The sequence below is a fragment of the Flavobacterium sp. 3HN19-14 genome (genome assembly GCF_051373205.1).
Taxonomy (GTDB): domain Bacteria; phylum Bacteroidota; class Bacteroidia; order Flavobacteriales; family Flavobacteriaceae; genus Flavobacterium.
In genome coordinates this window covers 519,045-749,730 of sequence record NZ_JBPPZT010000001.1, presented here as the reverse complement: position 1 = coordinate 749,730, position 230,686 = coordinate 519,045, and the positions used below count along the sequence as shown (strand labels likewise).

Sequence of the window (230,686 nt, the reverse complement as noted above, 5' to 3'; positions counted from 1 at the left end):
TCAAGCAATTTAATAACGGCGAAAGCGATGTCTTTGTTAAGTACATCGTGCGATTCCTGTGCGGTTTTGTACAACACCACGCCGTTCTTATCTTCGATTCTCATGATCACCTGCGGCTTGATGTAGACGCCTTCGTTGGCGAATGTGCTGTAGGCAGCGACCATGTCTTCTACGGTGATTTCTACGGCGCCCAATGCGATTGATGGTTGCGCCGGGATATCAGATTGTACGCCTAATTTATGGGTTAACTCGATTACCGCTTCTGGACCGACTTTGTCAATCAATTTGGCGGAAACCGTGTTGATGGAATTGGCAAGTGCGTATTTTAAAGTGACCATTCCCATGTATTTTCCGTTGGAGTTTGTCGGCGTCCATGTTTTGGTGACATGGTGTCGTCCTTCGGGAATCGTGAACGGTGAATCGATGATGGTATCGCATGGCGACATTCCGAGTTGTTCAATCGCCGTAGCGTAAACGAAAGGCTTAAATGTTGAGCCAACCTGACGTGCTCCCTGGCCTACGTGATCGTATTGGAAATGCTTGTAATTGATGCCGCCGACCCAGACTTTTACATAACCGGTTTGCGGTTCCATCGACATGACGCCCGTTTGGAGGAAATGTTTGTAATAACGGATGGAATCGTTTGGCGTCATGATGGTATCGCGTTCGCCGTTCCAGGTGAAGACGGTCATTTTGGTTTTTACATCAAACGATTTTTCGATATCTTCATCCGATTTGTCTTCAGATTTCATGATGCGCCAACGGTCAGAGTTTTTACCTGCTTCCATGAGCTTGTTCGTCTCTTCGTCGTTGAGTTTTATAAATGGTGCGTTTTTATTGTCTTTTTGCTGTGCGAAAAATTCTTCCTGAAGGTTTTTCATGTGCGCAGAAACGGCTTCTTCAGCATAACCCTGCATCCTTGAATCGATGGTGGTGTAGATTTTTAGTCCGTCGGTGTAAATATCATAATCGCTGCCATCCGGTTTTTTATTTTCCTTGGCCCATGTTTTCATGAAATCGCGCAGGTATTCACGGAAATAAGTTGCAATTCCGTCTTTATGGCTTTCCGGGTGAAAATGCAATACGATTGGCTCTTTCGCTAATTTTTCTTCCTGTGCTTTGTCTAATTTGCCATTGCGGACGATTTGGTTCAGTACGACATTTCTTCTTTTAAGGACTTTTTCTGGTCGTCTTACCGGGTTGAAAGCTGCGGGATTTGTGAGCATTCCGACGAGCATTGCGCTTTCGTCAATGGTTAGATCTTTAGGTTCTTTACCGAAATATACTTTTGCTGCCGATTTGATGCCGACCGCGGTATTGACGAAATCGGCTTTATTGAAGTACATCGCGATGATTTCGTTTTTGGTGTATTGTTTTTCGAGGCGAACGGCGATGATCCATTCTTTTGCCTTTTGGATCATACGCAATGGAAGGAATTTTGAACCTTCTCCGTGGAATAATAATTTCGCCAATTGCTGTGTTAGTGTACTTGCGCCTCCGTTAGAACCTAAACGCATCGCGGCACCTATGGTACGGCGTCCGTCGATTCCCGAATGTTCGTAAAAGCGTTCATCTTCAGTGGAAACCAATGCTTCAACCAGATGTTTAGGCAATTCTGAAAATTTGACCGGCGAACGGTTTTCGTTGTAAAATTTACCGATGACGACATTATCTGCAGAAATCACTTCAGTAGCTAAATTCGAATTCGGATTTTCAAGTTCCTCAAATGAAGGCATCGACCCGAACACGCCCCATGAAATCAGCAGAAAGAACACAAAAGCGCCGCCGAGTGTATAACCGAAAACGCGCCAGAATTTCCTTTTGTAATACTGGATGTCCTTAACCTGATTCTTTTTTGTATCTGATTTTTGATTTTAACAGCCATAATTTATTCTATTGATTCTATCCTGAAACCTACTTCTGTAATGCCTTCGAGTTCTGTCACGCCCGGAATTTTTCCGGTTTGCCGAACTGCCTGCTGGATGTGCACTTTATAATCTCCCTTTTTCGGAAATTTCATTTTTTCTTTATAGAAAAGCTTGTTCTCTTTGGTGTCGGAAAAGCCTTCGCCCATTAAAGTCCCGTCGGCATTCGCCATTTCATACTGTAAAGTATCAACATGTGTAAGGCCTCCGGGTTGTTCAAGCGACACAATCAGGAACAGATTATTGAACTGGTAATCACTGTTATCCCGAATGTTAACGAACAGATTATAAGGCTTTATCGTGTCTTCCTGCCTGAACGTAAAAGTGGCCACGCTGTCTTTTTCCAGCCGCTGCCAACCGATTTGTATTCGTCGAAAACACGCTTTTTGTCGCATGAAAACAAAAGAACGGCAATGCCAATAAAAAACAAACTATGCTTTAGGTTCATCTTTTTTAACCGGTGTTATTTTATTGTCTGTTGGTTTATTCTCGCCTTGCGGACGGTTGTCGCGTCGCTTGTCGCGGTTGCGGTTATTGCGGTTGCGATTTTGATGTTGTCCTTCGCCTTGCGGCCTGTTCTCTCGGTTTTGGTTTTCACCTTGCGGGCGGTTGTCATCGCGTGGCGGACGGTTTTCACGATTTTGATTTTCGCCTTGCGGACGATTCTCACGCGGTGGGCGATTCTCACGGTTTCTGCTTTCGCCTTGTGGGCGATTGTTATCACGTGGCGGACGGTTTTCCTGCGCTGATTTTCCTTCGATTGCAGGACGGTTGCCTTCGCGCGGCAGACGTGCTTCTGCTCCTTCGCGACCTTCAGGCTTGCGTTTTTATTCGGTCTTTTCTTTTTCTTCGGCTGGTCAAAACGCGTTAAGCTTTCCTGGCCCATCGCATTGTTGAAATCTTTTTCTTCAGTTGCCGGAACATCCAGAGCATAATCTTCGAGCGAAGAAACTTTGTTTTTTTGTTTGTTTTCGGCGATGATTTCCTTCACCTGCTCGATTTTCAAAACATGCCAGTTGGCGAAATTATCGGTGTAAGCGAACCACATCAGGCCTTTAAAAATATCCTGTTTCTGGCATACAGCCATTCCTTTTTCGGTCTGTAATTTGGTGTCGAAATCAGGAAATCCCTGCAACGCATCCATGTAAGTGTCGAGTTCGTAATTGAGGCAGCACTTCAATTTTCCGCATTGCCCGGCCAGCTTTTGCGGGTTCAGCGACAATTGCTGGTAACGCGCCGCTGATGTATTCACGCTGCGGAAATCCGTCAGCCATGTCGAACAGCAAAGTTCTCTGCCGCAAGAGCCAATTCCGCCCAGACGGGAAGCTTCCTGACGGAAACCGACCTGCTTCATTTCAATCCTGGTGCTGAATTCCTTTGCAAAATCTTTAATCAATAAACGAAAATCAACACGGTCATTCGCGGTATAATAAAATGTCGCCTTTGATCCATCGCCCTGTGAATTCAATATCAGAAATCTTCATTTCCAGTTTCTGTGCAATGGCGAGTTCACGCGCACGCACCTTCATCGGTTCCTCTTTATCTCTGGCATTCGACCAGATATCGATGTCTTTCTGGGATGCTTTTCTGTAGATTTTCGGAATATCGGTATTTTTGTGGTTCGTACCTTTTTCTTCATCTGGATTTTCACGAGTTCGCCCGTTAAAGTGACGATTCCGATGTCGTGCCCCGGAGAAGCTTCAGTCGCGACAATATCGCCGATGCTGAGCGTGATTTTTTCGGTATTTCTGTAAAATTCCTTTCTTCCGTTCTTGAATCGAACCTCAACACAGTCGAAAGGCGCTTCACCATTGGGAAGGCTCATGTTTGACAACCAGTCAAAAATTGTGAGTTTATTGCAGCTGTCTGTGCCGCAGGTGCCATTATTCTTACAACCTTTTGGCGCACCGCCATCTGAGGTTGAGCAACTTGTACATGCCATGATATATATGTAGTGTCACGGTTAACGCGACTTAAGTTCTTAAAACGTTTAGTGGGTAAAGATAGTATTTTTAATTGAAATTTTATACGACCGCAAAGGCGCGAAGGCACAAAGTTTTTTAGTTGATATCGACAGAATAATTGAGCATATTCCGATTGGTTTGCTCGAGTGATTTTTTGGAGATGAAAGCGTTTTTAAAAATCCGGCTGTCCCATTTATTGCGTTTTTTCCAGGAAGCGAAAGTTTCTGTTTTCCAGTCGAAATCGTCTTTCCAGAAAAAATCCGGGGAAACATAGCAGTACGTGTAGGGCAGCAAATAAGAGCTGTCGTTTTGGGTTTTTACTTTTAACGACTCGCTTTCATTTCTGTAAACTGATTGCGGATACAACAGCGTAATGCCTCTTTTGTGCGCTTCTTCCTTCAAAAAATTAGAAATTTCGAAGTAATCATTTTCGATTTTCTTGAGGCTGAAATTATTGTAAGTCGTCTCGCCAATCTTATCAATCGGACGCAGTTGGATGATGTCGATTTTGTATTTTCCGTACACCTCAAAAAAATCCTTCAACTGGTAAAAATTATCCTCGTTGAAAGTATAATTGATGCGCAAACGCAAATTCGGGTTGGTTTTTTTCTGTTCGGTAATGGATTGCAGGACATCGTGGAATTTTTCATAAACGCCTTTATCCATAAGGTCTTCATACGTTTCTTTCGTTACGCCATGCATTGAAAGGATGAATTCATCCAGGCCTGCTTCAGCAAATTCAGCCACATTTTTGCGGTCGAGCAAATTGCCGTTCGTGACCATGCTGATGTAAGGTACTTTATACGATTTGGCGATTTCGATCAGCTTCGTGTTGTGCTTGAACAATGTCGGTTCTGCGCCGCAGCCGATTTGCAGTTTCATTGCGTTTTTGAAGATTGTCTTGCCCAAAACTTCGAGATTTTCTTCTTTCATGATGCCTTTCATGTTTTTTTTGACGAAATCGGCATCGGTGAAATAGCACATCTTGCAGCGTAAATTACACGCCAGAACCGGATCTAACTGAATGGACAAATACCGTTTATTCAACACCGAAAACAGCCACAGCCCCAGAAATTTGACACGGTGGTTCTTGATGTAATTGTTGAATTTTAATATTTTGTAAACGTCCATCGGCTCAGTTATGCGTCTAATTTATACAATTTGTCGGACAATCGGATGCGGAACGGCAGTTTAAACGTACAGGTTTGTCCGGCTGTCGCTTTCGCGGATGCGATGTCGTTCACAAACATTTCTTCTATTACCATTTCCTGGCTTCCCGTGGTCGGGCCTTTGATGAGGATTTTATGACCGATAGCAATTTCGCCTTTATCTATATAGAATTGCCCGATGTTGGCTTTTGGGAAAAAGTGGATGGCGTTGCCAATGAGGGTTTTCTTTATTTTGAGTACAGGGTGCTGGGTGTAGGTTTCAGGGTTTTCAACTTTTGAACCGACCGGTGTTTCTGAATGATTTTTAAAAGTCAGCTTATCGGATTTTCCTTTTTTGAAGATTTTGTTGCCATTTTTCACGCCTCGGCGGATGGCTTTCTGCTCGTCTTCAGGAAGATGGATGATGTCGACGCATTCTGTCGAACAACAGCCCTCCATCGCCGATTTGCAATTGTCACATTGGATGAAAAGCAGATGGCAGCCTTCGTTGGCGCAATTCGTATGCACGTCGCACGGTTGTCCGCATTGGTGGCATTGCGAAACGATGTCGTCGGTAATTCTTTCACCCAAACGGTGGTCAAAAACGAAGTTTTTGCCGATGAATTTGCTTTCGAGATTTTCGGCTTTTACCTGGCGCGTATATTCGATGATACCGCCTTCGAGCTGGTAAACGTTCTCAAAACCTTTGTGCTTGAAGTACGCGCTGGCTTTTTCGCAACGGATGCCGCCGGTGCAGTACATCAGTAATTTTTTGTCTGATTTGTGTTCTGAAAGTTGCTCTTCGATAATCGGCAACGATTCGCGAAACGTATCAACATCGGGTTTTATGGCTTTTGTAAAATGGCCAATTTCACTTTCGTAGTGGTTGCGCATATCGACGACAATCGTATCGGGATCTTCGAGCATTTCGTTAAATTCCGCGGCTTTCAGGTGGATTCCGATGTTGGTCGCGTCGAAAGTGTCATCGTTGAGTCCGTCGGCGACAATTTTATCGCGGACTTTTATCGTAAGCTTTAAAAATGAAAAATCGTCTTGTTCGACTGCGATATTAAGGCGCATGCCGCGCATGAAATCGTATTTTTCAATCGAATCTTTGAATTCATAAAAATGATCGGCCGGAAGCGACAACTGCGCGTTAATGCCTTCGTGGGCCACATAAATTCTCCCTAAAACCTCGAGCGGATTCCAGGCAAGGAATAAATCGTTTCTGAATTGTGTAGGATTTTCGATTCGCGCATAAGCATAGAAAGACAAAGTAAGCCTTTGTTTTCCGACGTCGTCAATCATGACGGCTCTTTCTTCTGCGCTTAAAGTGTTGTACAGTTGCATGCTATAAACAGATTTAAGTTGTAGAAATATTTTCGTGGGGCAAAGCTAAAAAAAATTAGCGGATTAGCGAATTTGATAATTAGCGAATTTTTTACGTTCGTTAATTCCATTCGCTAATCCGCTAATTGGCAAATTCGCTAATTAACAGAATTCGTCAAACGCATCTTTCAAATTATCTGCAATCAACTCAGCCGGACGGCCTTCGATGTGGTGGCGTTCAAGCATGTGCACCAATTCGCCATCCTTGAACAGCGCGATACTTGGCGATGAAGGCGGGAACGGGAACATAAATCCGCGTGCGGCATCAACGGCATCTTTGTCGACTCCGGCAAAAACCGTTACCAAATGCTCAGGTTTTTTGCCGTTCTGGAGGCTCATTTTGGCACCCGGACGTGCATTTCTCGCGGCGCATCCGCAAACGGAATTGACCACTACCAAAGTTGTACCTGGTTTTGCCATCGCATTTTCGACGGCTCCGGCGCTATATAATTCTTCAAAACCTGCGTCGGCAAGTTCGGCGCGCATTGGTTTTACCATTTCTTCTGGATACATAATTTTATGTTTAGTGAATTTAACTTTGCAAAGTTAAGAAGAATTGTCGCCGAAATATTTCCTGCGCTTATAAAGTTTTGTTATGGTTTTATAGCCGGAAAATTCTTTTGAAGAATGCTTGTAGAAACAGCCATGTTGGGCATTTGAAGATGACTTTTAAATCTTCCCAAAAAGAGGTTTCTTCGTCGAGGAATTTGAAAATTAGTGCCGGATTGCCTTTTTTGAAAAGCGAAGAGAAAATTTCGCTTCCTTTCTCATTCTTTTCGCTTAAAATATCGAGCAGCAGCAAATCGTAAAACCAGAATTTTGTTTTTTTGTGGAATTTCGTGAAGTCGGTCTCTGTCTGTAAAAATTCGATCAATGCGGAAGATTTTTTGTCGGAGTTATGAAAAGTATAGCCTGTACTGGCTTTTGTCCAACCGCCGGAAGTGCCGATATTCAGGATATTTTTAGTGTTGTTTTTCCAGAATTTGTAAGATGTCATCGGGATGCTTCCTTGTTCTTTTTCGATGATTTCGTATTGAGTAATGTTTAATTTTTGAAGGTAATTCTGGATTTCAGTTTCGTATTCCTCAGTTGACAGCAAATCTTTTGAAAACAGCGTATATTCGATTAAAGCTTCAGTATTCGAAACCGGCAGCACATACATAAAACGCGTATTGCCTTTTTGTTCGACAGAAAAATCCATGAACGTCGGCAGGTTCGGATTGAAAACCGGCATTTCACTTTTTACAAACCAACCGATAAAATGCTGTTGCAAAACCGGGTATCTTTCCTGTTTTAAAACCGGCTCAGCATCATAAATGCTATTGAAAAGCTTCTTGCACGAAAAAAATCCTGAATTTGATTGCACCACAATGCCATCGCCTGATTCATGGTATTCTATAACCTTTTCGTTTAAAAAAGCGATGTTGGTTTCTTTGGAAATCCGCTTGAAGATTTTGCTGTAAAAATCGACGCCGCGGATCATTTTGTATTGATAAGGGTTCAGGTTGAATTCACGCCGGAAGTCTGCGTTGGCAAATAAAGCGTGATGCCATTTTTGTGTCGTGATTTTATCCCATTTGCCTTTTCCATTTTCCCAAAAGCACCAGGTTCTGTCGTTGGTTTTTTTCGGATTTTCGTCAATCAGCAAGATATTTTTATCGGCAAATTTTCCGGATTGCACCATTTTGTAGACGGTCATCAATGCGGATAATCCGGCGCCGGTGAAAATGTAGTCGTAATGCTTCAATTTATGTCAATTTCAATATCAAAAATCAATCTCAATCAGTGCAATTTACGTCATTTTTATTGTATTTGATTTTTTGATATTGCAATTGACATTGTTTTTTTTAAAGACGAAATGAAAACCCAAACGCCGTATAATAATCCGGCGCATTCTCGGTAATTCCAAATCCGCCGAAACATCAATCATGAAATTATCAGAAACCAAATAAGTAAATCCGCCGTCCAAACGATGATCGGCTGTGTCGTTTTGTGGTGCAAATCCGTAAACTTCGATATAACAACCGAGTTTTTCCGAAAGTGAAAATCCGGTTGTCAATGTGTAAAGGAATGTAGCGTCAGGCGTTTCTCCATCCCATTCAGCGCCAAGGTTATAGCCTAAACTTATTTTATCTGAAAGCGTGTGTTGCATAGTAAATCGAAATCGCGGCGCATAATATTCTGCTTTCAGTTTCGAAGACGCTAAATCGGGAATCATCAAATGCGAAATGAATGAGACTTTGGCCAGATGCCTTTTTCTTCTGCAATCTCAACTTTGAACCCGACCAAAACCGGATTGATGCCTGAAATTTTTGTCCCGGCAGTTTTCCCGGAAGCGAATTCGGTGATCAGGCGAAATTCAAAACGGTCATTCAAACCGTACTTCCACAAGGCTGATGGCAATAATAAGTACTCTGAATTTCCATCGGTCTTTTCAAAACTGAAACCATTTTCCATCTGGAACATGCCTTTTGGAACGATTGCGGGCGTTTCGGTTTGGTCAGGGCGATCGGTTTCAATTGGTTCTTTTTCCTGTGCGAAGCTTGTGTTATAGCAGGAAATCAACAAAAACAGATATAGTAATTTCAGTTTCATTTTTGATAGTTTAAATTAATTTTTAGACAAATCTAAAAAAATAATTCCATAAATAGAATCTTTTTATATATTTGTATTGCAAACTATTATACGATGGGAAAATCATTAGAAGAAGTACACGAATCGATTTCAACACAAAATAAAACTTCAGTTTTCAGGAGAATTCTGGCATTTTTGGGCAGGCATATTTAATCAGTGTCGGCTATATGGATCCCGGAAACTGGCCACCGACATCGCCGGAGGTAGCCAGTTTGGTTACGCATTGCTTTGGGTTTTACTAATGAGCAACATCATGGCATTGCTATTACAGAGTTTGAGTGCGCGACTCGGAATCGTGACCCAGCGTGATTTGGCACAGGCTTCAAGAGAAACTTATTCGCCGTTCGTCAATTATATTCTTTACTTTTTAGCAGAAATTGCCATTGCGGCCTGTGATTTGGCTGAAGTGCTCGGGATGGCGATTGGTATAAATTTATTGTTCGGCTTGCCGTTGATTCAAGGTGTAATGATTACAGTTTTAGACACTTTCCTGTTGCTTTTCCTTATCAACAAAGGGATGCGAAAAATGGAAGCATTTATCATCGCACTTGTCGCAATCATTGGTGTTTCATTCATTTTCGAAATGATTTTCGCCCAGCCGGAATTACCGAAAGTCCTTGAAGGATTAATTCCGACTTTACCCAACCAGACCGCGCTTTACATCGCCATCGGAATTATCGGAGCGACTGTCATGCCGCACAATTTATACCTGCATTCATCTTTAGTGCAAACACGAAAATTTGACCGTAGCAAAGCAGGCATCAAACAGGCACTTAAATACAACCTTATCGATTCTACTATTGCTTTGAACATGGCATTTTTCGTCAATGCAGCGATTTTGATTTTGGCGGCGGCAACATTTTATAAGAATGGAATGTTTCATGTGGCTGAAATACAGGATGCCCATCAATTTCTGCAACCCTATCTTGGCACGCAATGGGCGCCGGTATTGTTTGCCGTTGCATTGATTGCAGCCGGACAAAGCTCAACAGTTACAGGCACATTGGCAGGACAAATTATCATGGAAGGTTACTTAAATTTAAGGATTCAGCCATGGGTCAGAAGAATTATCACGCGATTAATCGCTATCGTTCCCGCAGTAATTGTAATATCGGTTTTTGGCGAAAGCGTCACCGGAAAAATGCTGATTTTAAGCCAGGTCATCCTGAGTTTGCAATTGGGATTTGCAATCATTCCGCTGATACATTTTGTAAGCGATAAATCAAAAATGAAAGGTTTTCACATTGGAAAAGCCACGCAAATCGCCGCATGGATTATTGCATTGATTATTGTCTCATTGAATGCAAAACTGGTTTTCGACGAATTGACCGACTGGCTGGCATCGTCTTCGTATCCAATAGTTTTATGGTTGACAGTGGTGCCTTTGTGTATTGGTTTCCTGATTTTACTGTTGTATATCGTTTTCAAGCCGTTCATCGTAAAAGCAAAACACGACATCCTGAACCATTCGCCACATCATTTGGCACTGAAATTCAACAAAGCAGGCGCTTACAACAGGAAAAATATCGCGATTACGGTCGACTTTTCAAAATCGGATGAATCTGCCATCAACAGTGCATTTGAACTTGGCGGTGCAGATGCAAATTACACGCTGATTCATGTCGTAGAAACCGTTGGCGCCATGATGTACGGCGAAAATATCGAAGACCACGAAACCACAATCGACGAAAAACTTTTACAGGAATACCAGGAAATGCTGGCCAAAATGACATAAAGGTCAATATACAATTGGGCTTCGGAAAACCAAACAAAGTCATTCCGAAAATCGTCAACGAAGGCCATTTCGATATTCTCGTAATGGGAACGCACGGTCATACCGGCTTCAAAGATTTGCTTTTCGGGACGACTGTTGATAAATTGAGGCACCGGATTTCGATTCCGTTGTTTATTGTGAAAAAATAAGTTTTATTTGCCGCGAAAACCCAAAGCTTATAAAATTCGTGTCTTAGCGTCTTCGTGGCAGAAAAATAAAAACCATGACTTTTTCAGAAGAAAATTATCTCAAAACCATCTATCATCTCACCAATCTTCTCGATTCAGAAGTGAGCACCAACGCTATTGCCGAAAAAATGGAGACAAAAGCCTCATCGGTAACAGACATGCTTAAGAAACTCGCAGAAAAAGATCTGGTTTTCTATAAAAAATACCAAGGTGTTTCATTGACTGAAAAAGGCCAGCTCGCCGCCAAAATGATTGTCAGAAAACACCGTTTATGGGAAGTTTTTTTAGTTGAAAAACTTGATTTTCCATGGGATGAAGTACACGATATTGCTGAACAGCTTGAGCACATCAAATCGGAAAAGCTGATCAATAAACTCGACGATTTTCTCGGAAATCCGACAGAAGATCCGCATGGCGACCCGATTCCCGACAGCAACGGCAGTTACATCAAAATTGAAAAACAATTGCTTTCCGAGCTCAACGAAAATCAAAGCGGGATTTGTGTGGGTGTGAAAGACACATCGTCGGAATTCCTGCAATATCTCGACAAGCAAGGCATTTCTTTAGGCTCAAAAATCGAATGCGTTGCCAAAGAAATCTTCGATGGTTCGCTAAAAATAAAAGTGAATGGAAACGATCTGACGATTTCGAGTAAAATCGCAGCCAATCTTTTTGTGAAGTTGATTTAATGGCAGCCGCAGTCGTCGCTTCCGCAATTCTTCTTTGATTTTTTCTTAAAGAAGAATTTCTTCGACAGGAAAAAAATGGCGATGGCCAAAGCTGAAAGTGCTAAAATTTCCTGTATCATATCGACTATTTTAAAATCTGGTAAGCGATTAAAGCCACGACATACGCGAATCCGCTCATGAAAAACAATTGGAAAGCTGGCCATTTCCAGGTATTCGTTTCCTTTTTGGTAATCGCAAGCGTACTGGCGCACTGCATTGCAAAAGCGTAAAACAATAGCAGCGACATTCCGGATGCGAAGTTGAAAATCTTGTCGCCTTCGGGCGTAACTTCCGCAGCCATTTTCTCTTTGATTGGATCTTCGTTATCGGTGTCGCCAACGCTGTAAATCGTGGCAAGCGTACCTACGAAAACTTCCCTGGCGGCAAACGAACTGATGATGGCGATGCCGATTTTCCAGTCGTAACCTAAAGGTTTTATCACTGGTTCAATGGTTTTTCCCATAACACCGATATAGGAATTTTCGAGTTTGTAGGAGGCTGTGGCTTCGTCTTTCTCAATCTTCGTAAGGGTCTTTCCTTGAAGTGCAGCTTCACTCACAACCGTTTGTTCAGCATTGCTGAAGTTTTTACCCGCCCATAAGACGCCAGAAACCAAAGGATTACTGAAATCGCCAGAATAATTTTTCCGGCGCCGGTCACAAATGACTTTGTTTTTTCAATTACATTGAGCGCAACGTTCTTAAACATTGGGAGTTTGTAATTCGGCATTTCAACAATGAAGAAAGATTTGCCTTTTATTTTCAGGACTTTATTGAGAATGTAAGCCGAAAAAATCGCCATTCCGAATCCGCATAAATACAAGAACATTAAGGTAAGTCCTTGTGTGTTGAAGATCCCGAAAATCCTGCTTTTCGGGATGACAAGTGCGATAATTATCGAATAAACCGGCAATCGTGCGGAACAAGTCGTAAAAGGCGTCACCAAAATCGTTATCAGCCTTTCTTTCCAGTTTTCGATATTTCTCGTCGCCATAATCGCCGGAATCGCACAGGCCGTTCCTGAAATCAGAGGCACGACACTTTTGCCGCTGAGGCCGAATTTTCGCATGATCTTGTCCATTAAAAAAACTACGCGGCTCATGTAACCGCTTTCTTCAAGGACGGAAATAAAAAGGAATAAAAACGCGATTTGCGGAATGAAGATTACAATACCACCGACTCCCGGAATGATGCCCTGCGACAACAAATCCGTAAAAACGCCTTTCGGGAGATTTTCGGCTGTAAAGGCACTTAATGAAGCGAATGTGCTGTCGATGAAATCCATCGGATAACTCGACCAATCAAAAATCGATTGGAAAATCACGAGCAAAATCGTTGCAAATATGATGTAGCCCCAAAATTTATGTGTCAGCACACGGTCTAATCTGGCACGGAAATCTTTCGCGTTAGCCGTATCGATTGTGCGTCCTTCCTTCAAAACATCATTAATAAACTGGTAACGCTTGATGGTTTCTTTCTGCTGAAGCCGCTTTAATTCCGAGTTGGGTTTTGCAAAATTGTGCGTTTCGACAACGTTTTTCTGCAGATTCGAAAAATTAACATCCTGCGTAATGACCAGCCATAATTTATACAAAGACTGCGTCGGGAACGCTCTTCTTAAACTATCAAAATATTCTTTGTCGATGCTGGATGCGTTGAGGCAAGGTTCTGTTGAAAGGGAATTGAACTCGATGATGAGTTTTTTCAGGTAATCGATGCCGGTTTTTTTACGGGAACTGACAAGCGCGATTTTCGTTTTCAGGTGTTCTTCCAAATAAGGAATGTCTAGTGTGATCCCTTTCAAATCCATACGATCCGCCATATTGATGACAAGAATCGTCGGCACTTCCAGGTCTTTTATCTGCGTAAAAAGCAGCAGATTTCGTTTAAGATTTTCCACATCGGTGACCAAAACAACCACATCCGGGAAATCCTTGTCGTTCTTGTTCATCAGCAATTCAATCACGACATTTTCATCGATTGAATTGGCGTTGAGGCTGTAAGTGCCGGGTAAATCTAAAATCGTCCCCTTAAATCCCAACGGCAAACTGCAGGTGCCCATCTTCTTTTCAACAGTGATGCCGGGATAATTGCCGACTTGCTGGTTGAGTCCCGTGAGTTGGTTAAATACCGAAGTCTTTCCCGTGTTCGGATTCCCGATAAGCGCTACTTTGATACTTTGGTTCAGGCATTTCGCTTATGCTTTGATGATTTCAACTTCAATGACAGAAGCGGTTTCGAGCCTGATCGCCAGATGGCTGTCGTTGACATTTAAGAATAACGGGTCGCCGAAAGGTGCAACTTGCAAAATTTCGACTGTATTGCCAGGAAGACAGCCCATTTCAATCAGCTTTAGCGGAATAAAGTTGATGTCAAAGTCTTTGATGATGGCTTTTTCGCCAATTTCGAGCTGGGCTATTGTAGTTTGCAAACCTTATTTAGATTGAATAAACAAAGGTAATAATTTATTTGAGACGGCAGTTGTCAGATAGCAGATTTCAGTAATCAGTGGTCAGTGCACTAAAAATTAATCTTCTTCGGTAAGCAACAAATCGATATCGCTGATTAATTTTTGGATATCCTCTTTTTTCGTGCCGTCGTAAAATCCGCGGATGCGGCGCTTTGTATCTACAAGAATGAAGTTTTCGGTGTGCACCATGTCGTACATTTCGGCGGCAGTGCTGGTTTTTACGGCGAGGTAGGATTTTCTGGCGATGCCGTAAATGGCTTTTTTATCGCCGGTGACTAAATTCCATTTGGAGTCGACAACGCCTTTTTCGATTGCATATTTTTTGAGCATCGCAACATTATCAGTATCCGGTGTAACCGAATGTGACAACAGCATTACTTTAGGATTATTCAAAAATGCTTTTTGCACATCAACTAAATTCGCGGTCATTTTCGGGCAAATCGACTGGCAGGTCGTGAAGAAAAAATCGGCGACGTAAATCTTGCCTTCATAATCTTTCTGCGTAATTGTTTTTCCATTCTGATTTGTAAAAGAAAAATCTGCAATAGTGTGGTTTTTGGCGATGTATTGTACTGTCGAATCCACCATTTCGGGATTTACGTCAGACGGATTCATAATCGGAAGTGTTTTTTTCGGACGCAACAACTGATACGAAATCGACAGAAAAACGACTCCGAAACCCAGCATCGTGAGAAAGAAAATCCGGTATTTTTTGAAAAATTGTAACATCTTCAGAATTTGGATGCAAAAATACAAAAAGGCAATTCTTAAACTGTGTTTAAAAGTGATAATTATGCTGTCATTTAACACTGTTTAAAAAGTAAATTCGATAAATTTGTTGATGAAAAATAAATTTTTGATGAAAATAAATCTGAACAAACAGCTGCTTTTTGTGATTCCTGCAATAGTCGGGTTTACAGAAGCACAGGCACAATCTACGCCTGGAAAGAAAGAACCGGGCATCAATGTTTCTTACATGGACAAAAAAGTGACGCCCAACAACGACTTTTTCAGGTTCGTGAACGGCACCTGGCTCGACAAAACTGAAATCCCTGCCGACAAAACCACTTGGGGAAGCTTCAACGAACTGCGCCAGAACACAGACAAGGATGCGCTCGCCATCCTGAAAGACGCAACGAAAAATCCGAAATACAAATCGGATACCGACCAGGGAAAAGCGATTAATGTGTACAAATCTGTGATGGACACCGTGGCAAGGAACAAACAGGGCATTGCGCCGCTGAAACCTTATCTCGCCAAAATCAACGCGGTAAAAGACATTAAAGGTTTACAATCGTTGCTGATTGAATTAGAACCTACCGGCGGCATCGGTTTTTTTGGTGCAGGCGTTGGACCTGACGACAAGAACAGTAACCGCAATGTCGTGGGTGTAGATCCGGGACCTTTAGGGTTACCTGACCGTGATTATTATGTTTCCGACGACAAGGATTCGAAAGAAAAAAGAGATAAATATGTCTTGCACGTAGCGAGAATGCTGCAATTTTTAGGCGAAAAACCAGCTGAGGCAAAAGCCGACGCAGATAAAATCTTAGCCCTGGAAACTGCAATGGCAAAACCGCGATTCGACCGTGTGGAAAGACGCGACAGCCGTAAATCCTACAACCCGATGTCAGTTGCGGGATTACAGCAAACGATGCCATCCATCAACTGGAATTCGTATTTGACCGGAATTGGTTTACCGAAAATTGATTCTGTAATCGTTTCCCAGCCTAAATACATGGCCGCGTTGAACGAAATCTTCAAAGAAAATAAAGTAGCCGACTGGAAAGCCTATATGCGCTGGATGTTGCTGAACAGATCTGCCGGACAGTTGTCAACTGAGATTGAAACCGCCAACTGGGAATTCTACGGAAAAACCCTTACGGGCGCTTTGAAACAAAGACCGCGCGAAGAAAAAGCGTTGCAAGTTGTCAACGGAACTGTCGGAGAAGCACTTGGAAAATTATACGTGGAGAAAAAATTCCCCGCTGAAGCAAAAGCAAAAGCAGAGAAAATGATCCATAACGTCATTCTCGCTTTCCAGAACCGCATCAACAATTTACCGTGGATGTCGCCTGAAACTAAAGTCAGCGCCGTTGCAAAACTCAACAAACTGACCATTAAAATCGGTTATCCTGACAAATGGAAAGATTATTCATTGCTGACATTGAAAAGCCCTGAAGAAGGCGGCTCTTATTTCGACAACATGAAAGCGGTTGCGAGATGGCGTTACAACGAAAACATCAGCGAACTCAACAAGCCTGTAGATAAAACAAAATGGGGCATGTCGCCGCAAACGGTAAATGCTTACTACAATCCTTCGTTTAACGAAATTGTATTCCCGGCTGCAATTTTGCAACCGCCTTTCTACAATTATATGGCAGATGAAGCCGTAAATTATGGTGGAATCGGTGCCGTAATCGGTCACGAAATTTCACACGGTTTCGACGATTCTGGTGCGCGTTACAATGCAGAAGGTAATTTAGTTGATTGGTGGACAGCTGATGATTTGAAACAATTTTCAGCTTTAACCGGAGCTTTGGCCGACCAATACAGCGCCTTGCAACCTTTGCCCTGGCACTTTCGTGGATGGAAAATTCACGCTTGGCGAAAACATCGGTGATTTAGGTGGCGTGAATGCCGCTTACGACGGATTGCAATTGTACCTGAAAGAAAACGGAAACCCGGGATTGATCGACGGTTATACGCCTGAACAGCGTTTCTTTATTTCATGGGCCACCATCTGGCGTTCAAAAATGCGCGATGAAGCGTTGAAAAGCCAGGTAAAAACCGACCCGCACTCGCCGGGATTGTACCGCGGTTATGTGCCTTTGCAGAATGTTGATTCGTTTTATCAGGCATTCCATATCGTTCCGGGAGACGGAATGTATATTGCGCCGGAAAAGCGCGTGAAGATTTGGTAATAAAATTTTTTCCAATAAAATATCAAGCCTGTTCAAATTGATGAACAGGCTTTTTCTTTGGCACTTTTTCTTTAAGAAATTGGCGAAATTTCCTTCAATTCGCTAGGTTCAATATGAATCAGCACATCAGCAATCTCAGGAATTTCAAGCTGAATCGCATCTTTAAGCCGGTGCGCTATTTCGTGGCCTTCGGTAACGGTGATATTGCCATCAACAGTAAGATGCAAATCAACCAGATAAGTCATTCCGGTCTTGCGGACAAAACATTTTTCAGTATCAACGACGCCATCAACGGTTTGCGCGATGGTACGGATTTGCAGGATCAATTCATCATATAAATGCTCATCGAGAATTTCGCCAAGTGCCGGACGAAAAATCAAATAAGCGTTATAAACGATAAATCCCGACGCCAGCAATGCGGCCAATCGTCGGCAGCTTCGTAACCCGAACCGATATAAATCGCAATCGAAATGCCGACAAACGCCATTGCAGAAGTAATTGCATCGCTTCTGTGGTGCCAGGCATCGGCCTTTAAGGAAGAACTATTGGTTTCATCGCTTTTCTTTGCAATGACACGGTAGAAAATTTCTTTTATGAGTACAATTCCGGCCAAAATATACAGCGTAAATTTCTCCGGGATTTCATGTGGTGTGCGAATATTGTGGATGCTTTCATAAGCAATAATCGTCGCCGAAATCACCAAAAATCCAACGACGGCAAAAGTCACCAAAGTTTCAGCACGACCATGTCCGTAAGGATGATTTTCGTCTGCAGGTTTTGTAGAATATTTGATGCCGAATAAAACAAGGATAGACGAAAAAACATCGGTTGTCGATTCAATCGCATCGGCAATAAGTGCGTAGGAATTCCCAAAAACACCGGCGACGCCTTTCGTCAATGCCAATATTGCATTACCAAATATACTGATGTAAGCCGCGTTTTCCGCTTTGCTTTTTTTGTCTTTCATTTTGCAAAGATAAGTTTTGACTGTTACTCTTGAAAATCAAAAAAGGATTGTCTTTCAACAATCCTTTCGGTTTTATCCCTGGAAATCTCCATTGTCGTCGCCTTGTTGCCTTGGCTGTTTTTCTTTTTCGCCTTTCTTTTTGTTGAACCTGTAAGTGAATGAAAGGTTAATCTGTCTCACGCTCCACTGCATTTCGCTGTAAGAATTCAGGCTGTTCGGGATATACGTTTCGTTGATTCTTTTTCTCGAATTGAAAACATCCTGAACATTGAGTGCCACCGTAGCTTTGTCCTTCAGAATATCTTTGCTGAAACCGAGGTTCATGCTGAAATTGCCCAAACTCCTGCCCTGTGCATTGTTCTGCGGGCCATTGTAATTCATATTCGTCTGCCAGTCGATTTTTGATGGCAGTGTCACTTTTGAAGTCAATCGCGTGAACCATGAATAAGCCGTATTGTCAAAATTCTGCGTCTGGGTTAGGCCTGCAAAATCGGTATACGTGTAATCGCCTTGGGTTTCATTGCGGAAAAGATTGAAATTTGAATTCAGTTTCCACCATTTGTATGGCGAATAATTGAGTGTGAATTCAAATCCCATCCGGTATTCTGTCGCTAAATTGATTGGTGTCGTAAGGATTACCGGCGTTTGGTAATCTGTGCCGCCTTCAACCGGAATGGTCACAAAATCGCCGCTTTCTTTCCTGATAAACTGAAAGGAATCGGTCGTTTTGTTGATATAGGCAGAGGTGCTTAAAGTCACTTTATCCCAACGTTTCAAAAATCCGAGATCAAAAGCATCGGTAAAAGCCGGATTCAAATCAGGATTTCCCTGAAAGATGTTGATATTACTCGAATAATTCGAAAACGGGTTGATCTGTCTTCCCCTCGGACGCGAAATCCTGCGGCTGTAGTTCAGCGAAATATTAGTTCTATCAGAAATCTCATACGTCACAAAAGCACTCGGGAAGAAATTGTTGTAATGTTTATTGTTGAAATCGTTGGTCGTCAATTGGTTGATATCAATATTAGAATCTTCCCATCTCAAACTCGCCAAAATCGAAAATCTGTTGAGTTTCGTGCCGTAAGATGTGTAAAGCGCATTAATCTTTTCGTTGTACTGCAACGTATTAGTATATCGCGCATTCGGCACATACTGTCCGGTTGCTGTGTCAAGCGAATCAACTTCATAAGCAGTATTCTGCTTATTGAATTCACCCTTATAACCTGCCTCAAACTGGCTGTCTTTCCCGAACGGCAAAACATAATCGGTCTGGATGACGTTGCGTGTCTGCCGTTGGTTATTGAGTGTTTTTTCGAACTTTACGACATCGCTGTTGTTTTGGATGATCGAATTATCGTCGTCCTGATTGGTTGCGAACGAACCGTCAAAAGTCAGTTTATGCCCTTCTTTTTTGAATTTTTTGGTGAAATTGGTAGAATATTCCACGTTTTCGCTTTCATTATCCTGGTCATTGAACCTTGACGTTTTGAAAGCATTTTCGTGGTTCGCATCATAATTCGTATAACGCACATTTTCCGGATTGCTGCCTTCGTTTGTCCTGTAATTGATGGCATTTGTCCACGTTAATGTTGGTGTCAGGTACCAATCAAAACCAAAATTCGAATTGACGCCTTCCCTTCTCCTTTCATTATCCCTTGACTCATCTACATAATTGGATACCGCGCCGGTATCTTTATCAAGATATCTCGTGTTGGTCATCGCGTTACCCGGATTTTTTCTGTTGTTGTAACCGGTGGTGGTAAAGAAATTAAAATCTTTCGTTTTATAATTGAGGTTGCCTGAAAGTCCATAATTCTGCGGATCTCCTGCCGTTGCGATAATCGTTCCGTTGATTCCGTCGTTTTTTCCTTTTTGAGGATGATGTTCAGGATGCCGCCGCCGCCTTCAGCATCATACCTGGCCGAAGGATTCGTAATTACTTCGACTTTATCAATCGCATCGGCCGGAATCTGGCGCAATGCTTCTGAAATATTGATGGCATTTGAAGGTTTTCCATCCACCAAAATCCTCACATTATCATTACCGCGAAGCGCAACGGTTCCGTCGGCATCAACTGTCACAGACGGAATATTATCGAGTACATCGCTTACGGTTCCGCCTTTTACCATCAAATCGTTTCCTACATTGTAAACTTTTTTATCGAGTTTGATTTCGACTGTGGTTTTTTCACTGCGGATCTCTACTTCGTTGAGTTGCGTGGCATCAGCAGCCAGGCTTATGACGCCCAGGTTAAGGTTGTCCTGAATATCCTTAGCTTTTATTTCGTAGGTTTTGAAAGAAATAAATTCGGCTTTAATGTTGTAATTTCCTGGAATCACATCAAATTCGAATTCTCCTTTAGCATTGGTGATGCCGCCTGTAACAATCGATGGATTTGTGGTGCTGAGTAAAGTGATTGTGGCGTATTCCAAAGGAACGTTTGCGCCTTGTTCCATCACTTTTCCGGAAACTTTTACTTTTTTCCCGCCTTGTTGCTGTTGTGCGAAGGCGAATCCTGATACTAAAATCAGGCATGCGGCCATCACTTTCTTAATATTTTTCATCAAAAGGTTTATTTGTTTCTCTTTCGACAGCAAAATTAAGTGTTGGTTTAAGCCTTATTTCACAAAGCTTTGTTAAAACATCGGTTTAGCGATTCTAAATAATGGCGATTGCGTTTTCGATCGGACGAGCGATGGCTGCTTTGTCGCCGTTGATGACAATTGGGCGTTCGATCAAAATGGGAAATTCAAGCATAGCAGCAACAATTTCAGCATCTGAAAGATTTTTATCCTTGAATTTTTCCTTCCAGATGGGTTCGGTTTCCTGACGAGTTCAATTGGTTTCATTTTTAATTTTTTGATGATGGAGCGTAATTCTTTTTTACCCGGAACATTTTCAAGGTATTTGATAACTTCGAATTCCTTTCCCGAATCTTCAAGAAACGCAAGGCATTCTCTTGATTTTGTGCATCTTGAATTGTGGTAAACCTGAATCATGGCAGCATATTTTTATATTTTACAAAGTAATTGATTTCGTTTGTAAAAATTCGATTAATTTAGTCAGTCATTATCACAAATACTTCTTTATGTTTATCGAACAGGCTTACCGGAATAGAAATTCCATGATCAAATACCTCCCGATTCCGGTTGTTTTTTTCGGATTGATGCTCCTCAACTACGTCGTCATCGGGTTTATGAATATTGATGTCAATGCCCTGATCAAATCGGAAATCGCCGAAAAAGGCAAAAATATATTTTTCCTCGAAAACATCGTTCCTTTCGCATTTGCGCTGGGAGGCATGTTTTTCTGGGTGAAATATGTACACCGGCAATCACTCAGGAGTTTTACTACCGGCCGGCAGAAAGTTGATTGGAAGCGCGTGTTCTTTTCGTTTTCGATTTGGTCGTTGTTTACCATAATTACGACCGTGATTTTTTACTTTTCGAGTGACGGAACGATGGTTTTGAATTTCAAATTGGTGCCGTTTTTAATATTATTGCTGATTTCGGTGATTTTTATTCCGCTGCAAACGAGTTTTGAAGAATATCTTTTTCGCGGTTATCTTATGCAGGGAATTGGTATTATTTCGGGGAGGAAATGGATTCCGCTTTTCATAACATCAATGCTTTTCGGGCTGGTACATATCGCCAATCCCGAAGTGGAGAGAATGGGGCCGGTCATCCTGATTTATTACATCGGCACCGGATTTTTTCTTGGAATAATTACTTTAATGGATGACGGGCTCGAATTATCGCTCGGTTTTCACGCCGCGAATAACCTCATCACCGCTTTACTCATAACTTCAGACTGGTCAGCCTTTCAAACCGATTCCATACTGAAAGACATGTCATTGCCAACGGCAGGTTTCGACGTAATTGCGCCGGTCTTTATTATTTTTCCGATTCTTTTATTTACCTTTAGTAAAAAGTACAAATGGTCAGGATGGAAAGAAAAACTGACCGGAAAAATCGTACTTCCGCAACCTCAAAACAATCAAATTGACTAAATATAATGCAGGATTTAACCTACCATAATGTACACAACCGCTTTAAGCTTAACGGATTTCACCTTGACCGTGAAGACTTGTGCCGCGTGGCTTACAGCTTTATAAAAGAAGGCGATGATTTTGAAAAACCCGTCGGCAATTTCATCCTCGACTGGTTCGACAACAACGATTTCATCGAAATGCATTCTTCCGGAAGCACCGGATTGCCGAAACTGATTCGTGTTGAAAAACAGGCAATGGTGAATTCGGCAATTGCGACTGGCGATTTCTTCGGATTGTCTGCCGGAAATAAAGTACTCAACTGCCTTCCCGTAAAATATGTAGCCGGAAAAATGATGTTCGTGCGCGGTTTCATTCTCGGCCTTGATATGGATTTTGTAGCGCCAAGCTCCCATCCATTGAAAAACAATGAAACAGTTTATGATTTTACGGCGATGGTGCCTTTGCAGGCGCAGAATTCAATCAGTGAACTGCATAATGTAAAGAAGATGATTGTTGGCGGCGCAAAAATCAGCGCAACGCTTGAAAAAGAGCTTTTGTCTTTGCCGACGCAATCTTTTGAAACTTATGGTATGACCGAAACCGTCTCTCATATTGCTGCGAAGAAAGTAGGCGATGAATTCTTTACTGTACTGCCGAATGTTTCTGTCACAACTGACGAACGGAATTGTCTCGTTATTAACGCGCCCAATATTTCTGAAGAATTGATTGTCACCAATGACATCGTTGAATTGGTCTCCGACACAGAATTCATCTGGAGCGGACGCATTGACAACATCATTAACAGCGGCGGGATCAAATCGAGTTCGGAGCAGATTGAAGCAAAATTGGCTAAATTAATTGATCGTCGCTACTTTGTCGCGGGTATTGCTGATGCAGATTTAGGCGAAAAACTGGTTTTGGTGATCGAAGGTGAAAGTTATACATTGCCCGAAAATCTCTTTGAATCGCTTGACAAATATGAAAAACCGAAAGATGTGATTTTTATTCCGAGGTTTAAGGAAACCGGAAATGGGAAAGTGATTCGAAAAGATTCATTGCTCTAAATAAATTCCAAAGAATAAAAATTCCAAATTCCAACAGCAACCTTGCTAAATTGGAATTTGGATTTTTTTATTTGGATTTTTTAACCTCTTTAAAACAAAAAACCCCGAAGCGAACTTCGGGGTTTTCAATTTTATATCAGTAGATTATTTTACTCTGAAAGTAACTCTTCTAACTAATTTTCTTGCACCAGCTGATTCTTTAGCAACTGAAGCATCTTCACCTCCTGCAACTACATTAAGTCTTGAAGCGTCGATTTTAGCTTTCATAAGGATTGCTTTTACAGCATTCGCTCTTTTGTTAGAAAGGTTCTCGTTGTAAGCTGATTTACCTAACTCGTCAGCGTGACCGATGATGTCAACAGAAGCTGTTGGGTTGTTTCTCAAGTAAGTAAGGATGAAATCGATACCTTCTGTAGAAACATTCGTTGGAGTTGATTTGTTGTAATCGAAATAAGTTGTTACGTAACCTTCGTTGATAAGGTTTTTGATCAACTCGTTATTGCTTACGTTAGTTGTATTATTATTGCTTCCAGGTTTTGCTTCACCGTATTTTTTGTCGAAATAGCTTTCCAACTCATCCGGAACTCCATTACCATTTTTGTCAATCACACGACCGTGAGAATCAACCGCAACACCTGTTGGAGAAGAATTTGGCTCTTGATCCAAAGAATCCATTACACCGTCTTTATCTGTATCAGCTGTAGCAACTTCTAAGTCGCCAACTCTTTGTTTCAAAGCATCAAGCTCTTCTTTCAGTTTGCTTTCTTCAGCAGTCCAGTCAGCGTGCTCAGCATTTTTACCTAAATAAATTGTGAAACCGACTGTTCCTGAGAAATACCTCCGCCGAAACCTCTGCTGTTAAATGGCACAGCTGATTGTCCGTCGAAAGTTCTGTCTTGTCTTACATTGGTCAAGGAAGTAAAATCTCCCGTAAGTACAACTTTTTTAGAAAGTTTGATTTGGCCTGTTAATCCTACGGTAAAGTGACCTTGTCTGTCTGTAAATGGTTGTCCTTCAGTTTTGAATTGGCTGTAACCTCCACCCAGGTGAACCAAAAGTCCAAGGGTTTTTGTCCAGGTTTCGAAATTCATTATTCTTCCAAGGTTAGCAACGCCTTCAAGATCTCCTCTGTAGTATTCAGTTTTGAAATCAAGGGATTTATCATTTCCTTGAAATCTGTAATATCCGATGGTTGCTTTAACACCAAATTTTGGATTGAACATATAACGTACTCCTAAATCAGCATTCCAAGGACTTGGAGTTGCTGCAGTATAACCCGGAGTAAACGGGCGTTGTGGTTTGTTTACACCTCCGTTGAGCTCAACTGACCATTTGTTAAATCCTCCGCCAACATAAACTGAGTCAGTTTGGGCGTTTGCATTGGCTATGGCTAATACAAAACCTATTGCAAGTAAAATTCTTTTCATAAATAAAGTTTTTAAATTCCAAACAAAGATATAACATTTTTTTCAAACAAATCCAACTATTTGCAATCAAACACTTGTTATTAAATCTTTAATTGAGAATTTTTCAATGAAAGGTAGATATTTTTAATTATTTTTTAATTTGTAGAGGAAAAACTACAATTTTTTATTAGAAATTGCCCAAATTTTAAAATCGTAAAATTGAGAAAAAGACGGTTTTTTCATAAAAAAATGTAAAATTAACATGATTTTAAGAGCAAACGCTGATAAAAATTAAAGCCGTTTCGCCGTGAAAAGTCTATATTTTTGTCTGAATTTTAAGACATTACGTTTTTTCTTACGATTATCTTTCAGTTGTTTTTTATTATCTACTTTTACATAATAAACAAATTGAAATGTTATTCCATACCAGAAAATGGGTCAAGCCCGAAGACTTAAATCCGAACAGTACTTTATTTGGCGGAAAATTACTGGCCTGGATTGATGAAGAACTCGCGCTTTATTCGATTATCCAACTGCAGAATTCCCGCATTGTAACCAAGCACATGTCGGAAATCAATTTTCGGAGTTCGGCCCGAAAAGGCGATATTGTCGAAATTGGCATCGATGTCGTAAAATTCGGAAAAACCTCAATAACGCTTGCCTGCGAAGTGCGCAATATCATGACACGAGAAACCATCATCACGATCGATTCCATCACGATGGTAAGCCTTGACGAAAACGGAAAGTCGCAAGTGCACGGCAAAACCGAAATTTCCGTGGTGAAAGATTAAATGGCGGGAATCCAAAAAACAAATGACAAATTTCAAATAAATACCACTCCTGATCTTTCAAACAGGTTTGTGATTTGAAGTTTAAAAATCGGAATTTGTTTGTAATTTCGGATTAGAGATCTGTTATTTAAAAAAACTTATCTCCTTTTTCAGCCAATTTGCGCTCCAATTCCGCCTGGAATTCTTCAATAACAGGTTTCATCGTGCTTTCGGGAATGTCGGCAATCCGATGTACATCAATCCGTCCACTGAATTATTGAACATCGGATCGACGTTAAATGCCACAACACGTGCATTTTGCTTGATGTATTTTTTAATGAGGACAGGCAAACGTAAAGTTCCCGGTTCGAGTTCATCGATAATTTTATCGAATTTATTCAAATCGGCTTCGGCTTCGTCAAAAATAAAATCCTTGTCGGCGTCTTTCAGCTTCACTTTATATTCCTTTTTGGCATGTACATATTGCGCAATAAAAGGATCGTAGAAATGCGATTTCATGAACTCAATCATCAACGATTTCGAAAAATCCGAAAACTGGTTGCTGATGCTTACGCCGCCCAATAAAAATGTATGCTCGGGATAACGCAAAGTGGTGTGCGCAATGCCTTTCCATAATAAAAATAATGGCATCGGCTTTTGCTGGAAACTTTTTACGATAAAAGCACGTCCCATTTCAATCGACTTGCTCATCATCTCATTCAGTTCGGGCTCAAAGCGGAACAATTCGTGCAGATAAAAGCCTTCAATGCCGTATTTCGGATAAATTTCCGAGCCCAGTCCCATACGATAAGCGCCGGCAATCTGGTTGGTATCGTCGTCCCACAAAAACATGTGGTAATAATAATTATCGTAGCGGTCAAGATCGATTGCTTCGTTGGTGCCTTCTCCGACTTCCCTGAAAGTGATTTCGCGCAGCCTTCCGATTTCGTGCAGAATATTCGGAATTTTATCCGGCTTGCAGAAAAGACTTCATAATTTTTGCTTTGCAGCAAACGGCAATCGGTTTTCCTGAGTTCTTCGACTTCGAGAACCATCTTTTCATGATTGGCCGCCGTCGCAATTTGTTTCGGACTTTTGGGAATTTTAAGGCTTGAAGTATTGATCAGCTTGCTTTCCTTCTCGAACGGATTGGCGAGCATGTAAGTTTTCTTTCTTAAAAATTCAGAATATTCTTCAATGGTAGTATGCTCGTTTTGTTCCGAAACGGAAATCGGCTTTCCGATGCGCACTTTAATCACACGGTCTTTCTGCGAGAACAATTCCGAAGGCAATTTCGCTGTTCTTAAAGTATCCCCGATTTTTGAAAGCATATAGAAAAACCTGCTGTTTTTGGCGTGGAAATAAATCGGAACCACAGGCACCTGCGCCTTGCGGATGACTTTTATCGCGCCTTCTTCCCAGGCTTTATCGACAACCAATTTGCCATCTTTATACGTTGAAACTTCTCCGGCCGGGAACATTCCCAACGGCTTTCCGTCGCTCAAATGACGAAGCGTTTCCTTAATACCCACAACGCTTGATTTAGCGTTTTTGTGCGTTTCGAAAGGATTAACCGGCATAATATAGGGCTTCAGCGGTTCAATTCTGTGCAGTAAAAAGTTGGCGATGATTTTAAAATTCGGCTCGCGTTCGAGCATTAATTTGAGCAGTAATATACCGTCGATTCCGCCCAATGGATGATTCGAAATCGTAATGTAAGCACCGTCTTTCGGCAATCTTTTGAGGTCTTCTTCCGGAATTTCAAAATTGATCTGCAGTTGGTCAAGAATCGCATTCAAAAATTCAACATCATTCAAATGCTTGTTCGTGTCGTAAATTTCATTGAGTTTTGAAATCCGCAGCACTTTCATCAGTAACCAGCCGAAAAATGTCCCGAAAACGCCATATTTGTCGGCATTAATCGCTTTTGCAACTTCTTTTGCGGTTACTAAACCCATTTTATTTGTTTTGTTTTTGGTAGGAAACAAAGATAACAAAAACTTGTTACGTTGGGAGAAATCCGGCTTTCGTTTGCTTATTTTTTGTGGATAAGATTATTAATATCTCACGCGCTTTCGTGCTAAAGTTTTCAAACCTTTTTTGTTACTTTTGAAAAGTAAAAACTTCATTTTAATGAAAATCATCTCCTATAATGTAAATGGCATCCGCGCCGCGATTTCAAAAGGTTTTCTCGATTGGCTGCAACAGGCAAATCCGGATATTATCTGCCTTCAGGAAATAAAGGCAATGGAAGACCAGGTGCCGCTTACTGACATTGAAAACGCCGGATATCCTTATCATTACTGGTTTCCCGCGCAGAAAAAAGGGTATAGTGGCGTTGCGGTTTTGTCTAAAATAAAACCGAACAAAGTCGTTTTCGGAACCGGAATCGATTATATGGATTTTGAAGGAAGAAACCTTCGCCTTGATTTCGACGATTTTTCGGTGATGAGTCTGTATCTGCCTTCGGGAACGAACATCGAAAGACTGGATCACAAATTCAAATTCATGGATGAGTTCCATGAATACATTACAGCACTCAAAAAGAAGTGCCTAACCTCATTATTGGCGGCGATTACAACATTTGCCACCAGGCGATTGATATTCACGACCCAATCAGGAATGCCAATGTTTCCGGGTTTTTACCCAATGAGAGAAAATGGCTCGGCGAATTGATGGACAGCGGATTTATCGACAGTTTCCGCCATTTCAACAAAGACCCGCACCAATATTCGTGGTGGAGCTACCGAGCCGGCGCACGAGGCAATAACAAAGGCTGGCGTCTAGATTATTTACTGGTAAGCCAACCGATGGAACATCGCTTGAAGCGCGCCGTGATTTTATCCGAAGCCAAACATTCCGACCACTGTCCGGTGATGGTGGAGATTGATTAGGAGCATTTTCCGGCCTTCCACTGCTATCTTTGCTGCCTGGCAGCAGGCAATAAAAGGATAACCGTTGCAAATGCAGGGCATTCACTGAACTCCGATGAAAATAAAGTCAGTGAAGTAATCCGGGCTAGACATCCTGCAAAACAGAAATAAACAATTCAAAATAAGATTAACATGATTAAAAAAGTTTCAATTGCACTATTGGTTATAGCGCTGTCAACTTCCTGCGTTTCCAAGAAAGTATTCAACGACCTTGAAAACAAATATGCCGACCTGAAAAAGGAAAACCGCAAAATAGCCGATGAAAATGAGGAGCTTACAAAAGCGAAAAACCAACTTGAACTCGACCAAACTGCTCTTCAGAAAGAATATGATAAAATCAAAGGCGAACGCGACAAACTCGCCGCAGATTATGCCGCAGCATCCAGCAACCTTAAAACATTGCAGTCGTCGTACAATGCCTTAGAGAAAAATTCTGACGATGCCTTGCAATCGAACCTTAATAAAAACCGAGAATTGCTGGCGAAACTCGAAGCCAAGGAAAAAGCATTGGCTGCCGAGCAGGAACGCCTTAATAAATTAATGGCCGATTTTCAGGAACGCTCCAATCGCGTAGCAGAACTTGAAAAAATGATGAGTGACAAAGAAGCCAGCATGAAAAAACTGAAAGAAACCTTATCAAAAGCACTCAACGCCTTTGAAGGAAAAGGATTGACAGTCGAGCAGAAAAACGGAAAAGTTTACGTATCGATGGAAAACAAATTGCTGTTCCAAACCGGAAGCTGGCCGTTGGCGCCGAAGGTAAAAAAGCGGTTGTTGAAGTTGGAAAAGTCTTAGCGGCAAATCCTGATATTTCTGTCTTAATCGAAGGCCACACCGACAACGACAAATTCGCCGGAGCTGTTGGCCAGATTGAAAACAACTGGGATTTATCAACGAAACGCGCCACCGCAATCGTCAATATTTTCGCAGAAAACAAAGGCATCAACAAGCAAAATCTAACCGCTGCGGGAAGAGGCGAGTTCGCGCCAATCGCATCGAATGACACTGCTGAAGGAAAATCGAAAAACCGCCGTATCGAAATCATTCTGACACCAAAACTCGATGAGATTTCTAAAATGCTGAATGAACTTTAGTTAGAGGAAAGAAACAAGACCGCTGCGCTGCAAGAGTCAAGACCTTTAGTTTGCGCATAAAAAAAGCAGGAGAGGAAAATTATTCTTTCCTGCTTTTTTTATCTTTTATCTTGCAGCGCAGCGGTCTTGACTCTTTCAGCAAAGCAATCTTTCTTCTCCTACATATTAAACAACCAATTCGCCGGATTCGAATAAGTCGTATTCTGCAAAATCATGAATTTCAAGACCGTTTTTCCGGTGTCGCCGTTCGTCCTGATTTTTCCTATGCTTTGCTTGCGCGTCACTTTATCACCTTTGCTCACACTAACGCTGCTCAGGTTTTGGTACACCGTAAAGTAATCTCCATGCTGGATCATTACGGCTTTATTGACGGCAGAAAATACATAAACGGTATAAACGGTTCCTTCAAAAACGGCTCTTGCGTTCGCGCCGGCGTCGGTTTCAATTTCGATGCCGCTGTTGTGTACCATGATTTCTTTTTCAATCGGGTGGTGCTGGTCGCCGTAAAGTCCGGTTACTTTTCCGCGTTCAACCGGCCATGGCAAATTCCCTTTATTTGATTTAAAATTATCGGCTAAGACTTTTGCTTCTGGCGTCAGGACGATTTTTGTTGAAGATTCCGTCGCTTTTGTGGCGGCAGCCGTTACGGTTTTCGGGTTTGCTTTCTTATTGGCCTCGGCCGTTTTCCTGTTGGCTTCGGCTATCGCTTCACGGATTAATTTATCGATTTGCCTATCGATTTTCTTAGATTCCTGTTGCTTTTTCTTGATTTCAGCAACGATTTTCTTCTTGTCTTTTTTAATGGAATTGACAAGTTTTTCCTGTTCTTGTTTTTCCTTTTCAAGCACTTCCCGTTCTTTTTGCTGTTCTGCAAGCAGTTTTTGCTTTTCGGTTTTCTGAACGTCGAGTTTGCTGTTGTAATCGGATAACTGAAGTGTTTTTGCCTGTATTTCTTCACCTTGCGCCTTTCTGTATGCGGCATATTGCTTCATGTACTGCGCCCTTTTATACGCCTGGAGGAAATTTTTCGACGATAATAAAAACATCGCGCGGCTTTGTTCCGAACGGCTTTTATACGATTTCACAATCATTTCGGCATAATCGGCTTTCAGGGCTTCCAGATCTTTGTTGAGCCTGTTGATGGAAATCTGATTGATATACATATCGTTTTTCAGGATTTTCGCCTGCTTTTCCGTCGTGCCGATTAATTTCTCGCGCAACTTTATTTTCTCTGTCTGCTGTTCGATTACAACCGTAACCGATTGCTGTTTCTGATTCGTGCTTTTCAGTAATTCTTCTTTTTCACGGATCTCCTTCTGCAACTCAGCTTTTCGCTGCTCGAGTTTTTCCTGGCTGGTCTGGCTCCACGACAGTGAAGACAGCAGCAATAAAATAAATAAGGTCAGGTGTTTTGGCATACTAAAAAACGGTTTTTGCAAAGCTACTCAATAAATATTCTTTCGTAACCATCGGGAACGCTGTATGGGAAAGAAGTTCTTCGTTGAAAGTCGCTGCGTTATAATCGATATTGATAGTTGTCTTTTTGCCTTCGTTGAACGCTTCGATCAGGAATTCTGCCGGAAGATTCATCATCGGATACTCTTTATGATTCGGATACGACACCAAAAGCGAACGGTTTTTGGCGCTTTGCGTAATTTCCTCCTTCTTGATCAGGAATTTCGACGCTTCGAAATAAAATGTCTTTTCTGTTCCTGCCGAACTGGTTTCAAGTTTATACAATTTATCTTCGATGGAAGTTTTGTATTTCCCTTTCGTCAAATCGTCTAAAGCCTGTCCAATCAGCATGTTCTGCACTTTTGAATAATCCAAATCGGTGCCGAGCCATTTGCTGAGTGCGGCATAATCGCCTTCGAAAAATTTGCCGCCGAGTTTTTCGTAATACTTCACTTCTTTCGGCGTGATCAAAGCCTTCGCCATCGTAATGCCCAAAAACCTGATGCTGACAAGGATTTTTTCATCTTTCAGGATTTTGATTTCTGCCGTAACATTCTGCGATTGCTTTTCATCTTCATAACGCGCGCTCGCTTTTATGTACAACGTCTTAAAATCTTTTTTATTGGCGTAATGGTTTTCGGCGACCGTTTTCGCAGGAATTTCCTCTGTCGCTTTCGCTTCAGCAATTACCGTTTTCGTAGTCTTGCACGAAACAAATGCCAACGCCATCAGTGCCAACGCAATATATTTTTTCATTTTTTTTGTTTTAGTAATTTGTCGGCTTTCAGGAAATAAGCTTCTTTTTTCTTGAGGTCGCCCAAGCCGCTGTAGGCTTCGCCGAGCTGGATGTTGAAATTGATTTCGAGTGCTTTATCGTCAACCAGAAAATCGATTCCGGTTTCGAGGATGTCTTTTGCTTTTTTGAATTCTTTCTGTTGATTGTGGGCCAATCCGGAGTAATAATACAATTCGGGCTGTTGCGGAAACATTTCGATGGTGTCGTCAGCTTTCGCAGCAACTTTATCAAATTGCCCTTTTTCGACGTAAGCCTGCAGCAAAAGCAAGATCGTCTCCATATCGTTCGGATTGCTTTTGTTGTCGATTTCATAATATTCGATGGCCTTGTCCCAGTCTTTTTTGCCTTGGTGGAATTTGCCGATTTCTTTCGCGGTTTTCGCTTCTTTATCTCCGTCAAAATAACCGATGGCTTTTTGCAGATCGGCGTCGAATTGCGGATTCGTCTTCGTAAAAATCAAGAATTCATTGATGACACGGTGCTTGATTTTATTGTCGATTTTATTGCTTTTCAGGATTTGGTTCATCGACGCGACGGCTTCTTTTCCTTCGTTTTTGCTGAGATGAAATTTGAATAAGCTCACTTGCGCCCAATCTGAAGTTGGAATTTCTATTTCTAATTTCTTTGCGATTTCAAGCGCTTTTTCTTCCTGATTGCTGTCGGAATACAGGAAAATCAGCGCGATGTAATTCGATTCTTCTTTCGGATTTTTCTTAATCTGATCAAGCAGATTGGTTTTTTCCGTATCCTGGAACCTGGAATCTTTAAGAATATCAGCTTTGTATAATTCCCTTTTTTCAGATTTACCGACCTTGTCATTGAGTTCGTTGATCATCGCCAACGCCTTGTCGTATTGACCGGTTCTCATATAAAGTGACGTTAAATCTTCTTTATAACCTTCGTCAAATTCAATAAGCTTTTTCACCAAAACGATTGATTGCTCGTCGTCTTGTGTTTGATAGCAAACGTCGTACATACCCGCCAGATACCATTTATTTTTCGGGTCGAGTTGTGCTGCCTGTGCGAAAGATTCGTAAGATTTTTTGTAATCCTTCAGGAAAAGATAATTCTTGCCCAATTCGTTGTAAACTTCGGGATTATCAGGATTTAGCGTACGGCATTTTTCAAGCGCAGTGATGGCTTTGTCATAATTTTCGATGGCCTTCTGCTTCAATGCTTCAAAAAAGAATCCTGAAAAGCATCGGTTACCGCCGGAATATCTTCTGGCTCGGTTTGCGCCAAAAGCGTTGCCGGGAATGATAACATTCCGATGAAAATTGCCGCTAAAAGCCTGTTTTTTAATTTCATTTCAATTTTTATTTATTCCAGAACCGAATAATCGCCGATGCTGATGCTGGTAAAATTACCGTCGAAAATCGCATGGCTGCCGATCATCGCATTATCCAGATTGGCATTCCTTATTTTGGAATGATTTTGCACAAGGCTGTTTTTTATCGTCGTATTTTCTACCGAACAATTATTGCCGATAGAAACATTAGGGCCAACAGTCGCATTCTTCAACACTACATTTTCGCCTATAAAACATGGCTGAATAATTGTAGAATGTTCTGAAACAAGATTTTTCTGAAACAAGATTTTCACCATCGCCGTGCAAAAACCCGAGCAATCTTGAATTGGTTTCGACCGTTACGTTCTTGTTGCCGCAATCCATCCATTCGTCGACTTTTCCCGGTACAAATTTCATGCCTTTCACTTTCATGTTTTCTAATCCGTCGGTCAGCTGGTATTCGCCGCCTTTTACAACATTGTTATCAAGCAGATATTGCAATTCAGAGCGCAAAGCTTCTCCGGATTTGAAATAATAGATTCCGATGATGGCTAAATCTGACACAAATTCTTTTGGTTTTTCGACGAAATCTACAATCTGGTTGTTTTCGTTTAATTGAACTACGCCAAAAGCACTTGGATCTTCTACTTGCTTCACCCAGATCACACTGTCAGCTGTAGTATCTAAAGTAAAATCGGCACGGAAAAGCGTATCGGCATACGCCACGACAATCGGTCCTGACATTGAATCCTTGGCGCACATGATGGCATGAGCCGTTCCGAGTGCTTCATTTTGGTAATAAATGGTGCCTTTTGAACCTAATTTTTCGGCGATGGCGATGAGTTCTTTTTCAACCTGTTTTCCGAAATCTTTGTGGATGATGAACGCAATTTCCTCAATTTCCTGATGGATGACGCCGGCGATGTCTTCAACCAAACGGTGAACAATCGGTTTTCCTGCAATCGGAATGAGCGGTTTCGGAACGGTTAAGGTGTGTGGGCGTAATCTTGAGCCGCGGCCCGCCATTGGAACTATTATTTTCATAAGTCGAAAGTCGAAAGTCAAAAGTCGAAAGCAAATTCCTCCGGCCTGTCTTTCATTATTAATTATTAATTATTCACTTTTAATTATTTCACGCCAGTACTGCCAAAACCGCCTTCACCTCTCGAGGTTTCAGTCAAAATTGCAACTTCAGTCCATGCTGCGCGTTCGTGTTTGGCAATGATGAGTTGTGCAATTCTTTCACCATTTTCTACGACAAAAGCTTCATTGGATAAATTTACTAAAATCACACCGATTTCACCGCGATAATCAGCATCAATTGTTCCCGGAGAATTGAGAACGGTGACGCCTTTTTTGGCTGCGAGTCCGCTTCTTGGGCGCACTTGCGCTTCATATCCGATTGGCAACTCAATGAAAAGTCCGGTTTTGACGATGGCCCTTTCCAGCGGGTTTAAAGTGATCGATTCTGAAATGCTCGCGCGCAAATCCATTCCCGCCGAAGCAATCGTTTCGTAATTCGGCAGCGGATGTTCTGATTTATTGATTATCTGGATCTTCATCTGGATTTTGTGTATTTGGAATTAAGTCTTTAACGGTCGGTGGCTGTGATTTTCTTTTCAGAATGCGTTGCAGCGTGTCTTTTTCGTTGTAATAAATAAAATACATAAAAATAAGCAGCAGCGGAATCCCGACGAAATAATTTTCGCGGAAATAATAAAATGAAATCACCGAAAATAGTATCGAAAGTCCGAGATAGCCGCCAATCTTCTTCTTGTCATACGGAATCGGATATTGCTTATTGCCCATCACATACGAAATCAGCATCATGCTGCCATAAGCCGCGATCGTTGCAATGGCCGAACCCATGTAGCCGTCGCCGCCATTTTCCTGAAAAACCGGGATCAGGATGAAATTCAGCACCAGCGTCACCGCCGCGCCGATAAGCGAAATGTACATGCCAATATGCGTCTTGTCAATCAGTTTGTACCATACGGAAAGGTTGGTGTAAATGCCGAGGAAGAAATTCGCCAGAATGATCAGCGGAACGACTTTCATCGCTTCCCAGTATTTCGGGTTCGGAAGCATCACAAGCTTGAGCAAATCGGCAAAAACAATGACTGACAATAAGATAAACGTTCCGAAAATGACAAAATATTTTGTAATCGTCGCATACGTTTCTGTTGCTTTCTCATTAGAGGAATGGCTAAAAAAGAACGGTTCGATGCCTAAAGTATAAGCCGTTCTGTACAAAACCATGAACAAGCCGAGTTTGTAGCATGCCGCATAAACGCCCACTTCTTCTTTGGCAATATCTGTCGGCAATAATTTTTCAAGCAGGATTTTATCGAGCTGGTCGTTGATGGCAAATGCGATTCCGGCAACTAAAATCGGCAGTCCGTAACGCATCATCTGCTTCCATAAAACCGAATTGAAATGCCATTTGAGTTTAAAATAATGTGGCAAAAGCACGAGGAAAGTCAACAAACTCGCAATGATATTCGATACGAAAATATAACCGACCTGAAAATTCTCGAAGTAAACCGATCCAAAAAATGAATCGGGCCAGGCTTTGGCAATCTTCGGCAGATAAATCAGGAAAAATAAATTGAATATCAGGTTTACGCCGACATTTCCAATCCTGATAACTGCATATTTTATCGGCATTCCTTTTGCGCGCAACTTCGAAAACGGAATCGCACAAAGCGCATCCAGCACAATGATCCAAATCGTATACGTGATGTACTGCACATCGAAACCGATAAATTTCGCAAGCGCATTCCTGAAAATCAAGGCGCCAAAAAGGAACAGCAACGACGACCATAAAATCGAAATCATCGAAGTTTCAATGACGCTTTCCTTATCGGTTTCTTTGTTGTAAAACCTGAAAAATGAGGTTTCCATTCCGTAAGCCAAAATGACATTGAAGAAAATGATGTACGAAAAAATAACGTTGATCACACCGTAATCGCCGGGCGAATGCAGGTATTTTACATAAAGCGGAACGAGCAAAAAACTGAAAATTCTGGGCAAAACCGTCGCCAAACCATAAATGGCCGTTTGCTTGAAAAGATTTTTATATAAACTCAATGTTCCGGAAGATTTGTTTTGCTGAACAAAAATAGCGATTTCTTTGGTTTATTGTTGTTTTTAACGGGTTTTCATTGTGCCGATTTGCATTATATTTGTCGTTCAATCTTATCTTTTCAGATGAAAATCTTTCGGGTTTTTTGTTGTTTGATTTTTACGGCATTTTGTGTGGCGCAGGAATTTCCGAAGGCGAAAAAAACACCGGTTTCCATTACCAGGCATAATATTTCTTTTACAGATGATTTCCCGTGGATGGAAGACATGCGCAGCGCCGAAGTAAGCGCTTGGATTGACGCTGAAAACAGTTTTACCGACGCGCATCTGACTGAAATCAGCAATATTTATGCACCTTTAAAAACCATCAAAAAATATGATGCCGGGCGTTCTTATAAACTTGCCGACAATAAAGGCGGTTATTTTTTTTATATGTTCCGCGGAATGCTTGACAACAAATCTTCTTCGCTTTGGGTTGCGAAAAGCTTAGACGACAAACCCGTTGAAATCGTCAATCCGAATTTGATTTATCCGGATAAAGTGGTCACGCTAAACAAATATTATCTTTCGAAAAACTCAAATTTGCTGGCTTTTAAGATTACGCTCGACGGCAGCGACCGCCAGGAAATCAGGTTTTACGATTTCAAGCTGAAGAAACAGCTCGACGATGTGTTGCAGAATGTAAAATTTTCTGCCGTTGCCTGGAAAAGTGATGATGGCGTTTTTTATAAGAAGAACAATAACCGCCAGCAATTCGCTAAAGATTCGACTTACCAGTTGATGTACCATAAGATCGGCACTGTGCAGGAAAATGATCAGGTGGTTTTTGACGACACGGCAACGGAAAGCACCATTACCAATTTTTTTACTGCTTCAGATAAGCTTTTTATCATCGAAGACAACAAAGACGAAACGCTCAAGAATTATTATGCCGCCGATCTTGACGATAAAATGATTTCGGAAAAATTCGTAGAAAACGATTCGACCGGACTCGAATTCCTCAATTTTCGCAACGACCGCGTTTACTTTTCTTCTAAAAGTTATGATTGGGGTGAAATCCGTTCGTTCAATTTAAAAAACCGTGCGAAGGAAAAAATCGTCATTCCGCAGATTTATATGCATTTGCTCGTGAAGTCTTATTTGTTGGAAGATTACATCGTTTGTAAATACAAAACGGTCGGGAAAAATTACCTTCAGGTCTACGATTATTCGGGAAAATGGATCCGGAAAATTGAGGCACCGCAAGGGATCGGACCTCGATTACAGTTTTTTTGATGAGAAGACTGAAAATCTTTATTACATGCAGTTTTCCTATACAGTTCCTCCGCAGAATTTCAGATACAATCTCAAAACCGGCGAAGACCAACCATTTTTTAATGACCGTTACAAGCAAAAGCCGACCGTATTTCCGATGGGTTATTTTGAAACGGAAACTATTACCTTCAAAAGCCGCGACAATGTTGATGTTCCGATTACGATCGTACACAAAAGAGGCCTTCCGCTTAACGGGAATAACCCAACAATCCTCAAAGCTTATGGCGGTTTCGGAAAAGTTGCTGCGTATAATTACGACACCGGATTGTTGTATTTTCTCGAAAATGGCGGTGTATTCGCTTACGCGGAAATCCGGGGCAACGGCGATAAAGGCAAGCAGTGGCATTTGGACGGAACGCGGTTGAAAAAAAGCAATACATTCAATGATTTCATCGATGCGGCGGAGTTCCTGATTCGCGAAAAATATACTTCGCCTGCAAAACTCGCCATTACGGGCGGTTCGCAAGGCGGATTATTGGTTGGCGTGGCGATGACACAAAGACCTGAATTATTCAAAGTAGCGGTTCCTGAAGTCGGTGTTTTCGATATGTCAAGATTTTCAGAATACACCGTTGGCCGTTACCATTATGACGAATATGGCAATCCGGAAAATGAAGCCGAATATGGCGCGATGCTGGCATATTCACCTTATCAAAATATAAAAGAAGACGTGAATTATCCGGTGACTTTGATTCTTACTTCAGAAAATGACGACCGCGTTCCGCCGGTAAATTCATATAAATTTGCCGCGAAATTGCAGAATCGTGCCACACAGAAAAATCCGGTTTACATTAAGATTGCCAGGAAATCAGGACATTCCGGTAATAATTCTTCTTATGACGCATGGCTGCAGTCGCAATCGGAATTTTACAGTTTTATATTGTTTCATCTGAATCAATAATTTTTCAGGCGGCATTTTGTTTTCAATGTATATTTGTATACCTAATATGTTACGATGAAAACGCCTTTATTCATTCTCACGCTCCTTTTTTCGATTTTTTGTTTCTCACAGGAATTTCCAAAATCCAGAAAATCGCCACAAACACTTTCAAGACATAACATCAATTATCAGGACGATTATGCGTGGCTTGAAGATTACAAATCGCCGGAAGTTACCAATTGGGTCGCGGCGCAAAACCAGGTCGTTGACCAGCATTTTAACGAGATTAAGAAGAAATACAACATCGCTTCCAAATTACGCGAATACGACGCGCTGTCAACCAACAGCATTCCTCATAAAAAAGGGCTTTATTATTATTCGAGCTACAGGCTCGATAAAAACAAGCCGGCTTCACTTTTTATACGCAAAGATGTCAATGAAGATCCGCGCATGCTTGTTGATCTTTTTGATGTTTTCAAAACCAATAATGCCTTTATAACCGGCACTTATCCGTCTGAAAATTCGAGAACATTGGCTTATTCTGTGAGTGTTGACGGAGGTGATCGCAATACCGTTCGCTTTGTGAACATTGACAATTCCAAGGACTTGGACGATGTGCTTACCGACATCAAATTTTCAAATATTGCCTGGAACCAGGACAAAGGCGTGTTTTATAAAAAGAACAGCAATACGCAGAAATTCGCCGCCGATTCGACTTATCAATTGTATTACCATAAACTTGGCAAGCTGCAGCAGGACGACGATTTGGTTTTTGACAGTACTGTTTCGGGCAGCAGGTTTTCTTTTTTTACAAAAGAAAATAAGCTTTTCATTATCGAAAGCAACAAAGAGGAAACGATGGAAAACTATTATATGTGTTCCCTTGAAAATAATGTTTTCGAGCCTAAGAAAATCGTTGAAAACGAGACTTCGGCTACGCGTTATCTGCATTATTCAAAAGGCCGTATCTATTATTCTTCTGAAGGATCTGACTGGGGCGAAGTACGTTCCTTCGACATCAACAACCGCGCGGATGACAAGATACTTATTCCGCAACTCTATACTCAGTTGCTTGAAAACACGATTTTCTACGACGATTATATCGTTTGCAAATACAAGACTGTCGGGAAAAATTATATGATTGTATATGATAAAGCCGGGAAATTTGTACGGAAATTCGAAGCACCTTACGGAATGGATTTCGCCGTACAATTCTTTGACAGCCAAACAAGCGATTTGTACGTGACTTTTTATTCGTATACGATATCTTATCTCAATTACCGACTGAATATCCTGAGCGGCAAGACCTGGCCTTTTTTTACGCATTTTATACAACCCAAGCCGAGCCTTTTCCCATTTGATTATTTCGAAACGAAAACTATTACTTACAAAAGCAAAGACGGTACCGATATTCCGATGACGATTGTGCACAAGAAAGGCGTGAAAATGGATGGCAACAATCGACTTTATTGAAAGTTTATGGCGGATTTGGCGCTGTGAGCCTAACCAGAATACGACACAGGATTGCTTTATTTTCTCGATAAAGGCGGCGTATTCGCTTATGCAGAAATTCGCGGCGGCGGAGAAAAAGGTCTCGAATGGCACCATGAGGGTATGGGACTAAAGAAAATAAACACATTTACCGATTTCATTGATGCAGCTGAATATTTGATCAGTGAAAAATATACTTCTCCTGCAAAATTGGCTATTACCGGCGCTTCACAAGGCGGTTTGCTGGTAGGCGCTGCCGTGACAATGCGGCCGGATTTGTTTAAAGTCGCCATTCCGAAAGTCGGGGTTTATGACATGGCAAAATTCGACCAATACACTGTTGGCAATTACCACCTTGATGAATACGGAAATCCGGATATTCCCGCTGAATTCAAGTCGCTGTTGGCTTATTCGCCTTATCATAATGTAAAAGAAGATGTAAATTATCCTGTCATGCTGGTTATCACTTCAGAAAATGACGATCGCGTGCCGCCAATTTATTCCTATAAGTTTACGGCACGTTTGCAGGACAGAACGGCGCAAAAGAACCCGATTTATCTTGAAACCCGCAGCGATTCAGGACATTACGGAAAAGTAGCCAATTATAGTGATCGCATTGAACAGGCTGCAGAGTTTTACAGCTTTTTGCTTTATCATTTGAATCAATAGCGTTCTGTTATCCGGAGAATTTGATTCTGGTATTTCTTACGGAAGCCCCTCGACTGCGCTCGGGGTGACATTGGCTGAAACCGTGAAAAAATCTCTGGATTAACCGGATGTGTTACCCAGAGCGCAGTCGAGGGGCGTCATTTATTTTTAATAATCTTAGAAGCCATAAAATAAAAAAGCCGATAATCACTTATCGGCTTTTCTATCAAATTTGTATGCTGGTTTATCCATTCAAGGCTTCTGCACCACCAACAATCTCGAGGATTTCGTTGGTAATTGCGGCCTGGCGTGCTTTGTTGTAAGTCAGTTTCAATTGATTTCTCAATTCTGTTGCATTATCAGTTGCTTTGTGCATCGCCGTCATACGGGCGCCGTGTTCTGAAGCGAAAGAATCGCGAACGGCTTTGTACAATTGCGTTTTCAGCATTTTCGGGATTAATGTCAATACGATTTCTTCTTTCGAAGGCTCGAAGATATAATCTGTGGCGTTTTGTGCAACATCCGATTTCACAGGAACCAATGGCAGGAACTGTTCAGCCTGAACGATTTGTGTTGCGGCATTTTTGAACTGGTTGTATACCAAAACGATTTTGTCGTATTTTCCCTGAATGAAAAGCTGTACCAATTCGTCAGCAATAATCGCAACATTTTCGAATGTAAGGTTGTCAAAAACGTTGTTGTTATTGTTGATTACCGTATTGGTTTTGCGAATGGCATCGTTTCCTTTTTTACCAACGGTAATAAAATCAACTTGTTTTCCTGCATATTCGTTTTCGGTAAGGCGTTTTGCTTCCTTAACGATGTTCGAGTTGAAGGCGCCGCTCAATCCACGATTGGAAGTGATAGCAACGATCAATACGCGTTTTACTTCACGCTGAACTGTGAAATCTCCGCCTGCATCTCCATCTAGCGTCGCAGAAAGATTTTGCAGCAATTCGGTTAATTTTTCGGCATAAGGGCGCATCGCCGTGATCGCATCCTGTGCTTTCTTCAGTTTTGCCGCAGAAACCATTTTCATCGCCGATGTAATCTGCATCGTTGAGGAGACGGAGGTAATTCTGTTACGGATTTCCTTTAGGTTTGCCATTTTATTGTGGGTTCAGGGTTTAGGGTTCAGGGTACATGGTCGAGGAAAATCCCTGAACCCTGTACCCAGCACCTTGTACCTAATTAGTTATATTTCGCTGAAACTTCTTTAGCTGCTTTTTCAATCACACCAGTGATTTCGTCATCCAGTTTTCCGGCTTTTAAAGCTTTCAAAGTGTCCTGTGCGTATTGTTCAGGTATTCAAGGAAGTCTTTTTCGAATTCTTTTACTTTGTTTACAGGAACGTTTCGTAGCAAGTTTTTAGAACCTGCGTAAATGATGGCCACCTGATCTTCCACTTTGTACGGATCGTTCAGACCTTGTTTCAGGATCTCAACGTTTCTTTTTCCTTTTTCGATTACGTTTAAGGTAACCGCGTCAAGGTCTGAACCGAATTTGGCAAACGCTTCCAATTCACGGAATTGCGCCTGATCCAGTTTCAAAGTACCGGCAACTTTTTTCATCGATTTGATCTGTGCGTTACCTCCAACACGTGATACCGAAATACCTACGTTAATGGCCGGACGTACACCAGAGTTGAACAAATCTCCGTCAAGGAAAATCTGTCCGTCTGTAATCGAGATTACGTTGGTCGGGATGTAAGCAGAAACGTCACCCGCCTGTGTTTCAATAATTGGAAGTGCAGTCAACGAACCGCCGCCTTTTACGATTCCTTTGATAGAATCCGGCAAATCGTTCATTGCTTTTGCGATTTCGTCGTTGTCGATTACTTTACACGCACGCTCTAATAAACGGCTGTGCAGGTAGAAAACGTCTCCAGGGTAAGCCTCACGTCCCGGTGGTCTCCTCAACAAAAGAGACACCTCACGGTAAGCCACCGCTTGTTTAGACAAATCATCATAAACGATTAGCGCAGGACGACCTGAATCACGGAAATATTCTCCGATAGCTGCACCCGCAAGTGGCGCATAAACCTGCATCGGCGCAGGGTCAGAAGCGTTAGCGGCAACGATTACAGTGTAAGCCATTGCGCCTTTTTCTTCTAAAGTTTTCGCGATTCCAGCTACAGTCGAAGCTTTCTGCCCGATGGCAACATATATACAGAATACAGGCTGACCTGCATCGTAAAATTCTTTTTGATTCAAGATGGTATCCAAACAAACGGTAGATTTACCAGTCTGACGGTCACCAATTACAAGCTCACGTTGGCCACGACCAACAGGAATCATCGCGTCAACGGCTTTTACACCTGTTTGCAATGGCTCAGTAACCGGTTGACGGAAGATAACTCCCGGTGCTTTTCTTTCGAGTGGCATTTCGTACAAAGTGCCGCCGATTGGTCCTTTTCCATCGATTGGGAAACCAAGCGTGTTTACTACACGGCCTACCATTTCTTCACCAACTTTCAGAGACGCGATACGTTGTGTTCTTTTTGCAGTTGAGCCTTCTTTGATTCCCGTTGATCGTGCCGTAAAAGTACCACACCCACGTTGTCTTCTTCAAGGTTCAAAACGATAGCTTCGAGTCCGTTTTCGAACTCGACAAGCTCACCATACTGAACATTTGAAAGACCGTAGATACGGGCGATACCGTCACCGACGTTCAATACTGTTCCAACTTCTTCAAGCGTAGCACCAGATTCAGAACCTGATAATTGTTTCTTTAATATTGCTGAAATTTCAGCAGGTTTGATTTCCGCCATAATTATATAAATAACTAGTTACTTAATTCTCTTTTTAATACCTGTAAACTGTTGGCGATGGAAGCGTTGTACTGCTTGTCGCCCATTCTTAAGATAAATCCGCCGATGATGGCTGGATCTACAATATTTTCAATTACGATTTTCTTGTTTGAAAACGTAAGGATTTTGCTCATTACTTTAGCCTCAAGATCTTTGTCCATCGAAATTGCCGTAGTTACTTTTGCTACTTCGACGCCATTCATTTCGTCGAACAAACGGTTGTATTCTGAAGCGATTTCCGAAACCATTTCAAATCTTTTGTTTCCGGCCAGAAGCGCGAAAAGATTTTTGGTCAGCGGATTTACATCTGCAAAAATTTCAAGCAATGCACTTTCTTTGGCATCGGTTCCTAAAGTCGGATTTACGATAAAAGCGCTCAATTCCGCATTAGCGTTAATCGTTGAAGCGATGGTCGCCATGTCAGCATTCACATCGACAGCAACACCAGAATCGTGTGCCGTATCAAGGACTGCCTTTGCATAACGGATCGCTGCTCTTGTACCTGCCATATTAGTTTAGTTTAGCGTCACCTAACATTTTCTCAACCAGTTTGGTCTGGGCTTCTTTCGTTAGACAATTCGTCTTTCAATAATTTTTCAGCGATTTCAAGAGATAATGAAGAAACCTGCGCTTTCAATTCTGACATGGCAGCGTTTTTTTCGCTTTCGATAGCAGCTTTTGCCTGCTCAATCATTTTAGCGGTAACTGCAGCAGTTTCAGTTTTTGCATCAGCCAGCATTTTTTCTTTGATTTGGTGGCCTTCTTTCAAAATGGTGTCGCGTTCCATTCTGGCTTCCTGCAGGATACGTTGGTTATCAGCCTGAAGGTTTTGCATCTCGCTTCTTGCCTGTTCGGCAGATTGTAAAGCGTTGCGAATGCCTTCTTCTCTTTCATTAACAGCATTTAAGATTGGTTTCCATGCGAATGCTCTCAAAAGGAAAATCAATCCGATGAAAATAAGCATCTGCCAAAAAAACAATCCTAACGAAAAATCTTCTACTAACTTTTCCATATTATATTGTGGGTTATATCTTTAATGTATAATGTAAAATTTTAAACAAAAGCTGCAACCAACCGTTACAGCTTTTTGTCTTTTTTAGTTTTCAGCTACTGCGAACAATGCCGCGAAACCGATACCTTCAATAAGCGCCGCTGCAATAAGCATAGCTGTTTGAATTTTTCCTGTTGCTTCTGGCTGACGAGCGATAGCGTCCATAGCCTGTCCACCGATTTTACCGATACCGATACCGGCTCCGATAACTACTAATCCAGCTCCAACGATTCTAGGAATTTCCATAATATATGTATTAAAAATTAAACATTCAAATTAGTCTAAAGTCTAAAGTCCAAAGCCTAAAGTCGTTTCTTTCGACTTTCGACTTGTTACTTTCGACTCTTAATGATGCGCTTCTTCGTGGTGGTGCTCCTCAACGGCAGAACCAAAATACAAAGCAGAAAGCATCGTGAAAATATATGCCTGTAATAAGGCCACTAAAATTTCGATAGTTGAAATCGCGAAAGAAAGCAGGAACGACAATGTTCCGCCAACCCAGCTTTTGAAAATAAAAATCAGGGCGATCAAACTCATCAATACGATGTGGCCCGCGATGATGTTCGCGTACAAACGAATCATCAATGAGAACGGCTTGATCAGAACACCTAATAACTCGATTGGCGCCAAAATGATTTTCATCGGAAGCGGCACGCCCGGCATCCAGAAAATGTGGCCCCAGTAATTTCTATTGGCTGTAAAATTAGTGATTAAGAAAGTAACGATTGCCAATCCGAAAGTGATGGCGATGTTTCCTGTAACGTTGATTCCCAGTGGCGTCAATCCGAAAATGTTCAGGAACCAAACGAAGAAAAAGATCGTAAGCAAATAGCTCATGTATCTTTTATAATGTTTCTCACCGATGTTCGGAATTGCGATTTCGTCTCTTACATATAAAACAATCGGTTCGAAAATCCTTCCGAAACCTTTAGAAATGCCGCCATTCTTAGCGAAAGATTTTCCAAGTCCGGCGAATATCCAGAACATCAAAAGCGCAACGACCAACATCGTTAATACGTTTTTGGTGATAGAAAAGTCTAATACTTTTTCGTTTGTCGGATGATGCGCGTCGCCCACTAAAGTGCCGGTTGCATCCGTTTTATATATTTTTTCGTCGTGACCTAAAACGTAGTAGTTTCCGTCAGATTCAGCTGCTTTTCCGCCTTCAAATTTCGAAGAAGAAAAAATGTGAACGCCATTGTCCCAAAGGATAATCGGCAATGGGAAACCAAATGATTTTCCGGTTGCTTCATTTTCAAAAAGAACAAAACTGTGCGCGTCGAGAACGTGGTGGTTTTTGTAAGCGTCAATCCTTGATTTTAAATCAGTTGGCTCGTGGCCTTCGTGTGAAGTTTCTGTAGTCGCAACTTCGTGTTTCACATTTTCGCTGTGTTGCGGAACGGTATCCGACGGCGTATTGGCAAAACCAAAAAATGGAAGCGCTGCTGCGAGAATTGTGATAATGAATTTGTGTGATTTATTCGAAAACATCATAACTGATAATTATCTTAATTGTACATTCTGAAATTTGGTGCAAAGGTACATTTTTTATTCATACACAAAAGCATATGAAAAATATTTTTTTGATGAAACTGCCGAATTACCCGCGATTTATTGATTTTTGTTCAATAAACGGATTGTCAGGATTGTTTCCATTGCTAAAAACAACAAAAAGATAATGATGAAGTTTGATTTTTCTGTGGGAACAATTGCCTCAGCATTTATCGGACTGTAAAAAAATGCGAAGCAGCCTAAAATCTGCAGCATCGTGGTCAGCATAAAAACCTGTCCGACGTTATTGATGCTGTGTTTTCTCAGAATTACGGAAACCGACGTGACCATCACCGCGCCAATTCCGAAAAAACCATAAAGTTCGAGTAATGAAAAATGATAGGTATCTTCCGTTTCTGGCAACAAAAATCCGAAAATCAGTTTGTGGATTCCATATAAAATTATACTGATTGCAACTGCCTGAAAAACCGGCCAAAACGCTCTCCAGTTCATTATTGGTCAGATTTGTTGATGTCTTTCAACTGCCTGTTAATATTATAAAATGCGAGCGCTATCCCAACAAGCGTCAGGATTTTTACATATAAATTATGTTGATTAGGGTAATTGGTGTCGAGCCATTTCCCGCCATAAGCAAATACGAACACAATCACGCCCATTTGTATGGGAATGTTGATCAGCGCCAGCCATTTGTTATTGGTTCTTTTCTTCTGGTTTTGGCTGATCTTGCGGAAGTGATTTGGTGTAAGGTTTCATGACGCAAGACGCGCTGAACTCGGCGCCCGGCTCTACTGATAATTTTCCGCAGATGACTTCGCCGTGGATGATTGCTTTCGCTTTGATGTTGAGGATTTCAGTTACCTGTATTTTTCCGTTGAATTTACCTTCTATATCAGCATTTTTGCAGATGATATCGCCAAAGACACTTCCGGCGGTGCATCATTACGATTTTTCCTTTGCAGGTGAAATTTCCCGTGAGCTCACCGTCCATACGAAAATCGGCATGCGAAATGATATCGCCTTTGATTGTCGTTCCTTCTACAATCCTGTTGGTTTTTCCCAGCAGGTCGGTATATGATTTCGGACTTTTCTCAAACATCTTACGGTCGTTTTTTAGGCGTTGGCGGTGTGTTGAATTTTGTTGGGTTGGTGTTACCATCAGGCGACGGATCGTCTGAATTTTCCGGATGCAAGTCGTTGCTTTTTAATGTCGGCGACTTCGGATTGTTCGGCTGGCCTTGATTTCCCTTGGTATCTTTCGGTGGCGATTTCGGGTTATTATTTTTCGGCTGCTGTTTCTTTGGTTCCGGAGTTACAGGCGTTGGCGGCGCAACCGGGTCAGGCTGCGGCTCGCTGTAAGGTGTCACGATATATTCTGCCAGATTCTTCTTGATTTGTACGATTCTGTAATTTTCATTAGAAATCACTACCGCTTCTTCGGCAATTTTGTAATCCTTATAGTCTTTGAGGATTGAAACAATGTCTTTGGCTTTTTCTGCTGAAGGAATGCCGTGAATGACGACGAAATTTTCAGTCATCGTATAAATATCAATTGAGAATTTCAATTTTTCAACAGTTCTTTCAGCAGTAAATTTTTTGACTTTTTCAATCAGTTGCTTCGTTGCCGGCGTTTCAACGGCGTCGACTTTGTAAATGATTTTCCAGCTTTCCGGAATGTCGCGATAGAACGTCAGCTTTTCTAAAAACGGAACGTCTTTTTTCAAAGTTTCTTCTGCCTGCTTGCCTTCACTTACATTTGGATAATTAAGTGCCACGAAATTCAATTCGGATTTATAATCGGCAATTCCTTTTACTTTTCCGGCTGTGTTGGCTTTCAGCAATTCGAGTTTTGGCATGATATCTTCTCCCGTAAACTGGTCGGTTGCAGTATCCAATTCAGCGAGCAGATTGCGGTAATCGCCGGCTTCATATTCCTTGAAAAGCTTGTCATAAGCAGCTTCCGGAGTCATTTGCGCCAAATCTTTCGTGTTCCGGATTTTGCAGCAATTGTGCATAACGCGATTGCGGATATTGCGCTATGATCTTGTTTTTCATCGCAATCGCCTTGTCTTTATCGATGATTTGATAAATCAAATACAAATTATACATCGACGGCAAAATGAGCCTTTCTTCAGGATTGTTGTTGAGCAACTGCTCGAGTTTGCTTGCGGAAAGCTTGTATTCCTTGAATTTCTCTTTGTAAATCACACCCAATTGATAATATGCAAAATTGCGGTCTTTGGCGAGACTGTCTAAAACTTTTTGCGATGTCGGCAATTGTTTGATATAAAATTCCGGTGTGTATTTTTCTTCTACGATTGCTTTATCAGCCTTAGCTTTTGCATCTTTAGCCTGGATTGAATCTGAATTTTCAGCGATTGGCCGTTCTGTAGCTACTTCATCGGTGTTTTTCAATGAAGAAAGCCTCCAGTTGTTTTTAAGCGTACGGGTTCCCCATCTTTTTCTGAATTCAACTTTTCCATAAGCTACGGTCGATGGATTGTAAAAATAAAAAGTTTCATTCTTACCGGTTGCAGACGTGGTTTTTCCCGATAAATCCGAGTTCGGTATAGGTTTTTTTGGAATCAGTTGCTTTTTCGGGTCAGTATCCATCAATCTGTCTTTTCCGTCGGCAGATTTTACGTTAGCCATATCATCATCGCTGTCGTTATTGCGGTTTTCCCTTTCGGCTTTTTCCTGTGCGGCTTTTTCGAGTTTTGCCTTTTCAGCATCTGCTTTTTTCAGCTTGACGATATAATCTTCATAAAAACTTTTTTTGTCACCGTCTGATAAAGCCACAATGTTAAGAATACTGTCATTTTGCTGCGCAATGGCTTCGTATTTAATGACATCTTCAAGATTGTCGCGTTTCTTTTTAATGGCTTTGTATTCGCGGATTTTAGTGTTCATGTGAATAAGCGTACTGTCATAATACTGCCCGGCCATCTGGTATTTGGCATTGTCGAAGTAAATCTTCGCCAGATTCCTGTAATTGGAAGCAATCAGATAAGCATCATCGGTCTTTTTCTTGAGCGAGCGGTTGTAGAATTTTATCGCCTGTTTTGAATTGTGCTGCTTGTCATAAAACAATCCCATCTGATGGTTGATAACATCAAGAAACGGACGGTTTTCACGGTCTAGTTAAGCAATTCACGGTATTTCGTCAAAAACGCAATCGTATCGCCTTTGGCAAAATCAAACTGACGTGCCTGAGCGGCATGCGCCTGGATGATGTATTCACGCGGCGAATCCCTTTTCATATCAATTACCGACTGGAATGCGGCAAACGCTTTTTCGTCTTCGCCTTCACCTTCATAGATTTGTCCGGCGATAAAATGATACCTTGCTTTTTCTTCGTCTGATTTTGTAAATTCTATCGCTTTGTTGAGTCGGACAAGCGCACTGTCACGTTGCTCCAAATGCAGGAATGCCTGCGCCAGCGTTGCATTCGCATCAGCAAAAATCTGGTCTTTGAATTTGATTTCCTTTAATAATTGCTGAAGGTTTTTAACCGCAATCGCGTCATTGTCAAGGCGCATATTCGTTCTTTCGCGCCAGATTTTGGCTTCGTAAATCTTGTCGCTTTCGGGATATTTATACAAGATATAATTGAAAGCCTCGAGCGCCGGAATAAAACGATGGTCGTAATAACGCGATTTTCCGAGCAGCAAATGCGCTTCGTCCATCTGCGGGTTTTTTTCCTTGCCGTCAATGTTCATCGAGCGTTTCTGGATGGCTTTTACGGCTTTTTCCTGGCCCTGCCGAAATTGGCATTTTTAGACTGTCCCGGTAAAATATCTTCGGCAGATACCTGCATCCTTTCAATCGGAAGGATTTCCCAATAATCGTCATTGTATTTCTGCTTCAACTCCACCATTCCTTTGTCCAGCGCGATATTGCCGTTGTAAAGGACGTTATATTTGGTGTTGAGCGCCTGCCATTTCCTATTGACAAACTTGTCTCTTTTGGTGGAACAGGCAATCAGGAAAATGAATATTATAAGCGGGAAAAAGTATCTGAGTTTGTTGGTTTTCAATGTAAAAACGTTTTTAGACATAACTTACAAAAGCTATTTTTAGTATAACAACTGGTAAAAATACGTTTCTTTTTGATATGGCAAAAGATTCTAATGTTGTTTTTGGCTTAATAAGAAGGCCGCAGATTCGCAGATTTTACATTTTTGATAAAATCTGTGAATTTGCGGCCTTTGGTTTGTAAGATTTGCCTTGAATTATACGGCGAAGAATGCTTCAAGTTCTTTCAACGTTTCTGCCGATGTGCGGATGTCTTTCACGATTTCACCTTTGTGCAGCGCGACAATACGGTCAGAAACCTCAACGGTGTGCAGCAAATCGTGGCTCGAAACCAACACGGTAACATTCGGGTCGTCGGCCAGATCTTTGATGATTTTTTTGAGGCGGAATTGCGTCGTTGGGTCAAGGTTGGCGAATGGTTCGTCTAAAATCACGACTTCCGGATTTCCGATCAAAGTGGCGATAATGCCGACTTTCTTCTGGTTTCCTTTTGAGAAATCACGGATGTATTTCTTGCTTTTGAGGATTTCTCCGTTAAAGAATTCTTCGTGTTTCAACAGCAATGCATCCACATCGGCTTTGTTCTGACCGCGCAAATCGCCGATGAAGTAGAAATATTCTTCCGGCGTAAGATAGCCGATCAGGAAACTTTCGTCAAGGAATGATGCGGTAAAAGGTTTCCATTTTTCGCTTGTATGCACTTCAACACCGTTGTTGATGATGTGTCCGCTTGACGGCGAAATCAAATCGAGTAAAAGACTGAAAAAAGTAGTTTTCCCTGCGCCGTTGTTGCCGACGAGTCCGAAGCTTTCGCCTTTTTGGATTTCAAGATGTGGCAAATTGAGTACGGTTGTGCCGTTATATGACTTTGAAAGATTAGTAACTTGTATCATTTTGTATATTTTTAATTGATGAATTATCCTTTTTGTTTGTACGCGTCGATGGTGGAGTATTTTTCTGATTTGTAAACCGATTCAATCAGTTTGAACATCGAATTCCTGAAAATAAAGCCAAGTACACCTGCCGCAGCTACGAATATCAATCCGGTTGTCGGGTTAAAAATCACGCTTCCGATGCCGTAAAGCGCCATTGGCAAAAGTAATTTCGGCAGCGAAAGCAGCATCGTTTTTACGTTAAAAGCTTTTTTATCACCGAATGCGCCTTTGCTCGAATTCAAATCGACCGGCGTTTTGGTATAAGCGCCGCCAAGCAGCACCAAATGCGAGTTTACACCAATATTATAAACCGCGCCGACCAAAACCGTAAGGTAAACCTGCCAGCCAAAATACAAATAAAACGACGCCAATATGCTTGAAACAGTCGTGGCAATGACGACAAGCCACCATTTTGAACTGAGGTAACCGCGGTACGGGATATTCTGCGTCATCATTAATTGATAATAGGAACTGTCCCAACTCGGCACGAATTGCCCGAAAGTGAACAGAAATCCGCCAGTTACAAAGATTCCGGCAAACATGTGCATGAACGGGTTGTCGTAGGCTTCGATGTTTTGTGTGAAAAACAGCAAGCCGTAAAACAAGAACAAAACGCTCATAAGTACGGTGGTTTTTGAACGTTTGTTCCTTTTGATAAGTTTGATGTCGTTTTTAAGGAAAGTTCCCAAAGTCCCGAATTGGTTCAGCCAGCTGAAATCTTCGGTTTTCGCGATATCGTGTTTTGAAGCCAATCCGGCGTCGAGATAAAGGTTCTTTTTGAAATAATTAAATGTCACGGTATACAATCCGGCCAAAGCCAAAACCGGAACCAGCACCATCCATTTCGTGTCAAATAATCCCTGGTAAAAAACTGCAGTATAAACCGTCGCATCGAAAATACCATAATATTGTAATACGGCGAAAACTGCCACGAGCCCAAGGAATAAAAAGAACAGATTGTCTTTATTATTGAGTAAAATCCCAAGGAAATTATTGATGTACACCAAACAAAAAATCGACAAATGCCAAATCAAAACACTCGCCGGATCAAATCCTTTTATAAAAAGAACAACTGTAAATGGCATAAAGAAGAATAAATGCACGAGGTTAAAAAACGACAAATACGTTTTTCCCAATGAAAAATTCACAATCGTCGGTTTTTTGATAGGCAGCGTCAGCAAAGGCCTGATGTTCATCACCGGGATTTTCTGCAGCAACAATCTGATGACCAAATCGAGTATGAAATAATAAATCAGGTATTTCCCGACCGTTGGAACCGGTTTGAGCCCACTCTCTTCTAAAATAAAATAAACGGAAGTGCCGAGCGCCAGAAACGCCACCGAGAAATAAATCGCCAGAAAAATCATCAGGATTTTAATGGCCAGATTGGCACCGAAGGAAGCCGACCTGGTGAAGGCCTTCCACTCGAGCATGAGGAATTTTTTAAACATGATGTTTTGGTTTGGTTTTGTGGATTAGTCTGCTAATGTAAGAAAAAGTTACTCTCGCATCAATGCCATTTCCGGATAGGTCTGCGCCAGGTATTCTTTGGCTTTTGACGGAATTTTTACTACAATCACATAGATGGAAATCGCGTAAATCACTAAAAATGCACTGGATCCATAAAGCAATGTGTTGTTGTTCGCAATTGTTTCGGCATTTTGCGAAAAGGCACTGAGCAATTGTACCGGCAGCACAAGAAACGACATGGCACTGCCATACCGCAAGATGATTTCTTCGAAAAGCCATTTCTTTTCTTTTGGATCTTTTTGCGCCGCCTTAAACTTTCTATAATTGTTTTGGCCAGAAGGAATAAGGTAAGCAGTCCAAAAATGACAACATAGATTTCTGACGCATATTCAATGGATTGCAATCCCAAACTGATCAGATAAAACGAAATCACGGCGAAAACGACTTTCGGAAATTCGAAAAAATCCCGGCAATTTTCCCAGACAATCTTGTTGTATTTCCGTGTAAGTGCCCCCTGCCGCTTTTCGACAACATTCATAAAGCCGAAAACACCAAATTTCTTGAATTCTGCATTCAGGATTTCATCAAAAGAAAGTGCCGGATTTTCTGCCCATTTCGCTTCAATCGCATTGGCAAGATGGTCAACGAGTTCAGTTTGCAAATCGTAATATTCTACGAAATGTTGTCTGGTAAAAGCGTATAATTGCTCGATTTGTGCTGCGGAAATTTTCATTTAAGCGTAAATATTTTTGTTGTTTTTTGCGAAAACCGTCACTTCATAAATGACATAAAGTATGTAGGCCGAAAAGAAATAAACGTATGTTCCGGCAATATAAAAATTCGGGTTGTCCAACTCCGGATTGATGATAAATACTATGAAATAAGAAAGCGCGGTAAGTATGATGCCGCTTTTTTCAAGGTAATAAAACCGCCTTTTGGCGATACCGTAAAAGTAAATGGCCTGCAAAAATGCCAAAATCAGAATCGAGCCGCCGAATAAAAACGGATGCTTTTGTAAAAAATTGACGCAGTAATTTTTCGAAATAAAACACATCCCAAATCCGAAAAAAACATCGAAAACCAGCATTTTCGGAGTGATCAGGAATTTTCCGAAATGTTTCAAAACGGATAAGTCGAGGTTCATGCTTCCTTTATTTGCCTTAAGGATTTCCTTTTTATTGACTGCCATATACTCTTTGAACGCGTCATAAAAATCAAGGTTTTCGGTTTCCATTTTCACCTCAACGGCAGTGGCAATATGATCGGTCATCTCAGCGCGGATATCGGCGTAAAAAACTTCTGATTTCAGTAAATAATTACCGATGAATTGGATATCTTCTTTGGTCAGGTTCATGGCTAAAATTCCAGATTGGGTTTGATGATGGTTTGCATGTTGCGGATGAAATCTTCCAGTTCAGCTAAGCGATTTACGGTTTCTGTCGTGCCTTTTTCAGTAAGCTTATAATATTTCCGGATGCGGTTATCGACTTTTTCCATTTCAACATCTAACAATCCGTCGGCTTCGAGCTTGTGCAACGCCGGATACAACGCGCCTTCGGTGATATTGAGTTCGCCTTGTGTGATGGCTTTTACTTTCTGCGTTATCTCATAACCGTACATCTTGCCGTTTTCCTCTAGCAATTTCATGATGATGGTGTTGAGGCTGCCTTTGTAGAGCTGTGAGTTTTTCATACAACAAATATACATAAGAAATTTATACATAAAACATTTAGGTATATAAATTTCACCAATCGTTTTACCAAACCTCCGGCGTTTAGTATCTTTGTAAAAAATATCAAGATGTCCTTTTATAAACTTAACATTAAAGAAGTAAAGCGCGAAACCGACAACGCGATTTCGGTACTTTTTAATGTGCCCGAAGAACTGAAGCCGTTCTACAAATTCACGGCCGGGCAATACCTTAACCTGAAACTTACGCTTGACGGAGAAGAAATCCGCCGCGCTTATTCGATCTGTTCATCGCCTGAAAGCGGTGATTTGCGTATTGCGATAAAATCAGTGCACAACGGAGCTTTCTCTAAATTCGCCAATTTAAATCTTAAAGCAGGCGATTTGATTGAAGTCGGAAAACCCGAAGGGAAATTCATCTTCGAACCACAGGTTGAAAGACAAAAAAATTACGCCGCATTTGCCGCAGGAAGCGGAATCACGCCGGTTATGGCGATTATAAAAACGGTTTTGGCAAGCGAGCCTTTGAGTACTTTCGTATTGGTTTATGGCAATAAAACGCCCGAACAAACAATTTTTTTCCAGGAATTACACGATCTGCAATCGCAATATGTCGGACGATTTTTCATTCACCACGTTTACAGCCAGGCCAAAGTCGAGCATGAATTATTTGGCAGAATTGAAAAATCTACGGTCAATTTCATCCTCAACAACAAATACAAAAACATCACTTTTGATAAATTTTATCTGTGCGGCCCTGAAGAAATGATCAATCTCGTTTCTAATGTTTTAAAGGAGCACAACATTGCCGAAAAGGACATCAAATTTGAATTGTTCTCGTCATCGCTTTCAGAAAAAATCATCAACGACAACCTTGACGGACACACGAAAATCACCGTTTTGGTCGATGATGAAGAAACGACTTTCGAAATGTCGAAGAAACAAACCGTTCTCGATGCCGCTTTGAAACAAGGCCTCGATGCACCTTATTCTTGCCAGGGCGGAATTTGCAGCAGTTGTCTTGCAAGGATTACAAAGGGAACTGCGGAAATGAAGAAAAATTCCATTTTAACCGACGGCGAAATTGCCGAAGGTTTGATTTTAACCTGCCAGGCACATCCTACTTCTGCTGAGCTTTATGTGGATTATGACGACGTATAACGCAGGCGTAAATTCCAATTTATAAATAACAAATCCCAATTGCTGAATGTGATTGGGATTTTTTTAAGCGCAAAGGCGCCAAGTTTTACGCCAAGTTCGCAAAGCTATTCTTAAAAAAACTTTGCGGAAATCTTTATGTTCTTTGCGGTAAATTTTCGAAGTAACACTTAATGAACCTTCATTTCTTAATGGTTCTAAGCTTTTAATTTTTCGACAATGGTTCTTGGCAAAATCGTCCGCATCGCCTCCTCATAACCTTCAACCTTTTTATTGCCGTAAACGGAAGTCGGAAGTTTCGGGAATTTTTCGCGATCAGCAACCAACGCATTTTCCAAAGGCTGGTCGAACGGCGAAAATCCCGCAAACGGATGTGTCGCGCCCCAAAGCGTGATGACTTTTACACCAAGCATGGCTGCGATGTGCGCGTTCCCGGAATCGATTGAGAGCATGACATCGAGGTTGCTGATGAGATTTAATTCTTCGGTAAATTTGATTTTTCCGGCGATATTGATGATATTTTCTTTGTTTTTTGAAAGTGAATCCAAAACTTCGATTTCTTTATTTCCGCCGCCGAAAAGGAAGATTTTGCAATCGGTTTTTGACAAATCGGCGATGACTTTTTGCATCAGGTCCAGCGGATAAACTTTCGAATCATATTGAGCGAAAGGCGCAATACCAATCCATTTTTGGTTTTTTTCGCCGGTGATTTTGAGTATTTCTTCAGTTAGAATTCCTTTTTCAGGAAACGAAGGATTTTCTAAATTAATTGGAAATCCAAGATTCTGAAACGTTTCCGCATGTCTTTCAAACATGGTTTTCAAAGGTTTGAAAACTTTATTTTCGGCGGAAGTCAGCGCTTTTTTTTCAATTCTGCCTTTATCTGTAAAAGCAGTTTTTTTACCACTTAAAGCAAAAAGTGTCCTGATGATTTTCGAGCGCAAAACATTGTGTAAATCCGCGAAAGCGTCAATATTCAATTTTTTCAAATCTGAAAACAAACGCAAAAGACCGAAAAATCCTTTGTGCCTTTCCTTCGCATCAAAAGCAAAAAAATCAAGATTCGGAATTCCGTCAAAAAACGGCTTGAAAAACGGGCGCGAAATCACTGTGATTTTTACCTTGGGATATTGCTTCGAAAACGCCCTTAAAACCGGAACCGTCATGGCGACATCTCCCATTGCGGAGATTCTCATGACGGCTATATGTTGGATTTTTTTTGTCAAGGTTCAGGGTTCAGGGTTCAGGGTTCAGGGTTGATCCAGATTTCCTGCACCTTGTACCCAACACCCTGCACCTTATTTCTTATTCTGATACAAAACCGGATTCAGATCATCGTCGTTGTACATTTTCATCTGCTTGTAAACTTTCATGAATTTGTCGCCGTTCTGGATATCTTCGAGTAAATCTTCGATGGCTGTTGACAAATCTGTTCTTTGTTCGAGCAGGATTTCAAGTTTGGCGCGGCATTTATCGCGGTGTTCCTGCGTGGCTTCTTCGCGGGTCGCTTCTTCCTGCATGTGGTAGATTTTCAAGGCAAGGATTGACAAACGGTCGAACGCCCAGGCCGGACTTTCAGAATTGATTTTTGCATTTTCTTTCGGCTGAACATCTTTGAATTTGAGCAGAAAATAACTATCAATATATTCAACCATGTCAGTTCTTTCCTGGTTCGAAGCATCAATCCTTCTTTTCAAAACAAGTGCAGCTGCCGGATCGATATTCGGGTCTCGGATGATGTCTTCAAAATGCCACTGAACGGTGTCAATCCAGTTTTTGAGGTATAACAAATGTTCGAATTTATCTTTGTCGAACGGATTAACAATCTGCTGATCGACGTTATCCGTCAAATGATAATCGTGGATGCTCTGCTCGAAAACATTATAGGCCAGTTTTGAAAACATATCTTAATTTTAAAACACAAAGATACTTTTTATACTTTTACGATTGAAGTTTAAAATTCAAGTTTTCGATTTCATTCGCTAATCACCTCATTCGCTAATTATCATGCAAATCCATTATCTATCCGAAGCCAACAGCGTCCTGAACCATTTTCTAGGCCAAATCCGAAACGTAAATGTACAAGGTGATAGTATGCGGTTCCGGCGAAATATTGAGCGCATCGGCGAAATCATGGCGTATGAACTCAGTAAAAATCTACATTACAAAAACGTCGAAATCCAGACGCCGCTTGGCATCAAAAAGACGACAGAAATTGAAGATCAATTGGTTTTGTGCTCGATTTTACGTGCTGGTTTGCCACTCCATTTGGGTTTCCTGAATTATTTCGACAATGCTGAAAACGGATTTGTTTCGGCTTACCGTCATCATTACAATAACGACGATTTATTCGATATTAAAGTTGAATACCAGGCCGTTCCGAATATCGAAAACAAAAATCTTTTATTAATCGACCCGATGTTGGCAACCGGACAATCGATGGTTGCGGTTTTCAACACGCTTCTCGCGAAAGGCAAACCGAAAGAAATACACATGGCGGTTGTCATCGCTGCGCCGAAGGCATCGCTTATCTTGAGAAACATTTGCCGGATTATTGCCATTTATGGGTGGCGACGTTAGATGAAAAACTTAATGACAAGAATTATATCGTTCCTGGATTGGGCGATGCGGGCGATTTGGCTTATGGGAATAAATTGTGATTTTTATCGTAAAGAGCGCTAAGTTTTCGCTAAGTTCGCAAAGCTTTTGATGCATTTTTCTTTGTGTCTTCGCGACTTCGTGTCTTTGTGGTTAAAGTTGCGCGAAAAAAGACATAAACCCCGCCAAAACCACAATTGCAACAACACTTTCCTTAATCCACTTTCCGTCGGCGTTTTCCACATAACTTGTAGCCATGACTGCCAAAGGCATAAAAGTATAAGCGAGCAGATTATTGCTTTTATGTGGTGAAATCGCAAAAATAATCACGCCAATCAAAAACGAAAAAAGGATTTTCTTGTAAGAAGCGTGTAAAATCAGCGGCTTATTCGAAAGCGAAAAAACCAAAGCGAAAAAGAACAATGCAGATAAAGCCGCATAAATTGAAATCGCCAGGTTTTCAAAGTTGTTTTTAAAATAATCGAATTTTAAGTCAATTTGGGCATTTTCAACCACATTTGTAATTAATGTCTTATCGAAAGCCAAAGCCGAAAATACAAAAATAGAAGCCACGGCAAAAAGCGCAATGAACGGTAAAATCCAGTTGCGGTAATCGCGAGAGACGTGAAAGATGATTGATATGAAAATCAACACCAGATACAAAACGCACCAAAACTGAAACAATGCCGCAATAAAAATCCACAGCGAAGCATCAAAAATCTTCTCTTTCGGCGTCAAAAGCGATTGCAGCGAAATCAACCTTCGAAGCGCCAGCAGAATGAAAAAATTAGCGATAATCACATTAATATCGTTCAAAATTGCCGGAAACATAATCAGGAAAAGAAAGAAAAATAAAAACGGGAAAGTACTGTCTTTACTAAGTCCGTTGCGTTTCGTGACAAAATTCGTAACGAAAAGCGAAGCCGTCAGCACGAGCAATAATCCCATTTTTTTGGCGAAATCATAACCAAAATTCATCCACTCGGTTTCCTTCATCTGGTAGATAAAAAAACAAAGTACGAGCAACAGCGTCACCAAAATATAATTAAATGGTCTTGATTTGCTAAAAATGCTTGTAATCATCGGGATATTTTATACTTTTGTGATGTAAATATAATACTTGTTAAAAAGATGAAAGCATTTTTTGAAGGAATACAGTCGCTGTTTGTTGATTTTTTATTCAAGCCATGGGATTTTTTAAGGCATCTTGAGCTGAAAAGCTGGTTTGGCGCCAATACATTGAACTGGATTTTTATGCTGATTTGCGCTTGCGCGATTTACTACTGGTGCAAACAACTCGTTGAACACAAAAACAACAACGAGGAAAACCAGGACACTACAGCACATTCATTCCTTAAATAAATAGAAACCGGCTTACAAATCGAAGCCGATATCTTTCCTGAAATACATCTTATCGAAATTTAGCTTTGCTATGTTTTGGTAAGATTTTTTTATGGCTTCTTCGAAATCGTCTCCGTAAGATGTCACCGCAATGACGCGGCCGCCGTTGGTGACAATGTTACCGTTTTCGGTTTTTGTACCTGCGTGAAAGACAATCGAATCCGAAACATTTTCAATGCCCGAAATCACTTTTCCTTTTTCATAATCTTCCGGATAACCGCCCGAAACGACCATGATTGTCGTAGCGCTTCTGTCGTCGATTTCTAGTGAAATGGAATCGAGTTTTCTTCTGCGACAGCCTGGAATAACTCGACCAAATCAGATTTGATACGCGGAATGACGACTTCCGTTTCCGGATCGCCCATCCTTACATTGTATTCGATTACGATTGGCTCGCCTTTTACATTGATTAATCCGATAAAGACAAATCCTTTGTACGGAATTCCGTCTTTCTGCAAACCCGAAATCGTAGGTTTTACGATGCGCGTTTCGATTTTTTCAAGCAAAACTGCATCTGCAAACGGAACTGGCGATACTGCGCCCATTCCGCCTGTATTTAAGCCGGTGTCGCCTTCGCCGATTCTTTTATAATCTTTCGCCGTTGGCAGGATTTTGTAGTTTTTGCCGTCTGTTAAGACGAAGCAACTCAGTTCAATTCCGTCTAAAAATTCTTCAATGACAACTTTTGAACTCGCCGCACCAAATTTTTCATTGACGAGCATGTTGCGCAATTCCGCTTTCGCTTCTTCTAAGTCATGAAGGATTAAAACGCCTTTCCCAGCCGCAAGCCCGTCGGCTTTTAGAACGTAAGGAGGTTGTAATGTTGCAAGGAAATCACAGCCTTTTTCAACGGTTTCGGCCGTAAAACTGTCATAAGCTGCAGTCGGAATATTGTGCTTTACAAGAAATTGTTTCGCGAATTCTTTACTGCCTTCGAGCTGCGCACCTATTTTTGAAGGGCCAATTACAGGAATATGCTTTAATTCGGCATCATTCTGAAAGAAATCAAAAATCCCTTTTACAAGCGGGTCTTCCGAACTGACGACAACCATTTCGACTTTCGAATTTAATGCGAAGGCTTTCACGGCTTCGAAATCAAGCGGATTAAGGTTTACATTTTCGGCGATGCTTCCGGTTCCGGCATTTCCCGGCGCCACAAAAAGTTTAGAGCAGTGCGAACTTTGAAGCATTTTCCATGCCAAAGCATGTTCTCTTCCGCCGAACCCAGTAGTAAAATTGTCATGTTGTTGTTTTAGTTGTGTGTGCAAAAATAATTGCTTTTGGCGGCAAAAAACAATTAATTTCGATATTTCTGTTTTATTTACATTTTTAAAACCATTAAGAAATTAAGTTACATGAAGTCCTTAATGGCCTTAATTTCTTAATGGTTCAAAATCAACTTAGCGTTTCGTTATTTTGATATCAAGTTTCACTTAATGATTTGTATTTTTGGTAAAAATATTCACAAAGCGTGCTGCGTCTTTTTAACTTTACCTTAAAACTAAACGGTTTTCCAATCGCGAAAGCCCAAAATCATTTATCTGAAAATCCTGGCGATTCCTGAAAATGAATATGCTGATTTCATCGAAAAAAGCAAAAGCGAAATCGTAAATTTCCATCTGCAATACAACCAATTCTACCGAAGTTTCACCGGAAAAACCGCCATCGAAAACTGGAGTGATATTCCCGTCATGCGGAAAAAAGATATACAAATTCCTTTAACAAAAAGGCTTTCAGAAGGTTTTCCAATCAATAAAATTTACGTCAATAAAACTTCGGGTTCAAGCGGTGACCCGTTTGTTTTTGCAAAAGACAAATATGCACATGCGCTCACCTGGGCCTCAAACATTTATCGTTTTGGCTGGTACGGAATTGATTTCAATAAATCGCTTCAGGCTAGATTCTATGGCATTCCGCTTGATTTCTTCGGCAATAAAAAGGAGCGTTTTAAGGATTTCCTGACGCACCGTTACCGGTTTCCGATTTTTGACTTGTCGGATGAAGTGCTTGAAAGATTCCTGAAAGATTTCAAAACCAAAAAATTCGATTATATCAATGGTTATACGAGCTCCATCGTTTTATTCGCTAAATTCTTAAAGCGAAAAAACATCATTCTGAAAACCATTTGCCCAACCTTGAAAGTCTGTATGGTAACTTCTGAAATGCTTTTCGATGACGATAAAAAATTACTCGAAACGCAATTCGGCATTCCGGTTGTCAATGAATACGGCGCTTCCGAACTTGATTTGATCGCATTTCAAAATCCGCAAGACGAATGGCTAATCAATGCCGAAACTTTATATGTGGAGATTTTAGACGAAAATGACCGCGTTCTGCCTTACGGCGAAGAAGGCCGCGTTGTGATTACTTCGTTGTTTAACAAGGCGCATCCGTTTATCCGTTATGACATTGGCGATATTGGAATTCTGGATGAAAAAAGCACACCGAAAAAACCAATCCTCAAAAAATTAACCGGAAGAACCAATGATATCGCCATCCTGCCAAGCGGAAAAAAATCTCCCGGACTGACATTCTATTATGTGACCAAAAGCATTATCGAAAACGACGGCAATGTGAAAGAGTTCATCATCAGGCAGACAAAAATCGACAGTTTTATCATCGAATATGTAAGTGAAACGGCATTGTCAGCAGAACAAATCAAAAAAATTGAAGGGGCAATTGCGCAGTATCTTGAAGCCGGATTGCTTTTTGATTTTGTACGTAAAAATGTACTCGACAGAAGCCGACGCGGTAAATTGAAACAGTTTCAGTCGATGATTTGATTCAACACGAATTACACCAATTTTCACGAATTTTATATGCAGAATACATCGTAAGAATTTGTGTTAATTCGTGAAATCTGTGTTATTCTTCCTGATGTAGCACGGCTTTACAAACAATTGCGTTAAAAGAAATCCGCACATCGAAAATACCGCCGAAATAAAATTTTGTTTGTGGAAAATGCGATAAACGGCAAAGTTATGCCTGATCAACTCCCATTTTGAGGCGGAAACAGAATTGCCGCGAATCCGGTAAATGGCAAGGCTTTCCGGAACTGGTTGTGCCTGCTGCATTTTTTTCAGGATGGAAAGCCATAACATCCAGTCCTGTCTTTTCCTGACGGAACTGATTTCGATTTTTCCGAAAATCTCAGCGTCGTAAATCCCCGTAAGGTTGCCTACATAATTGCAATAAAACAGCTGGCGGTAAGTAAGATTAAGTGGTGCTTCGACGGTTTTATGCAATGAATTTCCGTCTTCATCCATACAATCATAAAAACTAAACGTAAACGGAACGCTTCGGTTTTGCATGAATTCGATTTGCTTTTTCGAGTTTTTCGGGTTTCCATAAATCATCCGCGTCGACAAAAGCGATATATTTTCCGGAAGCAGTGTTTAAAGCGGTATTTCTTGCAATTCCGGTACCTGAATTTTTTTCAAGGCGAATGAGTTTGATCCGATCATCACTCACGGCAAATTCAGTTACAATCGCAACAGTTGCATCCGAAGAACAATCGTCAACGATAATCATTTCCCAATCGCGGAAGGTCTGGTTTTGGACAGACATTATGGTTGCTGCAATAAACTTTTCTGAATTAAAAGCGGGTGTTATTACAGAAACCAGCGCTTTCATTAGTACGCTTTTTTATCGCCCATTATGGCGTTGTAAACCGTTAAGTAGATGATTTTCAAATCGAGCAGTAACGACCAGTTTTCGAGGTAAAAAATGTCATATTTGACGCGGTAGATGATGTCCTGCTCGTTCTCGACTTCGCCCCTGTAACCGTTGGTTTGCGCCAGGCCGGTGATTCCGGGTTTGATGAAGTGGCGCACCATGAATTTGTCGACCCTGCGGGCATACATTTCTGTGTGGCTGACCATGTGCGGTCGCGGACGACAACAGACATTTCGCCTAAAAGCACATTGAAAAACTGCGGCAATTCGTCGATACTGGTTTTTCTGATAATGCGGCCGAGTCTTGTAATTCGGGGGTCGTTTTTTGAAACCTGCTCAAGATCGGCAATTTCGTTAAGCGTCATTGAGCGGAATTTGTAGCAATTGAATTCGAGATAATTAAGCCCGTTTCGCTTTTGCCTGAAAAATACCGGTCCGGGTGATTCGAGTTTGATCCATATCGCCAGAATTGGTGTGAGCCATGACAGAAATCCAACGATGATAATCAATGAAAAAACGATGTCGAATGTGCGTTTGATAAACTGGTTGGTCGTTTCGTCGAGCGGGATTTTTCGGATTGAGATGATTGGAATATATCCATAGTAATCGTAATTCAGGTTGCGCGTGATGACTTCCTTATTGTCCGGAAGGAATTTTAAAATCTTCAGGTTGTTGTCTGTAAAATCTACAAAATCGTTGACATCGTCGTTATTGAGTGTTGTGAGCGAACAGTAAATTTCGTCGATTTTGTGCTCGAGAACAAAACGAAAACTGGCTTCCATTTCAGCTTTTTTATCTGATTTTAAATCGAATATTTTCTCGAGTTTATAACCATAATCAGGATTGGAGAAAAATTCAACCAGCTGGTCTACGTTTTTCCGTCGCCGACGATGACGACTTTACGGAAATTCCCGCCAAAAGTAGCGCGGAACTGCCTCAGCGAATAATAAACGAACAGCTTCTCGGCAGCGATTAAAATGACCGTCAGCGAAACAAATTTGACCATCATCGACGGCTCTGAAAATTTCAGGAAATAGCCGATGTACGCAAAATTGACAATCAGGTAAATGACATACTGCTTGAAGATTTTCTCTAAAATCTCGATTACCTTCGTATAGCGGTACACTTCATAAAAATCAACATTCCAGGCAATGACAATCCACGAAATGGATACAAAAAAATGATAGTAAATGCCGGTGAGCGAATCGAATAAAAACGTGCCCGCCAGCAGATTTATAATAATTAAATCCAGCGCATACGAGAACGGCCTTATGTAAACAGAATACCTGCCTGCGTGTTTGCCCACTTAAAAAATGTATTTTGAAAAGTCCTTGTGTTCTTCTTTTGATAATTCTTCTGCCGACAGCGACCTGAAATAATCATACGTGATTTTCATACCTTCTGCCCTTGAAACTTTCGCTTCCCAACCCAGAATTTCGCGTGCTTTTGTGGTGTCCGGCTGGCGCTGCAGCGGATCATTTACCGGAAGCGGATGATAAACAACTTTTTGGTTTGTTCCCGTGAGTTTTATGATTTCTTCGGCAAAATCTTTGATGGTAATTTCATCCGGATTTCCAATGTTTACGGGCAAAACGTAATCAGAATGCAGCAATCTGAAAATACCTTCCACCTGATCATCCACATAACAGAAAGAACGCGTTTGCATGCCGTCGCCGAAAATCGTCAAATCTTCGCCGCGCAGTGCCTGACCGATGAAGGCCGGAATTACTCGACCGTCATTGAGGCGCATCCTTCGTTCCGTAAGTGTTGAAAATCCTGACGATTCTGGTTTCAACGCCATGAAATGTGTGGTATGCCATCGTGATGGACTCCTGGAAACGCTTGGCTTCGTCATAAACGCCTCTCGGCCCGATGGTGTTGACATTTCCGTAATATTCTTCGGTTTGCGGATGCACGAGCGGATCGCCATAGACTTCAGAAGTCGAAGCAATCAGGATGCGCGCATTTTTCACCCTGGCCAATCCCAAAAGATTGTGCGTTCCGAGTGAACCAACTTTTAAGGTCTGTATTGGAATTTTCAGATAGTCTATCGGACTCGCGGGCGATGCGAAATGCAAAATATAATCCAGTTTCCCCGGAATATGAACGAATTTAGTGATGTCGTGGTGGTAAAATTCGAAATTTTCGAGCTTAAAAAGATGTTCAATGTTCTTTAAGTCTCCCGTAATAAGGTTGTCCATCCCGATTACATAATAGCCTTCTGCAATAAACCTGTCACACAGGTGCGAACCCAGAAAACCAGCCGCTCCGGTAATTAGAATTCTTTTCATAGTCTTTTAGCTAAATCTTCGTTGCTTTGGCGCGTGTAGCGTTAAACATACAATAAACGGTGATGAAAAAAAGTACGCCGCGTTGCCTGCAAAAAAAGGATTCCGTCAAAAATAGGATTATCATCGTTACCGCAAAAGCAATATGAAGAAAATCTTTTTGCGACCAGGCATTTTTTATGTTGATTGCAAGCATTCCGATGAGAATCAGGAATCCGAAAATTCCAAGTTCGGCAAATACCTGCACATAATTGTTGTGAAAATTGAATTCGCCATAACCCGAATACAAATTGTGTTCTGTGGTTTTCTGTCGGATTTTATCCTGTGAAGCATTGAGTCCGTAGCCTGTAAAAAGGATGCCGTCTTCCTGCAGCATTTCAGTAAAAATCCTGAACTGGTAAATCCTGAGCGCCGTTCCCGGAAAAAAGTTATTGGGCTGAAACTTTTCGTTATTCCACGCCTGCTTAAGGCTGATGTTATAGATATTGCCGCTTTCTGCTTCTGAATTAACGGTGTTGTCTACGAATGCGGTTTCATATTCTAGTAAAAAACGCTCTTTTACTTCTTTTACGAAAACCACAGAACCGATCAGGAAAACACTTACTGTCAGCAATGTTGTAGTTCTCACCCCTTGCGGTACATCCGAAAAAAACAGGTAATAGCACACAATCATCAGAAAATCGATCGTTATGATGCTTTTTGAGGAAAGTAAAAAAACCAGTATTATTAATATTGCGAGCGCGGCTTTTTCAAGCATCCCTTTGTTTTTTACGCTTATGAAGTAAAAAATTGCAAACGAAGCGAAAATCGATACATAAATCGCATTCACATCAAGCGTTACGAGTTCATGGTAGAAGAACACGCCCTTATTGCCGGTTTGAAAGTATCTGAAAAGTGCTTTTGAAAAATAAAACAGCGCATAGACTACCATTCCGAAACTAAAAATCCTGAAGGATTTGTAAACCGATTCCCGGCTCATTTCAGGCAGGAATAAAAATGCCAGCGGCAATACCAGCAATGGCAATTCCTTTTGCAATGCCGATAATGAAACGCTGAAATCAATGGTTCACAAAAGCGATAATACCATCAATGCATAAAACAGTAAAGGCAGTATTAAAGCGGTGTTGAGCCTGAATTTCAATTGTTTGTAAAAGCAAAGCATCACGGCAAGAAACAGCATCAGTGTAATGCTTCCGAAAGCATAATTTAACGGAATCGCCAATAATATCGCAGCTAATAAGTAGGGAAAAACCGCAGGGGTTTTAATGATTTGAAGAAAGTTTTTCCTCGAAGAGTTGTAAATATTCGCCATTTATTTTATCCCAGTTGAATTCGCTCGCAATCGCATCGAGGTTGTTTTGAATCAGCCGCAAGTTATCACTTTTTTTGGTTTGGAGGACGATTTTTTTGACGTCGCCGGCCGTTAAAAAATAACGCGCATTTTCTTTAAGAATTGCGCTGTTAAATTCATTTTTGTGCGCTACAATCAGAGCGCCGGAGGCCATCGCCTCGAGCAGTGACGGATTGGCGCCGCCCACAGAATGCCCGTGAAAATACAAATTCGAAAAATACCGCAGGTTATCCAGGTGCATCTGGTTGTAAACCGCGCCTATAAAACGGATATTGGTATTTTCGGCGAATTTTTGTTTCAGGTAATTCCCGAATTTTGTGTTGTGGTTGCCAATGACAATCATCGGTGTTTGGTCTTCGCTTTGTGCAATGCCATCTAGAATGGTTTCAATATTGTTTTCAGGTTCAAGCCTCGCAATGAGCATGTTGTAGCTTTCCTTTTCAACATCATATTGCGCAATCACTGAAACATCCGGATTTTCGAAATTGGTCGCGCCATAAGCGATATAAGTAGAATCAACACCGTATTTTCCCTTCAGGTAATCCTGAATTCCGACAGAATCAGAGATCAGGAAATCGCTGCTCCTGACCGCCAGTTTTTCGGCAAAAAGCAATATTTTCTGAACCGGTTTTGAAAATTTGGTGCGCTTCCATTCCAGGCCATCCATGTTGGTGATGATCAGTGGTTTTTTCGGCAAAAGCCAATGCCAGACAGAGCTGCTCGTGTAACCAAGTTGCAGGATGATATCAAAATTCCTTTTCCGGGAATCAAGAATGCAGTTCAAATCGTAAATGAATTGGCCTGCAGTTCCAATCTTATATTCGGCATCATACTTATGGATTAGATGAACGCCCTTATAAGTCGCCTGTTGATACGGATGCGTATGCGAATTATAAACATAAACCTCATGCCCTTTTTCGGCAAGGAAAACAGAGAAAAAATCTGCAAATTGTTCAAAACCGCCATAATGGTTGGGTACGCCTCGGGTTCCTGAGTATGGCTATTTTCATGGAAGGTTTCTTTTTCAGCGCGTAAAAATAGGAATTTCTGATGGCTTTCGCGTTATTTTCCGAGTGGTTTCTCAATAGCCAATCCGTTAAAACTGAATTTTACTTTTTGCCCGAACCTTATTATTTAACCTTTATTCCGATTGGTAATTAAACTATTATATTTATTTTTGGGGCTCTTTCAAATTAGAAGCCATGATTAATTTTGATGTTTTAGAAAACAATCTGGATGCCCTGCAAATTCAGTACCTCGCCGCACAGCCTTTCCCGCACCTCGTTATCGATAATTTCTGCGAAACCGACAAACTCGAAACAGGCCTACGCGAGCATTCCTGAACTCAACAATAAAAGCCGCGATTATGCTTTTGCCAACAATAAATTCGAAAAATCCAATTACCGCGAGCTTTCGCCTGAATTGCTCGAATTGTATAATGATCTGTCTTCTGAACGTTTCAACAAAATCCTTTGCCACATCACGGCTAAAAAAGTTTTCGTCGACCCGAAAAACCATGGCGGCGGATTGCATCAGGGAAAAAGAACAGTTTCCTCGACATGCACCTCGATTTCAATTACCATCCGATCAATAAAAACTGGTACCGCGAACTGAATCTTTTGCTATACCTCAACAAAGACTGGAAGCCGGAATATAAGGGCGGACTCATCATCAAAGATCTTCGCACCAACGAACAGACAGAACTCGATGTCCCGTTCAACAGATTAATCATCCAGCAATGCGCGCCGTATTCTTTGCACGGTTATAACATGACGAATTTCCCTGACGGAAAGTTCCGTACTTCTGTAGCGACGTATGCTTACCAGGTGCATGAGCATTTAATTGAAACACCGCGGACAACCGATTGGTTTCCTGGAAAAGAAGCGTCATTCTTCAAAAAGCAATTCGCGAAGAACTACAACTTTTTAGTGCAGACCAAAAACAAATTTTTCGGAAGCGGTACTGCCAAGAACCAGTAAATTCAAGCTTTTTTTACAATTTTTGAGAATCAGGAAGCGCATTTTTCAACATGGCAGCCGACTTTTCCCAATTGTATTTTGATTGAATTTGACGAGAAATTTCAGCAAATTCGGCAGTGAAATCATTATTGAGGATTTTGAGCAGCTGATTGTTGAATTCAAGCTGGTTGTATGGATCGAAATAAAAATCTTTCAGGAAATCAAAATCTGACATCGCCGTTTTATCGGAACAAATCGTTGGAATGCCGGCAGCAATTGCCTCTAATGGCGGAATTCCGAAACCTTCAGCCACAGACGGATAAACCGAAGCTTTCGCGCCGCGCAGCAACAACAGCATTTCTTTGAAATCTACTTTTTCAAGCGATTTGATTTGCGATTTGATGGCGTTATCAAGTGGTTCAAAAATTTTATAATATTCTGTGTTATCGATTGTATTGCTTCCGATAAATAACAGTTGATGGTTTTTATACAATTGCAAATCGACGAAAGCTTTCAATACCAGATCCTGTTTTTTTCGCGGTTCCCAACGGCTTACGTAGATGATGTAATCTTTGAGTGCGAATTTATTTTTTACTTCCTGCTGCGCCGTTTGCTTATCATATTTTTCAAAAAACACCGCATCGACAGCATTCGGCGTAATTTCGAAACCGGTCATTTTAAAATGTTCAGCGATTTTTTCTTTCGAATAATCGGAAACCGTCAGCCTGATATCTGCGAGCCTTGCACTCATTCTGTACAAGAACGTGTTTTTTAGCCGGTTTAAGACCGGAAAATATTCAGGGAAATCAATGAACAGCACATCGTGTGTGGTGACAATATAGCGGCAATTTTTAAAAGGCGGCACGATGTATTGAAAATGCGCAAAATCAATCTGATGTTTTTTGATGATTTTCGGGATTTCGAACAGCAACCGCAGGAATTTGTTGTGGCTTTTGTAGGCCACGTAAGTGATATTTTCCTGTTGACCGAAGAATTCCTGAAGATTCCCGGAATCGCCCGAAGCCAAAAAAAACTGGATGTCAGGATGCTTAATCATTTCCGTATAAAGGCCGTGAATGTATGTACGCGTTCCCTGAAAACCCGAATCAAACACATGGCAGTCGACAAAAATCTTAAGTCGTGGCATTTTGTTCGCTTTTAATGTCTTTGTAATAGAATGCAATCATGGCGCCAAGTAAGAAAATAATGATGTCGCGGCCGTTGTAAATCCCGGTGATGATCAGCGTTGTGAAGAAATAAATCAGGCCGATCGCCGATATGAAAATCGTGACCATATTGCGCTTTTCATAAATTTTTCGGTAAAGCGTAATGAGCATCCCGAGATAAATCAAAATGCCGATGATGCCGGTTTTATACAAGACAAAAATATAGCCGTTGTGGAGTTCTGAGATATACTTCATCCCTTTGTCTTTGTAATTTTCGGTCAGCGGCGCGTAGAATTTGAGGTTTACGACTGACCCCTGCCCTGTTCCGTAAATAAAACTTTCCGGATTATTTTCCATCAGGAAAAGCGCCCGTTTGGCTTCATAGGCGCGCCAGTGGTCCCATAAATCTACGTGGTTTTCGCGGTCGATTTTCGATTCGAAAATTTCTGCCGGCGCCATCTGGATTTTATACAGGAACGATTCAAAGCCTTTGTTCCGGTCGAGTTTCAACGTAAAAAGATAAGCGTAAAAACCTGCAAATACTGCTATTCCGAAAAGCAAAATCCTAATGGCTTTTGCATTGAGTTTTGAATAGCCGTAAACCGTCATCGTGATAAAAAGCGCCGTGATAATCATCGTTCGTGATAAATACAGCAGATTCGAAAGCAATAATAACACGAAATATATGCGGAATCTTTTTCGTTGGAACAAATCGTCTCCGGTAAGTTTTTTATAGAATATCAGGAAGAAGATGGCGAAAAATTCAAGGAAATTGTCCTTTCCGAATTCCCGTATGCCCGAAACCGAAAAATCGTGGGTGAACAACAGGATGATTAAGAAATGTAACGCTGCCGAAACAACGCCGGTAACGACGACTGTTTGTATAAAAAGCTTGAAATTTCCGTTCTTCGAGAATAAAAAATAACCCACGAGCAGTCCGGTTATCGGCTTTAAAAAATGGGAAATGTCTTTTACAATATCGACAATCTGGTAATGGTGGGTGATTGTGCCGATGAAACCAATAAAGAAAATCAATACTGTCGGAACCAGGCATTGGAGCAGCAATTTGTTAACGACGATTTTTTCGAGGCTGAAATAAAGCAGCAAAACCGCCAGTTGCAGCGCGATGTTCATTTTGAACGACGGCAAATACAACTGTAAGAAAATTATAATCGCAAAAAGTACAGCGTAGCCTTTTGATTTGCTTATCTTCATTGAACTGCTTTTATATTTCGTTTTTTAATCGTTTGACAATGCGGTTGATGGTAATCATTGTCTTTGCAATGGTTCTTGAAAATGCCGCGAAATGTTTATCCGCGTACAATTCATAGCCTTTTAATAACAGGTTTTCCCTGCTTTTATTGAATCCGACAAAGTGAATGTAGCGCAAATCCGGCATAAAAATGCACGTTTTTCCAAAATCGGCCATCCTTTTGCACAAATCGACATCTTCTACATACATAAAAAAATCAGTGTCAAAACCGCCGATTTGTTCAAAATCTGCCTTTCGCATCAGCATAAATGCTCCGGTTACCCAGTCGGCTTTATAGGTCTTTCGGACTTCAAAATTTCCGGTAAGAAATGGTTCCCTTGTATCATTCAGGTAAGAAATCCGCAGCAACCGCAGCGGCGACGGAAACCTGCCCGTTGCCGGAATGTATTTTTTATTGGCGTCGAGCATATTGATGGCGACAATCCCGTTTTGGGAATCTTTCTGCAGCGTTGCAATTGCCGGCCGCAAATCGTCTAATAAGATCGTGTCGTGGTTGAGCAAAAGGATTGTTTCTGACAACGCATTTTCAACTCCGAGATTATTGCCGCGGCCAAAACCCAGGTTTTCCTTGCTTTCGATAAGGCGTACAGACGGAAAACTGGCGCGAATGAAATCGCAGCTGCCATCTTTCGAATCATTATCGACAATAATAATTTCGAATGAAATTGCGTGTAATTTGTCATACAAAGCGGTAAGGCAATCCTTTAAATAGCGATGACCATTATAATTGACGATGACTACAGAAAGTTCAGGCTGCATATTAAAATAAGGTGTAAAATCCGAGGCGCTTTTTTACATAATAAACACAAACGAAATTAAGCAGTACATTGGTCAACAAGCTCGCAAACGCTGAGCCTTCTATGCCGTATTGTGGAATCAAAGCCAGGTTGAGTGCCGCATTTATAAAAAAACAAATGATAGTAATGTTCCTCAAAACCCCCTGGTTATTGGTCATGTTTAATATTTGGTCGACGTTTCCGGCCATAGCGCTGAAAAGTACGCCCAAAGATACGATTATTAATGTGTTTCCGCCTGCAATCGCTTCTGTACCGAAGAACGACAGGATGTAGCCACGCATAAAAATCAGCACGACAACAATCGGAACCGATAAAACCGCAATCAGGCGCGTAGAATTGTGCACGAGTTTCTTAAGTTCTGTCATGTTTTTTTCGCCGTATAATTCTGCGATTCTCGGGGTGATGATAGTGCTTATGGAAACGATGACCAAAAAGCCCACGCTGCCGACTTTATAGGCAATATTGTAAATCCCGATTTGCTTGTCTTCGACCATCATGCCGAGGATGATGACGTCTGTCCAATTGAGGAGATAAAGGAAAAGTCCGCTGAACATTAACGGCGAAGCGGTTTTCAAAAGCGCTAATGTGGTAAACGGAATCTGCTCTTTATCAGGTTTTATTTCGAAAATTGTAAACGCCTCCATAAGCACCGTCAGCAAAATCGCCATTGCAAACGCCAGGAATGTAAACGCGCCGGTTTTGTCGGCATAATAGAAAATTACCAGAAATGCAATCAGCAACACATTGGGAACGATAAACATGAAAAAATTATATTTCATGAAATTCTTCGTCGCGATCAGGAAATACAGGAAAATTTCATGCACAACGAATAGTGGCAATGCAATGGTGACAATCAGGAAATAGTTAATGAGCTTCGGGCTGTTGAAGACATCTTCAGACAGCATTGAGGCACCGAAATAAAAAAACAGCATCGGTATTAAAGAAATTGCCAAAGCTGCTTTGAGGCCTTTTATAAGCAGCTTTTTGGCCTTCTTGTGGCTGAAGTTGTGATTGCCAATTATCTTGATCAGCGTATTCGGGATTCCGAGTGTGAAAATAATGGCAGTCGCTTGTGCAATTGTAAATATGAGGGCGTAATTGCCGTAAGTACCAACACCAAACAGGCGTGTGATAATGATGGTTGTAAGGAATGAAGTTCCAAGCCCAAAAATCCTGAAAATGAAATTAACGCCCGAAGAGGAGATGATTTTTTTAAAACTGTCGGATAGTAAATTCATATTGCGTTTTGGCAAAAATAAAAAAAGTTACCGCTGTGAAGGTAACTTTTTAAGAATATTAAACATGCTTTATTTTAGTAGTTTTTCGAGTTCCGGCTTTAGTGTTTCCAGCGGATAGAAAATCGGGTCGTATTCTTTAACGCTCAGTTTCGGAGTAATTGTTGAAGCACCGGCGTCAACTGCCAGCTCGCCTGTCGGAGAAAAATATTTGAAGAATTGATTGCCTTTTATCTCGAATTTTTTGTCGAAATATTGGACCGTCATACCATTCATTTTCATTTCTCCCTGGCTTTTGTTCTCACCCACATCGATACGAAGAAAATTCATTTTGAGGTTTTCCGGCAGGTCGAATATTATTTTTTGGCTTTCTTCTTTGCCTTTCACTGTCACTTTAACCGATTTGTCTTCGCTGCAATTGGCGGTGCCGTCTTCGGTGTAGAAAACCTGAAAGATATCATCTTCAGGAACAACCATGTCTAAAACAATATTTATTTTGCTTTGGTCTGCCGGTTTTGGCTCGATTAATGGCAAATCATCGATTGGTTTTTCGTTTTTACAGCCAATGGCGCACAATACGATGATACAAAACGAAAGGTAAATTCTTGTTTTCATGATGCCGTCAGGGTTTAGCGTAAATTTGCTTTACGGGCTTTAAAAAAATACTGGTACGAAAAGAATTCCTCAAAAAGCCTGAACGTTAGCCTATTGATGATTTTTGCAGTTGACCTTCCATTATAATTTCTTATCGAACTTTCCTGCTGCAAAATGGTCAATCCTGAAGTTTCAAGTAATTTCCTGATATCGCCGCGGCAGTAAAACCTGACATGCGTATAATCGAACAGGCCGCTTTCTTCATATTTAAAATTACCCTTCATGAAAATCTTCACAAAAGCTGAATAATGTCTTATATTAGGCATACTGACGATTATCTCGCCGTCCTCCTTTAAATATTTTGCAACTTTCCGGATGACCTTTTCAGGTTCCCACATGTGCTCCAGGACGTCGGGAAACATGATGAGATCAAAATAATTTTCGTATTCCGGGAAGTCGAGTTGTTCAATATTCCCAAAAATAAAGCGGTCTATCTTCTTATAATTGCTGCTGTTTTTCTCGTCTTCAAATATATCGATGCCGACGGCTTCCTGCGCAACTCCGGTTTGCTTAAGGTGGTTCAGGGTAGCACCATACGCAGCGCCAACCTCTAATACCCGAAGTCCTTTATGCCCTTTATCGAGCATGTTTAATAAATCGTGCCGTACATTCGAAAAGTAATCTGACGCTTTATCTTCGTAATTCATAATTGATGGTTGTAATGCTTTATATGGCCTGACAATGGTTATTAGTTGCGGTTGCGGCATTGATATAACAGCCGTAAATAAAAAAAGTTACCGCATTTAAGAAGTAACTTTTATTTATACTGTTTTCGAATTATTACTGTCCTTTGTTTATTTTATCGAACTCAGGTCCAAGTTTTTCGAGGTATGGGTAGAAAATCGGGTCGTAAGTACTTCCTTTTCCGGTTGGTGTAATGGTTGAAGTGGCCATATCTACAGCAATTTGCTCGGTCGGATTGAAAAACAGGAAGAATTCAGCTCCTTTAGTCGTAAATTTTTTGTCGAAATACTTGTAGGTAAATGTATTCATTGTCATCTTTCCTTGCTTGGCATTGTCACCAACATCAATTCTTAAATAATTCATTGTGACATCTTCCGGAATATTGAAAACTATGTCCTGTGGCGCAGCACTGCCTTTTACAGGTACGGTAACCGCTTGGTCAGACGTAACACTTGCAGATCCGTTTTCGGTAAAATAGACCTGAAAAGTATCGTCTTGCGGAACAATCATATTCAGGATAACCTGTACTTTGCTATCAACAGGAGCAGGTTTAACTGCAGCTGTACCTTCTGTAGTTTTTTTATCGTCTTTACAGCCAATGAAAGCGGCCGCGATTATAACTAATGCAATAAAATTTTTTAATTTCATGATTTTTAGTTCCTTTTAAATAATTTCTGGTGCAAATTTAATTTTATTTTTTGAAAAACAAATTATTTCACTACTTCCTTTTAAAATCGCCCCTTGAAAAATACTTTTCGACAAAGCAATACACTAATATAAAAAAATAGCGACTGCCCATTTCTTTTATTTTAAGCTTCGATTCGCCATATTTCCTGTTGGTTACATGAATTGGGCACAACTGCATAGCTGTAACCTCTTATGATGGCTTTTAGCGGCAATTCTATCGTAAGGTTGAAATGCGGCGACAATATTGGTTTTACGCCCTCGATTACCTCACGTTTGTAAAGTTTAAACGCATTGGTCGTATCGTTGTATTTGATGCGCATCGTCATTTTAATGATCCGGTTGGCGATGCGGTTGATGATTTTTTTGACGAACGGATAATCGATGACCTTGCCGCCTTTGATGAATCGGCTTCCGAAAACACAATCATAATTGCCCTCGAGCATCGTCGTATAATACCTGATCAAATCATACGGCGAATCTGATAAATCTGCCATCATTACTGCTACGCAATCACCTGAAAAACGTTCAAGACCATAGCGGACGGCATAACCAAAGCCATTCGGCCCAAGATTCGTTTCATAGGTAAGTGATGGATATTTCTGCGAAAGCGCTTCCAGAACTGTAAGCGTATTGTCTTTTGAATTGTCGTTGACCACAAAAATCTCATGGTCAATATTAACATTAGCAAAAGCTTCCTCGATCTGGTCGATGGTTTCGGTTATCGATTCCTCCTCATTATAAGCCGGTATGACGATGCTTAACTTCATTTTAAATTTTTGTTTTCGAATATGATTTCGTAAAAATCACCAAAAGCATGCTTGATTCTTGCTGCTTCCTCAAAGCCGTTTTCGTTTAACAATTGGGCAATTTTATCCTGATCGTTGTTCAGGTACATATCGTCATTGTGGCTTTCAATCTGAATGTAGCGAATGGGGATTTGCTTGTTGCCATCAAAAACACCTTGCAGACACTGCAATTCATGTCCTTCAACATCAATCTTAAGCAAATCGAATTGCATATCGGAATGCTCATTCATAAAATCGGCAAGTCTTACCACCTCAACTTTATAATTGTCGACAATGATTTTACCCGGATCAACGCCCAGAACGCGGGCTTTTTTCTTCAGGTAATCAGAATCGGGATTCAGGGTTTCAAATGTAGAGGTTTCATCAGGACATTTTCGTGAAAGAGCAACTCGCCTTTTATGTTGCTTACGCCAACATTATGCACAACGATATTATTATTTTTGAATTTGTCTTTTAGCTGCAGGTAAAGCTTTTTATTCGGTTCAAAAGCATTGATTTTTGCGTTTGGATAAATCTTCAGGAAAAATTCGATGGTTTGCCCTTTATTAGCACCAACATCCAGAATGGACACACTTGTTTTCTTAAGGTTGTCCTGATAAAATTTACGCAGTTTCGGATAAAAGAAAATGGCTTCGTTTATGCCGATTAATGTTTGTATCAATTTTATTCTGAAAGACATGTGCTTTTGGTTTTATTATTTATCTCGTTAAAGTATTCTCGTAGATCTGCGTCAGGATATCGTTGATGTCGTATTTCCAATGCCATTCAGGATAATGGGCTTTGAATTTCGACACGTCGCTGATCCACCAGATATGGTCGCCAATGCGATTGGCTTCAGTATATTCGTAATTCATCGGTTTACCCGTAATTTGCTCACACATTTCAATCGCTTCTGCCATTGAGCAATTCGAATGCCTTCCGCCGCCGGCGTTATACACTTCACCCTGACGCGGATTTTGGTAGAAATGCCAGAACATATTCACTAAATCCCAGCTGTGGATGTTGTCGCGCACCTGCTTGCCGTGATAACCGAAAACTGTGTATTTGTCACCTGTAATCGCACATTTCATCAGATAGGAAAGAAAGCCGTGCAGTTTTGTCCCTGAATGATTCGGACCTGTCAGGCAACCGCCGCGGAAAATACCCGTATTCATTCCGAAATATTTGCCGTATTCCTGTACCAAAACATCCGCTGCCACTTTTGAGGCGCCGAATAACGAGTGCTTGGTCTGGTCGATGCTCATCTGTTCGTCGATTCCATCTTTAAAATACGGGTGCGATTCGTCAATTTCCCATCTTTTATCGAGTTCGATCAGCGGAAGATAATTTGGCGTGTCGCCATACACTTTATTGGTCGAAGTGAAGATAAATGTCGCTTTCGGGCAATGCAATCTTGTCATTTCAAGCAGGTTCAGCGTTCCGTTGGCATTGACGGTAAAATCAGTAAGCGGTTCGTTGGCAGCCCAGTCATGGCTTGGCTGCGCTGCGGTGTGTATGACCAAATCGATATCTGTATTGTATTTGGAGAAAAGTTCCTCGAGTGCGGCAACGTCTCTGATGTCAATCGCGTGGTGTTCAAAATTCGGAATGTCGCTGATGAGTTTTTTGGTATTCCATTCTGTCGAGGCATCGGCGCCGAAGAACACCTGGCGCATGTTATTGTCAATTCCTATTATCTTGTCGAATTTATCGGAAAAAAAAGCGGTCGCTTCGCTGCCAATCAGTCCTGATGATCCGGTTATAATGGCTATTTTCATTGTGGTATAATTTTATATTCTGTTATTCTCATTTTATCTTTATAGTAACCCGATTGCGGAAGGAAATCATATTCCTTCACGCGTTTATTATTGTCAGTCGTATCATTTGCCATAAGACTCTTAAAATCCTCGACATTACGCACGACCCGGTCTGAAAACAAACCTGACTGCAACATCGGCTTTGAGCTTTTGTAATCAGTGATTTTATTGTCACCTGTTTTTACAGCGAGCCTAATTTCCGGCGCATGGTCTAACACCGATTTTATTTTTCCGCCAAGGTTACTGTAAAATCCTATTTCGTAATAAATTCCCTTTTCCGGGACGAGGCGTGAATCGGTATACATCGCATATTCCTTCAAAAATTCGAGTTTTATCGGCCTTGCATTTTTCTTTTTCTCTAAAAGCAGCAAAGTACGACCATTGAGCGGAAATGAAGAAACCAATTGGTAATTTTTTAAAAGCACAAGATTTACTTTTGGCTCATCGAACAAAGCATACCTGTTTTCGATGCCTTCATAATCGTAAATCACGAACTGCGGCGCTTTATCAGAATTAAAGTGTGCGAAATTGAGGTCTTCCAAATATTTTGTGTAAGAGGCATACGACTGCAATACCGGTCTTGGCATATAATTCAATTCGTTCTCGTATAGCATATAGAGATTCCACGGATAAGTGTCAACGGTATTTTTACCAATTTTGGAAGCTACATCTGCAGGCAGGCGGCTGTTATTCGGGATAAGATGATAACCCGAAGTTGGCGTAAAGTCTTTAAAACCTTGAAAATATGCAGATTTATTCACCTTGTCTCCCATCGCGAACATAGAACGTTCAAAATATTTATTGCACATGAAAAATGATATGCAAAGCATCGACAGCGTCGGGATTGTAGCAAAATTTTTGATCTTTTCGCTGAAAAATTCATTGAAGCACAGCAGCAACAATGGCATATATCTGAAAAATTCGATGCTATGGCCAACGTCATTGCGCACAAAAGCCTGTTTGTAAGATATGTACAATCCTATTGAAAGAAGTCCCAGCAAGAAAATACTGTAAAGGCGATTGCTCTTCCTGAAATAAAATAATGCTGATAATGTTACTACCGATAAGGCTACTTCTACTCTGGCAAACATCAATAATTTTGACAATCCCGGAAGGTTCAGGTACATTACTTCGTTATATCCCGAAACCAATTCCATTCCCGAAATGATATAACCGTACATAGAGACGTTCATTACTTTTGCCGCAATAAAAATCAATGCAAGAGGAATCACCGCATATACGATCAGCGCAATCATTTTTTGCCTTTTTGTGATGCCGAGATAGGCCAGCATCGCATAAAAAAGCACGACGGAAATCAGTCCGGTATTGAATTTGATGAAAATCAACAACAGCAATAATATCGTTTGTACTACATAAAAATACCACTGTGGCTTGTCAAGTTGCTGCCTGATGTAAAAAATCAGGAAAATAAACAATACAATCGCATAATTACCGCCAACAATTGTCGGAATCAAAAGGAATGACAATATAATTGCCAAGGCCGTAAGTATCTTGTTGACACTTTTTTTGAAACTGACATAAAAAATCACGAAGAAATTCAGAAAATAAAAAAGGTCGAAAAGCAAAATCGAAAACCGGTTCGAACCCCAACCAATCCGCATGGCCAAACTACCAAGCGGGCCATATGTAAATGCGATATCCTTGCCCCAGACCCAATTGTTGATGTTGGCGTAGTTGAGTGTTATTATCCACGAAGAATCAAGCGCGTTTGAAAGATAGTTATTGGTGTCCAGCGGATAAACACCCATATCGAAAATAGACGGGAAAAGAAAATAGGCGCCCACAAAAGCAAGCAGTATTGCGGGGACATTTGTTTTAAGTGATGCTTTATTGACGTAGTTTGTAATCATATCTTTATTATTTGTGCTTCTCGCTTATTGAACAAGCTTTTCCGGGCTGATTTTATACTGCCTTATCGTTACATTATCACCAAACATTGCCGGGTTTTCAGGCACAAACCCGTATTGTTTTATCTTAGCCGATGGCTTTATATTGTCGTTGTTTTCAATAAAATCATCGGTTGTCATTATCCTTTTATTGTAAAATAACCCCGATGCCAGCATTTGGGTTGATGTGCGGAATTGCGCATCGTGATTGTCTTCCGTAGTGATTTTTAATTGCAACGATGGCGCATGGTCAAATACCGAAATCAGCTTGCCTTTGATACTACTTTTCAATTCAACTTCATAATAGCAACCTTCCTCAGGAACTAGCGGCGCACTGCTTGGCTGCTCATATTCCTTTACGAATTCCAATGTAACAGGCTTTGCATTATCTTCCTTTTCCAGCAACAAAAGTTTACGCCCTTGGAATAGGAATGAATCAGAAACTTTATAATTCCGTAATAAGATCAGGCTTACTTTCGGTTCATCTAAAAACATATACCTGCCATCCAGTGATGCGACATCATAAATTACGAATTTCGGAGCCTTTTCACTATTGTAAAAATCAAAATTAAGGTTTTCTAATTGTTTCGTATAAGCGGAATAGGCTTGTAAAACGGGCCTTGGCTGATAATTCAATCCGTTTTCGAAAAGCAGATGGATGTCCCACGGAAATGTGTCTGTGGTATTGTTGCCTACTTTTGATAATATCTTTGCCGGTAGCTGATTGTCATTAGGATACAGATTAACTCCTGAAACACTGGTGAATTTTTTAAAGCCTGTTATATAACCCGATTTATTCCATTTCAACTGGCTGTTTGTGTCAAATGGTTTAAGATTTACAATGCCGATGTAAGCTGTAAGCGACACTATCACCACCATTAAAAGGTTCCTGAAATCAATAGCTTTTAAGGCCACGAAATCCTGTATACAGAGCAACAGTATGGCGATATATTTAACGAAATCAAAGACGTGCATCGCATCAGCCCTTACAAAAGACTGTTTATACAAAATAAACAATCCTGCCGCAAGCATGAAGAGGATCAATGCGCTTTTGGTGTAATTTTTACGTTCCCGGGCCAATGTGAGGAGAAGGAAAATAATGGCCAATATTGAAATGAAAATTGACGATAATTGTATGTTCTTAAATTCGGGATAACTGTCATACATGATGGCATTGTATCCTGATACCAGCTGATAGCCTGAAACCATGTAACCCGGCAAATTTACATTCAGGAGAAATGAGAAAATGGCGACCAGCACGACCGGGAGCAGTCCAAATGTGATAAGGCGCGGCATTTTGTCTTTTTATAGAGTACAAGATATCCCAATGTTGCGAAATATACCACAAAAGAAATAAGTCCGGTATTGAATTTTAGGTAAAATAGCAACGTCAGCAGCAGACATTGCATGATGTAATTGCCTGTGCCCTGGATTATCAATATTCTTCCTTGCCCAAAAAATGAGAAACATGAAAAATAACAGCGAGTAGGCACCTTCTATACGCTCCGGAATAAGTAAAACTGCCAAAATCAGGAGTGATGCAACAATCAATTTATTGCGACCGTTTTTTAATGAACCGTAAAAGATGCAGATCAGGTTGAAGGCAAAAAACAGGTCAAAAAGCAAAAAACTATATTTTGACTGGCCCATCCGGTGCGCAGTGGCAGATACGATAATGGTTCGATATGTAAATGCAATATCCTTTCCCCAACTAAGGTTCTTCATGATTGCATAATTCACCGCAAGTGTCCATGAAGTATCAATACTCATAAAGCTGTACCCGTCGGCGTATACCGTAGGCACTGCATTGTTTTCGAAATAACCCTGAAACAGCATGTATGCCGCGATGAAGGCGATACCCAATGCAAGGATATTGCTTTTTTTTCGCGAAAACTGTTGCATCTGATGGATCATTTCAATATCATTTCCAGCTGGGTTTCATTGGCTTTGATCCATTCGAAAATATCCTGAAAAACAGACTCAACCGACCTTTTAGGTTTCCAGCCGGTTTCATTTTCGATTTTTGAATTGTCTGTGACAAAAATCCTCAAATCTGCCGGACGCGTTTCAGTTTCTGAGGCAATTTTGATTTTATTGCCGGTGATTTTTTCACAGATTTGTGTCATTTCAAGCAACGAAGCGCTGTTCTCGAGTCCGCCGCCGGCGTTATAAATTTTTCCGGTGAATTTTTCGATATTGTGGATTTGCAAATCGACAAGTTCGATCAAATCCTCAACATGAAGAATATCGCGCACCTGTTTTCCTGTACCGCCATAGCCGATGTATTTCAGCGACTGGTTCCAGTAATGCTTGGCCATCCAGAGTGTCACAACGCCCTGGTCGGTTTTGCCCATTTGTCTGGCCCTGCAATCACGCCAAATCGCGTTATGGCAGCCTGAAGCCCGTAAAAAGCTGCATATTCCTGGATAAATAATTCTGAAGAAAGTTTGGTCGTGCCATAAAACGATCTTGCACCTTCAAGCGAAAGTTGTTCTGAGATTCCGGCAGCTGAAATTCCGGCAGCAGTTTGATTATCCGAAAAAGAAAACCTCGTTCCGTTTTCGGTGAAAGCCGCCTTTTCGATGGTTTCAATCGGATAAACACGGCTCGTAGAAAGGAAAATCAGCTTTGCGTTATATTTCAGGCAGGCGTTAAAGCAATTAATAGAACCGTATAAGTTGTTGTTGATGACATACGTCGGGTCTGAATCAAGTCCTGCGGTAACCGACGGTTCTGCCGATGCTTCAATCAAAACGTCAAAATTGCCAAGCGCCGCAAGGTCTTCCGCATTGCGGATGTCGCCGTGAACAAAAGGAACGCCGAGTTTTTGAAAATCGATAAGGTTGAGTTCGGAGCCGCGGCGTTTTAAATTGTCGAAGGCAATAAATTCATATGCGGGATATTTTTCTTTCAGCCTGAAGATTAACGATGAGCCGACAAATCCTGCACCTCCGGTAACTACTATTTTCATTTTGTATTTATTTTTAAGCTTTCGCTCCAGTTCTGTATGGCAATTCCGAAAACACTTTTGATTTTTTGCTTATCCAGAACGCTGTATTTTGGGCGTTTGGCCGGCGTAGGATAGGCGGTTGTCGGTATCGGTTGTAAATCTATTTCAATTTTGTTGATTTCGAATATTTTTTTTGCAAAATCATACCAGCTGCATTGGCCTTCATTGGAAAAATTATAAATGCCGAAGTCGCGTTTACCGGAAGCAATGATTGCTAAAAGCGCTTCCGCCAGATCGACAGCATTTGTCGGTGTTCCGATTTGGTCGTTGACTACAGAAAGTGATTCTTTTTCGTTGCCCAAACGAATCATCGTTTTCATGAAATTATGTCCGAATCGGGAATAAACCCACGATGTCCTGATGATGAAATAATCATCAAAAACAGCCTGGATGGCTTTTTCGCCGTCTAATTTCGTCTGACCGTAAACGCCTGTCGGATGGGTTGCATCTTTTTCTGAATAGGGCGTATCTTTTTCGCCATCGAATACAAAATCTGTTGAAACGTGCAGCAAAATCGTGCGGTGCTTTTTACAGCTTTCTGCTATATTTTTTGCGCCGGTTACATTGATAAGAAATGCTTTTTCGCTTTCACTTTCTGCTTTATCCACGGCGGTGTAAGCTGCGGCGTTGATACAAAAGTCTGGTTGAAATTGATCAAAAATCGTTTCGCAATTTTGTTGATTCGCAATATCGAGTTCAGAAGAATTGCAGAAAACAAACCTCATCTGCGGATAATCCGGTGCGACAAACTGCAATGCCTCGCCCAATTGCCCACCGGCGCCTGTAACCAAGACTACCATGCTTTTCGCGCGTTTTTAAGTTGTGGCAAAATGGCGTCTTTTTCTGAAATGATCAAATCGCTTTCCGGAAATTGCCAATCGATGTTCAGTTCCGGGTCATTGTAAATAATGCCGCCTTCGCTTTCCTTATTGTAAAAATTGTCGCATTTGTAGAAGAATGTCGCCGTGTCGCTCAACACTAAAAATCCGTGCGCAAAACCTCTCGGAATGAAAAACTGCTTTTGGTTTTCGCCCGAAAGCAAAACGGTAATATGCTGTCCGTAAGTATCCGATTCCGGGCGAATATCAATCGCAACATCGAGCACTTCTCCTTCTAAAACCCTGACGAGTTTGGCCTGTGCGTGTTCGCCGGTTTGGTAATGCAATCCGCGCAGAACGCCTTTTGAAGAATACGATTGGTTGTCCTGCACGAAATTTATGGGTTTGCCGATGCCGTCCTGAAAACGGCGGGCATTGAAACTTTCCATAAAATAACCGCGTTCGTCACGGATGATATTCGGTTCGAGGATAAAACAGCCTTCGAGTTTTGTCGGTATAAAATTCATCTTATAATAAACTCAGTAAATGCGTGCCGTAGCCGCTTTTTAGTAATGGTTCGGCGATTTTTTTCAGTTGTTCCGCATCGATAAAGCCCATTTTGAAGGCAGCTTCTTCGATAGAACCGATTTTGAGTCCCTGCCGTTCTTCAATCACCTGAACGAATTGCGAAGCCTGCATCAGCGAATTGAAAGTGCCCGTGTCAAACCACGCGGTGCCGCGGTCTAGGATGCTGACTTTTAATTTTCCTCTTCTTAAGTATTCCTTGTTGACATCGGTGATTTCTATTTCTCCGCGGTGGCTTGGTTTGATATTCGAAGCAATTTCGACGACATCATTGTCATAAAAGTAAATGCCCGGAACCGCATAATTGGATTTCGGCTCAAGTGGTTTTTCTTCTATCGAAAGTACTTTTCCGTCGCCATCAAAATCGACTACGCCGTAACGCTCGGGATCGTGCACGTGGTAAGCATAAATGATACCCCGTCCGGATTGTTATTGGCCTGAAGCAAATCTGAAAGCCCGGTACCGTAAAAAATATTATCGCCGAGAACCAGCGCTACTTTGTCGTTTCCGATGAATTCTTTCCCGATGATAAATGCTTCCGCAAGGCCGTTCGGATGTTCCTGAACCGCATATTCGAATTTACAGCCCAAACGCGAACCGTCGCCGAGCAATTGCCTGAAAAGCGGCAAATCGTGTGGGGTTGAAATGATCAGGATTTCGCTGATTCCTGACCAAAGCAATGTCGACAATGGATAATAAATCATCGGTTTGTCGTAAATCGGCATCAATTGCTTGCTGACCGCCAACGTTAACGGATGGAGCCGCGTGCCCGAGCCTCCTGCTAAAATAATTCCTTTCATATCAGCTGGTTTGTTTCAGTTTTGCCATTTGTCTTTTGTAAAAACCAAAGACCAATTTAAACGCTATGAACAGTCCGATGAAAAGTACCGGAAGGATAAATTTCAGTTTGCCGTTGAGTGACTTGGTGTCTTTCATGTTCAGGACGGCGCTGTTGTCTTTTACAATTTTATCAGTGCCGATCAACGCTATTTTTTGATTGGCTACATCCTGAGTCAAGTCATTTTTGGTTTTCAGAACGTCGTTCAGCTGCGTATTATCACTGATGAAAACTCCAGATTTTCCAGCATTTCCTGATAACGTCGCCGCTGAATAACCCGCAAGCAGATTGTTGATTTGAGCAATTGTTTCCTCATTGGTTTTAATTTTCAGGTTGATGCTTTCAACTTCCGACTTTTGGACTTTCTGGAAATAATCGCTTTGATTGAGATAGTCCAGCAATGGCTCTGTCAGTACTTTTGAATCAAGTTTTCCTTCTGTGGTGATGATGAGTTTGTGGTGTGCATAATTGCGGCTTGTAGTTCCGTCTTCGATGATTTTCTCCATCTGCCCGTCTTCTGCCATCAATTTAATAAGATCGAAATTCTGTTCCCTGCTGCTTATGAATCCGTAAATATCGGTTATCGGCTCAATTTTGATGTTCAAAAATGATGATGGTTTCGTGATGCCTATTTTTTTCAGGAACACCGTGTCGCGCTCTTTAACTTTTGCAGCGATAAGTCCGATTTTTGAATACGTATATTCAACACTTCCAAAATTAGGCGTTACAATCACTTCATGGGTATAAATGCCTTTGCCGCCATCGAGGTAAAAACCAAGTCCGGCACTGACAATAAAAAGTAGGATAAGAATGATAATATTCTTGATGACGAAGAGAAACCCGCCGAAAATCCAACTTAAAAATCGCTCATAACTATTGTTGATGCCTTTCGAAATCGCCGATAAATCTATTTCCTGGTCGTTGTTCTTGCTTTTGGAGTCCTGACTCATTTTTGAAATTTATTTTACGTTAAAAATTTGTTCTAATATTTTGATTGTAATGAGGTACGTCGGTTTTACGCCCGTTGTTCCCAATCCGCCTGAAGCCAGCGTACTTCCGGTTTCCAAAGGATTATCCGAAGCATAATACGCATATCTTACCTTCACATTCCGGATTGATACTTTTCCTGATTTTTGAAGCCGATTGAATCGCTTTCTGGTAATAAGCGCCTTCCATTTCAAGGCCGATGACGCCCAGGTCGATTCGTGGAAAAATTTCAGCAAATCGCGGTTTTGCAGCGAAGTTCCCAAGACGGTAACCATCGGGCCGGCATAAACCGGAATTTCGTTGCCTTCGAACATTTCGGCCGTCAATTCATTTTCAAACGGATAATTATCGCCCGTTCCTTCGTTGATATGCGCCGACGGAATCATGATATCGCCTTTTCCGCCTTCGAGGATTCCGGCTTTACCCATGATGGAAACCGAAACCACATTCAGCAGGTGTTTCTTGTTTTTCGATTCGTTGAAAGGCTTCAGCAATTCGTCGATCGTTTCATACGCCTGTTCTCCAAACGCATAATCCATCACGATTATTACCGGTGCGCTGCCATCGATTTTCGCGTTCGGGAAAGCCGATTTCTTCCAGTCGATTTTTGCGGTGTCAAAAATCTGTACGTCGATGTTCGTCCCTGAAGTATCCGGAAGCGAAATCATCCCGTGCTGCAAAGCGAATTCCTCAACCTTATTGCGAACGTCGTGTGCGCCGGGCTTGCTGAGTTCTTCGTATACAAAAAAGTCGCCTTTGTCTTTGTATTTCGCCTTGTGCACATGCGGCGCGAAAAGCGAATTCATGACGCTGTGCATGTTTGCGCTGATGATGTGTATCGGGCGGTCAAGCAATTCGTTTTCCTTTAAAACCTGCTTGATGTTCGTTGCCCAGAATTCCCCGTGGATGTGGTGTCCTAATCTTTCGCGCAAAATCGGACTGAAAGTGATCGTTCTTTTGTTGTTTTCCAAAAGTTCTTCCATCGCCAGTTTCCCGAGCCAGTAAATGATGTGTAAAAACCGTCCGGACGATCTGCTGTTCCAAAGTCGTCATAAATGGCAGAAACCTCAGCAAATGTGCGTCCTAAGATATTGGCCGCATGCGAAATGGCTTTTTCTTTTTCAATCAGCGGTAATTTCTTTCCCGCCAGAACCGCTTGCTCCATTTTAAGCCAGTCGCGCGATAATTCGCCGCTGTCGTCAATCAGGACGCGGTTTTTGATTTTATGCGATTCGATGAAAATGAATGTGAGGTGTGTCAGGATATCGTAAATGTCTGAGCGTCCGCGCGTGATCTCAACGTTCATCTGTTCTTCGTCGATGCGGTAGCAGTTTCTTCTTCTTTTTGGCGGAATGATCGCCTTGAAATGGGAATTCGAATACCCTTCGTCTGAAGTTAAATTGATGAAACGGCATTCCTCTATTCCTGTCGGAAGGCGTTCTATAACGTATAAAAGTCCGCTTAATTCTACTTTTTCTTCGGCAATAGAGCCGTAAATTTCAGGTCTGAGCGATAAAAGTGCTTCGCGCAAAGTCTCGCCCGAAATGCCCATCGGCTTGTAAAAACCGCGGTTGAATAAATGCCTGATGGTGATGTACAATCGTTCGATAGCTGCCGACGATTCTTGCGCCCTTGAGCGCGAAATGTTCTTGATTTCCTTCATTAATGTTTTTTTCTAACCTGCAAATGTAGGATTTTTATTTTTTATATGGTTAAGCGTGAGTAAAGGCTTTAGTTGCTTACTGTAATGCTGAAGCGACTTTTTATCAGTTCGTAAGTGTCAATTGTATGGCAAGATTAGCATATTTACCAAAATAGTCTGGTAAATCTTTGTCATTGTTTTTGGCCTGTTTTATCCATTTTCCACCATTATACTTCCACGTGAGTGCTTTTTCTGAAGGAATCGCACCGAACAACGGCTGGTATAAATCTGTTTTATCTTTGCTTCCTTTTTCATGAAAGGTGGCTTTATTTTCTTCGATGATCAGGATTCTAGTGAAACAAAAAATCCCTTTTCAGGAAAATTAAGCCTGTAGGGCATAAGATCAATGTTGGTTTTTTTATTAAAGCTTTTGACGCTTACGATGATGTTCCCGTCGGTTAAATCTTTCCCGGACTTCCGTCATCGTTCACTTCAAGCAGCCGCAAATTAAAGGTCGCGTTATTTATATAGGATGTAGTCATGATGGTTATCCTTTTTAAAAACGGCGTCGCAGAAAGGCTGTCGTTATACTCGAAAAATTTTGCGACCATCATCGGAAGGCCAACGCATCCGTACCCAAAAGCGACATCCTTTTTTTTGAATGCATCAATTATAAGTTGTTTTTTACCGGTAGGTTGTTGCATCACAATTTCATCGAGTGCAGTGATGGCGTGCGTCAACACCAATTTTTCCGTGGCAGCGGCGGCGGCGATTTTTTTGGTTTCAAAACCCACCGCTGAAAATACAAGTGTTTTATTGTCGGCGGCGTTGATTGAGAATTTTCCGTCTTTATCGGCAGTTGCACCAGAATTTTCATTTTCAACCCAAATGTTTACATAAGGTATCGGTTTTCCATCCTCATCCGTGACAACGCCTTTGACTTGCGCTGCAAGTGAAAAATTTGCCAGCAAAAATAAAATCAAAAGCTTTTTCATCAGTCGGTAAGTGTTAGGTTAATTGCCGGTTCAAATGAGCCGACAACATTGCCATCGCCCGTCATCAAAGGCCGCTCATACCATTTTCCGCCGCCTTCACGAAAGTAGGCGTTACGCGTCTTTGTCCGATTGCCCAATACTGTCGGTTCATAACGTATTACGTCGTGGCGCTTTCCTTCAGATTTGTAATAATCGTTGTATTTGTTGCTTTCGATGAGCATCCATTCAAAAGCGACGAAAATTCCTGTTTCAGGCACTTGAAGCTTGTATTTCGTCAAATCGACAATCGTTTTGCGCTCGCCTCTTTTTACTGTGATGATGATATCTTCATTAATCAAATCTTCGCCCGGAAATCCGGCAGCATCAACGCCGAAAACCCGAATTTTTATGGTTGCTTTCCGATGGGAATTGTCGGTATAAATGATAGCATTTTTAATAAACGGCGTCTGTTCGTATGCCGATTCATAAGGAAATTTCTTTGCGAAAAGCGTAGGCCATGACCAGCCGGGCTGTATATATTGGTGCTTCTCAAATGCACCAATCACATTGTTTTCCTGGTTGTTCGGATTATTGATTGCGACTTCGTTAAGTTCGTAAACGACCGGTTTAAGCTGAATTGACACTGCATTTACTGAAGCTATCTTTTTGGTTTCAAAACCTAATGCAGAAACAATCAGGGTTTTATCTTTTACATTTTCCTCTATTGTAAATTTTCCATCTTCTTCGGCCGTGGCGCCTTGCTTTTCATCTTCGACGGCAATTGTAGCAAATGACACCGGTTTCCCGGAAATACTGTCGGTCACAATTCCGCTGAGTTGCGCTGACACTGCTGCAGGAAAAAGCAAAAAGAGAAGAGTCGCTTTCATCAATTCGTAAGAATTAAATTAATCGCAGGCTCCCAAAGCACCTGCGTTGGCGATGGCCTTTTACGTTGTTTTGCCCAGCTGCCGTTACCGCTCATGTAAGTATATTCCCGTTCGGCTTCATAAGTCAGGATGCGCGGCTCAAAACCATCTGTCGGCAATTGTTTACCGTCTTTTTTGAAAAACACCCTGTTTTGCTCAATAAATAAGTGCTCAAATGCGATAAAAATGCCTTCGCCAGGAATTGTAATATGGTACTTCGTCAGGTCGATAATATTCTTTCGGCTTCCCTTTTTGACCGGAATGATGATGTTTTCGGGAACGATGTCTTCACCCGGATTTCCATCTTCACCAACCGCCATAATCCGCAGCCTGAAAAGCGCGCCGTCAATTTCGCTTGATGTGGTGACTACAGCATCTTTGACAAAACGATTTTCGCCGTAAGTCTCTTTATACGGAAAATATTTAGCGAATATCCACGGCATTTTCCCGAAAGAAAATTGTGGCAAACCGGATTTTTTCGAATCGCCAATTTCAATTTTCGTCTTCCCGAGGCTTTTCAGAATGGGAATTTCATCGAGTTCGTAAACTTCGGGTTTGAGCTTTACATTTCCGGATTTGGAGATTTTTACTTTTGCAGATGTGAAGCCGATCGCGGAAAAAACAAGTTCGGTATTGGGGTCGGCGATATCAATTTTATAACTTCCGTCGGCTTCTGAACTCATTCCGATGGCTTTCCCGTCAATGGTGATGTTGGCATACGGAATTGGTTTTCCCGAAATGCTGTCGGTAACCGTTCCGCTGATTTGCGCCACAGCCGAAAAATTCACAAATAAAAATAAAATCAGGATTTTTCGCATCAGTTCGTAAGTGTCAGTTGTATGGCAAGATTGGCGAATTTATCATAATAATCCTGCGGCTCTTTATTCTTGCTTTTGGTTTTAATTAAGCCCCAATTGCCTCCGATGTAACGCCATGTTAAAGCATCTTCAGAAGGCAGTGCACCAAAGTGCGGTTGGTAACTGTCCATCATTTCTTTGCTTCCTTTTACATGAACGCTGTATTTATTTTCTTCAATGATCAGGAATTCTACCGATACGAAAAATCCTTTTTCGGGAAATTGTAACTGGTATTTCCTTAAATCAACTTCGGTATTTTTCTTGCCGTTTTTCACGATGACGATGATGTTTTCGCCAAGCAAATCTTTTCCCGGGCTGCCGTCATCATTGACTTCGAGTATCCTTAAATTGAATGAGGCTTTGTTTTTATACGATTCCGTCATGATTGTGAGTTGCTCCAGAAATGGCGTCGCGGCAATGCTGTCATTGTATGCAAAAAACTTGGCCAGCATCCACGGCCAGTTGCCAGCATCCGTAATAAAAATGAATATCGCTTTTTTTGTAGGTGTCGATTTCGACTTGTTTGATTCCCTTTGGTTTTCGAACCACGACTTCATCGAGCAAAGTTATCGCGCGTTTTAACACGACTTTCTCCGCGTTAGCGGCGGCGATTTTTTTATTTTCAAATCCGACTGCGGAAAAAACCAAAACCTTATTCACATCATTTATATTGATTGAAAAAACACCGTCAGCATCAGCTGTTGTACCGGCATTTTCATTTTCTATCCAAATGTTAACGTATGGTATCGGTTTTCCTTCTTCTTCAGCGACGATTCCTTTGACCGAAGTTTGCGCCGGAACAAAAAATGGCAGTAATAAAATCGATATGAAAAATTTAAATTTCATTGTCACGCATTAGCGCATCGGCGATTTTCCGGTCGTTAGACAATCTTGGAATTTTGTTTTGCCCGCCCAGTTTACCAATCGATTTCATATAGTCCTGAAAACCGTTTTTCGGGATTTTCGTGATGATAAGATTTTGCAGAACGTTCCCGACAATCAAATCATCGTAATACACATTTTGGCGGCGCATGGATGTATTGATAGCTTCCGCGAAAGCGGAAAAATTTTCGGGCTCATTTTCGAATTCAATGAACCACTCATGGTATGGCAATCCGGTTTTCGGCGTAATTTGCGGCGCGACGGTGAATTCGTTGACACGGATATTCGTGTTTTCCATCGCTTCTTTAAGCGCGGTTTCGACTTCTTTTCCAATCACATGTTCGCCGAAAGCCGAAATGTAATGTTTGATTCTTCCTGAAACGACAACGCGATAAGGTTTGAGGCTCGTAAACTGAACGGTATCGCCGATATTGTATGCCCAAAGTCCGGCGTTTGTGGAAATGATCAGCACGTAATTCACCCCCAATTCAACTTCACCAATGGTATAACGGCGTGGTTTTTCTGTAAAAAATTCTTCTGATTTTATGAATTCGTAGAAAATCCCGGAGTTCAGAAGTAACAACATTCCTTTTTCTTTCTGGGAATCCTGATATGCAAAAAATCCTTCTGATGCCGGGAATAATTCAATGCTGTCGACTTTCCGTCCGATCAGATTTTCAAATTTCGCGCGGTACGGTTCATAATTCACGCCGCCATAAATGAACAGATTGAAATTCCTGAAAATCTCGCCGACTGGTTTTCCCGTTTTCTGTTTCAGCTTTTCAAAATACATCTGCACCCACGACGGAATGCCCGAAATCACAGTCATATTCTCGTTAAAAGTTTCCTCAACAATCGCGTCGACTTTGGTTTCCCAGTCTTCAATGCAATTGGTTTCCCACGACGGCATTCGGTTTTTCTGCAGGTATTTCGGAACGAAATGGGCGACAATTCCGGACAATCTGCCAAGTTTGATGCCGTTTTTTTCATCGAGTTCCGGGCTTCCCTGCAGAAAAATCATTTTTCCCGAAACGAAATCTGCTTTTCCGGTTTCATGGATGTAATGCAGGATCGCATCGCGCGCCGCCTGAATATGAAATGGCATTGATGCTTTTGTGAGCGGAATATATTTCGCACCCGAAGTCGTTCCGGAAGTTTTGGCGAAATACAAAGGTTTTCCTTTCCAAAGCACGTCTTCTTTGCCTTTGACGACTTTTTCGATGTACGGTTTCAGTTCTTCATAATCGCGCACCGGGACTTTTTTCGCGAAATCTTCAAAAGTTTTGATGTGTGCGAAATGATGGTCACTGCCGAATTCGGTTTTTTTCGCCTGGCGGATGAGATTTTTGAAAACTTTTTGCTGCGTGGCAACAGGATTATTGGCCGATTTTTGGGTCTTATTAAAAATCCTCGTGGCGAAAATCTTGGCGGCTGCGGATTTTAATGACATATTTATTCGAATGATATGAATTGGGTCGGATCGATCGGATAGCCGTCTTTCCAGAGTTCAAAATGCAGATGCACGCCGGTTGATCGTTCTCCGGTTGTGCCTGCAATTGCAATGACTTCACTGGTTCGCACGACATCGCCTTCTTCTGCGGTGATTGATTCGCAATGTTTATAAACTGAAATAATGCCGTCATTGTGGCGTACGATGACAACGTTTCCGTTACTCGGTGTCCAGTCGGCGAAAATCACGGTGCCGTTCGCAATTGATTTTATCGGCGTGTCTTTCGCGACAGCAACATCAACTGCAAAATGCTTGTTTCTGGCGCTGTAATTTTCTGTGATATGGCCTTTAACGGGTGCAAAAAGTACAAGTCCGACGCGCGGTTTTGCTTTTTCGAAAAGATTGTATTTGTCTTCCTGCTCGACTTCCTTGCGCAGTTTCATCTCAGATTCTGACGGATTGAGTTTGGCTTCGGAAGCGTTCATGCCTTCCGTGGGAACGATAGAATCTTTGCTGAGTTTGGCATAATCCAAATCGTCGGTCAAAATGCGTTTTATCGATTGGATGTAGGCTTCGTTTTTCTTCAGCGCATTGCTCAGGGAATCGGATTTCAGTGCGAGTTCGGTCGCGTCTTTTTTCAATTTTGAAGATGCATAACCCGGAATATATTCGCGAAGCGGCGTAAACGCTATGATGTAAGTGGTCACAAAAATGATCAAAATCGCGCCGACAGTCGCCACGACAAAGACATTCATCAGCGTCAGCTTCAAAGAAAAAATTTCTTCAAACGTATCTTCATTCAGGATCACCAGGCGGTTTTTCGTGAATAATCTTTTCTTAAGCAGTTGCCTTTTTTGTCTTTTGCCCGACATTCAGAGTAATTTATGTTACAAATATATGGGAATTTATAGGTTTAATTGTGGCGAATTGGTTTTATGATTGGCTGCGAAATCGGTAAAATTCCCGAACTACAGGCAATCTAAAGTCAGCAAAAAGCCGTATCTGAAAGTATATAACGCAAACTTTAACTTTTAATTATTACAAAATAAATCGGGCAGCCGCGATTGCACGTCCATTTTTTGTAATTTTGTTAAAATAAACTTTTCAGATATGAACGCACTCATGATATTTTTAGGAGAATTCGGTATAAAAGAAATTCTTTTTATCCTTTTGATCATCCTGCTGCTTTTCGGAGGCAGAAAAATTCCGGAACTGATGAAAGGTCTCGGAAGCGGCATCAAGGAATTTAAAAACGCTGCTAAAGACGATACTGCACAAAAAGATCCGGTTTCTACCGATCCGATTACGCCATCATCGCCAACAGCCGAGCCTACAGTACACAAATCGGACGAAACTATTTAATTTTAAAACATAGAAAATGAACGCATTATATATATTTTTAGGAGAATTCGGAATCAAAGAAATCCTTTTCGTCCTTTTGATCATATTATTACTTTTTGGAGGCAGAAAAATTCCGGAACTGATGAAAGGCTTAGGAAGCGGCATCAAGGAATTTAAAAATGCCTCGAAAGACGACCAGCAACCTGCTAATTCAAGGGCTGAAGAAGAAAGAAGAGCATAGGTTTTTAAATTCCAATAGTTGAAATCCCAAATTCCAAACTTGAACGCAATGTTCTGATTGGAATTTGGGATTTGTTTTTATTTGGAATTTTACAATATCATGCTGAGCTGAATTCGCTTTCTGTCTTCATCAACTTCAGTCACTTTCACCTGAACATGCTGGTGTAATCTGACGACTTCATTAACGTCTGAAACGAATCCGGCTTTGAGTTGCGAAATATGTACAAGACCGCTTTCCTTGATGCCGATGTCGACAAAACAACCGAAATTGGTGATGTTGTTGACGATTCCGGGCAAAACCATTCCGGTTCTGACGTCTTTTATTGTTTTTACATTGGAATCAAATTCGAAAACTTTTGCCGATTTTCTCGGATCCAATCCCGGTTTTTCGAGTTCTTTGATGATATCTTTTAAACCCAGAATACCAATTTCTGAAGTGACGTAATTCTCGGGTTTAATGAGTGCGGTTTTCTCTTTATTCGCTATCAAATCATTGACGGAAATTTTCAAATCTTTCGCCATTTTTTCAACAATCGGATAGGCTTCGGGATGCACAGCTGAATTGTCAAGCGGATTTTTCGCATTTGAAATCCTGATAAAAGCTACGCCTTGCTGGTATGCTTTTTCGCCTAATCGCGGCACTTTTTTGAGCTGTTTCCGGTCTTCAAACGGGCCGTTTTCTGAGCGGTACTGTACGATGTTTTCAGCGAGTTTCTCCCCGATTCCGCTTACATATCCAAGCAAATGCCTGCTTGCCGTATTGATGTTGATACCGACAGAATTCACGCATCTTATCACAACCGTATCGAGCTCATCTTTTAATTTTCCCTGATCAACATCGTGTTGGTATTGGCCTACGCCGATGGCTTTCGGGTCGATTTTTACGAGTTCGGCAAGTGGATCTGACAATCTTCTTCCGATGGAAACGGCGCCACGAACAGTCACATCAAAATTCGGGAATTCCTCGCGTGCAATTTTTGACGCGGAATAAACCGACGCGCCGGCTTCGCTTACGATAAAAACCTGCACAGGTTTGTCAAAAGCGATTTTTTTGATGAAAAATTCAGTTTCCCTTGACGCCGTTCCGTTACCGATTGAAATCGCATCGATTTTATAAGCGTTGACCATCGAGCGGATTTTCTTCATCGCAATCGCATCTTCATGTTGCGGTGCATGCGGAAAAATGGTTTCGTTGTACAGCAAATCGCCTTTTTCGTCGAGGCAAACGATTTTACAGCCGCTGCGAAACCCAGGATCGATGGCCAAAATCCGCTTTTCGCCCAATGGCGGTGCGAGTAAAAGCTGACTCAAATTATTGGCGAAAACGCCAATAGAATTCAAATCTGCTTTGGCTTTTGCTTCCTGTAAAGCTTCGTTTGAAATGGCCGGAGCGAGCAATCTTTTATAACTGTCTTCGATGGCGAGTTGCAAATGCGGCGTGGTATCGTTGTTTTTTTTGATGATGATCTGGTCGATGATTTCGAGTGCTTCTTCAGGTTCGACTTCGATTTTCATCTTGACGAAACCTTCATTTTCGGCGCGCAGCATTGCCAATAATCTGTGTGGCGGCGTTTTGGAAAGCGGTTCCGACCAATCGAAATATTGGTTGAATTTCTGTGCGTTTTCATCGTCTTTTTTGGTTTTGACGACTTTGGTGGCGATTGTTGATTTTCGCTGGTAAACGCGTCTCAGCTGCTTTCTGACATAAATATTTTCGTTGATCCATTCGGCGATTATGTCGCGTGCGCCTTGCAAAGCTTCATCTTCATTCTTTACATTTTTGTTGAGATAGCGCGTTGAAATGAAATCGACATCGTCATTATTTTGCGCCATGATGATTTTGGCGAGCGGCTCGAGTCCGTTTTCGCGGGCGACATCGGCGCGGGTTTTTTTCTTCTTTTTGTAAGGAAGGTAGCAATCTTCGAGTTCATTTAAATCGAAACTGCTGTCGATTTTCTGCTTCAATTCTGAAGTCAGCGCTCCTTGCTCGTCGATCGCTTTTAAGATGGCGTCTTTTCGTTTTACAATCGCGTCGAAAGACGCGTTGAGTTTGGCAATTTGTTCGATGACAACCTCATCCAGATTTCCGGTCTTGTCTTTCCGGTAGCGGGAAATAAAAGGGATTGTGCAGTCTTCTGATAAAAGCTGTAAGGTATTTTCGATGTTTTTCGGAGCGGTGTTGACTTGGTTTTGGATGAATTGAAGGCTGGTCATTTTGGATAATTTTGCCCACAAATCTAAATATAAATCTCGCAAAGACGCTAAGCCGCAAAGGTAAATCTTGACAATATTTGCGGCTTAGCGTCTTTGCGAGGATTTCATTCCTGGACAATAAAATCCTTCACGCACTTTTTGTCAAATTCCGGTTGGATTGTACAATGATTAATTTGAAAATCATGACGCAAAATTTCCTCAATTTCATTCACCAAAATGTTGAATTGTGAAATAGAAATATCGTCTTTGCAGTCGAGATGCGCTTCAAAATGCAATTCGTTGTCGTTCAAATGCCAAAGGTGGATGTGGTATAATTTGTTATTTCCCGTAACGGAGTGGATTTTTTCGACGATTTCGTTGATGTTGAGATTTTCGGGCGTGAAAAGCATCAGCATTTTGGTGGATGATTTCAGGAGCCCGAAACCCATGATGATCAGGTAAACCGCGATTCCGAAGGTAATCAGGCTGTCGACCCAAAACCAGCCGAAATATTTCATTAAAATCCCACCAACTAAAACCGCAACCGACGCAATCATGTCGGTAAAAAGATGGAGGTAGGCAGAACGCATGTTGATGTTGTGTTCGGCGTCCTTCTTTATCAGGAATGCGGAATAGCCGTTGAATACAATTCCAAGTAATGAAAGCCAGATTACAAGTCCGGAACCAATGATTACAGGTTTTGAAAATCTTTCAACTGCTTCATAAATCAGAAAAAGCGCAACAATAATCAAAGTCGCCGCATTGACGAAAGCCACAATCAATTCTGCTCGTTTATAACCAAAAGTGCTGATTGGCGTTGCTTTTCTTTTGACGAGTTTATGTGCAATGAGACTTAAAACCAAAGACAAAACGTCGCTGAAATTGTGCAGCGCATCTGAAATCAGCGCCAGGCTTCCCGAAATAAATCCGCCCACAATTTGCGCCAGCGTAATCCCGATATTCAGCACAATCGATAAGGAAAGTCCTTTATCGGTTACTTCATGATGGTGGTGATGGCTGTGGTCGTGTGCCATTTTATTTGCACGGAATTTTACCGACTCTTATCGCGTGCCTTCCGCCTTCAAATGCGGTGTTGAGGAAAGTATCCACCATTTCGACGGCTTGCGGGATTGAAGTAAATCGCGCCGGGATACTGATAATGTTGGCGTTGTTGTGACTTCTGGCAAGAAATGCAATTTCTTTCGTCCAGCACAAAGCTGCGCGGATGCTTTGGTGTTTGTTGACGGTCATATTGATGCCGTTGCCGCTGCCGCAGATGACAATTCCGAAATCGGCTTTTTGGTTTTCGACGTCACTGGCAACCGGATGTCCGAAATCTGCATAATCTACACTGTCGGATGTGTCGGTGCCGTAATTGGTGATTTCATGGCCTTTCGCTTTAAGCATTTCGACAATGGCTTTTTTATATTCTGGTTAGGCGTGGTCGTTTCCTATAGAGATTTTCATTTGATGGGGATTAGTTGTGTACTGCAAATTTAGATTTTTTTTGAACCATTAATGCAATAAGGTTCATTAAGTATGATTTTACCGCAAAGGTCACAAAGTTCTTCGCAAATATTTTTAAGTTTTGCTTCGCGTACCTTTGCGGAAAAACTTTGCGCTCTTTGCGTTTAAGACACACAAAATGAGCTTAATGAATCTTATTAACTCAATAGTTAATCACTCCGTTTTCATTAATAAAAATGTTAAAATGTTGCATTGTTAATACTAAAACGTAATCACTTGATAATCAGTTAACCTTAAATTAACATTGATTGTTTATAACTTAAGATAGAAAATCAGAAGTTTTTTTTGGTTGTATCAATTAAAAAAGTAATCCAAAACCGGAATCAGAAATGCAAATTTAGTTTGGTGAATTTTTAGAAAAGTTATCAATAAAAATCGGCTGTTTTTCAACAGGATTTTGATTACAAACTTATTTACAAAAACGATTCATTTTTGATTATCAACCATTGTTGACAACCTTAAAAAATAACTTCAAAATGAAGCGTTTAAGTCCATTATTATATGTTAATAAAATGTTATAAGAAGTTTAAACTAATATTTACACCAGATAAACAAAAAGTTATAGCAACAATTAACACGCTATAATAACCACCAAAATTTTAAATTAATTTCAATTTTTTATTTTGTAGTTTTTAATTGTTGTTGAAAAGTTTTCGTTGGTTGGTTCAGGGTATCGGGTGCAAGGTTTAGGGTTAATAATCTTTGTCAATAAAAAGAACTAATTGTTATGGAATACTATTTTAGCATTCTGAAAACCCCTGAACCTTATACCCAACACCCTGAACCCTTGTAAAAAGTTATATTTTCTTTAATAAAGAATCCCAAAAACCCAATTGTTAATTCTAATTCGTAATTTTGGAAATATTAGAAAAGATATATGAGTAAGAAACCTAGAAAGTTAGGGAAAAAAGACAAGGATTTCTCCGGAAAAATTTTAAAAATATTATCACAGGAAGCCAATAAAGCCTTTAACTACAAGCAGATTGCCGCCAAACTCGAACTGAACGATACCAAGAGCCGCAACGAAATTATCAAAGACCTGAAAATCCTTTGGGCACAAAAGAAAATCATCGAGACCGAACCCGGAAAATACCTCGTAAAAGCATCCAGCAAAGAATATTACGAAGGGAAAATCGATATGACGAGCCGTAAAACCGCTTATTTTATCTGCGAAGATTTTGAGGAAGATGTCTTCATTCCGACCAATAATCTCAACCACGCGCTCGATAAAGACAAGGTAAAAGTCTATGTTTATAACCGTCGCAGCGGAAGACGTGCCGAAGGTGAAGTAGTAGAAATCCTCGAAAGGGACAAGACAGAATTTGTTGGTGTGATTGATATCCATCCGAATTTCGGATTCGTATCGACGGCCAATGCGAAAATGTACACCGATATTTTTATTCCGAAAGACAAATACGGCGATGCTGAAAATGGCGATGTCGTTTTGGTAAAAATTGAAGATTGGCCTGCAAAAGCCGATAGTCCGTTTGGTTCAGTGATTCGTGTTCTCGGAAAACCCGGCGAGCACAATACAGAAATACACGCGATTTTAGCCGAGTACGGATTGCCTTATGATTTTCCGGTAGAAGTGGAAGTTTTCGCACAGAAGTTGGACACGGAAATTCATCCTGAAGAAATTGCCAATCGTCGCGACATGCGCGATACGCTGACATTTACGATTGATCCGAAAGATGCCAAAGATTTTGATGATGCGCTGTCTTTCAAAAAGTTAGACAACGGCCATTACGAAATCGGGATCCATATTGCAGATGTTTCTTATTATCTGGAAGAAGGAACGATTCTCGATGAAGAAGCGTACCAACGCGGCACTTCGGTTTATTTAGTAGACCGCGTGGTTCCGATGTTGCCGGAAGTTTTATCGAATTTCGCTTGTTCCTTACGTCCGCATGAAGAAAAATATACGTTTTCTGCCATTTTCGAAATCAATGAAAAAGCACAGGTTACAAGCCAATGGTTTGGAAGAACCGTGATTTACTCCGACCAGAGATTTGCTTACGAAGAGGCGCAATATATAATCGAAACGAAAGACAATACGATTCCGGCTGACATTTCCTTAACAGGCGAATCCTATGTGGTTAAAGATGAAATTGTCGAAGCGACTTTAAAACTCGACCAGCTGGCGAAGATTTTCCGAGCCAATCGAATGAAAAACGGCGCGATATCTTTCGATAAAGTCGAAGTAAAATTCAACCTGAATGAAGAAGCAGAGCCGGTTGGCGTATATTTCAAACAGAGCAAAGATTCGAACCATCTGATTGAGGAATTTATGCTTCTGGCCAATCGAAAAGTCGCTGAATTCATCGGAAAGCAAAAGAAAACATTTGTCTATCGCATTCACGATGAGCCGAATGAAGACAAATTGATCAATCTTCAAACTGTAATTTCGAAGTTTGGTTATTCGATTAATTTCAAAACTAAAGCCGATATTTCCAAATCCTTGAATAATTTATTGACCGATGTCCAGGGTAAAAAAGAACAGAATTTGGTAGATACTTTGGCGATCCGAACGATGAGCAAAGCCAAATATTCAACAGATAATATTGGGCATTACGGACTCGCATTCGACTATTATTCGCACTTCACATCGCCAATCCGTCGTTATCCTGACGTGATGGTGCACAGGCTTTTGCAATATTATTTAGATGGCGGAAAATCAGTCAGCGAAGAAGTTTACGAAGAAAAATGTGAGCATGCCTCCAATATGGAAAATCTCGCTACACAAGCCGAACGCGATTCGATCAAATACATGCAGATCAAATACATGCAGGATCATAAAGATGAGGAATTCCTGGGCGTCATTTCCGGCGTGACCGAATGGGGAATTTATGTCGAAATCGTCGATAACAAATGCGAAGGCATGTGCCGCATCCGCGAAATCAAAGACGATTATTACACCTTCGATGAAAAGCAATATGCGCTCGTTGGCGAAATGTCTAAGAAGATCTTACAATTAGGCGACGAAGTTTACGTTAAAGTAAAAAATGCAGATTTGGTGAAGAAACAGCTTGATTTTCATTTTATAAGGAAGAACGAAGCGTAATTTTTTACCGCAAAGTGAATAAGTTTTCCGCAAAGTTTAAAAAGCTAAGCTTAGCGCATTTTGCGGTTAATTTCAAACAAAAACACATGAAAAAGATAACTTTTATATTATTGCTTTTTGCAGTAAACACAAGCTTTTCACAGATTACAAAAACATTGGGAAATTTCGATAAAGTCACCGCTTTTGACCAGATCGATGTGACTTTAATCCACGGCAGTGAAAACAAAATCATCCTTTCCGGAGCTGATTCCGAAAAAGTAGAAGTTGTCAACAAAAACGGCGAATTGAAAATAAGGATGCCTTTAACGAAATTGCTCGATGGCGATAATATTTCGGCCACCATTTACTACTCAAGCCTCGAAGCTGTTGAAGCTAATGAAGGCTCGAGGATTGCAAGCCAGGAAATTTTTAAGTCAACCACTTTTAATATTATTGCAAAAGAGGGTAGCGAAATCAAACTCACGCTCGATACTGAAAAGCTAAAATTAAAAGCTTCCCAAGGTGCAAAAGTTTATTTGAGCGGAACTGCAGGAACACAGGATTTACTAGTGAATTCAGGAGCTGTTTACACCGCTGAAAAGCTTGTTTCAAAGCAGATTACAATAACGGTAAATGCCGGAGGCGAATCAAGGATCAATGCTACAGATTTAGTCGAAGCGAAAGTAAAGGCCGGAGGCGACATCAGGATTTATGGGCATCCGAAACAAATCAACCAAAAAATCATCGCCGGCGGAACAATTGAAGAAGCCAAATAGAATATCAAATTTTTAATTATATTTGTTTCAATTAGACCTTTAAAACTACTTGATGCAGGATATTTTATTAGCCATTCCGCTCGGAATATTACTTTGCTTTATGATTGGGCTGGTGTTTTTTGTGTTACTTGAAACGGCGGCTGTAAAGGGATTTCGTGCAGCAACAGTATTTGATTTAGGTGTTGTCACTGCAGATTTGGTTTTTATCTTGATTGCTTATTTCAGTAGTTATCGACTGATCAACAGCATTAAAGACGAACCCGCACTTTATATTTTTGGCGGATTGATAATGGTGACTTATGGGATTATTTCGTTTTTAAAACTCAAAAAACCACCCAAAAACATTGACGAGGATATTGAAGAAGTGATGGTTAAAAAGGACTATCTGAGTTTATACATCAAAGGCTTTTTCCTCAATTTCATTAATGTTGGCGTACTCGGATTCTGGCTGTTGATTTTCATCACTTTCGGGCCTGCATTAAAGATGGAAACTTCGAGGATTATTGTTTTTTTCAGTTCTGTTATCGGTACTTATCTTTTTGTTGACGTGATAAAAGTCATTTTGGCGAAACGATTGAAAAACAAAATGACACCTAAAAATATCCTCATAATCAAGAAAGTAACCAATGTAATGTTGATTGTTTTTGGTATTACCATTATGTTGCAAGGCTGGTTTCCCAGTGACCAGAAATTCGTAAAAAAGGCGGTTGAGATTATTGAGCCGCATGAGCGCAACAACTAAAATTTCTTCTTATGAAAAAATGGGTTGGTATTTTACTTTTCGTTTTTTCATTTTCCTATGCACAAAATGATACGATAAAATCTATTGGCGTTGTTGCAGCTGAGAGGATGAACGTGGTTTATCGTGGAGTTGCGAATCCAATCACTATCAGCGTTTCTAATTGTAAATCCTTTACCGCAAGTGCGCCGGGACTTACAAAAATTTCTGAAGGGTATTATCGTTTAACTCCTGGGGTTGGGCTTGAAGTGAATGTTATTTTGACAATTGTGCAATTTGATGGCTCGGTTCTTACTGAAAAACATCCATTTATAATAAAAAACATCCCAAAACCAATAGCTTTGTTTAACGGTAGAAACTGTCGGGATTGTATTGTAAAAGTTCAAAGAAGTGAATTTAAAGATGCTATTATTTCGGTGGATACAGGAGTAGAATTCAATCTGAATTTTGATGTAAAACAATTTTCCGTCTATATACCTAATCAAAAAGCAATTGTTATTTTTGGAAACAAATTTGACAGTATTCACAGGAAGCTTACTCGCTTGAAGTCAGGAACAGAAATCTTAATTTCAGATATAAGATATGGTCCGGATTGTGATAGTTGTGATAGAACAAGTGCAGCATCCATCCGTATTAAGGTAATAGATGACATTATACCATTTTTTAAAACAAAAAAATTCCTTAATGATAGCCTCCAAAATATCAAAACTCAAAGAAAGCTAGAGTTAAAAGAGAAAAAAAAATAAAAAAGCCTCCTGTTCAGTAAGCTTTTTTAGAGGCATCGAGCATCATCTTTACCATTATTTTTCCTAAAAATAAAAAAGCTCCCTTTTCAGTAAACTTTCTCAGAGGTATCGAGCACTGTCTTTATATAATTTATTCTAAAAATTTAAAAATAAAAAAAGCCTCCTTTTCAGGAAGATTTTTTCAGAGGCATCGAGCACTGTATTTATCTAATTTTTTCTAAAAATTTAAAAATAAAACAGCCTCCTTTTCAGGAAGCCTTTCTCAGAGGCATCGAGCACTGTATTTATCTAATTTTTTCTAAAAATTTAAAAATAAAAAAGCCTCCTTTTCAGGAAGCTTTCTCAGAGGCATCGAGCGGATTCGAACCGCTGTAGGAGCTTTTGCAGAGCCCAGCCTAGCCACTCGGCCACGACGCCAATTATCGATTGGACGGCAAATATAGCATAATATTTTAAAGTTCCAAAGTTACGAAGTAACAGAATCGCAAAGTTTTCGTTTTGCTTACTGAAATCTGCTGACTGATAACCGATTACTGAACACAGACCACTAATTCCGATACTCTTCCATCACAATCGTAACCGCCTCAACATCACCACCAATCGGCGGATTTAATTTTGAGACACCAACTACAATCCGTGAAACTGCCGCGATTTCCTTAAAGATTCTAATGATGATTCTGTGTGCCACATGTTCTAAAAGATGGGAACGAATCGCCATTTCCTCAACAACGATGCGGTTCAATAGTACATAATCAACGGTATCTTTCAAATCGTCAGAAGCTGAGGATTTGCGCAAATCGGTCTTGATTTCCAGATCGACAGAATAGTCAGAGCCAATTTTGCTTTCTTCTTCGAGACAACCGTGATAAGAAAAAGTTCTTATATTTTTGAGTTTTATAGTGCCCATAATATTGATTTGGTATTTGATTGTTGTTGCCGTTATAAATGTACTAAAATCAAATAACCAAAGCAACGAATACCCAAATAACCAACAATTTTGATAACTTTGCGGTTCAAAATTTTGAATATGTCAACCGAAGAGAAATCACTGAATTTCATTGAACAGATTATAGAAGAAGATTTAAAAAACGGGCTTTCGGGCGATAAACTGCGTTTCCGTTTTCCGCCGGAACCAAACGGTTATCTGCACATCGGTCACGCCAGCGCAATCGCGTTGAATTTCGGATTGGGAATCGATTATAAAGCGCCGGTAAACCTTCGTTTTGACGATACCAATCCCGCCAAAGAAGAACAGGAATATGTAGACGCGATCAAACGCGACGTGGAATGGTTGGGTTATAATTGGGCTGAAGAACGTTATGCATCTGATTATTTCCAGCAATTATATGATTGGCCGTCGGGTTTATCAAAAGCGGAAAAGCCTATGTTGACAGCCAGACTTCAGAGGAAATGGCAGCACAAAAAGGCACGCCGTCAACTGAAGGCACTGACAGTCCCTACCGAAACCGTTCCGTTGAAGAAAATCTCGATCTTTTCGAACGCATGAAAAATGGCGAATTTGCCGAAGGAACACACATCTTACGAGCAAAAATCGACATGAAATCAACCAATATGCTGATGCGGGATCCGATTATTTACAGGATTTTGCACAAGCACCACCACAGGACAGGCGACAAATGGTGCGTTTATCCGATGTACGATTGGGCGCATGGCGAAAGTGATTATCTGGAGCAGATTTCGCATTCATTTTGCACGTTGGAATTCCTTCCACACAGGGAATTATACGATTGGTTTTTAGACCAGATTTACGACGAAACCAAAGTGCGTCCGAAACAGCGAGAGTTTGCCAGAAGAAATCTTTCTCATACCGTTGTAAGCAAAAGAAAATTACTGAAACTCGTCGAAGATAATTTCGTAAACGGCTGGGATGATCCGAGAATGTCAACAATTTCAGGCCTTCGCAGACGTGGATACACGGCAACTTCTTTGCGGAATTTCGCCAACACCATCGGAATCGCCAAGCGCGATAACCTGATTGATGTGTCAGTTTTGGAATTCTGTATCCGGGAAGATCTCAATAAAATCGCACCTCGTGTAATGGCTGTTTTGGATCCGGTTAAGCTCGTTATTACGAATTATCCTGAAGGAAAAGAAGAATGGCTCGACGCCGAAAACAACCAGGAAGATGACAAAGCAGGCTTCCGAAAAGTGCCTTTTTCACGCGAAATTTACATCGAAAGAGAAGATTTCATGGAAGAAGCACCGGCAAAATTCTTCCGTCTGAGTATCGGAAAAGAAGTGCGCTTGAAGAATGCTTACATCATCAAAGGTGAAAGCGTTGTAAAAGATGCAGACGGAAATATCACGGAAATCCATGCGACTTATGACACAGAAAGTTTAAGTGGAAGTGGCACAGAAGCCAGCCAGCGCAAAGTTTCGGGAACATTGCATTGGGTTTCGACCGCACATGCGATTCCTGCTGAAATACGCCTTTATGACCGTTTGTTTACCGATGAAGCTCCGGATGCACATGCCGGCCGTGATTTCCTGGAATTCGTTAATCCGGAATCTTTGAAAATTGTAACCGGATTTGTAGAGCCAAGCCTAAAATCGGCGAAAAATGAAGATAAATTCCAGTTTCAGAGAATAGGATATTTCACAGTTGACAAGGATTCGACTTCGGAAAAACTGGTTTTCAATAAAACGGTCGGACTCAAAGATGCCTGGGAAGAAAAAGGCAAAAAAGAAGAAAATATTGTCACCAATTCACTCAAAGATTTGAACAAATATTTCAAGGTTTCCACTGATGCAGAACGACTTGCAATTGAAACGCCGATTGGTGAAAACCTCGCCACGATTTCGAATTACAGCCTCTTGAGTAATACTTTGAAGAAGAATATTGCGAACAACAAAGCATCGTTGCTTTTTGTCAATTTATTGCTGAAACATTCCCCGAACATCAAACTTGCTGAAATCGATGATGAAATCTTAGAGAAGTTATTTTCGATGTCCTTGAGAAGCGAATCTCCGTTTGTGCGATATGAGGCGATTCAAAATTTAAAACAGGACCAGGTTTTGTTTTTGAAATTCAGACCGCAACTTTCTGATTTGAAAAATTCGGAAAAAAATGAAAAAACCTGGAATTGCTTTCTCAGCTCGTGTAAAGCAAATCATAAATAAAAATGATAAAAAAGCGTCTTTTTAAGGCGCTTTTTTATTATTGATAATTTCGATTAAAATTTATTTTTTATTTACAAAAACTATTAAAATCGACTCTCATAAATTGATTTTAAGGCTGTTTTTAATAATATTTGACACAGAATTCATCTTCGGAAAAATTATCCAAACAAAGCTTTTATTTTGCTTTTTGACTCAATTCGGCAGACTTTAACCGTTGCTTAACAGAAAGCACTGTTTTTAAGTCGTAACTTTAATAAAAATTAAAAGAAAAAGATCATGGCAGGCAAAACAGAAAAAGCGATCGTTGGCGTTGTCGTAGGTGCAGCGATAGGAGCAGCGTTATATTATGCGTTCAAGGAAAAATCAACCAAAGATAAAATCAAAGATGGCTACAATCACACAAAAGACGATTTGGCCGATACCTTTGAAGAAATGACCAAAAAGCTGAAATCGAAATTCGGAAGGACTAAAAAAAGTTTCGAATCCAGTTTTGATGATCTGGTCGCCAACGGAAAAAACACCAAAGAAGACATCATCGGAATTTTAGAAACAAAACTTAAAGATTTAAAGCATACCGTGCATACGGCCACAAAATAATTTAGGTTTTTAAATGAGGAAGAGGCTGTGAAATTAATCGCAGCCTCTTTTTTTATTATCAGATGAAAGAGCAAAGAGTCAAGAATCAAGATGTTGCATTGAAAACATTGTATTGAATAGAACTCTTTTAAACACAATCATGGAAATCTTGATTCTTGATTCTATTTTCTAAACCGTCAGATCACTTTCATTGGCTGGCGGCAGTTTCGGCGTATGATGCTCGTCTTTCGATTTTACCTTTTTAGTAAGATTGTTCTTTTTCATCATTTCGCCAACCTGGTTGGAGGCTGAAAAAGAAGCCACCATATTATTCAACATATCACTTCCGGCTTGCGGAGAATTCGGCAAAAGAATCAAATTAGAATTCGCATCAGCACCGATAGCCTGCAAAGTATCATAATGTTGCGTCACGACAATCAACGCAGAAGCTTCCTGCGAATTGATACCGACGCCGTTTAAAACTTCAACACTTTCTACCAATCCGCGTGCAATTTCTCTGCGTTGATCGGCAATACCTTGTCCTTGTAAACGCTTGCTTTCGGCTTCAGCTTTTGCTTTTGCGACGATGCGGATTCTTGAACTTTCTGCTTCAAATTCGGCAGCGGTTTTTTCACGATCGGCTGCGTTGATACGGTTCATCGCGTTTTTCACCTGAATATCCGGATCGATATCGGTCACCAAAGTATTGATGATGTCGTAACCGTAAGTCGTCATCGCTTCGTTCAATTCGCGTTTTACGGCAATCGCGATATCGTCTTTTCTTTCGAAAACATCATCGAGTTTTAATTTCGGAACTTCGGCTCTTACAACATCAAAAACATAAGCGGTAATCTGGTCGTGCGGATATTCGAGTTTGTAAAAAGCGTCGTAAACTTTCTCCTGGATTACTTTAAACTGAACAGAAACTTTCATCTTAATAAAAACGTTGTCCTTCGTTTTGGTTTCGATGATGACGTCTAATTGCTGGATTTTGAGGTTGACGCGGCCGGCGACACGATCGATAACCGGAATCTTGATCTGCAATCCGGAATTGCGGACGCTCTGGAATTTCCCGAAACGTTCAATCACGACAGACGATTGCTGCTTGACGGTAAAAAATAAAGAGAAAAAAACAAAAAGAGCAAGAACTAGCGGAACAATAAAAATTACTTCCATCGATTTGAAAAGTGTTAATTGGTTAATTACTGATTGTACGCTAAATGCATTATGTTTGTTACAAATTTCACAAACCAAATGAAAAACGCTTTTTACAGCTTCGCCGCTTTTTTGCTTTCGATGACAGCTTTTGCCCAATACAATTACCGCGATTCGAACCGCATTGGCATCATCGCCGGAGTCAACCAAATCGGATTGTATACGTCAGATTTTGATGTAAAATCCGGAATGGGCTGGAATGCCGGTCTGTCTGTTCGCGGCAATTATTACGACAATTGGGATATGGTGTATGCGGTGCAGTTCAGCGAAGTGAATTTCGATGTACCGACGTATAATTCGTTATCACAGCCGAAAAATGTCAATTACAAATTCGGAACAGTGCAGATTTCATTACAGCTCAGCAAAAAGATTTTTGGTGAAAACCTGACGCTCGAATTCGGTCCGATTATTCAATTGAATGGCAAGATGGAAATTGACCGTGAGGACAAGCAAAATACAATCAAAGGAACGACGCTTAAAGCGGATGACATCACAGAAATTACCAACTATAATATTTATCCGACTGCGGGAATCACTTTTGGCGTGACGCATTTCCGTGCGAATATTTCCTATCAATACGGACTGATCAATATGTTCAGTCGTGTTGACAATGTGAAAGGAAATATGGGGATTTTGAATGGGAATTTGATTATTTACCTTTAACCGCAAAGTTCGCAAAGCTACACGCAAAAGCTTTGCGAACTTTGCGTAACCTTTGTGTTATTTGCGGTTAAATTTTAAAAAGTTGACGAAAAATTTGCTATCGCAGTCTGCAACCTGTTGATAGTTTCTTCCTTCCCAATCAACTCAGCAATATCAAACAAATGCGGCCTTTTCAAAGCGCCAACGAGACTTAAACGAAACGGCTGCATGATTTTTCCCATACCGATTTCGTTGGCCGACATCCATTCTTTTACTTTTGATTCGATTTCAAAAGTGTCCCAGTTTTCGATATTTTCTAAAACTGAAATCAATTGCAGCATCAATCCAGTAGTGTCTTCTTTCCAGTTTTTCGAGGCTTTTTCGTCGTAAGAAGTAGGTGCTACGAAGAAGAAATCTGCCAAATCCCAGAATTCAGAAACAAAATGTGCGCGTTCTTTTATCGAAGCGACAATCCGTACCAAAGTCGTATAATCAACAGCAATTCCTTTTTCGTATACGATAGGGGCAAAGGCTTTCGCCAAAGTTTCATCGTCCTGTTTGATCAGATATTGGTGGTTGAACCATTTGTTTTTTTCGGGATCGAATTTGGCGCCGGCTTTATGTACGCGGTTCAAATCGAATTTTTGTGTCAGTTCTTCCAACGAAAATAATTCCTGTCTGTGCCGTCGTTCCATCCTAACAAGGCAAGGAAATTGATAACCGCTTCCGGGAAAAATCCGTTTTCGCGATATCCTGATGAAACGCCTTCTTCGGTTTTCCATTCCAACGGAAATACTGGAAAGCCCATCTTATCGCCGTCTCTTTTTGATAATTTACCGTTTCCTATTGGTTTTAAAATCAATGGCAGATGCGCGAATTCAGGCGCTTCCCAACCAAAAGCACGGTACAATAAAACGTGTAAAGGCATTGATGGCAGCCATTCTTCACCACGTATGACGTGCGTCGTTTCCATCAAATGGTCATCGACGATATTCGCCAAATGATAGGTCGGCATGCCGTCGCTTTTGAACAAAACCTTATCGTCTAAAAGATTCGTTTCAAATTTAATGTCGCCACGGATGATGTCATGCAAGTGCAAAGTCTCATCAACAGGCGTTTTGAAACGGATTACGAAATCTTCACCATTGGCAATTCTTTTTTCGGTTTCTTCTTTCGAAATCACCAAAGAAGTATCCAGTTTTTCGCGATTGTTATGGTTGTAAATGAACGTTTTTCCTTCGGCTTCATATTCTTTCCGCAACGCATCCAAAGCGTCAGGAGTGTCGAAAGCATAATAAGCCCAACCGGAATCTATGAGTCGATCGGCGTATTGTTTGTACAGATGTTTCCGTTCGCTTTGACGGTAAGGCCCGAATTTTTCATTTTTCCCGACCGTTTCTTCCGGTGCGATGCCAAGCCATTCGAGCGCTTCCATGATATATGCTTCTGCGCCGGGAACAAAGCGGTTTTGGTCGGTATCTTCAACACGGAGGTAGAAAACCCCGCCGTGTTTCCTGGCAAAAAGATAATTGAAAAGGGCAGTGCGGACGCCGCCAATGTGTAAGGCCTGTCGGACTTGGTGCAAAACGCACACGGACTTGCTTAGACATTTTGTGGAATTTTGTTGCAAAGATAGATAATTAGCGAATTAGCGAATGAGATAATTAGCGAATGATTTGTGCAACGTTAATTGATATTGATATATTTAATTCTAGAAAAATTCTTTTTGGGCTCGATTTTGGCATTGTCTAATTTTCTAATTATCACATTTTCTAATTGTTATGGCATTCGCTAATTCGCTAATTATCCCATTCGCTAATTGAACATAAATTACTACTTTTATCGGTTATAAATAAAATTGCGAAAGATTTGGAAACCACATCGCTCATTTACCAGAAGTTAGAAGCATTTATTAAAAAATATTACACGAATGAATTGCTGCGCGGCACGATTTTCTTTGTCGGTCTTGGCTTGATTTATTTGCTGTTTACGCTGTTTGTAGAATATTTCCTTTGGCTGAAACCTGCCGGAATGACCGTACTATTCTGGACGTTTATTGCTGTAGAATTGTTTCTCGTTATTCGGTTCATTTTGTTTCCGCTTTCAAAATTATTCAGGATCAGGAAAGGAATAGATTACAATGACGCTTCAAAAATCATCGGAAACCATTTTACTGAAGTGAGCGACAAACTCACGAATTTCCTGCAATTGTCAAATGATAAGAACCAATCAGAATTATTATTGGCTTCAATAGAACAGAAAGCTGCGAATTTGCAGCGTGTGCCTTTTGGAAACGCTGTTAACTTCAATAAGAACAGGAAATATCTGCCACTCGCGATCATTCCGGTTTTGTTTTTCATCTTTTTTTATATTTCGGGAAACAGCGGCATGATTTCGCAGAGTTTTGACCGCGTCGTGCATTTCAAGCAGCAGTTTTTGCCGCCTGCGCCATTTCAGTTGGTTGTTGTAAATGAAAATTTGCAGACAGAGCAGGGAAGTGATTTTGTTCTCAAGATGAAATCTGAAGGAAAAGTCGTTCCGGAATCGGCTGTGATTTACATCAACGACGAGCGTTATTTTATGGAAACGGTTTCGCCCGGCGTATTCGAATACAAATTTGAAAAGCCAGTGAAGAATACTGAATTTCATGTGGAGGCGAATGAAGTTTCATCGGCAGATTATGAACTCGCTGTCGTTGCCGTTCCGACGATTGCCAATTTTGAAATGGTACTGAATTTTCCGGGTTATCTCAACAAGAAATCTGAATTGATTAAAGGTACCGGAAATGCAATTGTTCCTGAAGGTACGCGTGTGACGTGGAAAGTTGCCGCTTTGGCCACGAAAACCGTTGAATGGTCTGATTTGAAGTCGGTAACGCCGTTTTCTTCGAATGAAAATAATTTCAGTTTATCGAAAATTATTGTTCAAAATACAGATTATCAGATTCTTACATCGAATGCGAAAGTGAAGAATTACGAGAAATTGAATTATCAGATTTCTGTGGTTAAAGATCAATTCCCGACAATTTCTGTAAGTAATGCGCCCGACAGCCTGAAAGTTGATAAAAACGTTGTCATTGGACGTGTATCTGATGATTACGGACTTTCAAGGCTACAAATCGTCTATTACCCGAAAGGAAAACCTGAATCGGGAAGGAAAGCTGCAATTGCTGTGAAACGCGCTATTTTCGATCAGTTCATTTACACTTTTCCGGATAATCTTCCTGTAGAACAAGGCGTTTCGTATGAATATTATTTTGAGGTTTTCGACAATGATGCGCCGCATGGTTTCAAAGGGACGAAATCTTCTGTTTTCTCGAATCGCATTGAAACCAATGAGGAAAAGGAAGACAAAATGTTGCAGGAACAAAATAGCAACATCAACAGCCTCGAGAAATCACTGAAAAACCAGGACAAGCAGATGAGTGATTTGGATAAGCTTCAAAAGATGACCAAAGAAAAGGAAAATCTCGATTTTAAAGACCAGATGAAAATTGATGATTTCGTTAAAAAGCAAAAGCAGCAAGACGAAATGATGAAGCAGTTTTCTGAAAAAATGAAGGAAAATCTTAAGGATTTCAAGTCGGAGAAAAAAGATGAATTCAAGGAACAATTGCTTGAAAAAATCGAAAAAGCCGAAAAGGTTTCGGAAGAAACGCAAAAGCTTCTTGACGAATTAAAAGAACTCAACGACAAAATCAAGCAGGAAGACCTGATTGATAAAATGGATAAGATTAAGCAGAATGCCAAAAATCAAACGAAAAACCTGCAACAGTTGGTTGAGCTTACCAAACGTTATTATGTTGAAAAGAAAGCCGAGCAGATTGCAGATAAACTAGACAAACTTTCTGAAAAGCAGGATCAATTGTCTGATAAAGACAAAGAAAATAATTCAGAAAAGCAGGACGAAATCAATAAAGAATTTGACAAAATCCAGGATGAATTAAAAGAGCTTGACAAGGAAAATAAAGAATTAAAAAAGCCAATGGATATTCCGAAAGATGCCGAAAAAGAGAAAAGCATCGACGAAGATTTGAAAAAAGCATCGGATGAATTGCAGAAAGAAAATAAAGATAAAGCGAAACCAAAGCAGAAAAGCGCTGCCAAGAAAATGAAGCAGATGAGTGCTGCGATGTCAGAAAGCATGCAGGCAGGTGAAATGAATGAAATGGAAGAAGATATCAAAGTATTGCGTCAAATTCTTGATAATCTTTTGGCATTTTCTTTTTCTGAAGAGAACCTGATGAACCAGTTCAAAGGCCTTAGAAGGTTGTCGCCATCGTTCAATAAAAATCTCAAAATCCAGCAGGATTTGAAGCAGCAGTTCAAACACGTTGACGACAGTCTTTTTGCATTGTCGTTGCGTAATCCTAAAATCAGCGAAGAAATCAATAAGGAAGTCGGAAATGTACATTACAACATAGATAAGTCATTAGAGAATCTTGTTGAAGCTATTGTTCCAAAAGGTGTTTCGCACCAACAGTATGCCATTGCTTCAGCGAACAAGCTAGCCGATATGCTCAGCGATGCATTGAATGGCATGCAAATGTCGATGTTCCGGAATGGGCTTCGGAAAGCCAAAACCCGGACAGGGAGAAGGCATGCAATTGCCGGATATCATCCAAAAGCAAGATGCGCTTGGACAGAAAATGAAGGACGGCATGAAAAAAGGTGAAAAGCCCGGGACAAACCTGGGGATAAACCGGGTGACAAACCAGGCGATAAACCCGGAGGTAAGAAAGGTGACAAGCCAGGGAGAAAGGCGAAGGCGGAAAAGAAGGTGAAGGTGGCGAAGATGGCGAAGGAAATGCCGGTGATGTCATGCGCATTTATCAAGAGCAAAGACAGCTTCGCGATGCATTGCAAAAGGAATTAGACAAGCAGGGAATGGGCGGAAACGGCCAGAACGCATTGAATCAGATGAAAGACATCGAAAAACAATTGCTCAATAAAGGTTTCAAAAACGAAGTGCTGCAAAAGATTTTAAATGTGAAACAGGAATTGCTCAAACTCGACAAAGCCATCCAGCAACAAGGCGAGGAAAAGAAACGCCAGTCGCAAACCAATAAGAAAGAATTCAACAACCAGACCAACGCTTTAAATCCGGCACTGCAACAATATTTGAACAGTGTTGAGATATTAAACAGACAAAGCTTACCTTTGCGCTCCAATTTTGACCAGAAGGTTCAGGAATATTTTAAGAAGAATGATTAGTTTTAATTACGAAACCGACTTTGAATTAGGCAACGAAAAAGCTTATTCAAAATGGCTTTCAGAAGTGATAATTTCCGAAAAGAAAGAAGAAGGCGAAATCAATTATGTGTTTTGCGATGACGATTATCTGCATAAAATCAATGTCGAATACCTGCAGCATGACACTTTAACGGATATTATCAGTTTTGATTACTCTGTAGGAAATGAATTACACGGCGATATTTTCGTTTCTGTCGAAAGAGTTAAGGATAATGCGCTTGATTTCAATGTTTCTTTTGCGGAAGAATTAAAACGAGTGCTGGTTCATGGCATCCTGCATTACTGCGGCTATAAAGATAAATCTGAATTAGAGGAGCAATTTATGCGAAATAAAGAAAACGAAAAAATTTTAATGTTTCACGTGGAACAATAATTTTTAAGCGTCAATAATATTTATAATGTTTCACGTGGAACATAAATCAGAAAGGCAATACAATGTTTGACCAAGAATATGATGTAATTGTAGTTGGTGCCGGTCACGCTGGTTCCGAAGCTGCCGCTGCTGCTGCCAATATGGGGTCAAAAACTTTATTGGTAACGATGAGCCTTCAAAACATTGCTCAAATGTCCTGCAATCCTGCCATGGGAGGCATTGCAAAAGGGCAGATTGTTCGCGAAATTGATGCGCTTGGCGGCTACTCCGGAATCGTTTCAGACAAGACGGCAATTCAGTTCAAGATGCTCAATAAATCAAAAGGCCCGCGATGTGGTCACCGCGTGTTCAAAGCGACAGGATGCGTTTCGCTGAGGAATGGCGACTGATGATGGAACGAACGCCAAACCTTGATTTCTATCAGGAAATGGTACGTGGATTGATTATTGAGAATGGAAAAATCAAAGGAATTAAAACCTCGCTTGGCGTTGAAATTCGCTCTAAGGCTGTCGTATTGACGAACGGTACTTTCCTGAACGGATTGATTCACATCGGCGAGAAACAATTCGGCGGCGGAAGGGCAGGCGAAAGCGCAGCCTACGGAATTACAGAAGATTTAGTAAATGCCGGATTCGAATCAGGAAGAATGAAAACCGGAACGCCGCCGCGTGTTGACGGAAGATCTCTTGATTATTCCAAAATGAATGAAGAAAAAGGCGATGAAAGACCCGATAAGTTTTCTTATTCTGATGAAACGAAACCATTGACAAAACAAAAATCTTGTTACATGACTTATACATCTTTGGATGTCCATGATATTTTGCGTGAAGGATTTGACCGTTCGCCTATGTTTAACGGCAGGATTCAAAGTCTCGGAACAAGATATTGCCCATCGATTGAAGATAAAATCAATCGATTTGCAGACAAAGAAAGGCACCAATTGTTCGTTGAGCCTGAAGGTTGGGATACAGTCGAAGTTTATGTAAATGGCTTTTCAACTTCACTTCCGGAAGACATACAATTTAAGGCACTTCGTTCGGTTGCTGGTTTTGAGAATGTGAAATTCTTCCGACCGGGATATGCGATCGAATATGATTATTTTCCGCCTACACAATTAAAACATACGTTAGAAACCAAACTTGTTGAAGGTTTGTATTTCGCCGGACAAATCAACGGAACAACGGGTTATGAAGAAGCAGCTTCGCAAGGTTTAATGGCAGGCATCAATGCGCATTTGAAAATACACGAAAAAGAACCGTTAATCCTTAAAAGAGACGAAGCTTATATAGGCGTTTTAATTGATGATTTGATTACGAAAGGCACCGAAGAGCCATACAGAATGTTTACCTCACGTGCAGAATACAGAACATTATTGCGTCAGGATAATGCCGATTTCAGGCTGACACCAATGTCACACGCCATCGGATTAGCTTCTGAAAAACGCCTGCGAAGAATGGAACACAAGCTAAACGAATCTGAAAAAATGGTGAATTTCTTCAAAGAGACAAGTGTTACGGTCGCTGAAATAAATCCGATTCTCGAAGCAAAAGAATCTGCTTTGGTGAATCAATCCGATAAGATGTTTAAAGTTCTGTCGCGCCCCCAAATCGACTTAAACGACATGATGCAGCTTGATAAAGTAAAAGAGTACGTCGCTGCAAACGATGTCGATCAGGAGATTTTAGAACAAGCCGAAATACAAGTCAAATATTCCGGCTACATCGATAAGGAAAGAAATAACGCCGATAAACTCACGCGTCTCGAAGATGTAAAAATCCCTGAAGATTTCGATTACACCAAAATAAAATCAATGTCAATTGAGGCAAAACAGAAACTTACAAAGATTCGTCCGGTAACTATTTCGCAGGCATCAAGAGTCAGCGGTGTTTCCCCAAGTGATATTTCTGTTTTATTAATTCATATGGGAAGATAATATGTTTCACGTGGAACGATTTATAAAAAGCACAATAATGTGTGCGTTGTTTTTCAGTTTAATGGCTTGCAATTCTGCCAGAGACAGGCAAACAATCCCCGATTACCTGATTCTTGAAAACGGGAAAACCGCCATCGGAACAAAACCGCTAAACACTTTTATCTTTGAAAATACAAGGAGAGATATTGTATTCCAAAAATTCCTGCGTTTCAAAATACAAAGTTGTCGACCTGGACGAAAAGGAATTCAATATTAAAATCGATGGTCAAAATTTCCAAATGTTAGTTTATGATAATTCAGAACTCGAAAAATACTTCGATACTTCAAAATTCATTATCACCAACTTCCAGCCTGAAACTCAGGAAACGGTCAATATGCCAAGATTTTTCGCAATTTCTATGATCAGCGCGACAAATGATGATTGCCTTTCTGAAAATTCGATTTTTCATAATATCGCCATCAATTACCTTAAGAATTTAAAAGACGAATATTTAACACGATAATGGACAGTTCCCAAAAGCACTTTTTATCAGTAAAAGATTTTTCTGTTTCAGGAGAAGTTTTCGAATTGTATAAAGATGAAAATCTGGATATGCTCATCACAACGCCACAGCCTAAAGGTGAAGATTTGAATCGCTACTATGAAAGCGAAGATTATATTTCACACACTGACGGAAAACGCACATTCTTCGAAAAAATTTACCAATTCATAAAAAATATTGCGCTTGACAGAAAAGTGAAGCTCATCAACTCTTTGGCAAAACAAAAAGGCAATTTATTAGATATCGGTGCCGGAACAGGTGATTTTTTACTTCGTGCAAAAAATGATGGATGGAATATTACCGGAGTCGAACCTAGCAGCAAAGCAAAAGAAATCGCAACCCAAAAAGGTCTTTCCTTATTTGATGAATCGACCGGAATTAAAAGCGGTACTTTTGATATCATCACCATGTGGCACGTATTAGAGCATGTTCCCGATTTAGATTTTCAGATAAAAGAGTTAAAAAGACTTCTAAAACCAAACGGGCATATTATCATAGCGGTCCCGAATTTCAATTCCTACGATGCTGAACATTATGGTGCGTTTTGGGCCGCTTATGACGTACCGAGACATTTATGGCATTTTTCTAAAACTGCAATTGAAAAATTATTCGCCAAAGAATCATTTCAATTGGTTTTAATTTTACCGATGCAATTTGATGCGTATTATGTGAGCTTATTGTCAGAAAAGTATAAAACCGGAAAAATGAATTTTATCAGAGCATTTTTTACCGGATTGCAATCAAATAGTAAAGCAAAGCGTAATACAGAGTATTCTTCACATATTTACGTCATAAAAAACGCTTAAAATTGAAATTAAGCGTTTTGTACAATGATTTTTGGTCTAAATGACCATTCAGGTGAAGAAAAATCAAAATTGGCTTAAAACGCTTTATTTCAGGTCAATTTTAATAGCGATTCGTTATGGGATATTTTAAAACAATAAAGTAAGCTTATAGGCTTAAAATCACGCAAAATTTGAGATAAACATCTTTTTCCATTTGCAAAAAATATTTTTCCTATTTTTGGCACCAATTGAAAATAAAAGAAAAAACAGAATGAAAAGAATAATAGTAGTTATCGCGTTGGCACTTTCAATTGTTTCGTGCAACAAAACAACTGAAACGGTAAAAGAATCAAAAATTGCTTACATCGATACAGCTGAATTGATGAAAAACTCAACTGAAGCAAAAGACCTTCAGGAAAAATACAAAACAAAATCTGAAGAAATGGGCCACAAACTTGACGCTGAAATTGAAAGATTCAAGTCAGACTATGCCAATTTCGAGAAAAATGCACGTGCCAACGGACAAGCTTGGGCCGAGCAATACGGACCGCAAATCATGCAACGCAAAGAGCAATTGCAATATGCGCAACAAAGCATTGCACAACAGTTGCAGCAGGAAAGCGCTGTTGAGATGGATACGATGACCAACAACATGAAAAAATTCATTAAAGCCTACGGAAAAGAGAAAGGTTATTCATGGATTTACGGTACAGGTGACGCAGAATCAGTACTTTACGCAGAAGAGAAATACAACATTACCAAAGAAATTACCAAGTTGATCAACGACAAATACGACGGTAAAAAAGAAGAAAAAACAGCAACTCCAGTTAAAAAAGAGGAGAAGAAATAAACGTTTTCCAAGATAAAATCAAGCCTTCAATTCGAAAGAAATGAAGGCTTTTTTATTAATCGCAAAGCACGCAAAGGCTTTAAAGTTTAGCTTTGCGTTACTTAGCGGAAATCTTGATGAACTTTGCGGTAAAAATTTAAATTTCACTATTTTTATCCTCTTAAATTATACGCCATGGAAACCATCACAGAAGCCGCATCCTACACCTTACGGTTCATCAACCAAACGCACCGCTCTATCTTCCTTACGGGAAAAGCAGGCACCGGAAAAACAACACTTTTACGAGAAATTATCCGAACGACACACAAAAACACGGTCGTAGTTGCGCCAACAGGAATCGCCGCACTCAACGCCGGAGGTGTCACAATTCATTCGATGTTTCAGTTGCCTTTTGCCGGATTTATTCCGGGAAATGCTACAGATTCCCATTTTTCTGAATCTGTAAAATTCGAAAATCGCGATACGCTGCGCCGTCATTTCCGCATGAGCGGGCAAAAGAAATCGGTCATCCAGAATATGGAATTGCTCGTTATCGACGAAGTCAGCATGCTGCGCGCAGATCTGCTCGATGCCATCGATTTCATGATGCAGAGCGTTCGCAAAAAGAAGCAGCCTTTCGGAGGTGTCCAAGTGCTTTTCATTGGCGATTTGCTACAGTTGCCGCCAGTTGTGAAAGATGAAGAATGGCGCACTTTACGCAATTATTACAAAGGAAAATTCTTCTTTCACGCACACGTCATCCAACAAAACCCGCCGCTTTATATCGAATTGTCGAAGATTTTCAGGCAGACCGATGACCGCTTCATTTCAATATTGAATAACCTTCGGAACAACCAGATTTCTACAGAAGATGTCGCCGTTTTGAATGAATTCGTAAAGCCGGATTTCGACCTGAAAGCCAACAAAGGTTATATCACTTTAACCACGCACAATATTAAAGCTGATGACATTAACGCTACTGCACTCAAAGAATTATCAGGGAAATCGATGGTTTACAAACCAGAAATCGTCGATGATTTTCCTGAAAAGATTTTTCCAGTAGAAGAAAATCTCGAACTGAAAATCGGCGCGCAAATCATGTTCATCAAAAACGATTTGTCAACCGAAAAGAATTATTTCAACGGAAAAATGGGCTTCATCAAATCGCTTTCCGAACGCGAAATCGTGGTACATTTTCCCGAAGAAAACCGCACGATTGAAGTCGATAAATACGAATGGCAGAACATCCGCTACAATGTTGACGCGCTTACCAAAGAAATTACCGAAGAAGTTTTAGGTACTTTTGTGCATTATCCGATCAAACTCGCGTGGGCGATCACCGTTCACAAAAGCCAGGGATTAACGTTTGACAAAGCTGCGCTCGACGTATCGCAGGTTTTTCTGCCCGGACAGGCGTATGTTGCGCTTTCACGTTTGCGATCATTAAAGGGGCTTATTTTGCTTTCTCCGCTGCGCATGAATGGCATTTCGAACGATCAGGAAGTGATGGATTATTCGCTGAACAAAGCGACCGACGATATTCTTGCAGATTCTTTGGTGAAAGAAACCAAAAATTTTATCCTTAACTACCTGAAAAACAGTTTCGACTGGACAGAATTGGCTCAGGAATGGCGCAACCACCGCTACAGTTACAACGAAGATGCCGAAAGATCCGAAAAATCAAAATACGCGCTTTGGGCCAAAAGTCAATCAGAAATGATGGATTCGCTTTCAGATCCTGCGGGAAAATTCATCTGGCAGTTGCAAAAGCTTTTCAATGAAGAACAATTCGATATGACGCATATTTCTGAAAGGATTAATGCGGCTTTTAGTTATTTCCTGCAACCGATGGACAATCTCGTTTTTGAATTGCTCTGGAAGATCGAGGAAGTAAAGCGAATGAAAAAAGCCAAAGCGTTTTACGACGAATTGATGTTACTTGAAGAATTGCAAATTCGCGCGGTTCAAAGGATGATGAAGGCGAAATTACTCGTTGAAACCGTTGTTTCAGGAAAAGAAATTTCAAAAGAAAACCTGATTTCAGACGCAATTAAAGCTTACAAGAACAACAAACTTGAAACCATACGTACGGAGTTCAAGGCCGCGAATATCGTTTTGATTGAAGACGAAGCCGACGCGAATCGTTATACCAAAAAGAAGAAAACGAAAGAACCGAAGAAATCTACAGTGCTAGAAACCTTTGAATTGTGGCAGCAACATAATTCCATCAAGGAAATCGCCGGCATCCGCAAGCTTACGCAGCAAACCATTTCCAATCATTTTGCCAAGCTTATTGAAGCGGGAACGGTCAGGATTTCAGACATTTTAGCCGAAGACAGAATCGATGAACTCGCCGAAGCATTCCGCGATTACAATGAAGATTCACTTAACGGGTTGAAGGAAAAATATGGCGACAGATTCACCTGGAATGAACTGAAGTTGTTTAAGGCGAGTTTGTAGATTTAAGATTAATTTGAATACAAAAGCCCCTCTACTGCGCTCGGGGTGACAGCGTGAATATATCTGAAGATTGTTTTTGTAACGTGCAGGATTTGTCACCCCGAGCGCAGTCGAGGGGCTTAGTTGCAAATCATCTCCTTAGAAACCCTAAAAAATCCTTAAATAAAAATATAATCTTTGGCAAAATACGTATTTTTAATTTCACGATATTAGCCAAATGAATCGCACCATCAACGTCAATGAACAACAACGCCTTGAGGAACTGGAAAGTTACCACATCCTCGATACGTTATCCGAGAAGGAATACGACGATATCACAAAGATGGCGTCAATCATTTGCGACACTCCGGTTGCGCTTATTACTTTTCTTGATTCGGAACGGCAATGGTTCAAGTCGAAGATTGGCACCGACATCACTGCCACGCCAAAGGAAATCTCTTTCTGCATGCATGCCATTAGTTCAGACGAACCTTTCGTCATCAATGACACCAGCCGCGATGAGCGATTTAAGAACAATCCGCTGGTCACCGATAATCCCAACATCGGTTTTTATGCCGGAATTCCACTAATTTCCAAAAATGGGTATGGTCTGGGTACCGTGTGCGTAATTGATACCAAACCACGTACACTCAACGAAAGTCAGCTGACTGCGATGAAAATTCTCAAAGACCAGGTGGTAAACCTGCTCGAACTGCATAAACTTAATTATGAGCTCAGTGCCCATAGCAAAACTTTAGAATCGAAGCTCGACAAGCAAATAGCAGACCGCCTGCGTGAGGTTGCAGAGCAAAATATTGCGTTGGAGAAAATGAATAAGGAATTGCAGGCCTTCGCTTATATCTCAAGCCACGATTTGCAGGAACCGCTGCGCAAGATACAGACATTCATTTCGATGATTGAGCAAAAGGAATACGAATGCCTTTCTGACAGTGCGAAAGAATATTTCGCGAAAATTCACCAATCTTCCGTGAGGATGAGTGCGTTGATAAAAGATTTGCTGGCGTATTCACGTGCAAGCAATTCTAAAAAGGAATTTAAGAAGATTTCAATACAATCTGTTGTTGACAGCGTTCACGAAGATCTTTTTGAGGAAATCGAATCCAAACAAGCGCAGATTTTGCTGTTGAATGATATGGATTTGCACGTAATTCCGTTTCAATTCAGGCAATTGGTATACAATCTCGTTTCCAATTCATTGAAATTTTCAAGGGCAGATACAATTCCGGAAATTACTATCAACTGCATCTCCGGAAATGCGGAATCTTTTGCGCTCGATAAACTCGAAAAAGGACGGATTTACTCTCAAATCACCATCAAAGACAATGGCATGGGCTTCGAGAACATCTACAACGAAAAGATATTCGAATTGTTCCAAAGGCTCGACAGCAATAAATCTAAGTTCGGCACGGGTATTGGCTTGACCATTGTCAAAAAAATCGTTGAAAACCACAGCGGATTTATCCTGGCCAGCGGCAATCTTGATGAAGGTGCGGTTTTCGAGATTTATTTGCCGGAGATGGTGGACTAACTCAGCAGAAATTACGAACACCGTCATTGCGAGGCACGAAGCAATCTCAATGAGTGAGTCGTGGAATTTAAAGGGATTGCTTCGTGCCTCGCAATGAAAGTAGCCCACTCAAAAATCAGAAAACCCTCCGTGGATTGCGGAGGGTTTTCAAGTTATTAATTAATTATAAACCTGTATTAATACATTTCTTAGTTATGGTGCTGCCGTTTGTGGCGGTAATTTGGATGAGGATAACATCTTTTCCATCCTGAAATCATTAAGTGACACTGAAGTGCTGTTGATCGCATCTTTCTGATAGATTAACCTGCCACGCACATCGAAAATCATCATCGATTGCATAGACTGGCTTCCTGAATTTACGTTCAGAACGTTATTGTGATTGTAAACTACAACCGAATTGGAATCCAATACCGGCGTACCAACACCCAATTCAATATTCTGGTACACCACCCGGAAACGGTTGTTGAAAGTTCCCGCTTCTGACGCAAAAGCGTATGCAGTTTCTTTGATGTTATGCATCACATTCATCAATAAATCTTCTACATAAATTTCTTGTTCATCGGCAAACAATCCGTCAACATGGTCGATAGAAATCGAATAGCTTCCCGCAGCACTCGCCGTAAACCCTAACGGAACAACGTCTGTATCGGCGAACGGCAATGCTTTTCCCTGAATAACATAGGCCTCGTCATCAAGCATGCTGTAAATCCTGCTGCCGCTGTTTTCGATTAGTTTACCATCATAACGCGCGTCGACTGCATCTGTTGCGCCGTCGATGTAACCAAGAAGCATTTGGTTCATACTTTCATTTGCAGCATTCAAGTTGATCCAGATACGGTTTTGTTCTGTATTTGCTGTACGGAAGAATGTCCCGCTGTTACTGCCGGTACGCATGCCATTATTGAACACCAAATTCCCGGAAGCCGACGTCTTGGCGATAAAACCTTGTCCCGAAAGGATAGTTCCGTTAGGCACGACACTGGCCGGAGTCGTAGCAGAAGCAGCTGTCCCGCCAGTTAAATTATAACTCGCATAATTGGCATTCGGTGCTGAACCCTGTACGCTGTGTGTCCAGAAATACAATGTCGTAACAGTTGGATTTGCAACAAAAAAAGCGGTCGCACTGATTGCAGAAGGATAAGGATTCCCAACAAGGTTAAAACCTTGTCCGGTTCCCGATGTGTTAGTTACAGCGATTTGTAAATCGCCACTGTTAGGTCTTCCGGTAAAAGTACCTTCATAATCGGATGCAGTAGTTGTGAATGTATTAGGCGCCCTGATCACGTATCCCTTCGCCGCGGCAAATGAATTGTTTTCAGGGTCAGCCCATACAAAAGCGTTTGTTGACTCATTGATTGTATAGAACCTGTTGGTTTGCGTGTCAGTAGAGAAAGCTTTCAGGTTTTGTGCTTCGACTGGAGACGACCAGTAAACGTAGTCGAGACGGCGCATGTGTGCTGCTCTTTTGTAAATGATGTTACCGGTATTCAGGTTGGAAGCGCCACTTTGTGTAAGATTTGCATTGCTGTTAAAGGTTAATGAAGCGGTGCCTGCAACAGTTAAGGCGCCTGTAATTGTGAATGTAATTCCCGAAGGAACCGTAACAGCCGCCGTTCCATTTACGTCGAGCGTACAGGCTGATAAGTCTGTCGTCGCGGTGTAGTTGCCTGTAAAGACAAGCTTTTCATCAGCAGTTGGTGCGCTCGGACTCCAAGCAGTTCCATTCCAGGTTTTAGTGACAGAACATGGAAGCGGCACCCCAAAGGTGGCGTTGATGGTATGGTCAGCCACCGTGTTAGTGAAAGTATAAGCCGTAACCGCACCAACAGAAACGCCGTCAACTACAACATCCGAAATGTTATACCCTGGATTCGGACTAATCGTATAAGTTTGATTGTCTGCGCAATTGATAACTGTTGAACCCGGCGAAGAGATAGCCCCATTTGCCCCGGCGCTGGCAGTAATAGTTGTACTGATCGGTTGAAAAGCCGGAGTCAATACCGGTACTCCATTTGTAAAAGTAAACAAATAAGGAACTTCGACAATCGTTCCGTCTTTTTGTATCAGGTAGAGTCCGACGCGGTAGTTTTGATTGCCCTGCACCGTAAAATCGTTGATTTTTTCCTCTATATAAAATCTGTTTCCGGTAGTGACCCTGGCAGCCCAAGCTGCGTCATACTCTGATTCCTGAGCGGGTAATCGGTCGTTGTGAAAGCCAACTGAGATTACGGGTGAACCCGGAGATGCAACCGTTCCTGTAATAATAATGGCTTGTTTTGTGGAATTGTAACAGCCATTGATAGATGATACGGTTGCTGTTGCAGATCCATAGTAGCTTATTCCGTCATTATTAAAGATCTCATTTCGGTCTAAGATAGCGCAATCAAGATGATCCAGTGAGGTGGTAGAAATACCCCACGTACTATTGCCAAAACTCATCAGGGAAGTACCTAAAGCTGCCTGGGTTACCTGTTGAAGTCTGCTGTGCGGAAGGTTTATTCCGTGCCCTAATTCGTGATATAAACCACCGATATAAGTTGTATTCAGAAAATTCAGTGTTGTCCCGCCTGTGCCCAGATTCGAAAGCTTCATATCTTCAAAGTCTGCAGCCCAACAATTTTTGCCAATGCCATAGAATGGAACTTGTTCAACTAATTCTTGTGTAGCAGGATTATATGAAAAAGTCGGAGTAATGATCAGGTTGTGCTGGCTATAATAAGGCGAAGGGTGTGCAGCAATGTATGCATTTATTTCCGCCAGCTCTAAATCACCTCCTCCTTCGTATGGGTAATGTGCTTTAGGATATTTCCCATTGATGACGATGATATTTACATTTGTATGTGTTGGATCAGTTACAAGGCCAAAGGTTTTGTTACCATAGCCCTCACGTTGCATTTCATTTCCGCAATAGGTCTGAAAATGTAAAAGGATGTCACTAATCCGCCTCTGGAAACCAGGAGCCGCTATATTATCAGAAGGAATAAAATAAAACACATTCAGATTCTTTGTCTGGTTGCTTGAATACGTAACCATCGGAAATTCCGAATTCGAGATTTTTGATTTTTGTAAAGGCAGGCTCGAGCTTACTAATTCAAGTCTGTAAAAATTAAACCCGGTCAAAGGCGCGGTATCGGTGTAAGTGTAGTTAGCGGCTGTTACATTACTTCCTGTTGCTATCACCGATCCGATTGTCGTGAAATTTAACGCGTCACTGGAACGTGTTATATTGTAACTTACAGCATTTGTTTCTGCATTTGTTGACCAATTTAATGTCACACCCGTTGGCTGTGCCTGTGCGGTAAACGATGCTAAGGTAGCTTCAAAAGAAGTATCGAGTTTCGCACCCACTTCCGCCATCGTGGTAACAAATGAGTTAGTCGCGTTGGCATGGTCTGCGTAATTTTGTGTGATTGTGATTTTAAAATAACGATGGTTCTGCACCGATGGCAGCGAGATGATGCTTTGCGAAAAGGCGGCTGAAAAAGTAACAGGTACCGCAGTGCCAAATATAATGCCGTCGTCACTAAAAGCAACATTTCCTGAGTAAGCACTTGTATTAAAATTATCTCTCGGAACATAATACAATTGGTTCACCGGCTGAACCGTGTGCATATCAAATATTAACGTGTGCGGATATGCAGTTGCCCCGGTTCCCCATTGTGAAGACCAAAACGTCGCATTATTCCCGTCAATTAATGTGTTAGCGCGTCCGTTAACAAGACCTTCGCCGTCCAGTTCTTCCGAACTCGCGGTAACCGTCCATGCAGAGCGGTCATAAGTTGTAACTGCCTGGGCAAACCCAAGCGATGGTAGCACCATCATACAAAAGAGTGCAATACAGCTGTAAAGCGTCTTTTCTAATTTCATCAGATAAAGTTTTTTCATGATTTTAAGATTTTAGTTAACCCAAACAATTCTGTCGGCAAAACTAAGTCGGGTTTGTGCGAATGCCCGTATTTATTGGGGTGACAAATAGGGTGACAACTCGCAGATGACTGTTTTTGCAGGTGCTCGCGAATGCATTGTCCCCGATATTGTCATCCATAAAAAATGGCTGCGCTTAGCGCTTTTGAAAGGAATTGTTCTTTTTATGCTGAAAGAATAATTCCCAAATAAATAAATCCCTACATTTATTCCGCAAACCCCTGCGTATGAAAAACACGGTTACGATAGCGATAGTTTTACTGTTTTGCAACTTCCTGACGGCACAAAATTTCAGGGCTGAAATGAAACGCGCAAACCCCGTTCCTCCTGAAACAAATAAGACTATTGAGCAGATCATCGCAACGCATCAGCGGTTTCTGGAGCAGGCTATCAAAGACAAAAATGACCAACTTCATTTTTTCGGGTTGCTTTTCCTCATTGATGATTACGAGAAGAAACAGGACTTCGTCAACATGACAAAATACATACAAACCGCCGAAAAGTTTTCCCAACAGTTTCCCAATCCACGATGGAACGCTGCCGTAACGACAAGAAAAGCCTACCTGAAAGCCCAGACCGGTGATGATCCTGCGGCACTGTCGTTTTTCAAACAGGCGCTTGAAGATTGTAAAAAAGCGAAGGATTTGATATGTATGGGGGAAACCTACGAGCAAATCGCAACGAAATATGTCGCTGCCGGCGATTTTGCTACGGCAGAACACTATTATAAACTCGCAGCGCCGCTGTTAAAAAAAGACCCGAGCCAATCAGGCCTGGCTGCCTTTTACCACAACTACAGCATCATGTTCATTGAGAATAAAAGATACGAAAAAGCACTTGCCTATTTGGACAGCGCCGTTGTAATCAACAGGAAGCGAAATGATTTGCAGGGCGAAATATCAAGCTTGGGCAATAAAATCGAAATCTATATCAATCTCCATCAATACGATAAAGCAGATTTGGTCTTCAAATATTGCGAGTCTATTAGCTTAAAAAATAAATGGTATAACAACCTTGCTAACAGCTACTATGAGGCTTCAGCTATGCGCGCCTATCAGGGCAAGTATAAAGAATCAATGATATTCCTGCAAAAATACTATCACCTTAACGACAGCATAAAGGGAAGCGCAGTCCAAACTAAAATTTCTTCATTGGAGGAAAACTACAAAGCAGAAGCGCAGACCGCCATTTTAAATAAGAAGCGACTCGAACTGGAGTCAAGCCAACGCAAAACAGAAAACTACGCATGGTTCAGCTTTTCCACATTATCCGTTTTGTTGCTAGGGGGCTGGTTCTGGAGAAAACAAACCCTCCGCAACAAAAAGAAGCGCTTGAAAACCAAAAGACGCTTACCGACCTCACCAACCTCATGATCGAAAAGAACACGGCATTACTGGCGATGGAGGCGCAGTTAAACGGCAATAACAGCGTAGAACCTCTTGATGATAACGACACAGATGATAGCGTGGCTGCGCCTGAAGATATCTCCGAAGAAGAAACTGCGCTGTATCGTCAACGCATCCTTACCAACAATGATTGGAGTTCCTTCAAATACAATTTCGAAAAGGTATTTCCGGGTTATATCAAGCGCGTGCGCCAGCATTTCCCGACCATCACTGAAGCGGAAGAACGCTTGTTCCTGTGCTTAAAACTCAACTTAAAAACCCACGAGAATGCCGCCATGCTCGGTATTTCTTTCGACAGCATCAAGAAGAACAGACACCGTTTGCGCAAAAGGCTCGGACTTGAAGAAGGGCAGGATTTGAATGAATTTGTGAGGGGGTTTTAGGGATGCTGTCATTGCGTATCCTGTCATTGCGTACCCTGTCATTGCGAGGCACGAAGCAATCCCTTCAAATCCCACGACTGCTGATGATTGCTTCGTTCCTCGATGACAACGCTTCGTTCCTCGCAATGACAGAGTAATCAATTCAACCAAAAAACCGCCAACACCGCCGGAATAAAATAAATAACAATCGTCACTGGCACCGTCATAATCCTTCGCCATGCGTTGTCCCATCAAAAGGAAAATCAGTGTGATTGCAGAGAAAATCGCGCCGTAAAGTCCGAACGTTTTTTCATTGTTCACTAATAGTTGCACACATCCGCAGAGGCATAAAACGCCTGAAATGATTTCGAGCACCAAAATCAATCCGAGCGACATTGGCACCATATTTTTAATCGGCGTTGCGGCAAAATGGCCTTTGAGCCATGAAAGATTATCCTTCCAGTAAAAAACCTTATCGTAACCGGACTGTATGAAGGTCACCGCAAGCAAAACAAGCACTAAAAGCGAAGCAATATTGAACATAATTTTATTTTTTATGGATTAAACGGGTCAGTTTTATAGACAAATCGGTCAGGATGATTTTGGCATTGCCATTGCGCTCGATGTGGTACATCGCATCTGATAATTCCTTGTAAATTTCGTTGATGTTGTTGCCGTTGACAAATGGCGCAAAATTTTCAAGCTTGAATTTTTCGACTTTTGGTTCGAGATAGACAAGGCTCATTGCCCTGGTAATTGAGTAACAACGCCTGCCGGAACATATCGATGCAGAAATGCAAAAACTGCTTCTGCGTCTCGCGGCCAAGTGCTGCAATCTGCTCGCTCCAGTGGATTAAATCCTGTATCGCGGCGGCATTTCCTTTCGCCCGGAAAGCGGCGCGTACCCAATCAACAAACCATTTTTCAAAAAAGGTATCTTCGCTGTCATCCTGTAAAAGCTGCAATGCCTTATTGTAATTGCCCTGCGCCTGGTGTGCGATTTTAGCAGCGGTTCGTGGCTCGATATTTTCTTTGGAAACGAGCGCATCGGCGATAATTTTTTCGCTTAATCCATTGAAATGCAATACCTGGCAACGCGAACGGATGGTCTGGATGATATCTTCTTCATTTTCAGAAATCAATATGAAAAGCGTTTTGTCTGAAGGCTCTTCGAGTAATTTCAGCAGTTTGTTGGAAGCTGCGATATTCATTTTGTCTGCCATCCAGATGATCATGATCTTATAACCGCCTTCGTAGGATTTCAGCGCCAGTGATTTGAGGATTTCCTGTGCATCATCAACACGGATTTCTCCCTGTTTGTTCTGAACGCCGAGCATCCGGTACCAGCTGAAGAGGCTTCCGTACGGCTGTTCTTTCACGAAAGTGCGCCAATCGGCAATAAAATCAATGCTCTTGGGTTTGGTCTTGACATCTTCGGTCGTGACTGTAGGATAAATGAAATGTAAATCAGGATGCGAAATGTTGTCGAATTTGAGGTTGCAGGATTCGCTGCCGCCAGAATTTTCGTTTCCGGAATTCTGGCACAAAATGTACTGCGCATAAGCAATCGCAAGCGGTAAAGTCCCGCTGCCTTCGGCCGACAAACAACTGTGCGTGCGGAATGCGGCCCAACGCGGCGCTCTTGACCAGATGGTTTTTGATGTAATCCTGCCCTAAGATTTCAGAAAACTGCATGCGCAAATATAGCGAAGAAAAGGTAAAAAGCAGATAGCAGTTGGCAGATAGCAGTCGCCAGTGTTGCTTTCTTTCTGTTGTCTGCTATCTGTTATCTCCCTTCTATTGATTAATCACCACCAAAAATCCCGCATTTACCGCAATTATTTTAACTTAGCATTAAGGAAACCTAATTTCGCAGTCATTTTAAGAAACCCTATGAAAAAAACCGTCAGTTACTATGCCACATTGTGTGTGCTTAGTTTCGCCTTTCTGATGCTGCCCTACATTTTCACTGCGACCGGTGGGGTGTTGCGGTTTCCTGATTTCAGTAACGGCCATGACCGTACGTATTTTGAGATTTATTTTATCCTGCTGGTTTTCTTTTTTGTAAATTATTATGTGCTGATCCCGAAGTTTTATTTTCATCGGAAGAAGGTGCTTTATTTTACCATAATAATTCTTGCGCTAATATTTTTCCTTTGGTTTTCGAAGATTTTCGATCGGCCGCTAAACGAAATTTTCACTCCTGAAAAAATGCCTGATTTGCCCGCCGGAGTGCCGCCAACCGGGACAATTTTACCGCAAAAACCTACGCAATACCAGCATACGCTTTTGATTTACATGGTCGGGATCATCACCAGCCTTTTCCTGGCGAGTACACGAAGATTACAAAAGGCAGAAACCGAAAAGACTGAAGCTGAACTGTCATTTTTGAAAGCACAGATCAATCCGCATTTCCTTTTCAACACGCTCAATAGTATTTATTCTTTGGCCATTGCGAAAGACGACCGCGCCGCAGACTCAATCATTCAGTTGTCAGAACTCATGCGCTACATTCTCGATAATGCCAATAACGACAGCATCGGACTCGATCGCGAAATCAATTATATCAACAATTACATTTTGCTGCAACGCTCACGCCTGGGCGATACGGCTAAAATTGATTATGCTGTCGAAGGCAATATTTATGGAAAACGCATCACGCCACTGATCCTGATTTCATTTATCGAAAATGCCTTTAAGCATGGTGTAAATCCCGAAGAAAATTCCGAAATTGACATCCAAATCATCATCGAAGAGAACAAATTAGTGCTTTTCGTCCACAACAATAAAGTACACACGGTGCAAAGCGTAAGCGGCATCGGCATGAAAAACACACTCGAAAGACTCGAACATTTGTATGAAGAGCACCATAAGATTGAAATCATACAGAACGAGGCAATGTATTCGATTAAACTTACAATGGAATTATGATTAAAGCCATAGCACTCGACGACGAACCGCCTGCGCTGGCCATTCTGGATAATTTTTGCCGGAAGACCGATTATATCGACCTGCAGAAAACCTTCACCAAAGCCGATGAAGCGCTGAAATACCTGCGCAAATATCCTGTTGATTTTTTGTTCCTCGACATCAATATGCCGTCGATTTCGGGTATCGATTTCCATAAAAAACTGCCGCATAAGATTATGGTGATTTTCACTACGGCTTATTCGGAATATGCGGTGCAGGGATTTAATCTAAGCGCAACGGATTATCTGCTGAAGCCTTTTTCGTTTGACCGTTTTACGCAGGCAATGGAGAAAGTGCGTTCGCAATACGAAATCCTGAACCAGAAAACCGAGCAGCAATTCCTGTTCGTACGTGCAGATTACAGCCTGCTTAAGATCCCGATCGCGGATATTCTTTTTATTGAAGGATTAGACGATTACCTGAAAATCCACATTGAAAATCAGAAAACGGTTGTCGCAAGAATGACGATGAAATCAATTCTGGAGAAATTGCCGGCGACGGAATTTTCACGTGTCCATCGCTCGTTCATCGTTCCGATAAAAAGGATTACGAAAATACGCAATAAGATTGTTCATATCAACGACGAAGAAATCCCGATCAGTGCTAGTTATGAAAAGGAATTTCTTACGAAAATCAACAATGCAGAATAGTTAAGTTTTTTAAATTCAACCCCCGAGACAGCCGCTACTTTTATTGTTGCGGCTGTTTTATTTTGGAAACAAATCACGTGAATTATTAGTAATTCAAATTGCTTGAGCTAAAAAGTAAGAAATAACTGCATTAAAAAACATAATATTTCGGCTTTACCTGTTAAAAATCGTCATTTACCTCAAAAAATTTCAGCACCGGATTTTTATTTTTTCATTTGTATCGTAATAATGTTGTTAACGAGAACCATTATTTAAGAACCGGTCAGCGCTGTTCGCGCAGCGCTTTCGAGAAGAAATCTAACGAGTTGATTTCTTTTTAACCGGATCGCCCTTTTGCTCCCGCAAATAAATTGACAGCGATATTTCACAACAAAATGCCGCTTTGAAGATAGTTTGATGTGTATTATTTTTTTGGTTAATTCGAAGCCGATGCGTTTGTATCGGCTTCGTTTTTAAAACAAAACTATAACGTTTTCGTTAACGAATTGACCTCATTTCAACAGTTTTAGTATTTTTTGGCTGATAAAAAATGCTATATTTGTGAATCCAATAAAAAACTTCCTAAAATGAAAACCCTCAACGATTTCGACTTCAAGAATAAAAAAGCTTTGATCCGCGTAGATTTTAATGTGCCTTTGGATGAAAATTTCAATGTAACAGATGATACCAGAATCGAAGCCGCGAAACCAACTATCGACAAGATTTTAGCCGATGGCGGAAGCGTGATCCTGATGTCGCATTTAGGAAGACCAAAAGGGAAAGAAGACAAATATTCACTGAAACATATCGTAAAGAAAGCCTCAGAAATCCTCGGAAAAGAAGTAAAATTCGCCGAAGATTGCCGTGGCGATGTTGCCAAAAAAGCTGCTGACGACTTGAAACCAGGCGAAATCCTGTTGCTCGAAAACCTTCGTTTTTACACCGAAGAAGAAGCCGGAGACGTAGCTTTCGCGAAAGAACTCGCGTCATTGGGTGATATTTATGTGAATGATGCTTTCGGAACGGCGCACAGGGCGCATGCTTCGACGACGATTATCGCACAATTTTTCCCTAATGACAAATGCTTCGGAACATTGCTTGCGAAAGAAATTGAAAGCCTTGATAAAGTTTTGAAAAATTCTGAAAAACCGGTTTGCGCCGTTTTAGGCGGTTCAAAAGTATCTTCAAAAATTACCGTAATCGAAAATATCTTAGATAAAGTTGACCACATGATCATCGGCGGCGGCATGACTTTTACATTCGTGAAAGCACAGGGCGGCAAAATCGGTGATTCGATTTGCGAAGATGACAAACAGGAACTGGCTTTGGAAATTTTGCGTCTGGCGAAAGAAAAGAACGTACAAATTCACATTCCGGTTGATGTTGTGGCTGCGGATGCTTTTTCAAATGATGCCAACACGAAAGTGGTTGATGTTCGCGAAATTCCTGATGGCTGGCAAGGTTTGGATGCCGAGCCGAAATCATTGGAAAATTTCAAAAAAGTGATTTTAGAATCAAAAACCATTTTATGGAATGGTCACGTTGGGTGTTTTCGAAATGGAAAAATTCGCCAAAGGAACCATCGAGCTTGGCAATTTCATCGCTGAAGCTACGGAAAAAGGCGCATTTTCACTTGTAGGAGGCGGAGATTCTGTCGCAGCGGTAAAACAATTCGGCCTCGAGCCAAAGATGAGTTACGTGTCAACCGGCGGCGGTGCAATGCTCGAAATGCTTGAAGGAAAAGTGCTGCCTGGAATCGCAGCGATACAAGATTAAAATCTTTGAATTTTTCGTAAAAATCTGGCCTGATTATTGTTTCGATAATCATAATTAACAATAATTAGGACAATTTTAAGTTATATAATTACGGTATTTTGTTATACAATTACTATGTTTGCAAAATACATTTGTTTGAATTTGAACATATTGTACATTTTACGGTCTTGAAGTTAGTCCGAAATATCACGAATTGAAGTTTTCCGCAGTGCAACCCGAGGCGCAGGAAAACATAAAAACGTAAATATGAATATAAAAAATATCACCTTATCCGTTCTTTTATTGCTGGCGGGAAAGAGTTTTTCCAGGATACAGCGAATGCTCAGGAAAGTGTCATTCCGCAAGTCAAAATCTCTTACCTTGATTCCATAAAAGCCACTTTCATTCATGATAAAATGGCTTCTTGCGTTGACAGCCTTTGGATGAAAGAGCTTACAAATCTTGACATTTACAACGATTTGGCCAACGACATCAAAACCATCAACATCGATGAAAAAGTTGATTATGAGTTGCCGACAGAATTGCTGAAAAAGCGATTGAAAGAAATGGACGCGAAATCGCCGTTCAACATCGAGTACAATCCCGGACTCGAAAACCTCATCAAATCATTCCTCAAAAACCGCAAGAAATCATTTGAAAGGCTGATGGCCATTTCTGAATATTATTTCCCGATGTTCGAGGAAGCGATGGCCAGGGAAAATGTGCCGTTGGAAATCAAATACCTGGCTGTAGTTGAATCTGCACTGAACCCGAAAGCCGTATCAAGAGTTGGCGCCACCGGACTTTGGCAATTCATGTACGAAACCGGAAAACAATACAAACTGGGCATCGATTCTTATGTCGACGAAAGAGCCGATCCGTTGAAAGCCAGTGGCGCTGCCGCCAAATACATGAGCAATATGTATAAGATTTTCGGAGATTGGGACTTGGTTTTGGCATCTTATAATTCAGCACGGGGAATGTTGCAAAGGCAATCCGTCGTTCAGGAGGCCAGGAAACTACTGGAATATCCGCAGAAATCTTCCTAAAGAAACACAAGGTTACGTGCCGGCATTTTTGGCAACGATGTATATTTACGAATACCACAAAGAACACGGAATCGTTCCGAATCGCGCCATCATCAAGCATTTCGCGACGGATACAATTGGTATTAAACAACAGATTTCATTCAAGCAAATTTCAGATTTATTGGATATTCCCGTGGCACAATTGCAGTTGCTGAATCCTTCTTTTAAATTGAATGTAGTGCCGTCTTATAATGACAAGATGCACTTTTTAAGGCTTCCTACGGATAAAGTGGCGATGTTCACATCCAACGAGGATAAAATTTATGCTTATGTTGAGCATGAAGCCAAGAAAGAGAGCGTCCGTATTACCAATACAGCATTGCGAAAGATTCTGCGAGGATTGCGTCGAGAGGCGATTCTGTAACAAAAACGATTGCTCATAATAAATTCCACACCGTCAGAAGAGGTGATAATCTTAGTGAAATTTCTGAAAAATACGGCGTTACCATCGCAGACATCAAGAAATGGAACAAGCTGAAATCGAATAAAGCACCGCTTGGCAGAAGACTGAAAATCGTTTCTTACGATACAGAGCGCGTTGCCGTTGCCGATAAAAAAGAAGTTAAAGAAGACAAGCCAGTTGTAGCTTCGATTACAAAAGAAGTTAAAGAAACGAAAGCTAAAGTTGAACCTGTAATTGCTGAAAAAGAAACTGCGCCACAATTCTATGTCGTGCAAAAAGGTGACAACCTAAACAATATCGCTAAGAAATTCAACGTCAGCATTGCTGATCTGAAAGAATGGAACAATATGGAAAGCAACAACGTAATGTTGGATACCAAACTGAAAATTATTAAAGGCGAAAATACTGATAATGCTATTGCAGATGCTGATGAAACTGAAAAAGCCACACCGTCAATTGCTTACACCATCCAAAAAGGCGACAACATCAGTTCTATTGCCAGAAAATATGGCGTAACTGCTGCAGATATCCGCAAATGGAATGAAATCGAAAGCAACGATATTAAAGTCGGCAACAAGATTTTTATCCTGAAAGAAGTAAAAACGTCAAAAGCGGTCGTAGCTGAAAATGAGAAAAAGACTTCACATTATTTGGTGAAAAAAGGCGATTCACTTTATATCATCGCCAAGAAATCAGGCGTTACTGTTGCAGACATCAAAAAATGGAACAGCATCAGCGGCGACGAATTGAAACCCGGAATGAAATTAAAAATCAACGGATAACCTGATTTCTCGCATAAAGTTGGTTTCTTTGTTTTAAATAAACATGCCATGAAAAAAACTTTATTGCTGGTTTTTTCACTTGTCCTGCTTTTCAATTCCTGTAAAGACATTCCGGAAAAAGTGGTCATCGTCCCTTCTTCCGGAAAAATCAACAATATTTCCTTAATCATCAGCGACCAGCTCTGGAACGGCGAGGTTGGCGACAGCATTCGCAAAAAATTCGCCGCGCCCGTTGACGGACTGCCGCAGGAAGAGCCGCTCTTTACCATTAACCAGTATCCGGTCAGGTTCCAGAATGATGCGCGCAATATCATCATCATCCGTAAGGAAGAAAAGAATTCCTATAAACTCAAGGAAAACGAATTTGCCGAACCGCAAAATGTGGTGCACATTTCAGGCAAAAATGTTTCTGAGATTCTGGCGCACATCGAGACACACGCCGATGAAATCATCAAAAAATTCAAAGCAACAGAAATCAGCGAAAGCCAGAAAAACATTGATATTTCGCTTTTAGATGATAAGAAAATCCGCAAAAAATTCGGTATTTCGATGCATTTGCCATCCACCTACAAGTATGCGTTGCTCAAACCCGGATTTATCTGGATGAAAAGGGAAATCCTGAGCGGTAACAACAGTATCCTGATTTACAAAGTGCCTTTCCGGACGATTTTAAAGAACAATGACATGACCGGAAACATTATAAAAATGCGCGATTCCATTGGTGCATTATATATCCACAGCAAAGTCAGAAATACGAAGATGATTACGGAAGAATCGTATGCGCCGTATTTTTTCACCACAAAACTCGATGGCAAAAGAGCTTATGAAACCAAAGGCACCTGGGAGCTCAAAGGCGATTTCATGTCGGGTTCGTTCGTCAATTATGCGATAATGGACAGGAAGAAAAGAAATTTCATTATAATCGAAGGTTTCTGCTACGCGCCGTCGACAGAAAAACGCGACCTGATGCACGAAATGGAAGCCATCATCAAATCAACTAAATCACTCCAATAAGATATGCCTCAAATACAATTCGAAATAAAGCGATTTAACGAACTTTCTGCAGCAGAACTATATAATTTGCTGCAATTGCGCGCAGAAGTCTTTATTGTTGAGCAAAACTGCGTTTATCAGGACATCGACGGGAAAGACTACAAAGCATTGCACCTCATTGGCACTTATGAAGGAAAAATCGTTGCTTATTCGCGTTTGTTCAAGGCCGGGGATTATTTCGATAATGCGTCGATCGGACGTGTGGTAATTGCCGCAAATTATCGTTATAAAAAATGGGGACACAGTTTGGTTCAGGCGGGAATTGCCGGAATTGAGAAACATTTCAACACAACAAGGATTACCATTTCAGCACAATTGTACCTTCAGAAATTTTATGAGTCGAATGGATTTGTCGCCGTAAGCGATACTTATCTTGAAGATGATATTCCGCATATCGAAATGCTGAAATCCTAAGTTTTCGTAATTACGATTTCGACACGTTTGTTCAAGCCTTCGCGTATTCCGGGACGCGGAAATTTTCTTCCGTAACCTTTATAAGTCATGCGTTCTTTGGCAATTCCCTTTTCGATAAAATAGTCGTAAATTTTTTTCGCGCGTGTTTCCGAAAGATTGTTTTTGCCGCTTTCGATGTCGCGCGCATCCCAAAATGAATTCGAAATACAGCAAACATGTCCGGCAACTTCAAAGCTGATATTCGGATTGTTTTTGAAAAATGCAGCGATTGCCGCAAGCTCTTCTTCTGCTTCTTCCGGGTCGTCAAAAGCGGTCATGCTGCCTTTAAAAAGGATTTTACGGAAGATGAGCTTATCGCCCGGCTTCAAAGTGTCACCAACGTTTTTGTAGCCGACATATTTGTCTTCATCTAAATCTGCATTGGCTTCCTGCTTCGGTTTTTCTACGACGGAATGCGTGATGTAAACAGTCACGCGCCGATTTTGAGAACGAATCGTTTCGTCTAAAGCAGCATTATTGGAATCAGTGGCAATTTCACCTCTCCCAATTTTAGAATTGACATTGCGGTTGTAGGTCTTTTGTATAAACTCGGCCACAGCCCCTGCCCTTTTCTCTGACAAAATTAAATTGTCTTCTTCACTTCCAATATCATCGCAAAATCCTTCGACTTCAATATTTTCGATTGTATTTTCGTCAGAAAAAAAGATATCAAATTGCTGCTTTTCGTTGGTTACGTTTAACGCATAGCTGTTGGTGTCGAACAAGATGGTTACGGGAACGCGAAATGTTTGCGAAAAAACGGCAACAGGAAATAAAAAAACGAAAAGGAATCTGTACAACATCAGATTTTCGTGATTACAAGTTCTACACGGCGGTCGTATTCAGTACCTTTTCCTAATGGAACTGTATTGCCGTAGCCTTTGAAAGTCATTCGGGTTTTGGCAATTCTCTTTGAGATGAGGTATTTATAAACGCTCTGCGCCCGGTTCGATGACAGTTGCCTTTTCTTTGTGTCCATATCGATAGCTTCTTTCTGATAAGGCGGTACGCAGCAAACATGGCCCTGAATCTCAAATTCCAAAGTTTTGTATTTCTGTAAAAGGCGCGCGAGCTTGTCCAGATCGGCTTTAGATTTCGTGGTGAGCTTACTGCTGCCGCGGTCGAATAACAGGTTTTCGAGGTAAATATGATCGCCAACGATATGCTTTTTTTGTATCGAAGTGAAAAATCCCGGGATTTCAATTTTCGGGAGCGGTTTTAAATTCAAAACCACGTCGACACGTCGGTTTTTAGAACGTACTTCGGGAAGATTTTCTACAACGTCGTCGTCAATCATCACGCGGCCTTTGCCTTCAATCGTAACGATGATCTTGTTTTTGATGCCGCTTTCAATCAACTTGTCTTTGATGATTGTGGCCCTTTTAGTAGATAATTTGCGGTTATAATCATCTTTACCAATGTCGTCACAGTAGCCAAAAATCTGAACGGATTCAATTCTGGTGGAGTCGGTTTTCCGGATAAAACTAATGACTTCTGTCGCCTGCTTTTCGTCAAGCGTCGCTTTATCAAACTGGAAATAAACCGACTGAACAACTTCTTCCTGGGCGAAAGCCATTCCGCATACGAGCAATGGCAATATTTTTAAGAACTTCAACATTACTTTTTGAGGATTTTATTGTATTCAGAACTATTGGCAAGCAAAGCGACCGCTTTCTTGATTTCAGAATTGTTTTTGGTATAATATTGATACAAACCTTCTTTGTACTGGTAACGCTTGATGAGTTCGTCTGTAATCAAATTCCTGATCTCCTTTTGGTTTTTGTTGAGCTGGCTGTCTTCGCTTTTCTGAAGCGCAACTGCCAATTGCTGGTATTCTGTGTTGATGACGTCATCGATGTTTTCCTTTTTGGCGGCTTCAATGGTTTTCTTCAAGGCAAGTTCTGTCTCGGTATCGTATGAAAATTTTTCATTTTTCAGAAATTGCTTGAACTCGGCATAATCAGCATCGGTGATTACAGGAATTTTATCACCAAGATTCGGATTTTTGTAATAATAAGTCGTCGCATAATCAAAAATCCCGTCGTTTTTTTGCAATGCCTGGGTTACGACACTCAATTTGGTTTCTTCCAGTTCAACATCAGGCTGGATGCCACCTCCATCGTAAACGGTACGGCCTCCTTTGGTTTTGAATGCATTGTATTTCGAAGCGTCGGTGCGGATGGCTTTTCCGTCTTTGTCTTTGTGCTGATAATCGAGTGCCTGGATGCATCTTCCCGAAGGCGTGTAATACCTTGAAATCGTCACTTTTACCTGCGTTCCGTAAGTCAGGTCGATTGGACGTTGCACCAGACCTTTTCCGAAACTGCGGCTGCCGATGATGACGGCGCGGTCTAAATCCTGCAAAGCGCCGAAACGATTTCTGATGCCGAAGCGCTTTTTCCGTCGACTAAAATCGCAAGCGGAATGTTGAGGTCGACCGGATCTTTCTGGGTTTTGTAAGTGTTGTTGTGTTTCTCGATTTTCGATTTCGTGGTTACGATGGTCTCCCCTTTCGGCACGAATAAACTGCAGATATTGACGGCTTCGTTGAGCAAACCGCCTGGATTTCCTCTTAAGTCCAGAATAATTCTTTCGGCGCCGTCATTTTTAAGTTTTTCAAGCGCTTCTTTGGTTTCTGACGAAGCTTTTCTGTTGAATTGCGACAAAACAATATAACCGGTCTTATCATCAATTTTTCCGAAAAACGGGACCGCTTTTATCTCAACTTCCTCCAAGACAATCTGCGTGTCATAAATTTTTCCCTGGCGTTTGTATTTGATGGCGATTTTAGCATTTTTCCCGCCACGCATGAGTTGCGACGCATCGTCTTTATAATCCTCAAGGCTGATATCGCCGATTTGGATAATTTCGTCGCCGGCTTTGAGTCCGGCCTTGTCTGCGGGATAGCCTTTGTAAGGTTCGTGAACGATGACTTTTCCTTCTTTTCTCGTAATCAACGCGCCGATTCCGGTATATTCTCCGGTGCTGTTGATCTTGAATTTTACAACATCGGCTTCATTGAAGTAATTCGTATACGGGTCAAGGTCTGATAACATGCTTTTGATGGCTTTGTCCATCAATTCACCCGGATTCGTTTCATCGACATAATTCATGTTGACGGCCTTGAAGACTTCGGTAAAAATTTCTACCTGTTTGGCAATTTCAAAAAAATCGTCCCTGAATCCCGCACCAACAAACAGCAATCCGGCTGCGACAACCGGAATGACAACCCTTTTCTTACAATATTGCAACATAATTTTATTTATTTTTTTTCCTGAGGCGTTTCCTGATCAAGTAAATCAGGGCGACTAAAATAAGAATAAAAGGCCAAACTTCGATTAACCAGAGAAAGAAATTGGATATTCCGTTAAAGCCCGATTTTAAAGCGTTTCCAATTTTTGTGCCATAGGAAACCGTAGCGCCGTTCTGAACAGCCGTGCGTTTGAAAAATTCAATGGAAATCGTGCTCATCGAAACGCGGTTTTGCAGGAATTTCAAGCGGCCTTCTTTGGCTTCGATTTCTTCTCTGATTTCAAATAATTTCTTTTCGACTTCGAGCATTTCCGAGACTTTTCCGGCTTTTTTGAGAAGTTCGAGATAACGGGATTCGAGTGCTTTTTTGGTTTTGATACGTGAGGCAACGTCGACAAATTCTTCGGAAACGTCTTCGGAAGCAATCTCTTTTCGCTCGAAATATTTTACGCCTTTGGATACATCGGCAATAAACCCGTCAAAATCGGCACTCGGAATCCGGAGCGTCAGATTTTTATACATCGAACTGTAATCAGTGCCTTCAGCATCCATTTGCACGATGCCTTTGTGTTTTTTTACGGCGGTTTGGATCTGCGCGTAGGTTTCCGCTAAATCTGAAGTTTCGAAACGCAGGCTGGCATTTTTGATGATTTTCGGCTCGAAATTTTCATCCGATGGCGATTCGACCGAACCTTCGGCAGCCGCTGCTGTTGTGTCGGCTTCAGTATTTTCGTAAGCAGCAACTTCGGCGGGCGCTGCATTTGGGCTTATTTTTTCATAAGCAAAGTTTTCTGTAGTTTCAGTCGTAGTTTCAGTTTCAGCGGCAGCTTCTTTACAGCCAACAATCAATAACAACGCAAAAAAACATAAGGCGATTTTCTTCATAAAGTTTTGGTTTAGAAGATTCAAACGCGAAAAGCATCAGCAATAGTATGTTAAAATGACTTATTCTGCTGTGGCAATCGCTTTGGCGAATTTTTCGAAAAGCTGGATGGTTTTAGTGTTGATTTCCTCGAAAGACAAGCGGTCTTTTGTCTGGTAGAAAAGCATGAAAATATAAGGCTGGTGGAGGTTTTCAGCCAAAAGGTTTTTGTTCAGGCGGTAGGTTTCCCGAAGCACGCGTTTGAAATAATTCCGGTCAACGGCTTTCTTGAAATGTTTTTTGGAAACCGAAACGCCGATTTTGACTGTTTGATTTTCTTCGTGTCCAAAATGCGCAGCAGCGTAAACCAACCGCAACGGATATTTAGAAACCGAAGTGCCTTTTGAAAACAACAAATCAATAGCGGTTTTGCTTTTAAGTTTTTCGTGTTTCGGATATGTCGCGTCTGTTTTCGGGCCATTGTGGCGCAAAGTTACGAAGTTTCAAAGTGGCAAAGTTTCAAAGTTTACAGTTTTGGGTTGAATTTTGGTAAAATTGGTTACTTTTATTTCGTAATTCAGAAACATCGCCAATGACAAGAAAATTACTTTTTACCGCTTTTCTCCTACTATCGCTGAATGCCGCCAATGCGCAGGAAACGTTTCACCGATATGCCGTCGGATTGGATTATGGCTTCGGAAATGAACTCAAAAATACCGATTACACTTACACCAATCGTTACCTCAAAGGGCAGATTTATTACAGGTTCAAACCCTACAAAAAACACAATTTTGAAATTTTGGTGCAGCCTGAAATCAATTTTGCGACGCACCAGTTGCTCAACTTGTATTTCGTAACTCCGGATGAACCGAACTATCAGGAATTGAGAGACAAATACACCAAATTAAAAGACATCCGCGAATATTCGATTGGATTCGGACTTTTGTACCGCAGACATTTTTCGGAACATTTCAGCATGTATATTCTCGGAAGCGTCGGCCGATGATTACCGATACGGAAACCGAAAGATTGTCGAAAGGCTTTGCATTTCAGGATACTTTTTCACTCGGATTTTCCTATAAAACAAATGGCGTAAACCTGGATTTTCGTCCCAATTTACGCCATATTTCGAATGCGGGCCTTCAGAGTTCGAACGCAGGTTTCAATACGCTGAACTTCGAATTCGGAATTTCCTTTCCGCTTTAATTGTAGATGTTGTAAACGATTTTTATATCGTCATAATTGATGTAAACCTGCTGGCGGTTGCCCTGGTTTTTGCGTGTAATGATTTCAATCGTGCAGCGTCCGCCATCATTGTCGATGCAATCCATCGTCACAACATCGTCATACTCTTTGAGATACGCCACGATTTTATACACCTGAATTTCACGAGAAGCCACCGTGACGCGGTTTTTATCGCCGTCGAGCGTAATGACAACAGTCGATTTTTCAAATTCTGACCATTCGCCCCATTTGCCCTGGGCATCTTTTTCAAGGATACTAAAACTCGAAGCCTTGAATTTATAGACCTGAGCCGATGCCTGTTGCGCACCGAAACTTAAAAAGAAACAAACCAATATCGTTTGAAGGAATTTCATATATCACAATTTTTGCGTTGTAAAATTACAAATTCTATTCCATAAATAAATGCAGCAGCCTGCCGGGACATTTTTCACCTAAAATTTGTCGGGTTAACGGAAAAGAATATCTTCGTACTCTAACCGAATATTCAAATAAAAATTGTGAACATGAAGAAATTACTACTGTTGCTTTTGCTTTTACCGGCATTTACTTTTGCCCAGAAAAAGAGGAAATTATCCAGAAACTGGCCAGTGCGACCTGTACCTGCGCCCAGCAAAAACCAACGCTTTCACAAACTGAAATTGGTTTTTGCCTGATTGAATCGTTAAGCAATCTCAGCGATAAGGAAAAGAAAGTGATTGGTTATAGAAGAAGACATCGCAGCATCGATTGAACGGATTGCAGAAAGCATCGGTGTGAAAATGGCGGTTACGTGTCCGGCAATTTTTACCAAAATGATGTCGGATGAATCGGATGAAAATCAGGCGCCGGCAGCTGTTGAAGAACCTAATCCGCTGTTTTCAGGCACTTTTGACTCGGTAAGCGCCAATGAATTCAAAACCATCACGATAATCAGTGACAGCAATGAAAAGAAATCGTTTATCTGGCTGTTCCCGTTTGATGGCGATTCGTTGTTCATCAAAAATAAAATCAGCAAAGGCGATAAGCTTGAAATCGAATACCGCGAGCAGCAATTTTTCGATGCGAAAACCAATGCTTACCGCACTTACAATGAAATTACCGGGATAAAATTATTGTAAGAAAATATTTACGATTATAACTACATTAAAATCTTGTAATTTATAAATATAATTATAGAAAACAATTGGCTGTCAATGCTTTAATTTTGAAATATAAATTGAAAGCACATTCGCGGGTTGAAGAAGCAACTGCCGGAAAAAGCGAATACCTCTATAACAAAAAACTCCCGGGACGTAACGGGAGTTTTTTTGTTGAGATGATAGAGACAAGACCGCTGTGCTGCAAGAAGAAAGACGCCTTGGTTTGTCTATAATCTTGCCTTGGTTTGTCTATAATCTTTTTGTCTTGCAGCACAGCGGTCTTGCCTCTTTCAGCGAAGCGGTCTATTTTCCAAAAACATTATTGTCTTTCTTCACATCAGCCATCAATCCGTCGGGGTCAATCGTGATTTTCTTAATCGAAGATTTCGCTTTAGAAATGATAAAATCGTAAGTCGGATAAGCCCACGCCCAATCTGCTAAAACGGTTCTTTTGAGTACCGGATGCTGGTTTGGTTTTTCGAAACTCATCATGCGCAGCGGAATGTAAAAAGTTTCTTTGCTGCCGTCGTTATATTCTACCAAAATATCCATTGGCATCGGCATCCTTCCGATTCTTTCGAGCGTTACAGTTGTTGTTGCGCCATTGTCAGCTACATTTTTGATGCCGTAATCGATGGTATTGGTCGTTTCGGCGAAATCGGTCAGGTACCAGTTGAGGTTGGCGCCTGAAACGCGTTCTGCGGTGCGCGTGATGTCATTTGGCGTCGGGTGTTTGAATTTAAAATCATGGTAATATCTTTTCAGTATTTGCATGAGGTTTTCTTTTCCTAAAAGATAAATCATCTGGCTCAGGAACAATTCGCCTTTTACGTAAGACGCAATGCTGTAACTGCGATTTTCATCATAACGGTCTGCGTGTGTCGTAAGTGATTGTTCTTTACCGGAATTGGCCAAGGCCGCATAAGTGGTGTAGGAACCTTCAAACGGATTGACAAGTTTTTCAGCAGCGATTTCATTCATGCCAATGTCTTCGAGAAAAGTCGTAAAACCCTCATCCATCCAGCCGTGCTTGCTTTCATTAGAAGCGAGGATGTGCTGGAACCACGAGTGCGCCATTTCGTGCGCTGTAGTGCCCAGAATGCCTTCATAAGTGCCGTTGCCGACAATCAGCGTACACATCGCATATTCCATTCCGCCATCGCCGCCCTGAATGACAGAATATTGGTCGTACGGATATTTACCGACGGTTTTGTTGTAAAATTCCATCAGGCGAACCGTTGTTGGCTGCAGCTTTTTCCAGTTATCGATAATCGCGGGATTATTTTTATAGATGAAATGAATCGTTGCTCCGCCCGGAACCTGTGCCGTATCGTGCAAATAATCTTTATCTGCCGCCCAGGTAAAATCGTGCACCATCGGCGCGATGAAATGCCAGGTCAGTGTTTTGGTTTTTGAAGGAATCTTCACATCAACGCCGGCATCCTGATAACCGTGACCGATTTCATTTTTGTTCTGAAGGTAACCCGAACCGCCCAAAGTATATGCTTTGTCAATCGTAATATTTACATCGAAATTACCCCAGACACCGTGAAATTCTCTTGCGATGTACGGATCGGCGTGCCAGCCTTCAAAATCAAATTCGGCGATTTTCGGATACCATTGCGACATCGACAATTCGACACCTTCGGAATTGTTGCGCCCGGAACGGCGGATCTGAACCGGAACCTGTCCGTCAAAATCTAACGTGAAAGTCGTTTTCTGGTTTGGAAGGATTGGTTTTGCCAGCGTAACTTCTAAAATTGTTCCGACTGTTTTCGCTTCTGCGGAAGCGCCGTCCTGCTTGAAATTGGTAATTTTCAAGAAGCCGATTTCATTCGGTTTCAGGTTTTTGATGCGGCTTTCCTTTACTTCCTTCCCGTCGACTTTTGTTTTTGTCACCATTCTTCCGTCAGGATCTTTAATGGCCTGAAGGCGCGCATCCATTTCGCTTCCCGGCTGGAAAGCGTTCGGGTACAAATGATAAAATACGCGTTTGAGCGTGTCTGGAGAATTGTTGGTGTAAACGAGTTCCTGTTTTCCTTTGTATTGGTAATTTTTGGTGTCCATAACGACGTCCATTTTGTAATCGACGTGCTGTTGCCAATAGCCTGTGCTTTGCGCGGATATTTTGGAAATACCAATGAATACGAAAGAGAACAACATTATTTTTTTCATCTGCAAACTATTTTGGTTAGGGAATTATAAATAAAAAACCTGCCGAAATATATTAAAAATTCCGGCAGGCTTTGCAACTTATTTCAGAAAAGCGATTAACCTTTTACGGTTTTTCCTTTGCCTTTTGACATTTTTTCTGCCATCTGTAACGCGTTGTAAGCGTTTACGATTTTGCCTGTTTTGGACAAATCTGCAAACGGACGGCTGTCTTTCGGGTCACCGGCAACATTTACATTGCCCGGAATTGCAGTTCCTGAATCCATAATGATATGCTTCACTTGTTTTGCCGATAATTTCGGATAGTAAGAACGAATCAAAGCCGCAACACCGGCTACATTCGGAGACGCCATTGAAGTTCCCTGAAGATACTGGTAAGAATCGTTCGGTGTTGTAGCATAGATTTTCACGCCAGGCGCAAAAACGTCAACATTTACTTTTCCGTAATTTGAGAAATCGGCAATCATTTCAGGTCCGTATTTGTTATCCAAAGCGCCGATTGTCAAAACATTGTCTGCGAATTCTGTTTTCTTGTCATCAGAATCATTCGGGAAATTATTGTCAACATCGATGTCATTCGAATCATTTCCGGCAGCATGAACAATCAAAACATCTTTGCTTTCCGCATATTTGATGGCATCGTAAACCCATTGTTTGTGCGGGAAAAGCTTTTTCCGAAACTCCCGTTGATGACCTTCGCACCATTGTCAACCGCGTAACGGATGCCAAGCGCGATGTCTTTATCGTACTCATCACCATCCGGAACGGCACGAACGGTAAGGATTTGCACGTTGTTGGCAATTCCGTCACCGCCGATTCCGTTGTTGCGGCTTTGCGCTACGATTCCGGCAACGTGTGTCCCGTGAAGGATTTCTTTCTTATCCGGACCATTACATTGTTATTTCCGTACGTTTTTTTAGAAAAATCGTCGGCATTGTCGTTAAGGACTTTTCTGTAGTCAACTTTCAGGTTGTTTTCGTCCAAAAGTGCGTTGAAACCGTCGATGCCGTTTTTCAATTCGTCTTTTACAGTCGCAACCTGTCCGTAATTCATCATTTGCTGCAAAATCATTTTGCTTTGCTGGATTTTCGGATCTGTTGAAGAGATTTTCGCCACTTCTTCAGCGGTGTAAACTTCTTTACCCAATTCTTTCTGGATAACAGCATCGGCATCAGTTGTGCCTTTCAACATCATTTCATATTGCTGCAAATTACCCTTTGCTTCGCCTACTTTTGAATCGTATAAGGCTTTCGCTGCGGCGTATGTTTTCTCGTCAACAAGGCTTTTATTGGCAAGGATTCTTTCGTATTCCAAATGCTCTTTGGTGATATCGCCAAGGAAATTCCATCCGTGGATGTCGTCGATGTAACCGTTTTTGTCGTCATCAATGCCGTTGCCCGGAATTTCTTTTTGTTCGTCCAGATTACCGAAACCAAGTCCGGATGCTCGATATCCACTCCAGAATCAACGATTCCGACGATAACCGGCGTACTTTTCCTGTTTTTCAGCAATTCGGCGTAAGCCTTATCAACGCTCATTCCCGGGACGCTGTCTTTTGCAAGGTCAAGATGGCTCCATCTTTTCAAATCGGTTTCGCTTAATTTGCCTTTTTTGCCTGTAAAATTGGCGGTTTGCGCATTCATCGAAAGCGATAAAACCAGCGCTGCGAAAAGCGATAAGCAGCTTACATTTATATTCTTCATTTTTTTAAATTTTTATTTTATGATTGGTCAAAAATAGTTGGTCTTTGTTACAAACCCGCAAATAATTAACATTAATTTAGTATGCTGTTTACTGTCAGTATTTTGAAAGTCAGTTGATAACTTCCCCACGCCTGAATCGCATAATATGAAACCACTCAATTTACGATAACGAAATTTAATTTCTTTGCAGCAGGGAAGCACCAACCTATCCGTTTTGACCGGCGCGCTGCTTGATGTCTTCTGCGCCGCCGGCACGTTTTCTTTGCGTTGCATTTCCACCGAAATTATAAGTGTAGGAAATCACGGCAACACGCGTGTCGCGGTTCACGTCGAAATGTTCTTTATAACCGGTAAATTCTGTGTTGGCAACCGCGCCGCTTGTAAAGAAGATATCATTAAAAGCGAATTTAAGCGTGCTGTTGCTGAATTTTTTCTGCAATCCCAAATTGACTGACCAGATGGGCTGCACATCCATAAAAGCGTAGACTTCGCGACCGCGGTAATCGCCGGTAAATTCTGCCGAAAATCCTTTTCCGAGCTTGATTGTGTTTTGTGAATTGAGGTTGTAAGTGAGGTTGCCCTGGTTAATGAGTGTTGTATTGGCAACAGTTCCAGAGTAACTGCCATAATATACATTAATGCTGTTGTTGTTCGACCACCATTTCGTGATTACAACCGGAAAGGTCACAAACAAGCCGTAAACATCGGCGGTATTGAGGTTTTTATTGGTTTGTACAGTAAGTTTCTGGTCGCCGTCGGAAGGCGCGATGACTTCGGTAATATTATCTGTCGTCCTTGAAAATGAAAGCGTCGTATAAATTTTCTGGTCATAAACATGTGTCACTTCGATGGCATGCGTCGTTTGTGGTTTCAGGTACGGATTCCCTTCGCGATACGTCGTCGGATCCAGAAAAAACTTAAACGGATTGAGCTGGTCGTAACTCGGGCGTGTGATGCGTCGGCTGTAATTAAAATCGACGCTGTTCTTTTCATTAACGGTATAAGTCAGTAAAGCGCTCGGAAAAAGCTGTGTGTAACTGCTTTTAAAAGAAGTGTTATTTACAAGTTGGTCGCCGGTAACATTAGTATTTTCAATCCTCAAACCTAAAGTGGCGCTCCATTTTTCACTGAGTTTTTTCGACGCATTTGCATACACCGCATTGATGTTTTCTTTGTAAATGAAATGATTGCTTTTTGTAGAATCCAGCACCTGAACCACATTGCTCACGTCGTAAAACATCAGGTTATTATCAGCTTTTACATAACTTGATTTGATTCCGGTTTCGAGTTTTGTCTTATTTTTAAGGAAAGTCACGAAATCAGATTTTAAGGCGAAAATATTAAGGTTGCCGTTCAGATCTCCATGCAATAAATACGCAGGATCAGATTCATTTCCGCTGAGGTCGAAATAATGGGTGTCGAAATTCTGCTGTGTTTTGTTGCCGTAATTCGCATAATCAAAATCGGTCGTCAATTCAGTCCCCAAAGTATCCGCGACGAATTTGTGATTTAAATTTATCGATTGATTGTGCCATTTGTCGCGCGAATGATTGAGCGTTTCAAAACTCGAAATTTTCGTATCGGTGGCATCCAGGACATCAGAAGTATTGATGCCGCTCGGGTTGAATTTATTGCTCACCGCGTTCACCACAATCCCGAAAGTATGTTTTTGGCTTGCATAAAAATCAGCGCCGGCACGCACAATGTGGTTGCGGAAATTCATCTTCAGGAAATTGTCCTGCACATAAGCGCCCGTAAAATTGCCGTTCTCATAAAACCGCCTGTCCAGCAGCAATTTATTGAAAGCCTCGCGGTAGGCGAAGTTGTAACTCCCGAAAATATTGACCTTTTTATTGCGATGGTTCAGATTGATACCGTTGTTGGTTTTCGGAAATTGTCCCTGCCCGTAAGAAGTTGAAATGCTGCCGCTGGTGCCGATTTGTTTATTCTTCTTCATTTTGATGTTGATAATCGCCGAGCCCGACGCATCGTATTTTGAAGACGGATTGGTGATAAATTCAATCTTATCAATCGCTCCTGACGGAATGCCTCGCAGATAATTGGCCAGGTTTGTGCCTGACATCGGCGAAGGTTTTCCGTCAATCTGCACGATGATGCCGCCTTTTCCACGCAGGCTGATGTTGTCGCTGTTGTCGATTCTCACGCCGGGTGCTTTTTCCAGCACTTCAAAAGCAGAACTTCCGGTGTTGGCAATGCTGCTTTCAACGTTGAGGATCATTTTGCCTTCCTGCCTTTCTATGTAAGGTTTTGCTTTTGAAATGACGACTTCATTCAAATCATTGATTTCCGGTTGCAGAATAATCGTCGGTAAAGTCAAGTTTTTAGCAGCGGAAAATGAGGTTCCCGAAAATCGATTTTTTCCATTAACGCTGATTTTCATCGAATAAGCACCGGACGAAATATCCTCAAAAACAAAATTCCCGTTTTCATTCGAAGTTTCTGTCTTGATGAGTTTTTCGCCTGAGGCATCCATCAGGTAAATGACGGCGTCGGCTACGACTTCCTGTTTCTCCGATAATACGTTTCCTGAAATCGAGATTTTAAGTGCATCGGAATTCTGACCGTAAATTATTGTCGTCATTGCCGAAATCAGCATGAAAGTGATGATAAAAATGATTCTGATCATGATGTTCAAATTTTTTTGATGATGATTATTTACAATTGGCGATGATGGTTTTGAGTGTGTCGTTCAAGGTTTTGAGTGCTTCAGAAGAAATGCCGTTGAGCGCCGTTTTTCGGTTTTGAATTACGAGGCTTTGTACTTTTTCTATGATTGATTTGCCATCATCGGTGACTTTCAAATCAGTTTTCCGGCGGTCTTCGGGATGCACTTCGCGCGTCAGGTAAGCCGATTTCACCAAAAGTTCGATAATTCTGGTTACCGAAGCGTTGTCCTTGAAAACCATTTCGCCCAATTCCTGTTGCGAAATCCCCGGATTTTCCAAAATCGATTTGATAATCAGCCATTGATCGATGGTAATTGTGTAGCCGTTTTCACGAAGTTTTTTTTGCGCATAAACCCTGTAAGTGCGTATCGCCTTGTCGATTGTATAAAAAGTAATGTCGTTGAGTTTTTCCATTGCTGTAAAATTTATCCAAACATAAAAATGACTTATCAATATTTGATATATCAAATAAAATTTACCAAGAATTTATTTTTTTGAATTCTTGACGATATGACGTTGTTTAAGAAAAATGTTACAAAACATCTTCACATTTGAAAATTTCTTTCAAGCGAACACCTTTTTCCGTGTTTTCAACGGTAATGATTTCATTGTGCGCGTCGTGTTCAAGGAATAGATAGTAGTTGTTTTCTGCGACAGTTGTTAAAAATTTTGCTTTTTCAGGCAATGTCAAAAGCGGTCTTGTGTCATAACCCATCACATACGGCAATGGCAAATGCCCGGCAGTCGGCAGTAAATCCGCCATAAAACAAATCGTTTTGTCTTTGTATCGGATCTGCGGAATCATCATCTTTTCGGTATGCCCGTCGGCGAAGAAAATCCCGAATCCCAAACCGGAATCTTCGAGAAAATCACTTTCAGGTCTTTTGATAAAATTAAGTTGCCCGCTTTCCTGCATCGGCAGGATGTTTTCAGAAAGGAACGACGCTTTTTCTCGCGGGTTCGGCTTTGTCGCCCATTCCCAATGGTTTTCGTTCGTCCAGAATTTTGCGTTTTTGAATGCAGGTTCGTAGCCGGTTTTGTCTTTATTCCACTGCACGCTACCGCCGCAATGGTCAAAATGCAGGTGCGTCATGAAAACGTCTGTCACATCGTCGCGGCTGAAGCCATGTTTCGCAAGCGATTTGTCCATCGAATGCGTTCCCCAAAGCGAATAATAGCCGAAAAATTTCTCCGATTGCTTATCGCCCATGCCGGTATCGATTAAAATCAGGCGGTTGCCATCCTCAATCAAAAGGCATCTTGCAGCCAGATCGATGAGGTTATTCTCGTCGGCAGGATTGGTTTTCGTCCAGATGGTTTTGGGCACTACGCCAAACATCGCGCCGCCGTCGAGTTTAAAATTGCCGGCTTCGATTGGGTATAGTTTCATGGATTTCAGATTTCAGATTTCAGATTTCAGATTCGACTTTCGACTTTCGACTTTCGACTTTCGACTTTCGACTTTCGACTTTAAAAAGCGCAATTTAAGAAATCTGAGTCGCATTCGCGAAACCGCATCACTAATTTCTATCCGCGTATTCGTTATAAAAATGTTATGATTATGGAAAAAAGTAAATATGGCGTATCTTTGCAGCCTAATTTAGACAAAATCAATTTAAAATGATAAAAGTATCTGAATCGGCTAGCAAAAAAATCGCAGAGATGATGAAGGATGATGGTTTTGATGCGGCCAGTGATTATGTGCGCGTAGGCGTAAAAAGCGGCGGTTGTTCGGGTTTGTCTTACGAACTTAAATTCGATAAAGAACTGGGCGAAAACGACAAGGTTTTTGAAGATAATAATGTGAAAATTGCGGTTGAAAAGAAATCATTCCTGTATCTCGCCGGAACGGTTTTGGAATTTTCGGGCGGATTGAACGGAAAAGGTTTCGTGTTCAACAATCCTAATGCCAGCAGGACTTGCGGTTGCGGCGAATCATTTTCGTTATAATTAAGACCAGAAATTCTAAGCCGTCAGATGAAAAGCAGCCAGCAGTACGCCGACATTTCTTATAAAAAATTTTCAGCGGCCAAAGGCAACCAGCATATCGCGACTTTATTCGCACTGAAAAAAATCGTCGATCTGATACAATCGGAACGCCCGAAAAATGTTTTGGAAATCGGCTTGGGAATTGGCAGTATTTGTGATACGATTCTGGAATTCGCAAACAACACCAATACGAACCTGAATTATTACGGGACAGAAAACAACGACTTTTGCCTGCATCAGTTGCCTTTAAATCTGAAGGAAAATTATAAAAGGCTAAAGCTTTATCCGACATTGGCAGACGTGCCGCGAAATATAAAATATGATTTGGTAATAATAGACGGCACAGACGATTCGTTAGAGAATATAAAAGAAATTATTACCAAAAATGGCGTGATTTTTATAGAAGGCGACCGTGCATGGCAATCAGAAAAAATGAGGGAATTATTCCCTGAAAATTTATACGTGCATTGCATTTCAAATTATAAAAATCCCGATTACGGCCGATTTTCAAGCGAACATTGGTCGGGCGGAGGAAAACTGATTTATGTTTCGCCAACAATAAAGCAGAAATTAAATTACATACGCGAGCGATTGCGAAGCTCTTACAGAGACAGAATTCTTCGCACGTATTAAATAATATTGACATCACAATTTTTGAATCAAACAAAAATGAGTAAATACACCGAAGACGATTTAAAGATCGAACTCGAAAATAAAGAGTACGAATACGGATTTTATACCGATATAGAATCTGAAACGTTTCCCATCGGGTTAAACGAAGATATCGTTCGTGCGATTTCAACAAAGAAAGAAGAGCCTGAATGGATGACCGATTGGCGCATCGAAGCCTTTCGTGCCCTGGCAGGAAATGAACGAGCCAACCTGGGCGAATGTACATTACGAAAAACCTGATTTTCAGGCGATTTCATATTATTCTGCACCTAAGAAAGTCGACCCAAGCAAAACTTTAGATGACGTCGACCCGGAATTACTGGCGATGTACAAAAAACTCGGCATCTCTTTAGACGAACAAAAAAAGATGAACAATATCGCGATGGATATTGTAGTCGATTCGGTTTCAGTAGCCACGACTTTCAAGAAGACATTGTCTGAAAAAGGCATCATCTTCTGCCCTATTTCCGAGGCGATTAAAGAACATCCGGAATTGGTGAAAAAATATTTAGGAACTGTAGTGCCGCAAAAAGACAATTTTTACGCAGCATTGAATTCGGCTGTTTTTTCTGATGGAAGTTTCTGTTATATTCCGAAAGGCGTCAGATGCCCGATGGAATTGTCTACGTATTTCCGTATTAATCAAGCCGGAACCGGACAATTTGAAAGAACTTTGGTGATTGCTGATGAAGGAAGTTACGTGTCTTATCTCGAAGGCTGTACAGCGCCGAGCCGCGACGAAAATCAACTGCACGCCGCTGTCGTTGAACTGATCGCGCTCGATGACGCAGAAATCAAATATTCAACCGTTCAAAACTGGTATCCGGGTAATAAAGAAGGAAAAGGCGGTGTCTTCAACTTCGTAACCAAACGCGGATTGTGCGAAAAAAATGCAAAGATTTCCTGGACACAAGTCGAAACCGGCTCAGCAGTTACCTGGAAATACCCGTCATGCGTATTGAAAGGCGATAATTCGGTTGGCGAATTCTATTCGATTGCCGTAACCAATAATTTTCAGCAAGCTGACACCGGAACGAAGATGATCCATTTGGGGAAAAACACCAAATCGACGATTATCTCAAAAGGAATCTCTGCCGGAAAGTCACAAAACAGCTACCGCGGATTGGTGCGAATTGGCGCAAGAGCTGATAACGCCAGGAATTTCTCTCAATGTGATTCGCTTTTGATGGGCAACAATTGCGGTGCGCACACTTTCCCGTACATTGAAAGCAAGAATACGACGGCTAAAATCGAACACGAAGCGACGACGAGTAAAATCGGTGAAGACCAGGTTTTTTATTGCAACCAACGCGGCATTCCGACAGAAAAAGCAATCGCTTTAATCGTAAACGGATTCAGCAAAGAGGTTTTGAATAAATTGCCAATGGAATTTGCTGTTGAGGCGCAGAAATTGCTTGAAATTTCATTGGAAGGAAGTGTTGGATAAATTAAATTTAAAAAATATGAATGACTTTTATAATAAACTTTCGGAATTAACCGAAAAAGGGCAAATCACTAAGACGGTTTCATCTACCAAGGGGGATATTTTTGTTAAACAACCAGATCAGAAAACTTCCAGAATTGTGCATAATGGAACATGGGAAATTGAAAAATATTTTCATGGGGATGAGTGGATTGCCGACAGAAATATTATTACACTAGAAAGCGGTGAAGTTTATGAAGATAGATTGTCGCTATTCTCTGGATTTTACAATTTATAACATGCTACAAATACAAAACCTCCACGCTTCAGTAGAAGACAAAGAAATATTAAAAGGCATCAACCTCGAAATCAAAAAAGGTGAAGTGCACGCCATCATCGGACCGAACGGTGCCGGAAAAAGTACGCTTTCCTCCATCATCGCAGGCAATGAAAACTACGAAGTTTCAGAAGGCGAAATCTTCCTTGACGGCGAAGAAATCTCAGAACTAGCGCCGGAAGAAAGAGCGCACAAAGGCATTTTCCTTTCGTTCCAGTATCCGGTGGAAATTGCGGTGTTTCAGTGACGAATTTTATGAAAACCGCCATCAATGAAACGCGAAAAGCCAACGGAAAAGAAGAAATGCCGGCGAACGAAATGCTGAAACTCATCCGTGAGAAATCAGAATTATTAGAAATCGACCGCAAATTCCTGTCGCGTTCCTTAAATGAAGGATTTTCAGGCGGCGAGAAAAAAAGAAACGAGATTTTCCAAATGGCGATGCTGGAACCGAAACTCGCGATTTTGGACGAAACCGATTCAGGACTCGACATCGACGCACTCAGAATCGTCGCCAACGGCGTCAACAAACTCAAAAACGAAAACAACGCAGTGCTCGTCATTACACACTACCAACGTTTGTTAGATTATATCATTCCGGATTTCGTTCACGTTTTGATGGACGGAAAAATCGTAAAATCGGGCGATGCGTCATTGGCGTTGGAATTGGAAGAAAAAGGCTACGACTGGATCAAACAGGAAATGGAAGCTTAAATAAAAATATAACCATTAAGCAATTAAGAGCCATTAAGCTTAATCTACTTAATTTCTTAATGGTTTAAAATTGACAAGGTTACTGGTTGGAATCCAGTCTAGGTCACAAAAAATGTTTCAGATACTGAACCAATAAAATGGATTTAAAAGAAAAATTAGTTTCATCTTTCATGGCTTTTGAAGAACAAATCGATGTGAATTCAGATTTGCACGACATCCGTACTTCAGCCATCAAAAACTTCGAAAACAAGGGCTTTCCAAGCAAAAAGAAGAAGCCTGGAAATACACATCGCTCAATTCCATCCTCAAAAACGACTATTCTGTGTTCCCGAAACACGATAACGCAGTCGAATTTAAGGATGTAAAAAAGTACTTTTTACACGAAATCGACACGCACAAAGTCATTTTTGTCGATGGTGTTTTTTCGTCATTTTTATCGGCAACGACACACGACGGACTCGATGTTTGCCTCATGTCATCGGCATTAAATAAACCAAAATACACAGAAACTATTGAAAAATATTTCAATAAAATCGCCAATAAAGACGAAAGCTTAACGTCGCTAAACACCGCATTTGCAAACGAAGGCGCTTACATCAACATCCCGAAAAACAAGGTTGTCGAAAAACCGATCGAAGTCATTTATTTTTCTACAGGAAAAGAAAATGCCTTGATGGTGCAGCCGCGAAACCTCGTTATTGTGGGCGAAAATGCACACGTTCAAATCATCGAAAGGCACCAGAGTTTGAATGAAAATCCAGTCTTGACGAATTCCGTTACCGAGATTTTTGCCGAACCGAGCGCCAACGTCGATTACTACAAAATCCAGAATGATTTGTTGTCGGCGAACCTGATCGACAACACTTATATTTCGCAAAAGCAATTGAGCCGTGTTTCTGTGCACACGTTTTCTTTCGGCGGAAATATCACCAGGAACAACCTGAATTTCTACCATTTTGGCGAAAGAATCGACAGCACTTTAAAAGGAATTACGATTGTCGGCGGCAAACAGCACGTCGATCATTATACTTTAGTGAACCACGCGACGCCCAATTGTGAAAGCCACCAAAACTACAAATGCATCCTGAACGACAGCGCAACCGGCGTTTTCAACGGCAAGATTTTCGTAGAAAAAGAAGCGCAGAAAACCGATGCTTTCCAAAAGAACAATAACATTTTATTAAACGACAAAGCGACAATCAACGCCAAGCCGCAACTTGAGATTTTTGCCGACGACGTGAAATGCTCCCATGGCTGCACCATCGGCCAACTCGACGAAAATGCGATGTTTTATATGCAGGCGCGCGGCATACCGAAGAAAGAAGCGAAAGCACTTTTGATGTATGCATTCTCGAATGAAGTCATTGAAAGCGTGCGTATTCCGGAGTTGAAACAACGCGTGAATAAGATTATCGCACAACGTCTGGGCGTGAATTTAGGATTTAATTTATAGAGAAGAAAGACCGCTTCGCTGCGAGAGTCAAGACCGCTTCTGAAAGATAAAAAACAAAGAAGCAGGAAAGAAATTACTCTTTCCTGCTTTTTTTATATTAAAACCTAAAGTCTTGCTTCTTGCAGCGAAGCGGTCTTGGCTCTTTTCTCTAAACTTGCAGCGAAGCGGTCTTGCAATGAAATGGTCTTTATTCTTTCAGCGCCAGCGGTCTTACACTGCCAACAATCCCCTTCAAAAACCCATTAAAATCAAACGAATCGCCCTCCTTCAACCCCATTCTCACAATCACCAAATCCTTCGACGGAATAATAAAAACCATCTGTCCCTGAAAGCCATTACAGGAATATATGTCCCGCGGCGCATCCGGATAAAACCCGCCGGCATTGAGCCAAAAATGTGCGCCATAACGCCCGTTGGAATCGTTGGTAGGCGTTGCGACGTATTTCGCCCAGCTTTCATCAAAAATTTGTTCGCCATTCCAGTTGCCTTTGTGCAAATACAGCAAACCGAATTTCGCCCAATCGCGCGTCGTCGCCCAACCGTAAGAGGAACCAACGAAATTTCCGGCCATATCAGTTTCAACAAGCATTGAATTCATGCCCATCTTATCAATAAAAGCCGAATACCAAAAATCCAAGTATTCCTGATGCGTTTTGAATTGCTGCCGCAGAATTCCGGATAGCAAATTGCTTGTTCCCGAAGAATAATTCCAATGGGAATTGGGCGCAAAAGCTGCTTTCTTTTCGAGTTGTACTTTGCCCATATCTTTCGCTAAAAACAGCATTGTCGTGGCATCGGAAATCGTTTCGTAATCTTCGGCTCGATTCCAGGCCGCTGTTCATGTGCAGCAGATCGTTGATGGTGATTTTTTCGCGTTTGTCGTTTTTCCATTCCGCAATCGGCGCGGGTTTATAAATGTCGATTTTGCCTTGCTTTTGCAACACGCCGAACATCGTAGCCGTGATGCTTTTCGTCATCGACCATCCGAGGATTTTCGAGTTTTTGTTGAATCCGATATCGTATTTCTCGGCAATGATTTTGTCTTTATAAATCACCAAAACTGCCCGTGAACGCTTTAGTTTTTCATTATTTTTATCAAAAGCATCCGCGACGGCGTTGTTCAGTTTTTTATAATCGATATTATCAAAAATCGTGTCTTTCGGTTCCTGATTTCCATACGGAAAAGGCAGGTTATTTTGCAGTTTTGTGCGTTTCGGAATTTCATACGGCTGGGAAACATCAAAATCATCATCAATCAAAGTCGCACCCAAACCTTCGCGGTAAATCGCTTTTCGTTCTTTGAGTCCATAAACTGTTGAGGTAGCGGATTTTCCGTTTTCATCGATTTTATTTTTCGCCAACTTTACAAGCGGAATGTCGTTGTCGCCGGATTCAATCAGCGTTAGCGGACGGTTGTCGATAAAATGTGCCGATGCTACGCTTTTCGCTGAAAATCCTGAAATCAAATCGAGTTTCGGATAATTCAGGGCAATGACAATGGCAATTCCAAAGAGCAATATCAAAAGCGCAATCTTAAGTTTTTTCATGAAATGGATTTTCAGTAAATGTAAGAAACAAAGTGCAAAGTTTTGCCCTGAACCCTGCACCTTATACCCTGGACCTATCCAAAACAAATAACATAATATTGAGGTTTTTCGTTTCAGGATTTAGTACTTTTGTATAGAATTTTTCTAAATAAAAATGTTAGACATTAACAAGATAAGGGCTGATTTTCCGATATTGAACCAAAAGGTAAACGGCCAGCCGCTCGTTTATTTTGACAACGGCGCGACTTCTCAGAAACCGCAGGTTGTGATTGACGCGATTGCTAAATATTACAATGAAATCAACGCCAACATTCATCGCGGCGTACATACTTTAAGCCAGCTGGCGACCGATGCTTATGAAGCGTCGCGAAAGAAAATACAAAGCCACATCAATGCGAAATTTGCACATGAAGTCTTGTTTACTTCGGGAACGACTTTCGGTATCAATCTCGTTACGAACGGATTTGCGTCAACATTGAAACCTGGCGATGAAGTTTTGGTTTCGGCACTTGAACATCACAGCAATATCGTGCCCTGGCAAATGCTTTGTGAAAAGACCGGTGCCATTTTAAAGGTAATTCCCATCGATGAAAATGGCGAATTGATTGTTTCTGAGTTTGACAAATTGCTTTCTGAAAAAACTAAAGTAGTCACTTTAAACCATATTTCAAACGCGCTCGGCACCATCAACCCGATTGCCTATATTATTGAAAAATCGCATCAATTCGGTGCGGCGGTTTTGGTTGACGGCGCACAGGCTGCTCCGCATTTAAAACCCGATGTGCAGGCGCTCGATTGTGATTTTTACGTCTTTTCCGGGCATAAAATCTGCGGCCCAACCGGAACCGGAATCTATACGGAAAGGAAGAATGGCTCAACAAATTCCCACCCTATCAAGGTGGCGGTGAAATGATCCGGGAAGTGACTTTCAAAAAAACGACTTATGCCGGATTGCCTCATAAATTTGAAGCCGGAACACCGAATATCGCTGGAGGAATTGTATTGGGAACTGCCATCGATTACCTCAATGCAATCGGATTTAACAACATCCAAAAACAGGAAAAGGAATTACTGGCTTACGCGACCGAAAAATTGCTCGCGATCGAAGGTTTAAAAATTTACGGCCCGACTGACTTAAATAAAAAAACATCCGTAATTTCGTTCAATATCGACGGCATTCATCCGTTTGACATCGGAACGATAATTGATAAGAAAGGAATAGCGGTCAGAACCGGTCACCACTGTGCGCAGCCAATCATGAATTTCTTTTGTATCCCGGGAACGATAAGGGCTTCCTTTTCTTTTTACAATACAAAAGAAGAAATCGACCTGATGGTTGCAGCGGTTGAAAAAGCCCGGATAATGCTCTCTTAAAAACAAGATTTATGAAATTCCTATCAATATTATTTTTGCTTGTGATGGCCAAAGGCTGCGACCCGAAGCGCAATGCGGAAATGAAGAAAACCCAGATAGAATATACCGCCATTTCACGAGGGAAATATCTGAACATTAATATTAAGGACGAAACGCTTTCGATTGTTCCGAAAAGGGATGCGGATGCAAAAGTTTATGAATTGAAGTCGGCTGACTGGAAAGCATTAGCTGATTTATATGTAAAAGTCGATTTGGAAAAACTATCGTCGTACAAAGCACCAACCGAAAAAAGATTTTACGATGGCGCTGCGATTGCAAGCCTTCGCATCGTTTATGAAGGAAAAACGTATGAATCAGTGAGTTTTGATCACGGCAACCCACCTGTTGAAATTGCTGATTTTGTCAATAAAATCGTTTCATTTTCTAAAGATCTGACGCATGACAATTAAGGAAACACAACTGGAGGTTCTCGACGAAATGTCGATGTTTGATGAATCGATAGAAAAAATGGAATACCTGATCGATATGGGAAGAACGCTCCCGAAAATCGACGACAAATACAAAACAGACGAATATCAAATCAAAGGCTGCCAGTCGGATTTATGGCTTAATGCCGAATTAATTGATGGGAAAATTGTGTTTACCGCTAGTGCTGCAGCGATGATTCCGCGCGGCATCATCGCAGTACTGATCAGGGTTTATTCAAACCAAAAACCTGAAGATATCCTGAACGACGATACAAATGCATTTATAAAAGCTGCCGGGCTGAATGATTTTTTCCAGATGACGCGTTCCAACGGACTCGAAATGATGATCCGCCAGATTAAATTATACGCACTGGCGCTTGAAACCAAAATAAAAAACTGATTATGGAAGAATTTAACGATACAATCAATTTAGGGGAAAATGTGGTGAAAGTTTTAAAGGGCATTTACGATCCTGAAATTCCCGTTGACATTTATGAACTCGGATTGATCTACGACGTGATGGTCAATGAAGAAAATCAGGTGAAAATCCTGATGACGCTTACTTCTCCGAATTGCCCGGTGGCTGAATCTTTGCCGCAGGAAGTCGAAGAAAAGGTCAATAAAATTGAACACGTTACCGGCTGTGAAGTCGAAATCACTTTCGATCCGCCGTGGACAAAGGATTTAATGAGCGAAGAAGCGAAACTCGAACTTGGAATGCTTTAATCAGATTGCAGTCGGCAGCCTGTACCCTCCAAAACCCTGAACCGATGGAAGAAATTATAAACAAAGTCGCCAACAGCGTGCTCGAAGTTTTCGACCTTGAGGATTATTATCCAAAGGGAATCCGCACGCAAATTGACATTTCACAATGGCTTTTCGAAGGATTTCTTTTAAGGGAAAAAGATTTTCGGGAAAGCCTCAAAAATCACGATTGGTCGCAATATCAGAACCAATATGTTGCTGTTTTTTGTGCTACGGATGCAATCGTTCCGGCTTGGGCGAATATTCTGGTGACGGTTTATGCCTCGGAATTTGCAAAAAAAGTCGTAAACGGAAATCTTGAGGATTTGGAAACCGCATTGTATCAGGAAATCCTGCCAACACTCGATTATTCCAGATACGAAAACAAACCGGTAATACTCAAAGGCTGTTCGAAAAAACCAGTTCCCGAAAGCGCTTATGTTGTTGCGGTACAGTATTTGCGGCCATTCGCCAAAAGCATTATGTATGGCGAAGCCTGTTCGGCAGTGCCTTTGTACAAAAAAAGTAAAGCTTAAAAGTCAAATTTAAAACAAACTGAAATGAAGAAATTTGCAATCATAGCGGCATTTATTCTGGCTGCATTTCATGCGAATGCTCAGGAAACACAATCTGAAGATGCCGTAAAGCCTGAAGATACGACCAAAGCCTGGCACACGAAAGGCAACGTTTCATTGCTTTTGAACCAGTCGAGTTTCAGCAACTGGGCTTCGGGTGGCGAAAACAATATTTCGGGAACAGCCGGAATCAATTACGATTTCAATTATAAAAAGGACAACATCAGCTGGGACAACAAGGTTTTGGCTTCTTACGGATTGGTGAAGACGAATCATTCCCAATATGAGAAAAAGACAGATGACCGTTTCGAATTCAATTCCCTTTTAGGAAAAAAAGCAACGGGAAAATATTGGTATTATTCAGGATTTCTTAATTTCAAGACACAATTTACAAACGGTTACCTTTATAGTAAAGACAGTAATGATGCGGAAGTGAGGACTAAAAATTCAGGATTCATGTCGCCTGGTTACCTGACTTTTGGCCCGGGCTTATTATGGAAAAGAGATGATAACTTAAAATTCAACCTTGCGCCGGCAACTTCTAAAATGACTTTTGTAGACAGGGCATTTACTTCGGGAATTGGTTATGTTGACGGCAGTTATTTCGGTGTTGACCAAGGGAAAGCATTCCGATATGAACTCGGTTTTTACGCTGCTGCTTATTATAAACATGATGTACTCGCCAATGTCACATTTGAAAATATCCTGAGCCTTTACAGCAATTATCTTGAAGATCCGCAGAATGTCGATTTGGATTACCAGCTCAACATCATCATGAAAATCAACCGGTATTTGTCTACGAACATTTCGTTTCAGGCAATATATGACGATAACGCTTTCAGGGGATTCCAGATCCGTCAGGTTGTTGGATTGGGCGTGAACTTCAATTTGTAAAATCCCAAAGAAAAATTCCAAATTCCAATTCTGCAGAAGATTGGAATTTGGAATTTGCTTTTTAGAATTTAATCTTCTTCTCCACCGCATCCTTATAATCCGGATACAGGAATTTATTGTAAGGGAAGCGCGTGATGTGAATCTGTCGCACGGCTTCATAAACGCGTTCGCGGAATTCCTCAAAATTCTCTTTATTGACCGCCGAGATGAACAACGCGTTTTCTGCGCCGACATTTGACATCCAGGTTTGTTTCCATTCGTCAAGCGTATAATGGCGCTTGGTTTTTTCGGTAATCAGATCGTCTTCGTCAATCGTAAGATGTTTGTAGGCATCAATCTTATTGAAAACCATGATTACGGGCTTATTATCGCTCTTGATATCGGCCAGCGTTTGATTCACCGATTCGATGTGCTCTTCAAAATCAGGATGGGAAATGTCAACGACGTGCAGCAGTAAATCAGCTTCGCGCACTTCATCGAGCGTACTTTTGAATGAATCGACCAATTGTGTTGGCAGTTTTCTGATGAATCCAACTGTGTCTGATAATAAGAACGGCAGATTTTTAATCACGACTTTCCGAACCGTTGTGTCAAGTGTCGCAAATAATTTATTTTCTACAAAAACGTCACTTTTACTGATGACATTCATCAAGGTCGATTTCCCGACATTCGTATAACCCACCAATGCCACTCGTACCATCGCACCGCGGTTGCCGCGCTGGATAGACATCTGCTTATCGATTACTTTAATTTTGTCCTTTAATAAGGAGATGCGGTCGCGAACAATCCGGCGGTCGGTTTCAATCTCGGTTTCTCCCGGGCCGCGCATTCCGATACCACCTTTCTGGCGTTCGAGGTGCGTCCACATTCCGGAAAGCCTTGGCAATAGATACTGGCATTGCGCCAGTTCGACCTGTGTTCTCGCATAAGACGTCTCGGCGCGTTGTGCAAAGATATCCAGGATGAGGTTAGTTCTGTCTAAAACCTTGCAATTGAGAATTTTAGTGATGTTTTTTTGTTGGGAAGGCGACAATTCATCGTCAAAAATGACAGTTGAAACACCATGCTCCTTTATATATAGGTGAATCTCCTCCATTTTTCCGGTGCCGACAAAAGTTTTCGGATTCGGGCGTTCCATCTTTTGCGAGAAGCGCCTGATGACTTCGCCGCCGGCGGTGAAGGTGAGGAATTCGAGTTCATCGAGATATTCATTGAGCTTTTCCTCGCTTTGATTCTGCGTGATTATTCCAACGACTATTGTTTTTTCAAAACTGATATTTTCTTTTTCCAGCATAATTGTAAATCTGACACAAATTTAGTGATTTGTTAGGGATTTCGGCAGCTAAACTGTTGTAAAGAAATCCCACAAAACCGAACTATTTAGTTAAATATCAATTTAACGTTAGATTATTCTTAAAATTTTTTAAATTTGGGATTCGAAAAATACGAAAATTCTATATCAACCACCTTAACTTTTCATTTCATGAAAAAAATTACCTTACTATTACTTCTGTTTTTGGGAATGTTTTCAGGTTATAGCCAGGCGCTTCCTCAGAACTTCGATGCAGGCTTGCCTGCAGACTGGGTAGTCAAAAGCAGGCTCAATGGAACTGAAGTCTCTTCAGGCCAGGGACAGGCTCAGCACTGGCAGTTGAACACTGCTGCTTATCCGGCTTATTCGGCGCCCAATGCTGCATTCATTAACAATGAGCAAATCGGAATTGGCAACACTGAAGAAGATTTCCTGATTACATCGACCCAATCTGGCCCGACCAACGGGCAGATGCGTTTTTGGACAAGGCAGACTGCTAACTCAGACGAAAACACAATTTACCAGATTCGTGTGTCGACAACTTCTCAGACAGACCTTTCGACTTTTACCACGGTACAAGCCTGGACAGAAGCTGAACTTACAGATCTTACAGGTGATATTACGGCATATGAAGAGAAAGCGGTAAATCTTGACGCATATGCGGGAGGTAATATTTATATTGCGTTTGTAAGGATGTACACACAGCCGGGAACCCAAAGAACTGGTGACAGATGGTTGGTTGATGATGTGAGAATGGTACAGAAATGTGGTAAGCCACTAGATCTTGGTGTAATAGCTACAAGTATAGCCTCTACTTCTGCAACAGTGAAATTTACTAACACTGCTGTCGGAACTACTAATTTTGAAATAGAATTTGTTCTTGATACTGATGATCCGACTGGTGTTGGAATTCCGTTTACTGCTACAGGTACCAACATTACTTATAACGGAACAGGTTTACTCCCTGGACAATGTTATAAATTTTTAATAAGAGCGATTTGTGATGGCAATAACCCGAGTGATTGGGCATGACCGTTAACTTTCTGTACAAAACCATTAGGTTCGGTTTGTTTCTGATCCTATTGTAATTCCACAGATTCCTTATCAAACAAACGATAATACCATTAATTATGGTGATGATACCGATGTTGCGCAAAGTAATTCATGTGGTGCACAGCCGACGGGAACCAATTACCTTAATGGAAACGAAGTTTATTATACTTTCATTGCTCCGTTCGACGGTATTATTAGCGTCAATATGACGCCGATAGGAGCTGCTTCTACGACATCGTCAGTTTTTGTTTATAACGCTTGTCCGGTTGCGGGTACACCATGTATCGGAGGTATGGCCAACGCGGGTGTCACGGTAAGAAATTTTAACATAACGGTAACAGCTAATAGCCCTTATACGATTGTGATTTCTTCGGCGCCACTCAGACGATCGCTTATAACCTTTTGCTACAATATGAAAATTGTACACCAAAACCAACAGCTTTAGCTGCAACACCGGGTCTTAACGTAAATGCAGATCCGACACCGGATGAATATTATGCAGATTTATCTTGGACAAGTAATGAATTCAATGCTTGGCAAGTTGCTGTTCAGGATGCCGGACAACCGGTGCCAAACGGTTTGGGAACTTACACTTATGTAACTTCGCCAAATTACCATGCGTCTCCACTGTTAGCGGCACATCAATATCAATATTGGGTGAGGGCAGAATGTAGCCCTGGCTCAAATATCTATACAGCCTGGGCGGGACCGTTTTTATTCAACACGCCTATTTGCGCACCTGAATTCCAATGTACCCACACATTCAGGTTAAGAAATACAGCTGCTGGCGGATGGCACAATGGTAGAATGGAAGTACGTCAAAACGGAATTACAATTGCCACTTTAGGATCGACCTTAACAGGTACAGGCCAGAGTGATGTGCCGGTCACTTTGTGTAGTACTGTACCTTATGAAGTCTTCTGGACTGTTGCAGGTACAAGTCCACAACAAATGATCCTCGAAGTACTGAACAGTTTTGGGCAAACCATTTATACGAAACCCGCCGGAACAGGTACACCTGGCTCATCAATTATCACTGGTGAGGTAAACTGTACGACACCGCGTTGTGATATTCCTCCGACAAACGTTACTGTAAATACAATTACTACTACAGGCGCAACCATTCAATGGGTTGCTCCAGCGACAGAAACCTATGGTTGGGATATTTATGTTGTTCCTGCCGGAAGCCCTGCTCCGACAGAGTCAACAACGCCAACCTATGATAACGTAACTTCAATTACGCCAACGTCTCCGTTTTCATTTGCGACAACTATTCCGTTACAGCCCGATCATTCATACGATGTATATGTGAGGGTTAATTGTACTCCGGTTCCGTCTGCCCTGGTCTAGTCCAACGACTACGTTTACAACCTTGCCGACTTGCTTCAAGCCAACAAACCCTGTGGTTGTTGCAGCGAGTATTGACTTGAATACGGCTACTTTTACCTGGACACCCGGACAACCAACGGATACTCAGTGGGAAATGCTTTTCATTGCAAGTGAAACCCCACCAGCTACGCTTCCTGATAATAGTACACCACCTACAGTGACAGGAATTATGGCGCCGACTTATACAGCGACTACTCTTTTACAGGCTCAAATTTATTATGTATATGTAAGAACATATTGTGCGGCTACAGACCAGAGTGTCTGGGTGCCGTTTACAAAGTTCAATACCAAAACCTGTAATACCGCAGATAAGTGTAACTACAAATTCGTGTTGACCAATACTGATGGAAATACATGGAATAATGGTAGAATGGAAGTTACACAAAACGGAATTCTTATAGCAACATTAGGTGCAAACAGCGTCAATGGTGCACCAGTTTCGGTTGGACTGTGTCATAACATTCCGTTCAAGTTAACCTGGACAGTAGCCGGAACGGCTCCGGAAGAAATAGGTATTTCTGTTCAGAATCCTTTCCTTGACGTAATTTATACAAAACCGGCAGGAACAGGAACTCCACTGACTTTATTGTATACAGCTAATACGAATTGTACGCCTGCTCCGTGTTCTAAACCAACCGGAATGACGGCTGTTGCATCTGCAACAAGCGCTATGTTGAGTTGGACAGATAATGCAACGCCTCCAACAGCACTGTTCGATGTTTATGTAGTACTGACTGGCGGAACACCTCCAACAAACGACCCGGCAACAACGCCTACGTTCTCTGGTGTGCCAAATCCATTTAACCTTACAACGTTTAACGGGCAGCCATTAACACCATCAACATCTTATACCTATTATGTAAGAGCGGTCTGTTCAGGAACTGAAACCAGTACATGGACAATCTTAACGCCATATACATTTATTACAACACCTTTAAATGATAATTGCGCCAATGCAACTCCGGTTACTATTAATCCGGCTCAGGCTTGTTTGCCTGCTAACCTTGCGCCAGGTAATACTTATGGTGCTACTGCAGCTAACTTTACAGTTACGCCACCATTAGCAGGAGCTGGTTGTGGTACGCAAACCAGCAGAGATGTTTGGTACAGCTTTGTTGCAAATTCAACTTCGCAGACAATTAGTCTTTCGGATATTGTACTTGCTCCGGGTACGCCAAATACATTTAAATTGAACTTTGCTGTATTTTCAGGAACTTGTGACAACATGACAAGATTACTGTGCAGTAATGCAAATGTCGCCGGAATTACCAACCTTACAGTAGGCCAAACCTATTATATCAGGGTTTATAACGCTACAGAAACGGCTAATCAATCGGCAACATTTAATCTGTGTATTATTTCGCCTCCGGCAAATGATGAGTGTATCAATGCTGCTCCGGTTACCGTAAGCACGGCACAAACCTGCGACCCTGCAACTTTAGTGTCGGGAAGTACTTTCGGATCTACAGCTTCGTTACCTGTAATTGCTGCACCACTTGCGAATTGTGGCCAAACCAATAATGATGTTTGGTATAAATTTACGGCATTAGCATCTTCACAAACCATTAGCATCAGCAATGTTGTTCCGTCTCCGATTGGTGATAACGTAAGATTGAATTATACTGTTTTCTCAGGGACATGTTCAAATCTCACAAAATTATATTGCAGCAATAATTACACAAGTATTGCTACAAACTTAGTTCCTGGTGATGTATATTACATCAGGGTCTATACATCAAACAACAATCCGTTACAGTCAGCAACTTTTGATTTGTGTGTTTCTTCTCAACCTGTAAATGACAATTGTCTTGGAGCACTTCCGGTAACAGTCAATACAGGCCAAGATTGCTTGCCGGTTAATATTGTTCAGGGTAATACTTTTGGTGCTACTGCATCATTGCCAAATCCACCTGTAACTGGTGCGGGTTGTGGACAAACAAATAATGATCTTTGGTATAGTTTTGTTGCCGGTTCTACGCAGCAGACCATTACATTAAGTTCGATTGTTCCTTCGCCTGCAACTGCCAATTTCGCATTGAATTACACGGTGTTTTCAGGAGATTGCTCCGGTTTGACTAAACTGTATTGCAGTACCACAAATACGAGTAATGCGACAAATTTAACTATCGGTAACACTTATTATATTAGAGTTTACATAGCTACAAATACTGCCGATCAATCTGCAGAATTCCAATTGTGTATTACTTCGCCTCCTGCAAATGACGATTGTGCTAATGCAATTGATACACTGGTAAATCCAACGGCTGAATGTAATTTGAACTCTTTCGGAAATACACTAGGCGCGACAGCATCAACACCAACAATTACCGGAACGGCTTGTACAGGTACAGACGATGATGTTTGGTTTAAATTTACAGCAACGAGCGGTACAATTCATCACAGTTAATCCGTTATTGTCTTCAGGAAGTACAGTTGAGCTAAATCATACTGTTTTCTCAGGAACGTGTGGTGCTCTGACTACACTTTATTGCAGCGCTGCTTCAACAAGTGTTGCAACAGGCTTGACCCCTGGTAACGTTTATTATGTAAGGGTTTATACCAAAGGTAATGCTGTTGGGCAATGGGCAAGTTTTGCATTCTGTGTGAAATCTCCACCGCCTCCGGCAACGAACGACGAATGTATTACTGCAATTCCGGTTCAGGTGAATGCAAGTGGTCAATGTCAATTCACGACAGGAGGCAATCTTATCGGTGCAACTGCATCTACTGTTCCAAACTCACCACCAACCTGTACAGGAAATGCAAATGACGACGTTTGGTTTAGTTTCGTGGCTGGCGCCGATCAGCATTTCATTAACTTAACTGACGTGGAAGGAACTACTACCAACTTAAATTTTGCGGTATATTCTGGTACTTGCGGAGCATTGGTAAAAGAGTTTTGTAGTGATCCAAACTCACTTAATAACAGCTTCACCGGTTACGTAGTAGGACAAACTTATTATCTTAGAGTTTGGTCTAATGCTGCACAAAGTCAAATAGTAACGTTCAATGTTTGTATAAAATCAGTTTCAACTTGTGAAACTGCCGAGCCACTTTGTGCGGGCGGACTTACACAGCCATTGATTTTCCCGAATACTACCGGTACAACCGGAATCGGGCAAGTTGCCTGTTTATTCTCTGCTCCAAACCCTACATTCTATTACCTTCAGGTGAATGAGACCGGGGCATTGACATACGAAATCAGACAGAGTACAACTACCAACTTTACCGGGAACGGTATTGATGTCGATTTCGCGGCATGGGGCCTTTCCCGAGTCCGCAAAGTTGCGACCAGGTTGCTCTTGAAGACTGTCCGGAATGTATAAACAATACAGATCCAAACGCTGTTTACCCAGTTGGAAATATCGTAGATTGTAGCTATGATGGCGCTTTCACGGAGACCTTACATATTCCAAACGCTACTGCAGGAGAATATTATCTGATTATGGTTACCAACTTTAATGGTGCCGCTGGTTACATCAGATTGTACCAGACTGATTTTGGAGTTTCCTGGCACTGGTACATCAACAAACTTCTGTTGTGACGTTAGTATTCGACCGGATGTTATTGGATGCGGAAGCTACACGCTGAACGCAATCGCATATTCGGCAAGTACGCCTAACTCTTACCAATGGTATTTCAATAACAGTGTTATTCCGGGCGCTACTAATGTACTTTATGAAGCTACGCAATCCGAAGTTTATAAAGTAGTTGGTACTTGCGGTTTGAATACCGATACAGACGAAATCAGTGTAACTATCGTTCCTGCAATTGTACCAGGTACAGTTGCTGATTATGTTGTGTGTGACGATGCAGTTCTCGATGGACTTGCTTCATTCAATCTGTCAAATTTGAACACCCAAGCATTAGGTGCGTTGCCAGCTGATGAATACACGGTAACCTATCATCTTACGGCTGAAGCAGCTGCTTTGGGACAGGGAGCTTTAGATCCTGCATTTACTAATACTGTTCCTTTTGATCAGACATTATATATAAGAGTTACAAAAGGAGACCTTCCAACATGTTATGAAGTGATCACAGTTCAATTGCACGTAATAGCTGTTCCTTTGGGATCATTCACTTATTCTGCAAATGAATATTGCAACAACATTGGTACTAATCCTTTCGCAACACCAGACACAGGTGCATCCTTAGGAACATTTACAGCTGATTCTCCAAATCTTTTCTTTGTAGCGGGAACTACTAACGGAGAAATTGATTTGGCTCAGACGCTGCCTGGAACATACGTTATTACCAATACACTTATTGGAACAAACGGTTGCCCGGATGTAACAGCTACTTTTACGGTGACAATTACGGCACCGGTTGCAGCAGATTTCCATTATCCTGCAGAATTCTATTGCAGTAACGGAACGGAAACTCCTGCGCCAATAATGGACGATGCAAATGCTGCAGCTGTAAGTTCGTTTACTTCTGATTCCGGATTGATTCTTGATGCTGTAACAGGTATTATTACAATCAACGGAAGTACAGTCGGGACACATACAATCACCAATACGATTGCTGCTGCAGGCGGATGTAGCCAGGTTGTTGCAACAACAACAATTACGATTACACAACTGCCTGATGCTTCATTCACTTACAATGTTAATTATTGTAAAGATACAGATTCAGACCCGACACCTTTGGTAACTGGTGTAGCCGGTACCTTTACAATAAATTCAACTGCTGTGACAATTGACCCTGTTTCAGGTAAAATCACACTTGAAACTGCGCCTACCGGCAGTTACATTATCACAAATACCGTAGCAGCTGCTGATGGTTGTGGTCAGGTAACAGCAACATTCACTATTTTGATTTCTGCAAATGGCGTAGCTGATTTCAGCTATGTTGATGGAACTTACTGTAAAGCTGCTAACGCCACTGCATCGCCAACATTTACCAATAACGGTACCGCTGGTGTCTTCACATTCACACCGGCAGGATTGGTGATCAATGCCGCTGGTGTTGTAGATCTCAATTTGAGTGCTGTTGGAACTTATGATGTTACCAATACAATCAACGGAACAGGTAACTGTACAGGAGACGTTGCTACTGCGACGATAATCATCGTAGAACAGCTCGTTGGACAGATTTCTTATAACGGGCAGCTTTCTGTAAATCTGTGACAACTCCTCAAAGCGTAACAAGTTCGGAGCCGGGAGGCCGTGCAGTATACGGCAACTCCTTCAGGTTTGAGTATTGACGCGGCCACAGGTGCGATTACGCCAAGCGAAAGTACTGCAGGGCACTATACCGTTAACCATGCGCTTCCTGCAACAACAGGTTGCGAAGCTTTCATTGCTACTACGTCAGTAACAATCTATCCTGATTTCTTCATTACATCGGAAGTCGGTTGTGAAGGAAACAACTACGTATTGCGTGCGCTTCCTGCAAGTGGTTCTTTCGATCCATTGAATAGCACGTTCTCTTGGTCACCTTCAACATATACGGCTACGGATTCTCCTGATGCAATTATAGCAAATGTGCCTGGAACATATACCGTAACGGTGACCTCGAAGGATACGAACTGTAGCTCAACTCTGGACATCCCTGCATTTGACATCAGTTGCGCAATCCAGAAAGGTATCACGCCAAACAACGACGGCAAGAATGATTTCTTCGACCTGACAGTTCTTAATGTGAAACACCTTACGATCTACAACAGGTATGGAACGGAGGTTTACCAGCTGGCCAACTACAAGAATGAGTGGAAAGGCCAGTCGAATTCAGGCGAGGAGCTTCCGGATGCTACCTACTTCTATGTCATAGACAAGATGGATGGCAAGCAGGACACAGGATGGATCTACATCAACAGATAACTAGCAACAGCAATTAAATACTATGCCGGCCAAGGGCAGAACCAAGGCCGGTATAACCAAACAAACTTACAATGAAGAAAATATATCTAGCAGCCCTGATCGCACTTCTGTCCCTTGCGGATGTGAAGGCCCAGCAGGATCCGCACTACACGCAGTATATGTATAATATGAACGTCATCAACCCTGCTTATGCGGGCTCCAAGGAGAACCTTTCCTTCGGGCTATTGTACCGCAAGCAGTGGGTGAATGTAGACGGCGCCCGGAGACGTTCTCGTTCTCGGGATCGACACCTGTGGGCAAGAACGTGGGTATCGGACTTTCGCTTATCTCCGATAAGGATCGGCCCTGTGAATGAGCAGAACGCTTACGCGGATTTCTCCTACACGCTGAACCTTGGAGGTGAACTGAAGTTCAGGACTCGGACTCAAGGCAGGGGCAACCTTCCAGAGGATCGGGCTTTTCAGCGACATCAACGACGGCACGCTTCCGCAGGGCGATGACCTCGGGTTCAGCGAGGACAGCAACAACGTCTACTTCAACATCGGTTCGGGATTGTTCCTTTATACGAACAAGTGGTACTTCGCTGCCTCGGTTCCGAACATGCTCAAGGCGAACCACCTTGATTACGACGGCGTGAAATACGGTACGGAGACGCAGCATTACTTCATCACGGGAGGTTACGTATTCGATCTGAGCCCGAACATCAAGTTCAAGCCATTCGCGATGCTTAAATCGGCCTTCAACTCACCGAGCTCACTTGACGTATCGACGAACTTTTTGTTCAATGAGAAGTTCGAGATCGGTGCATCATACAGGGTAGACGACAGCTTCAGCGGGATGGTGAACTATGCCATCACACCATCGTTGAGGATAGGATATGCCTACGACCATGTGATCTCGGATTTGAAGGTTGCAACTACATCTTCACACGAGATCATCCTGTTGTTCGATTTGAACTTCCCGAAAAAGGTATCACGTTCACCAAGATATTTCTAACCTAAACCCACTACAGATAATGAAAAAACTATATATATTATTGAGTTTAGTGTTGGCAGGTACAACATCGCTCAAGGCTCAGAATAAGGATACTCAAAAGGCCGACAAATTGTTTGCGCAGTTTGAGTATGTAGATGCTGCAAAAGAGTATTTGGAATTGGTTAATAAAAGCAAAGCCGACAATTACGTATACAAACAATTGGCCGAAGCTTATTACAACATGTTCAACACAGCCGAGGCAGCCAAATGGTATGCAAAAGTGGTAACGCAACCACAAGACGCCGAGACTTATTACAAATACGCCCAGATGCTCAAAGCTAATGGCAAATATGAAGAGTCGAACAAACAAATGGCGAAGTTTGCAGAAAAAGCACCAAACGACCAGCGCGCGAAGACCTTCAAAGAAAACCCGAATTATCTTCCAAAGATATTAGACAAGCAAAAGTCTTTTAACGTGAAGAGCGTTGCCATCAACAGTGATAAATCTGAATTTGGAGCAGTGTTGGCCAACGACGGAAACCTGTATTTTGCCAGTTCAAGGAACAAAGCAAAAAGAATCGACGGTTACGATGAACCATTCCTTGACATTTACGAGGCTCCATATAACCTTGACGGCACTTTCGGTAAAGCTGTTGAAGTCACAGAACTCAACACAAAATGGCATGACGGCCCTGTTTCTATTACAGCTGACGGTAATACCATGTATTTCTCAAGAGACAGCCACGCAGTAAAAGAATACGAAAAAGACAAAAAAGCCAATGCTAAATTCGGTCAGGTTTATCTTTTCAAAGCGGTTAAGGAAAATGGAAAATGGGTGAATGCAACACAATTGCCATTCAACAACAAAGAATATTCAACCAGCGGCGCGAGCATCAGCAAAGACGGTAAGACTTTATATTTTACTTCAGATATGCCTGGCGGAAAAGGTGGCAATGACATCTGGAAAGTTTCTGTTAACGGAGACACATACGGAACACCTGAAAACCTTGGTGACAAAGTAAACACAGAAGGCAGCGAGCAATTTCCTTACATCACAGACGATGGTATCCTTTATTTCTCTTCAAGCGGCAGACAAGGCCTTGGCGGATTGGATGTATTTTCAATCGACTTGAACAAAGGAATTACCGGTTCCGATGCTGAAGCAAAAAATATTGGAAAACCAGTGAATACTGAAAAAGATGATTTCGCTTTCAGTTTCAATGTAGCGAAAAACATCGGTTTCTTCTCAAGTAACCGCAGCGGTACAGACGACATCTATGCAGCAGATCCTGTTTGTTCGGTTGAAGCTACAGTTGTCGTAACCGATAAAAAAACCGGAAAAATTATCGATGGTGCAAGAGTTGCCATTCTTGACGAAAAGAAAAACGTTATCCAGACCAAAACATCTAATGAATTTGGCGAAGTAGGTTATAACGTAGAATGTAACAAAGCCTACACCATTCAGGCAGCGAAAGACGGCTACGAAAGTGGCGTATTTGACCTTCCGAAAAACAAAGGCGGAAAAGCAAAAGTGGAAGCTTCGTTAAACCCAATCGATGTGATTGTGACAGAAAAAGAAGTTATTCTTAGCGATATCAATTTCGAATACAACAAAAGCAACATTACAGCGACTGGCGCTTTCGAATTGGATAAGTTAGTTCAGGTAATGAAAAACAATGAGGCGATGGTCATCATGGTTAAATCGCACACCGATAACCGCGGAAGTGATGCCTATAACATGGAACTTTCTGACAGAAGGGCAAAAGCTACAGTTCAGTATGTGATTTCAAAAGGAATCGCGGCAAGCAGAATCAGCGGAAAAGGTTATGGCGAAAGCGAACCGAAAATCGATTGTAAAGAAGCCTGTACAGAAGAACAACACGCATTGAACAGACGAAGCGAATTCCTGATCGTAAAGAAATAAGGAGTTTCTAAAAATAAAAAAATCCCGATAGCTATAGTTATCGGGATTTTTTATTGGAGAAAGTTTAGTTATCAGACGCAAACCATTCTGCAAAAGAAGTCTCGGTTTCCTGTAGCCTCAATGAAAACAACTGAATGTCTTCAGGCAAGCGTTTCTTGATTTTACCGGCGAAATCTGTGACCATATTTTCGCTTGTAGGCTGGTAATCGACGAGGATTACATGATGGCCGCGTTCTTTGAGTTCGTTGGCGAGTTCCACATGGGGTGTTGTCTGGTTGAAAACCGTGGCGTGGTCAAAGACATCGACGATTTCTTCCTTGACAATTTTTTTGAGGTCGGAGAAGTCGATCACCATTCCGAATTTGACGTTGTTACGGTCGGCGATTGGCGTGCCGATAACTGTAACCGACAGTTTATAGCTGTGGCCGTGCACGTTTTTGCATTTGCCATCGTAGCCATACAATGCGTGGCCGGTTTCGAAACTGAATTGCTTGGTAATCCTGATGTTGCTCATTGTGGAAATATTTACCGCAAATTTACGGATAAATGTGCTAATGAAAACAAATGCCCTAGCCCCGATAGGAGCAAGTAGCTTTTGTGGCTGGCGTTCAGCCGCAAAACTACTGCGGAGAGCGGGATTAGCTTCTAAAAAAAACTACTTCTTAAAAGCCGCCAATGCATTTTTGGTAAAATCTGAAAGCACCAGTTTTCCGGAAATCGCAGCCCTGTCAGACAAAAGCGTGTCCCAGTTTTCGGTGCCTTCCCAAAGTATTTTCTTCATTTCAGACAGCGCTTCCGGGTTGTAAGCGGCAAGTTTGCTGCAGAAATTGCCGAGTTCGGCATCAAGTCTTTCTGTGGTTTCGAAAACATTGGCGTAAAGTCCTTTTTGTAATGCCCATTCCGCTGTTTTCCATTCGTGAGCGGCAAGGGTGAGTTCTGCGAGACCATTGCGCCCGATTTTCTTTTCCACGACTGGCGAAATTACAAACGGACCGATTCCGATGGCCAGTTCTGATAGTTTTATAGAGGCAGCTGTTGTTGCCAGAGCATAATCACAGGCTGCTGCGAGTCCGACACCGCCGCCGACAGCTTTTCCGTGGATCCTGCCGACAATGAGTTTTGGGCACTTGCGCATGGCGTTGATGACGTTGGCAAAACCTGAGAAAAATGCTTTTCCTTCCTCGGCATTGTTGACGGCGAGCAATTCATCGAAAGATGCGCCGGCACAGAAGGCGCCATTTCCTTCGCTTTTAAGCATGATTACATTAATGTTTGGTGCTTGCCCCAGAATATTGAGTTCGTTTGTCAATCGCTTTAATAACGACGCAGGAAAGGAATTGGAAGCGGGATGCCCGAAGGTAATGGTAGCGATGTTATTGGAAATGTCTGTAGAAAGCGTGCCGTTTGCTGTTGTCATGTGTTGATTGGAAAGTTCCTGTAAATTTAATGAAATCCCGCAAACAAACCGTGAAATGCAATTTTTGGAAATTCTTTTTTGGATGTTGGTAAAAATTTGCAGTATATTTGCGCAGTTATGGGGGATTAGCTCATTTGGCTAGAGCGCTTGCCTGGCAGGCAAGAGGTGGTCGGTTCGAATCCGATATTCTCCACGAAAGCAGTGTCGTTTGGCACTGCTTTTTTTTATTGGGACGCGGATAATAACGGATAATAAAGGATTTCCGCGGATTTTTAAGTTTACGCAGAATTGTTTTTGCGAAGTTTTTTAAATCTATAAATATTGATAATCTTGGAAATCCGCGACCATCTGCTAAAATCCGCCTTTATCTGCGTTCAAAACTCAATTCTTCACCGTAACAGAAAATCCAAAACTCAAATCGTCCTGTTTATTCCATTTTCCCTGGCTGACCGCACGCGTAATAATCGGCGAACCATCATAATCGGCTAAAAAATGCAATCCGCCTTCACCCAAACCTTCAATCAGTTCAAGCGAAACAAAGAAATCTTCTTCGGCGACGATGTTATAATCGCTTAAATCGACCGTAAGTTCACCTTTTTTGATCGCACTCGTTACAATGATATTTTCCGTTAGGATGGTGTTGTTGGGCAATCCGTTTTTCAAATCATAAAAATTAAGTCGGAATTTTAATTCCTTGTAATGGTTGTAATCAACCATCGCATGAAACGCTTCGACATATGTCGGTTTCTTTTTTATTTTAACGACGATGCCGATTTCATTGCCCAAAACGTTATTGACAAAGCCCGCAGAAACTGTTTTTTTGCCGAGTTTATTGCCGAGACTACGAGTTTTAAGATTGCCGTTGATGACGACTTCTTTTAATTCAGAGACATTTTTTTCGAGATAGATTGTAGCATTTTGCGCATACTTCTTTTTGAAATCACCAACTTTGAACTCGACACTTTTGTAGCCAATGATAGAGATTTTTAAAGTTTCGTTATCGTATTTCCCGTCAAGCGGAAGGGAAAATTTCCCGTTGGAGGCAGATACCGTTCCGACATTTTTGTTGAGGATTCCGATGTTGACGTAAGCGATATTGTCGCCTGAATCTTTGTCTTTTACAACACCTTCGAAGATTTCCTGCGCCTTCAAATTGGCAATTCCGGAACAATATAAAAAACAGTATAAAGAGGCGTTTCAACATAATTTCTGAAATAAAGTGTAAAAGTAGTTATTCGGCTGCAGACGCCATTTATTTTTAGACGGATTTAAGAAAATCGAGCTTATGTAAAACAAAACTTCCGGAAGCGCAGCGGTAAACTGAACTTCCGGAAGTCATTGATTTGAATTCTATTTTTACAACTTCAAAATGAGTTTTTTGGTTGTTTCCACGCCATCATGGCTGATTTTCACATAATAAATACCTTCGGCAAAACCTTCGATATCGAGTGACGTTTTATTCGAAGAAGGAACGGCAGAACCGATTGTTCTTCCAAGATTATCAACAACTGTGATTTTATCGGCGGTAATATTTCCGGTTTCAACTACAAACAGACCACGGCTCGGATTTGGATAAATCAGGAGCATGTTTGAGAAGCCTGTTTCATCAATTCCAAGTGAAGTAACCTGTACGCAATCTGTAAAGATTGTACATGCCGGAGTGGTGATTTCAACCTGGTACCAACCGTTTTCAGTCGCGGTAAACGTTTGTGAAATAGCGCCATCAATCGCGATTGGATTATCTCCGCAAGCATACCATTGATAAACAGCGTCGGATTGACTAGCGGTAATATCAGCATTGTCTACCGTGATATTACTATCGACTGGCTGAATAGTGATGGTAAAGCTCGACTCTGCCGTACAAGCTCCGTTGGCGGTGTAAACGTAGATGGTTTGCGATTCAGAAATTTCGGTGTTTGCAGGAATCAAATTTCCGTTTCCATTGGATTCGGTATAATAATTTGCGTTTGCTAATTCCGGCAGAATGTAATCAGAACAACTTAGCACATCTTGAAATAGTGGTACTGATGGGATTTCGTTTACTGTAATCGTCATCGTTGTTGCAATCGCACATTGACCTGCGGATGGTGTAAAGGTATAAGTTGTCGTTGCAGTATTATTCAAAGCAGGCGACCAAACACCATGGATTCCATTATTAGAATCAACAGGAAGAGAGGCTAAAGCAGCACCCGAACAAATCGCCGCAACCTGGGTAAACGTCGGAACGACATTCGCAGGATTCACAGTAATCGTCATCGTCGTTGCAATCGCGCATTGACCTGCAGACGGTGTAAAGGTGTACGTCGTCGTTGCAGTATTATTTAAAGCAGGCGACCAAGACCCGTGAATTCCATTATTAGAATCAACAGGTAGCGCACTTAAACTAGAACCTGAGCAAATTGGAGCAACCTGTGTAAACTTCGGAGTAACATTTCCGGAATTTACAGCAATTGTCATCGTCGTCGCAATCGCACATTGATTGGTATTCGAAATCTTCACATTATCAATTTCCCAGGTTGAAGATGCAGTGGTTGTGGATGTATATTTGAAGGCAATATATACATGCTCAGCGCCCGTACCAGTGAAATTTGAAATATCTATGCCTCCTGAATTCGCAAAAACATAGTCGCCCGAGGATAATGTCGCACCGGTTAAAACAGTCCATGTTCCCGCAGTTGCCGGATTTCCGGTACCGTTGTAATCTTTAGAAATCAATGCCACAATCGGGTTGCCGTTAAATTTGTAAGCCGTATCGAAAGAAAGTGTTGTCAATCCGGTAACCGAAGTAAGATTTTGTGCAGGTGAAATCAGCCAATCCTCGTTGTTTTGATTACCGGCATTATAGCCTGAAATTTTAGCCATTCCGCCGGGATTTCCAAATGTAGCTCCGTACGTCCATGTTTCTGCGCCGGTTACGCTGTATGTCGACCATGCACCAAAACCGGTATTGAAACCTTCATTAAATAATGAAACGCCTGCCGTAAAGGTATAAGTCGTCGTCGCAGTGTTGTTAAGTGAAGGCGACCAAGTTCCGGTTATACCATTGTTGGAAGTCGTAGGTAAAGCATTCAAAGCAGCGCCCGAACAAATCGCTGCGACCTGCGTAAATGTCGGAACAATATTCGCAGGATTCACAGTAATCGTCATCGTCGTTGCAATCGCGCATTGACCTGCGGATGGTGTAAATGTGTACGTCGTCGTAGCGGTATTATTTAAAGCAGGCGACCAAGACCCGTGAATTCCATTATTAGAATCGACAGGAAGTGAAGGTAAAACTGATCCTGAACAAATCGCTGCAACCTGGGTAAACGTCGGAACGACATTCGCAGGATTCACAGTAATCGTCATCGTCGTTGCAATCGCACACTGACCTGCGGATGGTGTGAATGTGTAAGTCGTCGTAGCGGTATTATTCAAAGCAGGCGACCAAACACCATGGATCCCGTTATTTGAATCGACAGGAAGAGAGGCTAAAGATGCACCTGAACAAATCGCTGCAACCTGGGTAAATGTCGGAACGATATTCGCAGGATTCACGGTAATCGTCATCGTTGTTGCAACAGCGCATTGACCTGCGGATGGTGTAAATGTGTACGTCGTCGTAGCGGTATTATTCAAAGCAGGCGACCAAACACCATGGATTCCGTTATTTGAATCGACAGGAAGAGAGGCTAAAGATGCACCTGAACAAATCGCCGCAACCTGGGTAAATGTCGGAACGATATTCGCAGGATTTACGGTAATCGTCATCGTCGTTGAAATCGCACACTGACCTGCGGATGGTGTGAATGTGTAAGTCGTCGTAGTCGTATTATTCAAAGCAGGCGACCAAACACCATGGATTCCGTTATTAGAATCGACAGGAAGTGAAGGTAAAACTGATCCTGAACAAATCGCCGCAACCTGGGTAAACGCCGGAACTACATTCGCCGGATTCACAGTAATCGTCATCGTCGTTGCAATCGCACACTGACCTGCGGATGGTGTGAATGTGTAAGTCGTCGTAGTCGTATTATTCAAAGCAGGCGACCAAACACCATGGATTCCGTTATTAGAATCGACAGGAAGTGAAGGTAAAACTGATCCTGAACAAATCGCCGCAACCTGGGTAAACGCCGGAACTACATTCGCCGGATTCACAGTAATCGTCATCGTCGTTGCAATCGCACATTGACCTGCGGATGGTGTAAAGGTATAAGTTGTCGTTGCAGTATTATTCAAAGCAGGCGACCAAACACCATGGATTCCATTATTAGAATCAACAGGAAGTGTAGTCAAAGCAGAACCCGAACAAATTGCTGCAGCCTGGGTAAACGTCGGAACGACATTCGCAGGATTCACAGTAATCGTCATCGTCGTTGCAATCGCACATTGACCTGCGGATGGTGTAAATGTGTACGTCGTCGTAGCAGTATTATTCAAAGCAGGCGACCAAGACCCGTGAATTCCATTGTTAGAATCAACAGGAAGAGAGGCTAAAGCAGCTCCCGAACAAATCGCCGCAACCTGGGTAAATGTCGGAACTACATTCGCCGGATTCACAGTAATCGTCATCGTTTTTGTAGTAGCACATTGGCCAGCCGACGGCGTAAAGGTGTAAGTGGTCGTAGCTGTATTATTCAAAGCTGGCGACCAAACACCATGGATTCCATTATTAGAATCAACAGGAAGAGAGGCTAAAGCAGCTCCCGAACAAATCGCCGCAACCTGGGTAAATGTCGGAACGATATTCGGCGGATTTACCGTAATCGTCATCGTTTTCGTCGTTGCACACTGACCCGCAGCAGGTGTGAAGGTATAAGTCGTCGTTGCAGTGTTATTCAAAGCAGGCGACCAAGTACCATGGATTCCATTATTAGAATCTACAGGAAGCGCATTCAAAGTAGAACCTGAACAAATCGCTGCAACCTGCGTAAATGTCGGAACGATATTGGCAGGATTTACGGTGATCGTCATCGTTGTTGTAAGTGCACATTGTCCCGCAGCCGGTGTAAAGGTGTAGGTAGTGGTTGCCGTATTATTCAAAGCTGGCGACCAAGAACCGTTAATTCCGTTATTAGAATCAACAGGAAGGGGTGCTATCACACTATTCGGGCAAACTGCCGCCACCTGCGTAAATATCGGTGTGATATTCGGGCAAGGCGAAAAAGTACACTTAATATATTTACTTCGGCTTACATCTTCCGCAGTACAATTGGCGTCTTTGTTAATGTGATAACGGATAATTCCGGAGTAACCGCCGGAATACCAACTGATCGGAGTAGTACCGGCTGCTAAAAGCTGGCTTCCGGTTTCATTGGTTATCGTAATATAATCGGTTGCCAATGAACTCGAAAAAGTATAGGCTGTAGCATCATTTACACTGACATTCGAGAATTCTCCCGCCAGGCATAATCGGTAATAACCTCTGTAGTTCCTGAACAGGCAGGTGTGTAAGTCGTCAAAGGATACAATCCGTGCGTCCCGCCGTTACAACCCGGACTAACAGTATTAACCGTTGTAAAAGTACCACCGTAAACCCAGGCACTTGCTGAAGTCTCACACATAGTGCGCACCCAGTAAAAATAAGTCGTCTGGGCATTAAGTTGGTACAATATTCTGTAATTTCCGCTTGCAGTATCCGTCGGAATGGTATTTTCGTTTGGAGGCGTATTATTTGGCGAAGCATAAATTTGGCTGTATACCATCGCAGTTGTCGGATTCGTCCACGAGATTTTAGCAGCCTGAGAGGTAATGTCCTCCGCTGAAAGATTTGAAGGTGTGCCACAGACAATCGGAGCATTACAAGTCACATATTTAAACCTGTAATCGCCGCCATCGGTACCACAATATACATCTTTACTCAGGTAAAATCTGACAGTTCCGGTTGTTGAACCCGAAGGCCATACAAGCGGTGTAGTTCCATAACCCAAAACCGTATTTCCGGCAGCATTCGTAATCGTAATATAATCAGTTGCAACGCCACTGGTAAAGGTATAAGTCGTATTGGCTGCAATAGTCACATTTGAATATTCACCATGACGGCCCAGTATCAGTAATCAAAGTCGCATTTCCATTACAAACCGGAACAATCGTATCAGGCGGGAACAACACAGTACCTCCGATACAACCCGGTGAATTCGTCGTAAAGCTGCCATACAACTGCCAGCCGCTTGTACCATTGGCACAATAGGTTCTCATCCAATAGTAGTAGAACTGGTTGGGTTGAAGTCCGGTGTAATTGTAAGTATTCTCAGTCGTCATGTAATTGCTCGCAGGCAAACTATTGCCCGGCGCAGTAGCAACCGGTGAAATATAAATTTCGTAGGCATTCGCCAACCCCGTCGCAGGCGCTGCCCATGTCAGATTAACAGATTCCGACGAAATTTGCGAGATGCCAACCTGAGAAGGTGCACCGCATGAACCCGCCGTTGCACAGGTAATATACTTTATCCTGTCGACTGCCTGTGAGCCGCAGGCACCATTCGTGTGCAGGTAATACCTGATATTTCCGGAAATATTGCCCGAAGACCAAAGCAACGGTGTCGTGCCTGAAGCATAAACCACACTCCCCAATTCATTCGTAATCGTGATATAATCTGTCGAAACAGAACTTTCAAACCTGAATTGTTTATTGGCAGCAATGTTCACATTCGTAAATTCACTTGCATATGCATTCGTGATGATGGTCTCCTTTGATCCCGTACACGAAGGTGTAAATGTCCACGATGGATAAACGCCATAAGTCGCGCTGTTGCAATTCAAAACCGGTAAAGTCGTGAAAGTTCCCGGAACCAGGCACTCCTTCCCGGAAAGCAATTCGAACGCACCCAGAAATAATAGGTCGTATTTGCATTCAATCCCGTGATGTTGGTTGACAAACCGTTCATCACCTGGGTGTAGTTGGAACCGTTCCGGAGGCGTATTTGTTGTCGAATAATAAATATGGTAATTCTGCGGCGCTATCGCCGGAGCCGACCAAGTCAACGTTGCCGATGTCGGCGAAATGTTTACTGCCGCTACCGAACCCGGAAGCCCGCAAAAAGTTTCGCATGACATTCTTCTTACACGGTCAACATCCTGAGTACCGCAATTGCCATCTGCGTGGATGTAGAAACGGATTACTTCTGCAGCCGATGATGTCCACGTGAATGGCGTAACACCTCTTCCGTAAATCACGCTTCCATCTGTATTGGAAATCGTAATGAAATCTGTTGCAACAGAACTCGTAAATGTATAGGCCTGATTGGCGATTACGTTGATGTTCGAATATTCTCCCGCCCAGGCATTTACCGTAATCAGGTTGGAAGTTCCTGAACAGGTTGGGCTGAAAGTCTCTGCAGGAAACAATTCCCCTGCCGTACATCCCGGAGCAAGATCACATTTGATGAATTTCGTCCTGTAAACATTTACAAATCCGCAATTCTGGCTGGAGTGGGTGTAGTACCTGATAACACCCGTCATTGGCATGAACCCCAGGTCACAGGCGTTGCGCCCGTAGCATAAACGACCGTTCCGTCGGCATTCGTAACCGTGATATAATCTGTCGAAACAGAACTTGAGAAAGTATATTGTTTGTTCGGAATGACATTGATATTTGAGAACGTTGACGGCAGGGCGGTAGCCGAAATCACATCAGTTCCGTTGCAAGTCGGCGTGAAATTATCCGCAGGCCATAAACCGGCATACGCGCCGTTACAGCTCTGGAATGCAATCGTATTGAAAGTTCCGCCCACCCACGCACTTTTCAAATCGCCGCAATTAGAACGGATCCAATAGTAATAAGTCGCGTTGCTGTTCAGATTGCGAAGCAGATAAGTCGTCGCGTTGAAATTGTCAAACAATGCCTGGCTGGCAGTCGGCGGCGTGCTGCTGGTCGAATAATAAATATCATATCCGTCAGACGGAATCTGCGAAGGCACCGTCCAGGAAACTTTAGCCGAATTCGATGTAATGTTCGCCACTGTCAATGCCGATGGCACCAGGCAAACCGGCGGCGGAATGCACATTACCGTTCTCGTCCTGTCAACATCCTGCGTACCGCAATCCGCATCTGTATGGATGAAGAATCGCACCGTTCCGCTGAATGCTCCGGTATTCCACGTCAGTGGCGTCGTTCCGAAAGCATAAACGGTATCCAGTGGGTAATCTACATTTGTAATAGTGATGTAATCTGTCGCAACTGAACTTGCGAAGGTGTACGTTTTATTGGCAAGAAGTGCTACTGCAGAATCTTCTCCGGCCCATGCATGTGTTGTAATGACTTCAGGCGCAGAAGTACAAGTTGGCGTAAAAGTGGCATTCGGATACAGATCCCCAACATTACAGCCGCCTGCAAAAGTCGTGAAACTTCCACCTGAAACCCATGCGCTGTTGCCTGACGGACAAACTGAACGTACCCAAAGGTAATAGGTCGTCGCCGGCGTCAGTCCGGTGAAAGTATAAAAGTTGTCGGTTACGGTATTTCCTGCCGTTGGAAGATTGTCATCCGGAGTGGCAGCTGAAGTGGTGATATATGGTTGATAAGCCGTGGCAGCACCATTTTTCCACGTCAGATAAACCGACTTGGCCGCTTTGTTATAAATTGCCAGGTTCGAAGGTGCGTTGCAATAAGGCGTACATTTCATGCTTTTCCATCTTGTAGAAGACTCAAATCCGCCACAGGCTACCTGGGTGTGGATGTAATAGCGCACCGGTCCGGCGAAAGAACCTGAATTCCATGTCAATGGCGAAGATCCTTTGGCCAATACCGCTGTACCTCCAATATTGGTAATCGTGATATAATCTGACGAAACGTTACTTTGAAACAAGTACTGCGTGTCTGACGAAAGCGTTACATCTGAATATTGGCTGGCGCGCGAAGTTTGCGTAATGGTCTCTAAGCTTCCGGTGCACTGCGGCACGAACATTTCCTGAGGATTTTTGCCGTAGTAAGCGTTGTTGCAGCTTTGATATATATCTGCCAATGTTGTAAAAGAGCCACCGGAAATCCATGGACTGCAACCTGCTGCACGTAGTAATAATAAGTCGTATTCGGCTGTAGTGCCGTGATAACGGTGCTTGTCGGCGTGCGGATTTCGGTCAGCGTACCAAAATAAGTCTTGTAGGGCACATCATCCGCAGAAACGAAATAGGACGCATTTGAATTCGTCGCCTGGTTCCAGGTAACGGTCGCCGAATCTGAAGTGATATTGATTATTTGTATGTTATTTTGCCATTCACAAGTCGTAACAGCGCTGCAACAGATTGATTTTGTTCTGGCAACAGCTTCCGCTCCGCAGTAATCCGAAGAATGGAGATAATAGCGTACAATTCCACTATAATTACCTGAAGTCCAGTAAAGACTAACCGTTATCTGTAGCAAGAAGCGTGGTTCCGTCTTCTGTAGTGACGCTCATGTGATCACCATTTACAGAACTTGAAAAAGTATACAGCCTGTTCGGAATAATATTCACTAAAGAATACTGGCCTCCCCAGCTATCGGTAACGATATTTTGCGTCGTGCCGTTATCAGCCGGAGTAAAAACAGTTTCCGGATACATGCCGTAATAGGCACCATTGCAAAACAGGCTTACAAGGGTCGTGAAATTGCCGCCAACCCAGTTGCCTTTTGAAGTGCTGCTACAGTTAGAACGAATCCAGTAATAATATTTCGTATTGGCTTCAAGCTCGTTAATCAGTTTTGAAGTCCCGCTCGCAACGCTCACTGTCGGAACAGTTGCAGCAGTTGGTGCAGTCGCAGTTGTAGCATAATAAATGTCATAACCGCCGGCTGGTGCCGAGGCAGGTGCAGTCCATGATAATTTTACTGAAGTAGAGGTGATGTTAAGCACATTCAAATCTGTCGGAAGTCCGCAGATAAAAGGAGCAGCAGTAATGGTTTTTGAACGCCCAACTTCCTGAACACCGCAAGCCGCATTAGCGCTGATGTAATATCTCGCTATGCCTGAAACGTTTCCTGATAACCAATTCAAAGGCGTCGGCCCTGAAGCGTAAACGGTTGTTCCTGCCTCGTTTGTAATGGTAATGAAATCGCCCGGCATCGACGTTGCAAAAGTATATTGCTGGTCGTTTAAAATAGTAACTTTTGAAAACTGTCCTGCCCAACTGTCGGGAGTGATTTCTTCCGGAGTTCCTGTGCCCGCAGGCGTGAAGGTCGTTGCCGGATACATCCCGTGATAAGCGCCGTTGCAGTTTAAAGACGCGATTGTTGCAAAATTCCCGCCCGCAACCCACGGACTTTTAGTCGCGCCACAATTCGTACGCACCCAAAAATAATATGTCGTCGCCGGATTCAAATTTCGAACCGGATCCAACGCTGTAGAAGTGCTTGTGTAGGTAGCAGCAGTCGCCACCGTTGGAGCAGTCGCCGTTGTACTGAAATAAATATCATAACCCGACCCTAAAGCGGCAGTCGGAGCTGTCCATGATAATCTGCAAGAATTCGAGGTAATATTTGAAGCGGTCAACGCCGTTGGCAATCCGCAAGAACCCGACCGGCCACAGCGATATACCTTGTTCTGGAAACATTTTGCGTCCCGCAAGCCGAATTGGTATGGATATAATATTTGATTGTCCCTGTAACCGCGCCTGAAGACCATGATACCGGCGTCGTTCCGCTGGCATAAATGGTGCCGCTCGTGTTCGCAATGGTGATGTAATCAGTCGCCACAGAACTTGCAAAAGAATATTGCTTATTGGCCACCGCGGTAAATTGCGAATATTCCCCGCATAAGCATCTGCAGTGATGGTTTCAAAACTACCGGAGTTTACCGGAACATAATCAGCCGTAGGATATTTTGTCCCGCCGGTGCCGCATTGCCCGAATACATTCGGAATGAAAAATAAGAAAGCCAGAATACTAAAAAAGGTAATTTTTTTTATCATAAAATGGGTTATAATTTTTCCCTACTCGTAAAGCTTTTCGGGTTGCGCTGGAACTGCAGCAAAAAATTTTGCGAGCCAAATGTAAGGATTTCCCCGAAAAAACAACCATAGAATGTTGACTACAAGCCAGTAATGGTAAGGGATTAGCGATGTTTTGATTAATTTTCGATACAATTAAAATGTAAGATTTACAGCCTAAATGACTGGAGGCTAACACACTACTTCAATTTCTGAATGTCGTTTTTCAATGCAAAAAATGCAGCAATTTATTTTTATAAAATAGCCTAACTTTGTGTAAAGCCAAAACCTGATCATGCTCGAAAATTTCACTTTTTGCCTCGCCCTCGTCGTTATCATCGTTTTGTTGATCATGCTCGCGAACAAGATAAAAGTCGCTTATCCGATTTTGCTCGTTGTCGCCGGTCTGCTTATTGGATTCATTCCGGGTGTGCCCAATCTTCATATCGAACCCGAATTGATTTTCATCATCTTCCTGCCGCCGTTATTATACGAAGCGGCCTGGTCGATTTCGTGGAAAGAACTCTGGAAATGGCGCCGCGTAATCGGCAGTTTTGCTTTTGTCGTGGTATTCCTGACAGCATTGGCAGTCGCCTATGTCGCCAATTATTTCATTCCGGGATTTTCTCTCGCGTTAGGATTTTTGCTCGGCGGCATCGTTTCGCCACCCGATGCGGTAAGTGCCGGCGCGATTTTGAAATTTGTAAGAGTGCCGCGCACAATCAAATCGATTCTCGAAGGCGAAAGCCTGCTCAACGACGCTTCATCGCTCATTATTTTCCGTTTTGCATTGATTGCCGTCGCCACCGGACAATTCGTTTAGGCCGATGCGACGCTGAATTTTTTGTGGATGATTGTCGGCGGTATCGCGATCGGATTACTGGTCGGGCTCGTTTTCAAAAAACTCCACAAGTATTTGCCGACTGACGCCAATATGGATATCGTACTTTCGATTGTGACGCCTTACCTGATGTATATCCTTGCGGAAGAAGCCCACAGTTCCGGTGTTCTGGCGGTAGTCAGCGGCGGATTATTGCTTTCTGTACACCGGCATTCTTTCCTGAGCAGTACTTCGCGAATTCGTGGGTATAACGTTTGGGAAAGCCTGAGTTTTATTTTGAACGGATTGGTTTTTGTCATGATCGGACTGGCGCTTCCTGAAATTTCTGCCGGGCTTGAAGGCGTCAGCATCAATACCGCTATCGGCTACGGACTTTTGATTACCGGCGTTTTGGTTGTCGGAAGAATATTATCTGCCTATGGAGCGGTGCTGGTAACGCTGGTTGCCCGCAATTTCATCACCGTCGCCGATACGAGAAATCCCGGTGCACGAGGGCCTTTTATTTTGGGCTGGGCGGGAATGCGCGGTGTGGTGTCTCTGGCAGCGGCACTTTCGATTCCGGCTACGCTCGAAGACGGGTCGCCGTTTCCGCAACGAAACCTCATCTTATTCATCACATTTGTGGTCATTTTCGTGACATTGCTGGCACAGGGATTGACGCTTCCGTACATCATCAGGAAACTGAAACTGCACAATCCGCCGCAGCGGCATACAGATGAGGAAATTCATGCCATCATCAATAAAAGTCTGGCAGACATTGCACTTAAAAATATCGAAGAAAATCACAAGGATAAAGTACACACACTTACTTTCCTCCAGCAAATGATGGCGAAATGGCAGGCGGGAAGCAGCCAGGCAGAAGAAAATAAAATGACCGACGAAATCATGACCATTTACCGTAATATTTTAGAATTGCAGCGGCAGTGGCTCATCCAGAAAAACAAAACCTACGAACTGCTCGATGAGGAAATCATCCGCAGGCATTTGCATCGCATTGATATGGAGGAGGAGCGGTTGCGGTTGTTGTAGCTGATATTGCGTCATTTTCACGCCGTCACTTCGAGTGATTCTAATAAATAAGCGCCAGTTTTTTTATTAGAATTGTATCGGGAAGCCTCAAATCATCAATTAAACGAAGCCCGAAACTCCAAAGGCGAAACCCGCACCTTACTCTTAAACAATTTACTAAACGACTGCGGATGTTCAAATCCCAATCGATAAGCAATTTCTGTCACCGATAAATCTGTAGTCGATAATTTCTCCTTAGCCTTTTCAAGCAATTTTTCATGAATATGCTGTTGCGTGCTTTGCCCAGTAAGCGTTTTGAGCAAGCTGCCGAGATAGCCTGCGGATACATGCAGCGATTCCGCAATAAACTGAACAGTCGGCAATCCTTTTATAATCAGGTTTTCATCGTTGAAATAATCCTCGAGTAAATTTTCCATCTGTTCAAGAAGCTGATGGTTGGCAATTTTCCGCGTAATGAATTGCCGCTGGAAAAACCGCTGCGCATAATTCAGCAATGTCTCAATCTGAGAAATGATAATGCCCTGGCTGAATGCATCGATGTTGCTGTGGTATTCCTGACGGATGTTGGCGATGATGCTGTTTAGCGTAATTTCTTCTTTTCCCGAAAGGAACAACGCTTCATTGACCGAATAACCGAAAAAATCATATTGCTTTATAGTTTTAGCCAACGCCGAATTCCATAAAAAATCAGGATGAACGAGCAGCACCCAACCGGAACGTTCTTCGGCGGAGTGGGCGTCGGGCTCGATGCGGAATACCTGTCCAGGCGCAATAAAAAACATCACGCCTTCATCGAAATCATATTTCTGCTGCCCGTATTTGAGTTTAGCACCGATGCCGCGTTTGACGGAAATAAAATAGAAATCCATTACCCAATTCACTTCGCTGATGTCGGCCGGACGCTGGATGCCGGCATAATCAATGATGCTGATCAACGGATGTTCCGGCGCAGGCAATCCACGCAATTGACGGTATTCGCTGATACTGGTTACTCTTTGTGTTTTCATGGAATTTCTTACTATTCTTCCGCAGCATAAGCTTCGGCAAACGCCTTTGCAAAGGTAGCCAATTTAACTTTCCCAATTCCGGACGGTGTTTGTCATAGTCTTCGTAAAGCTGGCCGTTACCTTGATTGCGTTGCATTTCGACAAATCCTCTGGCAACCTGTTCATTGAAACCAATAGCCAGCCAGTTATTGAGCAATTGTTCGTCTGAAACGACTTTCCATTCTAAATCCGGTTTTCCAATGGCTTCACCAAGCATTTTCGCAACTTCGTTTGGCGAGGCTTCATCGCTGGCTACATACCTGACGGTTTTTCCATCAAACGGCTTGTCGATTTCTTCAGCAATTACCTCAGCAATATCCAATGGCGAAACCCAGGGTTCTTTCGTATTGCCGCCATAATTTGAAATGATGCTTCCCTGCCTTTTGATGGTCGGAATAAACTGAATAAATTGATGTAAAACCCAACCGGACGGATGAATTTTATCGCAACATCGTCAGGCAATTGGCGCAACAAAGCTTCTACCTTGTGATGAAAAATTAAAATCCCGGTGCCTTGATCCGTATGCGCGCCGACGCTGCTGAGGTGTACGACTTTTTCACACCCGATTGTTCTACGGCATATTTGTAATTGCGTCCGATTTGTTCAATGGCTGCGATAAAATCAACGTTTTTGTCGAACATATCGCCTACGGCTTCCATGGTCTCCATGAGGTAAACGATGTCTGCGCCTTTGAAAGTTGCTGCAAGAAATTCAGCATCCTGCAACGTGCCGATGGCTGCTTTTGCACCTAATTTTTCAATGTCCTGTTGTCTTTCCGGATTACTGCTGATGATGGTTACAGCATGTCCTTTTGCTGTTAATGACGCGGCAAGCGGCTTTCCGATGTTGCCGAGTGAGCCTGTTAATACGATTTTCATTTTTAATAGTTTTTGATGTAACAAAGTTAGGTTAGGGTTGAGGCGGGAGTTGTAGTTGAATCGGGGTTTGTTGTAGTAGGAATTTGGAATAGGATGTTTTTGAAATTGTGAGTTCATAGGTTATATGCGTCGTCACTTCGAGTGATTTTAATAAAAATGCGTAAACTTTTTATTAAAATTGTATCGAGAAGCCACCTCCAACAACATGATCCCTATGCCCGATGGCTGTGACAAACCTTATTCAATTTCTTAACCTGGTTCAACGTATTTCGGAATATTTTACCTGAACTTTGTATACAGTTAATCAACATAATACACACCACAACCATGGAAATAGGAATAGACAGTTTCGCCTCTGCCCTTTATGGCAATAAAAATGAACTAACCCCCGTAACAGCAATGGAGCAGTTGCTTCAAAGAATTGAATTTGCCGATGCCTCTGGCCTCGATGTTTTCGGTATCGGAGAACACCACAAAAAAGAATTTTTAGATTCCGCCACCGCGGTAATCCTGAGTGCAGCGGCCGCGAGGACAAAAACGATAAAACTCGCAAGCGCCGTAACGGTTTTAAGCGCTGCCGATCCTGTGCGCGTTTACCAAAGTTTCGCTACACTCGATTTAATCTCGAAAGGTCGTGCAGAGATTGTTGTGGGTCGCGGCTCTTCGATTGAGGCATATCCGCTGTTCGGTTTCAGCCTGAACGATTACGACGCGCTGTTCAGGGAAAAGCTCGATTTGCTGCTCAAAATCCGCGACAATGAATTCGTGAGCTGGTTAGGAAAATTCCGCCCGGCGTTAGATAATCTTCCTGTCTATCCGCGCGCTTTGCAGGAAAAATTACCGGTGTGGCTTGGCGTTGGCGGAACGCCTGAATCCTTCGCAAGGGCAGGTGCATTGGGATTGCCGTTAATGGTTGCCGTCATCGGAGGCGAAACACACCGTTTCCGACCACTCATCGACCTGTATCGCGAGGCCGGAAAAGAAGCCGGCTTTAGTCCAGATGAATTAAAAGTTGGCCTGCATTCGCCAGGCTACGTCGGAAACACAACAGAACAGGCAATAACCGAATATTATCCTGGCTACGCAGAAATGTGGACGAAATTAGGCCGTGAACGCGGATGGCCAGCCGTAACAAAAACGCAATTCGACAGCTTGATCGCACCACGCGGCGTCCTGGTCGTGGGCCGAACCGAACAGGTGGCAGAAAAAATCCTGCGACACAGCGAAGCGTTGGGCGGTATTTCGAGATTCACGTTCCAGATGGATAACGCCGGACTTACACATACACAGTTGATGAACGCGATTGAGTTGATTGGGGCGAAAGTAATGCCGTTGATTAAGGCTTCAAAATAAGACGTCAAATCCATTCAAATTTTTTTAGAGATGACAATAAATTAATGCTCCTTTGAATAACTTTTGCCCGTAGTGAACCCCCTGCGTCAGTTCGAGTTGAGTGAAAGATTTGCGGCAGCTAATCTTTGCATTTGAAATTAAAAGGAGGGCAGCCAGTGGCTGCCAGGTAAACTAACCGCAATTTATAAGAGTCTTGTATCGAGAACCCTTGAATGCAATGACAAATTTTTGGTTAATAAAGGTATAAATCAAAATGCTACCTTTGTTTCTATATGAATGCCTTCACAATACAACCCGACAGCACCATTGCTGAATTTGTCAAAGAAATATTGGTCTTCGAGGATTTGGCAGCAACTGGAGACAGCACACTGCCGTTTTTTGCCGATGGCTATCCCGGATTGCTCTTTAACGAAACACAAGGCGGGCTGACGGTCAGTCCCCAAAATAAATTGATGCCATCGCTGTTCCTGTACGGGCAGACGCTTCATCCGGTGGAGTTGCACATCCGTGGCGCTTACAAGCTGGTTGTTTTTCAACTGTATCCTTTTGTCATCGAAAGCTTTTTCAATATCGATCCCAAAACGCTCAATGATGGCTGTTTCGACCTGTCCACAATACCTGATGGCGCAACAACTGAAACGGAATTACAGATGAACAGCCAGTTGGAATTCTGCATTGCCCGCATCACCGCTTTTCTGCTCAGCATTTTCGAACTGAAAAAGAAAAAACTCGATTTGCCGGTCCGAACGGCCATCGCGATAATCCTTGATGCTAACGGGCAAATGACCAATGGAGAGTTGTGCGGTGCACTGCATATTACGGAACGTACGCTGGAGCGCAGGTTCACAAAAGCCGTCGGGCTTTCGCCGAAACAATTCTCACAGGTAATCCGTTTTCAGCAATCATTGGAGCAGCTTACTTCAGGAGATTATGAGACGCTTTCCGATATTGTTTACGCCAACGGATTCTCGACCAATCCCATTTTATCAGGGTTTTCAAGGCTTACACTGGTAAGACGCCGAAGGCTTTCGGGTAAACACCCAATCTATTTTGTCGGTTTTATTCTATTTTCAAGGGTGGCGCGCATTCTAATTTTGCCTTGTCGCATTAGGTAATGGTGCGATAACTAGCGCTAATCCTTAACTTCTAAAACCGAATATATGGAAAATCCAACGCATTTCAACACCGCGCTCATCATACAACTGACGGCTGCCACCCTGAGCGGACTCGTAGCGGGACTGCTCTACGGCTACCAATGCTCCGTAAACGGCGGACTCGCGCAACTGCCCGACAGGCAATACCTGCAGGCTTTTCAATCCATCAACGAAGTCATTCAGAATCCGTACTTCTTTTTGAGTTTTATGGGTAGTTTGCTGGCACTTGCGGCAGCAACATGGCAAAGCCATACCCAAAATCCGGGCGCATTTTCGTGGCTGTTGGCGGCATTTTTGATTTATGGCGTCGGGGTTTTCGGAATCACCATAGTTGGCAACGTACCACTGAATGAGCAGCTGGCAAATTTTCCAGTAGTAACGGCGACAGCATCCGAAGCGGCATCGATGAGAAAGGCGTTTGAACAGCCTTGGAATACCTATCACCACATCCGCACTTTCGCCGCCATCATCGCATTTGTATTGACTTTAGTATCCCTGCTTAAACAGTCGAAGCTATGAGAAGGTTAGCGATTTGGGTAGTGGTACTTTCATGCATTTTGTTATTCGGATGTGCCAAAAAGGTATACGCAACCAATGGCGAAACCATATACAAAACCGGAAGAAATCTTAACGGTGACAGGTTGCTTGACCGCAGTGCATCGACAATTCCGTTTGTGCACAGTTGTATTGCATGCCACGGGCGCAAAGGCAACAGGATGGAAAGTGTGTCGGTACAATTCCGTTATCTTTCAGATCCCGCCAATTTCAAGGTGTCATATAACGACAGCCTGTTTTTCAGGTTTCTTGACCATGATCTCAAAAGCGACGGGCAGAAAGCTAATATCGGTGTAATCTGGAAAATGAGCGATGGTGATAAGAAAGATCTTTTGGATTATTTGAAGCAACTTTAAAAGTCTTTGTCATTGCGAGCCGCAGGCGTGGCACCCGATTGCAGCGAACTGAGCGTAAGCTAATCTCTTTCGGCTACCGCAAACGCTCTAGCAACCCTTTCCTTTTCACAATATTTTTATAATCCCACTGAATATCCCTTGCCTTTTTAAGCCAAATTATCAACTCCGCAGGATTAATTTCGGATAAATCATTATAAAAAACAGAAGCGTCTTTAAATTTTTCACCTTTGACATTTAAGCCTTTTTCCTCAAAATCGGCACCGCTCCAGAACATCAGCCTGATACCGGGTTTTTGTTTGCTGTAGCCGACAATTGGATTTCCTTCAATAAACCACACAGGATGCGCGTGCCAGATTTTGCTTTCGGCTTCGTGTAATTCGGTGTTGATGAGTTTGGCAAGTTGGTTGCAGATTTTTTCGTCTTCAGAACTTCGTATAGCGTTGTATTGGTTGATTGTTGCGTTGAGTTCCATGAGTTAGAATGGTTGTATTATGAAGTTAAAGATAGTTAATTTATTCACTATTCTTTCTTGAGTCGTCGGTCAATGAATTCGGGTTTTTACGTCACAAAAATAAACAAGTTTTATGCGATTGTAGAAATTGGAACTTTATTTATATTTTAGCACTACCAAATCCCCAAGACAAATGGCTGTAAAAAACAAATATGTAGACTTTATATCAGATGAACACTTTTTGGCTTGCATCAAAAATTTGCATAATTCATATATAAAGGCAAAGAACTCGGTCAAAAAAAAGAAATTATATAAAAACAAAGTCGATACTATTAAGTTGACTTTTGATTCCAAGTTTAACGAGATTGACCAAGAGAGTTTAGTGAGCGCTGAGATCATTCGTCAAATAGATAAAACCATTAATAATTTTATTGGTACTTTTCATGAAGAAGTATTGGGAGGGATAAAGGGCTATGAAAAAGGCGCGAACAGTGGATACGATATTAAGGCAAAGGATGACACGATATTCGCAGACATTAAGAACAAGCATAATACGATGAACAGTAGCTCGGCGGAAAGCTTATTTCAAAAGCTTGCAAAATATGCTGACACACATAAAAAGGCAAAATGCTACTGGGTTCAAATTTTAGCAAAGAAAAGCTTCAATACGCTTTGGAGCGGAATAATAAACGGTAAGGAATACAGTCATTCACGCGTATATAGAATTTCTGGCGACCAATTTTATGGCCTTTTGACGGGACAAGAAGATGCGCTTTTCAAGTTGTATAAGGCTTTGCCGGTAGCAATTGATGATTACCTTCAAACTATAGAAAAAGGTGCCGCATCGATTGAACATTCGGCTCTCTCTGAGATCAGAGAAGGTATTTTAAAATCAAAAAGGGCAATCCTTGATGAGATAACTTATGATAATTACAAAGATTATCTAGGCTTCGATAAGCTGTAATAGGCATTTAAGAACTTAACTAGAGCATACCCAACTTCCTTACCCAAATTCACTGGGACTGCATTTCCAATCTGCTTATATTGATGTGCGACAGAGCCTTGAAATTTCCATTCGTCAGGAAAAGTCTGTATCCTTGCATATTCCCTAACCGTGAATGGCCTGGTCTTCATCCGGATGGCATCGCTCCGTTTGCTTTTGTGCAGGGCTGCATGTCAATGTTAGCGATGGTTCATCCCAACCAATCCTTCGCGCCATACCCGTTTTCCCGCCTCCTAAATAGAAGCTGGCTCCCATAAATTCTTTCTGTATTTCAACTGGCAAATCCCTCCAATAGCCTTTCGGTGGCACCAGATCCAAAACTTCTTTTTTGCTGTTTGGATATTTCGAGCCCTCTGATTTTGGGACGTCAGTATTATATAAAGCCCCCTTTTTTAGCGCGTCCGATAAGTTATAGATTTTCTTATACGGCATAGGATATTCAAATTTCAACTCAATATCTTTTCTTATGCCTACTAAAATAAGGCGTTCCCTTTTTTGAGGGACGTTAAAATTAACCGCTTTCAATATTTGAACAGGCATTACATTATAACCTATTTCATCTAGTATCGAGATCATACCCTGTATAGTTTTGCCGCCGTCATGATTTAGCAGTCCTTTCACGTTTTCACCAACACAAACCGCTGGCCTAACCTCGTTTACTACACGTGCAAACTCATAGAATAAAGTACCCCTCGCATCCTCAAAACCAAGTCGTTTCCCGGCATAACTAAAGGATTGGCAGGGGAACCCCCTGTAACGATATCTACTTTGTCCTTATGCTGCTCAAAACTAAATGATTTTATATCACCTTCAAGCACATTCCAATTTGGACGGTTTGCGCGTAATGTGGCACAGGCATATTTGTCAATTTCATTTAGGGCCACACATTTAATGCCCGCCTTTTCTAAGCCAATAGCTAAGCCTCCAGCACCTGCAAATAGTTCCAAAACAGAGTATTCATTTTCTGGTTCAATATAGTTTGAAACAGATTCTTCCAGATCATTGGAGTAAAACTCTAAAAAAGGTAACAAGTCCTCTTTTCGATATACCCTATAATTACTCATAGGCTCACGTACAGCAGGCAATTTACCTTCATTGTCCCACATTCTTAAGGTCTTTTTGGTCTTTCCTAATAATTCAGAAGCTTCATTCAAGGAGTAATAATCTTTCATAACCATGTTACACAACATTAAACATTGGTTACAAATATATTTAATTAAAAACTGATAAAAAAGCGTTTTACTTTTTAGTTTCAGTTTTTTTATTGCTATAAAGTTCAGGGAATGGGGAATCCAAGTAATTGATTTTTTTCTTCGAATCTATAAGTCCTTTTTCGATAATGCGTACTGTGGAATAAAGGTTCTTTTGAACATCATTACTCCAAAAACGGAGGACAATCCAGCCCTTAGAGGTAAGATAGGTATTAACCTGAAAATCCCTTTCTCTATTTCGCTCTATTTTTTTCTGCCAAAACTCAGCATTGTTCTTCGGGCGTTTCTCTGTAAGGTGCCAATCTTTACCATGAAAAAATTCGCTGTCTACAAATATTGCAATTTTATACTTTTTAAAAGCTAAATCAGGGGTGCCAAAGATGCCCTTATTGTGCTTTCTGTAACGATGCCCACGATGCCATAACGCTTTAGCAAGCAATACTTCAGATTTGGTATTCTTGCTTTTTATTGAAGCCATTATTTTGCTTCGCTTTTCTTTAGTGAATTTGTCCATTGTATTGCCTAGGTGGGTGAGAAGCTGAATGGCGGACACCTTTTTTAAAAGGTTTATTTGATAAAGTTAGGGAAATCGACGAAATACGGTTGTTTATAAAATCTTAAAGTTTAATAGCAGATTGTAGCAATTGAAGTAGCTAATCTGAGCCAAATTTTATTAATTGAAGGCCTTGACAACGCAACACATCTGATACAGTTAAAGCTAATCCAATGGCAAATATTTACAATATGTGTCATTACTCGAAAAAGGAAAAAGTTTGTGGCGAGAAGAGATAATGACAGGTAGAAAATTAATATTTTATACTTTTTAAGGATTAGTCTCAGCTAATCTGTTTTCCAATGCATCTAAGTTTTTTTGATGCTTAAAAATATCCCGTCTAATTTTCTTACATAACGCTTCGTCGAAAGTTATTCCTCCTTCTTTATATTTGAAATATTCGCGCCCTTGATCATCAACCAAAAGATTTGCGTGAGCAAACTTATTTCTAATAGAAATAATTTCTTCTTTATAATCAGCCGAAAAATCTGTGACCTCGCCGATAGCATCGATAATTTGTTTTAAAGTTTGAATTTTGTAGTCTGAACTAAAAACAAATGTATCTTTAGTCAATTCTTTGAATTTCGATTTCTCTTTACAAGTATTTACAAAACCAGCTTTAGTACTATAAAGTTCTAAAAGTTGGTCGTATATTGATTCTGCTAAATCCTTGAAATTAATATTGTCCCTGTTTAAAGACCCAAGAATTAAATCAAGCATTTTTGAGTCTAACAAGCTTGTCTCATGCATTATCATTCCTCTCATAGCAACTATGTGGTGGAATTTCCTAATTGTCAAATCGATTAACTTCTTAACTTCAGCTATAATTGTTTCTTGATGTGTTGCGGATTTTCCGTTTGTCTCTAGAAAAGAAACTCTACTTATTTTATGGGTATCGGTTAATTCAGCTTTAGCGGTATAAAACAATATCTCTGTAAAAATTGACCTTTCAGGTTTGCGAATTTCGTTAATTATATCAGCCCCACTTAGATTATTGAGGTGATAATCAGTAAGTATTAAATCGTAAGAATCATTTAATTTGCCTAAAAAATCATCCTCGTCTGATGTTGTAATTATTGTTGGAAGAAATCCTTCAGAAATCAAGTGTTGCTCAATTTCTAAAATAACATCATCTTCAATAAACGCATTCATTTCATTGTCAAGCCACAAAATTTTATAATCAATTTTCATATAGAGTTATTTTAAATGTTGTACCCTGATTAATTTGAGAAAAAGCTTCTATAGTGCCACCAAGCCTTTTAACTATGTCTTCAATGTGATGTAGCCCAATTCCTGAACCATTAGTAGTAGTATATCCAAATTTGAAAATCTCTTTTATTCTGATATTTTCAATTCCTACACCATTGTCTATAATTTCAAAAATTATACTTTTATTCTCTTTAGTTAATCTAAAAGTAAGTTTTGAAGATTTTGCTTTTTCGGAATTTTGGATAAAATTGTCAATTAAGGTTGATATTTCTAATGGCCTGAACTCGACTACAAATTTCAAATCCTTTTCAAAATCAATTGTAATATCTTTAATTTCTGAATCAATAATTTTAGATTCTTCCGAAGTATAAATTTCTTCAATATATTCTTTTAAATATGCAACTAAGTCAGTAGTAATCTCCGTTGCCTGAAGATTGAAGTTAGCCTTAGTCACAAATTTTGCTATTGCATTAATTTTTGACGCTTCGAGAGAAATAACCGATAAATGCTTTTTAGTTTTATCATCTAATTGAGAATCTGGAAGATGTTGAAGCAACAATTTTATATTTCTAGAAATCCTACTCGATGAGTGATATATTTGATGTTGTAAACCAATTATTCGTTCTTTATCAGTCCCAATTAAAGCACCCTGAAATGCGCCTTTTCTTTTTTCTGCTTCTAATGCTTCTTCAGCATTACGTTTTTCTTCCTCAGCCTCAGCTTGTTTCCTTTCTGCATCTTGTCTTTCTGCTTCTGCCTTGGCTCTTGCCTTTTCCTCTTCCTCAAGTCGAATTTCAATACGTCCTTTTTCTAGAAGTAATTCATTATACCTTTTTTCTAAATCATTGTCAGTATCGTTAATAAGTGATGCATCAACATAAGGGGAAACAATATTAAAAAGAGATTTTAAATCATCTCTTGAAATATCAATTCTATCTAAAAATATAGAAATTTCATGAGGAGTCAGATTTTTTCCTTTTAGCTTTTCTGCAATTTCTTCGATTTCGTGCCGAATCCTGAGTGTATGTTCTTCAATCAAATCGGAAACAAAATTTTCATTAATTCGTAATCGAATTATATCCTCACTTTTTGCATCAATAATATTTTTTATGATTTGAAGGATTCTTCTATTTCGAGTCAATGAATCTTCAGCAAATACTTCTTGAGATTCATCCCAGTCAGGATTATTTACTTCATTGATATCTTTATCTACTGCAATAGCATCCCACTTTATACCTTCAACAACAAATCGCTCAAGCCTTCTAAAAATTTTCCAATAGTATCCATAAGGGCTATCGCTTTTTGTTAATTGATTGAAGTAATCATTGTTGACAACACCAGAACGACTTGAAATTACCTTGAAATTTTCTTCCTCATCTTCAATCTCTATCCTTCCAATAATTTCGCGAGTTCCTAAATACCTATTATATCCCTGACTTTTTCTTTTCTCTATACTGAGCCAATCATCTCCACTATCACCATAAGGAGGTACCCTGAATCCATTTATAAATAAAAATATCGAGCCAAAATCTACAGAACGTATGCCTGTCTGTTTTGTAAAATACATTTTTGAATATTGACTCAAATAATAAATAAAAACCCTTATGTTTTTAAGTAAAGGAAATTTGTTTTTTTCCACTAATGTAAATATGGAATTACCTCTATCTACAAGAACAGTTATAATATGTTTTCCATCACGGCTTATTTTGGATTGGATGCTTGTAACCTTAAAGCTTAATTTCTCGAAAATTCGATTACTTACATTACCATTAATCTTTTCATAATCTTCAAAATCTTTTTCAAAGCTAAGGAATTCTTCAGCAAGAAGTTTTATTATAAAGGTTGAAGATTTAAAACTTTGATTTGGATTAATTAACCTTTCAAGCTGTCGCTTTAATGACAATATTTTACCGTGATTCCAATTCTCGCGTAATGACGTAATTTCTAAGATTGTTCCCTCCTTAAAAGGTTTGAAACCTGAAACATTTTCAAAATCTGCATTAGAAATTTCAATAGTTTCTAAATCGATATCTTGAATATTCAAATCGATATCGTTATTGATTTCGAACCATTCCCAATCGATAAAAAGTTTTGTGTAATTTCTGTCTTTCTGTTTAGTGTAAATTGTGAGAAATCGCCCTAGTCGGTCACAAGAAAACCTTCCTACTCCTTTATTTCCAGCTAATATTCGCCCATATTCTTCTCTTTTCTCTTTTTTTCTGAATATGCAATATTCAGCCATTTATTAACCAGGTCATACTCGGACATTCCTTTCCCTTTGTCGGAAATGATAAGCTTAGGAGAATAGATTTTATCGTTTGTAGTAAGATAATCAATGTTGGGAAATAGGTTCTTGAATTCAATTTCAACTGTATTTGACCCAGCATCAAAAGAATTTTTAACCAATTCTAAGACTGCAATATTATCATCGGTAATTAAGTCTTTGCCAATTATACTTTTTAATAAAACATTCGTCCTAAAATTTACTTTTGCCATTATTTATACGAGTGCTTTGAGGATTAATCCACTTTGCTCGCTGAATAGCGGTGGAATAGCATTTCCAATTTGGGTATACCTTGGAACTTCCTGAGTTCTACGTTTACCGCCAGTAGTATATTTTCCTTGAAAAATGTATGAATCCGGAAAACTTTGTATTCTGGCATATTCTCTAACAGTTAAAATTCTTGGTTCAAGATAATGGATATAGTCGTCAGGTAAAGTTGTTATGGTGGGAGACTTATCGTTTCCGTTTAACGGGATGATTGTATGTTTTTTAATATTATATTTTTCTCTAAATTGCTTACTCAAATCAAGGTTTCTTCTGTCCGTTGATTCATCAAGTATTATTTGGAATCTTTGAATAGTTTTTGGAAGATGTTTCGGAAAACGATGACTATCCGCAATTTCCCCAATAACATCTTTTCGCATCATTTCTTGATAAACACTTTTGGGCTTGCAATAAATTCCAGCCTGAAAACTTTTAGTATCAGGCGACTCTTTAGATCCATTCTCCTTTAATAAATCAGAAATAGCATCTTCTAGATTTGTTGAGGTTTCTAGACCTTTGTCTTTCAAAAAAGAAAATCTTTGTTGTTCAAGTAAGATAAAAAACGAATCAATCTTAATTTGTGAAGCAGCCTTAATGTTTTTTCTAATTCCAACTAAAATAAAACGTGTTCTTTTTTGAGGTACGCCATAGTCACCGAAATTAACTAATTGACCCTTTACGTAATATCCCGCATCGTCAAGTTTTTGTGTTACGACTGAGGAATAAGCTACACCTTTTTCCTTATTTTTTTTGAACTCCATAGTAAACCCCTTTACATTCTCAAAAAATATAATTTTTGGTTGTACAAGGTTTACAAAATTTATGTAGGAGTTTATAAGGTCGTTTCGAAAATCATTTTCATTTCTCCTTCCTGCCATGCTGAAGCCTTGGCAAGGTGGCTACTCCCGCAATCATGGTGACTTTTCCTTTAAGTTTTTTAAGTTGAGGTTTATAATGGTCAAGCACCTCATTTATTTCAAGTTCTTTTTCAGGTAGCCATGCTGGCCAATCGAAGTGCTCTTTGTTGTCAATAAGGTTATATTTTAATGTTTTGAAAGCATCAGGGCTTTTTTCAATTGCAAAGACACCTTGCCATCCAGATTGATGCAAGCCTAGCGACAAACCTCCACAACCTGCAAAAAGGTCAATGTAATTTAATTTTTTTTTCATAAAAAATATAGTTATACAAAACTATAATTAATTTTTATGATTAAAAAAAATTAAGGGCAATAATATAATGCAAAAATATAATGATTGCAAAAAATATTTTGCGATATTCAAGGAATTTTTATTTCGTAACCATAATTTGGATACAACCCTTTAATTTTTGCTTGATAAATGTGCTCCAGAAAAACCCTTTTATGTATTGTTATATAATCAAATCTAAACATAAAATTAATTATAGAGGTATAATCCAAGCCAAATTGATGGGCATTACCACATATTTAATCATTCAGGTAAAAATTTCTCAGGCCAAAAATCTTTTGGCGAGCAATCAAATATTTCAGCGATCTTATTCAGATGATTAATATTATACTTGGCTCTTTTAGATGGGGCCTCAACATGTGATATAAAACTATCATTCATATCTAATTTTTGTGAGAGTTCTAATTGCGATAAATCACGCTCTTTACGCATTTGCTTGATTTTCTCGATTATATGTTGCTCAATCTTAGTCATGATGTTTTATATTACTTACAAAGAGCAAGCTATTACGCTAAATTATCAATGGCACATGTACCATATTAATATTTATTTACTATATTTGTATCGAATAATATAAATTTGCGATACTTCATAAAAATATTGAAGCATTCGCTTTGAATCTCGTTTTTGAAAACTGGTAATTTACGCACACGAGATGATAAGTAGACTGCTCACGCTAATGGCGTGGGCTCACTTATTCGTGTGCAGGGTATACCAGTACCTCAAAAGCGAATAAGCTGAGTTCCACGTCTATTTTTTTTACTCCTCTTTCCATTCAAAGCCGCTTCCCAAAAGCATCGCAGTGTAACACTTAACCACATGCGCCTATGACAAACCAGCTTTAATCTGAAAGAGGTTCTTCACCCCGTTATTATTAAAAAGGGACCTGTATAAAATCCATTGTTTCATTTAATCTTTTTTAATCATGACAATTTTTAGTACCGATCCCGGAACACACCCGCAGGCCAAAGCAATCGAAAACGTGACCAAAGACATCCTGTCCTACAGCAATCCCGATGCAATTTATTGCGCAACTAACACAATCGAAGGCGGCCCCGAACTGCTATTTTCAATTTTTATCGAAAAGGAAAGCCTGCCTTTAAAGGATACGCTGGAGACCATCATCAGCAAAACATTCGCCACATATCCGAACTTTGGCTACAGGCTCTTCTGGCGCAACAAAGCCGGAATAATGTCTTGCGACAACCTCTACATCATCCGCCACTGCAAACCGGACAATTGCATTCACAGCGCCGAAGGCAGCACTTTTTTAGACGGCATAACCGACTTGGGGCGATTGCTAAAGCGTTCCAAAAAGCATTTCCGCAAAGCCATGGCCAAAGCCGCCATTTACAGCAATGATATCGACCGCAGCATCAGCAAAGATGATTGGGGCGCAGCGGCATACATGCTGCACAAAACCTTCCTGCTGCTGTTCCACACGGCATCAAAATTTATAATGGGGAACGGTCTCGTCCAAAAGCGTCGCGGCACAACAGCAGTACATTGCCGCATTCGCACCATCACTCGGCAGCACATTTGATATGAAATTGGCAGCAGACAAAGTTTTACTCGAATGGCTCGACGATGATTATTGGCGCTATAAAAGGGCGGTGTCAGCCACACTAAGCCAAACCGATATCGAAAAATTAAAACTAAAGGCCGCCTCGCTCAAAGCAGAAGTGCAACGGATGTTCAATCAGGTCATTTCAGAATGTGAGCCGACAACTCCCGGAAATGTTTCCACAACAACGCCAGATAGTAACAATGGGTTACCCCAAACTACAATCGTCGATAAACTTACCGATGAACTCATACACGTAGGGAAGTTGATTACAGGATATATCAGCACCTCCGCCATTTATTGTTTCGGGCAGCGCACCGAGACAAAGACAAACGATTTTCCGTTGAGTAGTCAGCAGGAATCAGGCGCATACACCCACTATTATCTTTTGGTGATTACCGAAGAAAACAAAACCAATGCTATAGCAGATCTCGAAAATCTTGTCACGAACCAAAACCAAAGGGCGTTGTCGCGTAACGGTATTACTGCACAAGGTAATCGCACTGCGGCAGCGCACCGGCCACCAGCTGTTTTTCTTCCATCAGGTAGTGACCAAAGGCTTGTTAATGTACGAAGGTAACCTGCCGCCCGACTTTAATTTCAATCCGGTACCATACCGAAATGTGAGGTCTTCAAAAACCTACTGGAAAAACCGCCTCGCCATTGCCGATACCTTCATCGAAAGCCAATACCAGATTGACCGCAGCGACGGGGTATTGGTCAAAGAAACCATGCTGCACATCGCCGTCGAACAGTTGTGCCTCGGCATGATCGATGTCTTTATGGGCTACCGCCCGACACACCATTCGCTGGCCTACCTGTTCGACCTGTGCGAAAGCTTTTCACCGCTCACAGCTGCCATATTCCCAAGAACCACAGACGAAGACCGCAAGCTGTTCGGCCTCCTCGGTGCCCACCTGAGCGCCATGCGCCACGCCGAACTGCAATACCGCAGCTGGATCTACACCGAAATGCTCGAGAACCGCTGCGCCGAATTTTTAGAGAAAGCAACTCTTGCCGTAGAAACCGAGCTCGAAAACCTCGAACATGAAACTATAAAATGAACAAAGATGAACGACTGCAAAACCATTGAAGAACTCAGGGAACGCCTCCCCATATATTTTAAGTAACCTGAAAAAGTAGAAGGCAAAGACCACTACCACTGCAAAATTGCAGTAAACAATTACATCGACAAGATGCACATCGCCCAGACCCTAATCAGGCTATGCGCTGTAGCAACACACTACGACAGCCAAAAAATCTCACCATTGCTGCGCAACCGCACCATCGATATCAACCGCATGCTCGAGCTCGCCTTACAATTCATGCCCACCGACATCGATGAACTCGCAGATGAATTACTAATGTTATTAGAACGCAGGAACTAGCGACAATAAAATATCATACAATTGTAACAGGTAATAAACATTTCAAACATTACCTGTTGCTTTGTATAATTAGATCAGAATCTAGTTATTAACCCTATAGTATTTTACAACGACACACGCCTCAAAATCCCACCAATCCCCAATCAATGAGCCAAAAGCCCATAGAAATGCGCAAGTGGGGGTACCCACTCGCCGCCGTCCCTGAAAAAATGAAACGGTACCGAAGAACAACCGCTATCGCATATCCCAAAGACATTACACCCCCGCAATCCCACAAAAGCTTCGTTTCATTTCAGGGACAAGGTGTTAGTGGGTCGCTGAGCGTTTCAGGGCTAGACCTTTTTGGTACTTTTTGGGGCAATGCCAAAAAGTACACACAACCCAATCAACACAACGTTTTCACAATCCAATACCCACAATCTACGCCTCAAAATCCCACCAATCCCCAATCAACACAACGTTTCCACAATCCAATACCCACAATCCGCGCCTCACATCCCACCAATCTAATCTCCCAATTAACGAGGACAGGACACAGTCCCAGACCGTTGCTTCTTACTTGCATGTTACTTGCTAGATAGTTGCTTATAGGTTGCATAAAAAGATTATGTAAAATAAAACCACCTTGCGTTATTAATCGCCGCATCAAAGGCATAGATAAAGCGTACATAATGCCTATCGAATGCGTTATGTTAAAATTTACTACCTCATGTTCAATAACCATTTGAACCCCCCACATTTAACCCTCCCTTAAGATTCCAATCAACCCTTTCCGCTACCTTTGTAAAAAATTCACCCTAATGAAAAAACTACACCTGGCGCTGTTATGCGCCGTTATCACCATTTCAGGTTCGTCGACTATGTTTGCCCTGGGCCATAACGGGCCATGCACTTGTTGCAGAAGTTGCTTTCCAGTACCTTGATCCTGCGACAAAAAGAATGTAATGCAATACCTCGACGGTATGAGCATCGAAGACGCCGCCAACTGGATGGACGCCATCAAGAGTGACCATGCCAACGATTATATGAAGCCTTTTCATTATATCGACATTGAAAAAGGCTCGAAACAAATGCCCGCTGGCGACAATATCATTACAGTACTCGACAGGACGCTCCGAGAACTGGATAACAAAAAGACCTTGTCAAAAGACGAGATTAAAACCAGGATATTGTTCCTGTTCCACCTCATTGGTGATTTGCACCAACCGTTGCACGTTGGTTATCCCGGAGATAAGGGTGGCAACGACGTCAAAATTTTGTTTAACGGCCATCCTTCGAACCTGCACTCGGTTTGGGATACCGAAATCATCGAAAATAAGAATATGGTCTTGGAGGATTTGCTGAAAGTCAATATCTATAACAAAGAAGAACTTGCAGCAAAACAAAAAATAGATGTTATCGCATGGGCAGCACAAACAAGAGGATTCCTCAAGAACACTTATGAAATCCGCGACAGTAAAATCAACGATTTTTATATCGATGCAAACGCAAAAATCATCAAACAGCAACTACTCGATGCCGGAATCAGGCTGGCGGCCGTACTTGAGCATTATTTTAAGGAAGATATTTAAAAACTGTCCTGATTTGTTGCGCTCCAGTGAGTTTATTTCGCATTTGCTGCATAGATTTTAATGGCCATAATCTTGCTGCGTTAAAAACTATTATCCCTTAAAAACATTTGCACCAAATTAAAAATAGTGGTAATATTGCACCTCTCAACCGTGCCGTATAGCTCAGTTGGTTAGAGTCCCTGACTCATAATCAGGTTGTCCTTGGTTCGAGCCCAAGTGGACCACGCTTAAAATCAAAGCCTTACAGCAATGTAGGGCTTTTTTGTTGAAATATCCGGAGCGAAGCGCTTCCAAAAAGCCAAAGCTACAGGCGTTTCAAAAGCAAAGCATTTCCAATTACGAAATCTCCTGACAAAGTTCAATCAAAACCCCATTCGTGCTTTTCGGATGCAAAAATGCCACGAGTTTATTATCAGCGCCTTTCTTCGGCGTTTCGTTTAAAACGGTAAAACCTTCAGCCTTCAGCCTTGCGATTTCCGAAATGATATCCGTCACATCGAAAGCAATATGATGGATGCCCTCGCCTTTCTTTTCAAGGAATTTGGCAATCGGACTCTCGGGATTTGTAGCTTCAAGCAATTCAATCTTATTCGGCCCGTTCATAAAAAACGAAGTATTGACGCCTTCACTTTCGACGGTTTCAGTTTTGTAAGGCGGCGCGCCGAATAGTTTTTCGAAAAGCGCGTTGGAAGTTTCAAGGTTTTTGACGGCGATGCCGAGGTGTTCTATCTTATTCATGGTGCAGACTGGGTTTAGGGTTCAGGGTCTTGGCCGGGAGTTCCAATACAAATATAGAAATAATCGACAAACGGAAAGTCAATCAAAAAAACCTCGAAAAGCCGAAATAGCAAAGCAATAGAATGAGGCACTTGCGTTTAAAATTAAACAACAAATATCCTGTTGTTACAGTCCTGAACCCTAAACCTAGTACGCCGCACCGACTCAAAATCTACAGTCCTGAACCTTGAACCCAATATCCTGAACCACATTTTTTCCTTACCTTTGCCCCATGGAAACCAACAGACAGAAAAAAATAGGCGGCGTCCTCCAAAAAGACCTCGTAGATATCCTTCAGGGTGAGATCAGGAAAAACGGCATCACCAACCTCGTGATTTCGGTATCGAAAGTCAGCGTAACAACCGATTTGTCGGTCGCGACCGTACACCTGAGCATTTTCCCGCAGGACAAGGCAGCCGAAACACTGGCCGCCATCAAAACCAATACCGCACTGATCAAGCATGACCTCGCGCAACGCGTAAAATTGCAATTGCGAAAAGTGCCGAACCTTACTTTCTACATCGACGATTCACTCGACTATATCGAGAAAATCGACAACGCCCTTTCGGCAAAAGAAAACCCGATTGAAAACCGCGATTTACTAGAACGCAGAAAGAAATCCTGAATTGAATTTCCCGCTTTACATAGCCAAACGCTACTTGCGCAGCGTTTCTAAGAACAACGCCATCAATATCATTAACCGGATTGCGTCGCTTGGCATTATCGTGGGCGCGACGTCGCTGTTTGTCGTGCTGTCAGTCTTTAGCGGACTCATAAACTTCAGCGTTTCGTTTTCCAACACCATTGATCCTGATTTAAAAGCGTTGCCGGTTTCGGGGAAATCATTTTTCATTACACCGACACAGGAACAGAAAATCAGAAATACGCCGGGCGTTGCCGCTTTCAGTAAAGTCATCGAAGAACGCGTTTTATTCGTTTTCAACAGCAAGGAAGAAGTCACTTACCTCAAAGGCGTTGACAGCCTTTTTACCAACGTCAGCACCATAAAAGAAAGTGTTTACCAAGGGCAATGGCTCGAAAACAATACAATCCAGGTGGTTGTCGGAAGGGGAATAGCCGATAAATTGTCAATCGGATTGCTTGATGTAAATAACGTACTCGAAGTATACGTACCAAGACCCGGAAAAGGCGCCGTAGAAACGCCTGACAATGCCTTCAACAAATCGGTGTTGCTGCCTGCAGGCGTTTACGCCATCAGCGAAGACCTTGATTCTAAATATGTTTTTGCCGATTTTTCCGTCGCACAGCGTTTGCTCGAATTCAAACCCGGACAGGTTTCTGCTTTCGAAGTAAAATTAAAACCTGGTGCCGACGAAGAACAGGTGACGAGTGCACTGCAATCCGTCTTCAATAATAAAATCACCATCAAAAACCGCGCACAGCTCAACGACGCCTTATACAAAATGCTGCGTACTGAAAATCTCGCGATTTACCTGATTTTCACCTTGGTTATCATCCTGATTCTTTTTGCTTTTGCAGGTGCGATTATCATGATGATTTTGGATAAGAAAGCCAATCTCAAAACACTTTATAATTTAGGTGCAGAACCGCGTGACTTACGCAGGATTTTCCTTTTACAGGGCACTTTACTCTGTATCAAAGGCGGAGGCATAGGCCTCGCTATCGGCAGTGTAATCGTTTTGCTGCAACAGCATTTTCAATTGGTCATGATTACAGAAAGCCTGGCTTATCCGGTAGTGTTTTCAGTAATGAATATTTTGATTGTTCTGGGAACGATTGTCGTGCTTGGATTTATCGCTTCGCTTATTGCATCGAGCAGGATTAGCAAGAAACTGCTTGAAGAATAAATCGTAAGATTTTGAGACTTTAAAAAATAAAAGGGATAACGTAAAAGTTATCCCTTCATTATTTAATTTAACCGGCCCTCGACTGCGCTCGGGGTGACAAACTATGCTAATTGAACTGGATTTTGTCGAATTTCAACAGTTGTCACCCCGAGCGCAGTCGAGGGCCTTCAACAAATATTATTTCTCCAAAGCGTATCTTCTAGCCACCTCAGTCCAATTGATCACATTAAAAAACGCCTCAATATAATCCGGCCTTCTGTTCTGGTAATTCAAATAATAAGCGTGTTCCCACACATCCATTCCTAAAATCGGAGTACCACCGCAGCCAACTTCCGGCATCAGCGGATTGTCCTGATTCGGAGTACCGCAAACTTCTAATTTGCCGCCTTCCTGAACGCAAAGCCACGCCCATCCGGAACCGAATTGCGTCGCACCAGCTTTGGCAAACTTCGCCTTAAATTCCTCAAAGCTTCCGAAATCCTTCTCAATCGCAGCCGCCAGATCGCCACTCGGTTTTCCGCCGCCGTTCGGAGACATCACTGTCCAGAACAAATTGTGGTTGTAAAAACCGCCGCCGTTATTGCGAACTGCCGCATTTTTCTTATCAAGGTTGATTAAGATATTCTCAATCGTCAATCCGTCCAAATCTGTTCCTGCAATCGCCGCGTTGAGGTTCGTCGTATAAGCATTATGGTGTTTGGTATGGTGTATTTCCATCGTGCGCGCATCAATGTGCGGTTCAAGCGCATCATAGGCATAAGGTAATTTTGGTAATTCAAAAGCCATGGTATGTTTGTTTTTAATCGTTTATAAATATTTTATTCAAATTTAAACATTTAACTTTGAAGTTGGAAATCCTTTTTCGTTATAGTTCTATTAAATATATTGATTTGAAGCTTAATCCCGCTCTCGGCTCAATCTTTTCCTGCCTAAAGAAGGCAGCAAAAGGATACCGCCTCCATCGGGGCTAGGGCAGCATTTCCACAATAAAAATTCGTGCTAATTCGTGCAATTCGTGGCCAAACTAATGCAAACACCATCACTCTCCATCTACGACGCATCCGCAGGTTCCGGAAAAACCTACGCCCTCGTCAAAGAATACCTAAAAATCATCCTCACGTCGCCCAAAAACGACGCCTACCGCAATATCCTGGCGATCACATTCACGAACAAAGCCGTTCATGAAATGAAATCACGCATCGTCGGTAATCTATCTGAATTTGCAAAAGATGATCCGTCCGATAAAGCTGCACAACTGATGCAGGATTTATCCGTCGAAACCGGAATTTCCTTATCCGGAATCAAAGAAAAATCAAAACAGATCATCCGGCACATCATCCACAATTACGCTGCCTTCGATATTTCAACCATCGATAAATTCACGCACAAAGTCATCCGTGCTTTCGCCCACGATTTGAATCTGCCGATGACTTTCGAAGTCACTTTAGACACCGAAAGCCTTTTGACAGAAGCTGTCGACGCCATCATCGCGCAAGCCGGAGAAGACGACACTTTAACAAAACTGCTCGTCGATTTCACGATGGAGAAAACCGACGACGACAAAAGCTGGGATATCTCGCGCGAAATCCTTGAAACAGGAAGATTAATCTTAAACGAAAACAACCGCGAGGAAATCACGCATTTCAAAGACAAATCGATTGAAGAATTCCTCGCCATCAAAAAGAAAATCGCCGAAGCCTGCAAAAATCTTGACGCCGAATGCGTCGATTGCGCGCGCAACATGCTCGAGATGATTGCCACAAACAGCATCGATGAAAAATCATTCTCGCGTGGTACTTTCCCGAATCACGTCAGGGCGATTTCTGAAAGCCGCTACAATCCGAAAAACAAAACTTTTCATGCCTTTGAGGACATTGCCATCAATAAAACCGCTAAAGACCGTGCGATAATTGAAAACATTATCCCTGAATTTTTGTCGGTGCTGTCGTGCGTCTACAAAAATTACGAGAAAAAGCATTTTTACGAAGCGTTCCTCAAGAACATCACGCCACTTTCACTTTTAAACACGGTCAGCAACGAACTCGATAAAATCCAGAAAGAACAAAACGTACTTTCGATAGCCGAATTCAATGCCATCATTCACCGGGAAATCCAGAACCAGCCCGCGCCGTTTATTTACGAAAGGCTTGGCGAAAAATACCGCCATTTCTTCATCGACGAATTTCAGGATACTTCTGAAATGCAATGGCAGAACCTGATTCCGCTGATCGATAATGCGCTTTCGGGGCAAGACGAATCGGGGCAAAAAGGCACACTGATGATCGTCGGCGACCCAAAACAATCGATTTACCGCTGGCGTGGCGGAAAGGCCGAACAATTCATTGCGCTTTCAAAAGAACAAAATCCGGCAGACCACAACGAAAATCCGTTCAGCAATAAGGATAAAAAAGTCGAGCATCTTGACCGCAATTACCGCAGCTACTCAGAAATCATCGATTTCAACAACGATTTTTTCAGGCTGATTTCGAATGAATTCGAGCACGCCGATTACAAAGATTTATACGAAAACCACAGCCATCAGAAAACGAACACGCAAACCGGCGGTTATGTGAATATTTCGTTTTTGCCGCCGGTTGATGCGCCGGATGATAGCGAAGATGCACTCGACAAGACCGATTTGTATGTCCTCGCGACTTTAAATACCATCCAAAAAGTACTAAGACTCGGATTTAAATATAAAGACATCGTCATCCTTACGCGCAAGCGGCAGCAAGGAATCGCGGTAGCAAATTATCTTACGGAACAAAAAATTCCGTTGCTTTCATCGGAAACACTGATGATCCAGAATGCGACAGAAATCAGGTTGATTATTCATTTCCTGAAATATTTGAAAAATGGCGCCGATCTTAATGCCAAAGCGAATTTCCTGCAATATATCGCCCAAAATAGCAGGGAGGAATTGCCGGTACATGATTTTATCGTCAAAGGGATGCAAATGTGGGATGAAGCTGAGTTTGAACAATGGCTGGCAGGTTTCAGCACGACGAGTCCGAAACCATTTTCGTTTAAAAACATCCGCAGGAAATCATTGTATGAAGCGGTCGAAACCATCATTTCGAAATTTATCCCGGCTGAAAACGGACTCAATGCTTACCTGCAATATTTCCTCGATATTGTTCTCGAACGCGATATCCGCAACCAGGCCGGAATTGCAGATTTTCTTGAATATTGGGACAAGAACGCAGAGAAATTCAGCATTCCGTCGCCCGAAGGCAATGATGCGGTGAGAATAATGACGATTCACAAATCAAAAGGACTTGAATTTCCCGTAGTCATCATGCCGTTCGCCGAAGAAGATTACAACCGAAAACCCAAAGATAAATTGTGGCTCAATGCGGAAGAAGGCGATTTCGGGTTGCCAAAAGTGTTGATTGATAACAGCAGCGCCGTTGAAGGTTTTGGCGAATCGGCTTCTGAAGTTTACAACCAGAAAAAACAGGAGGAATTGCTTGATAACATCAATGTTTTGTATGTGGCGCTAACGCGTGCTGAAGAACAATTGTATGTCATTTCAAATAAAAACCTGAACAAAAACGGCGAAATCGTGCCGAATAATATGTCGGCTTTCTTTATGCATTTCCTTGAGCATAAAGGCATTCTTAATGAAGATGTTTCGGAATATGAGTTTGGAAATCCGGTGAAATTATCTGCGGAAAGCGAAACGCAGGAGGAAAGTCCGAAAATCCAGCCCGTTGCCGCAACTTTAAATCCGAAAAACATCAAAATTGCGCAGCGTGAAGCTTTGATGTGGGGCACGCATCAGCAGGACGCCATTGAATACGGGAATGTCGTGCACGAAATACTTTCGTTCGTCAAAACCAAAAATGATGTTGAAACTGCGCTTATAAAAGCCATCGAAAGCGGATTGATCAATACAAATCAATTGGAAACCGTAAGGCAAACAATCGATAATATTTTAAATCATTCCGATTTGGAAAGTTATTTTTCTGATGGCAACCAAATCCTCAATGAACAGACGATTATCCAGAAAGAAGGCGGAACGATTAAGCCTGACAGGATGGTTTTGACGCCCGCGAATGAAATCTTACTGCTCGATTACAAAACCGGAAGCCATCTTCCAAAATACCAGAAACAGCTCGAAAATTATCAGTATGCGATTGAAAAAATGAATTTCAAAGTCGTTAAAAAGGCGCTGGTTTATATTGGGAAAATGTAGAAGTGGTACATTTGTAGTGGTCAGTTCGCAGTGACGCAGTTTCATATTAAGAATAAATACAAACTCAACTATAACAACATGTACGGAAAAATCAAACAACATCTTCAATCGGAATTGCAAACCATTGAAGACAACGGTATTTTTAAAAAAGAACGCATCATCACTTCGCCGCAGGGCGCTGAAATCACCATTTCAACAGGTGAGACGGTGCTGAATTTCTGCGCGAATAATTATCTCGGATTGTCATCGCATCCGGAAGTAGTCCAGGCAGCAAAAGATGCACTTGACACACACGGATTTGGAATGTCATCGGTACGTTTCATTTGCGGAACACAGGACATCCATAAAACGTTAGAGCAAAAAATCGCTGAATTTTACGGCACGGAAGATACGATTTTATATGCCGCAGCTTTTGACGCGAACGGCGGTGTTTTCGAGCCGTTATTCAATGAAGAAGATGCGATTATTTCTGATAGTTTAAACCACGCTTCAATCATTGATGGCGTTCGGTTGTGCAAAGCGGCGCGTTATCGCTACGAAAACAGCAACATGGAAGACCTCGAGCAACAGCTCATCAAAGCCAATGAATCTGGCGCACGTTTCAAAATTATCGTGACCGACGGTGTTTTTCTATGGACGGCGTTGTAGCGCCTTTGGATAAAATCTGTGATCTGGCTGATAAATACGACGCAATGGTCATGGTCGATGAATGCCACGCTGCCGGATTCATCGGTGCGACCGGAAAAGGAACACTTGAGGCGAAAGGCGTAATGGGCCGCATTGACATCATCACCGGAACTTTAGGAAAGGCTTTGGGCGGCGCGATGGGCGGTTATACGACCGGAAAGAAAGAAATCATCGAGTTATTGCGCCAGCGTTCAAGACCTTATCTGTTCTCGAATTCTTTGGCGCCTTCGATTGTTGGCGCGTCAATCAAGGTCTTTGAACTCTTACAAAAAGACACTACTTTACGCGACAAACTGGAATGGAATACCAATTATTTCAAGGAAGGCATGAAAAAAGCAGGTTTTGATATCGTAGAAGGCGACTCTGCGATTGTTCCTGTGATGCTATATGATGCCAAATTGTCACAAAATATGGCCAATGAATTGTTAAAGAAAGGAATTTATGTAATCGGTTTCTTTTTCCTGTCGTACCGAAAGAAAAAGCAAGAATAAGAGTACAATTGTCTGCAGCGCATTCTAAAGAGCACTTAGACAAGGCGATAGATGCTTTTACAGAAGTTGGTAAAGCGCTGAATGTTTTGAAAAATCAGTAATTCCAGCGTTAAGGAAATCAAAAAGTTTAACATATAGTTTTGTAATTCGTTAAATCCGTCATACTTTTGTTTAGTAATAACATATTGTAATCAAATAAATCAAGTATGAAAAATCTTAACAAATTATTTATCGCTGCCTGCCTTCTTGCCGGACTTAGTTCGCAAGCACAGGACAGCAACAATCCATGGGCATTGACCTTTGGAGCTAATGCCGTCGACACCAGGACGAGTGCCGGTGACGACAATTTTATGGCCGACTTCGACCAAATGTTTAAAGTAAAAGACAACTGGAATATCCTTCCGTCATTGTCTTTTGTAAATGTTAGCAGATACATGGGCGGCGGTTTTACTTTTGGCGTTACAGGATCGGTTAACAAGATTACTAAATTTGTAAACCGTTCTACTACAAACCCAAAAGATTTCGTTACCACAAATCCTGGCGACCTTGCTTACTACGGTGTTGATGGTGTAATCAAGTACAGCTTTATGAACATGATTGGTTCAAAAGTAATTGATCCGTCTTTACACATTGGAGGTGGTTACACATGGTTTGGTGACTACGATCAGGGAACTTTAAATGGTGGTGTTGGATTGACTTTCTGGTTCTCAGAAAACATCGGTCTTTCTTTACAATCATCTTACAAGAAAGCTTTTGCTGATGACAACAGGAATAACTTCCCGTCACACTTCCAGCACTTCGCAGGTCTTACTTTCAAATTCGGAGGTAAAGATACAGACGGAGACGGAATCTATGACAAAGACGATGCTTGTCCTGAAGTAGCTGGTCGCAAAAGAATTGAAAGGTTGTCCTGATACAGATGGCGACGGAATTCTTGACAAAGACGATGCTTGTGTTGACGTAGCTGGTTTGGCTGAATTCCAGGGATGTCCTGATACCGATAAAGATGGTATCACTGACGCTCAGGATGCTTGTCCTGAAGTAGCAGGTTTGAAAGCTTTCCAAGGCTGTCCTGATACTGACGGAGACGGAACGCAAGACAAAAATGACAAATGTGTTACCACTCCTGGTCCGAAAGAAAACGCAGGTTGCCCTTGGCCAGATACAGACGGAGATTCTGTTTTGGATAAAGACGACAAATGCCCTACTGTAAAAGGTACTGTTGCTAACAACGGTTGTCCTGAAATCTCTGAAGAGCAAATCAACAAATTGAATGCTTATGCTAAAACAATCTTGTTCAACAGTGGTAAATCAACTTTCCAACAACAAACATTCCCTGTATTGCAGTCAATCGTTGCGATTTTGAAAGAATATCCTTCTTCTAAATTCAGCATCGAAGGCCACACAGACAGCGATGGTAAAGATGCAATGAACCAGAAATTATCTGAAGACAGAGCAGCAGCCGTTAAAAATTACCTGATTGAAAACGGTATTGCTTCAGACAGATTATCTTCTGCAGGTTTCGGTGAAACTAAACCAATCGATACCAACAAAACTGTAAAAGGTAAAGCGAACAACCGTAGGGTTGAGGTGAAATTGGTAAAATAATTTCAGCTTAAAATAATTAAGGAAACGCCCCGATAAACCGGGGCGTTTTTTTATTTTTATACGATGACAGCAACTTCTTTTCTTGACAGGGCAGCGCAGGTTTTAATCGAAAATTATCCGGAGAATTTATCTGAGACAACCGTTGTCCTGCCGAATAAACGCGCCCGCATTTTCCTGATTGAAGCACTTAAAAAACAGGCCAGCCATAACATCTTAGCGCCACAAATCATCAGCATTGAAGATTTTATCCAGGAAATTTCTGGCATCCGTGCCATTGACCCGATAGAATTGCTGTTTGAATTTTATGAGGTCTACCTGTCAGTCACCAAAAAGAAAACCAGCAGACTTTTGAACTCTTCGCGAATTGGGCAAAAACATTATTACAAGATTTTAATGAAATCGACCGTTATTTACTCGACGCTTCGCATGTGCTTTCATACCTGAAAGACATCGAGGACATCAGGAAATGGGGCATAGAACCCGAAAATAAAACGAAGCTGCTCGAAAACTACATTGACTTCTGGAAACTGCTGCCATTGTATTACGAATCACTTTACAATCATTTATTGCAGAAAAGCGTCGGCTATCAGGGATTGATTTACAGAGAAGCTGTCGGCAACCTCAATCATTTTTCTGAAGCTATTGGCGCAAAGCAATTCCTGTTCGCAGGATTCAACGCGCTGAATGCATCCGAAGAGAAAATCATCCAGCATTTAATAGCAACCGGTCATGCACAGATTTTATGGGACGCTGACCAGGCTTTTCTAAACGATCCGTTTCATGATGCGGGCTTGTTTTTAAGGCGTTTTAAAGACCACTGGAAGCATTATAAAAGCAATCCGTTCGAATGGATTGTAAACGATTTTTCAGCGTCGAAAAACATCAGCATTATCGGAACGCCTAAAAGTGTCGGGCAAGCCAAAATCGCAGGCAGCATCCTCGAAAAAATCACTAATGAAAATCCGCAACAAAATCTTGATAAAGTCGCCGTCGTTTTAGGAGAAGAAAACTTGCTCGTGCCACTCTTATACGCGTTGCCGGAAACCGTCGGCAGTCTCAACATTACGATGGGTTATCCGGCGCGCAACAATCCGGCGCAAATTTTAATTGCAAAACTTTTCAAAGCACATACCAATGCGTTTTCAAGAAGCAATTACGTGTTTTATTACAAAGACCTGCTCGATATTTTAACGCATCCGTTAATTGAGCCTTATGCCGGAGCGTCGGCACTTGTCAGTACAATCAACAGAAACAATTACACATTTATTACACATAAAAAACTGCTGGAATTGCAGCCTGAACCCAACCGATTGTTTGGTGCTTTATTCCAAAAATGGGAAAACGGCGCGATGGAAGTGCTGGACACAATTTCGGGTTTACTGCTTACCATCAAAAACAATTTAGGCAACGACAGCGAAGAGGAAAAAATCACCAAGGCTTTTGTTTTTTCGATTTTCAAAACCATCAATAAACTGATTAATTATTATTCGCAGCACAGCCATATTGATAAAATAGAGACGCTTTATGCCATTTACAAGCAAGTTATTGATTTGGCCGAAGTCTCTTTTGAAGGCGAGCCGCTGACAGGTTTGCAGGTTATGGGTGTATTGGAAAGCCGCGTGCTCGATTTTGAAACGGTCATCGTAACATCGATGAATGAAGGGAAATTTCCTGCCGGAAAATCAATGAATTCGTTCATTCCGTATGATGTGAAACACGAATTGGGTTTGCCGACTTTCAAGGAAAAAGACGCGATTTATACCTATCACTTTTACCATTTACTACAGCGCGCCAAAAATATTTATCTCTTATATAATACTGAAAGCGAAGGTCTTGATGCCGGTGAAAAAAGCCGTTTTATCACGCAGCTAGAGGTCGAAAAGCAGCAAAACCATACAATCACGCACGAAATTTACAACGCCGATTTACCCGAAACTGCTTATGAACCGATGATTATCCCGAAGTCGGAAAGCGTAATGCTGCGTTTGCGTGAAATTGCCGAAAAAGGATTTTCTCCTTCGGCACTGACAAGCTATATCCGAAATCCCGTCGATTTTTATTTCCAGAAGATATTGCGCATCGGCGACGTTGATGAGGTCGAAGAGAATATCGCACTCAACACTTTAGGGACGATTATACATGAATCATTGCGGGTTTTGATCGAGCCATTCGTTGGGAAATTCCTTTCTGAAGCCGGAATCGAAAGTTGTTTTAAAGTAATGGATGCTGTGGTTTTGGAGCAATTCAGAATTTTCTACAAAGAAGGCGAAATCAAAAAAGGGCGTAATTTATTAGCTTTTGAAGTGGCCAAACGCAACGTTTTTAATTTCCTCAAAGTCGAATTGGACAATATCAAAAACGGAGATTCAATAAAAATCCTGGCTTTAGAGCAGCATTTCGAACAGGTTTTAGAACATTCCGGATTTACCCTTTCCTGTAAAAATTGGCGGTTCCGTCGACCGGATTGAATTGCGGCAGGAAACGGGTTTTCCGGCGAAAATCAGGATTATCGATTATAAATCAGGACGCGTCAATCTTGCCGATGTTAGCCTGAAATCCTGGAGCGGACTCACATCTGACATCAAAAACGACAAAATAATACAGATTCTGGCGTATGCTTTTATGTATGAAAATCTTGCAGAAGAAATGCCTGTGGAGGCCGGAATCATCTCATTTAAAAATATGAAATCAGGATTTTTGCCGTTTAATTATAAAGAAGATAATGGGAAGAAAACCATCATCGATGCAGCCATTCTTGCTGAATATACCGGGCAGATTGTTTTGTTGTTGAAGGAGATTCTCGATGTGGAAATTCCGTTTACGGAGAAAGTTTAGAACTATATAGGATCTTAGAACATCCCATATCTCTATGTGGTTTAAACTTTCTTCATAAAACCTTCCAAAGCCTTCAGAAGCGGTTCGCGGTTTTCAATCGGCGACATGTGGCCATCAGGAAAAGTTACGAGCTGGACAGAAGTATTCTCTATCTGCGCGAGGTTTTCTTCATAATTTAAGACAGGATCTTTTTTGCCCAAAATCAACAAAATAGGATAAGGCGCAAAATGCAGCAGGACTTCGCGGTCTTTCCGGATTTTCATGCCTTCGAGAGACGCTACGATACCCTGTAAAGGCGTTTTCAAAGCTTCGAGCTTTACATTTTCGATTTCATCTTCAAGCCGTTCGCGGTTGTCTTCGCTGAACAAATTCGCAATCGACATGCGTACGAAATTTGTATAATTCTGCTTTACGGCTTTAATGGCGCGGTCACGATTGGTCTTGCGTTCGTCGCTGTCGGCGATAGAGGTTGAGTTCACCAAAGCGATTCCCTTTAGCATATCCGGATACAATTCGGCGAAAGCCAAAGCCACATAACCGCCCATCGAATGTCCTGCAAGAACCGCTTTCCGGATGCGCAATTCTGATAAAACGGCATGCACCGCATCGGCATTGTCTTCCATGGTTTGTACGTAGCCCATTGGTTCGGTTTGCCCGTGGCCCAGTAAATCAATCAGTATGACGCGGTTTTTTTCGGAGAGTTTCGGAACAAAATGTTCCCACATCGTACTGTTTTCAAGGAAACCGTGCAGCAGCACGAGTGCAGTTCCTTTTCCGGTGTCGGAGTAAGCGATGCGTGTATTTTTATGGATGAGGGTTTTCACGATTTTGATTTCAGGTAAATTACGAAATTATTTTTTTAAATCAACTATGGCAAGATTTTTTCCGGCAATGCAGCTGTAGTCCATCACGTTAAAATTAGGGAAAGCCTTTATATTATTGTTATATTTACTGTATTACAGGAAATTGCAATGGTTTTATTATACAAAAGCAGCATCAACTTTAAACTAAAAGCGCTTATGTTAATGCTTTTGGTGGGCTGTTGTACGATAAAAACTTCCGGGCAGGATTTTAAGTGGTTGTATACGATTCCATCTGTAAAGGTTGTGGTGAATTCAAGTTCCTACATTTACAATTTGGCAACTAATGACAATAACGAAATTTATGCATTAGGCGGTCATTATGGTGAGCATGATTTTGGAGACGGGCAGCAGGAAATGATTCACCACGGCAATCCTGATGGCGCCAACAATTTTATAATCAAGCTTGATGCAGATAAAAACGTTTTGTGGGTGAGGCATTTCGATTTTGCCACTCATTTATATTTTGGCTCAATTACGTTAGATGATAATGGAGATGTATTTATCAGCGGAACTGTAGAGACGCGAACATCATCGGTATACCTGAATCCAAATCCTACAAATCCCGGTATTCCGAATGCTTATACGCCCACTCACCAAAATTTATTACCTCAGCATTATTATGGTTTCATTATTAAGCTCGATGCTCAGGGGAATTATAGCAACAGCATTCTTTTTCCGGACATTGCCTTGAGTTCTCTGAACGGTAATATTATGGGCGAAATGACAAAAGATCATGATAACAATCTCATAACTACTGGCGCATCATTGTTGGATTATTTTAATCCTGTTCCTGAATGGGCCATGTGATTAAATTGACCATAATCTCAATATACTTTGGGAAAAACATTTTGACAACCAAAACGCCGACTCAGTAAATAGTTTTTTCAAGGTTAGTTGCGACAGCCAGAACAACATTTACTGCTCAGGCTCCTACCGTAAAAATTTCACATTTGGTAATACGGCCTTGCAGCAAGATCTCGACGCATCGGACCTGCCCAATTTTATTTGCAAATTTTCTCCCGGCGGCACCGAAAACTGGATTGTTGAATTGCCGGATTATCTTGTTCGTGATTTTAAGGCAGATGCTTCAGACAATTTGTATTTTCTGGCAGGCTACTTCAATCCTCCTGCTGTTCAGTTTGGAAATACGTCGGTCAGTAATTTGCCGGTTCTGGACAATCAGGAATTGGCGCTGTTTAAAATCGATGTCAACCGCAACTTTATATGGAATTTTCCGATTTACGGATTGGGAACACAGCAAGCTTATAATTTGGCCATTAATAATTTCGGAGAAATACTGATTCCGGTACAATCGAAAAGAAATACGACATTGCATTACGCCAGCCAAAGTAACACCATCGCAACCGGAAATAATTTAGTTACCTTGTTTAAAGTAAAACCCGACGGAAATTTAACCGATTTTAAGCGTTTGTACGAGAATACGACCAGTGGTGATGTATCTCCTTATGGAATTTGCGCCGATTCAGGCGGCGATATTATTCTGGGAGGATTTATCAGAAGCCCGACAGATTTCGACCCGAGCCTGTATGACGAGCATACCGTAATACCGTCTACCTATCTTTATCCCGTAGAGGGTATTGAAACGACCTTTTACGAATCGATAGGTTTTATCTTAAAACTTGAAAATTGCGATACGCAGCAGTTGTACGGTAATCAATATGATTTGTGCGCTGACGAATTTCCAAACCCGACAATCGGCGATATAAAACTGGCCGGATCAAATGTCGTCTGGTATGCGTCGTCAGTCGCAACAACAAAATTGAATGCCAATTTTCCGTTGGTTGACGGGCAAACTTATTATTATGAAAATCCTGTGGAAAACTGTTCGGATGCCGGCCGGTTTCCGTTGCAAATCAACATATTGCCGCCATCGCCATTGCCTGTAATCGCGAATATACAGCCTTGTTATTTTCAGAGTATGAGATTGTCTGATGTCAATATTTCCGGGCAAAGCCTGATATTTTACACGGCAGATACCAACGAAATTATTCCTGCTGCAACTTTTATTGTTCCGGGAACCACTTATTATGTATCGCAAACCGTTGGATTTTGTGAAAGTGCAAAAATTCCGTTGACACTTTTCGACAATCCCGGTTCCGCAATAACAGAATATTCGATTGGTTTCTGTGACGACGGCAGTAACAGAAGCATCGACTTATCGGATTATAATGTTCATTTTTTGCCGAACGGCGCTTCGCAATCAGATTATATGTTTGCTTATTTTCACTCTGATGCCGATGCAAATGCCAATGTAAACCCGATTACCAATTTCCAAAACTATCCGGTCAATCAACAAACGGTTTACATCAGGATATTTTCATCACAATCTTCCTGTTTCAGGATTGTCAATCTAAAGCTTGAACTTTTCAGTCCGCCTGTGATTGACGAAGTTCAAATCGTAGATTTAGCGGAGAATAATTCAATTACGATTTTGCCTTTCGATGCCAATTATACTTACTCATTAGACGGAATAACTTTCCAGACCGAAAATTATTTCGAAAATCTAACTGCCGGCGAATACAAACTCTACATCAAAAACGGCGATTGTCCCGGAGCACCAAAAGCTGTTTATGTCCTGGCTTACCCGAAATTCTTTACGCCCAACGGCGACGGCACAAACGACAGCTGGAAAGTCAAATATTCCCAATTGCAGGTTTCATTCAGCATAGAAATCTATGACCGATATGGCAAAGTCATCACCGTTTTGGATAAAACCAGCGCCGGCTGGGACGGTACTTACCAAGGACATAAACTTCCCGCCGACGATTATTGGTTCAGGATCATCCGCCTGACCAATAAAGAAATAATTTACAGAGGCCATTTTGCGCTTAAAAGATGAGTTCATTCCGTTGCATTAAAATGAAGTGCAACCGGTATTTTATCGCTATATTTACGATATCACAGAAAATCCAATGGTTTTATTATACAAAAATAACGGCTGTTTTAAACTGAAAGCACTCTTGCTGCTGCTCCTGGTTGGCTGTTATGCGGTAAAAACTTCGGCACAAGATTTTAAGTGGTTGTATTCGCCTGTAGGAATAAGTGGTGACACGTATGGTTTAATCCGTTGTCACATTACAACTATTGCGACCAATAGCAACAACGAGATTTACGCAACCGGAGACCATATGGGCGAACACAATTTCGGAGACGAACAACACCAAATAAATATAAAGGGCAGTAGCGGCACCGCTTATTTCATTACCAAACTTGATGAAAATAAGAATGTTTTGTGGGCAAAACAGTTTGATTTTGGAAATCGTATTATGTATTTTGGGGATATTGTTTTTGATGATAATGGAAATGTTTTTATCAGTGGAATGGTAGAGCTTTCCCTTACATCAGCATACCTCAATCCGAATCCGGCAAACCCGTCTTTTCCAAATGTATATGCCCCCACACAGGAAAATTTACAACACGGCCATTTTTATGGATTTGTCATTAAATTAAATGCCCAGGGAAATTATATCAACAGCATTATCCTTCCGGATATTTATTTGAGCGGAATGGTAAAAGATCACGATAATAATTTCGTGGCCACGGGTGAATCATTGTTCGATGTACTTTTTCCTTTCCGGAAATGGGCCATATTGTTAAATTCGATAACAACCTCAATATACTTTGGGAAAAGCATTTTGACAACCAGAACAGCAATTCCGAAAATGGTTTTTTCAGTGTTGCATGCGACAGCCAGAATAATATTTATTGCTCAGGTTCTTACCGCAAAAGCTTCACATTCGGCAATGCTGCGCTGCAACAGGATTTGGACGCATCGGACGTGCCCAATTTCATTTGCAAATTTTCCCCGGAGGTACTGAAGACTGGATTGTAGAATTGCCCGATTATTCTGTATATGATTTAAAGATGGATGCTTCAGACAGCCTTTATTTTCTTGCGGCTTACTTTAATCCTCCTCCCGTTCAGTTTGGAAATACAACAGTAAGTAACCTGCCGATTACAGACAGCCCGGAATTAGTTTTGTTTAAAATCGACGGCAACCGCAACTTTATCTGGAATTTTCCGATATACGGATTGGAAAAACAAGAGGCTTATAATTTTGCACTTAACAATTTTGGCGAGGCGATCGTTCCGGTAAAATCGAAAAATAATACAACCCTGCATTACAGCAGCCAAAACCATACAATCCAAACAGGAACAGACATAGTTACGCTGTTAAAGATAAAGCCAGACGGAAATTTAGCCGATTTTAAGCGTTTGTACAATAATACGACCAACGACGAAGTAGTAACGTATCGAATTTGCAGCGATACCGACAATAATATTATTCTGGGAGGCTATATTGCAGGCCAGACCGATGTTGACCCGAGTATTTTTGATGAACATATCATATCGCCGCCGACTTATACCTCTGATGCAAGCGGAACTTTAGAAACCTATTACGAAGTAGTTGGTTCTATATTGAAACTTGAAAATTGTGATGCGCTGCCATTGTATGACAATCAATATGACTTTTGTTCAGGTGAATACCCGAATCCTACAATCGGCGACATAGAACAGCTCGGCTCAAATGTCAGCTGGTACGCATCGGCAGTTTCACCAACGAAATTGAATGATAATTTTCCGTTAGTTGACGGAGCAACCTATTATTACGATAACCCTGTAGAAAATTGTTCCGATCTCGGACGGTTCCCGCTGCAAATTGAAATATTGCCCGCCTCGCCATTACCTGTCCTATCGAATTTGCAGCCTTGTTATTTTCAGGGCATGAGGTTATCAGATATAAATATAACGGGTCAAAACCTGATATTTTATACGGCCGATACAGGCGAAATTATCCCTGCCGCAACCTTCATTGTTCCGGGCGTTACTTATTATGTGACGCAAACGGTTGGATTTTGTGAAAGTGACAAAGTTCCTGTGACTTTTTCTGATAATTCCGGTTCCGGAATAACTGAATATGAGGTTGGTTTCTGCGATGATGGCAGCAGCAGAAGCATTGACTTGTCGGATTATAATATTCATTTTCTTTCGAATGGCGCTTCTCAGTCAGATTACACGTTCAGTTACCATCATTCTTATGCCGATGCGAATGACAATGTAAATCCGATAACTAATCCCTATAATTATACGGCAAATCAACAAACGGTTTACGTCAGGATATTTTCATCACAATCTTCATGTTTCAGAATTGTCACTTTAAAGATTGAGCTTTTCAGCCCGCCCATTATTGGCGAAGTTCAAATCGACGATTTGAAAGAAAATAATTCAATCACGATTTTACCTTTTGATGCCAATTACACTTATTCTTTAGACGGAACGACTTTTCAAAGCAGCAATTATTTTCAAAATCTAACTGCCGGCGAATACAAGCTGTATATTAGAAACGGCGACTGTACCGGAGCTCCTAAATCTGTTTATGTTTTAGATTACCCGAAATTCTTCACACCCAACGGCGACGGCACAAACGACAACTGGAAAGTCGAATATTCCCAACTTCAGATTTCATTCAACATAGAAATCTACGACCGGTATGGCAAGGTCATCACCGTCCTTGATAAAACCAGCGCGGGCTGGGATGGCACTTATCAGGGGCGTAAACTTCCCGCTGATGATTATTGGTTCAGGATCATCCGCCTGACCAATAAGGAAATTATTTACAGAGGACATTTTGCTTTGAAAAGATAAATCACAGATCAATTTAGCCACGAATTTCACGAATTAGCACAAATTTATTCGAGTGAATCCGTGGCAAACAAAAAGATCATATAAAAACGGCCTGCATCACTGCAAGCCGTTTTTATTGATTTTTCATTATTAATTATTAACTGTTCATCAACTCCTCAATTTCCCCAGCTTCAATCGGAATATTGCGCATCAGATTAAATGGTTCGCCCTGTTGTTGAACCACAACATTATCTTCCAGACGAATTCCAAAACCTTCGGCCGGAATATAAATCCCCGGTTCAACGGTAAAAACCATATTGGCTTTCATCGGTTCGTGCAAAAGACCATAATCGTGCGTGTCGAGTCCGAGATGGTGCGAAGTGCCGTGCATGAAATATTTCTTGTAAGCCGGCCATTCCGGATTTTCATTCTGAACATCTGCTTTGTCGATCAATCCTAATCCAAGCAATTCAGAAGTCATTAATTTGCCGACTTCCACATGGTATTGTTTCCATAAAGTGCCCGGCGTAAGCAATTTCGTTGCTTCATTTTTGACACGTAAAACCGCATTATAAACAGCTTTCTGCCTGTCGGTATATTTTCCTGAGACCGGAATCGTACGCGACAAATCACTTGAATAATTCGCATATTCTGCGGCGACGTCAAGCAAGATCAAATCGCCGGCCTTGCATTGCTGGTTATTTTCGATGTAATGCAGCACGTTGGCATTATTACCTGAAGCGATGATTGGCGTATAGGCAAATCCTTTCGAGCGGTTGCGGATGAATTCATGGATGAGTTCCGCCTCGATTTCATATTCAGTCACATTTGGTTTTACAAAAGACAATAATCTGCGGAAACCTTTTTCGGTAATATTGCACGCATTCTGGATGAGGTCGATTTCTTCGCTTTCCTTCACTGAGCGAATCCGCTGTAAAATCGGGTTGCTTTTTGCCACATTGTGCGCCGGATATTTCGTTTTCCACCATTTTACGAAACGGTCTTCACGCGTCTCGGTTTCAACGGCGGCGCGGTAATGCTCGTTGGTGTTGATGTACATCGTATCGGAATACGTCATCATTTCGTTAAGGATTTTATGGAAATCCTGCAGCCAGTAAACGGTCTTGATTCCGGAAACCTCGAATGCGCGTTCTTTGGTCAGTTTTTCACCTTCCCAAATGGCGATGTGCTCGCTGGTTTCTTTGAGGAATAAAATTTCGCGTTGGTGCTCATAAGGCGCGTCAGGGAACAGCAAAAGCACACTTTCTTCCTGGTCAACGCCAGAAAGATAAAAGATGTCGCGGTGCTGCGCGAACGGCAAAGTGCTGTCGGCAGAGACCGGATAAATGTCGTTGGAATTGAAAACCGCAACGCTGTTCGGTTGCATCTGTGCGGTAAATTTCGCGCGGTTTTTTATGAATAAATTGCGGTCAATCTGGTGGTATTTCATGTTTTTTGTTTTAGTGGCAAAGAGACAAAGTTACAAAGTTTCAGAGGAAAATTGACAGTCAATTTCCAACCTTTTCTTCCTTTTCCTTATCAGTATCAATATAAATCCTTTTGATTATGAAAAATCCTCAAAAATACATTATTACAATAGATGAGCCGTGCCACGAAAACTGGTCGGACATGCAACCGCAAAACGGCGGCAGATTCTGCGGCAGTTGTGTCAAATCGGTAATTGATTTTACGAAATTGTCGGATAGCCAAATTATCAGTATTCTTCAGAAATCCAACGGTGCCAGCATCTGCGGAAGATTCAATAAAGAGCAAATCAACAAAATTATGGTGCAGACAAATGCCGAGAGAAGCAATCCGGCGTTGTACAAAATTTTAGCGGGTTTATTGCTGCTCGCGTCTGTTGAAACTGCAGTCGGACAAAATACGCAAACAACTAATCCGACCGAAACAGCGGTGGAAAATGAATATCATAATATTAAAGGAAAAGTTGCAATTGCTCTGGTCATCAGCGGGACAGTGACAAATCAAAAAGGGAAAGCCGTTGCGGGCGCGAGCATTTTCTCGCAACGAACCAATACGACAATCCTCACCGACAAAAACGGACAATTCTCACTCAAAACTTATGGCGGAGATCAATTGACCATTTCTAAAAGTGGTTATGAAACGCAAAACATTTCGGTTTTAAAGGATGTAATTAAAATAGTCCTCAAAAAAACCAAAATAGTTGCTGAAATTGAAACCAGAGAAAATGGCAATACCATCATGGGCGATGTCGCTTATGTTGAAGTGCCGAGAAAAGTAAATTACGTCATCGACGGCGTCCTGAATGCAGATTTTAAAATTGACGCTATCGATGCGAAACGAATTAAATCTGTCAGCGTCATAAAAGAAGCACCGTCAGAAGTGCGCAGCAGCAGAAATGACGTCGAAACAATAAATATCACAACCGATCTGACCAAAGAAGAAAAACAAAAACTAAAAATTAAAACGGAATAATAATCAGTCCATCCATTTATAATACCGCGCACCAATCAAATTCGGGTTTTCAATTTCAATACGGTCTAAAACCCATTCATTTTTTGGAGCTGCAATACTTTGTTTTTGTTCCTTTTTATGAAGTTTTTCATAGGTCTTAAAATCGATTTCATGACTTTCTGCCAAAGTTTCAAAAAGCTTTACAGATTGCATTGCGGTTTTCCATTCCGGTTGCATTTCGCCTTCAAAAACTTTTGATTTGGAACCGCTTCCATAAGCCAGGAAACCAAATTTTTGCCCGGAAATTTCTGTTTTTGTATCGTAAAAATGCGCCAAAGTCGACAATAATCCCATAAAAATCGAACCGGTGTATAAATTTCCAATCAATGACGAAGCCAATTCCGCCGGCATTAATTTTTGGTTGACGAATTCGCGGTAACGTTCAGATTTCGCGGTTTCTTTTAACTTATTTTGATATTCGGATGCGTCTTCATTTCCTGAAATAATTTTGTCTTCCGCGTCAAGCGCATAAATTTCCGACAGCATCCTTCTTCCCTGAAACGCATACGGCAAATGCATCACGATGCTGGCCCAGGATTTATAAACGGTTTCGGTTGCACCTTTGTGTTTTTTAAACAGAAAATACGCATTCCGCGTCCAGTTCGATATAACATTGGTTGGAATATTGTCCGTCGAAAACCGGCTGGTCTTTATGGATTTGAATTTTGGCTTCGACATTGCCAAACCAGTCTTCATTGTTGTCATTTCCGGTAATTGCTGATTTTTCGATTTCGCGGTATGGCTTGAAGAAATCAAAAAGTCCCTTTGTATCCGTTGCCCATTCTTCCGCGAAAGCGATAATTTTAGGATTCGCCGAAATCAGCATCGCCAAAGCGCCCGCGCCTTGTGTATATTCTCCGGTCGAACCTAAATCGTATTTTGCAATATCGGTCGTTACGACAATCGCTTTTTTCGTCGGATTCAATTTGATGAAGTCAAGGCAATTCTGCATCGCATCAACGCCGCCGATACAGGCAAAAGTAAAATCGACGACGTCGCAACCACTCAAAGTTCCAAAACCAAATTTTTGTTCCATTAAATCAATTAAAAACGACGCAATAGGTTTTGAGTTGTCGATGCCGCTTTCGGTGCCAACGTAAATCCGCGCGATTTCTCCCAAATTTATGTTGTTTTCTGAAATCAGTTTCGTCAATGCATTCGCACCAAAGACCACCGTATCCTGGTGTGCGTCAGGCAATGTCATTTTGAGTAATCCGAGTCCTTTTTCGAGTTTTTCAGGTTCAATATTGCGGGCATTCGCCAGCGTTTTTATGGGTAGATGTATTTTGGCTACGTCAAAAGCGATGGCGTCGATTCCGGTTTTTATCATTTTGATTTTGATTTCTGAGTCGATAAAATTACGATTATGAAGTGTTTTCGAATTCATTTCAGCGTAGAAAAACCGCCTGAAATTGCATTTTTAAGGATTCTGAAAAATTTAATCCCGTAAATTCCCAAATCCGTAATTTTTCTGTGGAAAGCGGCCACTTTAAATTCATTATAAATTAGCGCGAAAAGGTTGTAGCATATACCAATTACCCTTATTTTTGTGTGATTTTTAAAACAAATTATTCGAACTCCTATGGCACAATCTGCAATATTGAAATCGTCCATTATGAAAAAAGTGGCGATGGCCGTTTCCGAACTTTTCCTCATCTCATTTTTAGCGCTGCACGTTTCCTTAAATCTTGTTTCTGTTTTCAGCGAAAGCGTTTTCAACGAAGCGTCGCATTTTATGGGTTACAATCCGGTCATTCAGTATGTTATGCAGCCGGTTCTGGCTTTCGGGGTTGTTTTTCACTTCGTAATGGGATTTGTTTTGACCTACAGAAATAACGCTGCAAGGCCGATTTCTTACGCAAGTTATAACGGTTCAGCGAACGCTTCATGGGCTTCAAGAAACATGATTATTTCGGGATTGGTCGTTCTGGCTTTCCTCGGATTGCACTTTTATGATTTCTGGTTTCCGGAAATCGCCTTCAAATACATCCACGGTGAAATGCCTGAAGCGACAAGATATTATCCGGAATTGGTAGCGAAATTCGCAAGCCCTGTGCGCACCGGATTGTATTGTTTGGCTTTCGTATTGTTAGGATTCCACCTTTGGCACGGCTTCGGCTCATCGCTGCAATCAATGGGAATGAACAATAAATATTCAAGAGCGATTTCAAGATTCGGTTACGGATTTGCGGTGGTAGTGCCGGCATTGTTCGTCCTGATTGCGCTTTTTCATTATTTCAATAATTAATTATCAATTATAATGGCATTAGATTCAAAAATTCCACACGGCCCGATTTCGGACAAATGGACAGATTATAAAGATCATATTAATTTGGTAAACCCGGCCAACAAGCGTAACATCGATATCATTATCGTAGGTACAGGGCTTGCCGGAGGTTCGGCCGCTGCA

Annotated in this window: 193 protein-coding genes, 2 tRNA genes and 42 pseudogenes (2 of these 237 only partly in view); 96 read left to right on the top strand and 141 right to left on the bottom strand. The window is 41.5% G+C overall.

What is annotated here, in order from left to right; translation table 11 throughout:
- The 9 genes and pseudogenes from ACSLFW_RS03865 to ACSLFW_RS03825 all read right to left on the bottom strand — a co-directional run.
- A pseudogene (locus ACSLFW_RS03865) lies at positions 1–1,835 on the bottom strand (penicillin-binding protein 1A); it reaches 431 nt to the left of the window's first position.
- A 53-nt stretch (positions 1,836–1,888) separates the two neighbouring features.
- Positions 1,889–2,373, bottom strand: a pseudogene (locus ACSLFW_RS03860) (gliding motility lipoprotein GldH).
- 390 nt (positions 2,374–2,763) lie between these two features.
- A pseudogene (locus ACSLFW_RS03855) lies at positions 2,764–3,867 on the bottom strand (PSP1 domain-containing protein); the annotation flags it as partial.
- A 118-nt stretch (positions 3,868–3,985) separates the two neighbouring features.
- Positions 3,986–4,921, bottom strand: coding sequence for a radical SAM protein (locus ACSLFW_RS03850; RefSeq protein WP_436554720.1), 936 nt, complete (start codon positions 4,919–4,921; stop codon positions 3,986–3,988).
- 107 nt (positions 4,922–5,028) lie between these two features.
- Positions 5,029–6,387 (bottom strand): oxygen-dependent tRNA uridine(34) hydroxylase TrhO, encoded by a 1,359-nt coding sequence (gene trhO / locus ACSLFW_RS03845; protein ID WP_436554719.1) that lies wholly within the window; start codon positions 6,385–6,387, stop codon positions 5,029–5,031.
- Between the two features lie 141 nt (positions 6,388–6,528).
- On the bottom strand, positions 6,529–6,939 hold the full coding sequence (locus ACSLFW_RS03840) for a BrxA/BrxB family bacilliredoxin (RefSeq protein ID WP_436554718.1): 411 nt from the start codon (positions 6,937–6,939) through the stop codon (positions 6,529–6,531).
- An 88-nt stretch (positions 6,940–7,027) separates the two neighbouring features.
- Entirely contained in the window at positions 7,028–8,173 is a 1,146-nt protein-coding gene (locus ACSLFW_RS03835) for a lycopene cyclase family protein (protein WP_436554717.1), read from the bottom strand.
- Positions 8,174–8,218: 45 nt separating this feature from the next.
- A complete protein-coding gene (locus ACSLFW_RS03830; protein ID WP_436554716.1) occupies positions 8,219–8,644 on the bottom strand; it encodes a transporter in 426 nt (141 codons plus the stop codon).
- On the bottom strand, positions 8,644–9,021 hold the full coding sequence (locus ACSLFW_RS03825; RefSeq protein ID WP_436554715.1) for a hypothetical protein: 378 nt from the start codon (positions 9,019–9,021) through the stop codon (positions 8,644–8,646). Before ACSLFW_RS03825 ends, ACSLFW_RS03830 begins: the two co-directional genes overlap by 1 nt.
- 93 nt (positions 9,022–9,114) lie before the next feature.
- Here ACSLFW_RS03825 and ACSLFW_RS03820 point away from each other — a divergent pair.
- Together ACSLFW_RS03820 and ACSLFW_RS03815 are read left to right on the top strand one after the other, a co-directional pair.
- Positions 9,115–10,983 (top strand): annotated as a pseudogene (locus ACSLFW_RS03820) (Nramp family divalent metal transporter).
- A 74-nt stretch (positions 10,984–11,057) separates the two neighbouring features.
- Positions 11,058–11,711: a metal-dependent transcriptional regulator gene (locus ACSLFW_RS03815; RefSeq protein WP_436554714.1), complete on the top strand. Its 654-nt coding sequence runs from the start codon at positions 11,058–11,060 to the stop codon at positions 11,709–11,711.
- Here the strand turns inward: ACSLFW_RS03815 and ACSLFW_RS03810 are convergent.
- The 4 genes and pseudogenes from ACSLFW_RS03810 to ACSLFW_RS03795 all read right to left on the bottom strand — a co-directional run bounded on the left by ACSLFW_RS03810 (position 11,708) and on the right by ACSLFW_RS03795 (position 14,948).
- Positions 11,708–11,830, bottom strand: a complete 123-nt coding sequence (locus ACSLFW_RS03810) for a FeoB-associated Cys-rich membrane protein (RefSeq protein WP_436554713.1) — start codon at positions 11,828–11,830, stop codon at positions 11,708–11,710. The two genes, ACSLFW_RS03815 and ACSLFW_RS03810, sit on opposite strands and share 4 nt — an antisense overlap.
- Positions 11,831–11,835: 5 nt before the next feature.
- Positions 11,836–13,937: pseudogene (gene feoB / locus ACSLFW_RS03805) on the bottom strand (ferrous iron transport protein B).
- 9 nt (positions 13,938–13,946) lie between these two features.
- Positions 13,947–14,180 (bottom strand): FeoA family protein, encoded by a 234-nt coding sequence (locus tag ACSLFW_RS03800; RefSeq protein ID WP_436554712.1) that lies wholly within the window; start codon positions 14,178–14,180, stop codon positions 13,947–13,949.
- A 96-nt stretch (positions 14,181–14,276) separates the two neighbouring features.
- The gene (locus ACSLFW_RS03795) at positions 14,277–14,948 is read right to left on the bottom strand and encodes an SCO family protein (protein ID WP_436554711.1); all 672 of its coding nucleotides are present in this window, start codon (positions 14,946–14,948) and stop codon (positions 14,277–14,279) included.
- A 130-nt stretch (positions 14,949–15,078) separates the two neighbouring features.
- Between ACSLFW_RS03795 and ACSLFW_RS03790 the strand changes: the two are divergent.
- Positions 15,079–17,143, top strand: a pseudogene (locus tag ACSLFW_RS03790) (M13 family metallopeptidase).
- 71 nt (positions 17,144–17,214) lie between these two features.
- On the opposite strand, the pseudogene ACSLFW_RS03785 reads toward ACSLFW_RS03790, so the two are convergent.
- From ACSLFW_RS03785 to arsC, 4 genes and pseudogenes are all read right to left on the bottom strand, one after another.
- Positions 17,215–18,110, bottom strand: a pseudogene (locus ACSLFW_RS03785) (cation diffusion facilitator family transporter).
- A 72-nt stretch (positions 18,111–18,182) separates the two neighbouring features.
- The gene (locus ACSLFW_RS03780) at positions 18,183–19,829 is read right to left on the bottom strand and encodes an outer membrane beta-barrel family protein (protein ID WP_436554710.1); all 1,647 of its coding nucleotides are present in this window, start codon (positions 19,827–19,829) and stop codon (positions 18,183–18,185) included.
- A complete protein-coding gene (locus ACSLFW_RS03775; protein WP_436554709.1) occupies positions 19,826–20,674 on the bottom strand; it encodes a carboxypeptidase-like regulatory domain-containing protein in 849 nt (282 codons plus the stop codon). Before ACSLFW_RS03775 ends, ACSLFW_RS03780 begins: the two co-directional genes overlap by 4 nt.
- Positions 20,675–20,768: 94 nt before the next feature.
- A pseudogene (arsC, locus tag ACSLFW_RS03770) lies at positions 20,769–21,109 on the bottom strand (arsenate reductase (glutaredoxin)).
- A gap of 125 nt (positions 21,110–21,234) precedes the next feature.
- Between arsC and ACSLFW_RS03765 the strand changes: the two are divergent.
- Together ACSLFW_RS03765 and ACSLFW_RS03760 are read left to right on the top strand one after the other, a co-directional pair.
- Positions 21,235–22,119 carry a CPBP family intramembrane glutamic endopeptidase gene (locus ACSLFW_RS03765; RefSeq protein WP_436554708.1) on the top strand — a complete coding sequence of 295 codons (885 nt, stop codon included), beginning with the start codon at positions 21,235–21,237 and terminating at the stop codon, positions 22,117–22,119.
- Between the two features lie 5 nt (positions 22,120–22,124).
- Positions 22,125–23,165 carry an AMP-binding protein gene (locus ACSLFW_RS03760; RefSeq protein ID WP_436554707.1) on the top strand — a complete coding sequence of 347 codons (1,041 nt, stop codon included), beginning with the start codon at positions 22,125–22,127 and terminating at the stop codon, positions 23,163–23,165.
- A gap of 144 nt (positions 23,166–23,309) precedes the next feature.
- Here the strand turns inward: ACSLFW_RS03760 and ACSLFW_RS03755 are convergent, their stop codons facing one another.
- Complete coding sequence (locus tag ACSLFW_RS03755) at positions 23,310–23,900, bottom strand: OmpA family protein (protein ID WP_436554706.1); 591 nt, start codon at positions 23,898–23,900, stop codon at positions 23,310–23,312.
- 65 nt (positions 23,901–23,965) lie between these two features.
- Positions 23,966–24,592: an outer membrane beta-barrel protein gene (locus ACSLFW_RS03750; RefSeq protein WP_436554705.1), complete on the bottom strand. Its 627-nt coding sequence runs from the start codon at positions 24,590–24,592 to the stop codon at positions 23,966–23,968.
- A 392-nt stretch (positions 24,593–24,984) separates the two neighbouring features.
- Here ACSLFW_RS03750 and ACSLFW_RS03745 point away from each other — a divergent pair, with 392 nt between their 5' ends.
- Positions 24,985–25,362, top strand: a complete 378-nt coding sequence (locus ACSLFW_RS03745; protein ID WP_436554704.1) for an acyl-CoA thioesterase — start codon at positions 24,985–24,987, stop codon at positions 25,360–25,362.
- 127 nt (positions 25,363–25,489) lie between these two features.
- Here ACSLFW_RS03745 and ACSLFW_RS03740 read toward each other — a convergent pair.
- A pseudogene (locus tag ACSLFW_RS03740) lies at positions 25,490–27,299 on the bottom strand (GNAT family N-acyltransferase).
- Between the two features lie 175 nt (positions 27,300–27,474).
- Here ACSLFW_RS03740 and ACSLFW_RS03735 point away from each other — a divergent pair.
- Both ACSLFW_RS03735 and ACSLFW_RS03730 read left to right on the top strand, forming a co-directional pair.
- Positions 27,475–28,235: pseudogene (locus ACSLFW_RS03735) on the top strand (exodeoxyribonuclease III).
- Between the two features lie 171 nt (positions 28,236–28,406).
- Positions 28,407–29,368: pseudogene (locus ACSLFW_RS03730) on the top strand (OmpA family protein).
- A 158-nt stretch (positions 29,369–29,526) separates the two neighbouring features.
- On the opposite strand, the gene ACSLFW_RS03725 reads toward ACSLFW_RS03730, so the two are convergent.
- From ACSLFW_RS03725 to ACSLFW_RS03695, 7 genes and pseudogenes are all read right to left on the bottom strand, one after another.
- The gene (locus ACSLFW_RS03725) at positions 29,527–30,786 is read right to left on the bottom strand and encodes a murein hydrolase activator EnvC family protein (RefSeq protein WP_436554703.1); all 1,260 of its coding nucleotides are present in this window, start codon (positions 30,784–30,786) and stop codon (positions 29,527–29,529) included.
- A gap of 1 nt (position 30,787) precedes the next feature.
- Positions 30,788–31,579 carry a DUF4292 domain-containing protein gene (locus ACSLFW_RS03720; protein ID WP_436554702.1) on the bottom strand — a complete coding sequence of 264 codons (792 nt, stop codon included), beginning with the start codon at positions 31,577–31,579 and terminating at the stop codon, positions 30,788–30,790.
- The gene (locus ACSLFW_RS03715) at positions 31,576–32,793 is read right to left on the bottom strand and encodes a tetratricopeptide repeat protein (protein ID WP_436554701.1); all 1,218 of its coding nucleotides are present in this window, start codon (positions 32,791–32,793) and stop codon (positions 31,576–31,578) included. The genes ACSLFW_RS03720 and ACSLFW_RS03715 overlap by 4 nt, the downstream gene beginning before the upstream one ends.
- Positions 32,790–32,927 carry a hypothetical protein gene (locus ACSLFW_RS03710; RefSeq protein ID WP_436554700.1) on the bottom strand — a complete coding sequence of 46 codons (138 nt, stop codon included), beginning with the start codon at positions 32,925–32,927 and terminating at the stop codon, positions 32,790–32,792. The genes ACSLFW_RS03715 and ACSLFW_RS03710 overlap by 4 nt, the downstream gene beginning before the upstream one ends.
- 12 nt (positions 32,928–32,939) lie before the next feature.
- Positions 32,940–33,951, bottom strand: a pseudogene (locus ACSLFW_RS03705) (sugar phosphate nucleotidyltransferase).
- 83 nt (positions 33,952–34,034) lie between these two features.
- A complete protein-coding gene (dut, locus tag ACSLFW_RS03700) occupies positions 34,035–34,469 on the bottom strand; it encodes a dUTP diphosphatase (RefSeq protein WP_436554699.1) in 435 nt (144 codons plus the stop codon).
- Positions 34,447–35,997 carry an oligosaccharide flippase family protein gene (locus tag ACSLFW_RS03695; protein WP_436554698.1) on the bottom strand — a complete coding sequence of 517 codons (1,551 nt, stop codon included), beginning with the start codon at positions 35,995–35,997 and terminating at the stop codon, positions 34,447–34,449. Before ACSLFW_RS03695 ends, dut begins: the two co-directional genes overlap by 23 nt.
- A gap of 120 nt (positions 35,998–36,117) precedes the next feature.
- Between ACSLFW_RS03695 and ACSLFW_RS03690 the strand changes: the two genes are divergently transcribed.
- From ACSLFW_RS03690 to ACSLFW_RS03675, 4 genes are read left to right on the top strand one after another with little or no spacing between them, the layout of a single operon-like run.
- A complete protein-coding gene (locus tag ACSLFW_RS03690; RefSeq protein WP_436554697.1) occupies positions 36,118–37,266 on the top strand; it encodes a hypothetical protein in 1,149 nt (382 codons plus the stop codon).
- Positions 37,223–38,206: a prolyl oligopeptidase family serine peptidase gene (locus tag ACSLFW_RS03685; RefSeq protein ID WP_436554696.1), complete on the top strand. Its 984-nt coding sequence runs from the start codon at positions 37,223–37,225 to the stop codon at positions 38,204–38,206. The genes ACSLFW_RS03690 and ACSLFW_RS03685 overlap by 44 nt, the downstream gene beginning before the upstream one ends.
- A gap of 54 nt (positions 38,207–38,260) precedes the next feature.
- Entirely contained in the window at positions 38,261–39,658 is a 1,398-nt protein-coding gene (locus ACSLFW_RS03680; protein ID WP_436554695.1) for a hypothetical protein, read from the top strand.
- 51 nt (positions 39,659–39,709) lie between these two features.
- The gene (locus ACSLFW_RS03675) at positions 39,710–40,345 is read left to right on the top strand and encodes a prolyl oligopeptidase family serine peptidase (RefSeq protein ID WP_436554694.1); all 636 of its coding nucleotides are present in this window, start codon (positions 39,710–39,712) and stop codon (positions 40,343–40,345) included.
- Between the two features lie 223 nt (positions 40,346–40,568).
- Here ACSLFW_RS03675 and atpG read toward each other — a convergent pair whose 3' ends face one another.
- From atpG to ACSLFW_RS03575, 20 genes and pseudogenes are all read right to left on the bottom strand, one after another.
- Positions 40,569–41,432 (bottom strand): ATP synthase F1 subunit gamma, encoded by an 864-nt coding sequence (atpG, locus tag ACSLFW_RS03670; protein ID WP_436554693.1) that lies wholly within the window; start codon positions 41,430–41,432, stop codon positions 40,569–40,571.
- A gap of 83 nt (positions 41,433–41,515) precedes the next feature.
- A pseudogene (gene atpA, locus ACSLFW_RS03665) lies at positions 41,516–43,094 on the bottom strand (F0F1 ATP synthase subunit alpha).
- Positions 43,095–43,108: 14 nt separating this feature from the next.
- Positions 43,109–43,642, bottom strand: a complete 534-nt coding sequence (gene atpH / locus ACSLFW_RS03660; protein ID WP_436554692.1) for an ATP synthase F1 subunit delta — start codon at positions 43,640–43,642, stop codon at positions 43,109–43,111.
- A gap of 1 nt (position 43,643) precedes the next feature.
- Positions 43,644–44,145: pseudogene (locus ACSLFW_RS03655) on the bottom strand (F0F1 ATP synthase subunit B).
- Positions 44,146–44,229: 84 nt separating this feature from the next.
- On the bottom strand, positions 44,230–44,430 hold the full coding sequence (atpE, locus tag ACSLFW_RS03650; protein ID WP_436554691.1) for an ATP synthase F0 subunit C: 201 nt from the start codon (positions 44,428–44,430) through the stop codon (positions 44,230–44,232).
- A 99-nt stretch (positions 44,431–44,529) separates the two neighbouring features.
- On the bottom strand, positions 44,530–45,678 hold the full coding sequence (atpB, locus tag ACSLFW_RS03645) for a F0F1 ATP synthase subunit A (protein WP_436554690.1): 1,149 nt from the start codon (positions 45,676–45,678) through the stop codon (positions 44,530–44,532).
- 117 nt (positions 45,679–45,795) lie between these two features.
- Positions 45,796–46,188, bottom strand: a complete 393-nt coding sequence (locus ACSLFW_RS03640; RefSeq protein WP_436554689.1) for a hypothetical protein — start codon at positions 46,186–46,188, stop codon at positions 45,796–45,798.
- Entirely contained in the window at positions 46,188–46,364 is a 177-nt protein-coding gene (locus ACSLFW_RS03635) for an AtpZ/AtpI family protein (RefSeq protein ID WP_436557367.1), read from the bottom strand. The genes ACSLFW_RS03640 and ACSLFW_RS03635 overlap by 1 nt, the downstream gene beginning before the upstream one ends.
- Before the next feature lie 22 nt (positions 46,365–46,386).
- A complete protein-coding gene (locus tag ACSLFW_RS03630; protein ID WP_436557366.1) occupies positions 46,387–46,584 on the bottom strand; it encodes a bactofilin family protein in 198 nt (65 codons plus the stop codon).
- Position 46,585: 1 nt separating this feature from the next.
- Positions 46,586–46,792, bottom strand: a complete 207-nt coding sequence (locus ACSLFW_RS03625) for a hypothetical protein (RefSeq protein WP_436554688.1) — start codon at positions 46,790–46,792, stop codon at positions 46,586–46,588.
- A 1-nt stretch (position 46,793) separates the two neighbouring features.
- On the bottom strand, positions 46,794–47,663 hold the full coding sequence (locus ACSLFW_RS03620; protein WP_436554687.1) for a hypothetical protein: 870 nt from the start codon (positions 47,661–47,663) through the stop codon (positions 46,794–46,796).
- Positions 47,641–48,789 carry a hypothetical protein gene (locus tag ACSLFW_RS03615; protein ID WP_436554686.1) on the bottom strand — a complete coding sequence of 383 codons (1,149 nt, stop codon included), beginning with the start codon at positions 48,787–48,789 and terminating at the stop codon, positions 47,641–47,643. Before ACSLFW_RS03615 ends, ACSLFW_RS03620 begins: the two co-directional genes overlap by 23 nt.
- Positions 48,790–48,830: 41 nt before the next feature.
- Positions 48,831–49,412 (bottom strand): tetratricopeptide repeat protein, encoded by a 582-nt coding sequence (locus ACSLFW_RS03610; RefSeq protein ID WP_436554685.1) that lies wholly within the window; start codon positions 49,410–49,412, stop codon positions 48,831–48,833.
- Between the two features lie 20 nt (positions 49,413–49,432).
- On the bottom strand, positions 49,433–49,729 hold the full coding sequence (locus ACSLFW_RS03605; protein WP_436554684.1) for a hypothetical protein: 297 nt from the start codon (positions 49,727–49,729) through the stop codon (positions 49,433–49,435).
- 195 nt (positions 49,730–49,924) lie between these two features.
- Complete coding sequence (locus ACSLFW_RS03600; protein WP_436554683.1) at positions 49,925–50,620, bottom strand: ABC transporter ATP-binding protein; 696 nt, start codon at positions 50,618–50,620, stop codon at positions 49,925–49,927.
- Positions 50,621–50,643: 23 nt separating this feature from the next.
- A complete protein-coding gene (locus tag ACSLFW_RS03595) occupies positions 50,644–52,113 on the bottom strand; it encodes a DUF5687 family protein (RefSeq protein ID WP_436554682.1) in 1,470 nt (489 codons plus the stop codon).
- 48 nt (positions 52,114–52,161) lie between these two features.
- The gene (locus tag ACSLFW_RS03590) at positions 52,162–52,293 is read right to left on the bottom strand and encodes a hypothetical protein (protein ID WP_436554681.1); all 132 of its coding nucleotides are present in this window, start codon (positions 52,291–52,293) and stop codon (positions 52,162–52,164) included.
- Positions 52,266–52,865, bottom strand: a complete 600-nt coding sequence (locus ACSLFW_RS03585; RefSeq protein ID WP_436554680.1) for a hypothetical protein — start codon at positions 52,863–52,865, stop codon at positions 52,266–52,268. Before ACSLFW_RS03585 ends, ACSLFW_RS03590 begins: the two co-directional genes overlap by 28 nt.
- The gene (locus tag ACSLFW_RS03580; RefSeq protein WP_436554679.1) at positions 52,866–53,486 is read right to left on the bottom strand and encodes a hypothetical protein; all 621 of its coding nucleotides are present in this window, start codon (positions 53,484–53,486) and stop codon (positions 52,866–52,868) included.
- A 2-nt stretch (positions 53,487–53,488) separates the two neighbouring features.
- Positions 53,489–53,824: a PadR family transcriptional regulator gene (locus ACSLFW_RS03575; RefSeq protein ID WP_436554678.1), complete on the bottom strand. Its 336-nt coding sequence runs from the start codon at positions 53,822–53,824 to the stop codon at positions 53,489–53,491.
- 108 nt (positions 53,825–53,932) lie between these two features.
- Between ACSLFW_RS03575 and ACSLFW_RS03570 the strand changes: the two genes are divergently transcribed.
- Entirely contained in the window at positions 53,933–54,982 is a 1,050-nt protein-coding gene (locus tag ACSLFW_RS03570) for a 2Fe-2S iron-sulfur cluster-binding protein (RefSeq protein ID WP_436554677.1), read from the top strand.
- Between the two features lie 194 nt (positions 54,983–55,176).
- Here ACSLFW_RS03570 and ACSLFW_RS03565 read toward each other — a convergent pair whose 3' ends face one another.
- Together ACSLFW_RS03565 and ACSLFW_RS03560 are read right to left on the bottom strand one after the other, a co-directional pair.
- Entirely contained in the window at positions 55,177–56,175 is a 999-nt protein-coding gene (locus tag ACSLFW_RS03565; RefSeq protein ID WP_436554676.1) for a glycosyltransferase family 9 protein, read from the bottom strand.
- A 102-nt stretch (positions 56,176–56,277) separates the two neighbouring features.
- Positions 56,278–56,883 (bottom strand): DUF4254 domain-containing protein, encoded by a 606-nt coding sequence (locus ACSLFW_RS03560; protein WP_436554675.1) that lies wholly within the window; start codon positions 56,881–56,883, stop codon positions 56,278–56,280.
- A 103-nt stretch (positions 56,884–56,986) separates the two neighbouring features.
- Between ACSLFW_RS03560 and upp the strand changes: the two are divergent.
- A pseudogene (gene upp, locus ACSLFW_RS03555) lies at positions 56,987–57,639 on the top strand (uracil phosphoribosyltransferase).
- 91 nt (positions 57,640–57,730) lie between these two features.
- On the opposite strand, the gene ACSLFW_RS03550 reads toward upp, so the two are convergent.
- A complete protein-coding gene (locus ACSLFW_RS03550; RefSeq protein ID WP_436554674.1) occupies positions 57,731–58,660 on the bottom strand; it encodes a DUF6427 family protein in 930 nt (309 codons plus the stop codon).
- Positions 58,661–58,708: 48 nt separating this feature from the next.
- On the opposite strand from ACSLFW_RS03550, the gene ACSLFW_RS03545 reads away from it, so the two are divergent.
- Positions 58,709–58,939, top strand: coding sequence for a DUF6341 family protein (locus tag ACSLFW_RS03545; protein WP_436554673.1), 231 nt, complete (start codon positions 58,709–58,711; stop codon positions 58,937–58,939).
- 12 nt (positions 58,940–58,951) lie between these two features.
- On the opposite strand, the pseudogene purD reads toward ACSLFW_RS03545, so the two are convergent.
- Positions 58,952–60,221 (bottom strand): annotated as a pseudogene (gene purD / locus ACSLFW_RS03540) (phosphoribosylamine--glycine ligase).
- 228 nt (positions 60,222–60,449) lie between these two features.
- On the opposite strand from purD, the pseudogene ACSLFW_RS03535 reads away from it, so the two are divergent.
- Positions 60,450–61,761 (top strand): annotated as a pseudogene (locus ACSLFW_RS03535) (phenylacetate--CoA ligase family protein).
- 63 nt (positions 61,762–61,824) lie between these two features.
- On the opposite strand, the gene ACSLFW_RS03530 reads toward ACSLFW_RS03535, so the two are convergent.
- The 10 genes and pseudogenes from ACSLFW_RS03530 to ACSLFW_RS03485 form a co-directional block, all read right to left on the bottom strand.
- Positions 61,825–62,289, bottom strand: a complete 465-nt coding sequence (locus tag ACSLFW_RS03530) for a hypothetical protein (RefSeq protein WP_436554672.1) — start codon at positions 62,287–62,289, stop codon at positions 61,825–61,827.
- The gene (locus ACSLFW_RS03525) at positions 62,258–62,611 is read right to left on the bottom strand and encodes a glycosyltransferase family 2 protein (protein ID WP_436554671.1); all 354 of its coding nucleotides are present in this window, start codon (positions 62,609–62,611) and stop codon (positions 62,258–62,260) included. The genes ACSLFW_RS03530 and ACSLFW_RS03525 overlap by 32 nt, the downstream gene beginning before the upstream one ends.
- On the bottom strand, positions 62,611–62,814 hold the full coding sequence (locus ACSLFW_RS03520) for a sugar transferase (RefSeq protein ID WP_436554670.1): 204 nt from the start codon (positions 62,812–62,814) through the stop codon (positions 62,611–62,613). Before ACSLFW_RS03520 ends, ACSLFW_RS03525 begins: the two co-directional genes overlap by 1 nt.
- A 119-nt stretch (positions 62,815–62,933) precedes the next feature.
- Positions 62,934–63,434: pseudogene (locus ACSLFW_RS03515) on the bottom strand (sugar transferase); the annotation flags it as partial.
- Positions 63,435–63,520: 86 nt separating this feature from the next.
- Complete coding sequence (locus ACSLFW_RS03510) at positions 63,521–63,958, bottom strand: hypothetical protein (protein ID WP_436554669.1); 438 nt, start codon at positions 63,956–63,958, stop codon at positions 63,521–63,523.
- Positions 63,959–64,943, bottom strand: a pseudogene (locus ACSLFW_RS03505) (UDP-glucuronic acid decarboxylase family protein).
- 10 nt (positions 64,944–64,953) lie between these two features.
- Positions 64,954–65,958: an O-antigen ligase family protein gene (locus ACSLFW_RS03500; protein ID WP_436554668.1), complete on the bottom strand. Its 1,005-nt coding sequence runs from the start codon at positions 65,956–65,958 to the stop codon at positions 64,954–64,956.
- Between the two features lie 48 nt (positions 65,959–66,006).
- Positions 66,007–66,162: a hypothetical protein gene (locus ACSLFW_RS03495; protein ID WP_436554667.1), complete on the bottom strand. Its 156-nt coding sequence runs from the start codon at positions 66,160–66,162 to the stop codon at positions 66,007–66,009.
- Positions 66,163–66,202: 40 nt separating this feature from the next.
- Positions 66,203–66,715: a glycosyltransferase gene (locus ACSLFW_RS03490; RefSeq protein ID WP_436557365.1), complete on the bottom strand. Its 513-nt coding sequence runs from the start codon at positions 66,713–66,715 to the stop codon at positions 66,203–66,205.
- Between the two features lie 126 nt (positions 66,716–66,841).
- A pseudogene (locus ACSLFW_RS03485) lies at positions 66,842–67,222 on the bottom strand (DUF1972 domain-containing protein); the annotation flags it as partial.
- 305 nt (positions 67,223–67,527) lie between these two features.
- Between ACSLFW_RS03485 and ACSLFW_RS03480 the strand changes: the two are divergent.
- Both ACSLFW_RS03480 and ACSLFW_RS03475 read left to right on the top strand, forming a co-directional pair.
- A complete protein-coding gene (locus tag ACSLFW_RS03480) occupies positions 67,528–67,905 on the top strand; it encodes a hypothetical protein (protein WP_436554666.1) in 378 nt (125 codons plus the stop codon).
- Positions 67,851–68,270 (top strand): 2OG-Fe(II) oxygenase, encoded by a 420-nt coding sequence (locus ACSLFW_RS03475; protein ID WP_436554665.1) that lies wholly within the window; start codon positions 67,851–67,853, stop codon positions 68,268–68,270. The genes ACSLFW_RS03480 and ACSLFW_RS03475 overlap by 55 nt, the downstream gene beginning before the upstream one ends.
- 13 nt (positions 68,271–68,283) lie before the next feature.
- Here the strand turns inward: ACSLFW_RS03475 and ACSLFW_RS03470 are convergent, their stop codons facing one another.
- The 30 genes and pseudogenes from ACSLFW_RS03470 to ACSLFW_RS03325 form a co-directional block, all read right to left on the bottom strand.
- Positions 68,284–69,396: a glycosyltransferase family 4 protein gene (locus ACSLFW_RS03470; RefSeq protein ID WP_436554664.1), complete on the bottom strand. Its 1,113-nt coding sequence runs from the start codon at positions 69,394–69,396 to the stop codon at positions 68,284–68,286.
- Positions 69,383–70,630 (bottom strand): O-antigen ligase family protein, encoded by a 1,248-nt coding sequence (locus ACSLFW_RS03465; protein WP_436554663.1) that lies wholly within the window; start codon positions 70,628–70,630, stop codon positions 69,383–69,385. The genes ACSLFW_RS03470 and ACSLFW_RS03465 overlap by 14 nt, the downstream gene beginning before the upstream one ends.
- A 10-nt stretch (positions 70,631–70,640) precedes the next feature.
- The gene (locus ACSLFW_RS03460) at positions 70,641–71,447 is read right to left on the bottom strand and encodes a glycosyltransferase family 2 protein (RefSeq protein ID WP_436554662.1); all 807 of its coding nucleotides are present in this window, start codon (positions 71,445–71,447) and stop codon (positions 70,641–70,643) included.
- A gap of 1 nt (position 71,448) precedes the next feature.
- The gene (locus ACSLFW_RS03455) at positions 71,449–72,723 is read right to left on the bottom strand and encodes a flippase (RefSeq protein ID WP_436554661.1); all 1,275 of its coding nucleotides are present in this window, start codon (positions 72,721–72,723) and stop codon (positions 71,449–71,451) included.
- A gap of 69 nt (positions 72,724–72,792) precedes the next feature.
- Positions 72,793–73,335, bottom strand: a complete 543-nt coding sequence (locus tag ACSLFW_RS03450) for a hypothetical protein (RefSeq protein ID WP_436554660.1) — start codon at positions 73,333–73,335, stop codon at positions 72,793–72,795.
- Between the two features lie 14 nt (positions 73,336–73,349).
- Positions 73,350–74,021 carry a class I SAM-dependent methyltransferase gene (locus tag ACSLFW_RS03445; protein WP_436554659.1) on the bottom strand — a complete coding sequence of 224 codons (672 nt, stop codon included), beginning with the start codon at positions 74,019–74,021 and terminating at the stop codon, positions 73,350–73,352.
- A 133-nt stretch (positions 74,022–74,154) separates the two neighbouring features.
- Entirely contained in the window at positions 74,155–74,706 is a 552-nt protein-coding gene (locus ACSLFW_RS03440) for a hypothetical protein (protein WP_436554658.1), read from the bottom strand.
- A gap of 161 nt (positions 74,707–74,867) precedes the next feature.
- Positions 74,868–75,512 carry a glycosyltransferase family 2 protein gene (locus tag ACSLFW_RS03435; protein ID WP_436554657.1) on the bottom strand — a complete coding sequence of 215 codons (645 nt, stop codon included), beginning with the start codon at positions 75,510–75,512 and terminating at the stop codon, positions 74,868–74,870.
- A complete protein-coding gene (locus tag ACSLFW_RS03430) occupies positions 75,509–75,850 on the bottom strand; it encodes an FkbM family methyltransferase (protein ID WP_436557364.1) in 342 nt (113 codons plus the stop codon). The genes ACSLFW_RS03435 and ACSLFW_RS03430 overlap by 4 nt, the downstream gene beginning before the upstream one ends.
- A gap of 38 nt (positions 75,851–75,888) precedes the next feature.
- The gene (locus ACSLFW_RS03425) at positions 75,889–76,230 is read right to left on the bottom strand and encodes an FkbM family methyltransferase (protein ID WP_436554656.1); all 342 of its coding nucleotides are present in this window, start codon (positions 76,228–76,230) and stop codon (positions 75,889–75,891) included.
- Between the two features lie 19 nt (positions 76,231–76,249).
- Positions 76,250–77,308: an NAD-dependent epimerase/dehydratase family protein gene (locus ACSLFW_RS03420; protein ID WP_436554655.1), complete on the bottom strand. Its 1,059-nt coding sequence runs from the start codon at positions 77,306–77,308 to the stop codon at positions 76,250–76,252.
- Positions 77,305–79,218, bottom strand: coding sequence for a hypothetical protein (locus tag ACSLFW_RS03415; RefSeq protein WP_436554654.1), 1,914 nt, complete (start codon positions 79,216–79,218; stop codon positions 77,305–77,307). The genes ACSLFW_RS03420 and ACSLFW_RS03415 overlap by 4 nt, the downstream gene beginning before the upstream one ends.
- A gap of 24 nt (positions 79,219–79,242) precedes the next feature.
- Positions 79,243–80,550: a hypothetical protein gene (locus ACSLFW_RS03410; protein WP_436554653.1), complete on the bottom strand. Its 1,308-nt coding sequence runs from the start codon at positions 80,548–80,550 to the stop codon at positions 79,243–79,245.
- A 9-nt stretch (positions 80,551–80,559) separates the two neighbouring features.
- On the bottom strand, positions 80,560–81,168 hold the full coding sequence (locus tag ACSLFW_RS03405) for a hypothetical protein (RefSeq protein ID WP_436554652.1): 609 nt from the start codon (positions 81,166–81,168) through the stop codon (positions 80,560–80,562).
- The gene (locus ACSLFW_RS03400) at positions 81,165–81,608 is read right to left on the bottom strand and encodes a GDP-mannose 4,6-dehydratase (protein WP_436554651.1); all 444 of its coding nucleotides are present in this window, start codon (positions 81,606–81,608) and stop codon (positions 81,165–81,167) included. The genes ACSLFW_RS03405 and ACSLFW_RS03400 overlap by 4 nt, the downstream gene beginning before the upstream one ends.
- Complete coding sequence (locus ACSLFW_RS03395; protein ID WP_436554650.1) at positions 81,581–82,225, bottom strand: NAD-dependent epimerase/dehydratase family protein; 645 nt, start codon at positions 82,223–82,225, stop codon at positions 81,581–81,583. The genes ACSLFW_RS03400 and ACSLFW_RS03395 overlap by 28 nt, the downstream gene beginning before the upstream one ends.
- The gene (gene rfbD / locus ACSLFW_RS03390; RefSeq protein ID WP_436554649.1) at positions 82,222–83,064 is read right to left on the bottom strand and encodes a dTDP-4-dehydrorhamnose reductase; all 843 of its coding nucleotides are present in this window, start codon (positions 83,062–83,064) and stop codon (positions 82,222–82,224) included. The genes ACSLFW_RS03395 and rfbD overlap by 4 nt, the downstream gene beginning before the upstream one ends.
- A complete protein-coding gene (gene rfbC / locus ACSLFW_RS03385) occupies positions 83,058–83,609 on the bottom strand; it encodes a dTDP-4-dehydrorhamnose 3,5-epimerase (RefSeq protein ID WP_436554648.1) in 552 nt (183 codons plus the stop codon). Before rfbC ends, rfbD begins: the two co-directional genes overlap by 7 nt.
- A 1-nt stretch (position 83,610) precedes the next feature.
- Positions 83,611–84,467, bottom strand: a pseudogene (rfbA, locus tag ACSLFW_RS03380) (glucose-1-phosphate thymidylyltransferase RfbA).
- Between the two features lies 1 nt (position 84,468).
- Complete coding sequence (locus ACSLFW_RS03375; protein WP_436554647.1) at positions 84,469–85,455, bottom strand: hypothetical protein; 987 nt, start codon at positions 85,453–85,455, stop codon at positions 84,469–84,471.
- A 9-nt stretch (positions 85,456–85,464) separates the two neighbouring features.
- A complete protein-coding gene (locus tag ACSLFW_RS03370) occupies positions 85,465–86,475 on the bottom strand; it encodes a DUF6909 family protein (RefSeq protein ID WP_436554646.1) in 1,011 nt (336 codons plus the stop codon).
- Entirely contained in the window at positions 86,409–87,155 is a 747-nt protein-coding gene (locus tag ACSLFW_RS03365; RefSeq protein ID WP_436554645.1) for a DUF6909 family protein, read from the bottom strand. The genes ACSLFW_RS03370 and ACSLFW_RS03365 overlap by 67 nt, the downstream gene beginning before the upstream one ends.
- 103 nt (positions 87,156–87,258) lie before the next feature.
- Entirely contained in the window at positions 87,259–87,408 is a 150-nt protein-coding gene (locus ACSLFW_RS03360) for a hypothetical protein (protein WP_436554644.1), read from the bottom strand.
- 184 nt (positions 87,409–87,592) lie between these two features.
- On the bottom strand, positions 87,593–88,129 hold the full coding sequence (locus ACSLFW_RS03355) for a carboxypeptidase-like regulatory domain-containing protein (RefSeq protein ID WP_436554643.1): 537 nt from the start codon (positions 88,127–88,129) through the stop codon (positions 87,593–87,595).
- Entirely contained in the window at positions 88,129–88,956 is an 828-nt protein-coding gene (locus ACSLFW_RS03350; protein ID WP_436554642.1) for a carboxypeptidase-like regulatory domain-containing protein, read from the bottom strand. Before ACSLFW_RS03350 ends, ACSLFW_RS03355 begins: the two co-directional genes overlap by 1 nt.
- A gap of 38 nt (positions 88,957–88,994) precedes the next feature.
- Positions 88,995–89,852 carry a carboxypeptidase-like regulatory domain-containing protein gene (locus ACSLFW_RS03345; protein WP_436554641.1) on the bottom strand — a complete coding sequence of 286 codons (858 nt, stop codon included), beginning with the start codon at positions 89,850–89,852 and terminating at the stop codon, positions 88,995–88,997.
- Positions 89,852–90,343 carry a hypothetical protein gene (locus tag ACSLFW_RS03340; RefSeq protein WP_436554640.1) on the bottom strand — a complete coding sequence of 164 codons (492 nt, stop codon included), beginning with the start codon at positions 90,341–90,343 and terminating at the stop codon, positions 89,852–89,854. Before ACSLFW_RS03340 ends, ACSLFW_RS03345 begins: the two co-directional genes overlap by 1 nt.
- On the bottom strand, positions 90,315–90,737 hold the full coding sequence (locus ACSLFW_RS03335; protein WP_436554639.1) for a carboxypeptidase-like regulatory domain-containing protein: 423 nt from the start codon (positions 90,735–90,737) through the stop codon (positions 90,315–90,317). The genes ACSLFW_RS03340 and ACSLFW_RS03335 overlap by 29 nt, the downstream gene beginning before the upstream one ends.
- Positions 90,727–92,223 carry a GH3 auxin-responsive promoter family protein gene (locus ACSLFW_RS03330; protein ID WP_436554638.1) on the bottom strand — a complete coding sequence of 499 codons (1,497 nt, stop codon included), beginning with the start codon at positions 92,221–92,223 and terminating at the stop codon, positions 90,727–90,729. Before ACSLFW_RS03330 ends, ACSLFW_RS03335 begins: the two co-directional genes overlap by 11 nt.
- 2 nt (positions 92,224–92,225) lie before the next feature.
- Positions 92,226–93,095 carry a M23 family metallopeptidase gene (locus ACSLFW_RS03325; RefSeq protein WP_436554637.1) on the bottom strand — a complete coding sequence of 290 codons (870 nt, stop codon included), beginning with the start codon at positions 93,093–93,095 and terminating at the stop codon, positions 92,226–92,228.
- Between the two features lie 238 nt (positions 93,096–93,333).
- Here ACSLFW_RS03325 and tatA (ACSLFW_RS03320) point away from each other — a divergent pair, with 238 nt between their 5' ends.
- Positions 93,334–93,585, top strand: a complete 252-nt coding sequence (gene tatA / locus ACSLFW_RS03320) for a twin-arginine translocase TatA/TatE family subunit (RefSeq protein ID WP_436554636.1) — start codon at positions 93,334–93,336, stop codon at positions 93,583–93,585.
- Positions 93,586–93,601: 16 nt separating this feature from the next.
- Complete coding sequence (tatA, locus tag ACSLFW_RS03315; RefSeq protein ID WP_436554635.1) at positions 93,602–93,805, top strand: twin-arginine translocase TatA/TatE family subunit; 204 nt, start codon at positions 93,602–93,604, stop codon at positions 93,803–93,805.
- A gap of 89 nt (positions 93,806–93,894) precedes the next feature.
- Here the strand turns inward: tatA (ACSLFW_RS03315) and ACSLFW_RS03310 are convergent, their stop codons facing one another.
- The 3 genes and pseudogenes from ACSLFW_RS03310 to ACSLFW_RS03300 form a co-directional block, all read right to left on the bottom strand.
- Positions 93,895–96,018 (bottom strand): Tex family protein, encoded by a 2,124-nt coding sequence (locus ACSLFW_RS03310; RefSeq protein WP_436554634.1) that lies wholly within the window; start codon positions 96,016–96,018, stop codon positions 93,895–93,897.
- 104 nt (positions 96,019–96,122) lie between these two features.
- A complete protein-coding gene (locus ACSLFW_RS03305) occupies positions 96,123–97,031 on the bottom strand; it encodes a cation diffusion facilitator family transporter (RefSeq protein ID WP_436554633.1) in 909 nt (302 codons plus the stop codon).
- 1 nt (position 97,032) lies between these two features.
- Positions 97,033–97,464 (bottom strand): annotated as a pseudogene (locus tag ACSLFW_RS03300) (RpiB/LacA/LacB family sugar-phosphate isomerase).
- 937 nt (positions 97,465–98,401) lie between these two features.
- Between ACSLFW_RS03300 and rnr the strand changes: the two are divergent.
- The 4 genes from rnr to ACSLFW_RS03280 all read left to right on the top strand — a co-directional run bounded on the left by rnr (position 98,402) and on the right by ACSLFW_RS03280 (position 102,825).
- A complete protein-coding gene (gene rnr, locus ACSLFW_RS03295) occupies positions 98,402–100,585 on the top strand; it encodes a ribonuclease R (protein ID WP_436554632.1) in 2,184 nt (727 codons plus the stop codon).
- Between the two features lie 86 nt (positions 100,586–100,671).
- Positions 100,672–101,340 carry a head GIN domain-containing protein gene (locus tag ACSLFW_RS03290; protein WP_436554631.1) on the top strand — a complete coding sequence of 223 codons (669 nt, stop codon included), beginning with the start codon at positions 100,672–100,674 and terminating at the stop codon, positions 101,338–101,340.
- A 49-nt stretch (positions 101,341–101,389) separates the two neighbouring features.
- Positions 101,390–102,082 (top strand): LysE family translocator, encoded by a 693-nt coding sequence (locus tag ACSLFW_RS03285; RefSeq protein ID WP_436554630.1) that lies wholly within the window; start codon positions 101,390–101,392, stop codon positions 102,080–102,082.
- Positions 102,083–102,093: 11 nt separating this feature from the next.
- Complete coding sequence (locus ACSLFW_RS03280; protein WP_436554629.1) at positions 102,094–102,825, top strand: GldM family protein; 732 nt, start codon at positions 102,094–102,096, stop codon at positions 102,823–102,825.
- A gap of 346 nt (positions 102,826–103,171) precedes the next feature.
- Here ACSLFW_RS03280 and ACSLFW_RS03275 read toward each other — a convergent pair.
- Together ACSLFW_RS03275 and folB are read right to left on the bottom strand one after the other, a co-directional pair.
- Positions 103,172–103,242, bottom strand: a tRNA-Cys gene (locus ACSLFW_RS03275).
- Between the two features lie 130 nt (positions 103,243–103,372).
- Complete coding sequence (gene folB, locus ACSLFW_RS03270) at positions 103,373–103,732, bottom strand: dihydroneopterin aldolase (protein WP_436554628.1); 360 nt, start codon at positions 103,730–103,732, stop codon at positions 103,373–103,375.
- Between the two features lie 120 nt (positions 103,733–103,852).
- On the opposite strand from folB, the pseudogene ACSLFW_RS03265 reads away from it, so the two are divergent.
- A pseudogene (locus ACSLFW_RS03265) lies at positions 103,853–105,966 on the top strand (glutamine--tRNA ligase/YqeY domain fusion protein).
- Between the two features lie 276 nt (positions 105,967–106,242).
- Positions 106,243–106,563: a hypothetical protein gene (locus ACSLFW_RS03260; protein ID WP_436554627.1), complete on the top strand. Its 321-nt coding sequence runs from the start codon at positions 106,243–106,245 to the stop codon at positions 106,561–106,563.
- Positions 106,564–106,731: 168 nt separating this feature from the next.
- Here the strand turns inward: ACSLFW_RS03260 and ACSLFW_RS03255 are convergent, their stop codons facing one another.
- A complete protein-coding gene (locus ACSLFW_RS03255) occupies positions 106,732–107,718 on the bottom strand; it encodes an SPFH domain-containing protein (protein WP_436554626.1) in 987 nt (328 codons plus the stop codon).
- Positions 107,719–107,796: 78 nt separating this feature from the next.
- On the opposite strand from ACSLFW_RS03255, the gene ACSLFW_RS03250 reads away from it, so the two are divergent.
- A complete protein-coding gene (locus tag ACSLFW_RS03250; protein WP_436554625.1) occupies positions 107,797–108,420 on the top strand; it encodes an outer membrane beta-barrel protein in 624 nt (207 codons plus the stop codon).
- A 74-nt stretch (positions 108,421–108,494) separates the two neighbouring features.
- Here the strand turns inward: ACSLFW_RS03250 and gltX are convergent.
- Positions 108,495–110,009: pseudogene (gltX, locus tag ACSLFW_RS03245) on the bottom strand (glutamate--tRNA ligase).
- Between the two features lie 259 nt (positions 110,010–110,268).
- On the opposite strand from gltX, the gene ACSLFW_RS03240 reads away from it, so the two are divergent.
- The 9 genes and pseudogenes from ACSLFW_RS03240 to ACSLFW_RS03200 all read left to right on the top strand — a co-directional run bounded on the left by ACSLFW_RS03240 (position 110,269) and on the right by ACSLFW_RS03200 (position 122,101).
- Entirely contained in the window at positions 110,269–113,073 is a 2,805-nt protein-coding gene (locus ACSLFW_RS03240) for a hypothetical protein (RefSeq protein ID WP_436554624.1), read from the top strand.
- Positions 113,074–113,219: 146 nt separating this feature from the next.
- Entirely contained in the window at positions 113,220–113,612 is a 393-nt protein-coding gene (locus ACSLFW_RS03235; protein ID WP_436554623.1) for a hypothetical protein, read from the top strand.
- Complete coding sequence (ybeY, locus tag ACSLFW_RS03230; protein ID WP_436554622.1) at positions 113,605–114,024, top strand: rRNA maturation RNase YbeY; 420 nt, start codon at positions 113,605–113,607, stop codon at positions 114,022–114,024. The genes ACSLFW_RS03235 and ybeY overlap by 8 nt, the downstream gene beginning before the upstream one ends.
- A 62-nt stretch (positions 114,025–114,086) precedes the next feature.
- A pseudogene (gene mnmG / locus ACSLFW_RS03225) lies at positions 114,087–115,957 on the top strand (tRNA uridine-5-carboxymethylaminomethyl(34) synthesis enzyme MnmG).
- A 164-nt stretch (positions 115,958–116,121) separates the two neighbouring features.
- A complete protein-coding gene (locus ACSLFW_RS03220) occupies positions 116,122–116,460 on the top strand; it encodes a hypothetical protein (RefSeq protein ID WP_436554621.1) in 339 nt (112 codons plus the stop codon).
- Positions 116,460–117,305, top strand: coding sequence for a class I SAM-dependent methyltransferase (locus tag ACSLFW_RS03215; protein ID WP_436554620.1), 846 nt, complete (start codon positions 116,460–116,462; stop codon positions 117,303–117,305). The genes ACSLFW_RS03220 and ACSLFW_RS03215 overlap by 1 nt, the downstream gene beginning before the upstream one ends.
- A 250-nt stretch (positions 117,306–117,555) precedes the next feature.
- Positions 117,556–118,134, top strand: coding sequence for an OmpH family outer membrane protein (locus ACSLFW_RS03210; RefSeq protein ID WP_436554619.1), 579 nt, complete (start codon positions 117,556–117,558; stop codon positions 118,132–118,134).
- 174 nt (positions 118,135–118,308) lie between these two features.
- Positions 118,309–120,573 carry a helix-turn-helix domain-containing protein gene (locus tag ACSLFW_RS03205; RefSeq protein WP_436554618.1) on the top strand — a complete coding sequence of 755 codons (2,265 nt, stop codon included), beginning with the start codon at positions 118,309–118,311 and terminating at the stop codon, positions 120,571–120,573.
- Positions 120,574–120,790: 217 nt separating this feature from the next.
- Complete coding sequence (locus ACSLFW_RS03200; RefSeq protein ID WP_436554617.1) at positions 120,791–122,101, top strand: GAF domain-containing sensor histidine kinase; 1,311 nt, start codon at positions 120,791–120,793, stop codon at positions 122,099–122,101.
- A 192-nt stretch (positions 122,102–122,293) separates the two neighbouring features.
- On the opposite strand, the gene ACSLFW_RS03195 is transcribed toward ACSLFW_RS03200, so the two are convergent.
- Entirely contained in the window at positions 122,294–125,986 is a 3,693-nt protein-coding gene (locus tag ACSLFW_RS03195) for a discoidin domain-containing protein (RefSeq protein ID WP_436554616.1), read from the bottom strand.
- A 266-nt stretch (positions 125,987–126,252) separates the two neighbouring features.
- On the opposite strand from ACSLFW_RS03195, the gene ACSLFW_RS03190 reads away from it, so the two are divergent.
- Together ACSLFW_RS03190 and ACSLFW_RS03185 are read left to right on the top strand one after the other, a co-directional pair.
- Complete coding sequence (locus tag ACSLFW_RS03190; protein ID WP_436554615.1) at positions 126,253–127,398, top strand: tetratricopeptide repeat protein; 1,146 nt, start codon at positions 126,253–126,255, stop codon at positions 127,396–127,398.
- The gene (locus tag ACSLFW_RS03185) at positions 127,395–127,814 is read left to right on the top strand and encodes a helix-turn-helix transcriptional regulator (RefSeq protein WP_436554614.1); all 420 of its coding nucleotides are present in this window, start codon (positions 127,395–127,397) and stop codon (positions 127,812–127,814) included. The genes ACSLFW_RS03190 and ACSLFW_RS03185 overlap by 4 nt, the downstream gene beginning before the upstream one ends.
- A 137-nt stretch (positions 127,815–127,951) precedes the next feature.
- Here the strand turns inward: ACSLFW_RS03185 and ACSLFW_RS03180 are convergent.
- Both ACSLFW_RS03180 and ACSLFW_RS03175 read right to left on the bottom strand, forming a co-directional pair.
- Positions 127,952–128,336 (bottom strand): annotated as a pseudogene (locus tag ACSLFW_RS03180) (DoxX family protein).
- A 4-nt stretch (positions 128,337–128,340) separates the two neighbouring features.
- Positions 128,341–129,488: pseudogene (locus ACSLFW_RS03175) on the bottom strand (ATP-binding protein).
- A 198-nt stretch (positions 129,489–129,686) separates the two neighbouring features.
- Between ACSLFW_RS03175 and ACSLFW_RS03170 the strand changes: the two are divergent.
- The 8 genes and pseudogenes from ACSLFW_RS03170 to ACSLFW_RS03135 all read left to right on the top strand — a co-directional run bounded on the left by ACSLFW_RS03170 (position 129,687) and on the right by ACSLFW_RS03135 (position 136,887).
- Positions 129,687–130,724 carry a sensor histidine kinase gene (locus tag ACSLFW_RS03170; RefSeq protein ID WP_436554613.1) on the top strand — a complete coding sequence of 346 codons (1,038 nt, stop codon included), beginning with the start codon at positions 129,687–129,689 and terminating at the stop codon, positions 130,722–130,724.
- On the top strand, positions 130,721–131,413 hold the full coding sequence (locus ACSLFW_RS03165) for a LytR/AlgR family response regulator transcription factor (RefSeq protein WP_436554612.1): 693 nt from the start codon (positions 130,721–130,723) through the stop codon (positions 131,411–131,413). The genes ACSLFW_RS03170 and ACSLFW_RS03165 overlap by 4 nt, the downstream gene beginning before the upstream one ends.
- A 566-nt stretch (positions 131,414–131,979) precedes the next feature.
- A pseudogene (locus tag ACSLFW_RS03160) lies at positions 131,980–133,168 on the top strand (phosphoglycerate kinase).
- A 395-nt stretch (positions 133,169–133,563) separates the two neighbouring features.
- On the top strand, positions 133,564–134,196 hold the full coding sequence (locus tag ACSLFW_RS03155; RefSeq protein WP_436554611.1) for a transglycosylase SLT domain-containing protein: 633 nt from the start codon (positions 133,564–133,566) through the stop codon (positions 134,194–134,196).
- A 16-nt stretch (positions 134,197–134,212) separates the two neighbouring features.
- A complete protein-coding gene (locus tag ACSLFW_RS03150; protein WP_436554610.1) occupies positions 134,213–134,599 on the top strand; it encodes a hypothetical protein in 387 nt (128 codons plus the stop codon).
- A 308-nt stretch (positions 134,600–134,907) separates the two neighbouring features.
- Positions 134,908–135,420 carry a LysM peptidoglycan-binding domain-containing protein gene (locus tag ACSLFW_RS03145; protein ID WP_436554609.1) on the top strand — a complete coding sequence of 171 codons (513 nt, stop codon included), beginning with the start codon at positions 134,908–134,910 and terminating at the stop codon, positions 135,418–135,420.
- A gap of 48 nt (positions 135,421–135,468) precedes the next feature.
- Positions 135,469–136,434, top strand: a complete 966-nt coding sequence (locus ACSLFW_RS03140; protein ID WP_436554608.1) for a DUF4837 family protein — start codon at positions 135,469–135,471, stop codon at positions 136,432–136,434.
- Between the two features lie 3 nt (positions 136,435–136,437).
- Complete coding sequence (locus ACSLFW_RS03135) at positions 136,438–136,887, top strand: GNAT family N-acetyltransferase (RefSeq protein ID WP_436554607.1); 450 nt, start codon at positions 136,438–136,440, stop codon at positions 136,885–136,887.
- Here the strand turns inward: ACSLFW_RS03135 and ACSLFW_RS03130 are convergent.
- The 5 genes and pseudogenes from ACSLFW_RS03130 to rnpA form a co-directional block, all read right to left on the bottom strand.
- Positions 136,884–137,729 carry an OmpA family protein gene (locus ACSLFW_RS03130; protein ID WP_436554606.1) on the bottom strand — a complete coding sequence of 282 codons (846 nt, stop codon included), beginning with the start codon at positions 137,727–137,729 and terminating at the stop codon, positions 136,884–136,886. The two genes, ACSLFW_RS03135 and ACSLFW_RS03130, sit on opposite strands and share 4 nt — an antisense overlap.
- Complete coding sequence (locus ACSLFW_RS03125; protein WP_436554605.1) at positions 137,729–138,544, bottom strand: OmpA family protein; 816 nt, start codon at positions 138,542–138,544, stop codon at positions 137,729–137,731. Before ACSLFW_RS03125 ends, ACSLFW_RS03130 begins: the two co-directional genes overlap by 1 nt.
- A pseudogene (locus ACSLFW_RS03120) lies at positions 138,544–140,180 on the bottom strand (S41 family peptidase). Before ACSLFW_RS03120 ends, ACSLFW_RS03125 begins: the two are co-directional and overlap by 1 nt.
- A 4-nt stretch (positions 140,181–140,184) precedes the next feature.
- On the bottom strand, positions 140,185–141,063 hold the full coding sequence (locus ACSLFW_RS03115) for a DUF4349 domain-containing protein (protein WP_436554604.1): 879 nt from the start codon (positions 141,061–141,063) through the stop codon (positions 140,185–140,187).
- Positions 141,064–141,123: 60 nt separating this feature from the next.
- Positions 141,124–141,531, bottom strand: a complete 408-nt coding sequence (gene rnpA, locus ACSLFW_RS03110) for a ribonuclease P protein component (RefSeq protein ID WP_436554603.1) — start codon at positions 141,529–141,531, stop codon at positions 141,124–141,126.
- A 101-nt stretch (positions 141,532–141,632) separates the two neighbouring features.
- Between rnpA and ACSLFW_RS03105 the strand changes: the two genes are divergently transcribed.
- The gene (locus ACSLFW_RS03105) at positions 141,633–142,046 is read left to right on the top strand and encodes a hypothetical protein (protein WP_436554602.1); all 414 of its coding nucleotides are present in this window, start codon (positions 141,633–141,635) and stop codon (positions 142,044–142,046) included.
- Complete coding sequence (locus ACSLFW_RS03100; protein WP_436554601.1) at positions 142,043–142,246, top strand: acyloxyacyl hydrolase; 204 nt, start codon at positions 142,043–142,045, stop codon at positions 142,244–142,246. Before ACSLFW_RS03105 ends, ACSLFW_RS03100 begins: the two co-directional genes overlap by 4 nt.
- Here the strand turns inward: ACSLFW_RS03100 and ACSLFW_RS03095 are convergent.
- Positions 142,243–142,638 (bottom strand): hypothetical protein, encoded by a 396-nt coding sequence (locus ACSLFW_RS03095; protein ID WP_436554600.1) that lies wholly within the window; start codon positions 142,636–142,638, stop codon positions 142,243–142,245. The two genes, ACSLFW_RS03100 and ACSLFW_RS03095, sit on opposite strands and share 4 nt — an antisense overlap.
- A gap of 342 nt (positions 142,639–142,980) precedes the next feature.
- Here ACSLFW_RS03095 and ACSLFW_RS03090 point away from each other — a divergent pair, with 342 nt between their 5' ends.
- On the top strand, positions 142,981–143,382 hold the full coding sequence (locus ACSLFW_RS03090) for a hypothetical protein (RefSeq protein ID WP_436554599.1): 402 nt from the start codon (positions 142,981–142,983) through the stop codon (positions 143,380–143,382).
- A 324-nt stretch (positions 143,383–143,706) separates the two neighbouring features.
- Here the strand turns inward: ACSLFW_RS03090 and ACSLFW_RS03085 are convergent, their stop codons facing one another.
- The 5 genes and pseudogenes from ACSLFW_RS03085 to ACSLFW_RS03065 form a co-directional block, all read right to left on the bottom strand.
- On the bottom strand, positions 143,707–145,578 hold the full coding sequence (locus tag ACSLFW_RS03085; RefSeq protein WP_436554598.1) for a M1 family metallopeptidase: 1,872 nt from the start codon (positions 145,576–145,578) through the stop codon (positions 143,707–143,709).
- A gap of 95 nt (positions 145,579–145,673) precedes the next feature.
- Positions 145,674–147,278 (bottom strand): annotated as a pseudogene (locus tag ACSLFW_RS03080) (S8 family peptidase).
- A gap of 205 nt (positions 147,279–147,483) precedes the next feature.
- Positions 147,484–149,925, bottom strand: a complete 2,442-nt coding sequence (locus ACSLFW_RS03075) for a TonB-dependent receptor domain-containing protein (protein ID WP_436554597.1) — start codon at positions 149,923–149,925, stop codon at positions 147,484–147,486.
- 25 nt (positions 149,926–149,950) lie between these two features.
- Positions 149,951–150,379, bottom strand: coding sequence for a MarR family winged helix-turn-helix transcriptional regulator (locus tag ACSLFW_RS03070; protein ID WP_436554596.1), 429 nt, complete (start codon positions 150,377–150,379; stop codon positions 149,951–149,953).
- Between the two features lie 118 nt (positions 150,380–150,497).
- On the bottom strand, positions 150,498–151,355 hold the full coding sequence (locus tag ACSLFW_RS03065; protein ID WP_436554595.1) for an MBL fold metallo-hydrolase: 858 nt from the start codon (positions 151,353–151,355) through the stop codon (positions 150,498–150,500).
- 230 nt (positions 151,356–151,585) lie between these two features.
- On the opposite strand from ACSLFW_RS03065, the gene ACSLFW_RS03060 reads away from it, so the two are divergent.
- The 6 genes and pseudogenes from ACSLFW_RS03060 (at position 151,586) to sufD (ending at position 156,553) form a co-directional block, all read left to right on the top strand.
- A complete protein-coding gene (locus tag ACSLFW_RS03060) occupies positions 151,586–151,915 on the top strand; it encodes a HesB/IscA family protein (RefSeq protein WP_436554594.1) in 330 nt (109 codons plus the stop codon).
- Positions 151,916–151,942: 27 nt separating this feature from the next.
- Positions 151,943–152,587, top strand: a complete 645-nt coding sequence (locus ACSLFW_RS03055) for a hypothetical protein (protein WP_436554593.1) — start codon at positions 151,943–151,945, stop codon at positions 152,585–152,587.
- Between the two features lie 36 nt (positions 152,588–152,623).
- Positions 152,624–154,073: pseudogene (gene sufB / locus ACSLFW_RS03050) on the top strand (Fe-S cluster assembly protein SufB).
- Positions 154,074–154,089: 16 nt separating this feature from the next.
- A complete protein-coding gene (locus tag ACSLFW_RS03045; protein WP_436554592.1) occupies positions 154,090–154,347 on the top strand; it encodes a hypothetical protein in 258 nt (85 codons plus the stop codon).
- A gap of 1 nt (position 154,348) precedes the next feature.
- A pseudogene (sufC, locus tag ACSLFW_RS03040) lies at positions 154,349–155,100 on the top strand (Fe-S cluster assembly ATPase SufC).
- 137 nt (positions 155,101–155,237) lie between these two features.
- Positions 155,238–156,553 (top strand): annotated as a pseudogene (sufD, locus tag ACSLFW_RS03035) (Fe-S cluster assembly protein SufD).
- 187 nt (positions 156,554–156,740) lie between these two features.
- Here sufD and ACSLFW_RS03030 read toward each other — a convergent pair.
- Positions 156,741–158,100: pseudogene (locus ACSLFW_RS03030) on the bottom strand (serine hydrolase domain-containing protein).
- Between the two features lie 154 nt (positions 158,101–158,254).
- Between ACSLFW_RS03030 and ACSLFW_RS03025 the strand changes: the two are divergent.
- The 6 genes and pseudogenes from ACSLFW_RS03025 (at position 158,255) to ACSLFW_RS03000 (ending at position 162,154) form a co-directional block, all read left to right on the top strand.
- Positions 158,255–159,474 (top strand): annotated as a pseudogene (locus ACSLFW_RS03025) (aminotransferase class V-fold PLP-dependent enzyme).
- Between the two features lie 11 nt (positions 159,475–159,485).
- Entirely contained in the window at positions 159,486–159,923 is a 438-nt protein-coding gene (locus tag ACSLFW_RS03020; protein WP_436554591.1) for a hypothetical protein, read from the top strand.
- On the top strand, positions 159,913–160,341 hold the full coding sequence (locus ACSLFW_RS03015) for a SufE family protein (RefSeq protein ID WP_436554590.1): 429 nt from the start codon (positions 159,913–159,915) through the stop codon (positions 160,339–160,341). Before ACSLFW_RS03020 ends, ACSLFW_RS03015 begins: the two co-directional genes overlap by 11 nt.
- Positions 160,342–160,343: 2 nt before the next feature.
- Positions 160,344–160,667, top strand: a complete 324-nt coding sequence (locus ACSLFW_RS03010; RefSeq protein WP_436554589.1) for an SUF system Fe-S cluster assembly protein — start codon at positions 160,344–160,346, stop codon at positions 160,665–160,667.
- A 44-nt stretch (positions 160,668–160,711) separates the two neighbouring features.
- Positions 160,712–161,221, top strand: coding sequence for a DUF2480 family protein (locus ACSLFW_RS03005; RefSeq protein ID WP_436554588.1), 510 nt, complete (start codon positions 160,712–160,714; stop codon positions 161,219–161,221).
- Positions 161,222–161,245: 24 nt separating this feature from the next.
- Positions 161,246–162,154, top strand: a complete 909-nt coding sequence (locus tag ACSLFW_RS03000) for a DUF3078 domain-containing protein (RefSeq protein ID WP_436554587.1) — start codon at positions 161,246–161,248, stop codon at positions 162,152–162,154.
- A gap of 61 nt (positions 162,155–162,215) precedes the next feature.
- Here ACSLFW_RS03000 and hflX read toward each other — a convergent pair whose 3' ends face one another.
- Complete coding sequence (hflX, locus tag ACSLFW_RS02995; protein WP_436554586.1) at positions 162,216–163,448, bottom strand: GTPase HflX; 1,233 nt, start codon at positions 163,446–163,448, stop codon at positions 162,216–162,218.
- A gap of 189 nt (positions 163,449–163,637) precedes the next feature.
- Between hflX and ACSLFW_RS02990 the strand changes: the two genes are divergently transcribed.
- From ACSLFW_RS02990 to ACSLFW_RS02945, 10 genes are all read left to right on the top strand, one after another.
- Positions 163,638–164,498 (top strand): choice-of-anchor J domain-containing protein, encoded by an 861-nt coding sequence (locus tag ACSLFW_RS02990; protein WP_436554585.1) that lies wholly within the window; start codon positions 163,638–163,640, stop codon positions 164,496–164,498.
- A gap of 423 nt (positions 164,499–164,921) precedes the next feature.
- Positions 164,922–165,869, top strand: a complete 948-nt coding sequence (locus ACSLFW_RS02985; RefSeq protein ID WP_436554584.1) for a hypothetical protein — start codon at positions 164,922–164,924, stop codon at positions 165,867–165,869.
- A 52-nt stretch (positions 165,870–165,921) separates the two neighbouring features.
- Entirely contained in the window at positions 165,922–168,315 is a 2,394-nt protein-coding gene (locus ACSLFW_RS02980) for a hypothetical protein (RefSeq protein WP_436554583.1), read from the top strand.
- Positions 168,263–169,234 carry a hypothetical protein gene (locus ACSLFW_RS02975; protein WP_436554582.1) on the top strand — a complete coding sequence of 324 codons (972 nt, stop codon included), beginning with the start codon at positions 168,263–168,265 and terminating at the stop codon, positions 169,232–169,234. The genes ACSLFW_RS02980 and ACSLFW_RS02975 overlap by 53 nt, the downstream gene beginning before the upstream one ends.
- On the top strand, positions 169,168–169,452 hold the full coding sequence (locus tag ACSLFW_RS02970; RefSeq protein WP_436557507.1) for a hypothetical protein: 285 nt from the start codon (positions 169,168–169,170) through the stop codon (positions 169,450–169,452). Before ACSLFW_RS02975 ends, ACSLFW_RS02970 begins: the two co-directional genes overlap by 67 nt.
- Complete coding sequence (locus tag ACSLFW_RS02965) at positions 169,370–171,037, top strand: hypothetical protein (protein WP_436554581.1); 1,668 nt, start codon at positions 169,370–169,372, stop codon at positions 171,035–171,037. The genes ACSLFW_RS02970 and ACSLFW_RS02965 overlap by 83 nt, the downstream gene beginning before the upstream one ends.
- 66 nt (positions 171,038–171,103) lie before the next feature.
- A complete protein-coding gene (locus ACSLFW_RS02960) occupies positions 171,104–171,730 on the top strand; it encodes a gliding motility-associated C-terminal domain-containing protein (protein WP_436554580.1) in 627 nt (208 codons plus the stop codon).
- A gap of 71 nt (positions 171,731–171,801) precedes the next feature.
- Positions 171,802–172,230, top strand: coding sequence for a type IX secretion system membrane protein PorP/SprF (locus ACSLFW_RS02955; protein ID WP_436554579.1), 429 nt, complete (start codon positions 171,802–171,804; stop codon positions 172,228–172,230).
- Entirely contained in the window at positions 172,181–172,726 is a 546-nt protein-coding gene (locus ACSLFW_RS02950) for a PorP/SprF family type IX secretion system membrane protein (protein ID WP_436557363.1), read from the top strand. Before ACSLFW_RS02955 ends, ACSLFW_RS02950 begins: the two co-directional genes overlap by 50 nt.
- Before the next feature lie 19 nt (positions 172,727–172,745).
- The gene (locus ACSLFW_RS02945; protein WP_436554578.1) at positions 172,746–174,629 is read left to right on the top strand and encodes an OmpA family protein; all 1,884 of its coding nucleotides are present in this window, start codon (positions 172,746–172,748) and stop codon (positions 174,627–174,629) included.
- A gap of 64 nt (positions 174,630–174,693) precedes the next feature.
- On the opposite strand, the gene ACSLFW_RS02940 is transcribed toward ACSLFW_RS02945, so the two are convergent.
- A complete protein-coding gene (locus ACSLFW_RS02940) occupies positions 174,694–175,143 on the bottom strand; it encodes a 6-pyruvoyl trahydropterin synthase family protein (protein ID WP_436554577.1) in 450 nt (149 codons plus the stop codon).
- A gap of 141 nt (positions 175,144–175,284) precedes the next feature.
- Positions 175,285–176,046, bottom strand: a complete 762-nt coding sequence (locus tag ACSLFW_RS02935; protein WP_436554576.1) for an enoyl-CoA hydratase/isomerase family protein — start codon at positions 176,044–176,046, stop codon at positions 175,285–175,287.
- Positions 176,047–176,165: 119 nt separating this feature from the next.
- On the opposite strand from ACSLFW_RS02935, the gene ACSLFW_RS02930 reads away from it, so the two are divergent.
- Positions 176,166–176,239: transfer RNA gene (locus tag ACSLFW_RS02930), tRNA-Ala, on the top strand.
- 188 nt (positions 176,240–176,427) lie between these two features.
- Here ACSLFW_RS02930 and ACSLFW_RS02925 read toward each other — a convergent pair.
- The 8 genes from ACSLFW_RS02925 to ACSLFW_RS02890 all read right to left on the bottom strand — a co-directional run bounded on the left by ACSLFW_RS02925 (position 176,428) and on the right by ACSLFW_RS02890 (position 186,730).
- Positions 176,428–177,198, bottom strand: a complete 771-nt coding sequence (locus tag ACSLFW_RS02925) for a carboxypeptidase-like regulatory domain-containing protein (protein ID WP_436554575.1) — start codon at positions 177,196–177,198, stop codon at positions 176,428–176,430.
- Positions 177,199–177,402: 204 nt separating this feature from the next.
- Positions 177,403–181,371 (bottom strand): choice-of-anchor J domain-containing protein, encoded by a 3,969-nt coding sequence (locus ACSLFW_RS02920; RefSeq protein ID WP_436554574.1) that lies wholly within the window; start codon positions 181,369–181,371, stop codon positions 177,403–177,405.
- A gap of 32 nt (positions 181,372–181,403) precedes the next feature.
- Positions 181,404–182,048 carry a fibronectin type III domain-containing protein gene (locus ACSLFW_RS02915; RefSeq protein WP_436554573.1) on the bottom strand — a complete coding sequence of 215 codons (645 nt, stop codon included), beginning with the start codon at positions 182,046–182,048 and terminating at the stop codon, positions 181,404–181,406.
- A gap of 10 nt (positions 182,049–182,058) precedes the next feature.
- A complete protein-coding gene (locus ACSLFW_RS02910; protein WP_436554572.1) occupies positions 182,059–183,495 on the bottom strand; it encodes a fibronectin type III domain-containing protein in 1,437 nt (478 codons plus the stop codon).
- Positions 183,486–184,934 (bottom strand): fibronectin type III domain-containing protein, encoded by a 1,449-nt coding sequence (locus ACSLFW_RS02905; protein ID WP_436554571.1) that lies wholly within the window; start codon positions 184,932–184,934, stop codon positions 183,486–183,488. Before ACSLFW_RS02905 ends, ACSLFW_RS02910 begins: the two co-directional genes overlap by 10 nt.
- Entirely contained in the window at positions 184,904–185,389 is a 486-nt protein-coding gene (locus ACSLFW_RS02900) for a fibronectin type III domain-containing protein (protein ID WP_436554570.1), read from the bottom strand. Before ACSLFW_RS02900 ends, ACSLFW_RS02905 begins: the two co-directional genes overlap by 31 nt.
- On the bottom strand, positions 185,370–186,494 hold the full coding sequence (locus ACSLFW_RS02895; RefSeq protein ID WP_436554569.1) for a fibronectin type III domain-containing protein: 1,125 nt from the start codon (positions 186,492–186,494) through the stop codon (positions 185,370–185,372). The genes ACSLFW_RS02900 and ACSLFW_RS02895 overlap by 20 nt, the downstream gene beginning before the upstream one ends.
- On the bottom strand, positions 186,491–186,730 hold the full coding sequence (locus tag ACSLFW_RS02890; RefSeq protein ID WP_436554568.1) for a hypothetical protein: 240 nt from the start codon (positions 186,728–186,730) through the stop codon (positions 186,491–186,493). Before ACSLFW_RS02890 ends, ACSLFW_RS02895 begins: the two co-directional genes overlap by 4 nt.
- A 495-nt stretch (positions 186,731–187,225) precedes the next feature.
- Between ACSLFW_RS02890 and ACSLFW_RS02885 the strand changes: the two are divergent.
- Positions 187,226–188,800 (top strand): annotated as a pseudogene (locus ACSLFW_RS02885) (Na+/H+ antiporter).
- Between the two features lie 95 nt (positions 188,801–188,895).
- Here ACSLFW_RS02885 and ACSLFW_RS02880 read toward each other — a convergent pair.
- From ACSLFW_RS02880 to ACSLFW_RS02870, 3 genes are all read right to left on the bottom strand, one after another.
- The gene (locus ACSLFW_RS02880; protein WP_436554567.1) at positions 188,896–189,807 is read right to left on the bottom strand and encodes a helix-turn-helix domain-containing protein; all 912 of its coding nucleotides are present in this window, start codon (positions 189,805–189,807) and stop codon (positions 188,896–188,898) included.
- The gene (locus ACSLFW_RS02875) at positions 189,719–190,168 is read right to left on the bottom strand and encodes a hypothetical protein (RefSeq protein WP_436554566.1); all 450 of its coding nucleotides are present in this window, start codon (positions 190,166–190,168) and stop codon (positions 189,719–189,721) included. Before ACSLFW_RS02875 ends, ACSLFW_RS02880 begins: the two co-directional genes overlap by 89 nt.
- Before the next feature lie 175 nt (positions 190,169–190,343).
- The gene (locus tag ACSLFW_RS02870) at positions 190,344–190,724 is read right to left on the bottom strand and encodes an SDR family oxidoreductase (protein WP_436554565.1); all 381 of its coding nucleotides are present in this window, start codon (positions 190,722–190,724) and stop codon (positions 190,344–190,346) included.
- Positions 190,725–191,051: 327 nt separating this feature from the next.
- On the opposite strand from ACSLFW_RS02870, the gene ACSLFW_RS02865 reads away from it, so the two are divergent.
- The 4 genes from ACSLFW_RS02865 to ACSLFW_RS02850 all read left to right on the top strand — a co-directional run bounded on the left by ACSLFW_RS02865 (position 191,052) and on the right by ACSLFW_RS02850 (position 194,142).
- Positions 191,052–192,077 carry an LLM class flavin-dependent oxidoreductase gene (locus ACSLFW_RS02865; protein WP_436554564.1) on the top strand — a complete coding sequence of 342 codons (1,026 nt, stop codon included), beginning with the start codon at positions 191,052–191,054 and terminating at the stop codon, positions 192,075–192,077.
- Between the two features lie 272 nt (positions 192,078–192,349).
- Positions 192,350–193,192, top strand: a complete 843-nt coding sequence (locus tag ACSLFW_RS02860; RefSeq protein ID WP_436554563.1) for a DUF6597 domain-containing transcriptional factor — start codon at positions 192,350–192,352, stop codon at positions 193,190–193,192.
- 45 nt (positions 193,193–193,237) lie between these two features.
- Positions 193,238–193,750, top strand: coding sequence for a DUF1772 domain-containing protein (locus tag ACSLFW_RS02855; protein WP_436554562.1), 513 nt, complete (start codon positions 193,238–193,240; stop codon positions 193,748–193,750).
- A complete protein-coding gene (locus tag ACSLFW_RS02850; RefSeq protein ID WP_436554561.1) occupies positions 193,747–194,142 on the top strand; it encodes a hypothetical protein in 396 nt (131 codons plus the stop codon). Before ACSLFW_RS02855 ends, ACSLFW_RS02850 begins: the two co-directional genes overlap by 4 nt.
- 73 nt (positions 194,143–194,215) lie before the next feature.
- On the opposite strand, the gene ACSLFW_RS02845 is transcribed toward ACSLFW_RS02850, so the two are convergent.
- Positions 194,216–194,614, bottom strand: a complete 399-nt coding sequence (locus ACSLFW_RS02845) for a DUF1801 domain-containing protein (protein WP_436554560.1) — start codon at positions 194,612–194,614, stop codon at positions 194,216–194,218.
- A gap of 172 nt (positions 194,615–194,786) precedes the next feature.
- Between ACSLFW_RS02845 and ACSLFW_RS02840 the strand changes: the two genes are divergently transcribed.
- On the top strand, positions 194,787–195,557 hold the full coding sequence (locus ACSLFW_RS02840; protein ID WP_436554559.1) for an Eco47II family restriction endonuclease: 771 nt from the start codon (positions 194,787–194,789) through the stop codon (positions 195,555–195,557).
- Here ACSLFW_RS02840 and dcm read toward each other — a convergent pair.
- The 8 genes and pseudogenes from dcm to ACSLFW_RS02800 all read right to left on the bottom strand — a co-directional run bounded on the left by dcm (position 195,533) and on the right by ACSLFW_RS02800 (position 202,797).
- A pseudogene (dcm, locus tag ACSLFW_RS02835) lies at positions 195,533–196,774 on the bottom strand (DNA (cytosine-5-)-methyltransferase). The gene ACSLFW_RS02840 and the pseudogene dcm sit on opposite strands and share 25 nt — an antisense overlap.
- 61 nt (positions 196,775–196,835) lie before the next feature.
- Complete coding sequence (locus ACSLFW_RS02830) at positions 196,836–197,360, bottom strand: very short patch repair endonuclease (RefSeq protein WP_436554558.1); 525 nt, start codon at positions 197,358–197,360, stop codon at positions 196,836–196,838.
- 270 nt (positions 197,361–197,630) lie between these two features.
- Positions 197,631–198,551 (bottom strand): response regulator, encoded by a 921-nt coding sequence (locus ACSLFW_RS02825; protein ID WP_436554557.1) that lies wholly within the window; start codon positions 198,549–198,551, stop codon positions 197,631–197,633.
- Positions 198,541–200,811, bottom strand: coding sequence for an ATP-binding protein (locus ACSLFW_RS02820; RefSeq protein WP_436554556.1), 2,271 nt, complete (start codon positions 200,809–200,811; stop codon positions 198,541–198,543). Before ACSLFW_RS02820 ends, ACSLFW_RS02825 begins: the two co-directional genes overlap by 11 nt.
- Positions 200,751–201,065, bottom strand: a complete 315-nt coding sequence (locus ACSLFW_RS02815; RefSeq protein WP_436554555.1) for an ATP-binding protein — start codon at positions 201,063–201,065, stop codon at positions 200,751–200,753. The genes ACSLFW_RS02820 and ACSLFW_RS02815 overlap by 61 nt, the downstream gene beginning before the upstream one ends.
- 3 nt (positions 201,066–201,068) lie before the next feature.
- Positions 201,069–201,995: a DNA cytosine methyltransferase gene (locus ACSLFW_RS02810; protein ID WP_436554554.1), complete on the bottom strand. Its 927-nt coding sequence runs from the start codon at positions 201,993–201,995 to the stop codon at positions 201,069–201,071.
- The gene (locus ACSLFW_RS02805) at positions 201,976–202,287 is read right to left on the bottom strand and encodes a DNA cytosine methyltransferase (RefSeq protein ID WP_436554553.1); all 312 of its coding nucleotides are present in this window, start codon (positions 202,285–202,287) and stop codon (positions 201,976–201,978) included. Before ACSLFW_RS02805 ends, ACSLFW_RS02810 begins: the two co-directional genes overlap by 20 nt.
- 279 nt (positions 202,288–202,566) lie before the next feature.
- A complete protein-coding gene (locus tag ACSLFW_RS02800) occupies positions 202,567–202,797 on the bottom strand; it encodes a helix-turn-helix domain-containing protein (protein WP_436554552.1) in 231 nt (76 codons plus the stop codon).
- 451 nt (positions 202,798–203,248) lie between these two features.
- Here ACSLFW_RS02800 and ACSLFW_RS02795 point away from each other — a divergent pair, with 451 nt between their 5' ends.
- The 5 genes from ACSLFW_RS02795 to ACSLFW_RS02775 all read left to right on the top strand — a co-directional run bounded on the left by ACSLFW_RS02795 (position 203,249) and on the right by ACSLFW_RS02775 (position 206,846).
- The gene (locus ACSLFW_RS02795; RefSeq protein WP_436554551.1) at positions 203,249–203,866 is read left to right on the top strand and encodes a hypothetical protein; all 618 of its coding nucleotides are present in this window, start codon (positions 203,249–203,251) and stop codon (positions 203,864–203,866) included.
- 1 nt (position 203,867) lies between these two features.
- Positions 203,868–204,467 (top strand): hypothetical protein, encoded by a 600-nt coding sequence (locus ACSLFW_RS02790; RefSeq protein WP_436554550.1) that lies wholly within the window; start codon positions 203,868–203,870, stop codon positions 204,465–204,467.
- Entirely contained in the window at positions 204,454–204,951 is a 498-nt protein-coding gene (locus ACSLFW_RS02785) for a hypothetical protein (protein WP_436554549.1), read from the top strand. Before ACSLFW_RS02790 ends, ACSLFW_RS02785 begins: the two co-directional genes overlap by 14 nt.
- A gap of 132 nt (positions 204,952–205,083) precedes the next feature.
- Complete coding sequence (locus ACSLFW_RS02780) at positions 205,084–205,275, top strand: hypothetical protein (protein WP_436554548.1); 192 nt, start codon at positions 205,084–205,086, stop codon at positions 205,273–205,275.
- A 944-nt stretch (positions 205,276–206,219) separates the two neighbouring features.
- Complete coding sequence (locus ACSLFW_RS02775) at positions 206,220–206,846, top strand: S1/P1 nuclease (protein ID WP_436554547.1); 627 nt, start codon at positions 206,220–206,222, stop codon at positions 206,844–206,846.
- Between the two features lie 336 nt (positions 206,847–207,182).
- On the opposite strand, the gene mce is transcribed toward ACSLFW_RS02775, so the two are convergent.
- The gene (mce, locus tag ACSLFW_RS02770) at positions 207,183–207,584 is read right to left on the bottom strand and encodes a methylmalonyl-CoA epimerase (RefSeq protein ID WP_436554546.1); all 402 of its coding nucleotides are present in this window, start codon (positions 207,582–207,584) and stop codon (positions 207,183–207,185) included.
- Between the two features lie 271 nt (positions 207,585–207,855).
- Between mce and rbfA the strand changes: the two genes are divergently transcribed.
- Together rbfA and ACSLFW_RS02760 are read left to right on the top strand one after the other, a co-directional pair.
- Positions 207,856–208,248 (top strand): 30S ribosome-binding factor RbfA, encoded by a 393-nt coding sequence (rbfA, locus tag ACSLFW_RS02765; protein WP_436554545.1) that lies wholly within the window; start codon positions 207,856–207,858, stop codon positions 208,246–208,248.
- A 1-nt stretch (position 208,249) separates the two neighbouring features.
- Entirely contained in the window at positions 208,250–209,452 is a 1,203-nt protein-coding gene (locus ACSLFW_RS02760; RefSeq protein ID WP_436554544.1) for an ABC transporter permease, read from the top strand.
- A 177-nt stretch (positions 209,453–209,629) separates the two neighbouring features.
- On the opposite strand, the gene ACSLFW_RS02755 is transcribed toward ACSLFW_RS02760, so the two are convergent.
- Positions 209,630–210,238, bottom strand: a complete 609-nt coding sequence (locus ACSLFW_RS02755) for a superoxide dismutase (RefSeq protein WP_436554543.1) — start codon at positions 210,236–210,238, stop codon at positions 209,630–209,632.
- A gap of 241 nt (positions 210,239–210,479) precedes the next feature.
- Here ACSLFW_RS02755 and ACSLFW_RS02750 point away from each other — a divergent pair, with 241 nt between their 5' ends.
- From ACSLFW_RS02750 to ACSLFW_RS02735, 4 genes and pseudogenes are all read left to right on the top strand, one after another.
- Positions 210,480–213,650: a UvrD-helicase domain-containing protein gene (locus ACSLFW_RS02750; RefSeq protein ID WP_436554542.1), complete on the top strand. Its 3,171-nt coding sequence runs from the start codon at positions 210,480–210,482 to the stop codon at positions 213,648–213,650.
- Between the two features lie 78 nt (positions 213,651–213,728).
- Positions 213,729–214,929, top strand: a pseudogene (gene kbl, locus ACSLFW_RS02745) (glycine C-acetyltransferase).
- 105 nt (positions 214,930–215,034) lie between these two features.
- Positions 215,035–216,436: pseudogene (locus ACSLFW_RS02740) on the top strand (OmpA family protein).
- A gap of 63 nt (positions 216,437–216,499) precedes the next feature.
- A pseudogene (locus ACSLFW_RS02735) lies at positions 216,500–219,271 on the top strand (PD-(D/E)XK nuclease family protein).
- Positions 219,272–219,312: 41 nt separating this feature from the next.
- Here the strand turns inward: ACSLFW_RS02735 and ACSLFW_RS02730 are convergent.
- Positions 219,313–220,095 carry an alpha/beta fold hydrolase gene (locus tag ACSLFW_RS02730; protein WP_436554541.1) on the bottom strand — a complete coding sequence of 261 codons (783 nt, stop codon included), beginning with the start codon at positions 220,093–220,095 and terminating at the stop codon, positions 219,313–219,315.
- 147 nt (positions 220,096–220,242) lie between these two features.
- Here ACSLFW_RS02730 and ACSLFW_RS02725 point away from each other — a divergent pair, with 147 nt between their 5' ends.
- From ACSLFW_RS02725 to ACSLFW_RS02710, 4 genes are all read left to right on the top strand, one after another.
- A complete protein-coding gene (locus ACSLFW_RS02725) occupies positions 220,243–220,941 on the top strand; it encodes a hypothetical protein (RefSeq protein ID WP_436554540.1) in 699 nt (232 codons plus the stop codon).
- Between the two features lie 157 nt (positions 220,942–221,098).
- Complete coding sequence (locus ACSLFW_RS02720) at positions 221,099–222,994, top strand: T9SS type B sorting domain-containing protein (RefSeq protein WP_436554539.1); 1,896 nt, start codon at positions 221,099–221,101, stop codon at positions 222,992–222,994.
- A 25-nt stretch (positions 222,995–223,019) separates the two neighbouring features.
- Positions 223,020–223,973, top strand: coding sequence for a hypothetical protein (locus tag ACSLFW_RS02715; RefSeq protein ID WP_436554538.1), 954 nt, complete (start codon positions 223,020–223,022; stop codon positions 223,971–223,973).
- Positions 223,948–225,801: a T9SS type B sorting domain-containing protein gene (locus ACSLFW_RS02710; RefSeq protein WP_436554537.1), complete on the top strand. Its 1,854-nt coding sequence runs from the start codon at positions 223,948–223,950 to the stop codon at positions 225,799–225,801. Before ACSLFW_RS02715 ends, ACSLFW_RS02710 begins: the two co-directional genes overlap by 26 nt.
- Positions 225,802–225,937: 136 nt before the next feature.
- Here ACSLFW_RS02710 and ACSLFW_RS02705 read toward each other — a convergent pair whose 3' ends face one another.
- Positions 225,938–227,230, bottom strand: coding sequence for an aminopeptidase P family protein (locus ACSLFW_RS02705; protein ID WP_436554536.1), 1,293 nt, complete (start codon positions 227,228–227,230; stop codon positions 225,938–225,940).
- A 116-nt stretch (positions 227,231–227,346) separates the two neighbouring features.
- Here ACSLFW_RS02705 and ACSLFW_RS02700 point away from each other — a divergent pair, with 116 nt between their 5' ends.
- Positions 227,347–228,237, top strand: coding sequence for a carboxypeptidase regulatory-like domain-containing protein (locus ACSLFW_RS02700; RefSeq protein WP_436554535.1), 891 nt, complete (start codon positions 227,347–227,349; stop codon positions 228,235–228,237).
- 3 nt (positions 228,238–228,240) lie between these two features.
- Here the strand turns inward: ACSLFW_RS02700 and ACSLFW_RS02695 are convergent.
- Positions 228,241–229,603, bottom strand: a pseudogene (locus ACSLFW_RS02695) (hydroxymethylglutaryl-CoA synthase family protein).
- 255 nt (positions 229,604–229,858) lie between these two features.
- Between ACSLFW_RS02695 and ACSLFW_RS02690 the strand changes: the two are divergent.
- Both ACSLFW_RS02690 and ACSLFW_RS02685 read left to right on the top strand, forming a co-directional pair.
- Positions 229,859–230,524, top strand: a complete 666-nt coding sequence (locus tag ACSLFW_RS02690; RefSeq protein WP_436554534.1) for a succinate dehydrogenase cytochrome b subunit — start codon at positions 229,859–229,861, stop codon at positions 230,522–230,524.
- A gap of 12 nt (positions 230,525–230,536) precedes the next feature.
- A pseudogene (locus ACSLFW_RS02685) lies at positions 230,537–230,686 on the top strand (fumarate reductase/succinate dehydrogenase flavoprotein subunit) (it continues 1,850 nt past the right edge of the window).

Bases quoted from the DNA above. Each gene is read 5' to 3' on its own strand.
- trhO (WP_436554719.1), bottom strand. From the start codon at position 6,387: ATGCAACTGTACAACACTTTAAGCGCAGAAGAAAGAGCCGTCATGATT.
- ACSLFW_RS03840 (WP_436554718.1), bottom strand. From the start codon at position 6,939: ATGTATCCAGAAGAAATGGTAAAACCAATGCGCGCCGAACTTGCCGAC.
- ACSLFW_RS03830 (WP_436554716.1), bottom strand. From the start codon at position 8,644: ATGATTCCCGATTTAGCGTCTTCGAAACTGAAAGCAGAATATTATGCG.
- ACSLFW_RS03825 (WP_436554715.1), bottom strand. From the start codon at position 9,021: ATGAAACTGAAATTACTATATCTGTTTTTGTTGATTTCCTGCTATAAC.
- ACSLFW_RS03815 (WP_436554714.1), top strand. From the start codon at position 11,058: ATGACTTTTTCAGAAGAAAATTATCTCAAAACCATCTATCATCTCACC.
- ACSLFW_RS03810 (WP_436554713.1), bottom strand. From the start codon at position 11,830: ATGATACAGGAAATTTTAGCACTTTCAGCTTTGGCCATCGCCATTTTT.
- ACSLFW_RS03795 (WP_436554711.1), bottom strand. From the start codon at position 14,948: ATGTTACAATTTTTCAAAAAATACCGGATTTTCTTTCTCACGATGCTG.
- ACSLFW_RS03780 (WP_436554710.1), bottom strand. From the start codon at position 19,829: ATGACCAACACGAGATATCTTGATAAAGATACCGGCGCGGTATCCAAT.
- ACSLFW_RS03775 (WP_436554709.1), bottom strand. From the start codon at position 20,674: ATGAAAAATATTAAGAAAGTGATGGCCGCATGCCTGATTTTAGTATCA.
- ACSLFW_RS03765 (WP_436554708.1), top strand. From the start codon at position 21,235: ATGATCAAATACCTCCCGATTCCGGTTGTTTTTTTCGGATTGATGCTC.
- ACSLFW_RS03760 (WP_436554707.1), top strand. From the start codon at position 22,125: ATGCAGGATTTAACCTACCATAATGTACACAACCGCTTTAAGCTTAAC.
- ACSLFW_RS03750 (WP_436554705.1), bottom strand. From the start codon at position 24,592: ATGAAAAGAATTTTACTTGCAATAGGTTTTGTATTAGCCATAGCCAAT.
- ACSLFW_RS03745 (WP_436554704.1), top strand. From the start codon at position 24,985: ATGTTATTCCATACCAGAAAATGGGTCAAGCCCGAAGACTTAAATCCG.
- ACSLFW_RS03725 (WP_436554703.1), bottom strand. From the start codon at position 30,786: ATGCCAAAACACCTGACCTTATTTATTTTATTGCTGCTGTCTTCACTG.
- ACSLFW_RS03720 (WP_436554702.1), bottom strand. From the start codon at position 31,579: ATGAAAAAATATATTGCGTTGGCACTGATGGCGTTGGCATTTGTTTCG.
- ACSLFW_RS03710 (WP_436554700.1), bottom strand. From the start codon at position 32,927: ATGAAATTAAAAAACAGGCTTTTAGCGGCAATTTTCATCGGAATGTTA.
- dut (WP_436554699.1), bottom strand. From the start codon at position 34,469: ATGAAGATCCAGATAATCAATAAATCAGAACATCCGCTGCCGAATTAC.
- ACSLFW_RS03690 (WP_436554697.1), top strand. From the start codon at position 36,118: ATGAAAATCTTTCGGGTTTTTTGTTGTTTGATTTTTACGGCATTTTGT.
- ACSLFW_RS03680 (WP_436554695.1), top strand. From the start codon at position 38,261: ATGAAAACGCCTTTATTCATTCTCACGCTCCTTTTTTCGATTTTTTGT.
- atpG (WP_436554693.1), bottom strand. From the start codon at position 41,432: ATGGCAAACCTAAAGGAAATCCGTAACAGAATTACCTCCGTCTCCTCA.
- atpH (WP_436554692.1), bottom strand. From the start codon at position 43,642: ATGGCAGGTACAAGAGCAGCGATCCGTTATGCAAAGGCAGTCCTTGAT.
- atpE (WP_436554691.1), bottom strand. From the start codon at position 44,430: ATGGAAATTCCTAGAATCGTTGGAGCTGGATTAGTAGTTATCGGAGCC.
- atpB (WP_436554690.1), bottom strand. From the start codon at position 45,678: ATGATGTTTTCGAATAAATCACACAAATTCATTATCACAATTCTCGCA.
- ACSLFW_RS03640 (WP_436554689.1), bottom strand. From the start codon at position 46,188: ATGAACTGGAGAGCGTTTTGGCCGGTTTTTCAGGCAGTTGCAATCAGT.
- ACSLFW_RS03625 (WP_436554688.1), bottom strand. From the start codon at position 46,792: ATGTTTGAGAAAAGTCCGAAATCATATACCGACCTGCTGGGAAAAACC.
- ACSLFW_RS03620 (WP_436554687.1), bottom strand. From the start codon at position 47,663: ATGACTCCGGAAGCTGCTTATGACAAGCTTTTCAAGGAATATGAAGCC.
- ACSLFW_RS03615 (WP_436554686.1), bottom strand. From the start codon at position 48,789: ATGGGATTGTTTTATGACAAGCAGCACAATTCAAAACAGGCGATAAAA.
- ACSLFW_RS03610 (WP_436554685.1), bottom strand. From the start codon at position 49,412: ATGAACATTGACGGCAAGGAAAAAAACCCGCAGATGGACGAAGCGCAT.
- ACSLFW_RS03600 (WP_436554683.1), bottom strand. From the start codon at position 50,620: ATGATACAAGTTACTAATCTTTCAAAGTCATATAACGGCACAACCGTA.
- ACSLFW_RS03595 (WP_436554682.1), bottom strand. From the start codon at position 52,113: ATGTTTAAAAAATTCCTCATGCTCGAGTGGAAGGCCTTCACCAGGTCG.
- ACSLFW_RS03585 (WP_436554680.1), bottom strand. From the start codon at position 52,865: ATGAAAATTTCCGCAGCACAAATCGAGCAATTATACGCTTTTACCAGA.
- ACSLFW_RS03580 (WP_436554679.1), bottom strand. From the start codon at position 53,486: ATGAACCTGACCAAAGAAGATATCCAATTCATCGGTAATTATTTACTG.
- ACSLFW_RS03575 (WP_436554678.1), bottom strand. From the start codon at position 53,824: ATGAAAAACTCACAGCTCTACAAAGGCAGCCTCAACACCATCATCATG.
- ACSLFW_RS03570 (WP_436554677.1), top strand. From the start codon at position 53,933: ATGTCCTTTTATAAACTTAACATTAAAGAAGTAAAGCGCGAAACCGAC.
- ACSLFW_RS03565 (WP_436554676.1), bottom strand. From the start codon at position 56,175: ATGAGAATCTCCGCAATGGGAGATGTCGCCATGACGGTTCCGGTTTTA.
- ACSLFW_RS03560 (WP_436554675.1), bottom strand. From the start codon at position 56,883: ATGTTTTCAAAACTGGCCTATAATGTTTTCGAGCAGAGCATCCACGAT.
- ACSLFW_RS03550 (WP_436554674.1), bottom strand. From the start codon at position 58,660: ATGATTACAAGCATTTTTAGCAAATCAAGACCATTTAATTATATTTTG.
- ACSLFW_RS03545 (WP_436554673.1), top strand. From the start codon at position 58,709: ATGAAAGCATTTTTTGAAGGAATACAGTCGCTGTTTGTTGATTTTTTA.
- ACSLFW_RS03530 (WP_436554672.1), bottom strand. From the start codon at position 62,289: ATGCAAAACCGAAGCGTTCCGTTTACGTTTAGTTTTTATGATTGTATG.
- ACSLFW_RS03525 (WP_436554671.1), bottom strand. From the start codon at position 62,611: ATGAAAGCGCTGGTTTCTGTAATAACACCCGCTTTTAATTCAGAAAAG.
- ACSLFW_RS03520 (WP_436554670.1), bottom strand. From the start codon at position 62,814: ATGGTGCGCCACTTCATCAAACCCGGAATCACCGGCCTGGCGCAAACC.
- ACSLFW_RS03490 (WP_436557365.1), bottom strand. From the start codon at position 66,715: ATGCTCATTGCGAGGCTTGAACCTGAAAACAATATTGAAACCATTCTA.
- ACSLFW_RS03480 (WP_436554666.1), top strand. From the start codon at position 67,528: ATGCCCTGCAAATTCAGTACCTCGCCGCACAGCCTTTCCCGCACCTCG.
- ACSLFW_RS03475 (WP_436554665.1), top strand. From the start codon at position 67,851: ATGCACCTCGATTTCAATTACCATCCGATCAATAAAAACTGGTACCGC.
- ACSLFW_RS03470 (WP_436554664.1), bottom strand. From the start codon at position 69,396: ATGCCACGACTTAAGATTTTTGTCGACTGCCATGTGTTTGATTCGGGT.
- ACSLFW_RS03465 (WP_436554663.1), bottom strand. From the start codon at position 70,630: ATGAAGATAAGCAAATCAAAAGGCTACGCTGTACTTTTTGCGATTATA.
- ACSLFW_RS03460 (WP_436554662.1), bottom strand. From the start codon at position 71,447: ATGCAGCCTGAACTTTCTGTAGTCATCGTCAATTATAATGGTCATCGC.
- ACSLFW_RS03455 (WP_436554661.1), bottom strand. From the start codon at position 72,723: ATGAATTTACTATCCGACAGTTTTAAAAAAATCATCTCCTCTTCGGGC.
- ACSLFW_RS03450 (WP_436554660.1), bottom strand. From the start codon at position 73,335: ATGAAAACAAGAATTTACCTTTCGTTTTGTATCATCGTATTGTGCGCC.
- ACSLFW_RS03445 (WP_436554659.1), bottom strand. From the start codon at position 74,021: ATGAATTACGAAGATAAAGCGTCAGATTACTTTTCGAATGTACGGCAC.
- ACSLFW_RS03440 (WP_436554658.1), bottom strand. From the start codon at position 74,706: ATGAAATTAAAAAATTTTATTGCATTAGTTATAATCGCGGCCGCTTTC.
- ACSLFW_RS03435 (WP_436554657.1), bottom strand. From the start codon at position 75,512: ATGAAGTTAAGCATCGTCATACCGGCTTATAATGAGGAGGAATCGATA.
- ACSLFW_RS03425 (WP_436554656.1), bottom strand. From the start codon at position 76,230: ATGTCTTTCAGAATAAAATTGATACAAACATTAATCGGCATAAACGAA.
- ACSLFW_RS03420 (WP_436554655.1), bottom strand. From the start codon at position 77,308: ATGAAAATAGCCATTATAACCGGATCATCAGGACTGATTGGCAGCGAA.
- ACSLFW_RS03415 (WP_436554654.1), bottom strand. From the start codon at position 79,218: ATGATTACAAACTACGTCAATAAAGCATCACTTAAAACAAATGTCCCC.
- ACSLFW_RS03410 (WP_436554653.1), bottom strand. From the start codon at position 80,550: ATGCCGCGCCTTATCACATTTGGACTGCTCCCGGTCGTGCTGGTCGCC.
- ACSLFW_RS03405 (WP_436554652.1), bottom strand. From the start codon at position 81,168: ATGATCCATCAGATGCAACAGTTTTCGCGAAAAAAAAGCAATATCCTT.
- ACSLFW_RS03400 (WP_436554651.1), bottom strand. From the start codon at position 81,608: ATGGGCAAAACCGACCAGGGCGTTGTGACACTCTGGATGGCCAAGCAT.
- ACSLFW_RS03395 (WP_436554650.1), bottom strand. From the start codon at position 82,225: ATGAAAATAGTAGTTACCGGAGGTGCAGGATTTGTCGGCTCATCGTTA.
- rfbD (WP_436554649.1), bottom strand. From the start codon at position 83,064: ATGGTAGTCTTGGTTACAGGCGCCGGTGGGCAATTGGGCGAGGCATTG.
- rfbC (WP_436554648.1), bottom strand. From the start codon at position 83,609: ATGAATTTTATACCGACAAAACTCGAAGGCTGTTTTATCCTCGAACCG.
- ACSLFW_RS03375 (WP_436554647.1), bottom strand. From the start codon at position 85,455: ATGAGTCAGGACTCCAAAAGCAAGAACAACGACCAGGAAATAGATTTA.
- ACSLFW_RS03370 (WP_436554646.1), bottom strand. From the start codon at position 86,475: ATGGAAGAACTTTTGGAAAACAACAAAAGAACGATCACTTTCAGTCCG.
- ACSLFW_RS03365 (WP_436554645.1), bottom strand. From the start codon at position 87,155: ATGAAGGAAATCAAGAACATTTCGCGCTCAAGGGCGCAAGAATCGTCG.
- ACSLFW_RS03355 (WP_436554643.1), bottom strand. From the start codon at position 88,129: ATGAAAAAGCTTTTGATTTTATTTTTGCTGGCAAATTTTTCACTTGCA.
- ACSLFW_RS03345 (WP_436554641.1), bottom strand. From the start codon at position 89,852: ATGCGAAAAATCCTGATTTTATTTTTATTTGTGAATTTTTCGGCTGTG.
- ACSLFW_RS03340 (WP_436554640.1), bottom strand. From the start codon at position 90,343: ATGCTGGCCAAGTTTTTTGCATACAATGACAGCATTGCCGCGACGCCA.
- ACSLFW_RS03335 (WP_436554639.1), bottom strand. From the start codon at position 90,737: ATGAAATTTAAATTTTTCATATCGATTTTATTACTGCCATTTTTTGTT.
- ACSLFW_RS03330 (WP_436554638.1), bottom strand. From the start codon at position 92,223: ATGTCATTAAAATCCGCAGCCGCCAAGATTTTCGCCACGAGGATTTTT.
- ACSLFW_RS03325 (WP_436554637.1), bottom strand. From the start codon at position 93,095: ATGTCGGGCAAAAGACAAAAAAGGCAACTGCTTAAGAAAAGATTATTC.
- tatA (WP_436554636.1), top strand. From the start codon at position 93,334: ATGAACGCACTCATGATATTTTTAGGAGAATTCGGTATAAAAGAAATT.
- tatA (WP_436554635.1), top strand. From the start codon at position 93,602: ATGAACGCATTATATATATTTTTAGGAGAATTCGGAATCAAAGAAATC.
- ACSLFW_RS03310 (WP_436554634.1), bottom strand. From the start codon at position 96,018: ATGACCAGCCTTCAATTCATCCAAAACCAAGTCAACACCGCTCCGAAA.
- ACSLFW_RS03305 (WP_436554633.1), bottom strand. From the start codon at position 97,031: ATGGCACACGACCACAGCCATCACCACCATCATGAAGTAACCGATAAA.
- rnr (WP_436554632.1), top strand. From the start codon at position 98,402: ATGAGTAAGAAACCTAGAAAGTTAGGGAAAAAAGACAAGGATTTCTCC.
- ACSLFW_RS03290 (WP_436554631.1), top strand. From the start codon at position 100,672: ATGAAAAAGATAACTTTTATATTATTGCTTTTTGCAGTAAACACAAGC.
- ACSLFW_RS03280 (WP_436554629.1), top strand. From the start codon at position 102,094: ATGAAAAAATGGGTTGGTATTTTACTTTTCGTTTTTTCATTTTCCTAT.
- folB (WP_436554628.1), bottom strand. From the start codon at position 103,732: ATGGGCACTATAAAACTCAAAAATATAAGAACTTTTTCTTATCACGGT.
- ACSLFW_RS03260 (WP_436554627.1), top strand. From the start codon at position 106,243: ATGGCAGGCAAAACAGAAAAAGCGATCGTTGGCGTTGTCGTAGGTGCA.
- ACSLFW_RS03255 (WP_436554626.1), bottom strand. From the start codon at position 107,718: ATGGAAGTAATTTTTATTGTTCCGCTAGTTCTTGCTCTTTTTGTTTTT.
- ACSLFW_RS03250 (WP_436554625.1), top strand. From the start codon at position 107,797: ATGAAAAACGCTTTTTACAGCTTCGCCGCTTTTTTGCTTTCGATGACA.
- ACSLFW_RS03235 (WP_436554623.1), top strand. From the start codon at position 113,220: ATGCGCATTTATCAAGAGCAAAGACAGCTTCGCGATGCATTGCAAAAG.
- ybeY (WP_436554622.1), top strand. From the start codon at position 113,605: ATGATTAGTTTTAATTACGAAACCGACTTTGAATTAGGCAACGAAAAA.
- ACSLFW_RS03215 (WP_436554620.1), top strand. From the start codon at position 116,460: ATGGACAGTTCCCAAAAGCACTTTTTATCAGTAAAAGATTTTTCTGTT.
- ACSLFW_RS03210 (WP_436554619.1), top strand. From the start codon at position 117,556: ATGAAAAGAATAATAGTAGTTATCGCGTTGGCACTTTCAATTGTTTCG.
- ACSLFW_RS03205 (WP_436554618.1), top strand. From the start codon at position 118,309: ATGGAAACCATCACAGAAGCCGCATCCTACACCTTACGGTTCATCAAC.
- ACSLFW_RS03200 (WP_436554617.1), top strand. From the start codon at position 120,791: ATGAATCGCACCATCAACGTCAATGAACAACAACGCCTTGAGGAACTG.
- ACSLFW_RS03195 (WP_436554616.1), bottom strand. From the start codon at position 125,986: ATGAAAAAACTTTATCTGATGAAATTAGAAAAGACGCTTTACAGCTGT.
- ACSLFW_RS03190 (WP_436554615.1), top strand. From the start codon at position 126,253: ATGAAAAACACGGTTACGATAGCGATAGTTTTACTGTTTTGCAACTTC.
- ACSLFW_RS03185 (WP_436554614.1), top strand. From the start codon at position 127,395: ATGATCGAAAAGAACACGGCATTACTGGCGATGGAGGCGCAGTTAAAC.
- ACSLFW_RS03170 (WP_436554613.1), top strand. From the start codon at position 129,687: ATGAAAAAAACCGTCAGTTACTATGCCACATTGTGTGTGCTTAGTTTC.
- ACSLFW_RS03165 (WP_436554612.1), top strand. From the start codon at position 130,721: ATGATTAAAGCCATAGCACTCGACGACGAACCGCCTGCGCTGGCCATT.
- ACSLFW_RS03155 (WP_436554611.1), top strand. From the start codon at position 133,564: ATGGCTTCTTGCGTTGACAGCCTTTGGATGAAAGAGCTTACAAATCTT.
- ACSLFW_RS03140 (WP_436554608.1), top strand. From the start codon at position 135,469: ATGAAAAAAACTTTATTGCTGGTTTTTTCACTTGTCCTGCTTTTCAAT.
- ACSLFW_RS03135 (WP_436554607.1), top strand. From the start codon at position 136,438: ATGCCTCAAATACAATTCGAAATAAAGCGATTTAACGAACTTTCTGCA.
- ACSLFW_RS03130 (WP_436554606.1), bottom strand. From the start codon at position 137,729: ATGTTGTACAGATTCCTTTTCGTTTTTTTATTTCCTGTTGCCGTTTTT.
- ACSLFW_RS03125 (WP_436554605.1), bottom strand. From the start codon at position 138,544: ATGTTGAAGTTCTTAAAAATATTGCCATTGCTCGTATGCGGAATGGCT.
- ACSLFW_RS03115 (WP_436554604.1), bottom strand. From the start codon at position 141,063: ATGAAGAAAATCGCCTTATGTTTTTTTGCGTTGTTATTGATTGTTGGC.
- ACSLFW_RS03105 (WP_436554602.1), top strand. From the start codon at position 141,633: ATGACAAGAAAATTACTTTTTACCGCTTTTCTCCTACTATCGCTGAAT.
- ACSLFW_RS03100 (WP_436554601.1), top strand. From the start codon at position 142,043: ATGATTACCGATACGGAAACCGAAAGATTGTCGAAAGGCTTTGCATTT.
- ACSLFW_RS03095 (WP_436554600.1), bottom strand. From the start codon at position 142,638: ATGAAATTCCTTCAAACGATATTGGTTTGTTTCTTTTTAAGTTTCGGT.
- ACSLFW_RS03085 (WP_436554598.1), bottom strand. From the start codon at position 145,578: ATGAAAAAAATAATGTTGTTCTCTTTCGTATTCATTGGTATTTCCAAA.
- ACSLFW_RS03075 (WP_436554597.1), bottom strand. From the start codon at position 149,925: ATGATCAGAATCATTTTTATCATCACTTTCATGCTGATTTCGGCAATG.
- ACSLFW_RS03070 (WP_436554596.1), bottom strand. From the start codon at position 150,379: ATGGAAAAACTCAACGACATTACTTTTTATACAATCGACAAGGCGATA.
- ACSLFW_RS03065 (WP_436554595.1), bottom strand. From the start codon at position 151,355: ATGAAACTATACCCAATCGAAGCCGGCAATTTTAAACTCGACGGCGGC.
- ACSLFW_RS03060 (WP_436554594.1), top strand. From the start codon at position 151,586: ATGATAAAAGTATCTGAATCGGCTAGCAAAAAAATCGCAGAGATGATG.
- ACSLFW_RS03055 (WP_436554593.1), top strand. From the start codon at position 151,943: ATGAAAAGCAGCCAGCAGTACGCCGACATTTCTTATAAAAAATTTTCA.
- ACSLFW_RS03045 (WP_436554592.1), top strand. From the start codon at position 154,090: ATGAATGACTTTTATAATAAACTTTCGGAATTAACCGAAAAAGGGCAA.
- ACSLFW_RS03020 (WP_436554591.1), top strand. From the start codon at position 159,486: ATGAAATTCCTATCAATATTATTTTTGCTTGTGATGGCCAAAGGCTGC.
- ACSLFW_RS03015 (WP_436554590.1), top strand. From the start codon at position 159,913: ATGACAATTAAGGAAACACAACTGGAGGTTCTCGACGAAATGTCGATG.
- ACSLFW_RS03010 (WP_436554589.1), top strand. From the start codon at position 160,344: ATGGAAGAATTTAACGATACAATCAATTTAGGGGAAAATGTGGTGAAA.
- ACSLFW_RS03005 (WP_436554588.1), top strand. From the start codon at position 160,712: ATGGAAGAAATTATAAACAAAGTCGCCAACAGCGTGCTCGAAGTTTTC.
- ACSLFW_RS03000 (WP_436554587.1), top strand. From the start codon at position 161,246: ATGAAGAAATTTGCAATCATAGCGGCATTTATTCTGGCTGCATTTCAT.
- hflX (WP_436554586.1), bottom strand. From the start codon at position 163,448: ATGCTGGAAAAAGAAAATATCAGTTTTGAAAAAACAATAGTCGTTGGA.
- ACSLFW_RS02990 (WP_436554585.1), top strand. From the start codon at position 163,638: ATGAAAAAAATTACCTTACTATTACTTCTGTTTTTGGGAATGTTTTCA.
- ACSLFW_RS02975 (WP_436554582.1), top strand. From the start codon at position 168,263: ATGATGTTTGGTTTAAATTTACAGCAACGAGCGGTACAATTCATCACA.
- ACSLFW_RS02970 (WP_436557507.1), top strand. From the start codon at position 169,168: ATGGGGCCTTTCCCGAGTCCGCAAAGTTGCGACCAGGTTGCTCTTGAA.
- ACSLFW_RS02965 (WP_436554581.1), top strand. From the start codon at position 169,370: ATGGTGCCGCTGGTTACATCAGATTGTACCAGACTGATTTTGGAGTTT.
- ACSLFW_RS02955 (WP_436554579.1), top strand. From the start codon at position 171,802: ATGAAGAAAATATATCTAGCAGCCCTGATCGCACTTCTGTCCCTTGCG.
- ACSLFW_RS02945 (WP_436554578.1), top strand. From the start codon at position 172,746: ATGAAAAAACTATATATATTATTGAGTTTAGTGTTGGCAGGTACAACA.
- ACSLFW_RS02940 (WP_436554577.1), bottom strand. From the start codon at position 175,143: ATGAGCAACATCAGGATTACCAAGCAATTCAGTTTCGAAACCGGCCAC.
- ACSLFW_RS02935 (WP_436554576.1), bottom strand. From the start codon at position 176,046: ATGACAACAGCAAACGGCACGCTTTCTACAGACATTTCCAATAACATC.
- ACSLFW_RS02910 (WP_436554572.1), bottom strand. From the start codon at position 183,495: ATGCCAATGACGGGTGTTATCAGGTACTACACCCACTCCAGCCAGAAT.
- ACSLFW_RS02905 (WP_436554571.1), bottom strand. From the start codon at position 184,934: ATGTTCGTGCCGCAGTGCACCGGAAGCTTAGAGACCATTACGCAAACT.
- ACSLFW_RS02880 (WP_436554567.1), bottom strand. From the start codon at position 189,807: ATGAAAACACAAAGAGTAACCAGTATCAGCGAATACCGTCAATTGCGT.
- ACSLFW_RS02870 (WP_436554565.1), bottom strand. From the start codon at position 190,724: ATGAAAATCGTATTAACAGGCTCACTCGGCAACATCGGAAAGCCGCTT.
- ACSLFW_RS02865 (WP_436554564.1), top strand. From the start codon at position 191,052: ATGGAAATAGGAATAGACAGTTTCGCCTCTGCCCTTTATGGCAATAAA.
- ACSLFW_RS02860 (WP_436554563.1), top strand. From the start codon at position 192,350: ATGAATGCCTTCACAATACAACCCGACAGCACCATTGCTGAATTTGTC.
- ACSLFW_RS02855 (WP_436554562.1), top strand. From the start codon at position 193,238: ATGGAAAATCCAACGCATTTCAACACCGCGCTCATCATACAACTGACG.
- ACSLFW_RS02850 (WP_436554561.1), top strand. From the start codon at position 193,747: ATGAGAAGGTTAGCGATTTGGGTAGTGGTACTTTCATGCATTTTGTTA.
- ACSLFW_RS02845 (WP_436554560.1), bottom strand. From the start codon at position 194,614: ATGGAACTCAACGCAACAATCAACCAATACAACGCTATACGAAGTTCT.
- ACSLFW_RS02840 (WP_436554559.1), top strand. From the start codon at position 194,787: ATGGCTGTAAAAAACAAATATGTAGACTTTATATCAGATGAACACTTT.
- ACSLFW_RS02825 (WP_436554557.1), bottom strand. From the start codon at position 198,551: ATGAAAATTGATTATAAAATTTTGTGGCTTGACAATGAAATGAATGCG.
- ACSLFW_RS02820 (WP_436554556.1), bottom strand. From the start codon at position 200,811: ATGGCTGAATATTGCATATTCAGAAAAAAAGAGAAAAGAGAAGAATAT.
- ACSLFW_RS02815 (WP_436554555.1), bottom strand. From the start codon at position 201,065: ATGGCAAAAGTAAATTTTAGGACGAATGTTTTATTAAAAAGTATAATT.
- ACSLFW_RS02810 (WP_436554554.1), bottom strand. From the start codon at position 201,995: ATGGCAGGAAGGAGAAATGAAAATGATTTTCGAAACGACCTTATAAAC.
- ACSLFW_RS02805 (WP_436554553.1), bottom strand. From the start codon at position 202,287: ATGAAAAAAAAATTAAATTACATTGACCTTTTTGCAGGTTGTGGAGGT.
- ACSLFW_RS02800 (WP_436554552.1), bottom strand. From the start codon at position 202,797: ATGACTAAGATTGAGCAACATATAATCGAGAAAATCAAGCAAATGCGT.
- ACSLFW_RS02795 (WP_436554551.1), top strand. From the start codon at position 203,249: ATGACAATTTTTAGTACCGATCCCGGAACACACCCGCAGGCCAAAGCA.
- ACSLFW_RS02790 (WP_436554550.1), top strand. From the start codon at position 203,868: ATGAAATTGGCAGCAGACAAAGTTTTACTCGAATGGCTCGACGATGAT.
- ACSLFW_RS02785 (WP_436554549.1), top strand. From the start codon at position 204,454: ATGTACGAAGGTAACCTGCCGCCCGACTTTAATTTCAATCCGGTACCA.
- ACSLFW_RS02780 (WP_436554548.1), top strand. From the start codon at position 205,084: ATGCACATCGCCCAGACCCTAATCAGGCTATGCGCTGTAGCAACACAC.
- ACSLFW_RS02775 (WP_436554547.1), top strand. From the start codon at position 206,220: ATGCAATACCTCGACGGTATGAGCATCGAAGACGCCGCCAACTGGATG.
- mce (WP_436554546.1), bottom strand. From the start codon at position 207,584: ATGAATAAGATAGAACACCTCGGCATCGCCGTCAAAAACCTTGAAACT.
- rbfA (WP_436554545.1), top strand. From the start codon at position 207,856: ATGGAAACCAACAGACAGAAAAAAATAGGCGGCGTCCTCCAAAAAGAC.
- ACSLFW_RS02755 (WP_436554543.1), bottom strand. From the start codon at position 210,238: ATGGCTTTTGAATTACCAAAATTACCTTATGCCTATGATGCGCTTGAA.
- ACSLFW_RS02750 (WP_436554542.1), top strand. From the start codon at position 210,480: ATGCAAACACCATCACTCTCCATCTACGACGCATCCGCAGGTTCCGGA.
- ACSLFW_RS02725 (WP_436554540.1), top strand. From the start codon at position 220,243: ATGGTTTTATTATACAAAAGCAGCATCAACTTTAAACTAAAAGCGCTT.
- ACSLFW_RS02705 (WP_436554536.1), bottom strand. From the start codon at position 227,230: ATGAAATACCACCAGATTGACCGCAATTTATTCATAAAAAACCGCGCG.
- ACSLFW_RS02700 (WP_436554535.1), top strand. From the start codon at position 227,347: ATGAAAAATCCTCAAAAATACATTATTACAATAGATGAGCCGTGCCAC.
- ACSLFW_RS02690 (WP_436554534.1), top strand. From the start codon at position 229,859: ATGGCACAATCTGCAATATTGAAATCGTCCATTATGAAAAAAGTGGCG.